Origin of the sequence: Streptomyces sp. NPDC086549 (assembly GCF_044746205.1) — a bacterium.
Taxonomy (GTDB): Bacteria; Actinomycetota; Actinomycetes; order Streptomycetales; family Streptomycetaceae; genus Streptomyces.
The window spans coordinates 1-226965 of sequence record NZ_JBIVBS010000006.1; the positions used below are offsets into that span (position 1 = coordinate 1).

The window sequence follows — 226965 nt, forward strand, 5'->3', positions numbered from 1 at the left end:
GGCCGGCTACCCGTCGTCGCCTTGGTGAGCCATTACCTCACCAACAAGCTGATAGGCCGCGGGCTCATCCTGCACCGCCGGAGCTTTTAACCCTCGCAGATGCCTGCGAGGGTGTTATCCGGTATTAGACCCCGTTTCCAGGGCTTGTCCCAGAGTGCAGGGCAGATTGCCCACGTGTTACTCACCCGTTCGCCACTAATCCACCCCGAAGGGCTTCATCGTTCGACTTGCATGTGTTAAGCACGCCGCCAGCGTTCGTCCTGAGCCAGGATCAAACTCTCCGTGAATGTTTTCCCGGCTGCGTTTAATTAAAAACTGCGGGATGAACACCACGAGAGCGGTGCGAGAGGAGGAATAGTCCCCTCGCACACAGCGTCCTCGCTGTGTTATTTCAAAGGAACCTCGTCCCAGTCATGATGACCGGAGACGGGGTATCAACATATCTGGCGTTGATTTTTGGCACGCTGTTGAGTTCTCAAGGAACGGACGCTTCCTTTGTACTCACCCTCTCGGGCTTTCCTCCGGGCGCTTCCCTTCGGTCTTGCGTTTCCGACTCTATCAGTGTTTTTCCGTCTCTCTGACCACCCCTCCGCAGACATGCAGAAGGAGACCCCGAGATAGGATCTGACAAGTTGGTTGCTGCTCAGCAAGGGCGCTTAGTCGCGCCACTCGACCCCAAGCAGGAGTACGACTGTACACGGGGCCTGGAAGAGGGTGCAAATCCATTGGGCTGGTGGTCTAGACCACTAGCTGGTAGCTTCGTGCGGAACCCGTAGTTCATCTGGCATACCCTGCTGCTCAGCGTGCTGTCCGGGACAACCGGCGACGGCCCTTTTATGCAGCTCCACCCCTGGGAGGCTTCCCATGACCACCGTGACGTCCCCTCTTGCAGGACGCGCCATCGGACTGGCATCCGTGCCGGATCCGGTCTTCTCCGGGGCCATGGTCGGCCCGGGCACCGCGATCGACCCCGTGCGTGAGCCTTCCGAGGCGGTCGCGCCCGTGGACGGCGTCATCGTCTCCCTGCACCCGCACGCCTTCGTCGTCGTCGACGAGCGGGGACACGGAGTGCTCACCCACCTCGGCATCGACACCGTGCAGCTCAACGGCGAGGGCTTCGAACTGCTCGTCAACAAGGGCGACACCGTGACGCGGGGGCAGGGCATCGTGCGCTGGGACCCGGCCGCCGTGGAGGCCGCCGGGAAGTCTCCGGTGTGCCCGGTCGTTGCGCTGGAGGCCACGGCCGAGTCCCTCGCCGATCTCCGTGACGACGGCGATGTGAAGGCCGGCGACAGTCTCTTCGTCTGGAAGTGACGTCAGTGCCGTCATGCGACGGCAAGTAGGACAACCACCGCGGCGGCGGGACCCGCCGCACTATCGGAGACGGGTGAGATGGAGACAACGCTGCGAGGCGTCGGCGTGAGCCACGGTGTGGCGATCGGCGAGGTTCGGCACATGGGAACGGCGGTGCTGGAACCGCCTGCCAAGCAGATCCCGGCGGAGGAGGCGGAGCGCGAACAGGGGCGCGCCCGCCAGGCCGTCGAAGCCGTGGCGGCCGACCTGATCGCGCGCGGCAACCTGGCGGGCGGCGAAGCCCAGGCGGTGCTCGAGGCGCAGGCCATGATGGCTCAGGACCCCGAGCTGATCGCGGACGTGGATCGGCGTATCGCTGTCGGCAGCACGGCGGAGCGCGCCGTGTACGACGCGTTCGCCGCATACCGGGAACTGCTGGCGGGGGCCGGTGAGTATCTCGCCGGTCGCGTGGCCGACCTCGACGATGTGCGGAATCGTATTGTCGCCCGGCTGCTCGGGGTGCCCATGCCGGGTGTCCCGGACAGTGACGAGCCTTATGTGCTCGTGGCCCGTGATCTCGCTCCTGCCGACACGGCTCTGCTGGACCCGACCCTGGTGCTCGGTTTCGTCACCGAGGAGGGCGGGCCGACCAGCCACAGCGCGATCCTGGCGCGGGCGCTGGGTGTTCCGGCTGTGGTCGCGCTGCCGGGTGCCGGTGAGCTCGCCGAAGGCACGGTGATCGCCGTCGACGGCAGCACCGGCGACATCTTCGTGAACCCGAGCGAGGAGAAGAAGGCGCAGCTCGAGGCCGCGGCGGCCGAGCGCAAGGCCGCTCTGGCGGCTTCGACCGGGCCTGGTGCCACCGCCGACGGGCACAAGGTGCCGCTGCTGGCCAACGTCGGTGGTCCGGCGGATGTGCCGGCCGCCGTAGAAGCCGGAGCCGAGGGCGTCGGTCTCTTCCGTACGGAGTTCCTCTTCCTGGACGACAGCAAGAACGCGCCGTCCGAGGAGAAGCAGGTCGACTCCTACCGGAAGGTTCTCGAGGCGTTCCCCGAGGGCCGTGTCGTCGTGCGTGTCCTGGATGCTGGTGCGGACAAGCCGCTGGACTTCCTGACCCCCGCGGACGAGCCTAACCCGGCGCTCGGCGTGCGGGGTCTGCGGACGCTGCTCGACCACCCCGAGATCCTGCGCACGCAGCTGACTGCGCTCGCGAAGGCCGCGGATGGTCTGCCGGTCTACCTCGAGGTGATGGCCCCGATGGTGGCCGACCGGGCCGACGCCAAGGCGTTCGCCGACGCCTGCCGCGAGGCGGGGCTGCGGGCGAAGTTCGGCGCGATGGTGGAGATTCCGTCGGCCGCTCTGCGGGCGCGCTCGATTCTGCAGGAGGTCGAGTTCCTGTCACTGGGGACCAATGACCTCGCGCAGTACACGTTCGCCGCGGACCGTCAGGTGGGTGCGGTGTCGCGTCTGCAGGATCCGTGGCAGCCGGCGCTGCTCGACCTGGTCGCGCTGTCCGCGGAGGCGGCGAAGGCCGAGGGCAAGAGCTGTGGTGTGTGCGGTGAGGCCGCGTCCGACCCGCTGCTCGCCTGTGTGCTGACGGGTCTGGGTGTCACCTCTCTTTCCATGGGTGCGGCGTCCATTCCTTATGTCCGGGCGACGCTGGCCAAGCACACGCTGGCCCAGTGCGAGCGGGCTGCGGCGGCGGCGCGGGCCGCGGACAGCGCCGAGGAGGCGCGCGACGCGGCCCGGGCGGTGCTGTCCGGCGAGTAGGCACGTCTGACCGCCGACAGCGGTTCCTTCAGGGGCGCTCCGCCTTACGGTGGGGCGCCCCTGGTGTGTTCAGTGACGGTGTCGCGGTGTCTCCCCCTGCCCGAGATCGGGCGGTACGCAGTAGTCGACGTTGGATTCGGGGGAGATGAGGTCGCCGGACTCGACGTCGGTGCAGTAGGCGTCGAAGACTTCGCCCGCGGTGAGGGGTTCCAGGCCGTTTCCTCGCAGGCGCCAGCCGTAGACGCGGTCGGCGGTGTTCGGGGCACTGGTGCGCATGACGAGTCCGCCGGGGCTGCGGGTGGCGAGGCCCAGGGCGAGGACGGTGGTGAATTCGAGGGCTTCCGCCTCGTCCAGGTGTGTGGCGCCGTCGGTGTCCTTGTCTGCGTGGAGGACGGCGACGAGGGTTTCCGGGGTGCCCGAGACACTGCAGACCAGGTGTCGGTCGCCGGGCGAGGCTGTTTCGAGGATGCGGGCGAGGAGGTCGGTTGCGTGGGTGAAGGCGGCGCGGCCGATGTCCTCGCCGCAGGTGGCGCAGGGGCCGACGCGTGCCAGCAGGGTGCTCGCGTACTCCCATGTGGCCTGTCGGACGGCCTCGTCGACGAGGGCGGGCACCAGGTCGGTGAGGGCCTGTCCCTCGTACGGCACGGTAGCGCCCGTGGCCGCGAGTTCCGCCGTGAAGCGTGTGCGGCTGGCGGGGATGTCCGGGTCGAGGCCGGTCTCCGCGCAGAACGCGGCGTATTCCTCCGGGTCGAACAGGGCGAGTGTGGTGTGAGTGCCCTGTGCGGCGCGGGTCCTGAGGAGTGCCTCCATCTGTTCGAGGTAAGTCGTGTGGTCGTCGAAGGTGAAGCTGCGGTAGCGCCGCATGGCGCGGAAGTCGTGCTCGTCGGTCAGCAGGCCGATGGTGCCCGCGATTTCGCGGCGCAGGACGCGTCGCATGGTCTGGTGGGCGGTGTGCGCCATGTTTCCCCCTGTGCACAGTCGATCAATACTCACTCACAGTAACCGGCAGCACTGACAACGGGGGTCGCTGGAGGCGCTCGCGGACCAGGCGGTGCTGAATGACGCAGGTCGCGGCGATGGTCGCGCCGAACGCGGTCCAGCCGATGGGACCGGTGGCGATGGCCGCGGTGACGGCGAGTGGCCCGAGGCTGCGCTGCACGGACTGGGCGAGTCCGTGCACACCGAGGTAGGCGCCCTGGGAGGTGCCGGGGGCCAGCGCCACGGAGAGTTCCCAGGAGACGGTGGCGCGCAGCATCTCGGCCAGGGTGAAGGCGATGGCCGATGCGGTGAGGAAGAGCGTGGTGGTGAAGGCACCCCCGCCGGCCGAGAGCGCCATCGTGATGCCGCCGAGGGCGAATGCGCCCGCGAGCGGGATCAGGAGGGTGCGGGCGGCAGCAGTGGTGGCGCCGAAGCGGGCCAAGGGGACCTGGAAAGCCACGACCATCACGCTGTTGAGCACCAGCAGCAGGGCCACGAGCCCGTGTGGCGCGTGGTTGGTGTGGGCGATCCACAGAGACAGACCGATCTTGAAGACGGCGTCGTCGAGGCTGAGCACCGTCTCGGTCGCGACGTAGGCGAGATAGGTGCGGTCGCGCCAGGGGTTGGCCGGCCTCGTCGTCGGGGCGGCGTCCTTCGAGGTCGCGGCGATACGGGAGGGCGACGGAGGTTCGCCGCAGCGCAGGGTGAGGAGCGCGGCGGCACCGAAGGACAGGGCGTCACCGGCGAGGAGCCAGCGGTATGCCGTGGTGGTGCCGAGGGCGAGGGCGGCCGCGGCGGCGAGGCCGCCCAGGGCCCAGCCGGCGTTGGCGACGGTGCGGTTGACGGCTTGGTAGCGGACTCGGTCCGGTCCGGCGACGCGGGTGGCATAGAGCTTGGTCAGGACGTTCGCGGCCCGGTCCCCGAGGCTGCCGACGGCCGAGTAGGCAAGGAGCAGGGCGTAGTCGTGGGTGGTGAGCAGGGCGAAGGAGGCGAGGGCGCGCACGAGTTGGAGTGCGATCAGGACGCGGGTGATCGGTAACCGGTCTGCGATGCGGCCGCCCAGGGGTGCTCCGGCGATGCCGATGGCGCCGGAGACGGCCGCAAGGGTGCCGACTTCGGCTACGGAGAGGCCTGAGACGTAGGTGAAGTACAGGACGGAGACGGACGCCCACAGGCCGCTGCCCGTGCGGTCGACGAGGGCGATGGCGAGCATTCTGCGCCCGTCGCGGCCTCCGGGTAGACGTTTCGACCGTGCGGCGGCGCGGGGCCTCGCGTTCACTGCTCCCCCTTGTTCGAGATTATGTATTGATACATACTCACTAACGTGGTAACACAATATGTGATCAGCGGTACGACCGCCAAGGGAATTGCCGCGTCCGTCGAACGGGGCGTGGCCGAGGGTGCGTTGGCTCCGGGCGACGCCCTCCCGCCCGTACGTCGGCTCGCGGACGAGCTCGGGGTGAGTCCGGGCACGGTCGCCACGGCGTACAAGGACCTGCGGCAGCGGGGCATCGTGGCGACGCACGGCCGTGGCGGAACCGTGGTGGCACCGGCCCCGGCCGTTGCCTCGCGGCGGCCGCCGAGGGTCCCGGAGGGGCTGCGGGACCTGGCCGGCGGTCATCCTGACCCGGAGCTGCTCCCCGGTCTCGTACCGCCTTCCCGGCTGTCCCCCGGTGCCCGTTCCCATCGCTCCACCCCGCGCCTGGCACGGCTGGAGGAGGCCGTGCGGGACTGGCTCCGGCCGGATGGCGTACCCGTCGAGCACGTGACCTTCGCGCACGGGGCGCTCGATCTGATCGGCCGGTTGCTGTCGGTGGAGTTGCGGCCCGGGGACGCCGTGGCCATGGAGGATCCCGGGTACCACCATCTGCTGGACCTCGTCACGGCGTTGGGGCTGCGGAGCGTCCCGGTGGCCGTGGACGACGAGGGTGTACGTCCCGACGCCCTGCGTGCGGCGCTGCGGTCGGGGGTGCGTGCCGTGGTGTGCAGTCCCCGGGCGCAGAATCCGTACGGCGGATGCTTCTCCGTGGCGCGCAGGGACGCGCTCGTCGCCGTGCTGCGGGGCGAGCCCGACGTGCTGGTCGTGGAGAACGACCACGCGTCCGCGGTCGGCGATGCTCCCCTGCACTCGCTGACCGGCGCGGGGCTGCCGCGCTGGGTGCACGTGCGGACGGTGAGCAAGTTCCTGGGGACGGACCTGCGGTGGGCCGCGGCGGCCTGTGACGGCGTCACGCTCGCCCGGCACGACGGGCGGCTGCTGCTGACGTCCGGCTGGGTCAGCCATCTGCTCCAGGAAACCGTCCTCGGCCTGATGACGGACGACGGCACGCGCGCGTTGGTGGCACGCGCGCAGGAGACGTACGCGCTGCGCCGCAGGGCCCTCGGGCGGGAGCTGACAGAGCGGGGCATCGCCTGGCACGGGGCGAGCGGCTTGAACCTGTGGGTACCCGTGCGGGACGAGTCCGCCGTGGTGAACGGGCTGCGGTCGTACGGCTGGTGGGTGGCCGCGGGGGCGCGGTTCCGGCTGTCGTCGGAGCCGGGGGTCCGGATCTCCGCGGCCGGCCTGGAGCCGGCCGACGCGGTGCGGCTGGCCTCGGACTTCGCCGCCGTGCTCGGCGAGTCCGAGGCCACCTATGGAGGCTGACCGGATGGTCCGGGGAGGTCAGGCGCGCTTGCGGGCCAGGTCCTCGTAGAAGCCCAGCAGGGCCAGGTTGTCGATGGAGCCGGGGTTGACGGCCTTCTCCAGGGGAGTGCCCTGGAGGAGGCGCTTGACCGGGACCTCGATGCGCTTTCCGGTCAGGGTGTGCGGCACGCCGGGCACCTCGATGATCTCATCGGGGACGTGGCGCGGAGAGAGCTGTTCACGGATGGCCAGCTTGATGCGGTTCAGGAGGGCCTCGTCGAGGACGGCTCCCGGGACCAGGTGCACGAAGAGCGGCATCCAGTAGCCCCCGTCGGGCTGTTCGATGCCGATGACCAGCGATTCCTTGATCTCGGGGAGGCGCTCGACGACCTCGTAGATGTCGGCCGACCCCATGCGCACGCCTTGGCGGTTGAGCGTGGAGTCGGAGCGGCCGTGGATGACGACGGAGCCCCGTGAGGTGACGGTGATCCAGTCGCCGTGGCGCCAGACGCCGGGGTAGGTGTCGAAGTAGCTGTCGTGGTAGCGGCTGCCGTCGGGGTCGTTCCAGAAGCGGATCGGCATCGAGGGCATGGGGTTGGTGACCACCAGCTCGCCCACCTCGTCGACGAGGTGTTCACCACTCGGGTCCCAGGACTGCAGGTCGGTGCCCAGGCCGGGCGCCTGGAGCTCGCCGGTGTACACCGGGAGCGTCGGCACTGCTCCCGCGAAGCAGGAGCACACGTCCGTGCCGCCGCTCACGGAGGCGATCCACAGGTCGTCGCGGACCTCGTCGTGCAGCCAGCGGAACCCGTCGGGCGGCAGCGGCGAGCCGGTGGTCGCGACGCACTGCACCTTGGAGAGGTCGAAATCGCGGGACGGGTGCACGCCCGCCTTGCGGCAGGCCATGACGTACGCCGCCGATGTGCCGTACAGGGTGGTTCCGGTGCGTTCGGCGACCCGCCACTGGGCGCTCGTGTCCGGGTAGCCGGGGCTGCCGTCGTACAGGACGATCGTCGTGCCCGTGAGCAGGCCGGAGACGAGGAAGTTCCACATCATCCAGCCGGTCGAGGTGTACCAGAAGAAACGATCCTCGGGGCCCAGGTCGCAGTGCAGGCCGAGCTGCTTGAGGTGCTCGACCAGGATGCCGCCCTGCGACTGGACGATGGCCTTGGGCAGGCCGGTCGTGCCGGAGGAGTAGAGCACCCACAGAGGGTGATCGAACGGGACCTGTTCGAAGACGGGCTCCGTGTCGGCGGACGTCAGGGCCGACCACTCCAGGGCGCCGTCGGGCGCCTCGGTGCCGAAGAGGGGGATGTGGACGACGGCGCGCAGGGTGGGCAGCTCGCGGCGCAGTTCCGCGACGATCTCGCGGCGGTCGTGCTCCTTGCCGCCGTAGCGGTAGCCGTCGACGGTGAACAGGACGACGGGTTCGACCTGCTGGAAGCGGTCGAGGACGCTGCGGGCTCCGAAGTCGGGCGCGCAGGAGGTCCAGACGCCGCCCACGGCCGCCGTGGCGAGGAGGGCTACGACGGCCTGGGGGATGTTGGGGAGGTAGCCGCTGACGCGGTCGCCGGGACGTACTCCGAGGGCGCGCAGTTCGGCGGCCAGGGAGCCCACCTGGCGGCGCAGCTCGGACCAGGTCACCGGGCGCGGCTCGTGGGTCTCGTCGACATACAGGAGGGCGGGTTCGTCCGCGCGGGTGGCCACGGCGCGCAGGGCGTGCTCGGCGTAGTTCAGGGTCGCCCCGGGGAACCATTCCGCTCCGGGCATCGTGCGGTCGCCCAGCACGCGCGCGTAGGGCGTCGAGAACCGTACGTCGAACCATTCCGTGACGGCTTTCCAGAACGTTTCCAGCTGGTCGACGGACCAGCGGTGCAGTGCCGGGTAGCCGCCCTCGGACGGGGCTCCGTGGTGTTGTGCCGCCCAGGCCTGGAACCTGGTGATGCGTGCCTGGGCGATGCGTGCCGGATCTGGCTGCCAGAGCGGCAGGGGGTTCTCGGTCGACATGGGGGCGGCTCCCGGACTGTGCGCGTCGTGTGCGTCGCTCGCGCACGGGCTGGGTTGTGCGCGTGACGCGGCTGACAGGGACGATGCCATGTGATCGACTTCCACACCAGGGTGCCCCCCACATAGTCCGTGTCGTGAAGATGTGCTCCCGGCACAGGTGAACGGCAGTTGAACGACACGCGTGTGTGGGGCGGTCAGTGGCAGGGTGAGCAGCATGGACGGTCGTGACCTGGTGCGTTCGGTGAAGGTGGTCGGTTCGACGAGGGCGGCTCGGGGGTTGCGTACCGTACTGGCCGCGTGGCGGAGGAGGCGTGCCGACGCCGTCGGGCTGCCGCCGCGAGGTGTCGAGCGTGCGCGGGTGCCCGGGTCGGTGCAGGGCGCGGAGCCTGGGCCCGGGGGCGGTGTCATCCGCTTCAGCCGGTCCGAGCTGAGGATCGTGGTCGCCGTGAACGGGGCCGTCTTCTGGGGCTGGGACGGGGCCGGTCCCGAGCCGTCGTACGCGCTGGCGGGGCGGTGCCCCGAGCCGGATCCACGGGCGGTCCTGGAGCCGGACAAGGACGGCGGCTGGCGGGTCGTGGCGGAGCGGGCGACGGTCGTCGTCTCGCGGCACGGCGCGGTCGAGGTGTGCACGCCGGGCGGTGTGACGCTGCGGCGGGACCTGCCGCCGCGGTGGTGGGAGCCCGTCGGGGGTGGCACGGCGCGCTGGATGCAGCGGTCGGAGGTCGCCGCCGACGCGCGCTACTTCGGGCTGGGGGGCCGTGCGGCGGGGCTCCGGCTGCGCGACGGGACGTACCGGTTGTGGAACACCGACCCCGGGCACGCCTTCGGCCCCGGTGACGATCCGCTGTACATCACGATGCCCGTGCAGCTGGTGGTGGCCGACGCGGCCACGCACCTGGTGTTCCACGACTCCTCGTGGGACGGGACGGTGACGCTGCGGGAGGGCGAGGAGGGCGCCGGGTCCGGGCACGACCGGGCCGGACGGTGCGAGCTGCGGATGGAGGGCGGCCCCCTGCGCTGCTGGGTGATCGTGGGTACCCCCGCGCGCGTGCTGCACGCCTGGGCCTCGCTGACCGGGGCGCCCGCGCTGCCGCCGGTGTGGGCGCTCGGTCACCACCACGCGCGCTGGGGCTTCGGCAGCGAGCAGGAGGTGCGGCGGATCGTCGCGGGCTACCGGGAGCGCGGCCTGCCGTTGGACGCCGTCCATCTGGACATCGACCATCACGACGCGCACCAGGTGTTCACCGTCGACCACGAGCACTTCCCGAAGCTGCCTGGGCTCGCGGAGGAGCTGCGGCGGGACGGGATCCGGCTGGTGTCGATCGTCGATCCCGCCGTGAAGGCCGCGCCGGGCAACGCCGTGTACGACAGCGGGACGGCCGTGGACGCCTTCGTGAAGGACGCCTCGGGGCGGACGGTGCAGGGGGTGGTGTGGCCCGGAGAGTCGGTCTATCCGGACTTCACTCACACGCGCGTGCGGAAGTGGTGGGGCGGGCTCTACGAGGAGCGGCTCGCGCAGGGTTTCGCCGGGTTCTGGCACGACATGAACGAGCCCACGTCCTTCAACGCCTTCGGCGAGTCGACGTTGCCGCGCTCGGCGCGGCACTCCCTGGAGGGCCGCGGCGGCGACCACAGGGAGGCGCACAACGTGTACGCGCTGTGCATGGCCAAGGCGGCCTACGAAGGGCTGCGTGAACTGTCCCCCCGGGAGCGGCCGTTCCTGTTCTCGCGCTCCGGCTGGGCCGGAATGCAGCGCTACGGGGGCACATGGTCCGGGGACGTGGCCACCGGTTGGCCGGGGCTGCGGGCGTCCCTGTCGCTCGTCATGGGCCTCGGGCTGTGCGGGGTGCCGTACGCGGGGCCGGACGTGGGCGGGTTCGACGGAAGCCCTTCGCCGGAGCTGTATCTGCGGTGGTTCCAGCTCGGCGCGTACCTGCCGCTGTTCCGGACGCACGCGAGTGCGCGGGCGGGGCGCAGGGAGCCCTGGGAGTTCGGCGCCGAGGTGCTGGACCACGCGCGCGTGGCGCTGGTCGAGCGCCGGCGTCTGCTGCCGTACTTCGTGACGCTGGCGCATGTGGCCCGGCGTACCGGCGCACCGTATGTGCGGCCGCTGTGGTGGGGGACGCCGGAGGACCGGGCGCTGCGTGACTGCGAGGACGCGTTCCTGCTGGGCGACTCCCTCCTGGTCGCGCCGGTGCTCGACCCGGGCGCGGACCGGCGTGCGGTGCAACTGCCCCGGGGGCGCTGGTACGACACGGTGACGGAGCGGGTCCACGAGGGCCCGGGGCAGGTTCTGATCGACGCTCCGCTGTCGCGGATTCCGGTGCTCGCGCGCGCGGGGGCCGTCGTGCCCGTGCGGGGCGACGACGGCGGGCTGGAGCTGGAGGTGTGGGCACCTGTCCGGGGGCGGACCGGTGGCGGGCTGGTCGTGCCGGATGCGGGCGACGGGTGGGACGAGCCGGAGATCGAGCGCTACGTCGCCCGCTGGGAAGGCCGGCGGGTGGTGGTCACGCGGGAAGGTGAGGACGGCGCGAGCGAGCCGCCCCACTCGGTGCGCATACGCGGGCTGGGGTGAGCGCCGGGCTCAGTACCGGCCCTCGAACCATGCCCGCACGGCGAGCGTGTGCAGCGGGAAGGCGAGTTCCTCCGGCCTGCGCAGCAGGTGCCAGCCCTCCGTCTCGTCCGTCGCGTCGGACGGCGGGAGCAGGTCGGCCGGGCGTTCCGGGAGGAGCCCGAAGAGCAGCAGGTGCCCGTCGGGCGAGCTCATGGCGTCGACGAGCCGTACGTCGCGGCTCGCCGCGTCGATGCCCGTCTCCTCCCTGAGTTCGCGGACGACGGCCTGTCGCCAGTCCTCACGGTCGTCGATGTAACCGCCGGGCAGCGCGATGCCCCCGCGCGCGGGGGCGACGGTGCGGGTGATGACGACCAGGGCGGTGCCCTTCGTGTCGTACACGGGCTGGAGGGCGATCGCGACGGGCAGCGGGTTGCGGTAGGCGATGGCCCCGCAGGCCGGGCAGGTGCGGGGCCAGCCGGAGACTCCCTCCCCGTATGGCGCTCCGCAGCTCGAACAGTGCGAGTCCTGAGCAGAGTTGGTAGTTGAGTGTTGGTTTTCGGACACGCGCGGACTGTATCCGATCACAGGAACGACGTCTTCCGGAAGCTGCCCGGGGCTTGGCGGCGCAGAGCGGGAGGGGCGGCCGGAGCCACCCCCGTCGGCCCCGGCCGCCCCTCCCGATACCACGACGCCGGAAGGGGCCGTCCGGTTCTCCCTCGCGGCCTGACGATTCACGGTTGCCCGTGGCACACTTCTGACGTTCCGTCAGATCAAGTGTTCTGGAGGGGCTGTGACGCGCACACGCACACCTGCGGTCTCCGGCTGGTTCACCGGTGAGGGGGAGGCGTTCCGGCTCCTCGGCACCCGGTGTTCGGCCTGCACCTCGGTCTTCTTCCCGCGCGAGGACACGCACTGCCGCAACCCGGGGTGCCCTGGCGGCGACCTGGAAGAGGTCCTTCTTTCGCGACGCGGGCGGATCTGGTCGTACACGGACAGCAGATACCGGCCTCCGTCACCCTATGTGAGCGATCCGGAACTGCCGTGGGAGCCGTACGCGTTGATCGCTGTGGAGCTGGAGTCCGAGCGGATCGTGGTGCTGGGACAGGCGGTTCCGGGCGTCACCGTCGCCGATCTGACGGTGGGCATGGAGGTGGAGGTCGCCCCTGGAGTGCTTCACGAGGACGCGGAGACGACCTGGACGACCTGGAATTGGCGGCCGACGGGGGTGACGGCATGACGGTGGACGTGGCGGTGCTCGGCGTGGGCATGCACCCCTGGGGGAAGAGGGGGCGCGGCTTCGTCGAGTACGGGGCGGCGGCGGCACGCGCGGCGTTGGCGGACGCGGGCCTTCGGTGGCAGGACATCGGCTCGATCGTCGGCGCGGACACGGTGCGTGGCGGATATCCGGGGTATGTCGCGGGCGCGACGTTCGCGAAGGCCTTGGGCTGGCAGGGAGCCCGGGTGACCAGCGTGTACGCCGCGTGCGCGTCCGGTGCGCAGGCGGTCGCCGCGGCCCGGGCGCAGATCCTCGCCGGACTCGCGGACACCGTCCTCGTGGTGGGTGCGGACGCGGTGCCCAAGGGGTTCTTCCGGCCGGCCGGCGGCGACCGGCCCGACGATCCGGACTGGCTGCGCTTCCGGCTGCTGGGGGCGACGAATCCGGCGTACTTCGGGCTGTACGCGCGGCGGCGGATGGCGGTGCACGGCGACACCCCGGAGGACTTCGCCCTGGTCAAGGTGAAGAACGCCGCCCTGGGGGCGCTGAATCCGTATGCGCGCTACCGCAAGCGGGTCACGGCCGAGGAGGTCGCCGCCTCCGCCGTGGTGGCCGATCCGCTGCGGCTGCTCGACATCTGCGCGACGTCCGACGGCGGTGCCGCACTGGTGCTGTCCAGCCTGGACTTCGCCCGTCGACACGGCGTGCCGCGACCGGTGCGGATCCGGGCGGTGTCCACGGTCACGCCCCGCTATCCCAGTACGGTCCTGGACCTGCCGGACATCGCCACGGACTCGGCACTGGCGGTGGAGCCGCCGGGCGAGACGTTCCGGGCGTCCATCGCCAGGGCCGCCTACGAGGAGGCGGGCATCGGCCCCGCCGACCTCTCCCTGGCCGAGGTGTACGACCTGTCCACCGCCTTGGAGTTGCAGTGGTACGAGGATCTCGGGCTGTGCGGCGAAGGCGAGGCCGCGAAGCTCCTGCGGGAGGGCGCGACGGCCCCGGGCGGGCGCATACCCGTGAACGCCAGCGGCGGGCTCGCCTCCTTCGGAGAGGCGGTGCCTGCCCAGGCGCTCGCCCAGGTCTGCGAGCTGACCTGGCAGTTGAGGGCGGCCGCGGGTGACCGGCAGGTCGACGGCGCGCGCGTGGGCATCACGGCCAACCAGGGGCTGTTCGGGCACGGCTCGTCGGTGGTCGTGGTGCGGTGACGAGGGGCCGGCGGGAGCCGTGTGACAGGAGGGCCGGAGGAGGGTTCCATACGCTGTGTGATCGGCCCGGAATCGTGCGTGAACGTCTTATGAACTGCCACTGGGCGTACGCCGACAGCGCCATCATGCTCCCGTGCACTCCTGGACGGACACTCTCCGATTCGCCTTCCAGCCAGTGGTCAATCTGCCGACCGGCGGGGTCGCAGCACTGGAGATACTGGCCCGCCCGGAGACCGGCGACATCCTGGCCGAGGCCCGCCGGGACCCCGAACTCGACGGCAGACTGGCCGTGCTGGCCTTCCGAACGGCGGCACGCAAGGAGACGCTGCTGCCGTTGCACGTCAACGTGTTCGCGGCCACCCTCGCCGACCTCGGCGGCCTCGCCCCGCTGCACGACGCCGTGCGCGCGGCCGGCCGCATGCCCTGGGAGGTGACGCTCGACATCGTCCCGCCGTACACGCACGTGCCGCAGCGGGCCTTGCTGGAGGCGGTCGGCGCGCTCCGCGACCTGGGCTTCCGGATCAGCGCGGACGGCATCGGGGAAGGGGACGTACCCCTGCGGCTGCTCACCGACATGGCCCCGGACCTGGTCAAACTGGACGCCTGCCTGCTGACGCGGCCGGCCGCCGTACGGGCGATGCGGACCCTGTGCGAGCACCTCGGCGCCCTCGTCGCGGTCGAGGGCGTGGAGACCGAACTGCAGTGCGCGGCCGCGCTGTCGGCCGGTGCGCAGCTGGCACAGGGCGAGCTGTTCGCACCGCCGGCCCGGATCCCCGCCGCTGACGTATACATTCCGCCCCGCGTCCCCGGTGCCGTGTCGGTTCCGCGACAGGGGCCGTCGGTGCGGGAGTTCGTGCGGCCCGCCGCACTCCTGCCCGTCACCGCGTCGGCAAGCCAGGTGCGGTCACTGCTGACCGGCTCACCTGATGTGTCAGGGGTGCTGCTCGTGGACCCGGCCGGGGTCCCGGTCCGGTCGGTGCACCGCTCCCGCTTCCTGCTGTCGATGTCGAGCCGCTACGGGCATGCCCTGTACGCCGACCGGCCCGCGTCGAAACTGGGGGACGCGCCGCGTACGGTCGGTGTCGACGCCACCGCCTGGGAGGTCCTGGACGTGGTGGCGGTCGGCGGGCGGGACCGCACCTCGGACGACGTGGCGGTCGTCGACCACCACGGGCGGTGCGTGGGGGTCGTGCGGCTCGCGGATCTCGTACGGGCGCTGGCCGAGAACCGGGTCGAGGAGGCGGCCGGGCTCAACCCGCTTACGCGGCTGCCCGGTTCAGACACGATCACCGGTGAGGTGGACCGGTGGATCGCGGGCGGGCGGACGTGCGCGTTGAGCTGGCTGGACATCGACCACTTCAAGCAGGTCAACGACGGTGCCGGGTTCGCGGCGGGCGACGAGCTGATCCGCTCGGTGGGACGGGCGCTGCAGCACGCGGCTTCCGGGAACACACGCGTGGGACACATCGGTGGTGACGACTTCCTGGTGCTCGCGGACGAGGACGGGCTCGATCCGCTGGTCGCCGCGGTACTGGACGCGCCCTGGTCGGCGGGCGGCCGTCCCGTGACACTGTCCCTGGCCACCGTCGTGTGCCTGCCGGGCAGTGTGAGCGACCACCGGCAGGCCGCCGCGTGTCTGGCACCGTTGAAGAAGGCCGCGAAGTCGCTGCGCGGGGCGAGTTGGGTCCTCGGGCGGGCGGGGCTGCCCGGGCACGAGATCCGGCGTGGCACTGGGGCGACTCCCGCCCAGGTGGGATACGCGGCCGTGGAACCCCTCGGCTGACCGGTCGCCGGGAGCGCGCTCCCGGCGAGCGAGCCGCTCGGGGCCACTCGGTTACCCCGGCAATTCGCGCGGGATTCACGGGACTCGGGCGAACGGCTGTCACCGTTGCCGTCCACGACCTTGACGCTCCCAGGGTGCCGGTGAACACTTCCCGGTGTCGGTCGACATCGCCGTACATTCTCGGCGTAATTCAGGCCCGCGCGGCGGGCCTCTCCTGAGCCATGGCCCGTTCACCCATGGGCGATGCGGCCGCGACGGCACGCTCGTCACGGCCGCCGGGCGGGGCGCGGGACCTCTCTGCCTTCGGCTGAAGTCGCCAAGGGAACCGTTCCTGCTCGGACAACCGGGGCCGATCCCCCGGGCCAGCGTCTAGGAGCCGCCATGAGCAACGGAGACATATTCGTCGGCGAGACCATCGGCACCGCCATCCTGATCCTCTTCGGTGCCGGGGTCTGCGCCGCCGTCACCCTCAGATACTCCAAGGCACGCGCCTCGGGGTGGGTCGTGATCGCCTTCGGCTGGGGATTCGGCGTGCTGGCGGGCGCGTACACCGCCGCGCCCCTCTCCGGCGGGCACCTCAACCCCGCCGTCACCATCGGTATCGCCGTGGACACCGGCAAGTGGGGCAAGGTCTGGGTGTACCTGTTGGGCCAGATCGTCGGCGCGATGCTCGGCGCCGTACTGGCGTACCTGGTCTACCTCGCCCAGTTCCAGGCGAACGTCAACAAGGAGGGCTCACCGGAGGAACCGACTCCGACCCTCGGCATCTTCTCCACCATCCCGGAGATCCGGAACCCGATAGCCAACCTCATCACGGAGATCATCGCGACGATCGCGCTCGTCCTGCCCGTCCTCGCCTTCGGGCTGACCAAGGGACTCGGCGAGTCCGGCACCACCGTGCTCATCGTCTCGTTGCTCGTCGTCGGCATCGGACTCTCCCTCGGCGGGCCCACCGGCTATGCCATCAACCCGGCACGCGACCTCGGCCCGCGCATCGTGCACACCTTCCTGCCGATCCCCAACAAGGGGACGTCCGACTGGGGTTACTCCTGGATCCCGGTCGTCGGCCCACTGATCGGCGGAGCGCTCGCGGGCCTCATCTACAACGCAGCCTTCTGACCCAGCGACCAAGGGGTAGCCATGACGGACACCGTCGAGAAGTACGTTGCCGCAATCGACCAGGGCACCACCTCGAGCCGCTGCATCATCTTCGACCACGGCGGCGCGATCGTCGCCGTCGACCAGCGCGAGCACCGCCAGATCTTCCCCAAGCCGGGCTGGGTGGAGCACGACGCCACCGAGATCTGGTCCAAGGTGCAGGCCGTGGTCGCCGGTGCGCTCGCCAAGGCCGGGCTGCGGGCCGACCAGCTCAGCGCGCTCGGCATCACCAACCAGCGGGAGACGACGGTCCTGTGGGACCGCGCCACGGGCAAGCCCGTGCACAACGCGATCGTCTGGCAGGACACCCGCACCGCGGCACTGTGCAACCAACTCGGTGGCGCCGACGGGCAGGACCGGTTCCGTGAACAGACCGGGCTGCCGCTGGCCAGCTACTTCTCCGGCCCCAAGGCCGCCTGGCTGCTGGACAACGTGCCGGGGCTCAGGGACCGCGCCGAGCGCGGCGAGATCGCCTTCGGGACCATCGACTCCTGGCTGATCTGGAACCTCACCGGAGGCACCGACGGCGGGCGGCACGTCACCGACGTGACGAACGCCGGCCGCACCATGCTGATGAACCTGGAGACCCTCCAGTGGGACGCGTCCATCCTCGCCGCGATGAACGTGCCCGAGGCCGTCCTCCCCGAGATCAGGTCCTCGGCGGAGGTGTACGGCACCGCCGTCGGCCAACTCGCCGGTGTTCCCGTCGCGTCGGCGCTGGGCGACCAGCAGGCGGCCGTGTTCGGGCAGGCCTGCTACGACGTCGGGACGGCCAAGAACACCTACGGCACCGGAAGCTTCCTGCTGCTCAACACCGGCAACCGGCCGGTGCCCTCCAAGAGCGGACTGCTGACGACCATGGGCTACAAGATCGGCAGCGAGGCGCCGGTCTACTGCCTGGAGGGCTCCATCGCGATAACGGGCGCGCTGGTCCAGTGGTTCCGCGATCAGCTCGGCATCATCCGCACCGCCGACGAGATCGAGTCGCTGGCGGCGAGCGTCGAGGACAACGGCGGCGCCTACATCGTGCCCGCCTTCTCGGGCCTGTTCGCACCCTACTGGCGCTCCGACGCACGCGGGGTCGTCACCGGTCTGACCCGCTACGTGACCAAGGCCCACCTCGCACGCGCGGTGCTGGAGGCCACGAGCTGGCAGACGCGTGAGGTCGTGGACGCCATGTTCCAGGACTCCGGAGTACACATCACGACCCTGAAGGTCGACGGCGGCATGACGAAGAACAACCTGCTCATGCAGCACCAGGCCGATGTGCTCGGCGTACCGGTGATCCGGCCCAGGGTGTCCGAGACGACCTGCCTGGGCGCCGCCTACGCGGCCGGTCTCGCGACGGGTGTGTGGAACGACCTCGGCGAGCTGAAGTCGCACTGGCGCAAGGACGCGGAGTGGACGCCCGCCATGGAGGCGTCGGTGCGCGACCGCGAGTACCGGAACTGGCGCAAGGCCGTGGAGAAGAGCTTCGGCTGGCTGGAGGACGGCGACAGCTAGCGAAGCCGCCGGGCGCGCCCACAGGAGCGCGGCCCGTACCCCGGTCGGCGGGGGTACGGGCCGTGCGTGTTACGCGGGTGTCAGGTGGTGACCGTCTCGCGGCGGTCGGCCGCGTATGCCATCGCGTGCTGGACGACCCCGATGAGCACCTCCTTGACCGACTCGCGGTCACGGGCGTCGCACAGCACCAGAGGCACACCCTCGTCGAGGTCGAGGGCCTGCCGGACGTCGTCGGCCGGATAGCGGGCGGCTCCCTCGAAGCAGTTGACGCCGACGAGGAAGGGTATGGAGCGCCGCTCGAAGTAGTCGACGGCGGCGAAGCAGTCCTCCAGACGCCGGGTGTCGGCGAGCACGACGGCACCCAGCGCGCCCTCGGACAGTTCGTCCCACATGAACCAGAACCGCTCCTGACCGGGGGTGCCGAAGAGGTACAGCACCAGGTCCTCGCGCAGCGTGATGCGGCCGAAGTCCATGGCCACGGTGGTGGTGTGCTTGCCCTCCACGCCACTGGTGTCGTCGACCGGGCGCCCGGCCTCGGTGAGCAGTTCCTCGGTGCGCAGCGGCCTGATCTCGCTCACCGCGCCGACGAGCGTCGTCTTGCCCACGCCGAAGCCGCCGGCCACCAGGATCTTGAGCGTGACGGGCTCGACCGGGGGCTTGCCGCGCTCAGAACGCCCGAAGATCATCGATCTCTTCTCCTGCTTGATGGGTATCGGATGACGGCGGGCCGTAGCCCCCGCCACCAGGGGTTTCGATGACGAGTACGTCGCCTGGGCCGACGTCCGCCGAGTCGCTTCCGGCGAGTTCGGTCACCGTGCCGTCGGCCCGCTCCACGCGGTTCGCACCGAGCCCGCCGGGGTCGCCGCCCGCCATGCCGTACGGCGGGACCCTGCGGTGCTGGCACAGGGTGGAGACGGTCATCGGCTCGTGGAACCGGATGCGGCGCACGGAGCCGTCTCCGCCGGGCCACCGCCCGGCACCGCCACTCCCCTGCCGGACCGCGAACTCGTCGAGCCGCACGGGCAGCCGCCACTCCAGGACTTCCGGGTCGGTGAGCCGGGAGTTTGTCATATGGGTCTGGACGACGCTCGCGCCGGCGAAGCCGTCTCCCGCGCCGGATCCGGAGGCGACGGTCTCGTAGTACTGGTGGCGCTCGTTGCCGAAGGTGACGTTGTTCATGGTCCCGGATCCCTCGGCCTGGACGCCGAGCGCCGCATAGAGGGCGCCGGTGATGGCCTGCGAGGTCTCGACGTTGCCGGCGACGACGGCGGCCGGCGGCTCGGGCGCGAGCATCGAGCCGGACGGCACGATGATCTCCAGGGGACGCAGGCAGCCGTCGTTGAGCGGGATGTCGTCGGCGACCAGGGTACGGAAGACGTACAGGACAGCCGCGTTGACGACCGAGAAAGGGGCGTTGAAGTTGGTGCCGAGCTGCGCGGCCGTACCGGTGAAGTCGATCGTCGCGCGGCGGTTGTCGCGGTCCACGCGCACGCGTACGCGGATGACGGCGCCCGAGTCGGTCTCGTAGGCGTACTCGCCGTCGTCCAGGGCGTCGATGACGCGGCGGACCGCCTCCTCCGCGTTGTCCTGGACGTGCCGCATATAGGCCTGGACGACGTCGAGGCCGAAGTCCTCGATCATGCGGGCGACCTCTTCGACGCCCTTGCGGTTGGCGGCGATCTGGGCCCGCAGGTCGGCGAGGTTGGTCTTCGGGTTGCGGGAGGGGTACGGCGCCTCGGTGAGCAGGCGGAGGGTCTCCGCCTCGCGGAGGCGGCCGTTCTCGGCGAGCAGCCAGTTGTCGAAGAGGACGCCCTCCTCCTCGATGGTGCGGCTGTTCGCGGGCATGGAGCCGGGCGCGATGCCGCCGATCTCGGCGTGGTGGCCGCGGGAGGCGACGTAGAACAGGATCCGGTCACCCTGTGTGTCGAACACGGGCGTGATGACGGTGACGTCCGGCAGATGGGTGCCGCCGTGGTACGGGTCGTTCACGGCGTATGTGTCACCTGGCCGCATCGAGTCGCCGCGCCGCCGGATGACCTCCTTGACGCTGGTGCCCATCGAACCCAGGTGGACGGGAATGTGCGGGGCGTTGGCCACCAGGTTTCCGTCGGGATCGAACAGGGCGCAGGAGAAGTCCAGGCGCTCCTTGATGTTGACGGACTGAGCCGTGGACTCCAGCCGGGCGCCCATCTGTTCGGCGATGGACATGAAGAGGTTGTTGAAGACCTCAAGCAGAACAGGGTCGGCTTGCGTGTCGAGATCGGAACTCTGCGTAATCGCCGCGCGTTCCATGACCAGATGCCCGTCGTCGGTGGTCGCGGCCCGCCAGCCGTCGTCGACGACGGTCGTGGCGCCCGCCTCGGTGATGATCGCGGGGCCCATGACGGATTCGCCCGGGGGCAGGTCCTCGCGGCGGCGGAGGGGTGCGTCGCGCCAGGCGCCGCCGGTGTGGAGCCGGACGGTCCCGGAGGCGGCGGTGTGGACCTCGTAGGTGGCGAGAGCGGACAGATCAGGGGGTGCGGTGATGCCGGTGGCTTCGACGGAGAGGGCTTCCACGACGATCGGGCGGTCGAGCGTGAAGGAGTACGTGGCGCGATGACGTTCTTCGAAGGCGTGCCTCATGGCGTCGGGCTCGGTGAGCTCGACGGTGAGGGCGGTGTCCGTGCCGTCGTAGCGGAGCTGGGCACGGCGGGTGACGGCGATGCGGTCCTCGGGGACGTCCTCGGCGAGGAGTTCGGCGCGGGCCGCGCCCTCGAGGTCGTCGGCCGTCTTCCGGACGCCCGGCATCGAAGCGGCCTGAAGGGGTGCCTCGACGGACTGCTCGCGCATGGCCGTGGTGTCGGCGAGGCCGATGCCGAGCGCGGAGAGGACACCGGCCATGGGGGGCACGAGGACGGTGCGGATACCGAGGGAGTCGGCGACCATGCACGCGTGCTGACCGCCCGCACCGCCGAAGGTGGTGAGGGCGTAGCGGGTGACGTCGTGGCCCTTCTGGACGGAGATCCGCTTCACGGCGTTGGCGATGTTCGCGACGGCGATCTGCAAGTAGCCCTCGGCGACCTGCTCCGGGGTGCGGTCGTCCCCGGTCCGCTCGCGGATTTCCCGCGCGAGGGCGGTGAAGCGGTCGCGCACGAGGGCGTCGTCCAGGGGCTGGTCGCCGTCGGGACCGAACACCTTGGGGAAGTGGGCGGGCTGGATCCGGCCGAGCATGACGTTGGCGTCGGTGACGGCGAGCGGACCGCCGCCGCGGTAGCAGGCGGGTCCCGGGTCCGCGCCGGCCGAGTCGGGCCCCACCCGGTAGCGGGAGCCGTCGAAGTGCAGGATGGAGCCGCCTCCGGCGGCCACGGTGTGGATGTCCAGCATGGGAGCGCGCAGCCGGACGCCGGCGATCTGCGTGGTGAAGACGCGTTCGTACTCTCCCGCGAAGTGCGAGACGTCGGTGGAGGTGCCCCCCATGTCGAAGCCGATGACACGGTCGAAGCCGGCGAGCTGCGACATGCGGGCCATGCCGACGATGCCCCCCGCAGGCCCCGACAGGATGGCGTCCTTGCCGCGGAACTGACCGGCTTCGGCGAGCCCGCCGTTGGACTGCATGAACATCAGGCGGACGCCCGCGAGTTCGTCGGCCACGCGCTGGACGTAGCGGCGCAGCACGGGCGAGAGGTAGGCGTCGACGACGGCGGTGTCCCCGCGCGGGACGAGTTTCATCAGTGGGCTGACCTCGCTGGACAGCGAGATCTGCGGGAAGCCCGTGCGGGCGGCCAGCTCCCCGATCGCCCGTTCGTGGGCGGGGTACAGGTGGCTGTGCATGCAGACGACGGCGACGGCACGGATCCCGTCGTCGTACGCCTCCTGGAGCGGGCCGGCGAGGGCGTCCAGGTCGGGTGGGATCAGGACGGTGCCGTCGGCCGCGATGCGCTCGTCGGCCTCGACGACCCGCTCGTACAGCAGCTCCGGCAGTTCGATGCGGCGGGCGAAGATGCTGGGGCGGTTCTGGTAGGCGATGCGCAGGGCGTCACGGAAGCCGCGGGTGATGACGAGGAGGGTGCGCTCGCCCTTGCGCTCCAGCAGAGCGTTGGTGGCGACCGTCGTACCCATACGGACGGCCTCGACGGGCTCCTCGGAGCCGTCGAGCAGCGCGCGCACTCCGGCCACGGCCGCATCGGCGTACCGGGCCGGGTTGTCGGACAGCAGTTTGTGCGTGAGCAGCCGGCCGTCCGGGCGCCGCGCGACGATGTCGGTGAAGGTGCCGCCTCGGTCGACCCAGAACTGCCAGCCTGTCACGTCACTACCCCGCTTCCGCGCCGGTCACAGCGCCCGGAGGCCGTTGATCACGTCGCGCAGAATACTCTCGTCCGGCAGCTCGGCCGGCGGCACGGGACGCGTCACGTGGACGAGTTCCCCGTGCACGAGGTCGCCGATGAGGACCCGCACGACTCCGACGGGCAGATCGAGTTCGGCGGCGAGCTCGGCGACAGACTGCGGGACACTGCGGCAGAGTTCGACGATGTCCACGTGTTCCGGGGACAGTGTCTGGTCCGCTTCCGGATCGTCCGCGTGGGACTCCGTGACGACCACCGCGATCAGGTCGAGGCGGTGCTGGGCCGCACTCGTGGTGCGGCCGCGCGTCATGGCGTACGGACGGACGACCGGTCCGGCCTCGTCGTCGAACCAGTGGCTTCTTCCCTGACCGTCTGCGCTCATGTCATCCCACTACCCGCCCGAGGGCAGATCGGTGCGCGGAGCGGTGCCCAGATGCACACCGACCCGCTTGACGAGCAGCGTCATCTCGTACGCGACCTGGCCGACGTCGGAGTCCGCGTCCGAGAGGACGGCGAGGCAGCTGCCGTCACCGGCGGCCGTCACGAACAGGAAGGCGTCCTCCAGTTCGACGACCGTCTGCCGTACGCTGCCCGCCTCGAAGTGGCGGCCCACGCCCTTGGCCAGGCTGTGGAATCCGGAAGCGACGGCGGCGAGGTGTTCGCTGTCCTCCCTGGTCAGGTCCTTGGACACCCCTGTGGGCAGGCCGTCGCCGGAGAGCACGACGGCCTTGTGGATGCTTGCGACGCGGTCGACCAGGTCGTCGAGGAGCCAGTTGAGCTCCCCCTTGATCGTCGCGGTGTGGCCGGTCGCCTTCGGTGCGGTCATCGACCGTCCCCCTTTGTCGTTCCTTGTGCCGTGCCGTTCCGGGCCCCGTCGCCCGCGGCGTTCTCCTCCCGGCCGCGCTGCCAGCCGCGCTGGAGCGAGGCCATACGGCTGCGTACCTCGTCGGCGTCGCGCTCGACGGGGTCCGTCGCGCGGCTGGTCCGCCGTTCGGGGTCCTGCCTCAGCTGCGGAGCCAGGCTGGCCTGTCTTACGCGCCTGGGCAGCGGTCCGGAGCCGGGTCCGGCGTCCGGGGGCGTGCTGCCGTCGGGCGGGGCGAGGTCAGCCGGACCGCCGCCGGAGGGGATCGCGGAGCGCCGGGTCCGCCGGGGCAGCGCGGGAGCCTCGGACGGTTCGATGTGGCCTGCGGTCGGAATCTCCGTGCGCTCGTCCACGCGATCGGCGAGGCCGGTGCCGGGGCGCGGGGACGTCTCACCTCGACGGCGGGACGGCAGGGGTGCCGGCGCGCCCGGATCGGAGCGGCGCGGGCCCGTCGGGGCGTCCTCGGCGTCTCGGCCGCGCCGGGAGCGCTGTTCGGTGACGGGTCTGCCGTGCGAGCTGACCAGCTTCGGGGTCCGTCGGCGAGGCAGCGGCACCGGGGCGCTCGGGCGGCCGTCGGCATCGAAGCGGGGCGTGGCACCGGAGGGCTGCTGGTGGAGCTCATCCGGCCGGGCCGGAGCGTCGTCGTCCGTGCGGGCGATCGAGCGGCGGGGGCGGAACAGTCCGCCGCGTTCGCTGTCCTCGTCCGCGAGGGAGCCCGGGAAGTCGTCGAGGGCGTCCAGGTCGACGGGGGCCTCCAGCTCCACGGGCCCGTCCAGGAGCGAGGGCGACAGGCCGGGCAGCTGCACGGGCAGCTGGGCCGGCGCTGTGCTGCGGCTCTGCTCCAGTTCGGCTTCCTTCGAGGGCCGGTCCCGGTCGAGGCGGAAGCCGATGCCGTTGGTGTCGGGGACGTCGTCGGTCAGCAGCGCGTCCGGGATGAAGACGACCGCCGTGGTGCCGCCGTAGGGAGACGGCTGCAGCGAGACGCGGACGTTCTGGCGCTGGGCGAGGCGGCTGACCACGAAGAGTCCGAGCCGGTCGGTGTCGGAGAGTTCGAACTCGGGTGTCTCGGCGAGCCGGAGGTTGGCGTCCAGCAGCGCCTCGGCCGCCATACCGAGGCCCCGGTCGTGGATCTCAAGGGTGAAGCCGTTGGCGACTCGCTCGCCGAGTACTTGTACGGCGGTGTGCGGCGGGGAGAACACCGTTGCGTTCTCCAGGAGTTCGGCCACCAGGTGGGTGAGGTCGGCGACGGCCGGGCCGGTGACGGCGATCCGTGGCAGCCTGCGGACCTCGATGCGTTCGTAGTCCTCGACCTCGGCGACGGCTGCGCGGACGATGTCCATCAGCTGCACGGGTTTGCGCCACTGACGCGACGGGGCGGCGCCGGAGAGGATCACCAGGCCTTCGGCGTGCCGGCGCATACGGGTGGTGAGGTGGTCGAGACGGAAGAGGTCGGCGAGTTCGTCGGTGTCCTCGGTCCTGCGCTCCATCGTGTCGAGGAGGGTGAGCTGCTTGTGCAGCAGAACCTGGCTGCGGCGGGCAAGGTTCACGAAGACCTCGGCGACGCCGGCACGGAGTTCGGCCTGTTTGACGGCCGCCTCGACGGCGGCGCGCTGGAGGGTGTTGAGAGCCTGGCCGACCTCGCCGATCTCGTTCTTGTCGTACTCCAGGCGCGGAACCTCGGTCTCCACGTCGACCTGTTCGCCCGCGGACAGCCGGCGCATCACGCTGGGCAGCCGGACACCGGACGCCTCGTGCGCTTCGAGGCGCAGTTTCCGCAGGTCCCGGATGAGGCTGCGGCCGACGCGCACGGACAGGACCACGGAGAGCAGGAGGGCGACCAGACCGAGCAGACCGGCGACGGCGGCCTTGACGATCACGCCCACGGCTACGGGGTGCATGCGGTCCTGGAAGCGGTCGCCGGCCTGGTCGTCGAGGGTGCGGAGTTCGTCGAGCACGTTGGCCGCGGCGGCGTCCCAGCTCTTGGCACTGACGCTGTGCGGCGTGCCGGCCCCGCTGTCGATGACGCTCTGCTCGGCCACGCGCAGCGGGGCGGTGGTGGCGTTCTTCCAGAAGCGCGCGTAGCGGTCGCTTTCCGAGGTGGGGAGCAGCGGCAGGCTGACGTCGTAGAGCAGGTTGCGCTGGGCGACGAGGTCGGAGATGTCGCGGGTCTCGTCGCGGGAGAGCTTGCCCACCACCAGGGCGGAGCCGAGCAACGCGTCCTCGCGGGAGAGGAGTTCGCGGGCGCGGTTGATGTTGACGAGCGCGCGGGCCTGCTTGTCCATCTCCACGTCGTCGATCCCGTCGAGGCTCGCCAGGAGGACGTAGCAGGGGTCGACGACCTTGTTGTAGAGGTCGAGGGCCTGGAAGCGGGTGACCGTGCCCTCCTCGACGCTGCGGCGCAGGGAGTCGACGGTGTCGAAGGCGTCGAGGACCGCGGTCATGCGCTCGCTGTCGTCCGCGTCCATGGATCCGCGGACGTCGGAGTCCTTGGCGTTGTTCCGGATCTTGGCGATGGCCTCGTCGGTGGCGGTCCTGGTACGGCGCAGCGCGGAGAGCGCGTCGGAGGCCCGGGGGTCGGCGAGGTAGACGAGGGTCTGGCGGCGTTCCTGCTGCAGGGCGCGGACGGTGTCCTCGGCGGGATAGCCGATGCGTTGCACGATGTCCGAGACGCGGAACAGCTGGGCGACTTCCTGCCCCGTCAGTACCGTTGCGAAGCCCCAGATGGCCGTCAGGGACACGAGCGGCACGAGAAGCAGCGCCACGATCTTCCGGCGGATCGACTTCCCGCGAAAGCGCATGGCCTCCCCCAGCTCGACCCCCGCTGGCCGGGGGTACACATGTGCGTCAACAAACGGCCCGAGCCTACTACCGTCACGCGGCCAACTCGAAGACGTATCCGGAAGCCGAACTTCCGTACCGGCGGCCGGACATGGCGAGTTGTCCGGGCATTGCGGGAGATTGCCACCCTGATTCCGGCGGCTGCCACCCGAGGGGCGCTGTTGGTCACGCCGGTTCGGTTGGCCGGAATTCTTCGCCAGTTGGGAATCTTCTCGGCACGTCGTGCGTCCTTCTCCATGGGAAATGGGTGCGGAATGGGCCACAGGTGCCTCATCACGCAACCCGGGGGCGTAAAACAGTGCAAGCCGGGCAGCCACTGGGGAGCGGTGTCCCAGGACATCGGAGCGAGCGGTCTGCCGGCGGTGGGGAGTGACACGTTGATGGGCACGGCGGAGCGGCGCGAGGCGCCCGAGGACGGCGTGAGGGCACGTGCGACGGTGCGACGGGCGGCGGAGGCACCGGATCGCGACATTCCGTCGCGGGGACACGGGGCGGACGACGCGGAGGCGCAACAGCAGCAGTATTACCGACCGTTGTGGATCGAGGAGCCCGCGCGGCGGCGCCGCTTGCCCGATCCGGTGCGTACGTCGGCCGTGCGGGCGGTACTGATCGTCTCCGTGACGCTGATCCAGGCCATGGTGGCGTTCCTGTGCACGATGGCCGGGTCCTGGCTGGCGTTCCCGATGGTGATCAGCAGTGTGGCCAGCACGGTGGTCGCCACGTGGGGCGTGGTCGACATCTGGGTGACCCGCCAGGTGTGGAACCAGCGCGATGGAGTGGTGTCGGAACCGAGCAGCACGGCCCGGTCGCTGCGGCGCGAGCGGCGCGCGGCCCGGCGGCAGGCACGGGCCGCCCAGCGGGAGCGGAAGCAGATAGGCCGGCGGGGCGGCACCGGCCAGTTGTCGCATTCCTGAAGCCCGGCCCACTCAGCCCGGCCTCAGGGACACGGGGAACCGCGCGACCGGTCACAAACGGTCCGCAGTTCCCCTGCCTCGCCTCTACGGCGCGCTCGGCGTCGGGCGCTTGAACATCCGTGTCGCCGTGATCTCGCTGTGGACGGCCTCCCCGGCCGGGGTCTGCTGGGGCAGTCCGGGCCGCAGGTGCTCCTCCACGCTGATGTACTTCAGCCCGGCCCGCAGGTCGGCATCGTTGCGGAGCCTGATGACCAGCGGGAACTCGGCCAGCGCGGTCGTGTCGAACAGGCCGGTGGTGTACAGGAGCTGGACACCGAGCGCGTCCGACACCGCCCGCTGGAGCTCCAGCAGATATGTGGCGTTGGCGCGGCCGATGGGGTTGTCGAGGAACAGCGTGCCGGCGTGACGGTGCTTGTCACGGCCCCGGTCGTTGCTCCTGAGTGCCGCCATCGTGCAGTACAGGGCGATGGCGGCGGTGAGCAGCTGGCCGCCGGAGAAGACGTCGCCCATCTGGCCGACGGGGACGCGCTCGGCGCGCAGTACGGCGTCCGGCTTGAGGATCTCGACCGCGATGCCCTTGGGCTGGAGCGCGGCGCCCACGCCCCGCAGCAGCAGGGACATCCCGTCGCGCCGCAGGTCGGAGTTCTTCTTCACGGCGGCCCTGGTGGCTTCGTCGATCACCTCGCCGAGCCGCTCGGTGAGCGTGGCCTGGTCGGGCTCCTCGAAGCGGATGCGCAGGAACTCCTGGCCGGACCACTCGCCCAGTCCCTCGGGCAGCCGGGACAGCCGCTGCGCGGACCGCAGGGTGGCGAGGGCGGACTCGACGAGTCCCCGAAGCCGGTCCACGATCGAGCCCCTGTTGCGTTCCAGCTGCGCCAACTCGTCCGTGAGGACCCGCAGTCGGGGCGCGAAGGCGTCCGCCCACTTCTGGGCGTGCTCGGGCAGCGCGGAGGCCGGCAGCTCGCGGATCTGCTGGCGGGCGGGGGTGCGGACCTGTTCGTAGCGGGTGGAGTTGGCGTGCCGGACGAGGACGTCGCTCGCCTCGCGCACGGACGACTCGGCGGCGGACAGGTCGGCGGCGCAGCCGCGCAGCGAGCGGCGGGCCTCGGCGGCCGACTGCCGTGCCTCCTCCAGGCTGCCGGGATACGGCTCCGGCTCCTCCTGCTCCTCCTCCACGACGTGCTCGCGCAGCAGGTCGCGGAGCATGGCGGCGATCTCGTCGAAGCCTCCGGCCGCGTCCTCGGCGGCCCGGTGGGCCTCCAGGAGTTCCGCGTGCGCGTCGCGGGCCTCGGCCAGCGCCTCGGCGCGGGAGGCGAGTTCGGTGGTGGCGGTGCGCAGCAGCGCCTGCGCGTGCTCGGCGTCACACGGAACGAGTTCCTCGGGCAGCTCGGTGTGGGCCTCGCCGTCCTCGGGCGCGTGCCGCTCGGCCTCACCGCGCAGCCGTCCGAGCTGCTCGCTCGCGGTCGACATACGGGTCTCCAGGAGCTGCACCAGCTCCTCCGCGCGCGCGGCCGCGGCCTGCCGTGACGGTCCGTCGGAGCCGTCCGGAGACTGCAGCAGTTGCTCGGCCCGCGTACGGACCTTGTTGCTGAGCCGGTCCAGCTCGGCGCGGGCCGCGCTCTCGTCGCTCTCCGCGCGGGCCTGCTCGGCGCGCAGGTCGGCGCCGACGCCGACCTTCTCGTACACCTGGGAGGCGGCCCGGTAGGCCTCGCGGAGCGCGGGCAGGGAGGTCTTGGGCCCGTCGGAGTCGTCCTCGGGTACGTCGTCGGGGGCGCCCGCGATCTCGGCGCGCTCGGCGCGCAGCGCACGGGCGGTGCGCCGGGCGTCGTCGGCGGCGCGCTGGGCGGCTCGGCGGTCCTCGTCGGCGGCGCGTGCCCGCTCCAGGCAGACCTGGGCGCGGGCCTCCGACTCGGCTGCCTCGTCGGCGAGTTCGCGCAGCTTGACCTGCCAGCCGGAGCGTTCGCGCAGCCGGAAGGCGAGCCCGGCGAGGGCGTCGGCTGCACGCCTGGCCTTCTGCGCGGCCTCCTGCCGCTCGTCCCGCACCTGTGCCGCCTCGGCGGCGACCTCGTCGGCCTCGGCCCGTACGGTCCGCGCCTCGGCCAGCTCGGCCTCCGCCTCCTCGGCGAACGCGCGCGCGTCCCGCGCGGCCTCGGCCAGCTCCACGAGCCGCCCGGCCGGACAGCCCGTGCGCCACGAGGCGAGCCGCGCCGCCAGTTCCCGGTCCTTGCCGAGCCGGGCGGCCAGCGTGCGGATCTTCTCGTCCCGCTCGGTCGCCCGTGCGCGCAGCGCCTGCCGCTCCTCGTCGGCGGCGTGTTCGTCGTGCATGGCCGGGTTGGGCGGGACGAGAAACACGTCGACAGAGGTGACCGAGGTGGCAGAGCTGTCGGCGGCCGGCGTGGGGGCCAGCAGGGCCGCCGCCGTGCCGACCGCCACGGCGGAACGGGGCAGCAGGGCCGCGGCGCTCAGCGTCTCGCGGGCACGCGCGTGGCTGTCCGGGTCGGTGATGATCACACCGTCGACCAGCTCCGGCCGGGCGGCGAGCACGCGCGCGTGGTCGGCCGGGTCGACGGCCTGCGCGAGATAGCGCCAGCCGGGCAGCGCGGGGATGCCGTGCTCGCCGAGGTACTCGACGGTGGCCAGCACGTCGGGGCCGGGCGGCAGCAGGCCGCCGTCACCGAGCGCACCGAGGATCCGGGCGTCGTCCGCCGCGGCGGTGCGCAGGTCGAAGAGGTGGCGTTCGGCGGAGGAGACGGTGTCGTCGAGGAGTTCACGCAGTTCGTCGGCGAAGCGGTCCAGGTCCTGCGGGGTCATGGAACCTTCGCCGAGGGAACGGCCGGCACCCTTGCCGTCCGCCTCGGGGGGTGAGACGGACGCCGTGCCACCGTCGGCTCCGGTCCGCGGGCCGGGCACCCCGGCGCGCGTGCCGGTGGAGGCTCCGGGCAGGCTCAGGAGCTCGCCCAGCCGCTCCTCCCCCGCGAGCGCCTCGGCAATGCGGCGCTCGGCGTCGTACGTCCGCTCCGCCGCCGTCGCCGCGTCCGCCGCGCGGGCTGCCGTCAGTTCCGCGCGGGACTCGGCGGAAGCCGCTTCGCGCGCGTGTTCCGTCGCCTTCCTGGAGGCTTCGCGGGACGTGTCCCAGGCAGCGACGGCCGTCTTCTCGGCGTCACTGGCCGCGAGGGCGGCGCGGGCGGGGTCGGCGTCGGGGGCGCTGTCGTCGAGCCAGCCCGCGCGCACGGCCTCGGCGGTCTCCTGCTCGACCTCGGTCAGGCGCTGGCGCAGATGTCCGGCCTCGCTGCGGGCGCGCTGTGCCTCGGTGGCGGCGGCGGTCGAGTCCCGGTACGCGGACTCACCGACCTCCTGGAGCGCGGCGGAGCGCTCCTCCCCCTCGTTGGCGAGGGTCTCGGCGCTCTCGGCGGCGGTGTGCAGGGCGCGTACGAGGTCGACGGCGGCCTTGGCGCGGGCGGCCAGGGCCGGGGCCGCGTCCCGTTCGGCCTCCTGGATCGCCGCGGCCACGCGGGCGACGCGGTCGGCGGCCGCGCGGTGGCGCAGCACGGCCTCGGCGGCCTGCCAGGCGGAGTGCAGCGTGCGTGCGTCGGCGAGCTCACGCTTCTGCGCCGCGGCGGACTTCTCGCCCGCGGCCAGCGCCAACGAGGCGTGCCGGTAGGCGAGTTCGGCGGCGACCAGCGCGCTGCGCTCCCGTGCGCCCTCGGAGTGCGTGACGGCGTAGGCGGCGGCCGTGACCCGCTGGGCGAGGTCGGCAGCGCGCACCCGTTCCCGCACGCCCCGCGCGGACAGCCGCCGCGCCAGCGTGCGCGTACGGCGCTCGGCTCCCGAGTGGATGTCACGGGCGCGTGAGCGTGCCTCGGCGGCCTCGACGATCCGCCCGAGCAGATCGACGGACCCGGCGGTGAAGTCGCGCTCGGCGATCAGTTCGGCACGGCGGCCCAGTTTGTTGCCGAAGCCGCTGACCAGGTCGGCGAGCCCGTCGGTGTCCCGGGTGTCGGTGACCGCGCGCAGCAGCAGGTCGGTGAAGTCGGAGTCCTTCTTCACCGCGAAGAGACCGGCCGCCTCGCCCTCGTCGGCGTTCATCTCCCGCTGGTAGCGGAAGAGTTCGGGGTCGAGGCCGAGGTCGCCGAGGTGCTCGATCCAGCGGTCGTGGATCTCCTCCCAGTGCACCTCCAGGTGCGGGTACGCCTTCCCGGCCTCGGTGATCGCGTCCCGGAAGCCCTTCATGGTGCGGCGGCGGCCCTGGGCGCCGGACGCGCCCTCGACGGGCGGCCGTACGGCCGTGGACTCGGCGACGGGGAGGTTGTCGAGGCTCAGTCCTGGGCCGGGCCGGAAGGAGTACCAGGCCTCGGCGAACTTCCTCGGGTCGTTGGAGACCTGCCGGCCGCGCCACTCGCTCACCTTGCCGACCACCACGCACTCGCCGGTGAGCGTGTGCTGCCACTCCAGCGCCACGTGCCCGCAGTCGTCGGCGAGCAGGAACTTGCGCAGCACGCCGGAGCTGGCGCCGCCGAGGGTGTTGCGGTGGCCGGGCAGCATCACGGAGAAGATCAGCTTGAGCAGGACCGACTTGCCGCCGCCGTTCTCCAGGAAGAGCACGCCGGCGGGCGCGGGCCGACGCGGCGGACCGACCGGCTCCTCCTCGAAGAACTCCGCCTGCGTGGGGGCAGGGTCGGGCACCGGCTCGCCCACGCCCCGCAGGTCGAGCACGGTGTCGGCGTAGCGCGCACCGGCGGGCCCGATGGAGTAGAGGCGGATCCGGGACAGCTCGTACATGGCGGACTCTCGTCGTAAGTCTTCGGAAGGTGCGGTGGTTCGAAAGCTTCAGGAGCTTCGGGAGTTTCAGGGACCTCAGGGACCTCAGGGGCGTCAGGAGTGGAACGGCAGCCCGGCTTCGGCCACCAGTTCCAGATCCTCCGTGTCCTCGGAGGGCAGCAGGCTGGCGGTGCCGTCGGTGACCGGGACGACGCCGAGCTCCAGGAGTTCGGCCATCGCGGCGCTGCCTGCCATGTCGCGCACCTGAAGCTGGTAGCGGGCCGTCGTGCGGTAGGTGCCGCCGTTTTCGTCGCCCGTGCGCTGCAGGAAGCCGGAGTCGGTGAGGAACGCGGCCGCCTTGCCGACGATTCCCGTCGTCGAGCCGGCCAGCCGGCGGGCGTCCTTGGTGGCACCCGCCGCACTGCGTCTGGTCCAGATCCGCCAGGCGGTCTCCAGACCGGGCGCGTCGGTGGCGGGGTCGGTGTTCTCGCCCTGCTCCTCGGCCCGCTCCTCAAGGCGGCGGCAGGCCTGCCGGACGAAGGCGTCGACGCCGTTGACGGTGATCCGGCCGATGTACCCGTCGTCGGCGAGGTCCTCGGGCCGCGGGAACGCCAGAGCGGCGACGGCGAGATGGGCGAGCCCATGCAGGAACCGGTCGCCCGAATCGGCGGACGTGCGACGCGCGTAGTCACCCATGCGCACGGCGAACACCGAGTCCTCGGCGGCCGTCACGGCCATCCCCGCGCGCGGGGAGACCTCCAGCACGACCAGTCCGAGCCCGGCCGCGACGGCGTCCGCGAGCCGCGCGAACGCCGGGTCCTCCCGGTACCGCCGCAGCAGTTCCGTGTACTCCTGGTCCCGCGCGGGCTGCGACTTGGGCTGCAGTCCGAAGGCGACGAGCCGCGCCGCGTCGGCTGCGTCGGCGGGCGTGACGGCGGAGCCCGCGGGCTTGGCGGCGGGCTCGGGCTCACTCCGGTCGACGTGCTCGGTCACGGCTCCAGCTCCTTGTTGCTCTCACACTCGTACGTACGTCGGACGGCTCCGTTCACGCCGCCTCCGTCCGGTCCGCCGCCATCCCCGCGGCGTCCAGCAGGGCCGTGCCGACTATGAGGTCGGCGCCACCGAACTCGGGATCGTCCAGCTCCGTCCCGTCGTCCGCGGCGAACAGCAGCTTCTCCTCACCCTGCCGGTAGGCGGTGCCGACGGCCGGGCTGGCCGCGTGCACCGCAAGGAGCGCCACCAGATAGGGGAGGTCGGGGTCCTGCCGGCGCGCCTGCGCGAGCAGCCCGGACAGCCTCCTCGGCGCGTCCGCGGGCAGATCCAGCAGTTCCTTCGCGGCAGCCAGCTGCTCGTCGCTGAAGCGGCTGTCGTCCGGCGTGGCGATGAGGTCGGGCTCAGGCATCTCCGCGCCCAGGTGTTCGCGTTCCACGGGTGGCGTCAGGAGGAGGTCGACGAGGTCTCCGACCCGCACCGACACGGGTGTGCGCAGTCCGGTGCCGCGCGCGAAGAAGGCGTCGGTGACCCGGACCGCCTGCTCCAGGGCCAGCGGCAGGACCGGCGCGACGAGGTGGCCGTAGAGATCGATACCCGAGGTCGTCATGGGCGTGGCGAAGGCCTGCCGGTCCTGCTCGGCGCGGAACAGGGGGCCGGCCTCCAGCAGCCGGGACTGCAACTGGGTGTGCCGCCGGATGCAGTCCTTGACGATGTCGACCAGCTCGGCGGCGCGGCGCTTGTGCTCGGGGTCCTCGGTCTCGTCGCGGGCCTTGCGGATGTTGGTGAGGATGGCGTTCTCGTGGCGGTAGCGGTCGGCGACGTGGTCCAGGGCCTCGGCGATCATGTCGGGCACGGCGCTGAGCCAGTCCACGGCCCGGACGTTGCGCCGGGTCGCCTCCAGGGCCCGGCGCAGGGTCTCCGAGTACTGCACGGTCCGGTACCGGGCCTGCTCCGCGGCGAGCTGGGCGTCGGCGAGACGGCCGCGGTTGATCAGGACCTCCAGCTTCACCTCGGCGGCGATCTGGGCGCTGGTGACGTCGGTGTCGAGCGCGCCGACCAGGACGTTCACCGCCTCGTCCGTCGTACGCAGGTAGACGGTGCCGCCGGGGCCGGGGACCTCTTCGATCAGCTTGAAGTCGTAGTCACGGCGGACATAGGTCCCGTCCGGCGCGAACGTGCCGTACACGGCCCGGAAGCCGCGGTCGACACTGCCGACGTTGATCAGGTTCTCCAGGACCCAGCGGCCCACCCGCTCGTGCTCGGCCACGGGCCGCTGCGGGGCCTGGGCGGCGATGCGCGGGATGAGTCTGGCCACTATCTGCTCGTGGTCGGCACCCGTGTCGAAGTCCATGTTGAGTGTGACGAGGTCGATGGCGGCGAGGGCCACCTCCGCCATGCCGTACACCGAGTACTCGCCCGCCAGGTTCGCCTTGCGCGCGTCGAGGTCGTGCAGCGGCGCGGTGCAGGCGAGCGCGCGCAGCCGCCGCGCCAGCCCCTCGTCGGCGGCCGGGCCCGGCGCCGGGCGCGGCCCCGCGCTGAGCTGGGGCGGAACGCTGTCCGTCGATGCGGGTGAAGTCACGGTGCACAGACTAGGTCCTCGGTCTGACAACGACCCAAACGACGCAGAAGCGACGCCCGTCACAGCGGCGCGAGACGGCCTCGGCCGTCACCCCTGGTCGTCGCCTCGGCCTTCGCCCCCGCCGCCCTCCCCGACCCGCCTCCGGTACACCTCCACGACCCGCTCCAGCGAGTCCGCGAGATAGGTGCCGAGGAGTCTCTCCGCCTCGCGCCTGTCCCCGGCCTGGAGCGCCTGGAGGATCTGGCGGTTGCGGGCGAGGTACGGCTCGTGCAGGCGGCGCGGGTCGTCCACGACGTGGAAGGCCAGTCGCAGCTCGGCGAAGACGCTTCGCATCAGCTCGTCGGTGCGTTCACTGCCGGCCAGGGCGACCAGCTCCCGGTGGAAGTGGATGTTGGCCGTACCCAGTCCTTTCCAGTCATTCTCGACGGCTGCCATCTGTCCCTCCGTGACCGCCGAGGCCAGCCCCTCCACGGTGTACGGCGGCTCGCCCAGCCCGCGCACGACGGCGCACTCGACGAGGGCGCGGGTGCGGTAGATGTCCTCGACGTCCTCGACGGTCAGGACCCGGACGAAGACGCCCCGGTTGAGCTCGTGGACGAGCAGGCGTTCATGGGTGAGCAGCCGGAACGACTCGCGCAGGGTGTTGCGGGAGACGCCGAGCGCCCCGCCGATGCTGTCCTCCGACAGCCGTGTCCCCGGCGGGAAGTAGCCGTCCGCGATGCGGCTTCTGAGGATGTCCGAGACCCGCTCGGCGGTGCTGGTACGGCCCAGGAGGGCGCGGTCGTCGGCCAGTCCCGTCAGCTGCTCTGCCATGCCCGGAATTCAACCGCAGACACGAGGGCGAAACAACACGAGTATTGAAGGATCGTTGAACGATCCTCTACGGTGCTCCGCACGGCACGACTCACGGCACGGCTCACGGCACGGCTCAGTTCCCCGCACCCTCCGTCCCTATCTGCGAGGTGCTCATGAGCTCGACCCCTCCACCGCAGGCCCTTCCCTCCGGCACCCGGCACGGCACGGGTGAACGAGGCGCCCACGACGGCGCGTTGGGCTGGCTGCACGCCCTCGGCCCCGGTGGCCGCCGCGCGTTCGCGGGAGCTTTCGGCGGATATGCCCTGGATTCCTACGACTACTTCACACTGCCGCTGAGCATGGTCGCGCTGGCGGCGTACTTCGGCCTGGACAGCGGCCAGACCGGCCTGTTCACCACCGTCACACTCGTGGCCTCCGCCATCGGCGGCGCCGTGGCGGGCGTGTTCGCCGACCGGTTCGGCCGGGTCAGGGCGCTGATGATCACGGTGATCACGTACGCGGTGTTCACCGTGGCCTGCGGCTTCGCGCCCAACTACGAGACGCTGCTGGTGTTCCGCGCCCTCCAGGGGCTCGGCTTCGGCGGCGAGTGGGCGGTCGGCGCGATCCTGGTCGCCGAGTACGCGAGCGCCAGGCACCGGGGCCGCACGCTCGGCGCGATCCAGAGTTCCTGGGCCGTGGGCTGGGCGCTCGCCGCGATCGTCTACACGCTGGTCTTCTCCTTCGTGGACGACGACCTGGCCTGGCGCGTGATGTTCTGGACCGGCGCGCTGCCCGCGCTTCTGGTGGTGTGGCTGCGCCGCCGGGTGCACGACGCCCCGGAGGCGACGGCCGCCCGTGAACGGAACGCGGAGCGGGGCTCGTTCGCGGCGATCTTCCGGCCGGGCACGGCCGACTCACCCGGTCTGCTGCGCACGACGGTCTTCGCGGGCCTGCTGTCCACCGGGGTCCAGGGCGGCTACTACACGCTGGCGACCTGGGTGCCGACGTACCTCAAGACCGAGCGCGGCCTGTCGGTCGTCGGCACCGGCGGCTATCTGACCTTCCTGATCTCGGGCGCTTTCCTCGGCTACCTCACCGGCGGCTACCTCACCGACCGGCTGGGCCGCCGGCGCAACATCTGGCTCTTCGCGCTGCTGTCGGCGATCTGCGTCCTGGCGTACGCGAACATCCCCGACGGCGCCGACACCCTTCTCCTGGTTCTCGGTTTCCCGCTCGGATTCTGCATGTCGGCGATCTTCAGCGGCTTCGGGTCCTTCCTGAGCGAGCTGTACCCGACGGCTGTCCGCGGCACGGGACAGGGCTTCACCTACAACACCGGCCGCGCGGTCGGCGCCGTCTTCCCGACCCTGGTGGGCTTCCTGGCCGACAGCTGGGGCGTGGGCGGCGCGCTGGTCTTCGGCGCGATCGGATACGGCATCGCGGCCCTGGCGCTCCTCGGGCTGCCGGAGACGCGCGGGAAGGAACTGGCGTGACCCAGGCGAACCGTACGGAAGACCGTCCCCTGACCCTCGTCGACGAGCACGCGCACGCGTGGAGCGCGAAGACCGCGCGAGCCCGCTTCCGGGAGGGCCAGGCGGGTCCCACGGCCGGCGTCGCGGCGGGCCACACCCAGGCCAACCTCATCTCGGTGCCCGCCGACTGGGCGTACGACATGCTGCTGTTCTGCCAGCGCAACCCCAAGCCCTGTCCGGTCCTCGACGTCACGGACGCCGGCTCCTGGAGCACGGTCCTCGCGGACGGCGCGGACCTGCGCACCGACCTGCCGCGCTACCGGGTGTGGCAGGACGGGGAGTTGGTGGACGAACCGACGGACGTGCGGGCCCACTGGCGCGACGACCTGGTGTCGTTCCTGATCGGCTGCAGCTTCACCTTCGAGTGGGCGCTGGCCGGGACGGGCGTCCCGATCCGCCACGTCGAGCAGGGCCGCAACGTCCCGATGTACGTGACCAGCCGCGCGTGCCGCCCGGCGGGGCGGCTGAGCGGCCCCATGGTGGTGTCCATGCGCCCGGTGCCGCCGGAGCATCTGGCGGCCGCGATCCGGGAGAGCAGCCTGTTCCCGGCGGTGCACGGCAGCCCCGTGCACTGCGGCGACCCGTCGGCGCTCGGCATCGACGACCTCGGCCGACCCGACTTCGGCGACCCGGTGGACGCCGACCCGGACGACATCCCGGTGTTCTGGGCCTGCGGGGTGACTCCGCAGGCCGCGGTGATGGCCTCGCGCCCGCCGTTCGCGATCACCCACGCACCGGGCCAGATGTTCCTCACGGACGCCCGTGACGAGCAGTACCGCGTGGCCTGACAGGAGACACGGAAGATCAATGACCTCGATCGATCTGAACGCCGACCTCGGCGAGGGCTTCGGCCGCTGGCGGCTGACCGACGACGAACAACTGCTGTCCGTCGTCACCAGCGCCAACGTGGCCTGCGGCTTCCATGCCGGGGACGCGGCCACCATGCGCCGGGTGTGCGAACTGGCGGCCGAGCGCGGCGTGACCATCGGCGCCCAGGTCTCCTACCGGGACCTGGCGGGGTTCGGGCGGCGCGCGATGGACGTGCCGCCCGCCGAACTGGCGGCCGAAGTGGCGTACCAGATCGGTGCCCTGGAGGTCTTCGCGCGTGCGGCGGGCGCGCGCGTGGCCTACATGAAGCCGCACGGCGCGCTCTACAACCGGGTCGTGCACGACGAGGAGCAGGCCCGGGCCGTGATCGACGGCGTGCTCCTCGCGGACGCCTCGCTCCCCGTGCTGGGGCTGCCCGGCTCGCGCCTGCTGGAACGGGCGGAGAAGGCGGGGCTGCCGGCCGTCACGGAGGCGTTCGCGGACCGCGCGTACACCGAGCGGGGCACGCTCGTGCCGCGCGGGCAGGACGGCGCGGTGGTCAGCGACCCCGAGGCGGTCGTGGAGCGCTCGGTGGACCTGGCGCGCTCGGGCGTGGTCACCGCGCACTCCGGGGCGCGCATCGACGTGCGCGCCCGCTCGCTCTGTCTGCACGGGGACACTCCGGGCGCGGTCGAGCTGGCCCGCCGGGTGCGCGAGCGGCTGGTGGAGGCGGGCGTGCGGGTGGAGGCCTTCGCATGAGGGCACTGCCCGTCGGCGACAGCGGGCTGCTCGTCGAGGTCGCCTCGGGCGAGGAGGCCCAGGCGTTGCACTCGGAGCTGCTGCGCCGTCGCGCGGAGGGCTCACTGGCCGTCCGCGAGATCGTCCCGGCGGCCCGTACGGTTCTCCTCGACGGCCTCGACGACCCGGTCCGTTGGGCATCCGAACTGACTGCCTCGGAGGTGCCGCCCGCTCGCCCCCGCGCGCGTGAGGTGATCAAACTTCCCGTGCGTTACGACGGCCCGGACCTCGCCGAGGTCGCCGCGCACTGGAACGTGCCCGAGCGGGAGGTGGCCCGCATCCACGCGGCCACCGAGTTCACTGTCGCCTTCTGCGGGTTCGCTCCCGGCTTCGGCTACCTCACCGGGCTCCCCGCCCGCTACGACGTGCCGCGCCGGGCCACTCCGCGCACGGCCGTCCCCGCCGGTGCGGTGGCGCTGGCGGGCCCGTACACGGGTGTGTACCCGCGCTCGTCGCCGGGCGGCTGGCAGCTGATCGGTACGACGGACGCGGTCCTGTGGGACCACGCGCGCGTGCCGGCCGCACTGCTGTCGCCGGGTGTGCGCGTCCGCTTCGTACCGGACGGCCTCGCTCCTGCGGACACCGCATGACCGACCGCGCGCTCGTCGTCGTACGGGCCGGAGCGCTGACCACTGTGCAGGACCGGGGACGGCCCGGGTACGCCCACCTCGGTGTGCCCCGCTCCGGTGCGCTCGACGCGCCCGCGGCGGCGCTCGTCAACCGGCTGGTGGCCAACCCGCCCGAGGCCGCCGTCCTGGAGACGACCCTCAACGGCTGCGCCGTGCGGCCCCGTTCGACGATCACCGTGGCGGTCGGGGGTGCCCCGTGCCCGGTCACGGTGGGCGGGCGTCCGGTCGCCTGGGGCGCCCCCGTCGTGGTTCCGGCCGGGGAGGTGCTGGACGTGGGGACGGCAGTCGCAGGAGTGCGCGCCTACGTGGCCGTCTCCGGCGGCATCACCGTCGAGCGGGTTCTCGGCAGCCGTTCCACGGACCTGTTGTCCGGACTCGGCCCGGCGCCGCTCGCGGACGGGGCCGCGCTGCCGCTGGGCACCCCGGCAGGTCTGGCAGGTCGACACACGTGCGTGGACGTCGCCCCGCAGCCGCGACCGCCGGCCGAACTGGTCCTGCGCGTGACACTGGGCCCGCGCGACGGCTGGTTCACGCCCCGGGCCGTGCGCGACCTCACCGCGCGCACCTACCGGGTGTCGTCGGCGAGCAACCGCATCGGGCTGCGCACGGAAGGGCCCGCGCTGGAGCGGGCCTTTCCCGGCGAACTGCCCAGCGAGGGCATGGTGCTCGGCGCGGTCCAGGTGCCACCGGACGGCCGCCCCGTCGTCTTCCTGGCCGACCACCCGACCACCGGGGGCTACCCGGTGATCGCCGTGGTCCGCACGACCGACCTCCCCGCGGCCGCGCAGGCGGTACCGGGCACCCCGGTCCGCTTCGTCCCCGTGCGCCGCCGGTGAGCCGTCAGGCCGCGTCCGGCCGGTCCGCGACCGACAGGGCGGCCAGCGCGGCCGACACCGCGGCGGACGTCCGCAGGTCGAGGCGGGCGCTGGTGCCCCGCGCGCGGTGCCGCATCTCGTCGAGGGCCAGCCTCAGCAGCTGCGGGAGCAGGTCCCGGCACCGCCTGAGCACCCATGCGGTCCCCGCCGTGGCCAGCCACCACAGGCTCGCCGACTTGGTGGGCGCCGGGAAATCCGGCTCGGGCGAGGGCACGGCCCCCTTCGCGGCGCCCGCGCCGGCGAGCAGCGTGTGGAAGCGCACGGCCAGTTGCCGGTGGCCGCGCTCGCCGGGATGCAGCCGGTCCGCGCTCCACATGGCGCGATCGGTGAGCCAGACGCCCTCCGCGGCGTGCAGGTGGACGGCGTCGTACCGTTCGGAGAGCGCGTGCACCACCGTGTTGACCGCTCGCTGCCGCCGGGCCAGCGGGCGGGCCAGCGCGCCCGGGAGTCCCAGCATCGCGCCGGGGTCGGGCAGGCAGGCCGTGAGGAGCACCGCCCCCTGTGCGGTGAAGGCCGCGTAGACCGTGTCGAGCCGGGCGGCCACCGCGTGGATGTCGAAGGTGCAGCGCAGGGTGTCGTTGACGCCGATCACGACGGACACGACGTCGGGGCGCAGCTCCAGACCCGCCGGGGTCTGGCGCTCCAGGACGTCCCGCGTCTGTGCCCCGCTGGCGGCGAGGTTGGTGAAGTCGACCGGTTCCTCGGCGAGGCCGGGGGCCAGCAGCGCGGCCCAGCCGCGCCACCCGTCGCCGGCGGGGTCGCCCACGCCCTCGGTGAGCGAGTCCCCGAGGGCCACGAAGCGGACAGGTCTCATACGACGCCCCCCGGGACGACGCGACGGGACGCTGCCGACGTGTCGTCCGCGGCACGACGAGGCAGCGCCGTCGCCTCGTCCGCGGCACACCGGGACAGGACCGTCGCATCGTGCGCCGCGAGAAACGCCTCCACCGCCGTGCCCCACCCGAAGCACTCGGCACGCGCGCGTGCGGACTCCCGCCGCTCGGGCTCGGCCCGCTCCAGGATCATGTCGATGGCATCCGCGAAGGCCTCCCCGTGGTCGGCGGCCGTGGCACCGGCGGACCCGATCACCTCCGGCAGCGCGGACGAGGCGCTCACGACCACGGGCGTCCCGCATGCCATGGCCTCCAGCGCGGCGAGCCCGAACGTCTCGGCGGGGCCGGGCGCCAGACACACGTCGGCGGAGGCCTGCAGCGCACCCAGCGCGCCGCGGTCGGACACGTGCCCGAGGAAGGTCACCGGCAGCCCGCGCTCGCCTGCCCGCTGTTCCAGCCGCACCCGCAGCGGTCCGTCGCCGGCCACCACGAGCACCGCCCGCCGCCCGCGCCGCAGCAGCGCGGCCAGGGCGTCGAACGCGGTGCCGGGCCGCTTCTCCACGGACAGCCGGGAACACATCACCAGCAGCGTCTCGTCCGGGCCTGCGTGCCGTGCGCGCAGCCCGGCGTCCCGCAGGGCGGGGTGCCGCTCCATCAGATCGACGCCCAGCGGAGCCCGTACGACGTTCCGCGCGCCGATCCGGACGAACTCCCGTTCGGCGAACTCCGTGGTGCACACGACCCGCGAGTACGTGTGGGCCGTACGGATGTTGAGGGCGTCGGCGGTACGGCGGGACAGGTTCTCCGACAGGCCCCAGGTACGCAGCACGCCGTCGGCGGTCTCGTGGGACACCATCACGGCGGGGACCCGGGCTCGCCGGGCCCATCTGCCGGTCCACCGCAGCGTCGTACGGTCGGACACCTCCAGGCGGTCCGGGGCCAGCTCCTCCAGGAGGGCGGCCACGCGCCGCTTGTCGGTGAGGACGCGATAGCCGCCGGTGCCCGGCAGCAGCGGGCCGGGCAGGCTGATGACCCGGCCCTGCTCGGTGTCCCGGTCGGTGTACCGGTCGCCCGGCACGATCAGCACCGGCTCGTGGCCGGCGGCGCGGAAGCCCTTGCCCAGCTCGCGCAGCGCGGTGCGCAGGCCGCCCGAGGCGGGAGCGACGAAGTTGGCGAGCCGCACGATGCGGAGGGATTCGGTGCTTTCGGTGCTCATGCCGCCACCACCGCCCGGCGGCGGGCGAGGACGTCTTCGTAGTGGGCGATCAGCTGGTCGCCGACCGCGGCCCAGGTGCGCCCCTCGACCGTCGTCCGTGCCGCGGCGCCGAAGGCCGCCCGTAGTTTGGGATCGGCGGCCATGGCCCGCACCGCGTCCCGTACCGCGTCGCCGTCGCGCGGCGGCACCAGGTATCCGGTACGGCCGTGGTCGACCAGGTCGAGCGGGCCGCCGACGGCGGGCGCGATCACCGGCACTCCGCTGGCCATGGCCTCCTGGACGGTCTGGCAGAAGGTCTCGAAGGGACCGGTGTGCGCGAAGACATCCAGCGAGGCGAAGATCCGGGCGAGTTCGTCACCGGTGCGGCGGCCCAGGAAGACCGCGCCCGGCAGGGCCTCCGCCAGGTGGGGCCGACTGGGCCCGTCGCCCACCACCACGACCCGCACGCCCTCCAGGCCGCAGGCACCGGCCAGGAGTTCGACCTGCTTCTCGGGGGCGAGCCGGCCCACGTAGCCGACGATCAGCTCGCCGTTCGGGGCGAGTTCGCGGCGCAGCGCCTCGTCGCGGTGGTCGGGGCGGAACCGGACGGTGTCCACGCCTCGCGCCCACAGCTTCACCCGGGGCACGCCGTGCGCCTCCAGGTCCTGCAGGGCGGCGCTGGAGGGGGCGAGGGTGAGGTCGGCGGCGGAGTGGACGGAGCGTATGCGCCGCCAGGCCGCCGCCTCGCCGGCGCCCATGTAGGTGCGGGCGTAACCGGCGAGGTCGGTCTGGTAGACGGCCACGGCGGGGATGCCGAGCCGGGCGGCGGCCGCCATGCCGCGGACGCCGAGGACGAAGGGGCTGGCCAGGTGGACCATGTCGGCGCGGTGTTCGGTGAGGGCCGCGGCGAGGCGTCGGCTGGGGAGGGCGACGCGAACCTGGGGGTAGCCCGGGAGCGGGAGGGAGGGGACATGGACGACAGGGCACGGCGCGGATGCGTCGGGCCTGACACCGGGAGCGGGAGCCGGAGCGACGACAAGGGGAGCGTGACCGCGATCGACGAGGTGCCGGGCGGTCTGGAGCGCGCAGTGGGCCACGCCGTTCACATCGGGGGGAAAGGATTCGGTCACGATGACGACACGCATAGGGGTGTTCTCGCCGTGCCGGACGTGGCCGCGTCAACTTGGATCTTTCCGAACGGGGAACGTCCCATGAGCGTTGTGCTGCACACCCGAGCAGGTCAGACCGCGTCCATGCCCTCCTGACCCGCGAGTCACCCCGAGTTCACGCGGTGGGCCCGTCAGGTGCGATCCGGCTGCGTACGGCTGTCTGGACCTCGGCCTCCTCGGCAGGATCGGCGGCGAGCCGGCGTAGCTGCTCGACGACCCTGGCATCACCGGTCTCGGCGTGCCGGGCGGCGATTTCGCGGGTGGTCTCCTCGCAGTCCCACAGGCATTCGACGGCGAAGCCGGCGGGGAAGGAGGGGTCGGTCGCGGCCAGGGCGCGGGCGGCGCGACCGCGCAGATGGGACGACGCCGTTTCGCGGTAAATGTGACGCAGGACGGGTGCGGCGCAGACGATGCCGAGGCGTCCGGCGCCGTCGACAAGAGTCCACAGGGTCGGCGCGTCGGGGCCCTCGCCCCGTACGGCCTCCCGAAGGGCGCCGAGGACGAGGTCGCTGTCCTGGGCTCCCCCGCGGCAGGCGAGCATGCGTCCGGCAGCGGCGCCGAGGGCGTCGGGCCGGTGGGCCCAGCCGCGGGCGCGGTCGACGGCGGCGATGGTGCGCATCCGCTCGAAGGCGTCGACGGCGGCTTCCACCACGAGCGTCGTGCCGTCGGTCACCGCGGCCTCGATCAGGTCGAGGGCGTCGGGATCGTGGCTGTCGGCGAGGTACCGCAGGGCGGTGCACCGGGCTCCCTCGGTGCCGTCCTTGGCGGCCCGGACGATCTCCGGCCGGTCCTCGGGGCCCGCGACGGCGACGAGGCAGCGGGCGGCCGGGACGTGCAGGGCCGCGCCGCGCTCGATGCCCTGCTGGGCCCATTCGAAGACCGCCTGCACGCTCCACCCCGGCCGGGGCCCGCTTGGTCGCATCTGCCGCTGCCAGCGGTCGAAGCAGCCCGCCTCCTGGGCGGCACGCACGCGCGTGGCGACGGATTCGCGCGGATCCTCGGCCCACAGCCGCCACGGCCGGGGCTCGAAGGCGTCGCGCACGGCCGCGGCCAGCTCGGCCTCGCCCTCGGCGTCGGTGGAGAAGCGGGCCAGGACGGGGGCGGCGAGGGCGCGCAGGCCCGCGTCGTCGTCCCGGAGGGCGAGTTCGTCGAGGGCCCAGGCCCAGTTGGAACCGAGGGCGGCGTACCTGCGCAACAGTTCGAGGGCGTCCCGCCTGCCGTAGGAGGCGAGGTGCCCGAGGACGGCGAGCGCGAGGCCAGTGCGGGACTCGTCGGAGTCGAGCATGTCCTCGGCGTCGAAGAGGTGCGCCTCGATGGCGTCCAGCTCACCGTTGAGGTCGAGGTAGAGCCGGGCGTAGTAGAGGGAGCGGTTCTCCACCTGCCAGTCGTGGCGGGGGTCGCTCAGCACACAGTGGTTCAGTGCCGCGAGCGCCTCGGCGCGCGGGGCGGTGAGCGCGTGCAGCGTGCCGTCACCGCGGCCCCGCTGGAGCAGGCCGAGCAGCGTACCGCTGGGCGCTATGACCGGATCGAACATGGGAAACAGCCTCACATCAAGCGTCGACGCAACCGGGGAACACGCACTACCTGGCCGCGTGACACAACGTCGGGGCGCCCGCCGTCTTCTGCTTGCTGCTGACCATTTCTCTCTGCCTCTCGTCAGTGGCCCATGCGGACCGCATCACGGCCCGCGCGGTGCGGCAACACCTGCCCAGCCATCACGTCCGTGAATCACGACGTCATGATGACTCGCGGGTTTCTCCTGCCGCGACCGTATTTCCGGCGGCCCTTTACCGCCTCCCCCGTTTTCCGTGTCGTTCCTGGTCAGGACGTTCGGATCAGTGTGCGCCGAACAATTCCAGCAGTTCCTTCTTACCGAACATCCGCGCGGTGTCGATGGCCGACGGAGTACCCGTCGTGGGGTCCGCGTCGGCTTCGAGAAGAACTTCGATCACTTCCTGCTCACCCTTGAACACCGCCCCGGCGAGCGGAGTTTGGCCTCGGTCGTTCACCCGGTCCGCCTCGGCTCCCCGGGCGAGCAGCGCGCGCACCGCGTCGGCGTGGCCGTGGTACGCGGCGAGCATCACCAGGGAGTCACCGCGGTCGTTGGTGAGGTTGGCCGGAACGCCCGCATCGACGTACGCCACGAGCGCCTCGGTCTGCCCCCTGCGGGCCAGATCGAAGATCTTGGTCGCCAGCTCCACGACCTCGGGGCCGGGGGCTTCAGTCATCGGCCGGACCACCTCTCCTGCGGACTTCGGGGGCTTCTGAGGAACTGACAGAGCGTACGGCAGCGAGCGGTTGCAGCCGTACGGGTGAATCGCCAGCCTACTGGCTTCCGCGGCACATGACCCGATGTGCCCGAGGTAAAGATCACCGCAGCGGCCGCCGGACGCAAGAGTCCCGCCCTCCGCACGCCCGGAGTCCTGCCCAAACGGGCCCGAACCCCTGGGCCGACCGAGGGAAAATGGGCGAAATCCACTCGGTTGCACCTTTTGTCGTATGGATACATGCTGTGATCCTGGAAGAACTCATGGTGACTGTCCCCCCTCGACACCAGGAGACCGCAAATGATTCTCTCCATGTCAGGCGTCGTCCTGCTCGGCATCATCGTCTTCCTCTTCTTCCGGAAGGACGGCCTCAAGGCATCGCACGCCTGCGTCTCATCTCTCTTCGGCTTCTACCTCGCCAGCACGGCCATCGCCCCGAGCATCAAGGCGGGCGGCGAGAGCCTGGCGAGCCTGCTCGGCGGCATCAAGTTCTGAAGCCGCCCCACTCGCCCGTACGCACCAACAGGAGACATCAGTGGCCCGGCGCCCCCTCCCCCGCATCCTGAGCAACGGCAGCGCACAGATCGCCCGGAGCCGGGAGCTGGCCCGGACGGCGGCCGACAGCGCCACCGACGTACTCCACCCGCTGATCACCGTCACCCGCGGACTGCGCCGGCTGGCCTCGGCCGGGCGGCGCAAGTGGGCGGAGACACCCAAGGACAAACGGGGGCCGCTGCTGTTCCTGGTGGCCTCGGTCTTCCTGGTCGTGGCGTTGGTGCCGTACGGACCTCTGCTCGCCGTCATCGCGCTGATGGCGGCGGCAGCCTGGCAGGGCCGGGACCGCGCCGAGCCGGAGCCCGAGGGACCCGACGAGTCCCAGGCGGAGCGGCTGCAGTCGCTCTACGAGGCGCTGGTGCCCTACTTCTGCGCCCCCGAGGACCCGGCACCTCTGTACATCCACGGCGGGGAGTGGGAGAAGGCCTTCCCCGCCAGCGAGTTCGACGACGCCGGACGGGTGTCCCACCTCGTGATCCGCTACCCGGCGTACTTCCCGGACGGCGAGCCCCAGGAACGCACGCGGATCGAGCATCTGCTCGCCGCGAAGGCCGGACGCGGCCGCGAGTACCACTTCGCCTGGGAGGAGGAGGCCAACCAGCTCACGGTCACCGTCCTCGCTTCCCTGCCCACCGACATCGCCGCCCAGCACTTCGTCACCGCGCCGGGCGAGACCGTCCTCGGCTTCACCGATCCCACCGAGGTCCAGCGCACGCTTCCCCTCGCCTACGGCGAGGAACAGCGCGACGTCCCGCCGGTCGTCTGGCGCACCGGCATCCGCTCCACCGAGCCGCACCTGCTGGTCATGGGCCAGCCCGGCAGCGGCACCTCGACGCTCCTGCGCTGCGTCGCCCTCCAGGCGCTCCAGTACGGCGACGTGCTGATCGTGGAGGGCGGCGGCACCGGCGAGTACGCGTGCCTGAGCGGCCGGGACGGGGTCCTGGCGGTCGAGTGCGGGCTGACCGGGGCACTGGCCAGCCTGGAGTGGGCCGCGCACGAGACCGAGCGTCGGCTCATCGCGGCCGGCCGGGCCCGGCAGGCGGGGCATCTGCCGCCGGACGACACCAAGCGGCCCCTGTGGATCGTCCTGGACCGTCCGAGCGTCTTCGCCCACCTCGCCGCCTCGGACGGGGGCAAGGATCCGCAGGCCCTGCTGCAGGTGCCGCTGCGGCACGGCCGTGCGGCCAATGTGACGGTGGTCGTGGCCGAACAGTTCGACGGCGCGGACGTGCTCAGCGACGCCGTACGGCAGCACACGCGGGCGCGGGTCGTGCTCGGGCCTGCGGCGCCTGCGCTGGTGGAGGCTGTGCTGGGCGTGCCGCCCCACACGACGCCGCTCGCCCATGTCCCGCCGGGGCGCGGGTACGCCCGCCTGGGCAGTGGGCCCGTCCTCCGGCTCCAGGTGCCGTCCACCCCGGACCCGTACGACGACGCGGCGAGCGACGCCGACCGGCAGGCGGTGCTGGCGATGCTGCCGCCGCGGCGGACGCCGGTCGATTCTGCGCCGGTCGATTCTGCGCCGGTGGCTGCGGATGCCGTGGGGGCGGAGAGTTCCTGAGCGGAGCAGGGAGCGGTGCCCGGAGTCGGTGCCGGGGGGTGAGGCGCGCAGCCCGGCGTTGACGGGGTGCCGCTGCGCCCACCCGTGCCGCCCCAGCGGCACGACTGCCCGCAGTTACGGCGGCACGGCGGCTACGGCGGCTACGGCGGCTACGCCACGAACGTTCGTGGGGCCTCGGATCCTCCGACCGGGGCTCCCGTCTCCACCAGCCGGGCCGCCGCGGCCAGACGCGTCGCCGCCTCCTCCGCCACCGCTCCTCCCACGGTGAACGGCAGCCGCACGTACCCCTCGAAGGCCCCGTCGACGCCGAAGCGGGGGCCGGACGGGACACGGACCCCGACCCGCTCCCCGGCCTCCGCGAGGCGCGAGCCCGACAGACCCCCCGCCCGCACCCACAGGGTGAGGCCGCCCTGCGGCACCTCGAACTCCCATTCGGGCAGTTCCCGCCGTACCGCCGTCACCAGGGCGTCCCGGTTCTCGCGGGCCTGGCCTCGCCGCAGGTCCACCGCCTGCTCCCAGCCACCCGTGCTGAACAGCCAGTTCACGGCCAGCTGCTCCAGAACAGGGGTGCCCAGGTCGGCGTAGGCGCGCGCGGCGACCAGACTGCGGATCACGTCCGGGGCCGCGCGCACCCAGCCGATGCGCATCCCCGCCCAGAAGGCCTTGCTGGCCGAGCCGACCGTGATCACGGTCGATCCCGCCGGGTCGAAGCCACACACCGGGCGGGGCATCGCGGCGCCGTCGAGGTCCTCGTCCAGCCACAGCTCGCTCATCGTCTCGTCGGCGACGAGCACGGTGCCCGCCGAGCGGGCCGCGTCCACCAGGCGGCGCCGCTGGTCCTCGTCCGCCAGCGCCCCGGTCGGATTGTGGAAGTCGGCGACGACGTACGCGATCCGTGGCGCGGCCTCGCGCAGCACCTGCCGCCAGCGGTCCATGTCCCAGCCGGACAGCCCCTCCGCCATCGCGACCGGCACCAGGCGGGCACCCGCCTCCCTCATCAGCTGGAGGATGTTGGCGTAGGAAGGGGACTCGACGGCGATGCGCTCGCCACGGCCCGCGAAGAGGTGGCAGATCGCGTCCATGGCGCCCATCGCACCGGTCGTCACCATGATCTGCTCGGGCATGGTCGGGATCCCGCGCGCGGTGTAGCGCTCGGCGATCATCGCGCGCAGGGCAGGCAGTCCGGCCGGGTAGTCGCCGTGGGTGTGGGCGTACGGCGGCAGCTCCTCCAGGGCGCCCTGCACGGCCCGGGTGAGCCATGGCTCGGGGGCGGGCAGCGCGGCACAGCCGAGGTCGATCACCGAGCCCAGCGCCTCGGGCGGCAGCGGTTCGAGGCCACGAGCGGGCAGCGGGTTCCCGGCCGGCACGGCCGTCCAGCTGCCCGCGCCGCGCCGGGATTCCAGGAAGCCCTCGGTGCGCAGTGCCTCGTAGGAGGCCGCGACCGTGGTGCGGCTCACGGAGAGGGCGAGCGCCAGTTCCCGTTCGGCGGGCAGGCGGGCGGCCACCGGCACCCGGCCCTCCAGCACGAGCAGCCGAATACCGTCGGCGAGCGCGCGGTACGCGGGCGGGCGGCGTGTGCCGGGGCCCGCAGGGCGCTCCTGCTGGGACTTGAGCAGCCGGCCGAGCTGCGCGGCACCCACCGCCGAGGTCCACTGCACCATAAAGATCAGTCCACCTTCCCCGAATTGGCCATGGATGCCGTTCCTTCGCAAGCCACAGGGTGTCATGCGTCAGGCCACTACCACCACACAGGGGGGCACGTCTTGTCCACGCAGGGCCGTCTCGGGCGACGGTTGATCCAGCTGTACGTGGGACTCGCGCTGTACGGCGTGAGTTCCGCCTTTCTCGTCGAGGCGGGCCTGGGCCTGGAGCCCTGGAACGTGCTGCACCAAGGGCTCGCCGAGCTCACGGGGCTGACCATCGGCGTCGTGTCGATCGTCGTCGGCGCTGCGGTGCTGCTCCTGTGGATCCCGCTGCGCCAGCGCCCGGGGCTCGGCACGGTCTCCAACGTCTTCGTCGTCGGCATCGCCATGGACGGCACGCTCGCCGTCGTCCCCGAGGTGCACTCTCTGGCCGTACGGATCCCCCTGCTGATCGCGGGCATCGTGCTCAACGGCGCGGCGACCGGCCTCTACATCTCGGCCGCGTTCGGTCCGGGCCCGCGCGACGGTCTGATGACGGGGCTGCACCGCCGTACGGGCCGCTCGATCCGTCTGATGCGGACCGGCCTGGAGGCGGCAGTCGTGGTCACCGGCTTCGCCCTCGGCGGGACCATCGGCGTCGGCACCCTGCTGTACGCGCTGTCCATCGGCCCACTGGCCCAGCTGTTCCTGCGGGTGTTCGCCGTCCCGTCGTCATCCGGCGGCAGCACAGTCGTTGCCACCGGCGCACCCGAACGGGTGATACTGCGTCCGTGACCACGCTCATTCGCCACCCGTACCTCGACCATCCGGGCCCCATCCCCTTCGCCCACCGGGGCGGAGCCGCCGACGGCCTGGAGAACACCGTGGCGCAGTTCCGGCGCGCGGTCGGACTCGGCTACCGGTACATCGAGACCGATGTGCACGCCACCGCCGACGGGAAGCTCGTCGCCTTCCACGACGACACCCTGGACCGGGTCACCGACGGCGCGGGCCGGATCGCCGACCTCCCGTGGGAGGACATACGGCACGCGCGCGTGGGGGGCAGCGAGCCGGTACCCCTCTTCGAGGAGTTGCTGGAGACGTTTCCGGACGTGCGCTGGAACGTGGACGCCAAGGCGGAGCCGGCCCTGCGGCCCCTGCTGGAGCTGATCGAGCGCACGAACGCCTGGGACCGGGTGTGCGTGGGCTCCTTCTCCGAGGCGCGCGTGCTGCGCGCCCAGCGGCTGGCCGGGCCGCGCCTGGCCACGTCGTTCGGCGTCCGCGGTGTGCTCAGCCTGCGGCTGCGCTCCTGGGGGCTGCCCGCCGCGGTGCGCCGGTCGGCGGTCGCCGCGCAGGTGCCCGAGTCGCAGTCGGGCGTCCCGGTGGTCGACCACCGCTTCGTACGCGCGGCCCACGCGCTCGGGCTGCAGGTCCACGTGTGGACGATCAACGAACCGGAGCGGATGCACCGGCTGCTGGATCTGGGCGTCGATGGCATCATGACCGATCACATCGACACGTTGCGCAAGGTCATGGAGGACCGAGGCGTCTGGGCCTGAGCGCCCCGGGGCCCGGCCCGAGCCTTCCGCACGGCACCACTGCGGGGAAGGCGAGGGCACGGGTGAGCACCGAGACCGTGCGGACGGGGGCCGCCGACGAGGCGGCCGAGCGGCGGCGCGAGCAGCGCGGCTGGTACTTCTACGACTGGGCGTGCTCCGTCTATTCGACGAGCGTGCTGACCGTGTTCCTCGGCCCCTACCTCACGTCGGTCGCCGAGTCGGCGGCGGACGCGGACGGCTTCGTGCATCCGCTGGGGATCCCGGTGCGGGCGGGCTCCTTCTTCGCCTACACCGTGTCCCTGTCGGTGATCCTGGCGGTCGTGGTGATGCCCCTGGTGGGCAGCGCGGCGGACCGCAGCGGCCGCAAGAAGCCGCTGCTCGCGGCGGCCGCGTACACCGGCGCCGCGGCGACGACCGGCATGTTCTTCCTCGACGGCGACCGGTATCTGCTGGGCGGGGCGCTGCTGATCGTCGCGAACGCGGCGCAGTCCGTGGGGATGATGCTCTACAACTCCTACCTGCCGCAGATCGCCCCGCCCGAGGAGCGCGACGCGATCTCCTCGCGGGGGTGGGCCTTCGGCTACGCGGCCGGCTCGCTGGTCCTGGTCGCGAACCTCGTCCTGTACTCGGCGCACGACGCCTTCGGCCTGTCCGAGACGGCGGCGGTCCGCGTCTGTCTGGCCTCGGCCGGGCTGTGGTGGGGGGCCTTCACGCTCATACCGCTGCGGCGGCTCCGCGACCGCCGGTCGACGGCGGCGGGGCCGGGGTCGGAGCCGGGGGCCACCGCTCCCGGTCTGCGACAGCTCGTGGCGACCGTCCGCGACATGCGCCGGCACCCGCTGACACTCGCCTTCCTGCTGGCGTACCTCATCTACAACGACGGCATCCAGACGGTGATCTCGCAGGCATCGGTCTACGGCTCCGAGGAGCTGGGGCTCGGGCAGTCGACGCTGATCGGGGCCGTGCTCCTGGTGCAGGTGCTGGCGGTGGCGGGAGCACTGGCGATGGGACGGCTGGCCCGGACGCACGGCGCCAAGCGCACGATCCTCGGTTCGCTGGTCGCCTGGACGGTCACCCTGGGTGCCGGGTACTTCCTGCCCGCCGGAGCACCGATGTGGTTCTTCGTGCTGGCCTCCGGGATCGGGCTGGTGCTGGGCGGGAGCCAGGCGCTGTCCCGGTCACTGTTCTCGCATCTCGTCCCGCCGGGAAAGGAAGCCGAGTACTTCTCGGCGTACGAGATGAGCGACCGGGGCATGAGTTGGCTGGGCCCGCTTCTGTTCGGGATCACCTACCAGATGACCGGCAGCTACCGCTCCGCGATCATCTCGCTGGTGGCCTTCTTCGTCATCGGGTTCGCGCTGCTCGCGCGGGTTCCGGTGCGGCGGGCGATCGAGGCCGCGGGCAACCCGGTTCCGGAAAAGATCTAGCAGTGATTTAGCGCTCAACGCGAAAGGGCGGTAGTGTACGCGTTTGGCCTGCCAGGCGTACCGTTACTGCGCGTCAAAGGTGCCGAAACGCTGGGTGACATCTGCTAGCAGATGTGACAAACCGGGCGCCGGTGGGTACAACAAGGGGCGGCTACGACGGCGACGCATGACCCAGAACGGGAATCTTTACCGCCGACCGGACGTTGACCGGATGACGACGACAGCGACACCTGTCCTGTGGGCGACAAGCCCGGGAGGCACGATTCATGAGTGAGCGAGCTCTTCGCGGTACGCGCCTCGTGGTGACCAGCTACGAGACGGACCGCGGCATCGACCTGGCCCCGCGCCAGGCCGTGGAGTACGCATGCGAGAAGGGGCACCGCTTCGAGATGCCCTTCTCGGTCGAGGCGGAAATCCCGCCGGAGTGGGAGTGCAAGGTTTGCGGTGCCCAGGCACTCCTCGTGGACGGCGACGGCCCTGAGGAGAAGAAGGCCAAGCCCGCGCGTACACATTGGGACATGCTGATGGAGCGGCGGACCCGCGAGGAACTCGAAGAGGTCCTCGAGGAGCGCCTGGCCGTTCTGCGATCCGGGGCGATGAACATTGCGGTTCACCCCCGGGACAGCCGCAAGTCTGCGTAGTCCCTGCGGGGCTGGGCCGCAATTACAGCGCGCGTAAGTAACCGCGGGCGCCGTACGTGAAGTCGACGTACGGCGCCCGCGGTTTCGTGTTCCGCTGCCTCTGCGTGGTGGGTGACCGGCCCTGGGGGCTGCGCCCCCGGACCCCCCTTCGGCCTGAACGGCCTCGTCCTCAAGCGCCGGACGGGCTGAGATCGCCGACCCGGGCCGGAGGGGCTCAGCTGGTCAGCGGGGGGCGCTGTTCCCATGCGGCGTCGCCCGGCTCGTCCTTGTCGTTCCTGATGACCTCGCCCTGGACGACCTTGCCGTCGGGGCGGTGGATACGGACCTGCTGGAAGGCGTCGCCCAGACTTCCGGGGGCGGCTTCGCGGAGCTTGCGGTCGACGGTGCGCTCCGCGGAGCGGCTCAGGGCCTTCTGGACCGGGGGGATCAGGAGCAGCAGACCCACCGCGTCGGAGATCAGGCCGGGGATCATCAGCAGCAGGCCGCCGAGCATCATGAACCCGTTGCCGCCGCCGCGCTCCGGGGAGCCCCCGCGCTGGAGCGCCTCGTTGAGGCTCCGGAAGGCGCGTCGGCCGGCCCGCTTGATCACCACGGAACCGGCGACGAAGCCCGCGAGCAGGAGCAGGAACACCGTGAGGCCGCCCGCCGCGCCCGCGACCAGTGTCAGCAGCCAGATCTCCAGCACCAGCCACGCGGCCACGCCCAAGGGCAGGAACCTGCGCAGCCGGGAACGCCGGGCCCGGGTGGGGTGCGAAGAGGTCGGAGCGCCAGTCGTCATGCTCCCAGTGTGCCTGGGCCCGGCTCAGTGCGGGATAAGGGGACGATCACCGGGGCCTGTGAGGCCCACGGGAGCCGGCTATGCCTGCTTGCCCTTGCCGGTGATCCGGCCGACCCGCTCCCCCACGCCCCACGCCGTGACCCGCCACAGCGCCTCCACGAGGATGTCGCGGCTCATCTTGGAGTCGCCCAGCTCCCGCTCGACGAAGGTGATGGGCACCTCGACGACGTGGAAGCCGGCCTTGACCGCGCGGCGCGCCAGGTCGACCTGGAAGCAGTAGCCCTGGGAGGCCACCTCTTCGAGGCCGAGGCCCTCAAGGGTCTCGCGACGGAAGGCGCGGTAGCCGCCGGTGATGTCGCGCAGCGGCAGGTCGAGGGCGAGGCGGGAGTAGAGGCTGCCGCCGCGGGAGATGAACTCGCGGCTCCTGGGCCAGTTCACGACCCGGCCGCCGGGCACCCAGCGCGAGCCGAGCACCAGGTCGGCGCCCTTGAGGGCGGTGAGCAGGCGCGGCAGCTCCTCGGGCTGGTGGGAGCCGTCGGCATCCATCTCGATCAGCACGCCGTAGCCGTTGTCCAGACCCCAGCGGAAGCCCGCGAGGTAGGCGGCGCCGAGGCCTTCCTTGCCCTTGCGGTGCAGCACCTGGATCTGGTCGTCCTCGGCCGCCAGCTCGTCGGCGAGCTTGCCGGTGCCGTCGGGGCTGTTGTCGTCCGCCACGAGAACGTGCGCCTCGGGAACGGCCTTCCGCACCCGGCCGACGATGGTCTTGATGTTCTCCGCCTCGTTGTAGGTCGGGATGATCACCAAGGCCGTACCGAGCGGGCCGAACTGCCTCCCCTGGGCCTGGGCCGCGAGGGTCCCGTCGCCGTCGTTCACTGCTGCCCCTTCATGTCGTACGCAGGGGACCACCATAGTGGCCACGGCCTGCGCCGAAGCCACAGCTCATTCGTATGGTGGTGTCGATTCCACAAGAGTGGGGTAAGAACGTGGTTTTGGGTGACTTTTCGGCGACTGTGTGCTCTGCGGATGGGGGCCCGGCACCCTTCGGGCCGACCTGGGACCCGCTGGCTGCGGGTCGACCGAAAGCCGTTGTCTACTGAGCGTCCGGGCCCCACCCGGGTCACACCTCCCCGACCGGCCGGAACGTCCCCTCGTCGGCGCGGGCGCTGAGCCTGGCTCCCAGTGACGATGCCCCGGTGCGGCACACCGTCCCTGACCCAGCGGCGCTGCGACGAGTGCGCGGAGGCTCTCCGGTCGGGCGTCCGGTGGTGGACTCGGCAGAACCTACCGGCCCGCTGCGGCTGGCTGTCAACAGTCGCCTGACCTGCGAAGACACCCCCAAATGCCTGGTCAGTGCGGAGGATGCGCAGGTCGCGCGACGGGGCGGCGGCGGGCGATCACGACCCCGCCACCCCGTTAGATCACTCGCCCGGCCGTACGAACACCGTCCGGCCGCCGACCACCGTGCGCAGGCAGACCGGGAGGTCGTTGCCCGGGGTCAGATCGGGCAGGCCAGGGGTGCCCGAACGGGGATCGGTCGACCAGCGTGCGACGCGGTCGTCCGGGGCCTGGACGACCAGCGCCTCGGTACGCCACACGGCGTAGTCGGCGGGCGCTCCGGGCACCAGGACGCCCGCGTCGTCCCGGCCGACGGCCCGCCAGCCGCCGCGCGTGTGCGCGGTGAAGGCGGCGCGTACGGAGACACGGTGCTCGGGGGTCCGGTGGAAGGCGGCGGCGCGGACCGTGCCCCATGGGTCGAGGGGCGTCACCGGGCTGTCGGAGCCGAAGGCGAGCGGGACGCCCGCGCGCAGCAGGGCCGCGAACGGGTTCAGGGTGCGAGCCCGCTCCGCGCCCAGACGCTGGGCGTACATGCCGTCCTCGCCGCCCCACAGCGCGTCGAAGGCGGGCTGGACGGAGGCGGTCAGGCCCAGCTCGGCGAAGGCGGCGACGGTCTCGGGGGTGAGCATCTCGGCGTGCTCGACTCGGTGGCGGGCGGCGCGGACACGGGCCAGGCCGACCTTCTCCGAGGCGGTGCGCACGCCCTCGACCACGGCGGTCACGGCGGCGTCGCCGATCGCGTGGAAGCCCGCCTGGAGGCCGGCCTCGGTGCAGGCCAGGACGTGCGCGGCGACGGCGTCCGCGTCGAGGTAGGCGGTGCCGGTGTGACCGGCGTCGGCGTAGGGCTGGTGCAGGCAGGCGGTGTGCGAGCCGAGGGCGCCGTCGACGAACAGGTCTCCGGCGGCGCCGAGCGCGCCGAGTTCCCGTGCCCTGGCGACGCCCTCGTCGGACTGCTCGGCCCAGTAGCCGACCACCCGGGGGCCGGGCACTTCCGCGGCGAGCCGCAGCAGGTCCGCGAAGTCGTCCTCGGAGGAGATCTGGGGGCCGCCGCACTCGTGGACGGACCCGATGCCGAGGGAGGCGGCGTGCGCGAGGGCGACCCGCTGGGCCTCGGCGCGCTGGGCGGGCGTGATGGCGTCGAGCGCGGCGGCGCGTACGGCGTGGTGGTCGTCGCGGGTGAGCGGGGCGTCCTCGCGGACGGCGGCGCCCGGGACCAGGTCCAGCAGGGCCGTCGTGACGACCGCCGAGTGGACGTCGATGCGAGAGAGGTAGAGCGGGCGCCCGCCGGTGGCCTCGTCGAGTTCGGCGCGTGTCGGGGGGCGGCCGCCGGGCCAGCGGGAGGCGTCCCAGCCGTGGCCGAGCAGGACGCGGTCGTCCGGGCGGGCGGCGGCGAAGTCCCGTACGAGGGCCAGAGCCGCCTCCAGGGAAGGCGCGTCGGACAGGTCGAGGCCGGTCAGGGCGAGGCCGGTGGACGTGGTGTGCACATGGGCGTCGGTGAAGGCCGGGGTGACGAGGGCACCGTCCAGGTCGACGACCTGGTCGACACCGTCCGCGAAGGCGTCCGCGGCCCCCTCGGAGCCGACCCACGCCACCTGGCCGCGCTCCACCACCATCGCGGTGGCGAAGGGGTCGGCGGGGCTGTGGACCTCCCCGCGGCGCAGCAGGACGGTCTTCGGGTCGGTGGGGCGCTCACTCATGCCGGACAGTCTCTCGCGTGAGGCGGCACACATCGCACTCGGGGCAGATCCGTGGCGCGTGGCGCCGGTGCGACTCGCGAGCGGGCGACCTGCCTGGCTCCGACCCCTCTACCGCCCGTGGCGCGTGCCGGGGCGTGAACTTGCGGGACCTGGCGTGACTACGGCACCTCGCCGGCGGCCACCGGCCCCGCCCCCTCCGCCCTGTCGTCTCGGATCCGTCGTCTCGGATCCGTCGTCTCAGATCTTCGGCGGTCGTGCCTCGTACGGCGTCGACAGGACCACCGTCGTCCGCGTCGACACGCCCGCGAGCGTCCGCACGCGGGCCAGCAGCTCCTCCAGTTCGTGCGGCGTGGCCACGCGGACCTTGAGGATGTAGTTCTCGTCGCCCGCGACGCTGTGGCAGGCCTCGATCTCGGGGACGTCGGCGAGGCGGTCCGCTATGTCGTCGGGGGCGCTCGGATCGAACGGTTTCACCGAGATGAACGCGGTCATGGGCAGCCCCACCGCCTCGGGGTCGACGACCGCGGCGTAGCCGCGGATGACGCCACGCTGCTCCAGTCGGCGCACCCGCTGGTGCACGGCCGAGGTGGACAGGCCCGTGGCCTTGCCCAGGTCTGTGTAGCTCATCCGCCCGTCCTTGACGAGCAGCTGCACGATTTGACGGTCCAGCTCCTCCATGACGCAAGAACCTACAGTGCGCCTGATCTCCTCGGATACCCGAGCAGCGCAGGTCACACCCGGTTCGTGATGTCCCGGAGAGCCGTCTGTGAACTGCCTGAGGGACAAACCCGCCGCACCGGGCACCTGCAACCGGCATGTGACGAACGCCACAGCGCTCGAACGCGCTCCGTGATGCACTCGTGATTACCGCCCAGACGGGACGGGAAGTGCTTGCTGTGGTCGAGGCCGCAGCGCCTTCACGGCCCAGCCCGAGGGGGAGAATCCCATGCAGAGTCTTAAGCGCCCTGGTCGTACCACGTCCAAGCGGCAGCAGCCGGTCGTCGCGCCCGAGCCGGAGGGCGTCGAACCCGACGCCTTCGAGGCCGAGGAAACCGACGACTACGACACCTTCGAGATGTACCGGGTGATCTGCCCGGACTGCGCGCAGCCCATCGCCCTGCTGGCGGACGAGGACGTCCTGCCGGAGCACGCGCTGTGCGCCTCGCCGTGGAACCCGTTCGGACTCACGGTGTGTGCCGGCACGGGCCGCGCGGCGACCGAGGCCCGCCCCGCGGACGAGTCCTTCGAGCCGCAGGAGCAGGGCACCGCCCTCCTGCTGACGCTTCCCCAGGGCCTGAACTGGCGGACGCAGCCCTTCTCGCACGTCGGCGGCCCGGGCTCGCGCCCGATGCGCGTACCGGCGATGCGCCGGCAGGCCGCCGCCTGAGCCGATCGGCTCCGCCCACCGGCCTCGCTCAGTCCCAGTAGCTGCCCTGCACCATGGCGCGCAGACTGCCGTGGTGCAGGATCAGTGTGTCCGGGTCCGGCGGGACGGCGACCTCACGGAAGTACGCCTGGCGGTAGGCGACGCGCAGCATGACGATCGCGTGCCGCAGGGCGGCGTACAGCGTGTAGAAGTCCATGTCCCGCGGGGTGTGGCCGGTGAGCCGCGCGTACCGTGCCTCCACTCGGTCGCGGCGCAGGAAGCCGGGCAGTCCGCGCTGGCCGGAGGCGGCCGTGAGGTCGTGGAAGAAACGGTGCAGATAGACGGTCCAGCCGAGGTCCACCTCGCGCGGGGCCAGTGCCGCCATCTCCCAGTCGAGGACGGCGACGGGGTCGAAGCCGTCGTACACGACGTTCCCGATGCGTGCGTCGCCCCAGTTGAGCACCGGTTCGCCGACCTCTCGCGGCCACAGTTCCGTCAGCCGGTCGAACGCGGCCTCGATGAGCGGTGAGCGGGCCAGTCCGTCAACAACCCATGCGTAGTAGGCATGTTGGGCCTCGACATGGTTGCGGAGTGCGTCGCCCTCTCCCGGGAGAGCGAGGAACTGGGCTTCCGCGACCGGGACTTGGTCGTGCAGCCGGGCCAGGAGGGCGACCGAGGCCGCCTCCAGGCGCTCGCGCTGCGCGTCGGTCGCCGTGTGCAGCCAACTGCCCTCGTACGTATAGGGCATGACGTCGGGCGGGACACGTCCTGCGACCCGCTCCATGACGAAGAACGGCGCGCCGAGCGGTCCGGGATCCTCCTCCAGCCAGAGCACCTTCGGCACGGGGAGGTCCGAGCGGTCCGCCACCAGGCGCATCGTGCGGTACTGGCGGACCATGTCGTACTCCGGGAACACCGTGTACGCGGCCGGGTCCGCCGCTAGCCGCAACGCGCAGGCACGCAAGGGTGGTTCGGGGTGCTCGATGTCGAAGAGCAGGGTCTCGCTGGACATGCCGTTGGAGGCCGGGACGGTGACCCCGACAGCCTTGGCGCCGGGCAGCCGGGTGCCGAGCCAGGAGGTGAGGCGGCGGGTGAGTTCCTCGGGGTCGCGGGTGGTGGTACGGGGTCGGGGTGCCGTGGCCATCTCCGCCTCCCTCAGGGCGCGACCGAGTCGACGCCGGTGAAGCCGCTCGGGTCGTGCCGCCCGAACGAGCCGTGTTCGAAGATGCCGTACCCGAGTCGGCCGTCGAGCCGGAAGCGGGCCGCGTGGTCGGTGACCCCGAAGGCCGCGCGGGGGTGGGCCGAGGGGTCCGAGAGGTCATAGGTACGGCGGTCGGTCCAGCCGCGTCCGCGCCAGATGCCGTGCTGCCAGTCGTCGGCGGGCGGGTAGCCGGCGCCGATGGCGAGCGGGGACGAGGTCAGGATCTCCGCCTCCAGCTCCAGGGGTTTGCGTGGGTCACCGAGGTGGATGAGGGCGCGTTCCGGGTGGCGGCTGCCCGAGCGGTAGGTGATCTCCGCCTGGGGCCAGCCGAGTTGGCGGTCGCGCCGGCCCGGGACCACGAGTGTCGCGTCGTTCAGTGTGCGGTAGCCGTCGGCGTCCTCCTGGACGATGACCATCAGGAAGCGGTCCTCGAAGCGGACAGGGCACCAGATCCAGTGGAAGCCCTCGGCCGGGTGGTCCTCGGCGAGCCGTCCGCCCTCCTCGCCCGGTATGGGCCGCACGCCCCAGCTGCGGTCGCGGGTGCCGGTCCACTCCGTGGCAGTGACACGGAACTCCTCGTCCTCCGTGCGGATCACCCCCTCCACCCGGCCCGCCTGGACGAAGCGGCGCCCCTCCAGGGTGAGCCGGCCGCCCCGGCGCTGGACGTGGTGGGGTTCCCACAGGGCCGGGAAGCCGGCGGTCCAGACGATGTCGTACGAGAGGGAGTCCTCGCAGGTCAGGCGCAGTCGCCGCAGGGGCTCCTCGACCTCGATGCGCAGCGGGCCGACGGTGAGCCGCATCCGGTCGTCGCCGAGCGCGTCGGAGGCCCGTACGGCGTGCAGGGTGTCGCCGGTCCGCAGGGTCGCGTAGGCGTCGATCACGCCGGCGTTCGGGTAGACGCCGAGCCCGAGGATCAGCAGGGCGCGTCCCTCGTGGTCGAGGACGTGGAAGATGCAGCGGTCGTAGGCGTTCCGGTCCCCGGTCGCCACGTGCTTCATGGACAGCGGGACCTGGTGCACGGGGTATTCGTCGAGCGGTACTGGACGGTCGTCAACCACCGGCAGACCCCCTTGAGGAAGTGCCGCTGACGGTACGTCAGACAGCCCGGGGTGGCCAGAGGTGCGGCCGGACGTCGGTGAACTCACGCGCGATTCGGCGCGCCGGTGACCTGTACGACCGCCCCGGCGTTGCCCAGGCATGAGCCCCACGTACACGGTGACCGGGCGTCAGCGCCGGCTCTTCGTGCCCCCGCCCGCAGGATCGGTTCCGCCGCCCCAGCCGCAGGATCCGCCGATCTACCGCGATCTGATGCGTGTCTGGGCCGACGGGGGCCGCACCCTGCCGGGCCGCCACGATCCGGAGTGGATCAGGCTGGCGGCCCCCACGATCCTGCAGGGGTATTTCAGCGAGCTCTCGGACCGCTGAACCCCTGTCCGGCGCGGCCGGACCGGTTCAGCGGGCCTCGGGACCCGCCACGTGACGGGCGATGACCATCCGCTGGATCTGGTTGGTGCCCTCGACGATCTGCAGGACCTTGGCCTCGCGCATGTAGCGCTCGACAGGGAAGTCGGCGGTGTAGCCGTACCCGCCGAGTATCTGCACGGCGTCCGTCGTCACCTTCATCGCGGTGTCCGTGCAGTGCAGCTTGGCCATGGCCGCCTGCTTGGCGAACGGGCGGCCCGCGTCCCGCAGCCGCGCCGCCGCCAGGTAGAGCGCCCGGCCGGCCTCGATCTGGGTGGCCATGTCGGCGATCATGAAGCGCAGGCCCTGGAAGTCGGAGATCGGGTGCCCGAACTGGCGCCGCTCGGTGGCGTAGGCGACCGCCTCGTCCAGCGCGGCCTGGGCCAGTCCGATCGCGCAGGCCGCGATGCCGAGCCGCCCTGAGTCGAGCGCGGACAGGGCGATGGCGAAGCCCTGCCCCTCCTCGCCGATGCGCCGTTCGTCACAGACGCGCACGCCGTCGAAGTGGACCTGCGCGGTGGGCGAGCCCTTCATGCCCATCTTCTTCTCCGGCATCGCGCCGCTCAGCCCTTCGGCGTCGCCGGGCACCAGGAACGCGGTGATCCCGCGGGAGCCCTCCTCGCCGGTGCGCGCCATGACGGTGTAGAAGTCGGCGATCCCGCCATGGGTGATCCAGGCCTTGGTGCCGCTGATCACCCACTCGTCGCCGTCACGCACCGCCTTGGTCCGCAGTGAGGCGGCGTCCGAGCCGGAGGCCGGCTCGGAGAGGCAGTACGCGCCGAGCAGTCCGCCGCCGAGCATCGCGGGCAGGTGCTCGACCTGCTGCTCCTTGGATCCGTAGGCGGCCAGCGCGTAGGAGGACAGGGTGTGCACGCTGACACCGAGGCCGACGGTGAGGCGGGCAGCGGCGAGCTCCTCGAGGACCTGGAGGTAGACCTCGTACGGCTGGTCGCCGCCACCGTACTCGGAGTCGTACGGCAGGCCGAGCAGTCCGGAGTCCGAGAGCAGGGTGAAGACCTCGCGCGGGAAGCGTCCGGCGTCCTCCTCCTCGGCCGCCCTCGGGGCGATCTCACGCTGCGCGATGTCGCGGACGAGTGAGATCAGGTCCCTGGCCTCGTCTGTGGGCAGCTGACGCTCCACCGGTTGCGGGGCGCGGTCGGACATGGCGACGGTCTCCTCCCTGTCGGGCGCATAGGCGGACGTGCGCCTTGGGTGAGGCGGCGCCGCCTGATCTTTCGTGGGCCCGGCCGTTGCGCGCGCTCCCGGGTCTCGGAAGCTGCTGACCAGCGGCTGTGCGCTGTGAGTATGCCCGATCAGCGACCTCCAGTCACCAGTTAACGACCGCTTACTTCAACAGTCCACCCCAGACTTTCCCGTGCCCGAAATTGGTACGAACCATTGACCAAGTGGTCTAGTCCTCCTACGCTCACAGGCCAACGCTTGATCGCGTTCATGCCAATCGGCGCGCGTTCCCCTCCCCCCAAGAGGAGACACCGATGCACACTCCCCGCAGGTCCGTCCGGGCGCTGCTGTCCGCCGCCTGTTGCGCCGCCCTCTGCGCCGGGCTGCCGGCCGGCGCGGGCACGGCCACCGCCGCCGTTCCCACCGCGCCGAAGGCCGCCGGCTCGAAGGTCGTCGGCTACTTCACCGAGTGGGGCACCTACGACCGCAAGTACTACGTCAAGAACATCGAGACCTCCGGCTCGGCGGCCAGGCTGACCCACATCAACTACGCCTTCGGCAACGTGACCGGCGGCAAGTGCGCGATGGGCGACTCCTACGCGGCGACCGACCGCGCCTACACCGCGGCCGAATCGGTGGACGGCGTCGCCGACACCTGGGACCAGCCGCTGCGCGGCAACTTCAACCAGCTCCTCAAGCTGAAGAAGAAGCATCCGGGTCTCAAGATCCTCTGGTCGTTCGGCGGCTGGACCTGGTCGAGCGGCTTCGGCGAAGCCGCGAGGAACCCCGCCGCATTCGCCCAGTCCTGCTACGACCTGGTGAAGAACTCCAAGTGGGCCGGCGTCTTCGACGGCATCGACATCGACTGGGAGTACCCGAACGCCTGCGGCAACACCTGCGACACCAGCGGCCGGGCCGCCTTCAGGAACCTGATGGCGGCGCTGCGCTCCAAGTTCGGCAGCAGCGCGCTGGTCACCGCGGCGATCACCGCCGACGCCACCAGCGGCGGCAAGATCGACGCGGCGGACTATGCGGGGGCGGCGCAGTACGTCAACTGGTACAACCCGATGACGTACGACTACTTCGGCGCCTGGGACTCGACCGGCCCGACGGCCCCGCACTCACCGCTGAACTCCTACTCCGGCATCCCGAAGGCCGGCTACCACACCTCGGCGACCATCGCGAAGCTGAAGGGCCTGGGCATCCCGGCCTCGAAACTGCTGCTCGGCATCGGCTTCTACGGGCGCGGCTGGACCGGCGTCACCCAGGCGGCACCGGGCGGTTCGGCGACCGGACCGGCGGCGGGGACGTACGAGCAGGGCATCGAGGACTACAAGGTGCTCAAGGCCAAGTGCCCGGCGAACGGCACCGTGGGCGGCACCGCGTACGCCAAGTGCGGGAACAACTGGTGGAGTTACGACACCCCGTCGACCATCGCCACGAAGATGGCGTACAAGAACCAGCAGGGCCTGGGCGGCACGTTCTTCTGGGAGCTGAGCGGGGACACCGCGGGCGGTGAGCTGATCAAGGCGATCAACTGAGCTGCGCGCGTGGTTCGGGGCGGAGGCCGCGGCCTTCGCCCCGGCGGTGTCAGGGCTCCCGGCGGTGTCAGGGCTCCCGGCGGGCGGGCTGCGGAGCCGGGTAGGACGGGTCCAGTTCCTCGATGGCGCGCAGGGCTCCGCCCAGCGTCTTCACCAGCAGTTCGCGCATGGTGTCACGGGACAGCTGGGGGTCGTCGATCCAGGCCAGGGTGGCGCCCTCGACGCTGCACACCCAGGAGAGCAGGCCCATCCGGGCGAGCGGTGCGATGTCGCTGCGCCCGTACGCCCCCTCGGCGATGGTCGCGACGATCGCCTCGCGCACCCCGTCCCGGATGGAGTGCACCTCGGTGTCGAAGCCGACCCCGCCGCTGACGATGGTCCGGAAGGCGGCCTGGTGGTGCTCGGCGTAGCACAGGTAGCTGTCGATGGTGCGGTGGACGCGGTCCACGGCCGCCAGTTCGAGCCCGCTCGCGGCGAAGGTGACCAGGCCGGCGACGGAGTCCTGGATGATCGCCAGGTAGTAGCCGCGCTTGGACTGGAAGTAGTAGTAGATCAGCCCCTTGGCGACATGCGCCTGCCGGGCGATGTCGTCCATGGAAAGCGCGTCGTAGGACGTGTCGGCGAACAGCTTCCGCCCGATGGTGATGAGTTCGGCACGACGCGCCATGGAGCGCTCGGTGCCGCGCGCCCTGGGGCGGACGACGGCGGGCTGCTGACTAATATTCAATTCAGACCCTGGTCTCAACGGGCGGCGGGACATCCGCAGTATGTCAGAACGCCATTACCCGTTCGGGCGGCCCGGGGTCACACCAGGCCGAGCTGGGTCACGAGCATCGCGATGACCACGACCAGGGTCCAGCCCATGACGTGCTCGACGATCTTCGGGCCGTCGTCCTTGGGGCCGCCGGTGCGGGCGCGGGTGGCGGTGGCTGAGTGTGCGGTCATGGTCTCTCACTGAGGTCGGACGTACTGGGTGGAATCCCCCACCGATCTGTCCACCTTGCCACCCGCGACGGCTTTTGCGGCAGAGAGGTTGGTCACACGGTCAGCACACACCCACCGCCGCGAGCGCCTTGCGCTGGTGGGAGCTCGGACGCGCCGGGAAGTACAGATAGCAGACACCGCCCGTGCCCGAGACGACCTTGCCGCTCGCGTTGTACCGCTTGGTCCTCAGCCAGATGTTCTCGAACTCCCTCCTGAGGTACACCCGCCGCACCGCCTCGTCGCCCGGCGAGGCCGGGTCGTTGGCGATCACGTCGCCCTCGGCGGTGAAGCCGATCACCGTCATCAGATGGCCGGAGGTGCCGTAACCGGCTCCCGTCAGCTCGGTCTTGAGGAAGGACTGGGACGTTATGGCCGGGACACCGGCCGCGATCAGCGTCTCCAGGTCGGTGAGCGAACCGAGCCGGGTGACCACGCCCTGCAGGTCCTTGTACGTGGCCGCGTAGGCGACGTTGAACGGCCAGTTGCCGCAGCCGGCGTACTGGTAGTCGTACGTGTACCGGGCCGCGTGGTCCACCTGCGGGTCGGCGTAGCTCGGGTCGACCCAGGAGAGCTGCTCGGGGGTGAGCCGGCCGCCCCAGTACTCGATGATCATCTGCGAGGAGGTGGGGCTGCACCAGGCCTCGCCACCGTTGTCGTACTCGGGGTACTGGCCCTTGTGGATCTCCTGGGAGTAACGCGGGACGATCAGCTCTTGGGCCAGGCCGGGCGTGGAGGCCGGGACGGTGAAGCGGTCGGGGACAGCGGAGCCCATGGCGCCGAGCCGCCATACGGTGGGGGTGAGCCTGGTGCCCGGCTTGCGGTACAGGGTCAGCCGCAGCCGGTAGGAGTCCAGGCGCGGACCGGTGGTGGCGTCGTCGACGGCGAAGGTGTCCGTCCAGATGGTGCTCTTGCCGTCGGTCTGGCCGTCCACCGAGGTCCGCTTGATGTCCTGGTCGCCGGCCGCCCAGCGGCCCATCACGTACCAGGGGGTGTCCGTGCCGTCGGAGTACGTGCCCTGCAGCTCGACCTGGAGCCAGGTACCGGCCGGGGTGTGCGCGTTCCAGGAGGCGATCGCCTCGGTCGCGGGGACGCGGAGCCGGTGGACCGGGGAGGTCCAGGTGGCGTACTCCCAGGCGGCGGTCGTGCCGGTGTGCGGATCGGTGTAGTCGGTGGTGCCCGCCGGGGTGGCGATCACGACCCCGGGCCGGGCGCCCGGCACGGCCCGCACTCCCTTGGCGGCACCGGAGCGCCAGTCGGAGTACGTGATCCAGGCGCGGTTGTCGACCGGTCGGGCCTGGCCGGAGTCGTCCGCGTCGTGCACGGACGCGGTGACGGCGGCCGCGGGGCCCGAGCCACCGGCCACGGCGGCGGCGACCGCTGCGGCCAGAACGGTTCTGCGGGACGGCTGTTCGGCTCTGCTCATGGGTGGAAGACCCCCGGTGTCCGAGTGGCAGCTGTGCGCCAACTATGGCCGAGGCAGCATGCCCCTGCCAGCACTTCGGCCCATGCCACGCCCACGAACATTGGTCTCACCCACTGGCGGTGGCCGGTACGCCGGACGGGCCCGGCGCACGCGCATGACGTGCGCCGGGATCCGCGCCGCACGGGTCAGATGAGGTCCATCGCCGCGACCTCGTCCGGACGCCCGTAGCTGACCGGCCCCTGGAAGCGGCGGCGGGCGGTGGCGAACCACCACACCGTGGCCACGACCAGGACGGCGGCCAGGGCGATCGGCGCGTAGTTGAAGGAGTCGACGGTGATCGGCGAGGCCTGCGGCAGCATGAACAGGACACTGCTCAGCACGACCCAGATGACCGCGACCCAGCCGACCGGCCTGCCCCAGCGGCCCAGGTGCCAGGGGCCGGGCCGGAACTCGTCGCCGAGCCGCAGCCGCAGGAAGACCGGCACGGCGTAGGCGAGGAAGAGCCCGACGACATTGACGCTGACGATGGCGGTGAACGCGGTGTGCGACCACCAGCCCGGCAGCACCAGGGCCAGGGAGCAGGCCACCGCGAGCCATACGGCCTTCACCGGCGTACGGGTGCGCGGCGAGACCGAGTGCCACAGGCGGGAGCCGGGCATGGCGCCGTCCCGGGAGAACGCGAAGATCTGCCGGGTGTTGCTGGTGAGGTTGGCGAGGCCGCAGAAGAGCATCGCGCCGATCACGATCAGCAGCAGCGCCTTGGCCCAGCCCAGGCCGAGCCCGTCGATGAGAATCTGGACGGGCGGCGCGGGCGAGCCCGCCACCTTGTCGTAGTCGCCGATGCTGTAGACGAGCGCCAGCATCAGGATCAGGCCGGTGATCGCCGAATAACCTATCGAACGGGTGATCCCCTTCGGGGCGTTGACCGTCGCCCGGACCGTTTCCTCGGACATGTGGAAGCTGCCGTCGAAGCCGGTGAAGGTCCAGCTGGTGACGAGCAGGCCGAGCATGCCGCCGTAAAGCCCGTTCGTGAAACCGGTGTTGTTCACGAAATGCGTCACGAAGGACGCCGACCGGTGGTGGTCCGGCATCACGATCAGTGTGGTCACGATCACCACGAGTCCGATCAGCAGCCACCACACGGATATCCGGTTCAGGACGGCGACGAGCTGGACCGTGTAGGTGTTGGCGAGCCCCTGCAGAACGATGATCAGGGCCGTGATCAGGACCGTCTGGTGCGCGGTCGGCTCGTACGAGGACCACTGCAGGGCGATGAAGGCCTGGATGAAGGTGGCGGCCGCGTACCCGGTGGCGGCGGTGCCGCCGATCTGGCCCACGAAGTTCAGCCAGCCCGTGTACCAGGACCAGGCCCCCTTGTGCCGCTTGGCGAGTTTACCGGCGGAGAAATACAGCGCCCCGCTCGTCGGATAGGCCGACGCGATTTCCGCCATGGCCGCACCGATGAACAGCACCATGACGGAGACACCGATCCAGCCGAAGACGAGAATGCGGGGTCCGCCCGCGTTCATACCGTAGCCGAAGGACGAGAAAATACCCGAGAGGATATTGATGATGGTGAAGGAGATCGCGAAATTGTCGAACGCCTGGAATCGGCGGGTGAGTTTCCGCGGATAACCCATCGCATGCAGGGTCGCATCGTCGTCGAGTGCGATCGGGTCCTCTCCCCCGCGAGCTCCGGCCCGTGGAGTGGATATCCGTTCTGACACTGATCGGCCTTTCTCTCAGTAGGGGTCGAGCAGGACGTCAGGCGGCCCCCGGCACGGGCAGGCCGCAGGCACGCCGGGCCCGGGAGAGCTGCTCGGCGGGTTCACCGAAGACGCTCCAGGGCATGCGCGAGGCGTACGGCCCCATCACCGTGAAGACCGCCCGGGCCTCGAACTCGCGCTGGGCCATGACCAGCGCGTGCGCGAGGTAGGCCAGGTCGAGCACCGGAGTGAAGCGGTAACCGGCCACCGCGGGAAGCCAGTTGTGGTAGATCGCCAGGGCGGTGGAGCGCCACTGGGGCTGCTCCCAGACACGGTCGGCGAGCAGTCGGGTGGGGTTGTAGCTCTCCACGAGAGCGACCAGGGGAAGCAGCCGCAGCACGGAGTCGGCGGGCGCCCGCTGGCTGAGGAAGGCGGCCACGTCCCAGGCCGCGTTGACCGAGCCGCCGTACCGCGTGAAGAAGAAGGAGAGGAAGCGGTGGTGGGCCTCGCGGTTGAACGGGTCGAGCGTCAGGACGTGGGCGAACAGCCGCCAAGGGCCGGGCGGGGCGGTGAGCAGGCCGCCCGGGGCGGGATCGCGCAGCCGGTGCAGCCGGGCCATGGCCAGCTTGGCGACCCAGGGCGTGGGGTCGGCGGGGGCCAGGCCGGCGGCCCGGTCGCAGGCGCCCAGCGCGATCCGCTCCAGGGCCTCGGCCCGTCCGTCACGGGCGTCGGCGGCGCGGACCGCGCGCAGCACGGCCACCCTGGCCCACATCAGGGCCGCCTCCGGGGTCGGCTCCTCGGCCAGCCAGCGCTCGACGAGGTCGGAGCCGGCGGCCTCGGAGGCCATGACCAGGGAGCGATGGGCGCGGAGGCCGAAGTCGGAGCGCGTCTCGACCAAGGCTTCGCGGGCGTTCAGATAACGTCCGGCGCGCACGTCGACGCATACGCTCGCGAGGACACGGTCGTCGGCCGCCGGATGCCACACATACTGCCCTTCGAATAACTCCGCGGCCATCTTCCCCTGTCCGTCCCCGTTACGGCGCATCGCGGTTGCACACGAGGCACTCTACTCACCACCGGGCACACCGGGAACGGCGATTTCGACATATCGGTCAACCGATTCGGAACATTAATGAAACGATTACCGACCGCCTCGGGGGTAGTTCAAGGCGATACGTTTTCCGACCGCCTCCGCGGCCGCCGCGCGGCACCATTAGAATGTTTCCGGAAAACCGCCCACACCGCATCACACCTCGGGAATCACCATTCACGACCTCGCCGCCCGCCTGCGCGAACTCCCCCCGTCCTGCGGACCGGTGCGCCTGATCGGTGTCGACGGGCACGCCGGCTCCGGGAAGTCCACGTTCGCCGGCCACCTGGCCGCCGCACTGGGCGGGGCCCCGGTGCTGCACCTCGACGACATCGCCAGCCACGACGAGCTCTTCGAGTGGACCGGACGGCTGCTGGCCCAGGTGATCGAGCCGCTCGGCCGGGGCGAGACCGCGGCGTACGCGCCCTACGACTGGCGCGCCCGGAGCTTCGGCCCGCCCCGCGCGTTGCCGCCCGCACCCGTGGTCCTCGTGGAGGGCGTCGGCGCCGGCCGCCGTGCGCTGCGCCCGCATCTGGCGGGGCTGCTGTGGATGGAGCTGCCGCACGAGGAGTCCTGGAACCGCGGGCGCCTGCGGGACGGATCCGAGCAGCGGGACTTCTGGGCCGGGTGGGTCCGGGCGGAACGCCGGCACTTGACCACGGACCCGTCGCGGGCGTACGCCGACCTTCTGGTGTTGCAGTCACAGAAGGGGTACGAGGTACTGCCTGGGCCCGGCGTGGCCAATGGACCGGACCAGGAAGTCACTCACGGTGACGGCCCGTCCGCTGTGTGCTGAACTTGTGAAGACCCTTGTCTGAGAACTTGTTCGAGTGCCTCAACTCGGCTTGACCCGGGGGCCGTACAGGACTTACGTTCTCAATGTGCGGCCATTCGGAGCCGCCCCACAGACGCGAAGCCCCCGGTTGTTCCCCCGTGATCGGGGGCTTCGTTCTGCCCTCCGCGCCTTTTTCGGGCGCCGCGCGCATAGATCCGCTCACCCTCAGTCACCGAACCGGTTGCGCCCCGTCTGCTCCCACCTCGCCAAACGAGCCGTGCGGCACCCTTCGGCGGGCACCCGACCCGCAGGTACGATGCCTTCGGTGCGACCTTCGAACGGCTGCTTCGCGCACCTTCAACTCCGGTCCGCGGCACAGCGGTTCGACCAAGGAAGCCGCCGGGCGACTGCTCGGTGGTGAACCAACGGGGGCACGGTTTGTGGGGGACGTGATGGACTTCGGCACGCAGGGCCTGGAGGCCCCGGCCGACCTCGCCTGGCTGCGAGGCGTGGACGCCTACACGATGGGCGCCTATCCGCAGGCCGAGGAGGAGTTCCGCACCGCGGTGCGGATGGATCCCGGGATGGCCGACGCCTGGCTCGGGCTGCACGCGCTGCGCGTGGACACGACGACCGCGCTGCTCAGGATGTTCCGGCACCGGGACCGTTTCGGGGAGCAGCGCGCCCGGCACCGCCGCACCCTCAACTCCTGGTACTGGCTTGGCTGGTGGGTGCAGCCGGTGCTGGAGAGCCCGCGGGACCTGCTGCTCGCGCACGCCTCGCACTGGCTGGACGGCCGGCACGTGCCGGAGCTGGACCGGGCGCTCGCCGGACTCCCGCCCGTGGACGCCGACCCGCAGGTGCGCTTCCTGCACGCCTGCCGGTCCTATCTGGTCAAGGACTGGGAGCAACTGGTCCGGCACACCGATTCGCTGCTCGACGACCCGATGCTCGGTATCGAGGCCGGTCTGTTCGGCGGCATGGCCAGGGTCCGCCTGGAGATGTACGGGCAGGCGGAGCCGCTCCTGGCGGTGGCCCTCATGCGCTGCCGCAGCGAACAGCCCCAGCGCAAGGAGCTGCGGTACTGGCTGGCCCGCGCCCACGAGGGCACCGGGCGCAGCGCGGCGGCACTGCCGTTGTACCGGGCCGTGCACCGCGTCGACCCCGCTTTCATGGACACCTCGGCCCGTCTGGCCGCGATCGCCGAGGCCGACGGGTACGACGATGCGGCCGGTCTGGCGGCGATCACGCTCACCGGCGCCGGGCAGGACAGCGTGGACGGCCCCGACACGTTCGACCCCCTCTTCGGCATCGAGGGCCGCGACCTGCGGTTCTCCGAGCCCGACCTGCCGCCCACCGGTGCACTGCCGTCGGTGACAGATCCGGCGGTGCGCGAGAAGACCATCGGAGCCGCGCCGCTGCCCGCCGGGCCCACCGACCCCGCCCTGCTGGAGGAGGCGCTCGCCGAACTGGAGCGCATGGTGGGCCTTGAGCCCGTCAAGCGCCAGGTCAAGGCGCTCTCGGCCCAGTTGAACATGGCGCGGCTGCGGGCCGGGCAGGGTCTGCCGGTGCAGCCGCCGAAGCGCCACTTCGTCTTCTCCGGCCCCTCGGGCACCGGCAAGACCACGGTCGCCCGCATCCTGGGCCGTGTCTTCTACGCCCTGGGTCTGCTCGGCGGCGACCATCTGGTGGAGGCCCAGCGGGCGGATCTCGTCGGCGAGTACCTGGGCCAGACCGCGGTCAAGGCCAACGAGCTGATCGACTCCGCGATCGGCGGAGTGCTGTTCGTCGACGAGGCGTACTCGCTCTCCAACTCGGGCTATGGCAAGGGCGACGCGTACGGCGACGAGGCCCTGCAGGTCCTGCTCAAGCGGGCCGAGGACAACCGGGACCACCTGGTGGTGATCCTGGCCGGCTATCCGGAGGGCATGGACCGGCTCCTGGCCGCCAACCCGGGGCTGTCCTCCCGGTTCACGAGCCGCGTCGACTTCCCCTCGTACCGGCCCCTCGAACTCACCTCGATCGGCGAGGTGCTCGCCGGGGAGAACGGTGACGTGTGGGACGAGGAGGCGCTGGACGAGCTGCGCTCCATCGCCGGGCACGTCGTCGACCAGGGGTGGATCGACGAGCTGGGGAACGGGCGGTTCCTGCGGACGCTGTACGAGAAGAGCTGCGCCTACCGGGACCTTCGGTTGTCGGCGTACCCCGGGCTGCTGTCCCGCGACGACCTGGCGACTCTCCGGCTGCCGGACCTGATGCAGGCGTACGGCGAGGTGCTGTCGGGGCGGGGGCCGCAGGATCCGTCGGCCATGTAGGTGCCGCGTGCCGGCTCCGGGCTGGGCGGGCGTGGGCACGCTCGCCCGCGCCGGCAGGGCGCCTGCCCCGAGTTCTCGGCCCAGCTCGAAGAGCCCGGGGGGAGGCACGGCTGCCCGCAACCAGGTGGCTAGGTGGCCAGCACCCCCTCGGGCTCCCCGCTCGCCCGCGGCTCCGTCACCCTCGGCTCCGGAGTCTCCCGGTGCGCCGGGTCCCGTACCTCGCCGACCAGCAGCTCCAGTACGTCCTCCAGCGCCACGAGGCCGAGCACCTTGCCGGACGCGTCGGCCACCTGGGCCAGATGCGTCGCGGCCCGCCGCATGACCGTGAGCGCGTCGTCGAGGGGCAGCTCGGACCGGAGGGTCGTCATGGGCCGCCAGACGTGCTGCGGTACGGCCCGGTCCGAGTCCTCCAGGTCCAGTACGTCCTTCACGTGCACGTACCCCATGAAGGCGCCCTTCTCCGCGGCTACCGGGAACCGCGAGTACCCCGTCCGGGCGGTGAGCCGGACGATCTCCCCCGGCGTGACCGACGGAGTCACGGTCACCAGTGACTCGCGCTTGAGGAGCACGTCGGTGACGGGGCGGGAGCCCAGCTCCAGCGCGTCCTCCAGACGCTCCTGCTCCTCGGGGGCGAGCAGGCCCGCCTGGCCGGAGTCCTCCAGCAGACGGTTGAGCTGCTCACTCGTGACGACGGCCTCGACCTCGTCCTTGGGCTCCACACGGAACAGCCGCAGGATGCCCTGGGCACAGGCGCCGAGAGCCACCGTGATCGGCCGGCAGAGGCGGGCGAAAGCGACCAGGCCGGGGCCGAGCCACAGCGCGACCTTCTCCGGCGCCGCCATCGCGAGGTTCTTCGGGACCATCTCACCGATGACGAGGTGGAAGAAGACCACGGCGGCGAGGGCGATGACATAACCGAGCGGGTGAACCACGCCGTCGGGGAGATGGATCGCCTCGAACACGGGTTCAAGCAGATGGGCCACCGTCGGCTCGGCGACCGCGCCCAGCGTCAGCGAGCACACGGTGATGCCGAACTGGGCGGCGGCCATCATCTGCGGCAGCCGCTCCAGGCCGTACAGCACCTGACGGGCCCGCGCGGTGCCGAGCGGTTCGATCTGGCTGCGTCGGACGGACACGAGCGCGAACTCGGCGCCGACGAAGAATCCGTTGGCGAGCACGAGCAGCGCGGCGAAGATCAGCTGGAGCAGGCTCATCGGGCGGCCTCCACAGCGGGAGCCACGGGGGTCGTCCGCACGAGGCGGACCCGTTCCGCGCGGTAGTGCCGGACCTGGCGCACGGAGAGCCGCCAGCCCGGCAGCTCGGCCTTGTCGCCGGGGGCCGGGATCCGGCCGAGCAGGTCGGCGACCAGGCCCGCCACCGTCTCGTACGGGCCTTCCGGCACGTCGAGGCCTATGCGCTGCAGGATGTCGACGCGGCAGCTGCCGTCCGCGTCCCACGCGGGCCTGCCGTCCTCCGACTGAGCGGCGGCGAGCTCGGGGACGTCCTGGCGGTCGTGCTCGTCGCGGACCTCACCCACGAGTTCCTCGACGATGTCCTCCAGGGTGACCACACCCGCCGTGCCCCCGTACTCGTCGACGACGACGGCGATGGGCTGCTCGCTGCGCAGGCGCGCGAGGAGCGGCTGCACCGGAAGCGTCTCGGGGACCAGCAGCGCCTTGCTCGCGATACGGCCGACCGGGGTACGCAGCCGGTCGTGCGACGGGATCGCCAGGGCGTCCTTGAGGTGGACCATGCCGACGATCTCGTCGATCTTCTCCCGGTAGACGGGGAAGCGGGACAGGCCGGTGGCCCGGGTCAGATTGACCACGTCCTCGGCGGTGGCCGAGTCCTGGAGCGCGCTGACCTTCACCCGCGGGGTCATGACGTGCTGCGCGGTCAGGTCGCCGAGGGACAGTGTCCGCACGAAGAGATCGGCCGTGTCCTGCTCCAGCGCGCCGGCCTGGGCGGAGTGCCGGGCCAGGGAGACGAGCTCGCCGGGGGTGCGGGCGGAGGCCAGTTCCTCGGCGGGCTCGACACCGAGGGCGCGGACGAGCCGGTTGGCGACCGTGTTCAGCGCGGCGATCACCGGGCGGAACAGGCGGGAGAAGTGGTACTGCGGGCCCGCGACGAAGCGCGCGACCTGCAGGGGCTTGGACACCGCCCAGTTCTTGGGCACGAGTTCGCCGATCACCATCTGGATCGCCGAGGCGAGCAGCATGCCGACGACCACGGCGACACCGGACGCCGCGCCGTCGGGGATGCCGATCGCGGCGAACGGGCCGCGCAGGAGCTGCCCGAGGGCCGGTTCGGCGAGCATGCCGACGACAAGCGAGGTGATGGTGATACCGAGCTGGGTGCCGGAGAGCTGGAAGGACAGCTCCTTGAGCGCCTCGACGACCGTACGGGCGCGCTTGTCGCCCTCGGCGGCGGCCTTCTCGGCCTCCGGGCGCTCGACCGTCACCAGGCCGAACTCTGCCGCCACGAAGAAGCCGTTGGCGAGGATCAGCAGGAACGCCGCTCCGAGGAGCAGCAGGGGGATGCTCATGATGCCGCCGCCTCCGCGCTATGTCGGTAGGGGGCGGCGCAGGTACTACAGGACGATCCGTCCATCGCCGGAGAGGGTCACTCCTCGGGTAGCAGGAACCCCTGTGCGCCGGGCGGCACGACAGGGGCGGAGGCGCAACGAAAACGCCTCCGTCACCAGATTAATCAAGACACGCGTCAATGTGGCAGGGCGAACGCCCCTGAGTCAGCCCTCATCCTGCCCGGAATCCCTTGTGGCGCGAGCCTCGGCGAGCGCCCGCAGCGTGCGCGCGTCGGCGATGGCACGCTTCTTGGCGATGCCCGGCTGGATGCCGAGCGCGGGCAGGCTGGTGCCGTCGCTGAGGTTCAGGAACACCCACGGGTCACCCGGGCGGAGGTTCACCTGGAGGATTTCCGCCCAGTCCAGGCGCCGTCTGGTGACGATGTTCACGACGGTGACGCCGGTCTCGTCGGCGACCACCTTCACCCGGGCGAGCTGGGCCAGCGCCCAGAAGCTGAGGCCGCCGGTGACGATGAAGGTGAGCCGGTCCCCCGGGCCGAGCTGATCCAGCAGCAGGGACACCCCCGACAGCACCGCGAAGATCGCGACTCCGGCAGTGAGCAGGACCACACGGGTGCGGCCCGGCCGGAACGTGACGGGGAGGGCGGGAAGGGGTGTGGGTTCGGACATCGGTGTGCGGCCCCCGGGATCAGAGGCGGCAGGCGTGGATGGCCGTGGTCAGGATGGCCCGCGCGCCGATGGCGTACAGGTCGTCCATGATCCGCTGGGCGTCCTTGGCGGGGACCATGGCGCGGACGGCCACCCAGCCCTCGTTGTGCAGCGGGGAGATGGTCGGACCCTCCAGGCCCGGGGTGATGGCGACGGCCGCCTCCAGGTGCTCGGCGCGGCAGTCGTAGTCCATCATCACGTAGGTCCGGGCCACCAGGACGCCCTGCAGGCGGCGCAGGAACTGCTGGACCTTGTGCTCCTCGGTGTCCGCGCCGGTACGCCGGATGACGACGGCCTCGGACTTCATGATGGGCTCGCCGATGACCTCCAGGCCCGCGTTGCGCAGCGAGGTGCCGGTCTCGACGACGTCCGCGATGATCTCGGCGACCCCCAGCTCGATGGCGGTCTCGACGGCGCCGTCGAGGTGGACGACGGAGGCGTCGATGCCGTTGTCGGCGAGGTGCTTGGCGACGATGCCCTCGTAGGACGTGGCAACCGTCAGGCCGTTCAGGTCCTCGACGCCCTTCGCCGTGCCGGGCTTGGTGGCGTAGCGGAAGGTGGAGCGGGCGAAGCCGAGCGGCAGGATCTCCTCGGCGTTGGCGCCGGAGTCGATGAGCAGGTCGCGGCCGGTGATGCCGATGTCGAGGCGGCCGGAGGACACGTAGATCGCGATGTCGCGGGGGCGGAGGTAGAAGAACTCGACCTCGTTCGCCGGGTCGACGATCCGCAGTTCCTTGGACTCCCGGCGCTGCAGGTAGCCGGCCTCATGCAGCATGTCCCCCGCAGGGCCGGACAGTGAACCCTTGTTGGGGACGGCGATGCGCAGCATGAGGTCGGCTTCCTTTGTTCGTGCGTGCGGTGTGAAGGGTGGCTCTTACGGCTCAGAGGTGGGCGTAGACGTCGTCCAGGGAGATCCCGCGGGCGACCATCATCACCTGGACGTGGTAGAGCAGCTGCGAGATCTCCTCGGCGGCCGCCTCCTTGCCCTCGTACTCGGCGGCCATCCAGACCTCTGCGGCCTCTTCGACGACCTTCTTGCCGATGGCATGGACGCCCTTCCCGACCAGCTCTGCGGTGCGGGACGTGGCGGGATCGCCCTGGGCGGCCTTGTGCTGGAGCTCGGTGAAGAGCTCCTCGAACGTCTTCTTGGACATGGTGATCCCACCCTACGCGGTTTGCGCGACCCCCTAGTGCCAGGGTTCAGATACTGAGCGGAGCGTGCACGCGGTCGCCACGGCCGCCGTCACCGCCTCGTGCCCCTTGTCCTCGTTGGAGCCCTCCAGGCCGGCCCGGTCCAGGGCCTGCTCCTCGGTGTCACAGGTGAGCACGCCGAAGCCGACGGGGACGCCGGTCTCGACGGAGACCTGGGTGAGGCCCTGGGTCGCGGCCTGGCACACGTAGTCGAAGTGGGGGGTGCCGCCGCGGATGACGACGCCGAGCGCGACGACCGCGTCGTAGCCGCGGCCCGCGAGGACCTTGGCGGCGACCGGCAGCTCGAAGCAGCCGGGGACCCGGATCAGGGTCGGCTCGTCGATCCCCAGTTCGTGCAGGGCGCGCAGGGCGCCGTTCACCAGACCGTCCATCACCTTCTCGTGCCACTGTGCCGCGATGACGGCGACCCTGAGGTCGCTCGCGTTGCGTACGGACAGTTCCGGTGCACCCTTGCCGCTCACGTCTCTCCTTCAGTGCTTTTCTTACTGGTTGCCACAGGTGGCCGCCGACACGGCCGCGGAAGCTGCCGCGGTCGGCGTGTCCAGCCAGGGCAGGTCGTGTCCCATCCGGTCCCGCTTGGTGCGCAGGTAGCGGAGGTTGTGTTCGCCCGCCTGTACGGGCATCGGCTCGCGCGCGGTGACCTTGAGGCCGTGGCGCAGCAGCGCGTCGGTCTTCTCGGGGTTGTTGGTCATCAGGCGCAGGCTGCGGACGCCGAGGTCCGCCAGGATCCGCGCGCCGGCGCCGTAGTCGCGGGCGTCGGCGGGCAGGCCGAGTTCGAGGTTGGCGTCGAGGGTGTCGTGGCCCCGCTCCTGCAGTTCGTAGGCGCGCAGCTTGGACAGCAGGCCGATGCCGCGGCCCTCGTGCCCGCGCAGGTAGACCACCACTCCCCGGCCCTCGGCCTGGATGCGCTGCAGGGAGGCGTCCAGCTGGGGGCCGCAGTCGCAGCGCGCGGATCCGAAGACGTCTCCGGTGAGGCATTCGGAGTGGACGCGGACGAGGACGTCCTCGCCGTCGCCGATCTCGCCGTGGACGAGGGCGACGTGCTCGACGCCGTCGGCGGCGGAGCGGTAGCCGTACGCGGTGAACGTGCCGTGCTTCGTGGGCAGGCGGACCTCGGCCTCACGGTGGACGGTGGGCTCGGAGTCCCGGCGGTAGGCGACCAGGTCCTCGATGGAGATGATCGTCAGGCCGTGCTTGCGGGCGAACGGGATCAGCTCGGGCAGGCGCAGCATGCGGCCGTCCTCGCCGGCGATCTCCACGATCGCGCCGGCCGGGCGCAGGCCCGCGAGGCGGGCGAGGTCGACGGCCGCCTCGGTGTGGCCGTTGCGGACCAGGACGCCGCCGGGCCTGGCGCGCAGCGGGAAGACATGGCCGGGGCGGACGAAGTCGCCGGGCTCCGCCGTGCCGTCGGCGAGCAGCTGGAGGGTGGTCGCTCGGTCGGCGGCCGAGATGCCGGTGGTCACGCCATGAGCGGCGGAGGCGTCCACGGAGACCGTGAACGCGGTCTTCATCGACTCGGTGTTGTCCTCGACCATCTGCGGCAGCCGCAGCCGGTCCAGCTCCTCACCCTCCATGGGGGCGCAGATCAGTCCGCGGCACTCGCTCATCATGAAGGCGACGATCTCGGGGGTCACCTTCTCGGCGGCCACGACGAGGTCGCCCTCGTTCTCCCGGTCCTCGTCGTCGACGACCACGATGGGGCGGCCGGCCGCGATGTCGGCGATGGCCCGCTCGACGGGGTCGAGGGTGAAGTCCTCGATGCTTTCGGTGCTGTACAGGATCGGTGCCGCGCTCATGCGGGCGCTCCTTCCAGAGCGGGCTGCGAGCCCTGACGGGAGCGCAGCCACCAGTCGCGCATGCCCCACAGGACGAGTGCGCCGTAGATGACGTAGACGAAACCGGAGAAGGCGTAGCCGTTGGCGAAGTTCAGGGGCACGCCGACCAGGTCGACGAGGAGCCAGGCGAACCAGAACTCGACCATGCCGCGCGCCTGGGCGTACATGGCGACGACGGTGCCGACGAAGATGTAGGCGTCCGGCCAGGGGTCCCAGGACAGGGACGGGTAGGCCTTGAACAGCAGGGCCACGGCGACGGTGCCGACCGCCGCGGCGCCGAGCATCGCCGCGCGCTCGCGCCAGGTGGCGAAGCGGACGGAGATGTGGCCGTCCTCGCTCTGCCCCTTGCCGCGCTGCCACTGCCACCAGCCGTACAGCGCGACGGTCATGACGACGGCCTGCTTGCCGGCGCTGCCGGTCAGGTGACCGTAGAAGGCTCCGAAGAGGATCAGTCCGGACAGGAACTGCACCGGCCAGCTCCAGATGGACCGCCGCCAGCCGAGGGCGAGAGCGACCAGGCCGAAGATGTTGCCGATCATGTCCGACCAGAGGATGTGCTGGTCGAAGAGGACGAAGGCCTCCTTGTTCAGCCAGTTCACTGGCCGGCCCCCTGCCCGGCGGCGAGGAGCCGCTCGACGTACTTGGCGATGACGTCGACCTCGAGGTTGACCGGGTCGCCGGGCTGCTTGAGGCCGAGCGTGGTCAGGGCGAGGGTGGTGGGGATGAGGCTGACGGAGAAGTAGTCCGGGCCGGCCTCGACGACGGTGAGGCTGATGCCGTCGACGGTGATGGAGCCCTTCTCGACGACGTAGCGGGCGAGGTCCGCGGGCAGCGAGACCTTCACGATCTCCCAGTTCTCGGACGGCTTGCGCTCCAGCACCTGGCCGGTTCCGTCCACGTGCCCCTGCACGATGTGCCCGCCGAGGCGCGCGCCCACGGCGGTGGGGCGCTCCAGGTTGACGCGGGAGCCGACGGCGAGGACGCCCAGGCTGGAGCGGTCGAGGGTCTCGGCCATGACGTCCGCGGTGAACTCGTCGCCCTCGTGCTCCACGACGGTGAGACAGACGCCGTTCACGGCGATGGAGTCGCCGTGCTGCGCGCCCTCGGTCACGACGGGGCCACGGAGCCTGAAGCGGGAGGCGTCGCCGAGATTCTCGACGGCGGTGACCTCACCCAGTTCTTCGACGATTCCGGTGAACACTTCCCGGGTCCTCCTGCCTCAATAGGGCACGGACTCCGGGGCCTGTCGATGACGACAGAATCTACGGGTGAGCACACCGAGAGCGACGCCGAAAAGGACTCGTCCGACTGCGGACGAGCCCAGATACGGCGGCGCGCATATGTGTATGCCCGCCCGCCGCGCACTGCCTCCCATCCGGACTTTAACCGTCGGTCCAGGAATTTCACCTGGTCAACCGGCCGCTGGAAGCGACCGGGTCGCGGACTGTAACCGCCGGTTCGGACTTTCACCGACCCCGGAGTGCGCTGCTTCTGGTACAGATCCAGTGTGCCACGCCCGATGGTCATCCATGCAGGCGGCCCGTGTGGGGTGGCTCACAGGCCGCATTGCCCGCCTTCCGTGGGCCGCTGACGATCCGTCGGAACCCGGCCGGAACCCATTGACCGAATGGTCTAGTCCTTTTAGGGTTCGGGTGGGCCCGGCGGCGGTGACGACGGCCCTTGCCCGCCGCCGGGTCTTCGGGCGCTCTGGCAGGCTGAGCGCATGACGACGCCGACCGCCGAGGAGTTCGAGACCCACCGCCCGCGTCTGTTCGGCCTGGCCTACCGGATGCTCGGCTCCGCGGAGGAGGCCGAGGACACGGTCCAGGACGCGTTCCTGCGCTTCGACGGCGCCGACCGCACAGCCATCGAACATCCGTCTGCCTGGCTGGCCAGGACGGTCACCAACCTCTGTCTCAACCGGCTGACCTCGGCCCGCGCCCGGCGCGAGCAGTACGTCGGGGACTGGCTGCCGGAGCCGGTCGTGACCTCCGACGGCACCCTCGGGCCCCTGGAGTCGGCGGAGCAGCGGGACTCCGTGTCGATGGCGATGCTGGTCCTGCTCGAGCGGCTGACTCCGACCGAGCGGGCGGTGTACGTGCTGCGGGAGGCGTTCGGGTACGGGCACCGGGAGATCGCGGACGTACTGGACCTGGGCGAGGCCAACTGCCGTCAGCTGTACCGGCGGGCGGTGCTGCGGGTGGCCGCGCCCGAAGGACGGTTCGATGCCGTTCCCGAGCGGCAGGAGAAGCTCGTGGCGTCCTTCATCACGGCGGCCCGGGACGGCGATCTGGTCGGCCTGGAGAAACTGCTCGCGGCCGATGTGACCTGGTGGAGCGACGGCGGCGGCAAGGTGTCGGCTGCACGGCGGCCGATCGAGGGCCGCGAGAAGGTCCTCCGTTTCCTGGTGGGTGCGTCCCAGCGGTTCGCGGCGGGCTTCGAGTACACGGCGGCCGAGGTCAACGGCGCGACCGCGCTGGCCGCGTGGGCGAGCGACACGCTGGTCGGTGTCGTCTGCTTCGAGGAGCGGGACGGGCTGATCGCGCGGGTGCGGGCCGTGGTGAACCCGGACAAGCTGGACTTCGTACGACGCCGGCTGGCACGCCCCTGAAGAGAGTCCCGCCGGACTGTCACATTTCGCGGGAGCTGTCCGGTCTCAGCTGGCGAAGGGGGCTCCACCCGGGAGCGCCCGGCCTGCGAAGGGGCTGAACAGCATGACCACGATCCTGGTGACCGGCGGGACCGGAACCCTCGGCCGGCTCGTCGTCGAGCGGCTGCGCACGGACGGGCACGAGGTGCGGGTGCTCAGCCGGCACGCCCGGTCCCACGCCGTCGACCTGCGTGCCGGCGGTGCCGGTCTGGACGCGGCCGTCGCGGGCGTGGACACGGTCGTGCACTGCGCGAGCTCGCCGAAGGGCGGTGACGAACGGGCGGCGGAGAACCTGATCGCGGCCGCGCGCCGGGCGGGCGCGGGCCACCTCGTGTACATCTCCATCGTCGGCGTCGACCGGGTGCCGCTCGGCTACTACCTGACCAAGCTCGCCGTGGAGAATCTGGTCGCGGAGTCGGGCCTCGGCTGGACGGTGCTGCGGACGACGCAGTTCCACGATCTGCTGGTCCAGTTGTTCCAGACGCTGGCCAAGCCGCCGGTGATGCCGCTGCCGGCCGGGACGTCGGACCAGCCGATTGAGGTGGCCGAAGTGGCGGCCAGGCTGGCCGAGTTGGCGACCGGAGCGCCCGCCGGCCGGGTCGCGGACATGGGCGGCCCGGAGGTACGGACGCTCGATTCGCTGGCCCGCGCCTACCTCAGGGCGACCGGCCGACGGCGGCCACTGCTGAGCGTCCCCCTGCCCGGCCGGACGGCCCGCGCCTTCCGGAACGGCGGCCACCTCACCCCGGAGCAGGCGGTGGGCAAGGGGACGTTCGAGGCGTACCTGACCCACCGCTTCGCGGACGGAACCGCCCGGTGAGACGGACGGGGCCGGGCACGGACCCGCGACTCCGGACCACCCGATGAGGACCGGCCGGCGGGTCGGCTGACGCCCGGTGGTGCGTAGAGCCAGTCCCGGGCTCGCTCCGGCCGGGACATCCACCGCTCCGCAGCGCCCCCGAGGAGGGCGGGGCGGGTCCGTGGGTCCGTGGGTCCGTGGGTCCGTGGGTCCGTGGCTCCGTGGCTCCGTGGCTCCGTGGGTCCGTGGCTCCGTGGCTCCGTGGCTCCGTGGCTCCGTGGCTCCGTGGCTCCGTGGCTCCGTGGCTCCGTGGCTCCGTGGCTCCGTGGCTCCGTGGCTCCGTGACTCCGTGGCTCCGTGACTCCGTGGCTCCGTGACTCCGTGGCTCCGTGGCTCCGTGGCTCCGTGGCTCCGTGGCTCCGTGGCTCCGGCTAACGCTCCCGTGGTGCGAAGAGTTCGTCCTGGGCTCGCTCGCGGGCCGTCAGGAGCGCTCCGCGCAGTACGGCCGTGCCGCCGAGGCCGCTGGCCCGTACCTCGGTGGCCAGTGGGGACATCCGGTGGATCCGTTCCGCCACGCGCGCGGCGAGCGCCTCTCCCCCGGCCTGCCCGAGCTCTCCGCCGAGGACCACGCACCCCGGGTCCAGGATGGCGACGACGGACGCCACACCGATGGCGATCCGGTCGGCGAGGGCATCGAGGAAGCGGGCGGAGCGGGCCGCGTCGTCCTCCGTGCCGCCTTCGCCGAGGACCCGTGCCGCCTCCCGCACCGCCACCGCCGCCGCGCCCGGGTCCGCCGCGGCCCCCGCCAGCCCGTGTTCACCGGCCAGTTCCGCGACCGCCGCCGCCCCGACCAGCGAGTGGTAGCCGCCCTCGCAGTCCGTGGCCGAGGGCAGGGCATGCGTGCCCGGCACCGGCAGAAAGCCGATCTCGCCGGTGCCGCCGGAGGCACCGCGGCGGAGGCTGCCGTCGAGGACGACGGCGGCGCCCGGACTGTGGCCGAGCCAGAGGAGGACGAACGTGTCCCGGTCCCGGGCGGCGCCCTCCTGCTGCTCGGCCATGGCGGCGAGGTTGGTCTCGTTCTCGACACTGACGCGGGCCTGCGGGAAGCGCTCCTGAAGGGCGGCGACCAGTCGGCGGTGCCAGGCCGGCAGGCCCGCCGAGTCGCGCAACTCGCCCGTGGCGGGGTCGATGAGCCCCGGCGCGCCGATGCCGACGGTGTGCAGCCTCCCCCACACCCGATCGGACTCACGCGGGGGCACCCCCATGGCCCCGGCTTCCTCGGCCACCCGCTCCACCAGCGCCGTTGCCCGGTCCAGAGCGGGGCCGGTCCCGGTGTCGCCGCCGATCGGCACCGACGCCTCGGCGAGCACCCGGCCGAGCAGGTCGGACACGAGCACGGAGACGCTCTCGGTGCGGACGTCGAGCGCGGCCAGGTGGGCCCGGTCGGCGACGATGCCGTACAGCCGGGCGTTCGGGCCGCGGCGCTGCTCGCCCGACTCCCCGACGACCGTGATCAGGTCGGAGGCCGTGAGGCGTTCGACGAGGTCGGCGACCGTGGGCCGGGACAGTCCGGTCAACTGCTTCAACTGCCCGGCCGTCAGCGGGCCTTCCTGCTGCAGCAGACGCAGGGCGAGCCGGTCGTTGATGGCCCGGGCGGTGCTCGGTGATGCGGGCATGACGGGAATCCTCCCAGATCGGCGATCCCTGGACCGGCCACTAATTGCCTATCTATCAGGCAGGGTCCCTGATAGTTTACGGCGGTACAGCGGAGCGGCACCCGTCCGGGGAGGGGAAGGACCATGAAAGACGTGGGCTACGAACAGCACGAGATACGGCGCGCCCGGTACGCCGTGGCGGCCGTGTTCGCCGTGCACGGCGCCGTCACCGGCTCGTTCGCGACCCGTGTGCCGTGGATCCAGGACCACGCCTCGCTCGGGGCGGGGCAGCTCGGGTTCGCCCTGGCCTTCACGGCGTTCGGCGCCTCGTGCTCGATGCCGCTGGCGGGCCGGATCAGCCACCGTCTCGGCAGCCGGACGGCCCTGCGCGTGCTGATCACCCTGTGGACGCTGTCCCTGGTGCTGCCGTCCCTGGCGCCGAACATGTACACGCTGTGCCTGGCGATGTTCGCCTACGGGGCGAGCGCGGGCATGGCCGACGTCGCCATGAACGCACTGGGTGTCGAGGTCGAGCGGCTGCTCGACAGGTCGATCATGTCCGGGCTGCACGGCATGTGGAGCGCGGGCGCCCTGATCGGCTCCGCGGCCGGTACCCTCGCCGCCCACCTGGGCGCGGACGCCCGCCTGCACTTCGCACTGGCCGCGGCCACGCTCACCGCGCTCGGCGTCCTGGCCGCCGGCCGGGTACTGGACCTCCAGCCGGCCGAGGACGAGGAGCCGCCGCCGAGGTTCGCGCTGCCGCCCAGGTCGGCGCTGCTGATCGGCGCGGTCGGCTTCTGCGCGGTGTTCGCCGAGGGCGCCAGCCTGGACTGGTCGGCGGTGTTCCTGCGCGACCGCCTGGGCAGCTCCGCGGGGCTGGCGGCGGCGTCGACGACCGGCTTCATGCTGACGATGGCGGTGGCCCGGATCGCCGGGGACGCGGTGGTGAACCGATTCGGCGCGGTCCGCACCGTGCGCGCGGGCGGCGTGCTCGCCCTCCTCGGCGGGCTGCTGATCGTCATCGCGGGCCATCCGGCGGTGGCGATGACCGGGTTCGCGCTGATGGGCCTCGGCATCGCGGTGGTCGTACCGCTGTGCTTCGCGGCGGCCGGACACAGCGGCCCGAATCCCAGTCAGGCCATCGCGGGCGTGGCGACGATCACCTACACCTCGGGGCTGATCGCGCCGAGCCTGATCGGCGGGGTGGCGCAGGCGACGAGCCTGGTGGTGTCGTTCGGGCTGGTCGCCGCGCTGGCGTGCGGGCTCGTGGTCTTCGCGGGTGTGCTGCGCACCGGCGGGCGTGGCGACCGGGCCGAGGTCAGTCCGCGGGCCGCAGCAGTTCCCGGCCCGCGACCCTGAAGCCCTCGCTCCACGGCGCCGGGCGCAGCGTCGCCGCGTCCAGCCGGACCAGGACCCGGGTGCCGTGCGCGTAGGTGACCGCTCCGTCGGTCGAGCAGAAGCGGAAGCCGTAGGTCAGGCCGGTGTTGCCGAGCCGCTCCAGCCAGAGGTGGACGGCGTAGGCGCCCGGCCTGGTGACCGGTGCCTCGTAGCCGATGCGCAGCTCCTTGACCGCGTTGCAGGCGTCGCCGGCGGCCTCCCAGTCGCCGTCGAAGCGGACGCCGTGCTCGTTCCACAGATCGGTCCAGGCCCGCTCGACCATCAGCGGGTAGCGGGCATTGTGGAGCAGCCCGAGCGCGTCGAGGTCGTCGAAGTGGACGGTGACGGGTATCAGCCGGCCGTACGACAGGGCGGGGGCGATCGGGGCTTCGGCGGTCACGGGTGGGGCTCCTGGGCGTCGCTGGTGGTGCGGTGGGGTGGTGGGGGCACCCCTATCCTAAGCGAGCGCTCAGGAGCCCCGGCCGGGAAGCCCCCGAGTCAGCCGTGGTCAGCCCGCTATCGAGTCCAGCTGCTCGGCGGCGGGCCGCAGCGCCCAGAGGTCCCCGCCGGGCGGCGCCTCCAGCCCGGCGACGGCCTTCATCGCCGCCGCGTCGCCCGCGTCGGCGGCCGCGTGGACGACGTCGCTCGCCGCGTACCGGTGGAACTCCAGCTCGGGATGCGACCAGGCGGCGGCCCCGGTGGCCGCGGGCAGCAGATAGTCCACGGCCTTGAACAGGCCCTGCCCGTCCGGCCCCAGATAGGTCCACAGGTTCACGCCGACGTGCCGGCCGATGGCCGCGAGGCGCGTGTAGGCGACGAGGTCGAAGGCCGAGTAGTGCCAGCTGCGCGTCCGCGCGAGCTCCTGCGGCTGACTGCCGTCGGCGGCGATCTGCGGGTCGATCCGCTTCGCGCGTGCGTCGAGTACCGCGCGCCGGGCGAGGTCCTCGTCGCCGGTCGCGTAGGCGAGGGCGGCGAGCTGCATGTCGCAGAAGGTGCCGTGGTTGTTGCCGGCCGCGCCCTCCTGCCGGCCGAAGTCGCTCTCCTTCAGCCAGCCGAGGAAGCCGGAGTTCCACCGCGCCATTCCGGAGCGGTCCGCGGCCGTCCAGCCAGGGGCACCGGTGGCGAGGATGGCGAGCGCGTCGAGGACGCCGGTGTACGACTGCGAGAAGTCGATGATGCCGATGGCCCGGCCGTCGTACTTGCACGGGATGAACTGCGCGTGGTTCAGGTTCGGGTTCATGCGCGTGGCCGGGTCGAGGAACCAGGTGCGCAGGATCTGCCCGGCCTTCCGGGCGTACTGCGCCTTCCCCGTGTAGTACCAGGCGAGCGAAAGGTCGTACGTCGAGTCGAAGACCCGCTCCACGTCCTGGCGGTCGGTGCCGCTGTCGACCTCGGGATTGCGCTGCCCGTCACGCTGGACGTACGGGCAGCCCCAGGGGTTGTCGGCCGTCGGGGCCTGCGTCGGCCACCAGTAGGGGGCCTGGCTCAGGTAGTCGTGGACGTCGCCGCCGGGGGCAGGTCTCGGCTTGTCGACGACCGTCCAGGGGCCCTGGTCCAGCCAGGCGTCGGCGCGACCGGTCAAGTCCTGGAGCGCGCGGCGCAGTCGGGGGTCTCCGCGGTCCAGTCGGGCCTTCGTCCGCTGGAGACGGGTCCCGTCGAGGACAGCCGTCCGGGGAGCCTTCGGTGCCGCGTGCGCCGCGGGGACGAGCACGGCCGCGAACGCCACCATCACGGCCAGCAGCACAGCCGCACGGGATCTTCCACTCACCAGACACTCCGATCATAGATGTGAACGCAGTTCATGAGTAGGACCGTGCGAGCGTAGAACCGCCGGATACGCCTGACAATGGTCCGTACCATCTTCGGTACAGAGAAAGCGAAGCCTCACCATGAACCTCGGCGTGCGCTGGAAGCTGCACGGCGACGGGCGCACGCCCGCGCCCGGAGCGGTGGTACGCCCCGACGAACGGCTCACCTGGCCCCGCACGGTGGGACTCGGCGCCCAGCATGTGGTCGCCATGTTCGGTGCGTCCTTCGTCGCCCCGGTACTGATGGGTCTGGACCCGAATCTGGCGATCATGATGTCGGGCGTCGCGACCGTGATCTTCCTGCTCGCGACGCGTGGCCATATCCCCAGCTACCTGGGCTGCTCACTCTCCTTCGTGGGCGTGGCCGCGGTGATCCGGGCACAGGGCGGCACGAGCGCGACGGTGACCGGCGCGGTGTTCGTGGTCGGCGTCGCACTGTTCCTGGTCGGGCTCGCCGTACGGCGGTTCGGGGCCCGGATCATCCATGCGACGATGCCGCCGATCGTCACCGGCGCGGTCGTCATGCTGATCGGCTTCAACCTCGCCCCGGTGACCGCCTCCACGTACTGGCCGCAGGACCAGTGGACGGCCCTGCTGGTCATGCTGTTCACCGGACTGGCCGTCGTCTGTCTGCGTGGTTTCTGGTCACGCATCGCGATCTTCCTGGGCCTGCTCTTCGGGTACGGGCTCTCCTGGGCCTCCGACCGGGTGCTCGGGAAGATCCACTCGGCGGACGCGAGCGGCAAGGTCACCGACCACTGGCGACTCGACCTCTCCGGTGTCGGCAGGGCCGACTGGATCGGGCTGCCCTCCTTCCACGGACCGTCCTTCCAGTGGTCGGCGGTCCTCGTCGCGCTCCCCGTCGTGATCGCCCTGGTCGCCGAGAACGCCGGACACGTCAAGGCGGTCGGCGAGATGACCGGCGAGCGGCTGGACGACAAGCTCGGCACGGCGATCTCGGCCGACGGCGCGGCGTCGATGCTGTCCACCGCGGTGGGCGGTCCGCCCAACACCACGTACTCCGAGAACATCGGCGTGATGGCCGCGACCCGCGTCTACTCGACGGCCGCGTACTGGGCCGCCGCCGGCTTCGCGCTGCTCTTCGGCCTCTGCCCCAAGTTCGGCGCGGTCGTCGCCGCGATCCCGGGCGGTGTCCTCGGCGGCATCACCGTCATCCTGTACGGCATGATCGGCCTGCTGGGCGCGCAGATCTGGACCAACGCCCGGGTGGACCTGCGCAATCCGCTCAACCTCGTGCCGGCCGCCGCGGGCATCATCATCGGCGTCGGCAACGTGACGATGAAGTTCACGGACACCTTCTCGCTGAGCGGCATCGCCCTCGGCACGCTGGTCGTCATCACCGGCTACCACACCCTGGGCGCCTTCGCGCCGGCCCACCTCAAGCCACAGGAGCCACTGCTGGACGAGGGCACGTCGTCGTACGACGAGGAGACCGGCCGCGCCGGCTCGTAGGCCCCCTGGCCCGCCCTCAGCGCGCCAGTTCGTAGGCGTACGACGGGGTGAACGTGCCGGCCGCCCCCTTGCAGCCGTCCGACTCCCCCGGCAGCTTCACCCACAGATAGGCGTCGATCCGCGCCTCGCCCGTGTCCAGGGTGGGTGTGCGGCCGATCCGGCGGCCCGCCGGGTCGCACCACTCGCCGTCGGCCGGTGCGCCGTTGCCGTTGCGGCTGGTGTCGATCACCGCGCCGAGTCGGGCGGGGCCGCCGAGCGCGTCCAGGACCTGCCTGTCGTAGGCGATCTCGTCGGCCGTGGTGTGGAAGTTGGAGACGTTGCTGAAGATCCCGTCGGAGGAGGCGGCCGACGCGGCGCCGGCCCGCTTCAGCAGGGCCGCCTGCCGGGCGGTCGGGTTCCAGCCGGAGTGCCCCGCGTCGTAGTAGACCCGCGCCCTGGGGTTCGCGGCCTTCAGGACCCGGCCCGCGCGGGCCAGCGAGGCGAGCCGGTCGGCGCGGTCGCCGGCCGGGAGGCAGTCGGACTGGGCGATCGAGTCCGGCTCCAGGACGACGATGACCTCCCCGGAGCCCAGCCCCTGGGCGAAGGCGTCGATCCAGGCGTCGTACGCGGCGAGATCGGGCGCGCCTCCCTGGGAGGCCCCGCCGCAGTCGCGGCCGGGGATCGCGTACGGCACGAGCACCGGCACCCGGCCCTGCGTGGCCGCCCCGTAGGTGACCGCGCGCACCCGCGAGGCGATGGTCTCCGGGGTGTAGTCGGCGAACCAGACCGCGGCCGGCTGGTCGGCGATCCGGGACCCGATGACGGCGGTGCGGGGGTCGTCGGGATGGGCCTGGACCCAGTCGAGCACCTGGGAACCGGGGTTGCGGTAGAGCCGGGCGGGTGCGGTGCCGGTCCGCCTCATCGGCTCGGTGTGGGCGGGGGACGGCCTCGACGGTCTCGGGCTCGTCGCCCCCCTCTTCACCGATGGGGAGACGGCCGGTGTGCTCGTCACGGTCGGCGACGGTACCGCCGGCAGCGGCGCCCTGCCCGGCGTGCGCATGATCCCGGGCCGGGCCTGGCCGGAGCCGCGCCCGTCGTCGAGCGCCGACATCGTCCCGGTCACGGTGCCGATGACGACCACGACCGAGGCGACCGCGACCATCGCGCCGCGGCGGGCGGCGCGCCTGCGTTCGGCCCTGCGCGCGGCCAGTCGCCGGGCACGTAAGCCTGACACGTTGCGGCTCTCCCCCTCCCCCGTCGTTGCCCGCTCGACGGGATCGTTCCCCCGTTCCGGGGAAGCGTCGGAGCCGTCGGCACGCCCGTCAGCCTAGGGCTGGGACCCTTCCCCCATGGCGCAGTTGGAACACTTCACGACTCCTGTCGGCACCGTCGTCGCCCGTATGCGCGCCCTGGACTCGGCCCTGCCCGAGCGGGACGGGGTCGCGGTCTTCAACCGCGTCTACCTGGCCGTCACCGAGGAGGTCGAACGGCGCCTGGACGCCGGACAGTTCACGGACCCGCGGGCGGCGACGGCGCTGGACGTACGGTTCGCGGAACGCTATCTGGCCGCGGTGGACGCGGTGGCGGACGACCGCCGTCCGCCGGCCTGCTGGCGGCCGCTGTTCCAGTTCCGCCGCCACCCCGGCGTACGTCCCCTGCAGTTCGCGCTCGCGGGCATCAACGCGCACGTCGGCCACGACCTGGCGCTCGCCGTCGTGGACGCCTGTCGTACGCTCGGCTGCGAACCCGCCGACCTGGAGGACGAGTTCGACCGCGTGGGCGACCTACTCGTGTCGCTGGAGGAGCGCATCCGCGAGGATCTGATGCCCGGCCCCGACCTGCTCCAGATCACCGACCCGCTCACCCATCTCCTCGGCTCCTGGAGCCTGGAGCGCGCCCGGGACGCCACCTGGACGGCGGCGCGGGCCCTGTGGGCACTGCGCCGGTTCGAGGACGTCGCCGAGGAGTTCACCGAGCGCCTGGACACGGCCGTGGGCTTCGCGGGGCGCATGCTGCTGACCCCACTCCCCGACTGAATCGACTGAAGCGGCTGAAACGCCTGAAGCGATCCGATCCGGCCAACTCCGTCCTGCCTCACAGGAACTGCTTAGCGATCGCTGTAGGTTGAAGCGGCAACCGATCGCGAAGGAGCACTCGGCACATGGCGACCAGGCTCGGACTCAGCCTTCCGCAGAATCGGCAGTACGACATCGGCAAGGATGTGCCCGACGTGGCACGCGCCGCCGAACAGATCGGATACGAGAGCCTGTGGGTGTACGAGCGGGCCCTGTTCCCGGAGCCCGCGAGCCAAGGCCTGTACGGCATCGAGGGCCTGGCCTGGCCCGACGCGTACCGGAGCGTGGCCGAGCCGCTGGTCACGCTCACCCTGGCCGCCGCGGCCACGGAGCGGGTCCGGCTGGGCTCCAGCGTGCTGGTCGCGCCACTGCACCAGCCGTTCCAGCTGGCCAAGTCCCTTGCCACGCTGGACGCGGCGAGCGGTGGCCGGGTGATCGCCGGCTTCGGCACCGGCTGGTCGCTGGACGAGTACGCGGCCGCGGGCATCCGGCCGATCGCGGAGCGCGGCAAGGTGCTCGACGAGATCATCGAGGTCTGCCGCGCGGTGTGGGGCCCCGACCCCGTGCGCCACGACGGCCGTCTCACCAAGATCGACTCGGCCGTGGTCGGGCCCAAGCCCGCCCGGCCGATCCCCATCATGCTGGCGGCGAGCAACAAGAAGGCGCTGACCCGGCTCGTCGACCACGCCGACGGCTGGCTGCCCGTGGGCATGGGCGTCGAGCAGATCGCCGCGCAGTGGCAGGAGCTGCAGGACCTGGCGGCCGAGCGAGGCCGCAAGGAGCCGATCCAGACGGTCCTGCGGGTGAACGCCATGTACTCGGCCAAGCCCTACGACGGCTCCGACCGCCGGCCCTTCCAGGGCGACGCCGACCAGATCGTGGAGGACCTGGTCGCGCACGCCGGGGTCGGCCTGGAGGAGATCCTGGTCGACCTGCAGACCACCCCGCGCGACGCCCAGGAGCTCAAGGACGTCGCCACGGAGGTCTACGAGAAGGCACGGGCCGCCGGGGTCTAGGGCCAATGCCGGTGACGGTCTAGGGCCGGTCCGGGGCTGGTTCGCAGGGCAGGCCCCGGGACAGGTCCTAGTCCTCGGGGAGTTCGACCGGCGCGATCTCGTCGTAGACGTCACCCGGACCCGGGTTGGTCGCGTCGGTCGCCCCGCCGAGGTGGTGCATGACACCCCAGACCGCGTTCAGCGCGGTCTGGACGGCACCCTCGGCCCAGCCGGCCGTCCAGGAGATGTCGTCGCCGGCGAGGAAGATGCCCCGCTTGTCCTCGGGCAGCCGGTCCTGCATGAAGTGCGTGAACAGGCGGCGCTGGTAGCGGTAGTGGCCGGGCAGGTTGGCCTTGAACGCGCCCATGAAGTAGGGCTCGTTCTCCCAGGAGACGGTCACCGGGTTGCCGATGATGTGCTTCCTGATGTCGACCTTCGGGTAGATCTCGCCGAGCGACTTCAGCATGACCTCCATCCGCTCGTTCGCGGACAGCGGCAGCCACTTCAGGCTGTCGTCGCACCAGGTGTAGGAGAGGCAGATGACGGCGGGCTTGTCCGGGCCCTCGTCGAGCAGGTAGGTGCCGCGGGTCATGCGGTCGGTGAGCGTCATCGACATGACGTCCCGGCCGGTCTGCTCGTCCTTGTCCAGCCAGAACGGCCGGTCCACGGGCACGAACAGCTTGCTGGACTCCATGTAGTGGGTCCGCTCGATGGCCGTCCAGTGGTCGATCGGGAAGAGCGAGTCGTCGCAGGCGATCTTCGACAGCAGCATCCAGGACTGGGCGGTGAAGACGGCCGCCTTGAAGGTGCGGATGTCGCCGTTCGCGTCCGTCACGGTGATCTGGTTGCCCGCGGTGCGGTGCAGCCGGGTCACGGCCGGGCGGGGTTCGCCGTTCTCGTGCAGGGACTTCAGGGAGGTCCCGTAGGTCCAGTGCACGATCTTCTCCGGCTCGCGCTCCCACAGGCGCACCGGCAGCTGCTGGGAGCCGCCGACGATGCCGCGGTGGTGGTCGTCGGCCTCGGTGTAGACGACCCGGAGGATCTCCAGGATGGAGTTGGGGAAGTCGGTGTCCCAGCCACCCGTACCGAAGCCGACCTGGCCGAAGATCTCGCGGTGCCGGAAGGACTTGAAGGACTCGGAGTCGCAGAGGAAGCCGTAGAAGGTCTGGTTGTCGAGCTTCTCGACGAGCTTCGCCCAGATCTCGCGGATGCGCGGCACGTCGCGCTCGCGCATGGCGCGGTTCATGTCGGAGAAGTCGGCGCCCTCGTCGAGGCACTTGTTCCAGGCCGCGGCGACGTCACGGTAGACCTGCGGCAGGTCGTCGATCGTCTCGGCGTAGTGGGACTCGCCCTTGAGGTCGACGACGGTCGAAGGCGTCGCCTCCGCAAGGGGGTTGGGGAAGGCCTCGGTCTCCAGGCCGACCAGGTCGATGTAGTGCTGGAGCGCCGTGGAGGACGGCGGGAAGCGCATCGCGCCCATCTCGGCGGTCAGCGACGGGTCGCACCCGTCGAAGCCCACCGTCCGCAGTCGGCCGCCGAGCTGGTCGGCCTCGTAGACGATGGGCTTGAGGCCCATCTTCATGAGCTCGTAGGCGGCCACGATGCCGGACAGGCCGCCGCCGATGACCGCGACCTCGGTGCCGTGCTCGGTCGCGGGAATCTGGCCGAGGCCCGCCGGGTGGGCGAGGAAGTCGTCGTACGCGTACGGGAAGTCAGGGCCGAACATGGTGATCGGCGGCTGCTGCTCGTCGGCGTGCTGGACGGCGGTGGGCACCGTGGACGTCATGGGGTACTGACTCCTTGCGCGGGGGAACTCGGGGGGAGGCTCTCGACGAGGGGGGTTCAGACGAGGGACCCGTAGAGGCCGGGACGGCGGTCCTTCAGATACGGGTTCGCCTCGCGGGAGGCGGCCAGGAAGGCGGGGTCGACGTCGGCGAGGACGAGCTCCTCACCGCGGCCGGCCCGGGTGCGGGCGATGCCGTCGGGGCCGGCCAGGGCGGAGAGTCCGAAGAACTCGAACTCGCCCTCCGGGCCGACCCTGTTGACGTACGCGACGTACATCTGGTTCTCCCAGGCCCGCACCGGCACCATGGACTCGGCGACGAACTGGAACGGGTGCATGTTCGCCGTCGGCACGACGAGCAGGTCGGTGCCGGCCAGGGCGTGGGCGCGCGCGTTCTCCGGGAACTCGACGTCGTAGCAGATCATGATGCCGACGGTCAGGCCGCCCAGCCGGGCCTGGACGAGCGACTGCTCGCCCGGGGTGAAGTGGTCGCGCTCGGAGCACCCGAAGAGGTGGGTCTTGCGGTAGTTCGCGAGCCGGGTGCCGTCGGCGGAGATCAGCTGGGCCGAGTTGTAGACGGTCTCGCCGTCCCGCTCCGGGTAGCCGTAGGCGATCGCGAGGCCGTGCCGGGTGGCCATCTCGGCGATCGCGTCGGCGGAGTCGCCGTCGGCGGGCTCGGCCAGGCGGCCGATGTCGTCGCCGATCGCGTACCCGGTGAGGAACATCTCCGGCGCGGTGAGCAGCGCTGCGCCCGCGGCGGCGGCGCGGCCCGCGGCCTCGTCGAGGACCCTGAGGTTCTCGACGGTCGAGCCGGGGCGGCCGGAGCTCTGGAGCAGGGCGGTGCGCATGCGTGATCCTCACCGGTACGGAGGGGTTTGGGGGGCCAGATAGAAGGTACGTTCGGCGGGCTCGGCCGGACAAGAAGGAGCCGTTGCGCGCGGGTGAGCGGTTCGTTGCGTGCACCTTGGATCCGGCGGCGATTCGTTGCGCGCCCTCGGGCGCGGATCCGGCCGGATCCCGGACCGCGAGACCCAGCCCACCGACTTGACCTGCGGAAACGACCGTCATCCGGTGCTGTGGCCAGTTCACCGGACAGGCCCCTAGAGCTCGCGCAGCCGCTCGACGATCTCCCTGAGCAGTTCCGGGTCGGCCGTGGGGCCGGTGGCCACGAGACGGCGCGGCTCGTCGATGCGCACCAGCCCCGCCTCGGCCAGGTCGCCGAGCAGCACGCGTACGACGGTCAGGGGCAGGTCGGCGTCCGCGGCGAGCTCGACGACCGGGCGCGGGCCGCGGCGCACCAGGTCGAGCAGGGTGGCACGCGCATGGTCGACGCCCGGCTGCGCCGCGTCCGCCTCCAGAGCGGTGACCTGCGACATCAGGTCGATGGTGTGCCGGTCGGAGGGCCGGGTGCGGCCCCGGGTGACGGTGTAGGGGCGCACCATCGCCCCGGTCTCGTCCTCGTACCAGTGGTCGTCGGTCACAGCCGGATCAGTTGGCCGAGCGTGCGGCGGCGTCCAGGTGGCGGCCGAGGCGGCGGACGAGCAGGGCCATCTCGTGGGCCAGCTGTCCGACGTCGGTCTGCACCTCGCTGAGCACGGCCAGGCGGCTGCCGTCGCCGGCCGGGGTGATGAAGAGGTAGGCGTCGTCGAGCATCACCATCGTCTGCCGTACCTCACCCGCCTCGAACCGCTCCCCCGCGGAGCGGGCCAGGCTGTGGAAGCCGGAACAGACGGCGGCGAGGTGCTCGATGTCCCGCTTGCGCATGCCCTCCGAGCAGCTCAGCGGGAGGCCGTCCGCGGTGAGGAGGACGGCCTGGCGGACGTGGTCGGTCCTGGCCACGAGGTCGTCGAGCAGCCAGCCGAGGCCGGTACCGGGGGCTCCGGCGGCCGGGGAGGGCTCGGGGGGCTCGGGGGTCTGGTCGTCACCGTGCATCGTCGGTGTCGGTCCCTTCGTCGGCGTCAGTGGTCGCGGGCAGGCCCTTGCGGCCGCGTTCGAGGCCGCGCTGGAAGGCGCCGAAGACAGCCCGCATCTCCTCGGCGTCGACTTCTCGCTCCGGGGTGGCGTCACGGGGCGGCGGCTCGGCACGCAGCGGGGCGGCCAGCGAGGCCTGACGAACGCGAGTGGGCAGGGCGGGAGCCTCCGGATCCGTCCCGCGCCCGGCCACGCCGCCATCCGCCGGGGGCTCCGCCCGACCGCTGTCCGCCACCGCGTCCATCGCGTGACCGCCCTCAGCCATCACACGCGGCTCCGGCCGACCGCCCGCACCCAAGCCGTCGACCCGACCGCCCTCGGCCACCGAGCGCTCCGCCGGATGGCCCCAGACGACCAGGCCCGTCGCCCCACCGCCACCCGCCACCCGCGACTGCGCGGGTCCGCTGCCCGCCACCGAGTCACTCGCACGGTCGGCCTCGGCCACCGAGTCCTCCGCCGAGTGACCCCCGACGACGACGCCCGTCACCCCACCGCCACCCGCCACCAGAGACTGCGCGGGTCCGCTGCCCGCCACCGAGTCACTCGCACGGTCGGCCTCGGCCACCGGGTGCGCCATCCGACCGTCGCCGGCCGCCGGGTCCGTCACCTCGTCGCCGTCGGACACCGAGCCCTCCGCCCGGCCGTCGGCCACCACCAGGCCCGTCGCCCGGCCACGCTCAGCCGTCGTGCCCGTCTCCGGGTGACCGCCGGCCGCCAGGTCCGTCACCCCGCCGCCATCGGCCGCCGAGCCCAGCGCCCGGGAACCCTCCGCCGCCGAGCCCACCTCCCGGGCACCCTCGGCCGTCGGGCCCGTCGCCCGGCCGTCCTCGGTCGCGCGGCCCTTCGTCCGTGGGCGTTCCTCGCGCGTGAGGAGAGCTGTGCCGGATCTCGACGGGAGTGCCCGGGGTGGGGCGGCCCGTGTCTCCGGCTCGGTGTCCCGGCTTTCCGGTTCCACGTCCGCCAGGACCGCCGACGGCAGCAGCACCACGGCCGTCGTACCGCTGTACGGCGAGTCCCGCAGGGTGACCTGGATGCCGTGGCGTGCGGCGAGGCGTCCGACCACGTACAGGCCCAGCCGGTCGTGGCGGGTCGGGTCGAAGCCGTCCGGGTCGGTGAGGGTGCGGTGGGCGTCGGCGAGCTGGTCGGGGTCGAGGCCGAGGCCCCGGTCGTCGATCTCAAGGACGAAGCCGCCCGAAACCCGCCCGGTCCGCAGGGTGACCTGCGTGTGCGGCGGCGAGAACACCGCGGCGTTCTCCAGGAGCTCGGCGATCAGGTGCGCCACGTCGGCCACGGCGTCCGCGGTGACGCCGACCTCGGGCATCGGCGGAACGACGACGCGCGTGTAGTCCTCGATCTCACCCACCGCGGAGGACACCACGTCCGCGACCGGCACCGGCCGCCGCCACCTGCGCCCGGGTGCCGCGCCCGACAGGATGATCAGGCTCTCCGCGTGGCGGCGCATACGGGTGGTCAGATGGTCGATGCGGAAGAGCTGACGCAGGATCTCCGGATCCTCGGTGCGCCGCTCCAGCGTGTCGACGAGCTTCAGCTGGCGATGGACCAGCGCCTGGTTGCGGCGGGCGATGTTGAGGAGCACCGCGAACAGCCCACGGCGCAGGGTGGCCTGCTTGACGGCCGCCTCCACGGCGGCCAGGCGCGCGGTGTTGAAGGACCGGCCGACCTGGCCGATCTCGTCGGGCCGTACCTCGTCGGCGGCCAGCGGCGGCGCCTCGGTGACCGCGTCCACGTCCTCGCCGGCGCTCAGCCGCCGCATCACGTCGGGCAGTTGCCGGGTGGTCAGCAGGTCGGCGGCGTCCCGCAGGGTCTCCAGGCGGCGTGAGATACGCCGGGCGCCGCGCACCGCGAACCACAGCGACAGTCCCACGGCGGCCAGTCCGGCCACCCCGACGACCGCCGCCTTGGTCAGCTCCTGGTAGGCGAACGCCCGCCCGCGCGCGCCCGAGTTCTCCGCCGCGCGGGTGCACAGCTGCATGTAGCGCTTCACGAGGCGGTCGGTGCTGGTCCGCCAGGTGCCCGCCGCGACGGCCTCGCCGGCCCGCGCCGGGCCCGCACGCAGCAGCGCGTCCTCGCCCCGTACCAGCGAGCGGTGCAGGTCGCCGCGTTGAAACTCCTCGAACGGCGCACGCGAGTCGGACGGCAGGTCCGGCACGTACGTCCGCTCGAAGACCCGCCGGTCCTCGATCGTCGCCGTCAGGGTGTCGTACTGCCGGTCGGTCAGCGTCCCGGCGGCGCGGGCCCCGGCGACCAGGGCGTCCTCGCGGGAGACGTACTCCCGTACCCGTACGAGCTCGACGACGACCTGCGCCTCCCGGGCGAGCTGCCCGGCCTGCAGGGCGGTGAGCGCGGACTCGACGTCGAAGCCGGGTTCCACGACCGCGCTGTACTCGGTGACGGCCCGGTCCCAGGTGATCTTGCGGGACAGCACCCGCTCCCGCAGCTCGTCAAGCCCGTCGGTCGCCTTCAGCATCGCGTCGAGCGTCGTCCGCTGCCGGTCGCTGAGCCGGCTCCGGTCGCTGCCCTGGATCGCGTCGCGCATGGCGCTCACGGCGCGGTCGGTGCGGCGCTGCTGGGCCAGCAGGTTCCCGGCGGCGGACGTGTCGTGGGCCGCGCCGAGATAGGCCGCCGACAGCCGCCGTTCGATCTGGATCTGCCCGACGGCCGTGTCGACGGGGGTGCCGAAGTCCTCGTACACCGCCTGGAGCCGGATCAGCGCACGCAGCTCGCCGGTCACCGACACCATGGCGAAGCTCCACAGTGCCATCAGGGCGACGACCGGAGCGAGCGCGAGCGCCACGATCCGCGTGCGGACGGTGGTGTGACGGCCGACGGGCCAGCGCATGGAGTACCTGCCCGGTGTTACCAGTCAGTAGAAGGTCGGCACAACCTACGTGATCGCCCCCAGCACCGCAATGGTTGCCGACGGTAACACTTGGTCAGTTTCCCGGCACGGCGAAGTCGGTGACCACCGCCGCGTGGTCCGAGGGCCAGTCGTTGCCCGTGACGTCGGGCCAGGGGCGCGGGGTACCGGTGACCAGCGTCCGGGAGCCGCGCACCCTCAGGCCCCGGTGCAGGACGAAGTCGATCCGGTCCTGCGGCTCGGGCCGCCCGCTGCCGTCCTCGTGCATCGGGTGGACCGGGGACCAGGTGTGGCCGGGGGCGGTGGCCGGGTCCGGGTGAGCCTCCCGGTACGAGTCCCGCAGGCCCGCCTCCTCCGCCGCCTTCGTCACCGGCCACTCGACGTCGGGCCAGTCCAGATGGGACGGGCAGTTGAAGTCGCCGACGAGGACGACGGGCACGGTGTCGTCGGCCGCCTCGGCGATCCGGCGGAGGGTGTCCCGCATCTGGGCGAGCCGCACCTCCTCGTGGGCGATCAGCACGTCCGCGGGGAGCCCGTCGAAGGCGGACTCGTAGGGCCCGTACGGCGTGTAGTCGAGGTGGGCCGTCCAGACGTCGACCTCGCGGCCCGGGGCGATCTCGATGCGGACCCCGGCGGCTCCGTAGAAGCCGACGTCCGGATCGCCGAAGCGGGCGGTGACGGGGTGGCGGCTGATCACGCCGAGGTTCTCCCCGGCCCGGTGGTGGTGCCAGCCGAGGGCCTCGGCGAGCTCTCGCGCCGCGGTGCCGGCGGTCTCCTGGAGGCCCACCACGTCGGCGCCGCTCTCCAGGATCGTCTTGAGCTGCTTGGCCCGGTGGTCGTCCACCTGAGTGCCGCCGAGCCACAGGTTCCAGGTCATGACCCGGAGTTCGTACCCGACCATGCCCCGCAGTTCCTCCGGCGTGACCTCGACGAGGCTGTCGCGCACGGTCCGGCCGGGTGCCGCCTCGATCGGCGCCAGGGACGGCACGGCCAGCACCGCGCATCCGGCCGCCTCGGCGGAGGCCACCCCGGTGTGCGTGTCCTCGACCGCCACGCAGGCCGCCGGTTCGACGCCGAGGGCGTGGCAGGCGGCGAGGTAGGGATCCGGAGCGGGCTTGGTGCGGCCGGTGTCGTCGGCGGTGACGGAGGCCGCGAAACGGCCGGGGCCGAGGGCTTCGAGCACGGTGTCGGCGACGGCGCGCGGTGACGCGGTCACCAGGGCGGTGGGGACGCCGTCGCGGGCCAAGGCGTCCAGCAGGCCGAGGGCGCCGGGGCGCGGCACGATTCCGGTGCGGACGCGGGCGACGAACTCCCGGTGCAGTTCCCGGGCGATGCCGTCGGCCGGCCTGCCGGTGGCGGTGCCGAGCCACTGGGCGGTGTCCTCGACCGCGCGGCCCAGCACCTCCGGCTGGTCCGCCTCCGTCAGCGGCCGTCCGGCGACCTGTTCCACCGCCTCCCACCAGAGGCGCTCGGTGTCGACGAGCGTGCCGTCCATGTCGAACAGGACGGCCTGGAGCGGAAGGCGGGGGTGGGGGGTCACGTTTCTCTCTTTCCTCACTGACGACTACATCTACCGGGCGGCGCGTTCCGCCACGAGCACCGGCCGCTCCGGCAGCGACACGTGTACGGCGGATCCGGCGCCGAGACCGGCGGCCTCGTGCGCGGGCAGGTCGGCCTTGGCCTCGGTGCCGTCGGCCAGCCTGACGGTGACCCGGACGACCGCGCCCAGGAAGGCCGTGGCGACGACCCGCGCGGTGCCCTCCTCGTCCGCCCTCACCTGGACGGCCTCGGGCCGCACCAGCACGTCCACTTCCCCGTTCGGCGCCTCGCCGTCGGCCGGCAGCCGCTGTCCGAGCACCTCGACGATGCCGTCCTTCAGCTCGCCCGGGATCCGGCTCATGGTGCCGACGAACTCGGCGACGAAGGCGGTGGCGGGCCGCCCGTACAACTCGGCGGGCTCGGCGCACTGTTCGAGCCGCCCGGCGCGCATCACGGCGACCCGGTCGGCGACGGACAGCGCCTCCTCCTGATCGTGCGTCACGAAGAGCGTGGTGATGCCGAGTTCCTGCTGGAGCCGGCGGATCTCCTCGCGCAGGGTCAGCCGCACCTTGGCGTCGAGCGCCGACAGCGGTTCGTCGAGCAGCAGCACGCGCGGGCGCAGGGCGAGCGCCCGCGCCAGGGCGATGCGCTGCTGCTGGCCGCCCGAGAGCTGGTGCGGGAACCGCTCGCCCTTGTCGCCCAGGCCGACCAGCTCCAGCAACTCGGCGGCACGCGACCGCCGTTCGGCCGTACGCACCTTGCGCATGCGCAGCCCGAAGGCGACGTTGTCGACGGCGTCGAGGTGGGGGAAGAGGCTGTACGACTGGAAGACCATCCCGGCGTCACGGCGGTGGGCCGGGACGTGCGTGACGTCCTCGCCGTCCACCAGCACGGCGCCGGAGTCGGGGTGTTCGAACCCGGCGAGCATGCGCAGGGCGGTGGTCTTGCCGCAGCCGGACGGGCCGAGCAGTGCCAGGAACTCGCCCGGACGCACGGCGAGGTCGAGTCCGTCGAGGGCGACGGTCGCCCCGAACTCCCGGCGCAGGCCCCGGAATTCGACGGTGGCGGCCTTGTCCGTGGCGGCCTTCTCAAGCGTGGTGGCGGTCATGTGGTTCATCCCCGGGACGAAGCGGTTCGGGTACGCCCGCCGGCACCGGCGAGCGCGAGAAGCAGGGCCCATGTGACGAGCAGGCTCAGCACGGACACGGCGACGGACATCTGGGCCTGCGAGCCGCCGACGTTGTAGATCCACACGGCGAAGGGCTGGAAGCCGAGCAGCCTGGCCACGGTGAACTCACCCAGCACCAGCGCCAGTGTGAGGAACGACGCGTTGAGCAGCGCTCCGCGCAGATTGGGCAGTACGGCCCTCACCAGGGCCTGCGGCCAGGAGGCGCCGCAGCTGCGGGCGGCCTCGACGAGGGTGCGGACGTCGATGGCGCGCAGCCCGGTGTCCAGCGCCCGGTACACGAACGGCAGCGCCATCACGACGTACGCGAGGACGAGCACGACCGGGAATTCGGGGTTCTGGACCGCCACGAACGTCTGGAACAGAGGGGTCCGGGACAAATGGTCCGGCCCCCACTTGAGCACGGTCGCGATCCCGGCGACGAAGGCGATGGGCGGCACGACCAGCGGCAGCGAGCACACGACCTCGACGACGGGCCGCAGCCGGGGCGCGCCGAGCCGCAGCGCGACCACGGCGGGCACCATCAGCAGCAGGACGACGGCGATGGTGGCCACGGCCAGCTCCAGCGAGAGCAGCAGGCTGGAGACGAAGCCGTCGGCGGAGAGGATCTGCGTGTAGGCGTCGAAGGTGAGTCCCTGCCCGGCGACGTCGACCGTGAAGACCACGGACGCGGCCAGCGGCACCAGGAAGTACAGCGCGGCCAGGCCGAGCACGGCCCAGCGCCAGGGGGTCAGGCGTCGAGCCATCGGGCGCTCCGTCGTTGCAGGGGCAGGTACACGGCCATGACCAGGCCCGCGACCAGGACCATGTCGAGGCTGAGGGCGAGTGCCACGTTCTCCTGACCGACCAGCACGTTGCCGGAGATGGCGTCGGCGATCTGCAGGGTGACCAGCGGGACCGCGCTGCCCACCATCGCGGCGGCGGTGGCGTACGCGGCGAAGGCGCTGCCGAAGAGCAGCACGAGACCGCCGAGCAGGGAGGGCGCGAGCACCGGCAGGGCCACGTGCCGCCAGTACTGCACGGTGGTGGCGCCGTTGTTCCGGGCCGCCTCGCGCCACTGGGAGCGCAGACCGTCCAGGGCCGGGGTGATGGTGAGGACCATCAGCGGGATCAGGAAGTACAGGTAGACCAGCACCAGGCCCCAGAAGCTGTAGAGGTCCCAGCCCTTGTCCGTCAGGCCCAGGTGCACGGTCAGCACACCGGCGTTGCCGAGCGTGGCGACGAAGGCGAAGGCCAGCGGCACGCCGCCGAAGTTGGCGAGCACCCCGGAGGCGGTGAGCACGGCCTCGCGCAGCGCGCGGGAGCGCGAGGTCACGACGGCCTGCGCGAGCGGCAGCCCGAGCAGGGTCCCGAGGGCGGCGGAGACGGCGGACAGTTTGACGCTGCCGATCAGGGCGGTGAGGTACGGGCCCTGCAGGGAGGTGGTCAGGTTCTCGGCGCTGTACGAAGTGGCGCCCGTGGCCTGGTCCTTGACGGTGAGGGCGCCGTTCAGCATGGCGAGGGCTGGGATCCCGAAGGCGATGGCGGTGAACACCAGCAGCGGGACGACGGCGAGCCAGCCGGGGGCACGGCGCCGCCGCTTCGGGGAAGCGACGGGCGCCGTGGCCGGCCTGGTGAGAGCGGTGGTCATCCGGAGACGGCCTTCGACCAGCCCTGCGCGATGACCGTCTTGGCCTTGCCCTGCTGGGCCTCGGTCGGGAAGGAGGGCGTGCCGGACACCTTCGGGAGCTTGGCGGCGGCCGTCTTGTCGAGCGTGCCGGCCTTGTCCATGGCGGTCATCAGGGCCGGACGGGCATAGCCCTTGAGCCACAGGTTCTGGCCCTCGACGCTGTAGAGGTACTCCTGCCACAGGCGGGCGGCCGCCGGGTGCGGGGCGTCCTTGCTGATGGCCTGGGAGTAGAACTGGGAGAACTGGCCGTCGGCCGGGACCGCGACCTTCCAGTCGACGCCCTTGGACTTGAACTCGTCGGCGTAACCGGCGTTCAGGTAGTCCCAGTCGATGCTGATCGGCGTCTCGCCCTTCTCGACGGTGGCCGGGGTCGACTCGACGGGCGTGTAGTTGCCGTTCTTCTTCAGCTTGGCGAAGAAGTCGAGGCCGGGCTGGATGTCGTCGAAGGAGCCGCCGCTCGCGAGGGCGGCCGCGTAGACGCCACCGAAGGCCGAACCCGACTTGGTGGGGTTGCCGTTGAGCGCGACCTGACCCTTGTACTGCGGCTTGAGCAGGTCCTTGAAGGTGGTCGGGCAGGTCTTGACGCGCTTGGCGTCGCAGCCGATGGAGATGTAGCCGCCGTAGTCGTTGTACCAGCGGGCCTGGGCGTCCTTCTGCGCGGCCGGGATGTCGCCGTAGGAGGCCACCTTGTACGGCGCGAGCAGGCCCTGCTGGGCGGCGCTGAGCGCGAAGGAGCTGCCGAGGTCGAGCACGTCGGGGGCCCGGTCCTGGCCCTTGCGGGAGGTCACGGCGTTGATCTCGTCCTGGCTGGAGCCGTCGGGGCTCTCGTCCTCGATCTTGATGCCGTACTTCTTCTTGAAGCCGTCGATGAGGGCGCCGTAGTTCGCCCAGTCGCGGGGCACGGCGATGATGTGCAGCGTGCCCTCCTTCTTGGCCGCCTTGACCAGCGCGTCCATGCCGCCGAGGCCGGCGGCGGAGGTGGCGGTTGCGGCGTTCTTGCCGTCGGCGGTGGTCGACGCGTTGTCGGGGGCGGCGCCGCAGGCGCTCAGGGCGAGGGCGGCGGCTATGGCCAGGCCACCGGTGAGGACGGCGGTTCTCGGCAGGAACACTGTCACTGTCACTCCAGGGTGCACACGAGCGGGGAGAGGGAGACGAGAAGTGAAGCGGACAACTTGTATGAACAAGTTGCGTCACAGTACGCCCGCCGTGGGTGTCCTGTCCGTAAACCACGGCAAAACTTTGAGCCCTGGTTGTATGCACAATCCAGACCGTTTCAGATCACGCTCAGGTCTCGATTAGGCTGGTCACGCTGTGCACAGCGGCCTACTCAGAGGGGAAGCATGACGGCGCGACACGAGGAGATCGCCGACGAACTGCGGCGGGCGATCGACCGCGAGGAGTACACAGTCGGCAGTCGGCTGCCCTCGGAGACCGAGCTCGCCGCGCACTACGGCGTCTCCCGCGGCACCGTCCGGCAGGCCGTCGCGGCCCTCACCACCGAGGGGCTCATCGGCTCCCGTCAGGGTGCCCGCAGGGTGGTCCTCGCCAGCCGCCGCAGCCAGAGCTTCGAGGAACTGCGCAGCTTCGCGCAGTGGGCACGGGCGATGGGCCGGAAGGCGACGGGACACGTCGTGGCGCAGGAGTGCCGCCCCGCGGCCGACGAGGACGCCGTACGCCTCCAGCTGCGCCCCGGGACGCCCGTGCTGCACGTCCTGCGGGTGCGCGGCCTGGACGGCGAGCCGGTGCTGCTGGAGCGGACCGTGTACGCCGACTGGATCGCCCCGGCGGTCGAGGCGATCGAGCCGGACTGCCCCTCCGTCACCCAACGCCTCTTCGAGGACACGGGCCTGGTCTTCGCGTACGGCGAGCACGTCATCGACGCGGTGGCGGCGGGCGCCCAGGACGCCGAACTGCTCGGCATCCGCCGCACCAGCCCCCTGCTGCGGGTCCGCAGGGTGACCACGACACGCGAAGGGCGCCCGGTGGAGTGGTCGGACGACCGCTACCGCTCGGACGCCGTGAGCTTCAGCGTGCGCAACTCGATCGGGAGCAACGCGCTGGCACGGAAGACGGCCGACGAGGGGACGACGGCCGGCCGGCCGGACGGGTCCGCGGTGAGCCCGAGCGGGCCCCGTGAACTCCGGCGCGGTTCGACAGCACCCTGACCGAAGAGGCGCGGGGCGCTGTCGATATGCGGCTCCGCCACGACCGACCCGCGGATGAAACACCGGACTTCCAGCGGAGCGCTCAGGCAGGCGAACCCGAGGAGAAGCGGCGCAGCAGCGGCGACAGCACCAGCACGGACTTGGTCCGCTCCACGAAGGGCTCCCCCGCGATCCGCTCCAGCACGCGCTCGAAGTGGCGCATGTCGGAGGCGAAGACCTGGACGATCGCGTCCGCCTCACCGGTGACGGTGGAGGCGGCCACGACCTCCTGGTAGCGCTCCAGGCCCCGCTGGATGGTCTCCGGCGAGGTGTTGCGCCGGCAGTAGATCTCGACGAACCCCTCGGTCTCCCAGCCGAGGGCGGCGGGGTCGACCCGGACGGTGAATCCGGTGATGGCTCCGGTGGCCCGCAGCCGGTCCACGCGCCGTTTCACGGCGGGCGCGGACAGACCGACCAGTTGCCCGATGTCCGCGTAGGAGCGGCGGGCGTCCTCGGCGAGGGCGTGCACGATGCGTTCGTCGAGATCGTTCAGCACTGTGGGTTGTTCACTTCTCGGATGGTGCGGGTGTTGCCGGTCGGGAACGGCGGTGGCCGTACAGGAAGTAGAACACGAGTCCCGCGGCCGGCCGGCACCCGAAGACGACCCAGGTGACGGTGTCGAGGCCCCGCGAGCGGAGCCACCACGCGGACCGAGCTGCGCGCCCGTATGCCGACGGCCCCTGTTGCTCCCGGGGTCCGGGAACAACAGGGGCCGCGTGGTAGGGAGTTGGATCAGCTCCAGCTGGCGTGCAGCGGCTTGCCCTCGGCGTAGCCGGCCGCGCTCTGGATGCCGACGATGGCCTTCTCGGCGAACTCCTCCAGGGAGCCGGCGCCGGCGTAGGTGCAGGAGGAGCGGACGCCCGCGATGATCGAGTCGATCAGGTCCTCGACGCCGGGGCGAGCCGGGTCGAGGAACATGCGGGAGGTGGAGATGCCCTCCTCGAACAGCGCCTTGCGGGCGCGGTCGTACCCCGACTCCTCCGACGTACGGTTGGCCACCGCACGCGCGGACGCCATGCCGAAGGACTCCTTGTAGGCGCGCCCGTTGGCGTCGTGCTGGAGGTCGCCCGGCGACTCGTACGTGCCCGCGAACCAAGAGCCGACCATCACGTTGGACGCGCCCGCCGCGAGCGCCATCGCCACGTCGCGCGGGTGGCGGACACCGCCGTCGGCCCACACGTGCTTACCGTACTTCTTCGCCTCGGCGGCGCACTCCAGGACCGCCGAGAACTGCGGCCGGCCGACGCCGGTCATCATGCGGGTGGTGCACATGGCGCCCGGTCCGACACCGACCTTGATGATGTCCGCGCCCGCCTCGATCAGATCCCTCACGCCCTCGGCGGAGACGATGTTGCCCGCGACGATCGGCACCTGCGGGTCGAGGGCGCGCACCAGCCTGACGGCGCCGATCATCGACTCCTGGTGACCGTGCGCGGTGTCGATGACGAGCGTGTCGACGCCCGCGTCGAGCAGCTGCTTGGCCTTGCCCGCGACGTCGCCGTTGATGCCGACGGCGGCGGCGACACGCATCTTGCCGTTCGCGTCGGTGGCCGGGGTGTACAGCGTGGCGCGCAGGGCGCCCTTGCGGGTGAGGATGCCGGCGAGCCTGCCGTCCTTGTCGACGGCGGGGGCATACCGGCGGTTGTGCGCGTCGAGGGTGTTGAAGGCCTCGCGCGGGTCGATGTCGGCGTCCAGCAGAAGCAGGTCCCTGGACATGACCACTTCGAGCTGGGTGAAGCGGTCGACACCGGTCAGGTCCCGGTCGGTGACGACGCCGATCGGCCGGCCGTCCTCGTCGACGACCACACCGGCGTTGTGCGCCCGCTTGGGCAGCAGGGCCAGCGCGTCGGCGACGGTCTGGTGCGGGGCGAGCACGATCGGGGTGTCGAGGACCAGGTGGCGGCTCTTCACCCAGGTGACGACGTCGGTGACGACGTCGATCGGGATGTCCTGCGGAATCACCACCAGGCCGCCGCGCCGGGCCATGGTCTCGGCCATCCGGCGGCCCGCGATCGCGGTCATGTTGGCGACGACCAGCGGGATGGTGGTGCCCGTGCCGTCCGGGGAGCTGAGGTCCACGCCCTGACGGGAGCCGACCGCGCTGCGGCTCGGCACCATGAACACGTCGTCGTAGGTCAGGTCGTAGGCGGGCCGGATGTCATTGAGGAAACGCACGTGCTGCACATCCCAGTCGATCAGAGGTGACCCCCGGACAGGTCAGCCGGGGGATAAGCACGTACTTCATTGTCCCATGACGGTCGGAATGTGATGCCCGGTCGAATCATCCAGGCTGCTGACCTGGGCCTTTGGAGGATCCACCGAAGACGACGGCCGGAAGAGGGTGGTCAGCCGACCGCGAGCGCCACGGTGAGCAGGGGTTCGCGGCCGGACGCGTCGGTGAAGACCTCCTGGGCCACGGCCCACTCGTCCGGCCTGGCGCCCGCGTACTCCCGCCAGCCGGTGACGACGACGAGCAGCCCCCGCTCGGCCGCGTCCGGTGGCCACACGGAGGGGTCGGCGAGGCTGTCGGCGAGGGCGTCCCAGTTGCGGCCGAACCAGTCGGGCAGGGCGAGCGCCTGCGCAGCACGGTCCATGAGGGCCGCCTTGTCGGCGACCCCGCCGAGGTCCAGCGTCACCACACGCGGGCTCGTCATCCCAGTACCGCCCTCAACGACTCGTAGTGATCATCGGTGTAGCACGAAGGTGTCGTACGAAGGTGTCGTACGAAGGTGTCGTACGAGAGGAAGGTGCAGCAGGAAAGCGCACGGGGACGAACCGCAGCAGCACTCTGTCGAAGCTGTCGCGGCCGTCCCCTCATGACCTGCTGTCGGCTCCGGTCAGGAACCGTCCGGGTCCGCCCGGTTCAGGGCGGGCTTCGGCGTGGGCCCCGCGGTCATCAGGTAGTCCGCGGCCGACGTGTCCGTCACCAGACTGGTGACCAGACCCGACCGCAGCACCGCGTCGATCGCGGAGGCCTTCCGCTGACCGCCCGCGATCGCCACGACCTCGGGGATACGACGGAGCTGGTCGGCCTTGACCGTGATGCACCGCTCCCCCAGATCCCGGCCGACCCTCCGGCCCTCGGCGTCGAAGAGGTGCGCGGACATCTCGGCGGCGACGCCGAGCGAGGCGTAGTGCGCCCGCTCCTCGTCGCTGAGCATGTCGTGCACCGTCGAGATGCCCGGCTCCCAGGAGCCGATGGAGACACAGGCGACCGTGACCTTGTCGAAGTACTCGAAGGCCCGGGCGATCCCGGTCTGGTTGCGCAGCGCCGCCGCGGTGGCCGCGTCAGGCAGCAGCATCGGCGCGTAGATGGGGTGCGCGTCGCCGCCGGACACCTGGGCGGCGCGGCGGACGGCCTCGACCGAGCCGCGCTCGGCGGTCCCGGCGTCGTACACGCCCGTCAGCTGCACCACCGTGCACGGCGGCAGCCGGTCGAGGGCCGCCGCCATGTGGATGGTGGACCGGCCCCAGGCCAGACCCAGGATGTCCCCCTCGTTGACGAGTTCGCCGAGCAGGTCGGCGGCGACTTCGCCGAGGTTCTCGGGGTCGGGCGTCTCCTCGGCCTCGGCCGGGGACTCGACCACGACGGCGTGCCTGAGGCCGTAGCGGGCGCGGAGCGCGTCGGAGCGCTCGGCGTCCAGCTCGGCCGGCACGCGGATCTCGATGCGTACGAGATCCCGTTCGAGGGCGGTCTCCAGGACCCGGGCCACCTTGAAGCGGCTGACGCCGAACTCCTCCGCGATCTGGATCTTGGACTTGCCCTCGAGGTAGAAGCGGCGGGCCATGGCCGCCGCCTGCACCAGCTCAGCGGGTCCCATCCGCATGGCTGACCGGCCCGCCGACATACCCGACACGGCGATCTCCTCACTGCTGTTCACACTCTGGATTCGCCGTTCATCCTTGCAGATCCGGCGCGACTGATCCGCCCTGATGGGCGCCGTTCTCTTAGCTGTTCACGTAGCTGTGGCTCAGTGGTCGCATCCCCACGACGCCCTGGCGGTGGCCGTCTCCGCCTGGGTGCGCAGTGCACGTACCGCTTCTGCCGGGTCCTTCGCCCCGTACACCGCCGAACCGGCGACGAAGACGTCCGCTCCCGCGTCCGCGCACCGCTCGATCGTCGACGCGGACACACCCCCGTCGACCTGCAGCCAGAGTTCGAGGCCGTGCTTGGAGATCAGCTCACGGGTGCGGCGGATCTTCGGCAGCATGATGTCCAGGAACGCCTGGCCGCCGAAACCCGGCTCGACCGTCATGATCAACAGCATGTCGAGTTCGGGGAGCAGATCCTCGTACGGCTCGATGGGAGTCGCGGGCTTGAGCGCCATGGAGGCGCGGGCGCCCTTGGCGCGGATCTCACGGGCGAGCCGCACGGGGGCGGCGGCCGCCTCGACGTGGAAGGTGACGGACGAGGCACCCGCTTCGACGTACTGGGGCGCCCAGCGATCGGCTTCCTCGATCATCAGGTGGCAGTCCAGCGGAGTGTCCGTCGCACGGGCCAGGGACTCTACGACCGGCACGCCGAGCGTGAGGTTCGGGACGAAATGGTTGTCCATGACGTCGACGTGGAGCCAGTCGGCTCCCTCGACCGCCTTCGCCTCGTCCGCGAGGCGAGCGAAGTCGGCGGACAGGATGCTGGGGTTGATCTGCACGGCCATGACCCAAGCCTGCCATGTCCGGGCACGGATGTTCGCCTCGATCCCCGGCCGGATCGCGTTCGGTACGTACCAACTGCGAAACGATCCGCCCGGGCGGCAGGTGCGGCGGGTGCCGATCGGGTTCCCGACCGGGCGTCGCGGCGAGCGGCCGGTGAACCCCTCGCCCCCGGGCGGGGCCGCAGCGACGACGAGGCCCCGCCGGGCGCGAACCCCGGGTCAGCCCGTCCGGCGGATCAGGGCCAGGTACATGGCGTCCGTGCCGTGCAGATGCGGCCACAGCTGGATGTCGGGGCCCTCGCCGAGCGCCGGTACGCCCGGCAGGAGGGGGCGGGCGTCGACGAGTTCGGTGTCCGGGCGCTGCTTGAGCACGTCCTCGACCACGGCCCGGGTCTCGGCGAGGTGCGGGGAGCAGGTGGCGTAGCCGACGATGCCGCCGACCCGCACCGAGTCGAGCGCTGTGCGCAGCAGGGAGCGCTGCAGCGGAGCGAAGTTTTCCAGGTCCTCCGGGCGGCGGCGCCATCTGGCCTCGGGCCGCCTGCGCAGGGCGCCGAGGCCGGTGCACGGCACGTCCATCAGCACGCGGTCGAAGGTGCCGGGCCGCCACGGCGGGCGGGTCCCGTCCGCGGCGATGACCTGGTACGGCCCCGGGTTGCCGTCCAGAGCCTTGGCCACCAGTCCGGCCCGGTGCGGCTGCTTCTCCGAGGCGAGCAGCACGGCCCCGCGCTCGGCGGCGAGAGCGGCCAGCAGGGCGGCCTTGCCGCCGGGCCCGGCACACCCGTCGAGCCACTTCTCGTCCGGCCCCTCCAGGGGCGCGTTGGCGAGGGCGAGGGCGACCAGCTGGCTCCCCTCGTCCTGCACGCCGGCGCGGCCCTCCCGGACGGCCTCGACGGCGCCGGGCTCCCCGCCCTCGGTGAGCCGCACGGCGTACGGCGACCAGCGCCCCGGCACGGCGGCCTCCTCGCGGAGCAGCTCCTCGCTCGTGGCCCGTCCGGGCCTGGCGACGAGGGTCACCTCGGGCCGCTCATTGTCGGCCTCCAGCAGGTCCTCGATCCCGGCCCGCCCGCCGCCGAGTGAGTCCCACAGTGCGGAGACGACCCAGCGGGGGTGCGAGTGGACGACCGCGAGATGGTCCTCGGGGTCGTCGTCGTAGGGCGGCGCGACCTTCTCCAGCCATCCGTCGAGGTCGTGCTGCGCGACCTTCCGCAGCACGGCGTTGACGAACTTGGCCCGCCCGTCGCCGAGGACGACGCGCGCGAGCTCGACGGAGGAGGACACGGCGGCGTGCGTCGGGATGCGGGTGCCGAGCAGCTGGTGGGCGCCGAGGCTGAGCACGTCGAGCACCGGCGGGTCGACCTCCCGCAGCGGCCGGTCGACGCAGGCGGCGATGACCGCGTCGTACGTCCCCTGCCGCCGCAGCGTCCCGTACACCAGCTCGGTGGCGAGAGCGGCGTCCCGGCCATCGAACTTGTCGGGGCCCTCCTTCTCCCGCGCCTTGCGCAGCAGCGGCGGCAGCACGAGGTTGGCGTACGCGTCCCGCTCGTCCACGGCGCGCAGCGCCTCGAAGGCGAGGACGCGGACGGGGTCCTTCTGGGGACGACGGTAGGGCTTGGCAGGCTTTCGCGGCCGCCGGGACTGCTCACTCACGAAAAAGGTGCTCCGGGTGTGGGATGGGTACTGATCCCAGCGTACGTCGCCAGGGCCGGCGGAGTACCGCCGCGTACGCCGGGAAGCCCCGCCCAGGGGCGGGCGGCCTCAGCCGCCCAGCGTCTCGCCCACGGCGATCCGCACCCCGCGCGCCCAGTCCGCCGCCCGCATCGGCTTCTTCCCCTGGGCCTGCACCCACAGCAGCTCCACGGCGTAGGAACCGGTGCCCACGTGGACGCTGTTCTTGCCGACGGCCAGGTGCCCCGGAGCGAGATCGGTCCGCTCCGGTACGGGCGTGGCCTGGACGAGCTTGAGCCGCTCGCCGCGGAAGGTGGTCCAGGCGCCGGGGGCCGGGGTGCATCCGCGCACCACCCGGTCGACGCGCAGGGCGGGGGTGGTCCAGTCGATCCGGGCGTCCTCGACGGTGATCTTCGGCGCGACGGTGACGCCGTCCATCGGCTGCGGTACGGCCTTGAGCGTGCCGTCCTCGATGCCGTCCATGGTCGCGGCGAGCAGCCCGGATCCGGCGAAGGCGAGCCGGGTGAGCAGGTCGCCGCTGGTGTCGGTGGACCGGATCTCCTCGGTGACGGTGCCGTACACCGGGCCCGAGTCGAGCCCCTCCTCGATGAGGAAGGTGGAGGCCCCCGTGATCTCGTCCCCCGCCATGATGGAGTGCTGCGCGGGCGCGGCCCCGCGCCAGGCGGGCAGCAGCGAGAAGTGCAGGTTGACCCAGCCGTGGGCGGGGATGTCGAGGGCGACACGGGGCAGCAGGGCGCCGTAGGCGACGACGGGGCAGCAGTCCGGGGCGATCTCCCGGAGCCGCTCCAGGAACTCGGGATCCCGCGGCTTGAGGGGCTTCAGCACCTCGATCCCGGCCTCCTCCGCCCGCTCGGCCACGGGGGACGCGACCAGCCGGCGCCCGCGCCCGGCCGGCGCGTCGGGCCGCGTGACGACGGCGGCCACCTCGTGCCGCCCGGAGGCGAGAAGAGCGTCCAGAGCGGGAACGGCGACCTCGGGGGTACCGGCGAAGACGAGCTTCATGGGTGGGTTGGGGCCTCTCGGGCAAAGTTGGACGGGCAACGCACAAGTCTATGACTACGCACGGAAAGCCGCCGACGGCGAGCACCCCCACGGATTGTCCGGCTTCCCGGCCAACTGGAGACGGGTGGTGCGCGGGTGGGACAGACGGCGTACGCATATGCCCGTACGCCCCCACACCGTGACCAGCGGAGCGCGAACGCGTTGGTCAAGAAAGAGTTGACCACAAAGGGCCGCCTTGCCGCCCAATTCCTTTCAACGCCTGTTCGAGAGGCTTGTTCATGGCCGACCACGCAACCCACGACGCCCAGGCCCGGGCCAGCCTGCACTTGCTGGTGCGGGACATCGAGCGGGTCCGCCGCCAGGTGGACGCACTGCGCACGCTCACCGCCCAGTTGGGCAACGTCTACCGTCCGCGCCGCTCCGGCCCCTCCACGGGCTTCGTCGTCTACGGACGTGCCCCCGCCCCGACGGTGCGTCTCGCCCAGGAACTCCGGGACAGCGTCGAAACCCTGGTCACGGCCGCCGTGGACTTCGACCGCTCACTCGGATTCTCCTGGGACGCGGTGGGCTCCGCGCTCGGGGTCACCAAGCAGGCGGTGCACCGCCGTTACGGCGCCCGCCGCGCCACGGCCCAGGCGGCGGCCGACGCCGAGCGCACCTCGGAACCGGCCGGCACCCGCACGCTCAACGTGAACACCGGGCTCCCCACGGTGCCGACGGTCCCGGCGGCCCGTTCCATGCCGACCCAGCCGACCGCGGGCAGCCCTACGCTCCGCGACGAGGCCAGGCCGACGGCCTTCCCCGGCCCGCGCAACGGCTGACCCACCCTCATTCCGCCCTCCCGGCACGCATCCGGGAGGGCAGCCGCGTGCCGGGCCTCAGCCGGCCGCCAAGGGCTCTGCGCGAGCTCCGCGGGGCTCAGCCGATGTCCGGCGGATCGATCCGCACCCGCACGGCCTCCCCGCTCCCCCGCGCCATCCGCGCGGCCTGCGCCGCCTTCAACGCGGACGTCAGCGCCGCCCCGCTTCCCGGCGGCACCCGCACGAGCGCCCGCTCCCAGTGCTCCCCGGGCGGCGGCGCCCCGGCCCGCCGCGGCCGGCCGGGGAGGGTGACCTGCATCGGTACCGGCCCCAACACCTCCGCGTCCGGCGGCAGTTCCACCGTACCCAGGAACTCCGCGACGGCCTGCGCCGTCCCCGACACCGCAGCCATCCGGGACACCGGCGGAAACGCCAGCTCGGCCCGCTCGGCCAGCTCCCGCACCGCGTGCCCGACGGGGTCCCACCGCACCAGCGCCTGCACCGGCCGCAGGGTCGGCTCGGCGACGACCACCACGGTTCCCCCGTCCCCCTGCGGCCGTACGAGCGCGCAGGCCCCGATCCACCGGCGCAGCGCGTCCTCGCCGGCCCGCAGATCGGGACGGCCGAGCATGGCCCAGCCGTCCAGCAGCAGGGCCGCCGCATAGCCGCCCTCGGCGACCGGTTCGGCGCCCGGCGTGCTCACGACCAGCGCGGGAGTTCCCGGCACCGTGTCCAGCACGTGTTCCCGCCCGGAGGTGCGCACCGGTACGGCGGGAAAGGCCCGCCCCAGCTCCTCGGCGGTCCGCCGTGCCCCCACCACCTGGGCGCGCAACCGGAAGCCGCCGCACTCCGGACAGTGCCAGGCGCCCTCCTCACGCCCGCACCACCCGCATCGCAGCAGCCCCGCGTCCTGCGCCTCCAGCGGCCCCGAGCAGTGCCGGCACCGGGCGGGCGCCCGGCACCGGTCGCAGGCCATGCTCGGCACGTACCCCCGCCGGGGCACCTGTACGAGAACCGGCCCGTGCTTCAGCCCGTCCCGGACCGCCTGCCAGGCGAGGGACGGCAGACGTGCGGCGCGGGCGGCCTCGTCCCGGGCGAGATCGCCGTCCCCCACGGTCCGGACGAGCGGAGCGGCCCGCCGCACCTGCTCGCGGCCCGCGACCAGGGGGCGCGCCCAGCCGTTCTCCACGAGTTGCGCGGCCTCCACGGTGCTGCTCCAGCCGCCCAGCAGGAAGCCGCAGCTGTCCAGCGCCGCGCGCAGCAGGAGCACGTCCCGGGCATGTGGCTGGGGGGCGTGCTGCTCGCTGTGGCTGTCGTCCCCGTCGTCCCAGATCGCGACGAGGCCGAGGTTCTGCACGGGCGCGAACATGGCCGCGCGCGTTCCGACGACGGCCCGTACGGAACCCCGGCGCACGGCGAGCCACTGACCGTAGCGCTTCTCGGGCCCGGCGTCGGCGGTGAGCAGCGCGTGCCGTCCCTCGCCGAGCAGCGCGGTCAGCGCGGCGTCGACCCGGGCCGCGGAGCGTCCGTCCGGTACGACGACGAGCGCGCCGCGTCCCGAGGCGAGGGTCGCGGCGACGGCCCGCGCCAGCTCTTCGCTCCACTCCGGTCCGGGCAGCGCGTTCCACACGGCACGGGGTGTGCCTCCCGAGGCCAACGACCCGACGAAGGCGGACCCGTGTTCGTACCGGGCCCACGATCCGGCGTCGGGGACCGCGGGCGGCGGCAGCGGCGGGGGTGAGGGCCGCTGTTCGGCGCGGGCGCTGCGCGGCGGCACGGCCAGTTGCAGTACATCGGCGAGGCTCCCCGCGTACCGGTCGGCGACGGCTCGGGCCAGCCCCAGCAGCTCCGGGCTCAGCACGGGCTCGGGCGAGACGACCTGGGCCAGCGCGGCCAGCGGCCCGGAGTAGTCGGACTCGGCCCGCCGCTCCACGAGGAACCCGTCGATGAGTCCCCCGCCCTCACGGCGTCCGTCCCGCACCCGGTGCCGCCCGGCCCCGAACCGCACCCGCACCCGCACGCCGGGCTGTGCCTCGGCGTCCAGCTCCTCGGGCACGGCGTAGTCGAAGTACCGGTCGAGATGGAGCACGCCCTTGTCGACCAGCACCCGCGCGACGGGCAGCTCCTTCGCCAGCGCGGCCCCCCGCCAGGTCCGGGGCTTGGCCCGAGGCACCTTGGCGTCCCGCACGCTCTCCCGGATGAGCGCGAGCTGCTCCGGCGGCGCCCCTTCGGCCCCGCCGTCCCCCTGCACGTTCTCGCTGCTCACGCTTGCATTCTTACCAAACGCGACTGACAACCGACGCCGCCCGAGGTCAGGCCGGCCGCGGACCGCCGTACGGCGCTCTTCTGCCTTGGGCCACTCGGCCATACCGGTCCAGGACCGGCAGCAGGATTTGAACCTGCGAGGGGATCACCCGGAAGGAAGTATCCGAGGCCTTCGCACCGGGCGGCGTCGTTGTTCTCCCGAGATCCGGTCGACAGCGGTGTGTGCAAAGCCAGTTTCACCGCGCGCACAAGGCGCGCTCCACCGAAGTAACCGCGGTCATCGCACCGGGAGATCACCACCGTAGGGGGGTGACCGCCGCCTCGGCGACTCATTTACCCGCCGTGAAACGCCGAGGTCCGGCCCCCCTCAGGGGAGCCGGACCTCGGCAGGAGATCACTCGGGACCTACAGCCCCGCGGCCTTCCGCAGCGCGTCCACGCGGTCCGTGCGCTCCCAGGTGAAGTCGGGAAGCTCACGGCCGAAGTGACCGTACGCCGCGGTCTGGGCGTAGATCGGGCGGAGCAGGTCGAGGTCGCGGATGATGGCGGCCGGGCGGAGGTCGAAGACCTCGTCGATCGCCTTCTCGATCTTCTCCGGCTCGACCTTGTGGGTGCCGAAGGTCTCGACGAAGAGACCGACCGGCTCGGCCTTGCCGATGGCGTAGGCGACCTGGACCTCGCAGCGGGAGGCCAGGCCCGCGGCGACGACGTTCTTGGCGACCCAGCGCATCGCGTACGCGGCCGAGCGGTCGACCTTGGACGGGTCCTTGCCGGAGAAGGCGCCGCCGCCGTGGCGGGCCATGCCGCCGTAGGTGTCGATGATGATCTTGCGACCGGTGAGGCCGGCGTCACCCATCGGGCCGCCGATCTCGAAGCGGCCGGTCGGGTTGACCAGGAGGCGGTAGCCCTCGGTGTCCAGCTTGATGCCCTCGTCGAGGAGCGCCTTCAGCTCCGGCTCGACGACGAACTCGCGGATGTCGGGGGCGAGCAGCGACTCCAGGTCGATGTCGCTCGCGTGCTGCGAGGAGACGACCACCGTGTCTAGGCGGACGGCCTTGTCGCCGTCGTACTCGATGGTGACCTGCGTCTTGCCGTCCGGGCGCAGGTAGGGGATCGTGCCGTTCTTGCGGACGTCCGAGAGGCGCTTGGACAGGCGGTGCGCCAGGAAGATCGGGAGCGGCATCAGCGTCGGCGTCTCGTCCGTCGCGTAGCCGAACATCAGGCCCTGGTCGCCCGCGCCCTGCTTGTCGAGCTCGTCGTCATCGCCCTCGACCCGGGTCTCGTACGCCGTGTCCACACCCTGGGCGATGTCCGGCGACTGCGCGCCGATCGACACCGACACGCCGCAGGAGGCGCCGTCGAAGCCCTTCTTGGAGGAGTCGTAGCCGATCTCCAGGATCGTGTTGCGGACCAGGGTCGCGATGTCCGCGTACGTCTTGGTCGTGACCTCGCCGGCCACGTGCACCAGGCCCGTGGTGATCAGCGTCTCCACGGCAACCCGGGAGGTCGGGTCCTCGCGCAGAAGCGCGTCGAGAATGGTGTCGCTGATCTGGTCAGCGATCTTGTCGGGGTGACCCTCGGTCACGGACTCCGAGGTGAACAGTCGACGGGACACAACGCTCCCTGGGGTTGCAGCGGCTGCTGGCTGATCATTGGTGGACGACACACGGGGGCTGCGCCCGGCGTCGTCCGAGAACAGTTTATCGGTCGTACCCCGCCGCGGGCCCACCCGTCTCGCCTCTCGGGAGCGCTGTGACCTGCGGCACGCGCATTCTGCCCAATGCCGAGCGGCATTGGCCAGAGCCGCCACGCGACAATGTCATGTTTGAAAAAGCCGCCAAATGGCCGAAACAATTCAGGCCAGACGAGGCGCCACCAGGTCCCATACGGTGTCGGCGAGAGCCTCCTTCGGGCCGTGCGGTACGGGTGTCTCGCTGCCGTCCGCACCCAGCACCACGGCCTCGTTCTCCTCGGAACCGAAGGTCTTGCGCTCCCCCACCTCGTTCACCACCAGGAGATCGCACCCCTTGCGTGCCAGCTTCGTCCGGCCGTTGGCGAGGACGTCGTCCGTCTCGGCGGCGAAACCGACAACCACCTGTCCGGGGCGCGTCCGGTCGGCCGAAATCTCCGCAAGGATGTCCGGATTCCGCACGAGGACGACCGGATCCGGATCCTGGCCGTCCCGCTTCTTGATCTTCCCGGACGCATAGTTCGCGGGCCGGAAGTCGGCGACGGCGGCGGCCATGACCACCGCGTCGGCGTCCGCGGACGCCTTCAGCACCGCCTCGCGCAGCTGCACGGCCGTGCCGACCTGGACGACGTCCACGCCGGCCGGGTCCGGCAGGCCGGTGTTCGCCGCGATCAGCGTCACCCGGGCGCCCCGCGCGGCCGCCGTGCGGGCCAGGGCGTAGCCCTGCTTGCCGGAGGAGCGGTTGCCGAGGAAGCGGACCGGGTCGAGGGGCTCACGGGTGCCGCCGGCGCTGACGACGACGTGCCGGCCCTTCAGGTCCGGCTCGGAGACGCCCCGGGCCAGCACCCGGCGGCAGACCTCGAATATCTCGGCCGGGTCGGGCAGGCGGCCCTTGCCGGTGTCGACACCGGTGAGGCGGCCGACCGCCGGTTCGATGACCACCGCGCCCCGGCGGCGCAGCGTCGCCACGTTCTCCTGGGTGGCCGGGTGCTCCCACATCTCGGTGTGCATGGCCGGGGCGAAGACGACCGGACATCGGGCGGTGAGGAGGGTGTTCGTGAGGAGGTCGTCGGCGAGGCCGTGTGCCGCCTTCGCGAGCGTGTCCGCCGTCGCCGGGGCGACGATCACCAAATCGGCGTGCTGACCGATGCGGACGTGCGGGACCTCGTGGACGTCGTCCCAGACCTCCGTGGAGACGGGGTTGCCGGAGAGGGCCGACCAGGTCGCGGCGCCGACGAAGTGCAGGGCGGAGGCGGTGGGGACGACGCGGACGTCGTGACCCGATTCCGTCAGCCTTCTCAGCAGCTCACAGGCCTTGTAGGCGGCGATGCCACCGCTGACCCCCAGCACGACCTTCGGCTTGTCCACCGTCTCTCCCCGGGCTCGGAAACGTACGACATCCATGCTGCATCACAGCTGGGGGACGACCCCCCGCACCCCCGAGCAGACCACAGGCCCGGCAGTAGCGCTGCCGGGCCTGTGGAAAAAGCAACTGCAAAGCAAAAAATACTACTGCGCCGGGCCCTCGATGGCCTCGGACGTCAGCAGACCCGCGTTGATCTCGCGCAGGGCGATCGAGAGCGGCTTCTCGTGGACGTGGGTGTCGACGAGCGGACCGACGTACTCGAGGAGGCCCTCGCCGAGCTGCGAGTAGTACGCGTTGATCTGGCGGGCCCGCTTGGCCGCGTAGATCACGAGGCTGTACTTCGAGTCCGTCGCCTCGAGAAGCTCGTCGATCGGCGGGTTGATGATGCCCTCGGGCGCGGTGATGGAAGAGGACACGCTCTACCTTCCGATGGATGGGAAAGAATCAGTCACTGTGACCAGACACGATCACACAACGTCCATCAAGGCTAGCAGCTCGCGCGCTACGTCCTCGACGGAGGTGTTGACCAAGGTCACATCGAACTCCGGCTCGGCAGCCAGCTCGATCTTCGCCGCGTCCAGGCGGCGCTCGATCACCTCGGGCGCCTCGGTGCCCCGGCCTGTGAGCCTGCGCACGAGCTCCTCCCAGGAGGGAGGAGCCAGGAACACCAGATGGGCCTGCGGCATGGACTCACGGACCTGCCGGGCGCCCTGGAGATCGATCTCCAGGAGGACCGGCACGCCGGCCTCCAGGTGCTCCAGCACGGCCGCACGCGGCGTGCCGTAGCGGTTGCCGGCGAATTCGGCCCACTCCAGCAGCTCGCCGTTGGCGATCAGCTTGTCCATCTCCTCGTCGGTGACGAAGAAGTAGTGGACTCCGTGCTTCTCGCCGGGGCGGGGCTTACGGGTGGTCGCCGACACCGAGAGCCAGACCTCGGGGTGTTCCTTGCGCATATGAGCGACGACCGTGCTCTTGCCGACCCCGGAGGGGCCGGAGAGCACGGTCAGCCGCGGACGTTCACTCATGCAGCGATTATTCCAGCAATCCCGGTATGCCCAGGACTCAGGAGCCGGTGCTGCCGAACTCGCGCTCCAGGGAGGCGATCTGGTTGGAACCGAGGCCACGCACGCGACGGCTCTCGGAGATACCGAGTCGCTCCATGATCTGCTTGGCGCGGACCTTGCCCACGCCCGGCAGGGACTCGAGCAGGGCGGAGACCTTCATCTTGCCGATGACGTCGTTCTCCTGGCCCTGCTTGATGACCTCATGAAGAGAGGCGCCGGAGTGCTTGAGTCGATTCTTGACCTCGGCCCGCTCCCGGCGAGCCGCGGCGGCCTTTTCGAGCGCGGCTGCGCGCTGTTCAGGGGTAAGGGGCGGAAGAGCCACGCCTACGTCACCTCGGATGTCGAACTGTCGGATACGGACCGGTGAGGAACCTAGTCGCCCCACACCTGGGGAGCTACGAGCAACACGCTTGCCCGTTCTCCCCCACTGCCTTGAGGGGCGCGGGAGGTGCCCCCACTGCTCGGAGACTAGCGGTCAAGGCCGCCGGAGTCAGCGAGAACAGCGGAAAAGTCCTGGTCAGCCTCCGTCAGGCCAGACATTTCAGACATACTGCCCCGGATTTGAGGATGTATTCAGACTCAAGCCGTCCCGGCGGCACTCGCCGGACCGGTCTTCGGACACCCATCCGAGACCCGACGGAGACTCATCGGAGGACTCAGGCGGCGGTCACGGCCGCCCGGATCTCCTCCGCGAAGCGGTCCGCGGCCGAGCGCAGCGCACCGACGTCGGGACCGTGACGAAGAACACCCCGGCTGACGTTCGGCACGACGTTGCGCACAGCGGCCCCGAAGACCGCGGGAAGATCGGCCGGTGTCGCCCCCTGGGCGCCGATGCCCGGCGCGAGGAGCGGACCGTTGATGTCGAGGTCGTACGACGACAGGTCGCCCAGCGTGGCGCCCACGACCGCTCCGAAGGACCCCAGGGGCTCGTCCCCCGCGTTCTCGGCGGCCAGGTGGGCCAGCATCGTCGCGCCCACGGTGCGCCCGTCGGCCCGGACGGCGTGCTGCACCTCGCCGCCCTCCGGGTTGGAGGTCAGCGCCAGCACGAAAAGACCCGCGCCGCTCTCCCGCGCCAGCACGATCGCCGGGCTCAGCGAGCCGTAGCCGAGATAGGGCGAGACGGTCAGGGCGTCCGAGAACAGCGGGGCGTCCTTGTGCAGGAAGGCCTCGGCGTAGGCGGCCATGGTCGAGCCGATGTCGCCGCGCTTGGCGTCCATGACGACCAGCGCGCCGGCCGCCCGCGCCTCCTCGACGGACTTCTCCAGGACCGCGACCCCGCGCGAGCCGAAGCGCTCGAAGAAGGCGCTCTGCGGCTTGAGCACGGCCACCCGGTCGGCCATCGCCTCGACGACGGTGCGGCTGAACCGCTCCAGGCCGGCGACGTCGTCGTTCAGTCCCCACTCGGTGAGCAGCGACGCGTGCGGGTCGATGCCGACGCACAGCGGGCCACGCTCGTCCATGGCGCGGCGCAGGCGTGCGCCGAAGGGTTCCAGAGCGGTCATGCCGTCTTCCCTGCCTTCCTCACATCGGCGCCGACCGCGTCGGCGAGGGTCGCGTACGGGCTCGTACGGAGGCGGGCGGCGAGCCCCTTGTGGATCGCGCGGCCCCAGAAGGGCCCCTCGTAGATGAAGGCGCTGTAGCCCTGGACCAGCGTGGCTCCGGCCAGGATCCGCTGCCAGGCGTCCTCGGCGGTCTCGATGCCGCCGACGCCCACCAGGGTGATCCGGTCGCCCACGCGCGCGTACAGGCGACGCAGGACCTCCAGGGAGCGCGCCTTCAGCGGGGCGCCGGACAGTCCGCCGGTCTCCTTGACGAGTGCGGGCTCCGACCCCAGACCGAGCCCCTCGCGCGCGATGGTGGTGTTCGTGGCGATGATCCCGTCCAGGCCGAGTTCGACGGCCAGGTCGGCGACGGCGTCGACGTCCTCGTCCGCGAGGTCCGGCGCGATCTTCACCAGCAGCGGAACCCGGCGGTGGGACACCGTGCGGTCGGCGGCCTCGCGCACCGCGCTCAGCAGCGGCCGCAGCGCCTCGGTCGCCTGCAGGTTGCGCAGCCCCGGCGTGTTCGGCGAGGAGACGTTGACCACCAGGTAGTCGGCGTACGGCGCCAGCCGCTCGGTCGACTTCACGTAGTCGCCCACGGCCTCCGCCTCCGGGACGACCTTGGTCTTGCCGATGTTCACGCCCACGACGGTCCTGAAGACCGGCTCACGGGTCGCGAGGCGGGCGGCGACCGCGAGGGAACCCTCGTTGTTGAAGCCCATGCGGTTGATCAGCGCCCGGTCCGGGACCAGGCGGAACAGCCGCTTCTTGGGGTTGCCCGGCTGGGCCTCGCCCGTCACCGTGCCGATCTCGACGTGGTCGAAGCCCAGCATGGACATCCCGTCGATGGCGACGGCGTTCTTGTCGAAGCCCGCGGCGAGGCCGAAGGGCCCGTGCATCCGCAGCCCGAGCGCCTCCGTGCGCAGCTCCTTGAAGCGGGGCGCGAGGGCGGCCGCGACGAAGGTGCGCAGCACCGGGATGCGAGCGGCGAGACGGATCCACCGGAAGGCCAGGTGATGGGCCTGCTCCGGATCCATCCGTTTGAAAACCAGACGGAAGAAAAGCTTGTACATGTCTCTCAGTCCTCACGAAGAGGGGGACACCGTTTCCGGTGTCCCCCTCAGGGCTGCTAGTCGCGGGCCGCGGTCAGGTGTTCCGCGTGTTCCTGGAGCGAACGCACACCCACGTCGCCGTGGTTGAGGGCGTCGATGCCCTGGACCGCGGCGGCGAGCGCCTGCACCGTCGTCAGGCAGGGCACGGACCGCGCCACGGCCGCCGTACGGATCTCGTAGCCGTCGAGTCGGCCGCCAGTGCCGTACGGGGTGTTGACGATCAGGTCGACCTCGCCGTCGTGGATGAGCTGGACGATGGTCCGCTCCCCGTTCGGGCCGACGCCCTCGGACTGCTTGCGCACGATCGTGGCGTGGATGCCGTTGCGCTTGAGCACCTCGGCCGTGCCGGACGTGGCCAGCAGCTCGAAGCCGTGCGCGACCAGTTCACGCGCCGGGAAGATCATCGAGCGCTTGTCCCGGTTGGCGACCGAGATGAACGCCCGGCCCTTCGTCGGCAGCGGGCCGTAGGCACCCGCCTGGGACTTGGCGTAGGCGGTGCCGAAGACGGAGTCGATGCCCATGACCTCGCCGGTGGAGCGCATCTCCGGGCCGAGCACCGTGTCGACACCGCGGCCGTGGATGTCACGGAACCGCGACCACGGCATGACCGCCTCCTTGACGGAGATCGGCGCGTCGAACGGCAGCTCGCCGCCGTCGCCGTGGGCCGGCAGCAGTCCCTCCTCGCGGAGCTCGGCGATGGTCGCGCCCAGGGAGATCCGGGCGGCGGCCTTCGCCAGCGGCACCGCGGTCGCCTTCGAGGTGAAGGGGACCGTACGGGACGCGCGCGGGTTGGCCTCCAGGACGTACAGGATGTCCCCGGCCATCGCGAACTGGATGTTGATCAGGCCCCGCACGCCCACGCCCTCGGCGATGGCCTCGGTCGAGGTGCGCAGGCGCTTGATGTCGAAGCCGCCCAGCGTGATCGGGGGCAGCGCACAGGCCGAGTCGCCGGAGTGGATGCCGGCCTCCTCGATGTGCTCCATGACGCCGCCGAGGTAGAGCTCCTCGCCGTCGTACAGGGCGTCGACGTCGATCTCGATGGCGTCGTCGAGGAACCGGTCGACCAGGACCGGGCGCGACGGGCTGATCTCCGTCGACTCCGCGATGTAGGAGGACAGCCGGGTCTCGTCGTACACGATCTCCATGCCGCGTCCGCCGAGGACGTACGACGGGCGGACCAGGACCGGGTAGCCGATCTCGTCGGCGATGGCCTTGGCCTCGGCGAAGGTCGTGGCGGTGCCGTGCTTGGGGGCCGGGAGGCCCGCCTCCGCCAGCACCCGCCCGAAGGCGCCACGGTCCTCGGCCGCGTGGATCGCCTCGGGGGAGGTGCCCACGATCGGCACGCCGTTGTCCTTCAGGGCCTGCGAGAGGCCCAGCGGGGTCTGGCCGCCGAGCTGGACCACGACACCGGCTACCGGACCGGCCTGCTGCTCAGCGTGGACGATCTCCAGCACGTCCTCGAGGGTCAGCGGCTCGAAGTACAGGCGGTCGGAGGTGTCGTAGTCCGTGGAGACGGTCTCCGGGTTGCAGTTGACCATCACCGTCTCGTACCCGGCGTCGGACAGCGCGAAGGACGCGTGGACGCAGGAGTAGTCGAACTCGATGCCCTGGCCGATGCGGTTCGGGCCGGAGCCGAGGATGATGACCGCGGGCTTCTCGCGGGGCGCGACCTCGGTCTCCTCGTCGTAGGACGAGTAGAAGTACGGCGTCCTCGCCGCGAACTCGGCGGCGCAGGTGTCGACCGTCTTGTAGACCGGCCGGATCCCGAGCGCGTGGCGGACCTCGCGCACGACGTCCTCGCGCAGCCCTCGGATCTCACCGATCTGCTGGTCGGAGAAGCCGTGCCGCTTGGCCTCGGCGAGCAGGTCCGGGGTGAGCTCGGCGGCCTCGGCCAGCTCGTCCGCGATCTCCTTGATGAGGAAGAGCTGGTCGACGAACCACGGGTCGATCTTCGTGTACTCGAAGACCTCCTCCTGCGTGGCACCCGCGCGGATGGCCTGCATGACCGTGTTGATCCGGCCGTCGGTGGGCCGTACGGCCTCGCGCAGCAGCTCGTCCTTGTCTCCGGTCTCGCCGACGAACGTGAACTGGCTGCCCTTCTTCTCCAGTGAGCGCAGCGCCTTCTGGAAGGCCTCGGTGAAGTTGCGGCCGATGGCCATGGCCTCGCCGACCGACTTCATGGTGGTGGTGAGGGTGGAGTCGGCCTGCGGGAACTTCTCGAAGGCGAACCGCGGGGCCTTCACGACGACGTAGTCGAGGGTCGGCTCGAAGGAGGCCGGGGTCTCCCGCGTGATGTCGTTCGGGATCTCGTCGAGGGTGTAGCCGACGGCGAGCTTGGCCGCGATCTTGGCGATCGGGAAGCCGGTCGCCTTGGACGCGAGGGCGGACGAGCGCGACACGCGCGGGTTCATCTCGATGACGATCACGCGACCGTCCTCGGGGTTCACCGCGAACTGGATGTTGCAGCCACCGGTGTCGACGCCGACCTCACGGATGACGGCGATGCCGATGTCGCGCAGGACCTGGTACTCGCGGTCGGTGAGCGTCATCGCCGGGGCGACGGTGATCGAGTCACCGGTGTGCACGCCCATCGGGTCGAAGTTCTCGATGGAGCAGACGACCACGACGTTGTCGTGCTTGTCGCGCATCAGCTCCAGCTCGTACTCCTTCCAGCCGAGGATGGACTCCTCCAGGAGCACCTCGGTGGTCGGCGAGAGCGTCAGGCCCTGGCCGGCGATGCGGCGCAGCTCGTCCTCGTCGTGGGCGAAGCCGGAGCCGGCGCCGCCCATGGTGAAGGACGGGCGGACGACGACCGGGTAGCCGCCGAGCTCGTCGACGCCCGCGAGGACGTCCTCCATGGAGTGGCAGATGACCGAGCGCGCGGACTCGCCGTGGCCGATCTTCTCCCGGACGGCCTCGACGACGAGCTTGAACTGGTCGCGGTCCTCGCCCTTGTGGATGGCCTCGACGTTGGCGCCGATCAGTTCGACGCCGTACTTGTCCAGGACGCCGTTCTCGTGGAGCGAGATGGCCGTGTTGAGGGCCGTCTGGCCGCCCAGGGTGGGCAGCAGCGCGTCCGGCCGCTCCTTGGCGATGATCTTCTCGACGAAGTCCGGGGTGATCGGCTCGACGTAGGTCGCGTCGGCGATCTCCGGGTCGGTCATGATCGTCGCCGGGTTGGAGTTGACCAGGACGACCCGGAGGCCCTCGGCGCGCAGGATGCGGCACGCCTGGGTGCCGGAGTAGTCGAACTCGGCGGCCTGGCCGATGACGATCGGGCCGGAGCCGATGACCAGGACGGACTGGATATCGGTGCGCTTAGGCACGCTGGCCCTCCATCAGGACTGTGTCCATCAAAGACGTGAAGCGGTCGAACAGGTAGGCGGCGTCGTGCGGACCCGCGGCTGCTTCGGGGTGGTACTGGACGCTGAAGGCCGGCTTGTCGAGGAGCTGGAGGCCCTCCACCACGTTGTCGTTCAGGCAGACGTGGGAGACCTCGACGCGGCCGTACGGGGTGTCGGAGACCTGGTCGAGCGGGGCGTCCACGGCGAAGCCGTGGTTGTGCGCGGTGACCTCGACCTTGCCGGTCGTACGGTCCTGCACCGGCTGGTTGATGCCCCGGTGGCCGTACTTCAGCTTGTAGGTGCCGAAGCCGAGGGCGCGGCCCAGGATCTGGTTGCCGAAGCAGATGCCGAAGAGCGGGGTGCCGCGCTCCAGGACGGCCTGCATCACGGAGACCGGGTGGTCGGCGGTGGCCGGGTCGCCGGGGCCGTTGGAGAAGAAGACTCCGTCGGGGGCGACGGCGTAGATGTCCTCGGCGGTCGCCGTGGCGGGCAGCACGTGCACCTCGATGCCGCGCTCGGCCATCCGGTGCGGGGTCATGCCCTTGATGCCGAGGTCGACGGCGGCGACGGTGTACTTCTTCTCGCCGATCGCGGGGACGACGTACGTCTCCTTGGTGGCGACCTCGGCGGAGAGGTCGGCGCCCTCCATCTCGGGGGCCTGGCGCACCTCGGCGAGCATGGTGCCCTCGTCGGGCAGCGCGTTGCCGGAGAAGATACCGACGCGCATGGCGCCGCGCTCGCGCAGATGGCGGGTCAGGGCGCGGGTGTCGATGCCGCTGATGCCGACGACGCCCTGGTGGCGCAGTTCCTCGTCCAGCGAGCGCTTGGCCCGCCAGTTGGAGGGCACGCGCGCGGGGTCGCGCACGACGTAACCCGCGACCCAGATCCGCTTCGACTCGGGGTCCTCGTCGTTGACGCCGGTGTTGCCGACGTGCGGGGCGGTCATCACGACGACCTGGCGGTGGTACGACGGGTCGGTGAGGGTCTCCTGGTAGCCGGTCATGCCGGTGGAGAACACGGCTTCACCGAAGGTCACCCCCACGGCCCCGTAGGCGCGGCCCCGGAAGATCCGGCCGTCCTCCAGGACGAGTACGGCGGGAGCTGCCTTGTGCCTCTGCGAGGCGGCTCCCTGGATGGAGGTCGTCATCGTTCGGCGCCTTCCGTGCTGTTTGTCTTGATCATGGAGTTGATGGCGGCGACCCACTCGTTGTGCTCGGCCGCGTGGTCGGACCGGAAGCCGGAGTCGATCAGCCGGTCGCCGTGCGCCCAGGTCACGACGAGCAGGCCGCCCTCGGTGAGGACCTTGCCCGCGATCCCCTTGTCGAGCCGGGCCTCGCGGAGTGCGGCGGCGGGGACGAAGAAGTCGGCCGCTCCGGGGCGTACGACGTCGAGGCCCGCGTCCGTCAGCGTGAGCTCGGCCCGGCTGCGGGTGCCGAGGCCGTGGGCCACGATGCGGTCCAGCCACTGCCCGGCGGTGGTGGAGCCGTGGTAGCGGCCGCTCATGCCCAGTCTGGCCGGGCCGAGGTCGTCCGGCGCGCTGGGCAGCTCCGGGATGTCGCCCTGGAGGGTGCCGCGCCACTTCCAGCCCTCGCGCATCAGCCAGTAGACGAGCGCGACGAACAGGGCGAGCCCGACGAGCCAGCCGGCGCGGGCGGCCCAGTCGGTGACCTCGGCCGATTTCTTCTCGGCGGCCAGGTCGGCGGCCAGCAGCATTACAGGTGTCACGTGAGCTTCCCGTCGACGAGCGTCGCCTTGCCCCGCAGCCACGTGTGGGTGACACGGCCCGGCAGCTCGCGTCCCTCGTACGGGGTGTTGCGGCTGCGCGAGGCGAAGCCCGCGGGGTCCACCTGCCCACGGTATGCGGTGTCGACGAGGGTCAGGTTGGCGGGCTCGCCAGCCGAGACGGGACGGCCGTGGCCCTGGGCCTGCCCGATCCGCGCGGGCTTGACGGACATGCGGTCGGCGACGCCGGCCCAGTCCAGCAGGCCCGTGTCCACCATGGTGTCCTGGACCACCGACAGCGCGGTCTCCAGGCCGACCATGCCCATGGCGGCCGCGGCCCACTCGCAGTCCTTGTCCTCGTGCGGGTGCGGGGCGTGATCGGTGGCGACGATGTCGATCGTGCCGTCGGCGAGCGCCTCGCGCAGCGCCAGCACGTCGCGCTCGGTGCGCAGCGGCGGGTTGACCTTGAAGACCGGGTTGTACGTGCGCACCATCTCGTCCGTCAGGAGCAGGTGGTGCGGGGTCACCTCGGCGGTGACGTCGATGCCGCGGGACTTGGCCCAGCGAACGATCTCCACCGAGCCCGCGGTCGAGAGGTGGCAGATGTGGACGCGGGAGCCGACGTGCTCGGCGAGCAGCACGTCCCGGGCGATGACCGACTCCTCGGCCACGGCCGGCCAGCCGCCCAGGCCCAGCTCGGCGGAGACGACGCCCTCGTTCATCTGGGCGCCCTCGGTCAGCCGTGGCTCCTGCGCGTGCTGGGCGACGACACCGCCGAAGGCCTTCACGTACTCCAGGGCACGGCGCATGATCACGGCGTCGTCGACGCACTTGCCGTCGTCGGAGAAGACGGTCACGCCCGCCGCCGACTCGTGCATCGCGCCCAGCTCGGCGAGCTTCCTGCCCTCCAGGCCGACGGTGACGGCGCCGATGGGCTGTACGTCGCAGTAGCCGTGCTCCTGGCCGAGCCGGTAGACCTGCTCGACGACGCCGGCGGTGTCGGCGACCGGGAAGGTGTTGGCCATGGCGAAGACGGCCGTGTAACCGCCGCTCGCGGCGGCGCGCGTGCCGGTCAGCACGGTCTCGGAGTCCTCGCGGCCGGGCTCGCGCAGATGGGTGTGCAGGTCGACCAGGCCCGGCAGCAGCACCTTGCCGTCGGCCTCCACGACCTGGGCACCCTCGGCGGACAGCCCGGCGCCGACGGCCTCGATGACCTCGCCGTCGATCAGCACGTCCTGCGGCTCGCCGCCGAGCACCCTCGCACCACGGATCAGGATCTTGCTCATGTGTCTTACTTCTCCTCGACGGTGCGGGCGTGGGTAACGGCGGGTTCGTTGCCGCCGAGCAGCAGGTACAGAACGGCCATCCGGATGGAGACTCCGTTCGCCACCTGCTCGACGACGGTGCAGCGCTCGGAGTCGGCGACCTCGGCGGTGATCTCCATGCCGCGGACCATCGGACCGGGGTGCATGACTATGGCGTGCTCGGGCATCCGCGCCATGCGTTCGCCGTCGAGGCCGTAGCGCCGCGAGTACTCGCGCTCGGTCGGGAAGAAGGCGGCGTTCATGCGCTCGCGCTGCACGCGCAGCATCATCACGGCGTCGGACTTCGGCAGGGTGCTGTCGAGGTCGTACGACACCTCGCAGGGCCAGTTCCCGACGCCGACCGGCACCAGGGTGGGCGGGGCGACCAGGGTGACCTCGGCGCCGAGGGTGTGCAGCAGGTCGACGTTGGAGCGGGCCACCCGGCTGTGCAGCACGTCGCCGACGATGGTGATGCGCTTGCCGGCCAGGTCCTGGCCGATCCCGGCGTCCCGGCCGACCAGCCGGCGGCGCATGGTGAACGCGTCGAGCAGGGCCTGGGTGGGGTGCTGGTGGGTGCCGTCGCCGGCGTTGATGACCGCCGCGTCGATCCAGCCGGAGTTGGCCAGGCGGTACGGGGCTCCGGAGGCGCCGTGCCGGATGACGACGGCGTCGACGCCCATGGCCTCCAGGGTCTGGGCGGTGTCCTTCAGGGACTCGCCCTTGGAGACGCTGGACCCCTTGGCGGAGAAGTTGATGACGTCCGCGGACAGGCGCTTCTCCGCGGCTTCGAAGGAGATCCGGGTGCGCGTGGAGTCCTCGAAGAAGAGGTTGACGATCGTGCGGCCGCGCAGGGTCGGCAGCTTCTTGATCGGCCGGTCGGCGACCCGGGCCATCTCCTCGGCGGTGTCGAGGATCAGGACGGCGTCGTCGCGGGTGAGGTCGGCGGCCGAGATGAGATGACGCTGCATCTGTCAGGCTCCGTAAGGCAGTTCGGGAGGATTCGGGCAGACGGGGGCGTGCAGGGCGCACTGAGCGGGCGTACGGCGAAGGCCGCACGCCGGAGTGCTACTGCTGCCGCTCGCCCGGGGCGGCCGGCTTCGCGCCGAGCAGCACGGTGTCGCGACCGTCCTCCTCGGCGAGCTGGACCTTGACCGTCTCCCGCAGCGACGTGGGGAGGTTCTTGCCGACATAGTCGGCACGGATGGGCAGTTCGCGGTGGCCGCGGTCGACGAGGACCGCGAGCTGCACCGCGCGGGGGCGCCCGATGTCGTTCAGGGCGTCGAGGGCGGCGCGGATGGTGCGGCCGGAGAAGAGCACGTCGTCGACGAGGACGACCAGCCGGCCGTCGATCCCGTCACCGGGGATCTCGGTGCGGGCCAGCGCACGCGGCGGCTGCATACGCAGGTCGTCGCGGTACATGGTGATGTCGAGGGAGCCGACCGGGATCTTTCGGCCGGTGACCTCCTCGAGCTTTACGGCGAGCCGCCGGGCGAGGAAGACGCCCCGGGTCGGAATGCCGAGGAGCACCACGTCGTCGGCGCCCTTGGCGCGCTCGACGATCTCGTGGGCGATACGGGTCAACACCCGCGCGATGTCGGGCCCTTCGAGAACGGGCCGCGCGGCGGACGGTTGTGTGTCCTGCCGCATGTCCTGCTTGTCCATACGAAACGGACCTCCTTCTCCGCCTCACGGGACGGACCTTAAAGGACGTCGGAATTGCGCCATCAACGGTAGCAGGTCGCCGCGAGGCCCCTGATCACCCCCTCGGCGTAATCGGCCACCGCTACCACGGAAGAGTCGGTGTGGACCATTCGGCTTGACGCAGAAGAGTCACGCTGCGTAACCTCACAGTGAGTTACCAGCCGCGCGGCTCGGAAACACAGCCAGCCGCGTCGACACAGTGTCCGGGGAGCTATATGTCCAGCGAATACGCCAAACAGCTCGGGGCCAAGCTCCGGGCCATCCGCACCCAGCAGGGCCTTTCCCTCCACGGTGTCGAGGAGAAGTCCCAGGGACGCTGGAAGGCGGTCGTGGTCGGTTCGTACGAGCGCGGCGACCGTGCCGTGACCGTGCAGCGCCTCGCGGAGCTGGCCGATTTCTATGGTGTTCCTGTGCAGGAACTGCTGCCCGGCACCACCCCGGGCGGCGCTGCCGAGCCGCCGCCGAAGCTGGTCCTGGACCTGGAGCGGCTCGCCACGGTGCCAGCCGAGAAGGCGGGCCCCCTGCAGCGGTACGCGGCGACGATCCAGTCCCAGCGCGGTGACTACAACGGCAAGGTGCTGTCGATCCGGCAGGACGACCTCCGCACACTCGCCGTCATCTATGACCAGTCGCCCTCGGTCCTCACCGAGCAGCTGATCAGCTGGGGTGTCCTGGACGCGGACGCACGCCGTGCCGTGGCCACCCACGAGGAAAGCTGAGCCCGCTCAGCGCTTGAGCAGAAACGTGCCGCCGGGGTGGCCGGAACTTCACCGTTCCGGCCACCCCGGCGGCCTTCTGCGGGCCTCACAGGGCTCATGCGTACGGATACGCCGGAGGGCCCGCAGCAGTCGCGCTGCGGGCCCTCCGGCGTTCGTGCCCCTGAGGCCGCTGGTGCCTCTTATGCCTCGTCGCGACGCAGCGAGGGCTTGAGCTCCTTCAGCCGGCCGAGCAGGCCGTTGACGAACGAGGGCGACTCGTCCGTCGAGAACTCCTTCGCCAGCTGCACCATCTCGTCGAGGACGACGGCGTCCGGGGTCTCGTCCACCCAGATCAGCTCGTAGGCGCCCAGGCGCAGGATGTTGCGGTCGACGACCGGCATCCGGTCGAGCGTCCAGCCGACCGAGTACTGGGCGATCAGCTCGTCGATGCGCCGGACGTGCTCGGCGTACCCCTCGACCAGCTGCATCGTGTACTCGCTCACCGGCGGCTGCCGGTCGTCGGTCCGGGAGAGCCGGATCCAGTCCGCGAGGACCGTCAGGACGTCGGCCCCGCGCTGGTCGCCCTCGAAGAGGATCTGGAAGGCACGCTTGCGGGCCGTGTTCCGAGCAGCCACGGTTAGCTGTTCACCCGGCCGAGGTAGTCGCTCGTACGGGTGTCGACCTTGATCTTCTCACCGGTGGTGATGAAGAGCGGGACCTGGATCTGGTGACCGGTCTCCAGGGTGGCGGGCTTGGTGCCGCCGGTGGAGCGGTCGCCCTGGACGCCCGGCTCGGTCTCGGCGATGACCAGCTCGACGGCGGCGGGCAGCTCGACGAAGAGCACCTCGCCCTCATGCTGGGCGACGACGGCCGTGAAGCCCTCGATCAGGAAGTTCGCGGCGTCGCCGACGGTCTTCCGGTCGATGTGCAGCTGGTCGTACGTGTCCATGTCCATGAAGACGAAGTACTCGCCGTCCATGTACGAGAACTGCATGTCGCGCTTGTCGACAGTGGCCGTCTCGACCTTGACGCCGGCGTTGAAGGTCTTGTCGACCACCTTGCCGGACAGCACGTTCTTCAGCTTGGTGCGCACGAAAGCGGGGCCCTTGCCGGGCTTGACGTGCTGGAACTCGACGACGGACCAGAGCTGGCCGCCTTCGAGCTTGAGCACCAGGCCGTTCTTGAGGTCGTTCGTGGAAGCCACGGTTGCGGAATCTCCTGGACTGACGTGGACGACCCCGGGGGCACGCACCTTGCCTATAGTGCGAGCAGCTCCTTGGTCGTGATGGTGAGTAGCTCGGGTCCGCCGTCCGCCTCGGGGCGTACGACGAGCGTGTCATCGATCCGGACGCCGCCCCGGCCCGGGAGGTGGACCCCGGGTTCGACGGTGACCGGCACGCAAGCGTCCAGTTTACCCATGGCCGAGGGGGCAAGCTTCGGGTCCTCGTCGATTTCGAGCCCGACACCATGTCCGGTGAGCGGCTGCAGGCCTTCTCCGTACCCCGCGGAATCCAGTACCTGACGTGCCGCGCGGTCCACGTCCCGGCAGGCGGCGCCGGGTGCCAGGGCCTCCCGTCCGGCGCGCTGGGCGGCGAAGACCAGGTCGTACAGCTCGATCTGCCAGTCGGCGGGCGACGTACCGATGACGAAGGTCCGGCCGATCTCGCAGCGGTAGCCGCGGTAGGTGGCCCCCAGGCAGACGGAGAGGAAGTCGCCCTCCTCGACCCGCCGGTCGGTGGGGCGGTGACCGCGGCGGCCGGCGTTCGGCCCGGTGGCCACGGACGTGGGGAAGCCGGGGCCGTCGGCGCCGTGATCGACGAGGCGCCGCTCCAGTTCCAGGGCGAGGTGCCGCTCGGTACGGCCCACCAGGATGGACTCCAGGAGCTCGCCCAGCGCCTGGTCGGCGATCTCGGCGCCGATCCGGAGGCAGGAGATCTCCTCCTCGTCCTTGACGACCCTGAGCTGCTCGACGGCTCCGCCGAGGTCGGCGAGGCGCAGCGCCGGCGCGACCGAGGCGAGGGCTCTGTGCCGGGCGACGGTGAGGTGGTGTTCCTCCACGGCGAGGGAATCGGCGCCCTGGCCTCCGGCGAGATCGGCGGCCGCTACGGCGGAATCACCCCCCGGCGAGGAAAGGACGTGCAGGGCCAATGCCTCGTCGGGGCGGCCCTCGCTGGGCCGGTCCTCCAGCGGGCCGGCGCAGACCAGCAGGTCCTCACTCCTGCCCAGCAGCAGTACGGCGCCCTGCGGGGCGGCGCCCGCGAGGTAGCGCACATTGGCGGGGCGGGACACCAGTGCGGCGGGGCTGCCGCCGGCGTTGCAGCGTTCCTTCAGCCGGGCTCGGCGGGCCGCGTAGACCTCTGACATGACACGAGCGTAGGAGTTTTGTCCGGCTTGTGCGTTTTGGCGAGGGCCGAGTGGGGTCCGCGCGTCCCTGTAGGCGGGACCGGACGCCCCTGGCTACCAGCTCGGTGGGCTTGCTATCGCTCTGGCCAGGACGTCGTCCAGGACCCTCGCCGTGCCCGGGACGTCGAGCTGGGAGTTGTCGATGATCGGGAGTCCCGAGCCGTACCAGCCGGCCATGCGGCCGTGGATGCGGGCGACCTCCTCGTCGGTGAGGCGGCGGTTTCCGCGGCGTTCGGCGTTGCGCTCCAGGACGATGTCCAGGCCGGGGAGCAGGACGACGGGGAGCAGGCCCGGCCCCACATGTCGTTTCCAGCCGCCGAGGCCGACCACCGGCCGGTCGGGGAAGACCGCGTCGTCGAGGATGCACGAGATGCCGTTTGCCAGGAAGTTCCGCGCGGCGAAGCCGCAGGTGCGGCGGGCCAGCCGGTACTGCGCCTCGGAGTGGTCGTTCCAGCCGGACTGGGGGTCGGCGAAGCCCGCGCGGACCCATTCGCGTACGTCGTCGAGGCTGATGTGGGCGGTGGGGACCCGGCGGTGGTCCGCCCAGTACTTGGCCACGCTCGTCTTGCCCGCGCCGGCCGGGCCGATCAGCAGCACGGCCAGGGTGGTGACCGTGGGGTCGGGCGCGGCGGCCGCGGCGAGGGGCGCGCTGGGCATGGCGACCGGGCCGCCGGGCGGCAGCGGCACATGGCCTGTGGTGTCGGGCGCCGGAGGGGCGGGGGCGTGCTGCGGGACCGGGGGCGGCGCGGGCGGCAGCGGTCCTGACGGGACTCCGGTGAAGCCGGGCGCCGGTGGCGGTGGTGGCACGGGCGCGGGACCCTGGTGGGTTCCCGGATGGTGCGGACCCGGGTGGTGTGCGGCCGGCGACCAGCCGGCCGCCGGTTCCTGCCCCGGCTGGTGGGGCGGCGGCAGCGGAGACCCCACTGCGTGCTGCATCCGGTGCCACTCCGTCTCGTTCTTCTTGCTCGGTTCACCACTCGCCGCAGGCAATTGGCGCTGGCAGCGGGTGCGAACCCGCTCTCCCCCACAGCCTAAAGGGCGTGGGAGGGGCCCCATCCGAACGGTACCGCCCCCGGCCGTCGTTTGGTGCAACGGCCGAGGGCTGTGCGAAGTGCCCGTCGCGCGAGGCGAATCGGACGGGAGGAACACACGGGTCCTTACTGGCCCACTTCGCCGTACGCGGCGAGCAGTACGGCCGGGTCCGGTCCCTCCAGGACGGTCGGCTTGGCGAGGCCGTCGAGGACGATGAAGCGCAGCAGGTTGCCGCGGGACTTCTTGTCGACCTTCATCGTCTCCACCAGCTTGGGCCACTGGTCGTAGCGGTAGTGCAGCGGCAGCCCGACCGACTCCAGGATGGTCCGGTGCCGGTCGGCCGTCGCGTCGTCCAACCGGCCGGCCAGGCGGCCCAGTTCGGCGGCGAAGTGCATGCCGACGGAGACCGCGGCGCCGTGTCGCCACTTGTAGCGCTCGTTCTTCTCGATCGCGTGGCCCAGCGTGTGACCGTAGTTGAGGATCTCGCGCAGGCCCGACTCCTTCAGGTCGGAGGAGACGACCTCCGCCTTGACCCGGATCGAGCGCTCGATCAGCTCGGCCGTGTGCGGGCCCGCCGGGGTGCGCGCGGCCTCGGGGTCGGACTCGATGAGCTCCAGGATCACCGGGTCGGCGATGAAGCCCGCCTTGATGATCTCGGCGAGCCCGGAGACGTAGTCGTTGACGGGCAGCGACTCCAGCGCGGACAGGTCGCAGAGCACACCCGCGGGCGGGTGGAACGCGCCCACGAGGTTCTTGCCCTCGGCCGTGTTGATGCCGGTCTTGCCGCCGACGGCCGCGTCGACCATGGCCAGCACGGTCGTCGGGATCGCGATCCAGCGCACCCCGCGCAGCCAGGTCGCCGCCACGAAACCGGCCAGGTCGGTGGTCGCGCCACCGCCGACACCGACGACGACGTCGCTGCGGGTGAACCCGGACTGGCCGAGCGCCTTCCAGCAGTAGGCGGCGACCTCGGCGGTCTTGGCCTCCTCCGCGTTGGGAACCTGGATGGCGACGGCCTCGTAGCCCTGGCCGGCCAGGTCGGCCCGCAGCGCGTCGCCGGTCTCCGCGAGGGCCTCGGGATGGATCACGGCGACCCGCTTGGCCTTGTCTCCGATCAACGCGGCGAGTTCACCCAGGAGTTGACGGCCCACCAGGACCTCGTACGGCTCGGTGCCCGCCGTACCGCCGACCTGGATCCTCGTCACTTGCTCTGCCACAACGTCCTCCGGCCGGGGGTCCGGGGGTTGTCCCCCGGGAAATGCAGTCTTCAACTCCAGTGCGTCCAGCGCTGCTTGGGTGACCTCTTCGGGCGTACGGCCGTCGGTGGACACGACGGCCGTGGCGACCCCTTCGTACAGATGCCGCCGCGCCTCCATCAGCTCGCGCCACTGCTTGCGCGGGTTGACGGCGAGCAGCGGCCGGGCCACGTTCAGGCCGGTGCGCCTGACGGCCTCCTCGACGTCCATCGCGAGGTAGACCACCCGGTGCCCGGCGAGCAGCGCGCGGGTCTCCTCGTCGAGGATCGCCCCCCCGCCGAGCGCGAGGACACCCTCGTGCTCGGCGAGCGCGGCATGCACCGCCCGCTTCTCGATGGCGCGGAAGGCGGGCTCGCCCTCCTCCACGAAGATGTCGGCGATGGTGCGGCCCTCGGCGGCCACGATGTCGTCGTCGGTGTCCCGGTAGCCGACGCCCAGCCGCTCGGCCAGCAGCTGCCCGACCGTGGACTTGCCGACGCCCATCGGGCCGACCAGGACGACCGTGGGCACGCTGGTCACCGGATCGCCAGGTTGTCGAGGTACGACTGGACGTTGCGGCGGGTCTCGGTCACCGAGTCGCCGCCGAACTTCTCCGCCACCGCGTCCGCGAGGACGAGAGCAACCATTGCCTCGGCGACGATGCCCGCGGCCGGCACGGCGGAGACGTCGGAGCGCTGGTGATGGGCCTGGGCGGCTTCGCCGGTGGCCACGTCCACGGTCTGCAGGGCGCGCGGCACGGTAGCGATCGGCTTCATCGCGGCCCGCACCCGCAGCAGCTCACCCGTGGTCAGCCCGCCCTCGGTGCCGCCGGAGCGGCCGGAGACGCGCCGGATGCCCTCGGGCGTGTTGACGATCTCGTCGTGCGCCTTGGAGCCGGGCACCCGGGCCAGCTCGAAGCCGTCGCCGATCTCGACGCCCTTGATCGCCTGGATGCCCATCAGGGCACCGGCCAGCCGGGCGTCCAGCTTGCGGTCCCAGTGCACATGCGAACCGAGGCCCACCGGAACGCCGTACGCCAGCACCTCGACCACACCGCCCAGGGTGTCGCCGTCCTTGTGGGCCTGGTCGACCTCCGCGACCATCGCCTTCGAGGCGTCGGCGTCGAGGCAGCGCAGCGGGTCGGCGTCCAGCTTCTCGACATCGGCCGGGGTGGGGTACACGCCCTGCGGGGCCTTCACGGAGCACAGCTCGACGACGTGCGAGACGATCTCGATGCCCGCCGTCTCCTTCAGGTACGACCGGGCGACGGCACCGAGCGCCACGCGGGCCGCCGTCTCACGCGCGGAGGCGCGCTCCAGGATCGGCCGGGCCTCGTCGAAGCCGTACTTCTGCATGCCCGCGAGGTCGGCGTGGCCGGGGCGCGGGCGGGTCAGCGGGGCGTTGCGGGCGAGGCCGTCGAGGATCTCCTGGTCCACCGGGTCGGCCGCCATGACCTGTTCCCACTTGGGCCATTCGGAGTTGCCGACCATGATCGCGACCGGGGAGCCGAGGGTGAGGCCGTGCCGGACGCCGCCGAGGAAGGTGACCTCGTCCCGCTCGAACTTCATCCGCGCGCCGCGCCCATAGCCGAGCCGCCGCCGCGTGAGGTGGTCGGCGACCATCTCGGTGGTGATCGGCACGCCGGCGGGAAGGCCCTCCAGCGTCGCGACAAGTGCGGGACCGTGGGACTCTCCCGCGGTCAGCCAACGCAGCCTGCTCAACGATGCTCCTCAGTGCTCGCGCCCTGGTACTGCCCTGCATACGCGTGTCCTCGCGTACGGCGACGGCTCGACCGGGTGCGCGGCCCCGGCCCGCCACCTCCGATCCTCCCACGTCCGCGGCACTGTCCGGCCGTCGGTCCAGCAAGCGGACGCGCGCCGGGACGGAAACCGGGAAGTCGAGCGGGAAGTCAGTGGTCGGCGAGCGCCTTCTCCCCGGCCCGGCGCATGGCGTCCAGCGGGGCCGGGACATGGCCGGTCATCCGTTCGACCTGGAGCACGGCCTGGTGCACCAGCAGGTCGAGGCCGCTGACGACGGCCCCGCCGTACATGGACCAGCGGGCCGCCAGGGCGGTGGGCCAGGGGTGGTAGAGCACGTCGAAGAGGGTGGCGGGCCGTTCCGGTACGGAGGCGGCGAGCGCGTCGGTGGTGCCGGCGGGCGTGGTGGCGATCACGAGGGGGGCGCGCAGGGCCTGTGCCGCGTCGTCCCAGTCGGCCGTACGGACCTCGACGTCGAGCCGCTCGCCCCACTGCCGCATCTCGGCGGCGCGGGCCTCGCTGCGGACGTAGGCGACGACCTCGCCGGTGCAGATCCGGGCCAGGGCGGCCAGGGCGGAGGAGGCGGTGGCGCCCGCACCGAGGATCGCCGCCGAGTCGACCTGTTCGATGCCGTGCTCACGGAGGGCGGCCACTATGCCCGGGATGTCGGTGTTGTCCCCAAGGCGTCGGCCGTCCTCGGTGAAGACGACCGTGTTGACCGCGTCGACGGAGGCGGCCGTCTCGCTGATCTCGTCGACCAGTGGGATGACCGCCCGCTTCAGCGGCATGGTCAGCGACAGCCCCGCCCACTCCGGACCGAGCCCCTCGAAGAAGCCGGGCAGCCCGGCCTCGTCGACCTCGAAGCGGTCGTAGGTCCACCGGGTGAGCCCGAGCGCGCCGTACGCCGCCCGGTGCAGCACCGGGGAGAGCGAGTGGGCGATGGGCTTACCGAGCACGGCGGCCCGGCGCGCGTCAGTGGCCCGAGGAGGCATTGAACTTGTCCTTGAGCTTCTGGAATTCGGCGCTGTTCCTGGCGAATTCGGTGTTGCTGACACCATCGGTCGCCACGAAGTAGATCCAGCCGTCGTGGGTCGGATTCAGCGCCGCCTTCAGCGCGTCCTCGCCTGGGTTGCCGATGGGACCGGGCGGAAGACCCTTGTTGGTGTAGGTGTTGTACGGGTCCCGGTTGCTGTTGATCTCGGACTCGCTGATGTGGATGTTGCTCGTGCCCTTCAGGTAGTTGAAGGTCGAGTCGAACTGCAGCAGCCGGTTGGTCTCGGTGTTCGTGGGCTTGAGGCGGTTGTAGACCACTTCCGCCATCTTGCGGAAGTCGTCGTGCGTCTTGCCCTCGGCCTGGACGAGGCTGGCGACCGTGATCAACTGGAACGGGCTGTCCAGGTCGAACGCCTTGGCCTTCTTCTCCAGGCCCAGTTTCGCGTACGTGGCGGTGGCCTGGGAAACCATGTTCTTCAGGACGGCCTCGGGCTTCTGGCCCTTGGCTGCCGCGTAGCTGGAGGGGTAGAGGAACCCTTCCAGCGGGTCCTTGACGTTCGGGTGGTTCAGCGCCCAGGCGGGCAGGCCGAGGTGCTTGTACTCCTTCTTCGCGACGCGCGCCGTGGTGCCCGCCGCAACTCCGAGGCGCTTGTCGATCAGGCCGTAGATCGCCCTGTTGCGCAGGCCCTCGGCGATGATCAGGTTGCTGCGGCTCTTCGGGCTGAGCATCAGTTCCACCGCGCTCGCGGCGGACATGTGCTTCTCCAGTGTGTAGACACCGTCCTGGAGCCCCTTGCCCCCGGGGTTCGCCTGCACCGCGGACACGAAGGCGTCCGCGCTCTGGACGACGCCGGCCTCCTTCAGCTTCATGCCGATCGCGTAGCCGAGTGCGCCCTTCGGGATGACGACCACGACCTGCTCGCCGTTTCCGCTGCCCGCATAGTCCGGAGCCGGGCCGAAACGGTTCTGGTAGAAGTGGTAGCCGTAGTAGGCGACCGCACCCAGACCGCCTCCGAACACCAGGACGACAAACATGGCGGCGCAGCCGTTGCGCCGTTTCTTCTTGGCGCCCTTGCCGCCTTTGGCCGTCTTGCCCTTCCGGTCGCCGCGCCCACGGCGGCCCTTCGGGTCGTCGTCGACGTCGTCATCGTCATCGTCATCGTCGTCGCCGTCAGCGAAGAAGGCGTGCTCGCCCTGGTCGGGGCCGGGATCCCAGTCGGTCTCCGGCTCCGGCTCGGGCTGCCTGCGCCCGGGCGGCTCCGGGGGCGGGTAGGCGTCCTCCGTGCCGTAGAAGTCGGGCTGCTCCCCGCCGTACGCCGCCGGCTGCTGGCCGTACGGGTCCCCGGGGTCGGCGGCGTAGGGCACGTGACCGTGGGTGCCGGTCGCGTCCCAGCCGCCCTGGTGGTACTGCTGCTGCGTCTGCGCGGCGTACTGCTGCTGCTCGTGGCCCGCGTACTGCTGCTGGCCGTGGTGCTGATGCCCCTGTTCGCCGTAGTACTGGTACTGCTGCTGGTCGTACCCGGCCTGCTGGCCCTGGCCCCAGTCACCGTACTGCGACTGCTGCGGCTGCTGCGGGTGCTGCTGCTGGCCGCCGTAGGCAGGCTGATGGCCCACGTGAGCCTGCTGCCCTTCCCATCCGCCGTCCCCGTACAACGGGTCCTCCGGATGCCACGGTTCGGAGCCAGGGCCCCGGCCATACTCAGTCATCGATCCCCTAGAGCCGCGAGGCGGCGGCGAGACGCGACCCAAGGGCCGGTTTCCGTTCCGCCTCTTGCTGTGCGGTGGCTGTTCGAAAACCATCGCATCGCGCGGAACGTTACCGTATCGCGATCAGATGACCACTTCGACGCCCTCGCCGGGTGGTTTACCTGACACCCGTTCGGATTCCAGGGCCTGCTGCAGGATGATGACCGCTGCCGCCTGGTCGATGACCGAGCGGCCCTTCTTGGACTTCACCCCCGAGGCACGCAGTCCCTGACTGGCCGTCACCGTCGTCATCCGCTCGTCCACCAGGCGTACCGGCACGGGTGCGATGCCCTTGGCCAGCTCCTGGGCGAAGGCGCGGACCTTGACGGCGGCCGGGCCCTCGCCCCCCTTGAGGGAGCGAGGGAGTCCGACGACGACCTCGATCGGCTCGTACTCCTCGACCAGTTGCCTGAGCCGCCGGTGAGCTGCGGGAATGTCACGTCCGGGGACGGTCTCCACCGGGGTGGCGAGGATCCCGTCGGGGTCGCACGAGGCGACCCCGATACGGGCGTCCCCGACGTCGATCGCGAGTCGACGTCCTCTGCGCATCTTCTCGGCCGTTTCTTACTCGCTCTTACTTGGCGGTCTCGGCGACGAGCCGCTCGACGGCCTCGACGGCCTCACCGACGGCGGCCGGGTTCTGGCCGCCGCCCTGGGCGACGTCCGGCTTGCCGCCACCGCCGCCGCCGAGGGTCTTGGCGGCCGTACGGACCAGGTCACCGGCCTTGAGACCGCGCTCGCGGGCGGCCTCGTTGGTGGCGATGACCGTGAGCGGCTTGCCGTTGTTGACCGTGAACAGGGCGACCACGGCGGCACGTCCGCCCTGGATGCGGCCGCGCACGTCGAGGACCAGCTTGCGCAGGTCGTCGGGCGTGGTGCCGTCCGGCACCTGGCCGGTGACGACGGCAACGCCGTCAACGTCCTTGGCCGATTCGACGAGACCGGCGGCGGCCTGCAGCACCTTCTCGGCGCGGAACTTCTCGATCTCCTTCTCGGCGTCCTTCAGCTTGCCGAGCATGGCGGAGACCTTCTCCGGAAGCTCCTCCGGACGGCCCTTGACCAGCTCCTGGAGCTGGGCGACGACCGTGTGCTCACGGGCGAGGAAGTTGTAGGCGTCCACACCCACGAGGGCCTCGATACGGCGGACACCCGAGCCGATCGACGACTCGCCGAGCAGCTTCACCAGGCCGAGCTGGGCGGTGTTGTGCACGTGCGTGCCGCCGCACAGCTCCTTGGAGAAGTCGCCGATGGTCACGACACGGACGCGCTCGCCGTACTTCTCGCCGAACTCGGCGATGGCGCCCTGCTTCTTGGCCTCGTCGATGCCCATGACCTCGGCGTGCACGTCGAGGTCGCGGGCGAGCACCTCGTTGATCTTCTGCTCGACGTCGGTCATCACGGCCGTCGGAACGGCGGACGGGGAACCGAAGTCGAAGCGGAAGCGGCCGGGCTGGTTCTCGGAACCGGCCTGGGCGGCCGTCGGACCGAGGGCGTCGCGCAGGGCCTGGTGGGTGAGGTGCGTGGCCGAGTGGGCGCGGGCGATGGCCTTGCGGCGGCGCTGGTCGATCGAGGCGTGGGCCTTGGCGCCGACCGTGACCTCGCCGACCTGGACGACGCCCTTGTGGACGTACACACCCGGGACCGGCTTCTGCGTGTCGCGGATCTCGATGACGGCGCCGGAGTCCACCTTGATGCGGCCGGTGTCGCCGATCTGACCGCCGCCCTCGGCGTAGAACGGGGTGCGGTCGAGGACGATCTCGACCTCGTCGCCCTCGGTGGCGGCCGGGGAGGAGGCGCCGTCGACGAGGATGCCGACGATCGTGGTCTCGCCCTCGGTGTCCGCGTAGCCGATGAAGTCGGTGGCACCGGCGGAGTCGGCGATCTCGCGGTAGGCGCCCATGTCGGCGTGGCCGGTCTTCTTGGCCTGGGCGTCGGCCTTGGCGCGCTCCCGCTGCTCCTTCATCAGGCGGCGGAACCCGTCCTCGTCCACGGAGAGGCCCTGCTCGGCGGCCATCTCCAGGGTGAGGTCGATCGGGAAGCCCCAGGTGTCGTGGAGCAGGAAGGCCTTGTCGCCGGAGAGGACGCCGGAGCCGGCGGCCTTCGTCTCGGTGACGGCGGTGTCCAGCACGTTCGTACCGGCGTTGAGGGTCTTCAGGAAGCGGGTCTCCTCGGCGAGGGCGACCTTCTCGATGCGCTCGCGGTCGGTGACCAGCTCCGGGTACTGCTGGCCCATCATGCCGATGACGACGTCGATCAGCTCCTGGACGACCGGCCGGGTGGCGCCGAGCAGGCGCATGTTGCGGATGGCGCGGCGCATGATGCGGCGCAGGACGTAGCCGCGGCCCTCGTTGCCGGGGGTGACGCCGTCACCGATGAGCATCGTGGCGGTGCGCATGTGGTCGGTGACCACGCGCAGGGACACGTCCGAGTCGTGGGCGTCGCCGTAGGCGACACCGGTCAGCTCGGTGGCCTTGTTGATGACGGCCATGGAGGTGTCGATCTCGTACATGTTCTGCACGCCCTGCAGAATCATGGCGAGACGCTCCAGGCCCAGGCCCGTGTCGATGTTCTTGCTCGGCAGGTCGCCGAGGATCTCGAAGTTGTCCTTGCCGATGCCCTCGCCACGCTCGTACTGCATGAAGACGAGGTTCCAGATCTCCACGTACCGCTCGTCGTTGACGGCGGGGCCGCCCTCGACGCCGAACTCGGGGCCGCGGTCGTAGTTGATCTCGGAGCAGGGGCCGCAGGGGCCGGGCACGCCCATGGACCAGTAGTTGTCCTTCATGCCCAGGCGCTGAATGCGCTCCTTGGGCACGCCGACGACGTCGTGCCAGATGCGCTCGGCCTCGTCGTCGTCCTTGTAGACGGTGATCCACAGGCGCTCCGGCTCCAGGCCGTAACCGCCCTTGTCCTGGGGCGTGGTGAGCAGCTCCCAGGCGTACTTGATGGCGCCTTCCTTGAAGTAGTCGCCGAAGGAGAAGTTGCCGCACATCTGGAAGAACGTGCCGTGGCGCGTGGTCTTGCCGACCTCTTCGATGTCGGGCGTGCGCACGCACTTCTGCACGCTGGTGGCGCGCGGGTAGGGCGGCTTGACCTCGCCCAGGAAGTAGGGCTTGAAGGGCACCATGCCGGCCGGGACGAGGAGCAGAGTCGGGTCGTCCGCGATGAGCGACGCCGAAGGGACGACGGTGTGACCGCGCTCCTCGAAGAAGCTCAACCAGCGGCGACGAATCTCGGCCGACTCCATCAGTGGTCCTCATTCCGGTTGTGCGAGTACGTCGTGTTCTCGATGTACTTCGGGTTCTCGATGTACTTCGGGTTGCTGCGGCTGTTCTCGATGGCGGTGTACCGCCGGGGCGCGGGCAGTTCGGGGCTGTCGTGGATACCCAGCGCCTCCTCCAGCTCGGCCTCCCGCTGCGCCATGTTGTCGCGGACGTCGAGCGCGAAGCCGACCGCGCGGTCCTTCAGGCGCTGACCGGTCTCCAGGGCCTTGTTGGCCGCGGTCGCGGCCAGGCTCTCGGGGGTCAGCTGCTTCAGCTTGCGGTTGACCTTGGTGGTGGCCCACACACCGGCGGCGACGCCCGTGGTGAACCAGAACGTACGGCGGAACATCGCTCGGTCAGTCCTTCTTTCCGCGGGCGTTCCGCTTCTCCCGGCGCGCGGCCGGGACCGTCCGGCCCACGATCACGGTACGCCTGGGCGCCTTGACGGGCACGTCGTCCCTGCGGCCGCCCAGCGCCCGGCGCACGCCGTACCCGAAGGCCGCGACCTTGACCAGCGGGCCGCCGAAGGTGGAGGCGACGGTGGTCGAGAGCGCGGAGGCGTTCGACGTGACCTCCTGGACGTCGGAGGCGATCGCGTCGACCCGGTCGATCTGGGTCTGCGCGGAGCGTACGGCCGCGGAGGCGTCGGCGAGCAGCGGGACGGCCTGGTCGGTCACGTCCGCGACGAGCTTGGTGGTCGCCTTGAGCGTCTGGGCCAGCCTCGCCAGCGCGACGGCGAGGAAGGAGACCAGGATCGCCCAGAAGACGGCCACCAGGATCCCGGCCACCTCTCCACCGGACACCGTGCGCACCCGCTCTCTGAAACGTGCTCTGAACTTCGTAACCATGAAAAAAAGCAGTGCACCGAGCCTATCGCGCCAGGCGTGGCGCTCCGTACCGGTTTACCGTCCGCGAGCGGCGGAGTTGCGGGAAGCGATTGTACGGAATGAACACGGTTCAGTACGCTCCGTGTTCCATGCAAGTTCCTCAGCGCCCCGGCCCCTCGGCGGACGGCAATCTGCCCCTTGAGCTCACCGCGTTCGTGGGCCGCTCGGCCGAACTCTCCGGGCTCACCCGGGCGCTCGACGCCGGGCGGCTGGTGACGGTGACCGGGGTGGGCGGGGTCGGCAAGTCACGGCTCGCGGCGCGGGCCGCGGCGCGGGTGACTCCCCGGGACGGCGTGTGGCGCGTGGAGCTGGCACCGGTGCGTGATCCGGAGTTCGTGGACTACGCGGTGGTGGAGGCTCTGCGGCTGACGGACCACACCACCCGGCCGCCCCGCGAGGCCCTGGTCGAGCATCTGGCCGACCGCCAACTCCTGCTGGTTCTGGACGGGTTCGAACATCTGGTGGACGCGTGTGCGGCGCTGGTGGCCGAGTTGCTGGGGCGGGTGCCGGGACTGCGGGTGCTCGCGGTGGGGCGGCGGCCGCTGGCGGTGGCGGGCGAGCGGCTGTTCCCGCTGGCTCCGCTGGGCGAGGACGAGGCGGTGGAGCTGCTCGTGGACCGGGCGGCCCGGCAGGGGCTGGAGGTGCGGGACGGCGAGGACGTGCGGGAGCTGTGCCGCCGCCTCGACGGGATCCCGCTGGCGGTCGAGCTGGCCGCGGGACGGCTGCGGGCGCTGTCCCCCGGCCGGCTGGTGGAGCGGCTCGACGACCGGTTCCGGCTGCTGACCGGCGGGTACCGGGATGCCCTCCCCCGCCATCGGACGCTGCGCACCGCGATCGGCTGGAGCCACGAGCAGTGCACGCCCGGGGAGCGGCTGCTGTGGGCGCGGCTCTCGGTGTTCGCCCAGACCTTCGATCTGGAGGCCGCCGAATACGTGTGCAGCGGTGACGGGCTGCCCGCCGACGACGTCCTCGGCGTGCTGTCGGAGCTGCTCGCGCAGTCGGTGGTGTCCCGCGAGGAGGGCCCGGCGGGCGTGCGCTACCGGATGCTGGACACGGTCCGGGCCTACGGCGCCGACTGGCTGGAGGCGACGGGGGACGCGGACCGGCTGCGCCGCCGCCACCGCGACTGGTACATGGGCCTGGCGACCTGGTGCGAGCTGGACTGGTTCTCGCCGCGGCAGGCCGAGGTGGCCGCGCGTGCGGAGGCGGAGCTGCCGAACCTGCGGACCGCCCTGGAGCACTGTCTGACCGGGCCCGACGAGGCGCACCTGGGCCAGTATCTGGCGGGTTCGCTGTGGTTCTACTGGGTCGGCTGCGGACGTCTGTCGGAGGGGCGGCGCTGGCTGGAGCGCTGTGTGCCGCTGGAGTCCGAGTACGAGCAGTCCCGGCTGAAGGCGCTGTGGGTGCTCGCCTACGTGGCGATCCTGCAGGGCGACAAGGTCTCGGCGCTGGCCGCCCTGCAGGAGTGCCAGGAGGGAGCGGAGCGGGCCGCGAATCCGACGGCGGTGGCGTACGCGGAGCACCGCACCGGCTGTCTGGCCCTGGTCACGGACGACATGGCGCGCGCTGAAACGCTGCTGCGCTCGGCACTGGCCCGCTACCACGAGATCGGCGAACTCAACAGCAACGTGCTGATGGGGCAGGTCGAGCTGGCGATGACCCGGGCGTTCCTGGGGGACCTGCCGGACGCGGTGCGGCTGTGCGAGGACGTGCGCCGGATATGCGAGGACCACGGAGAGCGGTGGGCCCGGTCGTACGCGCTGTACGTGCTGGCGTACGCGGCCTGGCGGGACGGGGCCCCGGGGCAGGCCCGGGAGCTCCTTGTGGACTGCCTGGGCAGCGCGCACGCCTTCCGCGACCTGCTGGGATCGGTGCTGTCGATGGAGCTGCTGGCCCTGGTCACGGCGGCACAGGGCGACCCGGACGAGGCGGCCGTGCTGCAGGGCGCGGCCGGCCGGCTGTGGCCGTCGGTGGGGCTGCCGCTGTTCGGCTCGGCCCACTACAACGCCCCGCACGAGCTGTGCGAGGCGACGGCCCGGGAGTCGCTGGGCGACGAGCGGTACGAGGAGCGCGTACGGGCGGGGGCGCGGCTGGACCGGGAGGCGGCGGTGGCCCGGGCGCTGGGGCGGCACGACGCACCGCTGGACGCTGCCCCGGGTTCCCGGCTTCGCCCGGACAGGGAGATACCCTCGGCGCCGCTCGGGCCGGCGCGGCATGCCCCGGGAGCCCCGGGCATGCGAAAGCCCGCCGCCTCGCCCGCCCGGAAGGGCGGGGAGACGGCGGGCTGAGGCACTACACCCGGCTGGTGATCAGCGGGCGTAGTACTCGACGACGAGCTGCTCGTCGCAGATGACCGGAACTTCCTTGCGGTTCGGCTCGCGGTCCAGGCGGAAGGCCAGGGCGCGGAGGTTCACCTGCAGGTAGCGGGGGGTCTCACCGTCGGGGGCGAAGCCACCCTCACGGGCGATCTGGAAGAGCGTCTTGTCCTTGGAGCGGTCGCGGACCTGGATGACGTCGTCCGGACGCACGCGGTAGGACGGCTTGTCGACCTTCTGACCGTTGACCTGGATGTGGCCGTGGACGACCATCTGGCGGGCCTGGTAGATCGTGCGGGCGATGCCCGAACGCAGGACCAGCGCGTCGAGACGGCGCTCCAGCTCGACGATCAGGGCCTCACCGGTCTTGCCCTGCACCTTGGAGGCACGCTCGTAGGCGCGGACCAGCTGACGCTCGGAGATGTCGTACTGCGCGCGCAGACGCTGCTTCTCCAGCAGACGGACCTTGTAGTCCGAGTTCTGCTTGCGGCCGCGGCCGTGCTCACCCGGCGGGTAGGGGCGGGCCTCGAAGTACTTGACGGCCTTCGGGGTCAGCGCGATGCCGAGGGCACGCGACTTCTTGACCTTGGGGCGGGACTGGTTCGCCATGAACCAAACACCTCATATTTCTTATGCGATTACGGCTTCACCAGGGTTAGGGGAGGTCGCATCCGCAGCCGGGGAAACCCGCCTGTCCTCGCGGACGGGCCGGGCAGCCGCTCCCTGGTCTGGGCACATACGTGCAGCACGCGAGTGGCCCACCGACCGTCCCGGGCTTCCGGGTGGTGGTGGGCTGCCCGCGACACCGTTCGACGGTGCGCGACGCTCCTGGAGGTCCTGGCGGACCAGGCCTCCGGCTGGATGTCCCGTTCTGGTGGTGCCGGGTCCTCTGACGAGGCTCCGAACACGGGACGCAGCACTGCGAGCGATTCTACAGGCTGCTCAGGACCGTCTGCGACCGAGGTGCTTCCTGGTCCACTCGACCGCGTCCGCGTACCGGGCCTCGGCTCCGTGCCGGGTCGGGGTGTAGTACTCGCGGTCCTGAAGGGCGTCGGGGGCGTACTGCTGGGCGGCGATGCCCTCGGGCAGGTCGTGCGGATACACATACCCCTGTGCGTGACCGAGCTTGGCCGCGCCCTCGTAGTGCCCGTCGCGCAGATGCGGCGGGACCGACCCCGCCAGTCCCTTGCGTACGTCCTCCATGGCGGCGCCGATCGCCGTCGTCGCGGAGTTGGACTTGGGGGCCAGGGCGAGGGCGATGGTGGCGTGGCTGAGGGTGAGGGCGGCCTCGGGGAAGCCGATCATGGCCACGGCCTGCGCGGCCGCGACCGCTATCGGCAGTGCGTTCGGGTCGGCGAGGCCGATGTCCTCGCTGGCGGAGATCATCAGACGGCGGGCGATGAAGCGGGGGTCCTCGCCCGCCTCGATCATGCGGGCCAGATAGTGCAGGGCCGCGTCGACGTCGGAGCCGCGGATCGACTTGATGAGGGCGCTGGCGACGTCGTAGTGCTGGTCGCCGTCGCGGTCGTACTTCACCGCGGCCCGGTCGACCGTCTCCTCCAGCGTGCTCAGGGCGATCTCCGTCTCGCCCTTGTCGAGCGCGGCCCCGGCGGCGGCCTCCAGCGCGGTCAGGGCGCGGCGGGCGTCGCCGCCGGCGATCCGCAGGAGGTGGTCCTCGGTGTCCTCGGGGAGGGTGACGGCGTCCTTCAGGCCGCGCTCGTCGGCCAGCGCGCGGCGGAGCAGGCCGCGCACGTCGTCGTCCGTGAGGGGTTCGAGGGTCAGGAGCAGGGAGCGGGACAGGAGCGGGGAGATCACCGAGAAGTACGGGTTCTCGGTGGTCGCCGCGATCAGGGTCACCCAGCGGTTCTCGACCGCCGGGAGCAGGGAGTCCTGCTGGGCCTTGCTGAAGCGGTGGATCTCGTCGAGGAAGAGGACCGTCTCCTTGCCGTACCCTCCGGAGGCCCGCCGGGCGCCGTCGATGACCGCGCGGACCTCCTTGACCCCCGCCGTGATCGCGGACAGCTCCACGAACCGCTTGTCGGTGGCCTTCGAGACGACGTACGCCAGGGTCGTCTTGCCGGTGCCGGGTGGGCCCCAGAGGATCACCGAGGACGGTCCGGCCGGGCCGCCGTTGCCCTCGCCGACCAGTCGGCGCAGGGGTGAGCCGGGCTTCAGCAGGTGCTGCTGGCCCACGACCTCGTCGAGAGTGCGCGGGCGCATCCGCACCGCCAGGGGGCTGCCTGCCGGGTCCTTCTCCTGGCGTTCTTCCGCCGCGGCGGTGAAGAGGTCGGGTTCCACGCTGAAACCCTAAAACACGGCACTGACAATCCCGTCCGGGCCGTCAGCTGGTCCAGAAGTCCCACCAGCGGGTCAGGATCAGCATGCCGATGATGCCGATGTGCAGGACCGGCAGCACCCAGGTGAACTCGCCGAAGAAGCCCTTGAGCCAGCGCGGGGCCGGGAGGAAGTCGTTGCGGATGTTGAACGACGTCACATACCAGAACATGGTGATCGTGGCGACCCAGGCCAGCGAGCACCACAGGCACAGCGCGTTGATCCGGTACAGGGACTGGAACTGCAGCCAGGTGCAGAAGGCCACACCGAAGAGCGTGCCGAAGTTGAAGGTCAGCCAGTACCAGCGCGGGAAGCGCGCACGGGCCAGCAGGCTCACGCCGACGCAGATGACGATGCCGTAGCAGACCAGGCCGAGCATCGGGTTGGGGAAGCCGAAGGCGGCGGCCTGCTTGCTCTCCATGACGCTGCCGCAGGAGACGACCGGGTTGAGGCTGCACCCCGGGGTGAAGGTCTTGCCCGCGACCTTGGCTTCGAGCAGCTTGAACTTGTCGATCGTGATGACCCAGGCGGCGAGCAGTCCGGCCGCTCCGGTGATGATCAGCAGCAGGGCGAAGGCACGGCTGCCGCCCTCCGTCCGCGGCGCGGCCGTGGCGCGCTCCGGCTCGGGATCCGTGGAGATGACTGTCGTCTTGCTCATCACGCCGATTCCGTCTGCTTGAGAGTTGGACCTTCTTCGGGCAGGGGCCATTGTGCCGCACGAGCACGTCTGTCCACCGTTCGGTGGACATAAGGAGGTACGCACGGTCGTCCCGGAGCGTTCGATTCCGGTCGAAGATCGACGGCATGACAGCACACGCGAACGAACTCGCGGTGCACGTACGGGGGCTGCGCAAGCAGTACGGGGACGTGACCGCGGTGGACAGCATCGATCTCGACATCCGGCGGGGCGAGGTCTTCGGGCTGCTGGGGCCCAATGGCGCGGGCAAGAGCACGACGGTGGAGATCCTCCAGGGCAACCGCTCCCGGGACGCGGGAGAGGTCTCGGTCCTGGGGGCGGACCCGGCGACGGGCACGCGCGCGTGGCGATCCCGTGTAGGCATCGTCTGGCAGGACGAATCGGCGCCCGCGGAGTTGACGGTCCGCGAGACCGTCCGGCACTTCGCCCGCTACTACCCGCGGCCGCGCGACCCGCAGGAGGTCATCGGCCTGGTCGGCCTGGAGGCGAAGGCGGACAGCCGGATCAAGGGCCTCTCGGGCGGGCAGCGGCGCCGCCTGGACGTGGCGCTCGGTGTGATCGGCAGCCCCGAACTGCTGCTCCTGGACGAACCGACGACCGGCTTCGACCCGGCGGCCAGGCGGCAGTTCTGGGACCTGATCCGGCTGCTGGCCGACGAGGGCACGACGATCCTGCTGACCACGCACTACCTGGAGGAGGCGGAGGCACTCGCGGACCGGCTCGCGATCGTGGCCCGAGGCCAGGTCGTCGCCGAGGGCGAGCCCGTCGCGCTCCGCGAGCGGTACGGCACCGGCGCCACCGTTGAATGGACGGAGAGCGACGGCTCCACGCGCGCGGAACACACGGACACCCCGACGAAGACCGTCGCCGGGCTCATGCACCGCTTCGACGGCGAGATCCCGGGCCTCCGGGTGAGCCGCCCCACGCTGGAGGACGTCTACCTCCGGCTGACCGGACAGGAGAAAGCGCGATGACCACGACCGCCGTACCCACCCGGACGGAACCCGTCGCCGTGCGCCTCCCCGGAGCCTGGACCCTCGGGCTGCACCGGGGCGCGCTGGAGATCAAACAGTTCTTCCGGCAGCGCGAGCAGGTGGTCTTCACCTTCTCCTTCCCGGTCGTCTTCCTGTTCCTCTTCGCCTCGATCTTCCACGACGACGTGCGGGGCAGCGGCGTGACCGCCTCCCAGCTGTACGTCCCGGCGATGATGGCCTCGGGGATCATGTCGACGAGCTTCCAGTCGCTGGGCATCTCGATCGCCGTCGAGCGGGACGAGAAGGTGCTGCGCCGGCTGCGCGGCACGCCGATGCCGCCGACGGCGTACTTCCTCGGGAAAATCTGGCTGGTTCTGTTCACGGGCGTCCTGGAGACCGCGATCCTCCTGCTCGTCGGCACCACGTTCTACGGCGTCGGCCTGCCGTCGGACGCGGGCCGCTGGTTCGACTTCGCTTGGATCTTCGTGCTCGGCCTGACCGGCTGCGCGCTGCTCGGTATCGCGATCAGCTCGGTGCCCAAGTCGGCCAAGAGCGCGAGCTCCGTCGTCGTACTCCCCTTCCTGGTCCTCCAGTTCATCTCCGGGGTCTACATCTCCGTCGACACCATCCCCGACTGGATGCTGAACATCGGCGCCCTGTTCCCGCTGAAGTGGCTGTGCCAGGGGCTGCGCGGGGTGTTCCTGCCCGACTCCGCGCGCGTCCTCGAACAGGCGGGGAGCTGGGAGTTCGGGCGGATCGCACTGGTGCTGGCCGCCTGGTGCGTCGGAGGATTGGCGCTGTGTCTGCTGACCTTCCGGTGGAAGAACCGGCGCGACGGATGACCCGCTGGAGCGCGGCGCGCGACGTGGACGCCTGGGACCGCACTATCCGGCTCTGGGACGGGTACTTCGCGGTCGCCTGGGCGGCCACCCTGGCCTTCGTCCTCGCGGCGGGGCATCCGGGGTGGCCGCTGCGGGCCGTCGCCGCCGGGCTGCTCGTACCGCTCGTGCCCTGGTACACGGCGGTGGGCCGCCCCCTGCTCCAGGAGGACGAGCCGGACGTAGGGCGGGTCCTGCGCTATCTCTGCGGGGCGTTGGCGCTGTTCCTGCCGTCGGCGGTCCTGGTCGGCGAGACGCGGCTGATGGCGTTCGCGCTCATCCCCCAGTGCTTCATGGCGCTGCGCATGCGTGCGGCGCTGGTCGCTGTCACCGTGATCAACCTGGCGCCGGTCGTGGGCTGGGCCCTGCTGTGGCGGCCCGACGCCACGGATCTGTTCGCCAACGCGCTGTTCGCCGTGGTCACCCTTGTGTTCTCGGTGACGGTCGGCAGCTGGATCATCCGGATCATCGAGCAGAGCGGGGAACGGGCCGAACTGATCGCCGAACTGGACGCGAGCCGGCACGAGATCTCGCGGCTGTCGGCCGCGCACGGCGCGCTCACCGAACGCGAGCGCATGGCCCGCGAGATCCACGACACCCTCGCACAGGGCTTCACCAGCCTGCTGATGCTGGTCCAGGCGGTCGAGGCCGAACTCGAGGACGATCTCCCACAGGCCCGCCGTCATCTGGCGCTGATGGACGAGACGGCCCGCCAGAACCTCGCCGAGGCCCGTGCCCTGGTGGCCGGCGGCGCGCCGGCCGACCTCGACGGCGCCTCGCTCCCGGACGCGCTGCGCAGGCTGGCCGCGCGGCACGGAGCGACGCTGGACGTGACCGGTCCGGTGCGGGCGCTGCCGGCCGCCCCGGAGGTGGTGGCCCTGCGCTCGTGCCAGGAGGCGCTGACGAACGCCCGCAAGCACGCGGGGAGTTCGGCGGCGGTCGGCATCCGGCTGGCGTACGCCGACGAGACAGTGACCGTGTCCGTACGCGACGACGGCTGCGGCTTCGACCCGGGTGCGGCGTCCGGCGGCTACGGTTTGGCAGGGCTGCGGGCACGGGCCGCCGAGGCGGGCGGCACCGCCGCGGTACGCAGCACACCGGGCGACGGCACGACCGTGACCGTGAGCCTGCCCGTCCACGCAACACTGAGGAGTGAGACCCGGTGATCCGCATCGTCCTGGCCGACGACCACCCCGTCGTCCGGGAGGGACTGCGCGCCATGCTGAGCGCCGAGCCGGATCTGGAAGTGGTGGCCGATGCGGAGAGCGGTCCGCAGGCGGAGGCACTGGCGGCGGAACTCCGCCCCGACATCGTGCTGATGGACCTGCGGATGCCGGGCGGTGACGGGGTCGACTCGATCGTCCGGATGAGCCAGGCCGGGCTGCCGTGCCGGGTGATCGTGCTCACGACGTACGAGACCGACCGCGACATCCTGCGCGCCGTGGAGGCGGGGGCGGCGGGCTATCTGCTGAAGGACCTGCCTCGCGGCCAACTGGCCGACTCCATACGGGCGGCCGCCCGGGGCGAGACCGTCCTGGCACCGTCGGTGGCGGCACGCCTGGTGGACCAACTGCGCACCAGACCGGAACGGCCGCGGCTGTCGGAACGGGAGAAGGCGGTGCTGCGGCTCGTGGCGGAGGGCTGCACGAACGCCGAGGTCGGGCGTCGCCTGTTCATCGGTGAGTCGACGGTGAAGACCCACCTGCTGCGCATCTTCGGCAAGCTGGGAGTCGACGACCGAACAGCCGCCGTGACCAACGCCATACGCCACGGACTACTCGACCACTGACACAACACACCGAACACCACACGAACACCGACATCAGGCGTCGACCCACGCGGCGGCAGGGCGAGTTGGGCGTGGACGGCCGGACAAGCAGCGGTCACCAGCGCGATGCGGCACAGGCTGCTCGGCCAGTGATTGAAGGGGCGCCGGGTTCCCCCGGCGCCCCTTCCTGTCCTAGCCCAGCCTCGCCTCCAGCTCGGCCACGATCTCGTTCACGCCGATCGCCGTCTGCTCGCCGGACTCCATGTCCTTGAGCTGGACGACGCCCTCGGAGAGGTCGCGTTCACCGGCGACGAGCGCGAAACGTGCGCCAGACCTGTTGGCAGCCTTCATCGCCGCCTTGAGACCCTTGTGGCCGTACGAGAAGTCGGCCGCGACACCCACCTTGCGCAGCTCGGTGACCTTGGCGAACAGCACGCGGCGCGCCTCCTCGCCCAGCGGGACCGCGAAGACGCTGGTCGAGGACGGGATGGCAAGCTCGACGCCCTCCGCCTCCAGGGCCAGCACCGTGCGGTCGACGCCGAGCGCCCAGCCCACGGACGGGAGCGCCGGGCCGCCGATCATCTCCGACAGGCCGTCGTAGCGGCCGCCGCCGCCCACCGCGGACTGGGAGCCCAGACCGTCGTGGACGAACTCGAAGGTCGTACGGGTGTAGTAGTCCAGGCCGCGGACCAGCTTCGGGTCGTCCTCGAAGGAGACGCCCGCCGCCGTGATCAGCTCACGGACCTCCTCGTGGTACGCCTTGCAGCCGTCGCACAGGTAGTCGCGCAGCAGCGGGGCGTCCCCGAGCTGCTTCTGGACCGACTCGCGCTTGTCGTCCAGGACGCGCAGCGGGTTGATGTCGACGCGACGGCGCGTGTCCTCGTCCAGGTCCAGGCCCCGCAGGAAGTCCTGGAGCGCGGCCCGGTACACCGGACGGCACTCCTTGTCGCCCAGGCTGTTCAGCAGGATGCGGAAGTCGCGCAGTCCCAGCGAGCGGTACGCCTGGTCCGCCAGGATGATCAGTTCGGCGTCCAGGGCCGGGTCCTCCGCGCCGATCGCCTCGGCGCCGACCTGGGAGAAGTGCCTGTAGCGGCCCTTCTGCGGGCGCTCATAGCGGTAGTACGAGCCGGAGTACCAGAGCTTGACCGGGAGGTTGCCCGCCTTGTGCAGGTTGGCCTCCAGGGCGGCGCGGAGGACGGAGGCGGTCCCCTCGGGGCGCAGGGCGAGCCTGTCACCGCCCTTGGTCTCGAAGGCGTACATCTCCTTCGTCACGATGTCCGTCGACTCTCCGACACCGCGCGCGAAGAGTTCCACGCTCTCGAAGCCGGGGGTCTCGATGTAGCCGTAACCGGAGTTGCGCAGCGGGGCGGCGATCGCCTCGCGGACCGCCAGGTACTTCGCGGAGTCCGGCGGGATCAGGTCGTACGTGCCCTTGGGGGCCTTGAAGGTGCTCACGGAAGTCTCTCGTCACATTCCTCGTCGGGGAGCGTCGACATTCGCTCCCGGGCCGGCGGCCACCTGCCGCAGATACGGATTGGTGGCGCGCTCCTGGCCGATGGTCGTCTGGGGGCCGTGGCCGGACAGCACCACGGTCGAGTCGTCGAGCGGCAGGCACACGCGGGCCAGCGAGTCGAGCATCTCGGCCATGTCACCGCCGGGCAGGTCGGTGCGTCCGATGGAGCCGGCGAAGAGCAGATCCCCGGAGAAGAAGACCGACGGGATGTCGGCGGTCTCGGGCATCCGGAAGGTCACCGACCCCTTGGTATGGCCGGGTGCGTGCGCGACGGAGAGTTCCAGACCCGCGAGCGCCAGCTTCGCGCCGTCGGTCAGCTCCTTGACGTCGTCGGGCTCCCCCACGGTCAGCTCGCCCATGAGCGGCATGCCGATGGAACGGCCGAGCGCCTTCTCGGGGTCGCTCATCATGTACCGGTCCTCGGGGTGGATCCACGCGGGTACGTCGTGCGCGCCGCACACCGGGACGACCGAGGCCACGTGATCGATGTGGCCGTGGGTGAGGACGACGGCGACGGGCTTGAGCCGATGCTTCTTCAGCGCTTCCTCGACTCCTTGGGCGGCCTGGTGGCCAGGGTCGATGATCACGCACTCCTCACCGGCGGCGGGGGCGACGAGATAACAGTTCGTCCCCCAGGCCCCGGCGGGGAACCCGGCAATGAGCACGATCGTCCTTCGTTGTGTCGATACTGGCGGCTACAACTGCTGTCAGAGCCTACCGGCGCTGCCGATTCCTCAGCGAACCCATATACGGTACGGGGCTACACGCTGCGATCGGCTCACAGGACGCACGCGTACCGGTCGACACACGACACTCATGAGGAGAGAACCCGGTGGTCAGCCAGGAACAGCGGAAGCGTCAGCTCGCCCGGGAGAAGTTCTTGCGGCAGCAGCAGCGGCGGACGTCCGCACGGCGCAAGGCACGCATGCGCAACTCCGTGATCGCGTCGGTGCTCGGCGTGATCGTCATCGGCAGCGTGGCGCTGTACACGACCGGGGTACTCAAGAACGACGACAAGGCCAACGCGAGCGCGGACGTCACACCCAGCGCGTCGCCGACCAGCAAGGCGCCGGACCCGTGCGAGAAGGCCGACAAGGGCTCCGTGGAGAAGCTGAGCTGGAAGAACGAGCCGGCGGTCACGATCGACAAGTCGGCGAAGTACACGATGAAGCTGGCGACGACGTGCGGTGACATCGGCATCGCGATGAAGACGTCGGCTGCGCCGCACACCGTGAACTCGTTCAACTTCCTTGCGGGCAAGGGCTTCTTCGACCACACGAAGTGCCACCGGCTCACCACCAACGGCATCTACGTGCTGCAGTGCGGCGACCCGACGGGCACCGGCAGCGGCGGCCCGGGCTACACGATCCCGGACGAGAACCTGAAGGACGCGAGCCTGAAGAGCAACGTCTACCCGGCGGGCACCGTCGCGATGGCCAACACCGGCCAGAAGCACACCGGCGGCAGCCAGTTCTTCCTCGTGTACCAGGACAGTCAGTTGCCGCCCAGCTACACACCGTTCGGCACCATCGACGCGGCGGGCATGAAGGTTCTGAAGAAGATCGCCGCCGCGGGCGAGAACACGGGCGCCGGTGACGGAGCCCCGAACGCGACCGTTGTGATCAACAAGGCGACGGTCACCAAATCCTGATGCTCATGACGGCCATCAGCGGAATTTCGGTCGCGCGGGATGCGGACAGGCAACCCGCCGGTCGCCTATGTTGGCCGTGACGAAACTGTGGACGATGCCCGGGGCGCTGAGGCCCCTCGCAGGCATCATGTGGAGGAGGCGCTGTGAGCAGCGACCCGTGGGGCCGCGTCGACGAGACGGGGACCGTGTACGTGCGAACGGCCGACGGCGAGCAGGTCGTCGGTTCCTGGCAGGCCGGCTCCCCTGAGGAGGCGCTGGCCTACTTCGAGCGCAAGTACGAGGGCCTGGTTGTCGAGATCGGCCTCCTCGAAAAGCGAGTGCAGACCACCGACCTGTCGGCCAAGGACGCTCAGACCGCCATCGACCACCTCCGGGAGCAGGTCGTGGCGCACCACGCGGTGGGCGACCTGGAGGCGCTGCGGTCCCGGCTGGACAAGCTGGTGGCGAACGTCGAGGAGCGCCGCGAGGAGCGCAAGGCGCAGCGCGCGAAGCAGTCCGACGAGGCCCGTCAGGCCAAGGAGGACCTGGTCACCGAAGCCGAGCAGCTGGCCCAGTCCGACCAGTGGCGAGCGGCCGGCGAGCGGCTGCGCGCCCTCGTGGACACGTGGAAGGGGCTGCCGCGGCTGGACCGCAAGTCCGACGACGACCTGTGGCACCGCTTCTCGCACGCCCGCTCGGCGTTCTCCAAGCGCCGCAAGGCCCACTTCGCGCAGCTCGACGCGCAGCGCGAGGATGCCCGCAAGGCCAAGGAGAGGCTGGTCGCCGAGGCCGAGGCGATGTCCGACTCCACGGACTGGGGTCCGACGGCCGCCCGTTACCGCGAGCTCATGGCCGAGTGGAAGGCGGCGGGCCGCGCGCAGCGCGAGCACGAGGACGACCTGTGGAACCGCTTCCGCGGCGCCCAGGACGTCTTCTTCGCCGCCCGCAGCTCGGTCTTCGCCGAGCGGGACGCGGAGCAGTCGGAGAACCTGAAGCTGAAGGAGGAGCTGGCCGAGGAGGCCGAGAAGCTCCTTCCGATCACGGACCTGAAGGCCGCCCGGGCCGCCTTCCGCTCGATCAACGAGCGCTGGGAGGCGATCGGTCATGTGCCGCGTGACGCGCGTCCGAAGGTCGAGGGCCGGATGCACGCGGTCGACCGGGCCATCCAGGAGGCCGAGGAGGCCGAGTGGCGCCGGACCAACCCGGAGGCACGCGCGCGTGCCGAGGGTCTGACCGGTCAGCTCCAGGCCGCGGTGGACAAGCTGAGGGGCCAGATCGAGCAGGCGCGTGCCCAGGGCAACACGTCCAGGGCCGACAAGCTCGAGAAGGAGCTGGAGGGCCGTCAGGCGCTCCTGGACCAGGCGCTGAAGGGTCTGCAGGAGTTCGGCGGCTGACAGGCTGACAGAGCACCGCTCACGCGAGAGGGCCCCGTACATCCCGTACGGGGCCCTCTCGCGTTGCCGTGGCAGGGCCTAGGCCCTGCTGCGCGCCGACGTCACGCGGTACACGTCGTACACGCCCTCCACGCCCCGTACGGCCTTCAGGACGTGTCCGAGGTGCTTCGGGTCGCCCATCTCGAAGGTGAAGCGGGAGGTGGCGACGCGGTCGCGGGAGGTCTGGACGGCCGCGGAGAGGATGTTGACGTGCTGGTCCGACAGGACGCGGGTGACGTCCGACAGGAGGCGGGAGCGGTCCAGGGCCTCGACCTGGATGGCGACCAGGAAGACCGAGGACTGGGTGGGTGCCCATTCGACGTCGAGGATGCGCTCCGGCTCGCGGGACAGTGACTCCACGTTCACACAGTCGCTGCGGTGAACCGATACTCCGCTACCGCGGGTGACGAATCCGATGATCGGGTCGCCGGGTACCGGTGTGCAGCAGCGGGCCAGCTTGACCCACACGTCGTCGACGCCCTTGACCACGACGCCCGGGTCGGCGCTGGAGCGGCGCTTGCGGCCGCGCGTGCGCGTCGGCGGTACCGTCTCGTCGATCTCCTCGGTGGCCGCCTCCTCACCGCCGAGCGCCGACACCAGCTTCTGCACGATGTTCTGCGCGGAGACATGGCCCTCGCCGATCGCCGCGTACAGCGCGGAGATGTCCGAGTACCGCATCTCGTGGGCGAGCGTGACGAGCGAGTCACCGGTGAGGATGCGCTGGATCGGCAGGTTCTGCTTGCGCATCGCGCGGACGATGGCGTCCTTGCCCTGCTCGATCGCCTCGTCCCGGCGCTCCTTGGAGAACCAGGCCCGGATCTTGTTGCGGGCGCGCGGGGACTTGACGAAGCCGAGCCAGTCGCGGGAGGGGCCGGCGCCGGGTGCCTTGGAGGTGAAGACCTCCACCAAGTCGCCGTTGTCCAGGGTGGATTCGAGCGGTACGAGCCGGCCGTTGACCCGTGCTCCTATGGTGCGGTGGCCGACCTCGGTGTGGACCGCGTACGCGAAGTCGACCGGGGTGGCTCCGGCCGGCAGCGCTATGACGTCGCCCTTGGGGGTGAAGACGAAGACCTCGTTGCGGGACAGGTCGAAGCGCAGGGACTCCAGGAACTCGCCGGGGTCCTCGGTCTCCTTCTGCCAGTCGAGCAACTGGCGCAGCCAGGCCATGTCGTTGAGGTGGTCGTCCTTGCCCTTGCCGGACGACTTGGGCGCGTCCGTACGGACCTTGGAGGCTCCGGCGACGGCCTCCTGCTTGTACTTCCAGTGCGCGGCGATGCCGTACTCGGCACGCCGGTGCATGTCGAACGTGCGGATCTGGAGCTCGACGGGCTTGCCGTTGGGGCCGATGACCGTGGTGTGCAGCGACTGGTACATGTTGAACTTGGGCATCGCGATGTAGTCCTTGAACCGGCCCGGGACCGGATTCCATCGCGCGTGCACGGTGCCGAGGGCGGCGTAGCAGTCGCGGACCGTGTCGACGAGTACACGAATCCCCACCAGGTCGTAGATTTCCGCGAAGTCGCGACCACGGACGATCATCTTCTGGTAGACGCTGTAGTAGTGCTTGGGGCGTCCGGTGACGGTCGCCTTGATGCGGGCGGCGCGCAGGTCGGCCTGGACCTCGTCGGTCACTATGGCCAGGTACTCGTCACGCTTCGGTGCCCGCTCGGCCACCAGCCGTACGATCTCGTCGTACATCTTGGGGTAGAGGATCGCGAACGCGAGGTCCTCCAGCTCCCACTTGATGGTGTTCATGCCCAGGCGGTGGGCGAGCGGCGCGTAGATCTCAAGGGTCTCGCGCGCCTTCTTCTCCTGCTTCTCGCGCTTGAGGTAGCGCATGGTGCGCATGTTGTGCAGGCGGTCGGCGAGCTTGATGACCAGGACGCGCGGGTCCTTGGCCATCGCCACGACCATCTTGCGTACGGTCTCGGCCTGCGCGGCCTCGCCGAACTTGACCTTGTCCAGCTTGGTGACGCCGTCCACGAGGAGGGCGACGGTGTCGCCGAAGTCGCGGCGCAGCTGGTCGAGGCCGTACTCGGTGTCCTCGACGGTGTCGTGCAGCAGGCCCGCCATCAGGGTGGCCGGATCCATGCCCAGCTCGGCGAGGATGGTGGTCACGGCGAGGGGGTGCGTGATGTACGGGTCGCCGCTCTTGCGCTTCTGTCCGCGGTGCCAGCGCTCGGCGACCTGGTAGGCGCGCTCGATCTGGCGGAGCGTGGCGTTCTCGATCTTGGGGTCGTTGCTGCGCACTATCCGCAGCAGCGGCTCCAGGACGGGGTTGTACGGGTTAGCGCGCTGGACGCCCAGGCGGGCGAGGCGGGCACGGACGCGGTTGGAGGAGCCGGAGCGGGCGGGCTGGCCGGCGGAGGGCCGGACCGCGGGCGGCTGCGCGGAGCGCTCGGGCGGGGACGGTTTGGGGCGCGAGGTCTCGGCCGCCTTGGCCACGGGTGCGGACTGGGCGTGCTCGACCGTCCCGCGGGTGTCGTTCTTCGCGTGCGGCGCGGGCTTGGCCGCGGGGGCCGAGGCGGGCTCGGGCTTGGCGGCGGTCAGTGGCTGGGCCTCGTCTGGCAAGAGGGCTCCTCGTGCGCGATCCGGGTCCCCCGGTCAGGCTCCGGAAACCCCATGGTAGCGATCCTGAGCTTCGGCATCGCCTTCAGGCCGATGTGCGGACGGTCTACCGGTGAAACACGGGAGGCTGCCGCCGGATTCCGCGGGGGCGGCTTGCGGGTGTTCCGTGAGTGTCCGGTGGGTTGCGGCGAGAGCCGTGGGAGCGCAGTCCCGAGAGGCGAGCAGCACCGGGCGGCGGCCGGGCCGACATGCGCGAACAGCGCGAAAACACGACCGGAGCCACCCGTCACCTGTCACCCGTCACCCGTCACCCGTCACCCGTCACCCGGGCCAGCGGGACCGACAGGGCCGACAGCACCGCCGCACGGACAGCCGGACCCGACGGAACCGGAAGAGCCACCACCGAAGCCACAGCACCCGTGCCGAGCAGCGCACAGACACCACCGGGGACACCCGTCACCCGGGCCGATGGCGGCGTCCTGGCGCGCGGTCCGTGGGTGGGAACGGCGAACGGCCGTCCCTTGGTGCCGGGACGGCCGTTCGGTCGGGTGCGCGGTGCTCAGACCTGGAGGAGAGCCTCCAGCGGAGCCCCGTTCAGGGCCGCTTCCAGGCGGGAGCGGCCGTCGAGGAAGCCGAGTTCCATCAGGACCGCGGCGCCCGCCACCTCGGCGCCGGCCCGGTGGATGAGCTGGATCGCGGCCTCGGCGGTACCGCCGGTGGCGAGGACGTCGTCGACGATCAGGACGCGGTCGCCCGATGTCAGGTCCTCGGCGTGCACCTCGATCTCCGCCGAGCCGTACTCCAGGTCGTACGCCTGGCGCAGGGTCGCCCCGGGGAGCTTGCCCGCCTTGCGTACGGGGATGAAGCCGAGGCCCGCGCGGACGGCGACCGGGGCGCCGAGGATGAAGCCCCGGGCCTCCAGACCCACGACCTTGGTGGCGCGGGTGTTCGCGGCGATCTCCGCCAGCGCGTCGGTGAGCGCCGTGAACGCCGCCGGGTCCGCCAGGAGCGGCGTGATGTCCTTGAACATCACGCCCTGCTCCGGGTAGTCGGCCACGTCACGGATGCGGCTGAGCAGCAGTTCCCTGATGTCGGTCATCGGCGCTTCCCCGAGGGGCGGCGGCGGTCCCGGCCGCGGGCCGCGGACTGGCTGCGAGGGCCGACGACGGCGGCAGCGGCGTCCTCCGGCTCATCCGCGCCCTCGGACCGGCCCTCCGCGAGCTCCTCCTCCGTGGCGGCCTGGGCCCGCTTGGCGAGGACGCGCTTACGCAGGGCCTTCATCTGCGGCTCGGCCTCCTTGAGGTCGGCGACGAGCGGTGTGGCGATGAAGATCGAGGAGTACGCACCGGCCGCGAGGCCGACGAACAGCGACAGCGAGATGTCGTTGAGCGTGCCGGCGCCGAGGAAGCCGCCACCGATGAACAGCAGGCCCGCCACCGGCAGCAGCGCGACCACCGTGGTGTTGATCGAGCGGACCAGGGTGCCGTTGATCGAATGGTTGGCGATGTCGCTGTAGGTGAAGCGGGTCTGCTTGGTGATGTCCTTCGTCTGCTCCTTGAGGCTGTCGAAGACGACGACCGTGTCGTAGAGCGAGTAACCGAGGATCGTCAGCAGACCGATGACCGTACCGGGTGTGACCTCGAAACCGACCAGGGCGTAGATACCGGTCGTGATGGTGATGTCGTGGATCAGCGCGACGAGGGCCGCGATGGCCATCCGCCACTCGAAGGCGATCGCGAGGTAGATCACGACGAGGACCATGAAGATCGCAAGGCCCTGCCAGGCCTTGGAGGCGATCTGCTCACCCCAGCTGGGGCCGACCAGGTCGGCCGCGAGCTTGTTCGGGTCGAGGTTCAGGTCCTTGGCCAGCGTCTGCTGGATCTTGTTGGACGCGTCGGTGTCGATGCCGGCGATCTGGATGCGCAGGCTGCCGTTGCCGAGCTTCTGCACGATCGCGTCATGGCCGGAGGCGTCCTTCGCGTACCCCTCCGCCTGGGACACCGAGACGCTCATGTGGTTCGGCGTCGTGAAGACCGCTCCGCCCTGGAACTCGATGCCCATGTTCAGGCCGCGCACCGCCAGGCCGAGGATGGCCGTGATGGTGATCAGGATGGAGACGCCGTACCAGATCTTGCGCTTGCCGACGAAGTCGTAGCTGATCTCGCCGCGGTGGAGTCGGGCGCCGAGGCTGCCGAGTTTCGACATCGCTCACGCTTCCTTCGGGTCGACAGGGCCGGCGGCAGGACCGGCGGGACGGCGGGTGCGGCGCAGCGGGGCCTTGGCACCCAGGCTCTTCGGGTCGAGGCCGGACCACTTGTGGCCGTTCGCGAAGAACTTGCGGCGGGCGAGGAGCGTCATCAGCGGCTTGGTGAAGAAGAACACGACGACCACGTCGAGCACGGTGGTCAGACCCAGCGTGAACGCGAAGCCCTGGACCTTGCCGACGGTGACGATGAACAGCACCGCGGCGGCGAGGAAGGACACGAAGTCGGAGACCAGGACGGTGCGCCGGGCACGCGGCCAGGCCCGCTCGACGGCGGGGCGCAGCGAGCGGCCCTCACGGATCTCGTCCCGGATGCGTTCGAAGTACACGATGAACGAGTCGGCGGTGATACCGATGGCCACGATGGCGCCACAGACCGCCGGCAGGTTCAGCGCGAAGCCGATGGCCGGGCCGAGCAGCGCCATGAGCACGTAGGTGAGGACGGCGGAGACCAGCAGGGAGGCCATCGCGACGAGCGACAGGCCGCGGTAGTAGACCACCAGGTAGATCACGACCAGCGCGAGGCCGATCGCACCGGCGAGCAGACCGGCGTGCAGCTGGTCGCCACCGAGCGCGGCGGTGACGGTGGTGACGCTCTGCTCCTGGAAGGAGAGCGGCAGGGCGCCGTACGACAGCATGTTCGCCAGGTTCTGGGCCTCCTGCTGCGAGAAGCTGCCGGAGATCTCCGCCTGGCCACCGGTGATGGACTGCTGGACGAACGGGCTGGAGACGACCTCACCGTCGAGGACGATGCCGAACTCGTTCTGCGGACGCTGGTTCTTGGACAGCTGGGCGGTGATGTCGGCGAACTTCTTGGCTCCGCTGCCGTTGAAGTTCATCTGGACCTGCCAGCCGGATGCGCCCTGCGTGTCGAACACGGCCGCGGCCTTCTTGACCTCGGTGCCGTCCACGGCGGCCGGGCCGAGCACGTACTTGTACCAGACCTTGTCGATCTCGCCGCAGGCCACGGTCGGGTCGCCGGGCTTGGCGCTCTTCCCGGCGGTGGCACGGACCTTCGGCTTGGAGCAGTCCAGGGCGGCGTACTCAGCCTGCAGCTTGGCGGTCGAGGCGTCGGCGCTGCTGCTCGCCGAGGCCGAGGGACTGGCGGAAGCCGAGGGGCTGGCGGAGGAGGAGGCGCTCCCGGACGCGGAGGACGACGGCGTGGCGTCGGCCTTCAGCGCGTCGCTGACGGCACGGCCCTGGGAAGTGGCGGTGGCCGTCGGGGACGCGGAGGAGGACGAGGAGGCCTTCTCGTTCGCGGAGGCGCTGCTCGACGGGCTCGGCGAGGAGCTGCCGCTGGAGGAGGCGCTCGGCGAGGGGGTCGCCGAGGCCGGCACGCTGGCCTCGCTGGCCAGGACGGGGCGGAAGTACAGCTTCGCGGTGGTACCGACCTGCTGCTGGGCCTCCTTGGAGTTGGTGCCCCTCGGGATGTTGACGATGATGTTGTCGCTTCCCTGGGTCTGCACCTCCGCCTCGGAGACGCCCAGGCCGTTGACACGGCGGTTCATGATGTCGACCGCGGTGTCCATGTTGGCCTTGTTGATCGCGGACCCCTGGTCGGCCTTCGCCTTGAGCGTGATGCTCGTGCCACCGGCGAGGTCGATGCCCAGTCGCGGGGTGGTGTGCCCGGAGGCGAACATGCCTCCGGTGAGCGCCACGATGGCGATCAGGATGAGGGCCAGCGAGCGCCCTGGCTTGCTCTGGGCGCTCGCGCTCCGGCCCCTCTTAGGTGCTGCCACCTTCTCGTACTCCCTCTCGGGCCGCTTCGCGCCGGTCGGCGCGGTCGGCCATGACATGGTGTCGGGATCCCGTCCGGGAAACAGACGTGCCCGGGGCGCGGGGCGCGAACGGATCGCGCCGCACTCCCCGGGACGTGACTACTTCGCGTCGGAGTCGCCGTCGGTCTTCTTCGGCTCGTCGTCGGCCTTCGCCTCGGCGGACTCGGCCTTGTCGGCCTGCTCGTCGTCCGCGTCCTTCTTACCGAGGTCGACGGCCTTGTCGTCGGAGGCGGCGGCAGCGTCGGCGGCGGGCTCGTCGCTCTCGGTGAGGGAGGAGGCGTCGTCCGGGACGACGTCGGACTTCAGGTCGTGCTCGATGCCGTGGACGATGCGGTTGTACTCGTCGTCGGTGAGGACGGCGCCGATCGCGTTCTTCGCGAAGAGAAGCTCGACACCCGGGCCGGCGTCAAGGAGGACCGTGTCCTCGTTGACCTCCTTGACCGTCGCGTACATGCCCCCGATCGTGCGGACGCCGGAACCGGGCTGCAACTCGTTCCGCATGTTGGCGGCCTGCTGCTGCTTCTTCTTGGCCGAGCGCGTCATCAGGAACATGGCCGCGATGAGCACGATGAACGGGAGAAGGGTCAAGGTATTCACGGGACGGGATTTCCTTCGCACGACCGCGGCGGGGAGCGGCCTTGTGGATGGGGGTGTGGTCGGCGCCGCCCACAGGGGCGGCATCGGCGGAGTCTAAGCGAGTCCGCGTGCATGGAACAACGTTCAGCATGGCACCTGGGTTCCTGCCCCGGCCAATGCCCTCGCCGTCACGCCCCGAACAGGTCCTGTTGTCCGCTTCCCGAGGCTGTCGCGCGGGGTGGCGTGAGCCCGAGATGCGCCCACGCGGCGGGCGTGGCGACCCGTCCGCGTGGAGTGCGGGCGAGCAGCCCCTCTCGTACGAGGAAGGGTTCGGCGACCTCCTCGACGGTCTCGCGCTCCTCACCCACCGCGACGGCGAGCGTGGACAGACCGACGGGTCCGCCGCCGAACAGCTTGAGCAGGGCCTGCAGGACGGCACGGTCGAGGCGGTCGAGGCCGCGGGCGTCGACCTCGTACACCTGCAGGGCCGCCCCGGCAATCTCCCTGGTGATGATTCCGTCCGCCTTGACCTGCGCGTAGTCGCGGACACGGCGCAGCAGGCGGTTGGCGATGCGGGGCGTGCCGCGGGAACGGCCGGCGATCTCGGCGGCGCCGTCGGAGTCGATCTCGACGTCGAGCAGGCCCGCCGAGCGGTGCACGACACGCTCCAGCTCGCGCGGCTCGTAGAACTCCATGTGCGCGGTGAACCCGAAGCGGTCGCGCAGCGGGGGCGGCAGCAGGCCCGCGCGGGTGGTGGCGCCGACCAGGGTGAACGGGGGCAGCTCAAGGGGGATGGCGGTGGCTCCGGGCCCCTTGCCGACGATGACGTCGACGCGGAAGTCCTCCATCGCCATGTAGAGCATCTCCTCGGCGGGCCGGGACATCCGGTGGATCTCGTCGAGGAAGAGGACCTCGCCCTCCTGCAGGGACGAGAGGATCGCGGCGAGGTCACCGGCGTGCTGGATGGCGGGGCCGCTGGTGATGCGGATGGGGGCGCCCATCTCGGCCGCGATGATCATCGAGAGCGTGGTCTTGCCGAGGCCGGGGGCGCCGGAGAGCAGCACGTGGTCGGCGGTGGCCCCCCGCGCGCGTGCCGCGCGCAGCACGAGGTCGAGCTGTTCGCGGACCTTTTCCTGGCCGATGAACTCGCCGAGGTCCTTGGGGCGCAGGGCGGCCTCGACGGCCTGGTCCTCACGGTCGGCGACAGAGCCCACCAGCCGCTCGGGGGCGGAGGTGTCGGTCGTGTCGTCCCAGTTCACTGAGGTCTCCTAGCTGGGGTGGCGCAGTCGGGTCAGCGGGCGCGGTTCAGGGTCTGCAGGGCGGCCCTCAGCAGCTGGCCGACCTGGGGCGTGCCCCCGGCCGCCTCGGCCTGCGGTGCCACCGCGGCCACGGCCTCGTCGGCCTCACGGGTGGCGTAACCGAGGCCGATGAGGGCCGCGTGCAGCTGGTCGCGCCATCCGCTGGTGACCGGTGCGCCGATCACGGGGGCGCCGACGGGCTCGCCCAGGCGGTCCTTCAGCTCCAGCAGCAGCTTCTGGGCGCCCTTCTTGCCGATGCCCGGGACGGCGATGAGGGCCTTCTCGTCCCCCGTGGAGACCGCCCGGCGCAGCGCGTCCGGCGTGTGCACGGCGAGCATCGCCTGGGCCAGGCGCGGGCCGACTCCGCTGGCGGTCTGGAGCAGCTCGAAGACCTGGCGCTCGTCGTCGTCCGCGAAGCCGTACAGGGTCAGCGAGTCCTCCCGTACGACCAGGGAGGTGGCGAGCTTGGCGGGCCGGCCCATGCGGAGCGTGGACAGGGTGTTCGGCGTGCACTGGACGGCCATGCCGACCCCGCCCACCTCGATCACCGCCGCGTCGGGGGCGAGTGCGGCGACCGTGCCGCTGACGAAGGCGATCATGCCGTACGGCCTTTCGTTGCGTTGGCTGTGTGCAGGGCGACGGCCTGCTGGAGTCGGTTCTGGGCGGGGGCGCGCCAGATGTGGCAGATGGCGAGGGCGAGGGCGTCGGCGGCGTCGGCGGGCTTGGGCGGCGCGCTGAGCCGGAGCAAGCGGGTGACCATGGCGCCGACCTGCGCCTTGTCCGCGCGGCCGCTGCCGGTGACGGCGGCCTTGACCTCGCTGGGGGTGTGCAGGGCGACGGGGATGCCGCGGCGGGAGGCGCAGAGCAGGGCTACGGCGCTGGCCTGGGCGGTGCCCATCACCGTACGCACGTTGTGCTGGCTGAAGACGCGCTCCACGGCGACGAACTCGGGCCGGTGTTCGTCCAGCCACTGCTCGATGCCCTGCTCGATGGCGACCAGACGGTGTCCGAGGTCGGCGTCCGCGGGTGTGCGTACGACGCCCACGCCGATCATGGTCAGCGGGCGTCCCGCCACGCCTTCGACCACCCCGACACCGCATCGGGTCAGTCCCGGGTCCACCCCCAGTACGCGCACCGGCCCCTCCCTCTCGATCTGCCCCGGCTACCGCTGGGCGGTATCCCCAGTTCGTGCAGGCTATCGGGTGCCGCTGACAACGGCCGACACAGCGACGGGCCGACGGGTGTGTCCCGTCGGCCCGTTGAGCCTGTGGAGCTCGCGACAGCGTTACGCGTCGACCTTCTCCATGATCTCGTCGCTGACGTCGAAGTTGGCGAAGACGTTCTGCACGTCGTCGCTGTCCTCCAGGGCGTCGATCAGCTTGAAGATCTTCTTGGCGCCCTCCTCGTCCAGTTCGACCTGGACGGACGGCACGAAGCTGGACTCGGCGGAGTCGTAGTCGACCCCGGCCTCCTGGAGGGCGGTGCGGACCGCGACCAGGTCGGTGGCCTCGCTGATCACCTCGAAGGTCTCGCCGAGGTCGTTGACCTCCTCGGCGCCCGCCTCCAGGACGGCGCCGAGCACGTCGTCCTCGGTCAGCTCGCCCTTGGGGACGATGACGACGCCCTTGCGGCTGAACATGTACGACACGGAGCCCGGGTCGGCCATGTTGCCGCCGTTGCGGGTCATGGCGACGCGCACGTCGGAGGCGGCGCGGTTGCGGTTGTCGGTGAGGCACTCGATGAGCACCGCGACACCGTTCGGGCCGTAGCCCTCGTACATGATCGTCTCGTAGTCGGCGCCACCGGCCTCGAGGCCACCGCCACGCTTGACCGCGGAGTCGATGTTCTTGTTCGGGACCGACTGCTTCTTCGCCTTCTGGATGGCGTCGTAGAGAGTGGGGTTGCCCTCGATGTCGACGCCGCCCATGCGGGCCGCGACCTCGATGTTCTTGATCAGCTTCGCGAAGAGCTTGCCGCGCTTGGCGTCGATCACGGCCTTCTTGTGCTTCGTCGTAGCCCATTTAGAGTGGCCGGACATCTGCCTGTCTCCTTCGCGTAACCCATCTCTGCAACGAACTCCAGAGATCCTACAAGGACTCCGGTGTCCGGTTGGCGCGCACCATGTCGACGAACAGGGCGTGCACGCGGTGGTCGCCGGTCAGTTCCGGGTGGAACGACGTGGCGAGCGCGTTGCCCTGGCGGACCGCGACGATGTGGCCGCCGTGCTCGGCGAGCACCTCGGTCTCGGCGCCGACGGACTCGACCCAGGGGGCGCGGATGAAGACGCCCTCTACAGGATCGCCCTCGACGCCGCGGACGTCGACCGCCGCCTCGAAGGACTCGTTCTGCCGTCCGAAGGCGTTGCGGCGCACGATCATGTCGATGCCGCCGACGGTCTCCTGGCCCGAGCGCGGGTCGAGGATCTTGTCGGCGAGCATGATCATGCCCGCGCAGGTGCCGTAGACCGGCATGCCCGCACGCACGCGCGCGCGGAGGGGCTCCATCACTCCGAAGAGGATGGCCAGCTTGGAGATGGTCGTGGACTCTCCGCCGGGCAGGACGAGGCCGTCCACCTCGGCGAGTTCCTCGGGGCGCCGCACCGGCCTGGCCACGGCGTCCGCCGCGGCCAGGGCGATGAGGTGCTCCCGGACGTCGCCCTGGAGAGCCAGGACGCCAATGACAGGAGTGCTCATGGGATCTCTACCAGGGCCTCTTACCAGCCGCGGTTGGCGTAGCGCTCGGCCTCGGGCAGGGTGTCGCAGTTGATGCCGACCATGGCCTCGCCGAGGTTGCGGGACGCGTCCGCGATGATCTTCGGGTCGTCGTAGAAGGTGGTGGCCTTCACGATGGCGGCGGCGCGCTTGGCCGGGTCGCCGGACTTGAAGATGCCGGAGCCGACGAAGACGCCCTCGGCGCCGAGCTGGCGCATGAGCGCGGCGTCGGCCGGGGTGGCCACGCCACCGGCGGAGAACAGCACGACCGGGAGCTTGCCGAGCTCGGCGACCTCCTTGACGAGCTCGTACGGGGCGCGCAGCTCCTTGGCGGCGGCGTACAGCTCGTTGTTGTCGTAGCCGCGCAGGCGGGCGATCTCGTTCTTGATCTGGCGCAGGTGGCGGACGGCCTCGACGACGTTGCCGGTGCCGGCCTCGCCCTTGGAGCGGATCATCGCGGCGCCCTCGGCAATGCGGCGCAGGGCCTCGCCCAGGTTGGTGGCACCGCAGACGAAGGGGGTGGTGAACGCCCACTTGTCGGAGTGGTTGACCTCGTCGGCCGGGGTGAGGACCTCGGACTCGTCGATGTAGTCCACGCCGAGGGACTGCAGGACCTGGGCCTCGACGAAGTGGCCGATGCGGGACTTGGCCATGACCGGGATCGAGACGGCGTCGATGATGCCCTCGATCATGTCCGGGTCGGACATGCGGGCCACGCCGCCGTCCTTGCGGATGTCGGCCGGGACCCGCTCCAGGGCCATGACGGCGACGGCGCCCGCGTCCTCGGCGATCTTGGCCTGCTCCGGCGTGACGACGTCCATGATCACGCCGCCCTTGAGTTGCTCGGCCATGCCGCGCTTGACGCGGGCGGTGCCGGTCTCGGGGGTCTGGGCGGGGGTGGGGATCGTGGTGGACACGGGTGACCTCGCTCGGTGAAGACGGTTTTCTGCTCAAGCGAGGAAACGTGAGTGGACCAGGCCACTGCAAGGGCCAATGCGAAGGCGGTGGATCCTTTTTGCCTGCGATCCCACGAAACCGCAGCTGGGAGAGGTCCTAGGTGGCCCGGTCCACCAGTGCCACCGGCGGTTCGTCGTCCATCTCGAAGGCCAGTGGGAAGGGGGCGTGGCCGGCCAGTCGGAACCAGCGCACCTTGCGGTGCTCGCGCAGTCGGCGGGCCGCGCCCACGGCGTCGTTGTGGAAGCGGCGGGCCATCGGAACGCGTCGCACCGCCTCGGACAGCTCGCGTGCGGCCGCCTCTCCCCCGGGTGCCTCGCGGACCGCCTCGACCTGCTGGGGCTCCCCGAAGACGGCCCGCAGCGCCTGGCTCAGTTCGCTCTCGGCGACCTCCCGCTGCTCCTCCTCGGCCTGCCTGGCGCCGTGCGCGGCCTCGTAGAGCACGATCGAGGCGGCCGGATCCAGCACGCCCGAGGTCGCCAGTTCCTGGGCCACCGACGCACGGCGCAGCAGTTGGGCGTCCAGGGCGGCACGGGCGGCGTCGATCCGGGAGTGCAGCCGGTCCAGTCGGCCGGCCGTCCAGCTCAGATAGAGACCGATCGCGACGAGGGCGACGAGGATCCAGATGAGGGTTGCGGTCACGGGCGGCAAGGCTACCGGGGCGCTCCGCCGGGTTGGCGGAGTGCTGTGCCGTTACCGACGTCGGTGTGGCCGCCCGGGGGCTGCCGCCCCCGGCCCCCCGCTTCGGCCTGAACGGCCTCGTCCTCAAACGCCGGACGGGCTGGTTGTCACTGGCCTCGGTCCCAGGCGCCGACCGTCCAGTCATCGCAGCCCCCGACCCAATGCCCCAGCCACGCCGGCTACCGCCACCCGGTCCCAGGTCCCCACACCGCCCCTGAACGGCCTCGTCCTCAAACGCCGGACAAGCTGATTCACACCGACCCCGGCCCCAGGCCCCGGCCGCTCTGGTCGCCTACGGCCTCAGCCTCATGCCCTGCCCGCCTTGGCTGCCGCCGACCCCGAGGCCCTACGTCCCGACCGCCCTGACTGCCGCCAGCCCCGGCCCGGCCGCCACCCACAGCCGTCGCCCCCCGGCCCAACACCCCGGCCGCACTCATCGCCACCGATCTCGACCCCGGGACCCGGCAGCTCCGGTCGTCGCCCGTCGCAGCCCCAAACCCCAGCCCCCACCCCCGGCCGGGAGTTCGGGGCTCAGTCCCGGGCCAGGCCCAGGCGGGCCCGCAGGCCGCCGGTGCCGCCGCCTCCGGATCGGTCGTCCGCCGCCACCGCCGCGGTGCCCGTGGTGACCGTCTCGTACACCGACAGGATGTCGGCGCCGACCGTGGACCAGTCGAAGCGGCGCACGTGGGCGCTGCCGTGTTCGCGGAGTTCGGTGCGGCGAGCCGGGTCGGCGAGGAGTCGTACGGCCGCCTCGGCGAGCGCGTCCGCGTCCTCGTTGGCGAAGAGCTCGCCCGCGGCGCCCCGGTCGAGGACCTGGGCGAAGGCGTCCAGGTCGGAGGCCAGGACCGGCGCGCCCGCCGACATCGCCTCGACCAGGATGATGCCGAAGCTCTCGCCGCCGGTGTTGGGGGCCACGTACACGTCGATGCTGCGCAGGAAGCGCGCCTTGTCCTCGTCGCTGATCATGCCCAGGAACTCGACGCGGGAGCGGAGCTCCGGAGGCAGGGTTTCTACCGCCGCCTCCTCGTCGCCGCGGCCGGCTACGAGGAGCCGGGTCTGCGGGCGGGCGGCGAGGATCTTGGGGAGGGCCTTCATCAGTACCGGCAGGCCCTTGCGCGGCTCGTCGATGCGGCCGATGAAGCCGATCGTGTCGCCCTGCCAGTCGGGATTCGGCTCCGCCTTGGCGAAGAAGTCGACGTCGACGCCGTTCGGGATGACCACCGCGTCCCCGCCCAGGTGCTCGACCAGGGTGCGGCGGGCGTACTCGCTCACCGCGATCCGCGCGCTGATCTTCTCCAGAGCGGCCTGGAGGATCGAGTACGCGGCGATCATCGCGCGGGAGCGCGGGTTCGAGGTGTGGAAGGTGGCGACGATGGGGCCCTGGGCCGCCCAGCAGGTGAGCAGGCCCAGCGAAGGTGACGTCGGCTCGTGGATGTGGACCACGTCGAACTCGCCGTCGTGCAGCCAGCGCCGTACCCGGGCCGCCGAGAGGAAGCCGAAGTTCAGGCGGGCCACCGAGCCGTTGTACGGCACCGGGACCGCGCGGCCGGCCGAAACGACGTACGGCGGGAGCGGGGTGTCGTCGTCGGCGGGTGCGAGGACGGAGACCTCGTGGCCGAGGCGGATGAAGTACTCGGCCAGGTCGCGGATGTGGAACTGGACGCCGCCCGGCACGTCCCAGGAGTACGGGCAGACGATGCCGATCCTCACGGGTTCCCCTTCGCGGGGTCCAGATCAGCGAGCCAGAGCCGCTGCAGCATGTGCCAGTCCTCCGGATGTTCGGCGATGCCCGTGGCGAAGGCGTCAGCCAGTGCCTGTGTCATGACAGGCGTCTTCTCGGCCTTCGTGCCGGTCTCGGGCACCTCGACCGGGGGATGGATCCGACCGCGCATGACGGGTGAGTCGTCGTACCAGAGCGTCACCGGCAGGAGGAGCGCGCCCGTCTGCTGGGCGAGGAGGGCCGGGCCCGCGGGCATCCGGGCGGTCTCGCCGAAGAACTTGACCTCCACACCGGAGGCGGACAGATCTCGGTCGGCGACCAGGCAGACCAGACCGCCGTCGCGCAGTCGCCGGGCCAGCGTGCCGAACGCGGAGCCGCCGCTGTGCGGCAGGACCTCCATGCCGAGGCCCTCGCGGTAGGCGACGAAGCGGTCGTACAGCGTCTCGGGCTTGAGACGCTCGGCGACCGTGGTGAAGGGGGTCTCCAGCTTGGTGGTGACCCAGGCGCCCGCGAGGTCCCAGTTGCCCAGGTGCGGCAGGGCGAGGATCACGCCCTTGCCGGAGGCCAGACCGTCGGTCAGGTAGTGCACGTCCTTGCACTCGAAGCCGGTCCTGATCCGCTCCTTGCTCCAGGCGGGGAGCCGGAAGGACTCCATCCAGTAGCGCAGGTACGAGCGCATGCCCGCGCGCGAGAGCTCGGCCAGGCGCTCCGGAGTCGCGTCGGGCACCACGCGCGCGTAGTTGCTCTCCAGGCGAAGGACGCCCTTGCCGCGCCGCTTCCAGGCGAGGTCCGCGATGCTGCGGCCCAGGCGCTCGGCGACCGGCTCGGGGAGCTTCTTCACGGTGCTCCAGCCCAGGCCGTACAGCGCGTCGGTCAGCCGCTCCGCCGTGCTCACTTCGCCGCCTCGCTCCCCTGGGACGCGTTCGTGTCGTCCCCGGCGGCGGCCGCCGCCTCCGCCTCGGCGGACTCCCGGCGGACCGTGACCACCCGCTGGATCAGGGTGACCAGGCTGCCGACGGCGACGATCCACAGGGCGATCGGCAGCAGCACCTGGATGCCGGGCACGCCGAACTTGTGCAGGCCGGCCAGACCGGCCGCGACCAGCGAGACCACCAGCCGCTCGGCGCGTTCGACGAGCCCGTTGACGGCGACCGGCAGGCCGATCGACTCGCCGCGGGCCTTGGTGTACGACACCACCTGGCCGCTGGCCAGACAGAAGATCGAGACGGCGCACAGGACGTTGTCGTTGCCGTTTCCGGCGTACCACAGGGCGAAGCCGCCGAAGATCGCGCTGTCGGCGACCCGGTCGAGGGTGGAGTCCAGGAAGGCGCCCCAGCGGCTGGAGCGGCCCAGCTGGCGGGCCATGTTGCCGTCGACCAGGTCCGAGAAGACGAACAGCGTGATCACGATCGTGCCCCAGAAGAACTCGCCCCGGGGGAAGAAGACCAGCGCGCCCGCGACCACACCGGCCGTGCCGATGAGCGTCACCGTGTCGGGGCTGACACCCCTGCGGATGAGAAACGCGGCGAACGGCGTGAGGACACGCGTGAAGAATGCACGCGCGTACTTGTTCAGCATGGCCTTCCCGACGGTCGTTGTCGCCGCGCGGCCCTCGATGACCACCGGCTGGCCCATCGTAGCCACGCGCGCGCGTGGGCGACCGCCGGGCACCCGGACCCGTTCCCCGGATCCGGCGGATGGCCCGCCGATGACGGTGGGGCACGCGATCGGCGTCCGCCGTATGGACGCACCGTGACGGGAGTGGAAAGCTCGAAGGACCGCGGGCGTCATCGGAGCCGCCACCGCACGCGGCCCGGCATGCCCGCGCCCACAGTGACCTCACCGTGCACGGGAGGCAAGGCCATGGGCGACAAGGCACAATCACACCCTGGGGCCGCCGGCAGGGCTACGGCGGCCGACCATCCCGCGTCCGTACGGAATGTGGTGCTGGTCGGCCACTCCGGTTCGGGCAAGACGACTCTGGTGGAGGCTCTCGCGCTGACCGCGGGAGCCGTGAACCGGGCAGGCCGTGTGGAGGACGGCGGCACCGTTTCCGACTACGACGAGATCGAGCACCGCCAGCAACGTTCGGTGCAGCTCTCCCTGGTCCCCGTCGAATGGGACGGGTTCAAGATCAACCTTCTCGACACCCCCGGATACGCCGACTTCGTCGGAGAGCTCAGGGCCGGTCTGCGAGCGGCGGACGCGGCCCTCTTCGTCGTCTCCGCGTCGGACGGCGTGGACGGCTCGACCCGTACGGTCTGGGAGGAGTGCGCGGCGGTCGGCATGCCGCGGGCCATCGTCATCACCCACCTGGAGGCCGCCCGCGCGGACTTCGAGGAGATGACGCGGGTGTGCGCGGAGACGTTCGGCGGGGACGACCCCGACGCCGTGCTCCCGCTCTACCTGCCGCAGCACGGCCCGCAGGGGCCCGACGGGCACGCCCCGGTGACCGGGCTGGCCGGACTGCTGTCGCAGAAGCTGTTCGACTACTCGTCCGGGGAGCGCAAGGAGTCCGAACCGGGCGAGGAGCAGCTGCCGCTGATCGAGGAGGCGCGCAACCGGCTCATCGAGGGGATCATCTCCGAGAGCGAGGACGAGACCCTCATGGACCGCTACCTCGGCGGTGAGCAGATCGACGTCACAACGCTGATCGAAGACCTGGAGCGGGCCGTCGCGCACGGGGTCTTCTTCCCCGTCCTGGCCGCCGCCCCCGCGGCCGAGGGCGCCCGGCAGGGGCTGGGCACGGCCGAGCTCCTGGAGCTGATCACCGGCGGCTTCCCGACTCCGCTGGAGCGGGAGACGCCCGGGGTCACCACGCTCGACGGCAAGCCGCGCCAGGTGAAGCCGTGCGATCCGAACGGGCCGCTGGTCGCGGAGGTCGTGAAGACCTCGTCCGACCCGTACGTCGGCCGGGTCTCCCTGGTCCGGCTGTTCTCGGGCACGCTGCGCCCCGACGAGACGGTGCACGTCTCCGGGCACGGGCTCGCCGACCGGGGGCACGAGGACCACGACGTCGACGAGCGGATCGGCGCCCTGTCCACACCGTTCGGCAAGCAGCAGCGCCCGGTGACGCACGCCGTCGCGGGCGATCTGGTGAGCGTGGCGAAGCTGGGCCGCGCCGAGACCGGGGACACACTCTCGGCCAAGGACGACCCGCTGCTGATGGAACCGTGGGAGATGCCCGATCCGCTGCTGCCGCTGGCCATCCACGCGCACAGCAAGGCGGACGAGGACAAGCTCTCGCAGGGCCTGAGCAGGCTGGCCGCCGAGGACCCGACGATGCGCCTGGAGCAGAACCAGGACACCCACCAGGTGGTGCTGTGGTGCCTGGGCGAGGCCCACGCGGACGTCGCCCTGGAACGGCTGCGCAGCCGCTACGGCGTCCAGGTCGACGTCGTACCCCACAGGGTCTCCCTCCGGGAGACGTTCGCGGCCAGGGCCGCGGGGCGCGGGCGGCACGTGAAACAGTCGGGCGGGCACGGGCAGTACGCCATCTGCGAGATCGAGGTCGAGCCGCTGCCGGGCGGCTCGGGCATCGAGTTCGTGGACAAGGTGGTGGGCGGATCCGTGCCGCGGCAGTTCATCCCGTCGGTCGAGAAAGGGGTGAGAGCCCAGGCGGCCAAGGGAGTTGCGGCCGGCTATCCGCTGGTCGACGTGCGGATCACGCTGCTCGACGGCAAGGCGCACTCGGTGGACTCCTCCGACGCCGCCTTCCAGACAGCCGGTGCGCTGGCACTGCGGGAGGCCGCGGCGGACGCGAAGATCCATCTGCTGGAGCCGGTGGCCGAGGTCAGCGTGCTGGTCGGCGACGACTACGTGGGCGCCGTGATGAGCGACCTGTCGGGGCGGCGCGGCCGGGTGCTGGGCACCGAACAGGTGGGCTCCGGGCGCACTCTCGTACGGGCCGAGGTGCCCGAGTTCGAGATCGGCCGGTACGCGGTCGACCTGCGGTCGCTCTCGCACGGCACCGCCCGCTTCAGCCGCGCGTACGCGCGGCACGAACCGATGCCGCCACAGGTTGCCGAAAGGATTCGCGAACAGGCAAAGGAAGCCTCGTAGTCGGCGTTCCCGGAGCGCTCCGCACAGCCTTTCGGAACGTCATCCTCCGAACAGGCGGGCGGCTTTGGCCGTCCGCCTACGGATGTCGGTGCCTGCGGATACGCTGATCACCTGATCACGTCGTGCTGGATCAGGACTATGACCTGTTCAACAGGTGTGCGGAGCAAGGAAGTCGGGAAGGCCGCAGAAGCGACACCGGCGGCGATCGGGGGCGGGAATGTCGATTGGAACCGAGTGGGACGGGCCACAGGTGCCCATCTCCGGCAACGAGAGCCAGGCGGCGACCTTCGCACTGGCCTCGGCCGCCTACCGGGACAGTCCGTTCGACGAGATCACGAAGGCCGACAACGACCGGCACAAGTCGACCGTCAAGGCGGGCCGGATCGCCCTGTTCCGGCCGAACCTGGGCGAGGCCTTCTCCCGGGCCGTGGTCGACCGCATGCTCGGTGCCGGCCGCGCGCCGCTCATCCAGTCCTTCGGCATGGATCCCCAGGTCGTCGTGGAGCACAGCCTGGCGGCCAACAACATCCGCAAGGCGCGCGACAACCGGCTGTCCACCGTCATGGTGGTGTGCGGCCTGCTGTTCCTGCCCGGACTGCTGGTCTGGCTGCTGGTCTTCCAGCTCCGCACATTCGTCGCCAAGCGCGACGACAAGCGGGCCGGGGCCCTCGCCACCACGCTGCTCGTCGCGGTGGGCGCGGTCGCCGTGATCTTCCTGATCCGCATGCCGTTCACGGGATTCTGGGCCTGGTACGCGCGCGGGTGCGTCGCCGCCCCCGTGCTGGGCTGGTTCTGGGCCAAGCGGATCTGCGAGCGCACGGCACACGACCTGCGCGGGCGCTGGGACGGCCTGCTCTCCGGCAGCAGCGTGGGCGCGAAGGTCCCCGAAACAGTGCCGAGCAGCCCCGGTGAGACCGCGGCCGAGCAGATGCGCCAGTCCCTCGCCCGGCTCAGCGCCGAGCAGCAGTCCAACTCCGTCTTCTACGCCGGCCCCAAGGGCATACTCGGCATGGGCACGCGCTGGGGATCCTGGCAGCTCGCCGAGGACCTGCTGCCGGCCGATCCCAGCCGGGAGATCCACCCGTTCCGCAGCTGGGACGTCATACAGTCCATCCACGACCAGCTGCGCATGCTGGAGCGCGGCCCGCTGAACACCGGCGGCTTCCCCAAGCCGTCCATCAAGCACTGGATCGTCACGCCGATCGGGGAGAACGCGACGGCGGTGTCCCGGCCGGAGGGCACGGACGTCGAGGCGTACTCGGTCAAGTCCCACGCGATACAGGACATCTGCAACAAACAGCAGTTCGGCAGCGGTAACCGGCACTACCTGGGCGTGCAGTGGACGCTGTGGGACGGGCAGTTGGTTCTCACCATGCTGATCACGGTGACCGTGCTGCACCAGACGCTGCGCATCGAGGTGACCGGGCACGCGCTGGGGCCCGTGCACTCGCTCTTCACCACGAAACCCGCGGCGCCGACGAAGGAAGTCGCCAAATCCCTCAAGCCCTGGGAGAACCGGACGATCAAGCTCCCGCTGGTCGGTACGGACGAGGTGGTACGGCTCGCCGCGCGGGCGCCGCTGACCTGGTATCCGCCGCTGCTCAAGTGGCTCGGCGGCTCGCTGGGGCTGCCCGAGCCGTTCGGTCTGCGGCACGCGTGGGCGGACCAGCCGTGGCGGCACCGATTCATGGCCGACGACGCGCTGCGCGCTGCCACGCCGGTGCTGCGGGTGGTGCACTCGGCGGCGCTCCGGGTGCTGGAGGAGAACGGCGTGGACACGGAGAAGTTCGGCTCGCGGTCGGCGTTCCTCAGTACGGCCGTGCAGGATCCGTCGCCGAGGAAAGCCGACCTCTACGACGCGTAGGCCTCCGGCGGTTCGGCAGGGCTTTTCGTGCGGGTGGGTGGGGGTTCCCGTCTCCTGGGGGCTGCCGCCCCCAGACCCCCGCTTCGGCCTGGACGGCCTCGTCCTCAAACGCCGGACGGGCTGAAATATCGCCGACCGGCACCGTGAAGAGTCACGCCGTCGGCCAGGCCTCCGCCAGCATCTTTCTCGTGTCTGCCAGGAGCTGCGGCAGCACCTTGGTGTGGCCCACCACCGGCATGAAGTTCGTGTCGCCGCCCCAGCGGGGGACGATGTGCTGGTGGAGGTGAGCGGCGATGCCGGCCCCCGCGACGGTGCCCTGGTTCATGCCGATGTTGAAGCCGTGGGCGCCGGAGGCGGTGCGCAGGGCCGTCATGGCCTGCTTGGTCAGCTCGGCGAGCTCGGCGGTCTCCGGCCCGGTCAGGTCGGTGTAGTCGGCGACATGACGGTAGGGGACGGTCATGAGGTGGCCGCCGTTGTACGGGTAGAGGTTGAGCACCGCGTAGACATGCTCGCCACGACGGACGATCAGGCCGTCCTCGTCGGACTTGGCCGGGATCGAGCAGAACGGGCAGCCGTCGTCGGCACCCGGGCCGCTCGGCTTGTTCTCGCCCTGGATGTAGGCCATCCGGTGGGGCGTCCACAGGCGCTGGAACGCGTCCTGCGTCCCCACTCCGATCTGCTGTTCCGGCTCACTCGTCATGCCATGCAGCATATGGCTTCGCCCGTTCGTGGCGTGTCGCCGGGGCACAGGAGGGCCGGGGAACGGGGAACGAGGAAGGGCCCCGGGAACCTGATCGGTCCGCCGGGGCCCATCGGTCCGCGGGATCAGACCTGCGTCCGCTCCTCAACGACCTTCACGATCTTCGCGATCGCCTCGTCGAACGGGATGCCGTTCTCCTGTGAGCCGTCGCGGTAGCGGAAGGAGACCGATCCGGCCGACATGTCGTCGTCGCCCGCGATGACCATGAAGGGCACCTTCTGCTTCTGGGCGTTGCGGATCTTCTTCTGCATGCGGTCGGAGGAGGCGTCCACCTCCACGCGCAGTCCCCGCTTCTTCGCCGCCGCGGCGAACTTCTGCAGGTACTCCACGTGCCCGTCACCGATCGGGATGCCGATCGCCTGGACCGGGGCCAGCCACGCCGGGAAGGCGCCCGCGTAGTGCTCCAGGAGCACGGCGAAGAAGCGCTCGATCGAGCCGAAGAGGGCCCGGTGGATCATGACGGGGCGCTGCTTGGAGCCGTCGGCGGACGTGTACTCCAGGTCGAAGCGCTCGGGCAGGTTGAAGTCGAGCTGGATGGTCGACATCTGCCAGGTACGGCCGATCGCGTCCTTGGCCTGGACGGAGATCTTCGGGCCGTAGAAGGCGGCGCCGCCCGGGTCCGGAACCAGGGGCAGCCCCTGCTTCTCGGCCACCTCGCGGAGGGTCTCCGTCGCCTCCTCCCAGACCTCGTCCGAACCGACGAACTTCTCCGGGTCCTTGGTGGACAGCTCCAGGTAGAAGTCGGTCAGGCCGTAGTCGCGGAGCAGACCGAGGACGAAGGTGAGCGTCTTGTCCAGTTCCTCGGACATCTGCTCGCGCGTGCAGTAGATGTGCGCGTCGTCCTGGGTGAAGCCGCGCGCCCGGGTCAGGCCGTGCACCACGCCCGACTTCTCGTACCGGTACACGGTCCCGAACTCGAAGAGGCGCAGCGGCAGTTCACGGTAGGAGCGGCCGCGCGCGTCGAAGATCAGGTTGTGCATCGGGCAGTTCATGGGCTTGAGGTAGTAGTCCACGCCCTCGTCGAGCTGCATGGGCGGGTACATGCCCTCGGCGTACCAGTCGAGGTGGCCCGACGTCTCGAAGAGCTTCCCCTTGGTCGCGTGCGGGGTGTAGACGAACTCGTAGCCCTCCTCCTCGTGACGGCGGCGCGAGTAGTCCTCCATCACGCGGCGGACGATGCCGCCCTTGGGGTGGAAGACGGCGAGGCCGGAGCCGATCTGCTCGGGGATCGAGAACAGGTCGAGCTCGTTGCCCAGCTTGCGGTGGTCGCGCTTCTCGGCCTCGGCGAGGAAGTCGAGGTACGCCTTCAGCTCGTCCTTCGACGGCCAGGCGGTGCCGTAGATGCGCTGGAGCATGGGGTTCTTCTCGCTGCCGCGCCAGTAGGCGGCCGCGTTGCGCATCAGCTTGAACGCCGGGATCAGGCGGGTGGAGGGCAGGTGGGGGCCTCGGCAGAGGTCCTTCCAGCACAGCTCGCCGGTCTTGGCGTCCAGGTTGTCGTAGATCGTCAGCTCGCCGGCGCCGACCTCGACGTCCGCGCCGTCGTCGGAGGACGCGGAGCCCTTGAGGCCGATCAGTTCCAGCTTGTACGGCTCCGCGGCCAGCTCCTCGCGGGCCGCCTCGTCGGTCACGACACGGCGGGAGAACTTCTGCCCGCGCTTCTGGATCTCCTGCATCTTCTTCTCGATGGCCTTGAGATCCTCGGGCGTGAACGGCTTCTCGACGTCGAAGTCGTAGTAGAAGCCGTCCTTGACCGGCGGGCCGATGCCCAGCTTGGCCTCGGGGAAGATCTCCTGCACGGCCTGGGCCAACACGTGGGCGGTGGAGTGGCGCAGGATGCCCAGGCCGTCCTCCGAGGAGATCTCGACGCCCTCGACGGTCTCGCCGTCGGTGAGCTCGTAGGTGAGGTCCTTGAGCTCGCCACCCACGCGCGCGGCGATGATCGAGCGCTCGCCGGCGAAGAGGTCGGCCGCCGTAGTGCCCGTCGTCACCACGCGTTCTTCCCGCTCGGAATCGCGCTGGATGATCACACGGACGTCTGACACCGGTCTCTCCTGACTGCAGGTGGGGTGCGGCGCCATACCGGGAGCGCGCGCAATAGGGGATCGTACCGACCCCGACCCTCCGACCGCGAAACGGTCACCCACAGTCCCCGGTCGGTCGCAGCGCTTCGCGGCGGGTCGCGGGCCTGCCCGGTCAGTCGCAGTCGTCCCCGCTGCACGCCTCCTCGAAGAAGTCCCCCTTTTCGGCGTGCTCCTGGAGCGACTTCATCAGCCGGTCCCGCTCCGCATCGTCCACCTGCACCGGTGCGACCCCGAAGGCCCCGGTCAGCCGCCGGAAGCCGCCCCTGCTCTCCAGCCGCCCGTCCACCCGCACCGGCAGTCCGACGAGGTGCGCGTGCCCGGCGATCCGGTAGTCCTCCTCGTCCAGCGTCACTCGCAGGTGCGGCACCTCGGCACCGGCGATCACCCGCAGCCGTACGCTGCCCTCGCCGCGCGGCCCCGACCGGCGCATCCGGACCACGGCCCCGGTGATCCGCACCGGCACGGACGGTTCGTCGCGCAGATAGCGGGCCCCGGCCTCGCGCAGCACGGGCAGGTCGCCGGGCGAGAACTCGACGGGCTCGGCGGAGGCGGCGCAGTCCTCGGGAACGCCCGCGGCGGGCGCCCACTCGACAGCGATCCGGGCGCCCTCGGTGCCGCGCACCAGGACGATCAGGGCATCGGTGAGCTCGCGGCTGACGCCTGCCCGCACGGCACCGTCGAAGGCGTCCATGCCGCCGGTGGCCCGCTGGTAGTCGATCGCCTCGCGGGCGGCGTACAGGGCCTGGTGGAGGCGTACGGCGAGCGGGCGTCCGGCGCCCACGGGCACGAAGGCGGTGAGCCGGCGGCCGCCGGTCGCCGAGCCGACCAGGACGTTCTCCAGCATCGCGGCGGCCGAGCGCCGGTGCCGGGCGCCGTGATAGCCCGCACGCGCGCGTGTGGCGAGCGCGCCCGCGAGCAGCATCTGCCGGGCGGCCGTGCGCAGTTGTTCCTCGACCGGCCAGGGCGCGGTGCCGACCGGTCCCGTCGGCACGTCCCGCCACCAACGGATCTCGTCGCTGGGCACGGCGAGCCCGACGAGGACCTCGCGCGCCGAGGGGCTGCCGCTGCGGGCGAGGGCGACGAGCGCCTCGCCGAGCAGGTCTTCGCTGTCCGGGAAGGCGCGGCTCTCGGGCACCAGCAGGCTGGTCCCGCCGCCGTCCGGGCCTGGCGGGGTCCAGCGGCCGTAGCGCCCGGCGGCGCCGCCCCGCCGCTGCCAGCCGTGCCGGAGCAGCAGGGCACCGAGCACGGCGGGGTCGACCTCGGCGGGCTCGGGGGGACGGTTCCAGTGGGCGGCGTCCCCGTTGACGGGATGCGGCCTGCCCTCCCGCAGGGACTCCTCGTACGGACGGTGCCTCATGGCCTGCCTCCCGTCCCGACCCGCGTCATGATCTCGCAGAGCGCCCGGTCGTCGAATATGCGTGAGGTCGGTATCCGCACGGTGGTCCGGTGCCGGCCGGTGATCGGATGGCCGGCGAGGTTGACCCAGTAGCAGCAGTGCCGCAGGTCGAGCCGGTCGTGGCTGGCGCGCAGCCAGTCCTCCGGGGAGCGCGGGACGAGCATCACGACCAGGATCTTGTGCACCGAGACCGGGGTGCGGGCGAGCTTGCGCAGATGGTCGTTGTCGAGCGTGAAGGAGAAGAACCGGCCCGGCGGGTTCGGTGCGATCTGGTACGTGCACTTCAGCTGCACCTTGATGGTCACCTCGTCGTCGACGGTGTGCCCGGGTGCGCTGTGGCTGACGTGCCAGTCGATGCCGTTGTCCGGGAACGGCTGCGACAGCGAGCAGCCGGCCGCCGCCGCGACCGCGTGCAGATAGCCGACCTGCAGTGTCTCCATGCAGGCGGTGGTGGCGAGTGTGCCGCGATGGGGTGCCGTCCGTTCGGGCAGCAGCCCGCCCCGCTCGGGCTGCGCTATCACCATGACCAACAGCCTTCCAAGCCAAGTGTTTCCCCGCTGCGGGCCGCTGAACTGCAAAGACCCGCACTCCTGTTGTGTCCTTCCGGCGTACGGCGCAAACAGCCCGGGTATCACCAAACAGGCGGAAGACGGGACGTCAGCTGCCGTGGGTGAACGAGGAGTTGTATTGCGATGACGTGCTGGTACGAGGGGCCCTTGGCCGCCTTCGACACGGAGACCACGGGCGTTGACGTCGAGACCGACCGGATCGTGTCGGCCGCCGTCGTCGTCCAGGACGCCCCGGGCGCCCGGCCCCGGGTGACCCGCTGGCTGGTGAACCCGGGCGTGCCGGTGCCCGAGGGGGCGACGGCGGTGCACGGGCTGACGGATGAACACCTGCAGCACAACGGCCGCTGGCCGGCGCCGGTGATGTTCGAGATAGCGGAGGAGCTGGCCGAGCACGCTGCCATGCACCGCCCGCTCGTGGTGATGAACGCGCCGTTCGATCTGACGCTCCTGGACCGGGAGTTGCGTCGCCATCGTGCGTCGTCGCTGGGGTGCTGGTTCGAGTCGTCGCCGTTGCTGGTGCTCGATCCGCGGGTCCTGGACAAGCACCTCGACCGTTACCGCAAGGGCCGTCGCACTCTGACCGACCTGTGCGAGCACTACGGCGTCACGCTGGAGGGCGCGCACGACGCGGGTGCGGACGCGCTGGCCGCGCTGGAGGTCGTACGGGCGGTGGGGCGCCGGTTCGCGACCCGGCTGGAGCGTCTCTCCCCCGCCGAGCTGCACACGCTGCAGATGACGTGGCACGCGGCACAGGCGCGCGGGCTGCAGGCGTGGTTCGCGCGCAGCGGCTCGGACGAGGCGGTCAACCAGGACTGGCCGCTGCGTCCGGAGCTGCCCGCGGCGGCATGACAAAGGCCGGTCCGCTGCTGCGGACCGGCCTTTCCCGGTGGGCGATACTGGGTTCGAACCAGTGACCTCTTCGGTGTGAACGAAGCGCTCTCCCACTGAGCTAATCGCCCGGGAACGCACTGAACCATACAGGTCTCGGCGGGTGTCCCACAAACCGCTTCGCTCATCCCGCTTCCAGGTACGCGGCCAGTCCCTGCCGCCCGGCGCGCATCATCAGCCGGTGGTTGGCGCGGAAGACCGGCCGTCCCGGCACGGCCAGCCGCCGCAGCAGCGGCCTGGTCACGTCGACGGCCTGCTCGTAGCGGGCCAGGGTCCCCGGGCCGTCGGCGGTGACCGTCCAGCGCGCCCAGCCGTCGATGTCGCCGGACATCGTGATCTCCAGGACCCCGGCGGCCGGGTCGCGGCGTTCCTCGCGCGCGGTGAAGGTCATGGCGTACGGGAGGACCGAGCGGATCGTGAAGACGCCGGTGGTGTCGTCGAGCCGGGTCACCGAGCGCACCTGGGGCCACCAGCGGGGGTAGTCCTCGGCCCGCTCCAGCGCGCCGTACACGACGGCGGGTGGCGCGGGCACGGACCAGAGGCTGAGAAAGCGGTAGTGGGACCAGTCCATGGGCAGAGTCTGCCCGGACGGCCTGCCGTCTCCGGGGATCTGAGTACGCGTACTCATGCCGTACGGCGTGACGCGGACCACACTCGCGGGTACGAGCGCCGCCGCCCGTGCGACGGCGCTCCCCCACCGCCCGCTAGGACGGCATCCTGTCGCCCAGCAGGGCCAGGTTCTCGATGGCCGCGAGACCGTACAGCGCGGTGTCGTTGGAGGACACCCAGCTCGCCTCGCTGCCCGCGACGAGCGTGACCGGGCCGCTCAGCTGCTCCGTCTTCCACGGTGAGGACTCGGAGTAGCCGTCGGAGCCGTAGAACTTCGTCCAGGCGCGTTCGGCGAGTGTCTCGTCGCCGGTCTGGACGGCCGCGTACGCGTCGAGGCGGGAGTGGCCCTGGAAGAGGAGCAGGGTGCCGAAGTTGGTGCCGTAGCGGGCGGCCTGCTCGGCCTTGGTGGCGTTGAAGTAGCGGCAGTAGTCGAAGTACGCCTCGCTGAACTTCGGCATGTCGATCAAGTGGATGAGTTCCGCGCAGAGTTCGTTGAGGCCGAAGACCGCCGAGAGGTGGGACACGGAGACGACCGGGGTGCCGGCGGTCGCGAACCTGCCGGTGTCGAGGTCGTACAGCCCGCTGCCCTGGACGAAGCCGTTGGGCTGGGCGGCGATGCCCTCCATGGTCGACAGCACGCGCGCCCTGGCCTTCTCCCACTTGGGGCCTTTGCGCTCCCACTCGGTCAGCCAGGCCGACACCAGGCCGCTCCAGTCGGTGCCGAAGCCGATCGACAGGGCGTGCCGGTCGGGGGTGTAGGGGTCGGTGCGGACCTTGCGCAGCGGGTCGAGGACCAGGAACGTCTCGTCGGAGTCGACATTGGCGTGCATGAGGTCGCCGACGCGTTCGTCGGCGGTGAGGAAGTAGTAGAAGCGCCGGTAGGTGGTGTTGGAGATGCGCTGCTGCTTGGCGCTGTCCGCGAAGTGCTGAACGCCGTGCCGGGTGCCTAGGCCGGCCCACTGGCCGATGTGGTAGACGTCGACCTCTCCGGTGTGCCGGGTCAGCGACTCGGCGAACCGGAAGATGTCGGAGCGCCCGCTTCTGAGGTACGCGTACCAGAGCCACAGGTCGGGCGAGAGCTCCGAGTTGTCCCAGGCGTAGCCGCCGACGTCGTACCGCCACTGGTGGCGCACGGTGTCGTAGGTGTGCATGAAGTCGCCGTAGTCCCAGAAGCCGTACCAGCGGCGTTGCTCCACCTGGTCCCTGTAGTAGGTGAAGAGGAAGTCGAGGTGGTCCTCGATCTTCGCCTTGGCGGCTGTCGAGCGGTCGGGCTCGGAGTAGAGGCCGGGGCCGAAGACCTTGGCCTTGATGAGCTGCTTGGGCGGGGCGGCGAGCTGGGGCAGCACGCGGACCGCGTCGATCTGGTCCGCGAGGGTCTCCGGGGTGGGGGTGGTCTCGTTGGCCCAGAAGAGGAGTTCGGAGGTGCGGGCGATGCCGTAGGGAGTACCGAACTCGGGCTCGTAGTCCTCGTAGGTGATGTTGAGGCCTTCGAGCTGTTCGGCGTAGGTGTCCTGGCCCATGCCGTCGTGGTAGAAGCGCAGGTCCATGGGCTGCGCCTGGGGCGACCAGAGCCAGAGGGTGACCTCGGCCTCGTCGGTGTGGGCGTCGCGGATGTCGAGCTGGGCGGGGAACTTCTGCCAGAAGTCCCGCAGGCCGAAGGAGAGTCCGCCGCTCGCCCCGCCCACGTACCCGAACCCGGAGGCCCGCCTGCCGCCGCCGGCGGCGATCCAGCCGTAGCCCTTCTTCGTCCGCTTGCGGAGGGTGAAGCCGTCGGCGGAGAGCTGGGCGAGGGTGTAGTCGCCCCAGTGGGGGATGTACTGGAGCCGGGTGGTGACACGTTGGTCCCAGGTGGACGGGTCGGGCAGCTTCTGGCCCGCGTACTGGGCCGCCTGCACGGCCGCGCCGGGGTCGCGGCGCAGTCCGGTGATGCCCTGGACGGCCTCCCGCAGCAGGCCGGTGCCCTCGCCTCCGATGCGGATGTGCCGGTCGTAGGCGGCGTCCCGCATCGGCACGGTGAAGCGGACGCCGAGTCCGCGGATGAAGTCGCCGCTCGCCTTGCCCGGCTCCTGTGTCCCGTCGTAGGTGATCGTGTGCACCATGCGGAAGGAGTCGGCGCCGGCGTAGAAGTAGAGCCGGATGGAGAACGGCAGCCAACTGCGGTCGCCCTTGCGGTGCTTGCCGTCGATGCGGACCACGGCGCGGACCGGGCCGCCCTGTTCGACGGTGACCGACGAGATGGCGCCGTCGAAGCGCTCGGTCTTCACCGCGCCCTGGTCCTCGTCCTCGATCTCGGGCTGGCGGATGAGGACGAGGCGGCCGTGACTGGCGATCTCCGTCGACCCTCGGGTGACCGACTTGATCAGTGTGGAGCCGTTCTTGCCGATCTTCACGGCGATCACGCCGGTCGACACGTCGATCGTGCCGCCGCTCTTGACGATGGTGACCTTCTTGTCGGGCGCGGCCCCGTCGCCCGCCGCGAGCGTGAGCTTTCCGCTCCCCGAACTCACCGCGTGGGCGGTCCACTTGAGGGAGCCGTCCGGCCAGTAGGCGAGGGGCCAGGACTGGACGGGCACCTCCTTGCCGTCCTCGTCCGCCAGCGCGAACGTCTGGTCCTCCCGGAACGCGCCCATCGGCCAGGGCACACCCACGGTCGAGCCGGGCGCGGCGCCGAGGCCGCCGTCCTCCAGCCAGTCCAGTGTCACCGGTTCCGCGTCGGCGGCCTCGGCTCCGGGCGCGGCTTGCGCTTCCTTCGCCCCCAGCGCCCAGCTGAACTGGGCGGCGGCGCCGGCCACGGCGGCCACCTTGAGGAGGGACCTGCGGGGGATGGGAGACATATTCCGCCTTTCCTTTCCGTGCGAGTGCAGGGTGGTCAGGGGCATGACAGAGAGGTACGGCACCGGAGGCGCCGCCCTTGCACGGGCACCGCTCGTCAGCGGCGCCGGTGGCGCTCCTCCACGGCGACGGCCGCCGCAGCGACGGCACCCAGCACGGGCACCGCCAGCGGCGCGATGAGCAGGGCGGAACAGACCACGAGGACCGCTCCCCCGACAAGCAGGAAGGATCCGCCGGGGTCGAGGACGGTACGGCGGCCGGCCTCTGCGAGCAGGGTGCGCCAGCGGTCGCCGGGCGCCCAGACTGCCGCCGCGCGCAGCCCCGCGACCGCGAGACCGATCACCGCGAAGAGGCCGACGGCCCCGACGAGCGGCCCGCCCGGCAGCCCGGCCCGCACGGCCTGGACATCCACCCAGGCGACGGCGACCGCACCCCACCCGGCGAGCCCGGCGGCCCAGCCGCCGCGCACCGCGAGCCGGAAGTCCGCGGCGAACTCCCGCCAGCCGCCGCCCACCTGGCCGGTACGGCGGCGCAGATGGCGGGCGCCGGCGGCGAAGGCGGCCGGGTAGGTCACCACTCCCAGCGAGGCGACGGCGATCCACACCCCGGTGAGCAGACACTCGGCGAAGACGCCGAACTTCTCCGTGAAGACGGACGGCTTTGCTCGCACGTCGGCCACGACGTCAGCCCTTCAGTCCGGAGGTCGCCATTCCGTCGATCAGATAGCGCTGGAAGGCGAGGAAGAACAGCAGCACGGGCAGCAGCGCGACCAGCGACATCGCGATCATTCCGCCGTAGTTGGCGGCGACGCCGTCGGAGTCGCGGAACATCATCAGCCCCAGGGAGACGGTGTACTTGCCGGGCTCGTTGAGGTAGATCAGCGGGCCCATGAAGTCGTTCCAGGCGTTGATGAACGTGAAGATCGCGCTGGTGATGAGGGCGGGCCGGCACAGCGGCAGCACGATCGACCAGTAGATGCGCAGGTGCCCGCAGCCGTCGAGCCGGGCCGCCTCGTCCAGTTCTCGGGGCAGGTTCCGCATGAACTGCACCATCAGGAAGACGAAGAAGGCCTCGGTGGCGAGGTACTTGCCGATCAGCAGCGGGACGTAGGAGTTGATCCAGCCCAGCTTCTGGAACATCACGTACTGCGGGATCAGCAGCACGTGGTACGGCAGCAGCAGCGTGCCGATCATCAGGGAGAAGAGCAGGTTGCGGCCGGCGAAGCGGACCCGGGCGAAGGCGTAGGCGGTGAGCGAGCAGGAGATCAGCACGCCGACCACGGCACCGACGGCGTAGAAGAGGGAGTTCTGGAAGAAGGTCCAGATCGAGATGTCGGCGATGCCGTCGGCGAGGCCCTTGAAGTTGGACAGGATCGGATGGCCGGGGAACAGCTGGAGGCTGTTGATGATGTCCTTGCTGGGCTTGAAGGACGCCCCGATCACCCAGACCACCGGGTAGAGGATGACCGCCAGGATGATCAGGGCGCCGAGGTGCCAGACCAGGGATCCGGCCTGCTTGCGGCCGGCCGTGTCCGTGACCTTGGTGGTGATCGCGCTCATCGGGCGCCCTCCTCGTAGTGCACCCACTTCTTCTGGGACCAGAAGAGGACCGCCGTCACCAGGGCGACCGCGAGCAGCAGCATCCAGGCCATCGCGGCGGCGAAGCCCATCTGGGCGTTCTTGAAGCCCTGCTGGTACAGGTAGCAGGTGTAGACGAGCGTGGCGTCGGCCGGGCCGCAGTACGTGTTGGAGACGACGTAGGCCGAGGCGAAGATCTGGAAGGAGTGGATGGTCTCCAGCAGCACGTTGAAGAACAGCACCGGGGAGATCATCGGCAGGGTGATGTTCCAGAACTTCCGGAAGGGGCCGGCGCCGTCCATCTCGGCGGCCTCGTAGAGCTCTCTGGGTACCTGTTTGAGGCCCGCCAGGAAGATGACCATGGGCGCCCCGAACTGCCAGACGGTCAGCGCCACCAGGGAGTAGAGGACCCAGTCGGCGTTGCCGACCCAGCCGCCCACGTGGAAGCCGAGGAAGGACTGCGTACGGTCCACGACGGCGCCGTCGGAGAAGATCGACCGCCAGACGAAGCCGACCGAGACGCTCGCGCCGATCAGCGAGGGGGCGTAGAAGGCGGCACGGTAGAAGGCCTGCCCGCGCCGGCTCTGGGCGAGCAGGAGGGCGACACCGAGGGCGAGCAGCAGCTTCAGCGGGGTGCCGATGACCACGTACTTGGCGGTCACCTCCACCGACTTCTGCCAGCGGGGGTCGTCGAACATCTTGGTGAAGTTGTCGAACCCGACCCATTTCGGGGTGTTGAAGAGGTTGTAGTCGGTGAACGCGAAGTACAGCGAGGCGACCATCGGGCCCGCGGTCAGCAGGAGGAAGCCGGCGATCCACGGAGACATGAAGAGGTAGCCGGCGAGGTTCTCGCGCCGGCGGCCCGGCCGCCCCGCGGTGGCGGAGGCGGCCGAGTGCGTCCTGCGGGCGGCGGGCAGGGAGTCCTTGACGAGCGTCACGGCAGGTCCCATCAGGCCTGGAACGCGGCCTCGGACTCGGTGAAGAACTGCTTCACCGCGTCCGCAACCTTGGTCTTGCCCTGGCCGAGGTCACCGCCCAGGCGAAGGAAGGCCGCCTCGACGGTGTCGGCGCCGGACGGGTGCGGGGTGATCGTGCCGAGGACGCCGGACTTGGCGGTGTCGTCCTCGTACCGCGCGATCTCCTTGCTCACCGAGTCGGCGGGCTTGAAGGCCGCGTACTGCTCGGTGCCGGCGAGGATGCCGCGGTCGTAGCCCATGATCTTGCCGACCTCGGGGTCGTGGACCATGAAGTCGATGAACTGGGCCGCTTCCTTCGGGTGCGCCGTGTGGGCGGAGGCGCTCAGCATCAGGGAGGCCAGGTACTGGCCCGTGTGCTTGCCGTCCATGGTGGGGATCGGGGCCAGGCCATAGGTGCTGCTGCCCTCCGCCGAGTAGCGGACGGTGAAGTTGTCCCAGGTGAACTCGGAGGCGCCGTGCCCGGCCGAGAGCGAGGACTTGGGCATGTCCTGCTGGACGACCTTCGGGTCGGTGACGATGCCGGCCTTGATGCGGTTGTAGCCGTCCTGCCACCACTCCGTCAGGTCGGCCTTGTCGAAGCCGAGCCCGTCCTTGGTGAAGAACGCCTTGCCGTTCTGCCGGAGGTAGAGGTCGTAGAGGTACATGATGCTGAAGTAGCCGGTGTCCCCGGGCACCTTGGTCTTGTCGTGGATGGTCTTCAGGGCCTTGAAGTACTCGTCCCAGGTCCAGCCCGATCGCGGATCGACGCCCGCCTTCTCGAAGACCTTCTTGTCGATCACCAGCGCCATGGTGTTGGAACCGACCGGAACGCCGAGCTGCTTGCCGTCGACCTCGCCGACCTCGGTGACGCCCGCGCGGAAGTGATCGAGGCTCAGATTGCCCGCGTCCACCTGGGACTTGAGATCGAGGAGAATGCCTCTCTTGTCGTACTTCCGAAGAAATCCGACGGCATTCTGGAAAACGTCCGGCGGATTTCCTCCGGCGGCCTGCGTCTGGAACTTCTCCCAGAACGACTGATACGTCTGGAAGTCGGTCTTGACCTTGATCTTCGGATACTTCTTCTCGAAGAGCGAGATGGTCTGATTGATCCTTTTCGCCCGCTCCTCGGCACCCCACCACGAGTAACGGATCGTCACCGTCCCGCTCCCGGAACCACTGTCGCCGCCACACCCCGCCGTGGCGGCCAGCCCGAGCGCGGCCGCCGACGCGCCGGCCGCCCTGAGGATCGTACGCCTCTCAACATTCCTGCTGGTTCCCACAGTCGGGCCCTCCTCGCGGCGTTGCCGCCGCGTGCATGAATCGTTTCAAGTAAGCGCTTGCTGGCACAAGGTACGGAGGCCCCAGTGGTGCGTCAATGATTCGGACAGGAATTTCTTGTGGGCACGCCCAGGACCGCGCGGGTCACCCACGGCGGGCGGCAGGGTGCCGGCCGGGCCGCACCGCAGGTGGGAGGCGTGCGGTCGGCGGGCAGCCGGGCAGGGGGCGCGCCGCGCCCTCCGCGGAGGCGTGCGCCGCACGGCGCCGAGGTGCCGGCGGGGCGCGGCACCGATGTCGGCAACGGCGGCCGGAGCGGCCGTCGACGACGGCGTCCGGAGCGGCGGCGCGGCGCCGGGACTCACCCGTCGCCCGAGCCTCGGGACACCCCCGCGAACGAGGACGGCGAGGACGGAAAGACGCCACAACGACGGCGGCCCGCCTGCACTGATGCAGGCGGGCCGCCGATTCCGGGTGGGCGATACTGGGTTCGAACCAGTGACCTCTTCGGTGTGAACGAAGCGCTCTCCCACTGAGCTAATCGCCCGGGCGCAGGAAGAACATTACCCCATGTCAGCGGCTGCCTCCGACCACGGCCGGCCGGTGTTCGCACCGCCGCGCCGGGTCACTGGTCCTTGATCTTCCAGGGCATCACGACGCCGAACTTCCAGAGGTAGACACCGACGAGGACGGCCACGATCACCAGGCCGATCACCGTCAGGGTGATGTTCCGGCGGCGCACCTTGGGGTCGAGTGCCCGCTGGGCCGCCTCGGTGACCTTGCGCTTGGTCCAGCGGAGCACGAGCTGGGCCCAGACGAACTCGGTCGCCCAGATCGCCATACCGCCGAAGATCACCACCCAGCCGGGTCCGGGCAGGGGGAGCATGATGATGCCCGCGATCACGACCGCCAGACCGACGACGAAGACCCCGGCCTGCCAGCTCAGGTGCAGCGAGCGGCGCGCCTTGATGAACTCCGGCGCCCTCGATCCGAGCCCACGCTCGCCCTGCACCACGTCCGCCTCCGCCTCGCGCGACGCCACCCCTACGTCACTCGGTTCGTTACTCCCCGTATTCATACGACCAAACACTACCCGAGTGAAACCAGTCACCGGAATGGCCGTACCGCCTGTACAGGTTCTCGGCCGGAAGAGTGTCGTAAAGACACGCAAAACACTCAGAGGGGTTTACAACGGCACCGTAGGTGGCATGTCGATTTCGCCGACGTGCGAATCCCCGAGCGCACACTGAGCGAAAGGCCCTGGCGCTTATGAACACCACGGTCAGCTGCGAGCTGCACCTGCGCCTCGTTGTGTCGAGCGAGTCCTCCCTGCCTGTCCCCGCAGGCCTGCGGTACGACACGGCCGACCCCTACGCCGTGCACGCCACCTTCCACACCGGAGCCGAGGAGACCGTCGAGTGGGTGTTCGCCCGCGACCTCCTCGCCGAGGGGCTGCACAGGCCCACCGGCACCGGCGACGTCCGCGTCTGGCCGTCCCGCAGCCATGGCCAGGGCGTCGTATGCATCGCCCTGAGCTCCCCTGAAGGGGAAGCCCTGCTCGAGGCCCCTGCGCGGGCCCTGGAGTCCTTCCTGAAGCGGACGGACGCCGCCGTGCCGCCCGGCACGGAACACCGGCACTTCGATCTGGATCAGGAGCTCTCGCACATCCTGGCGGAAAGCTAGGTCGCGACCCCTCGAAGCCGCCCGGCGCCGTCCACTCGGGGAGACGGCTCGGGCCAAGACAACCGCATACGGCATGCGCACCGACGCCGTCACCGTGGGTATCCACGGGGGCGGCGTCGGTGTGCACGGGGCGGCCGGCGCCCGGGGACAGGGCGTGTGCGCCCGGGAACCCCGGCACCCGCGCGGCCGTTCTACCGGCAGCCAGCCACTACCATCGGCCAGCATCGGCGGGCGCCCGCCCGACCCCCCAGGCCAGGGAGCGAAACGTGCTGATCACCCACGACACCCGGTGCGCCCTCGACACCGTGGTGGATCTGGTGAACACCGTGCCGGAGGACGACGCGACGACGGACGGGCTGCCGGATGTCGCCACCCTCGAAGATTTCGTACGAAATCACCAAATAAGCGATGTCGGGTTCCTGTCGGAGTTCGATCTGTCGGCGGTGCGCAAGATCCGCGGGCGGTTCGCGGGGATCTTCGCGGCCCCGGACGCCCGGTCCGCCGCCGTGCTGATCAACGAACTGGTCGCCGCCGCGGGCACGACACCCAGGCTCACGGACCACGACGGCTACGACTGGCATGTGCACTACTTCGCACCCGGCGCCTCGGTGGCCGACCACCTCGCGGCCGACTGCGGGATGGCCCTGGCCTTCTTCGTGGTCGCCGGGGAGCAGGAGCGGCTGCGGCGGTGCGAGGCCCCCGACTGCCGGCGGGCCTTCGTGGACCTGTCCCGGAACCGCTCGCGTCGCTACTGCGACAGCCGTACATGTGGAAACCGGCTGCATGTGGCCGCGTACCGGGCCCGGCGCAAGGAGGCGGCGGGCTGATCGCCCGGATCGCCCTTCTCGATGCCGGTCACCTCGGTGCCGACGCCCGTCCCGGCGGGTGGCGCCGGGAGGGGCGTGTACGGCTCAAAGCCACAGCAGGTCGTGCAGCGCGGCCATGAGGAGCAGACACCCGATCACCGCTAGGAAGATCATCAGCGGTGGCTGGGAAAGGGCGAAGAGGCATCCGCGCGGCTCGTCCTTCGGTGGCGCGGCGTCGCTCTGTGTCGTGTCCAGCATCTCGCGGTGATGATGGCCCAGGGGCCACCCCGCGTGCGATCAACACGCCCACTGAATGCGGGAGTTCGCCGAATTCCGTGATCTTCGGTTCGGTTCCGTTCGGACCATGATCACTTCCGGCGCGGTGCCGACGCTCTGTGTCGTTTCAGTGCGTCATGCGCGGGTCATATGCCGTGCTTCTTGAGGATGGACTCGATGTCGCTGAAGTCGTCCGCGGGGTCGGAGCCACGGGACGCGGTCGCGGGACGGCTCGCGGGGCGGCTCGCGGGGCGGGTCGCCGGGCCGAGGGAGGGGGCGGAGGACGTCGGGGCCACCGCGTCGCGCTGCGAGCCCCGAGCTGCCGCCCTGCGCTCGGCGCGGGTGCCCCCGCGTCGGCGTTCGACGGCGCGTGTGGTCGCGAACAGGACCCAGGCGGCGCCCAGCAGGCCGAAGCCCGCCCATGCAGTGGGGCTGAACGCGGTGTCGGCCAGCCAGCCGACGACACCCGTCATCACCAGGCCGACGGGAATCAGCGAGTAGGCCGCGATGCGCGCGGCGGCCAGGAAGCGCCTGCGGTAGGCCGTGACCACCGCGATGCCCAGGCCGGCCGCGGACACGGCGGAACAGACGGTCTCGGCAATCATCCGGTCCTCCTGGCGGGCTGGTCGGGCAGGGGGAAGCGCGGGGTGCGCTTCGTCCCTTTCCATCCTGCACCGCCCCGTACCCGCGATGCCATGGTCCGGCCCGACATCAGGGACATCTCCGGGTCACCTCCTCCCCAGGTGCCGGTCACCGGCGCACGGTCCCGATTCGGTCCCCGGAGCCGCGCCTGGGAGACTGGTACCCATGAGCGACTCCTCCCCCGCACACGTCGGCACCCCCGTTCCCGTTCTCGAGGTGTGGTGCGAGCTCCAGTGCCCGGACTGCCGCAGCGCCCTGGACGATCTGGGCGCACTGCGCGCCCGCTACGGCGACCGGCTGGAGCTGCGGCTGCGGCACTTCCCGCTGGAGAAGCACAAGCACGCCTTCGCCGCCGCGCAGGCCGCCGAGGAGGCTCTGGAGCAGGGGAAGGGCTGGCCGTACGTCGAGGCCGTGCTGGGCCGGGTCGAGGAGCTGGACCGCGGGGGAGAGCCCTTCCTGGTCGAGGTCGCCGGTGAACTCGGTCTGGACACCGAGGAGTTCGACACCGCGCTGATCGACGGGCGGCACATCCTCGTCGTCGACGCCGACCAGGCCGAGGGCAAGGCGATCGGCGTGACGGGCACCCCGACGTACGTCATCGGCGGCGAACGCCTCGACGGCGGCAAGAGCCAGGAGGGACTGCGCGCGCGCATCGAGGAGATCGCCGACCGGTTGCTGGCCGCGCAGTCCTGACCTCAGAGCAGGTTCTTGTACATCACGTACGACGTCGGCACGTAGCCCAGCGACTCGTACAGCCGCTCGGCCGGCGTGTTGCCCGCGAAGACGTTGAGGCCCAGGGCGCGTTTCCCGGCGGCGATCGCCCGGGCCTCCGCGAGCAGCATCAGTGAGCGTCCGTGGCCCCGGCCACGGGCGCTCTCCTCGGTCTCCACGTCGAAGACGAACGCCGAGTCCCCGGCGAGCGACAGCCACAGGGTCCCGACCCTGTCACCCTCGTGCTCCAGCACACTCATCAGGGTGTTCCCGGTCGCGAGGCCCTGCGGCAGCGCGTTCGCGTGGTCCCGCTCCGACTTGGCCCACGCCTCGGCCTCGGGCACGCCCCGGTCGATCCAGTCCTGTGCGTAGTGCGCACGCGTGTGTTCGAGCCAAGGCCCGTACTCGGCCTCGGTCATGGGCCTGCCCCGGCTGCCCGCGGGCAGTTCGGGCGGTGTGTCGCCGAGCGGCTTCTCCATGCCGCGGTTGCGGTGGACGTAGCCGAGCGCCGCGGTGAGCCGCAGCGCGGCCCCGGCGTCGGCGGGGACCCGGATCTCGATGCGCCGACAGCCCCAGCCGCGTGCCACCTCCTCGGCGGCGAGCGCGGCCACCGCGCCCCGGCCGCGTCCGCGGTCGGGCTCCTCGATGCGCAGATCGTCGATCAGGGCGACGGAGGGCCCGAAGACGGGGTGTGTGGAGAGGTGCACCACACCGACGGGACGGCCGTTCACGCACACCTGGAAGTGGCGTGACAGCGCCCCGTCGGCGGCGCGCTGAAGCGGCTCGGTCGGCCGCAGGGTCGTGGTCATCACGGGTGTTCTACCCGTTCCCGGGGCCCGGAGCAGCCCAATATCCGGGGCCTTCCGGGAGCGTCCGGGCCGATCAGGGATCCAGGTCGTCCCCGGACCGCTCGTCGAAGATCCGCATCGCCTTGGCGGTCACCGGTCCCGGCGCGCCGGGGAGTTCGCGGTCGTCGACGCGGTGCACGGCCTGTACGTCCCGGAGGGTGGATGTGAGGAAGACCTCGTCGGCGCGTTCCAGGACGTCCAGCGGCAGGTCGGTCTCCTTGGCGCCGGCCCACTCGACGGTCAGGGCGCGGGTGATGCCGGGGAGGCAGCCGGAGGCCATCGGCGGGGTGTGGATCTCGCCGTCGAGCACGACGAAGACGTTGGAGCCCGTGCCCTCGCAGAGCTGCCCGACCGTGTTGGCGAACAGCGCCTCGGAGGCGCCGTGTTGGTGGGCGCGGGCGAGGGCGACGACGTTCTCGGCGTACGAGGTCGTCTTCAGGCCGGTGAGCGCGCCCCGCTCGTTGCGGGTCCAGGGGACCGTGATCACGGCGGTGGAGTCGGGACGGCGGCCGGTCTCGCCGAGGGCGACCACCAGGGTCGGGCCGTGCTCGCCGCGGTCGGAGCCGAGGGGTCCGTGGCCGCCGGTGTAGGTGATGCGCAGCCGGCCGAGCGGCATCGGGTTGGCGGCCATGACGGCCTCGCAGGCGCGGCGCACCTCGTCGTGGTCGGGGTCGGGCAGCCCCAGTCCCCGGGCCGAGCGGGTCAGCCGGTCCAGGTGACGGGTGAGCGCGAACGGCTTCCCGTCGGCCGCCTTCACCGTCTCGAAGATGCCGTCGCCCACGGTCAGCCCGTGGTCGAAGACGGAGACACGGGCCGACTCGATGTCCTGCAGCCCGCCGTCCAGCCAGATCTTCACCGAAGACCCCCTTCACTCTCCTCGTACGTGCCCGACGCTACCGCGAGCAGCCGGGACGCCTTCAGCTCGGTCTCCCGCCACTCGCCCTCGGGGTCGGATCCCCAGGTGATGCCGGCGCCGGTGCCGAATCTGAGGGCGCCTTCCGCACGGTCGATCCAGAAGGTGCGGATGCCGACGGCCAGCTCGCCGGTGCCCCGGTCGGCGTCGACCCAGCCGATGCCGCCGCAGTACGGGCCGCGGGGCGCCGTCTCCAGGGCCTCGATGATCCGCAGAGCGCTCGACTTGGGCGCGCCGGTGACGGATCCGGGCGGGAACGCGGCGTCGAGCAGTGCGGGCCAGCCGGCGCCGTCGCGGAGCTCGCCGCGGACCGTCGACACGAGGTGGACCAGGCCGGGGTGCTTCTCCACGGCACACAGGTCGGGGACGGTCACGCTGCCGGTGGCACAGACCCGCCCGATGTCGTTGCGGACCAGGTCCACGATCATCACGTTCTCGGCGTAGTCCTTCTCCAGGAGGTCCGCCTCGGTGCGTCCGGTGCCCTTGATCGGCCCGGACTCGACGATCCGTCCGGCGCGGCGCAGGAAGAGCTCGGGCGAGGCCGTGGCGATCTCCACCCCGTGCCCGGGCAGCCGAATCGTTCCTGCGTACGGCGCCGGATTGCCGCGGGCCAGCAGCGCGGTCAGGGCGTCCACGTCGGCGTCGGGGGCGACCGGCGCGGAGAGCACCCGGCAGAGGTTGGCCTGGTAGACGTCTCCGGCCGCGATGTGCTCGCGTATCCGGCGGACCGCCGCCGTGTACGCGGCGCGGTCGAGGGACGACGTCCAGTCGCGGACCGCCGGGCCGTGCCACCGCCCCGGCACCGGGGCGGGCACCGGTTCCTCCCGTACGTCCGCGAAGCGGGCGCACGTCAGCATTCCCTCGAAGTCCGCGCAGACCGCCCAGAAACCGGAGGAGTCCAGGGCCGCGGGATCGCTGGTGACGTCGAGAAGGCCGGTGGCGACGCGGTCGCCGAAGCGGGCGAGCGGAGGGAGTCCAGGAGGGAGGTCGAGCACGGAGTCGAGTCTATGGCGGGTGTCGTGAGGGTGGCCCCGGCGTGTCCCGCGAGTGCCCTGACCACGTCCTCCGCCGGGTGCAGCGCAGCACGCTGCGCAAACGCGTTTTTGTGCTGGCCCGGGAATCCGCTAGAGTTCAACACGTCGCCGGGACGCGGAAGCGGACCGAAACGACAGGCGGACGTAGCTCAGTTGGTAGAGCGCAACCTTGCCAAGGTTGAGGTCGCGAGTTCGAGCCTCGTCGTCCGCTCGAAGGAACAAGGGGTCTTCCCGATCCCCTACACTCCTGGTGGAGTGGCCGAGAGGCGAGGCAACGGCCTGCAAAGCCGTCTACACGGGTTCAAATCCCGTCTCCACCTCCAAGGACGATTAGCTCAGCGGGAGAGCGCTTCCCTGACACGGAAGAGGTCACTGGTTCAATCCCAGTATCGTCCACTGGTCCGCAAGGACCTTGATCCGCGAGGATCCCCGCGCGATTAGCTCAGCGGGAGAGCGCTTCCCTGACACGGAAGAGGTCACTGGTTCAATCCCAGTATCGCGCACGCAGTACCTCCCGGACGATTAGCTCAGCGGGAGAGCGCTTCCCTGACACGGAAGAGGTCACTGGTTCAATCCCAGTATCGTCCACACACCGGATCCCCCGGCCGTCTCGTACGGCCGGGGGATCCGTCGTTCGCGCGCGGCTCAGCTGGAGAACAGCATGTGACCGAAGCTCTTGTGGCCGTGGTGGCCGCCGTGGCCTCCATGGCCGCCGTAGTGGCCTCCGTGGTGACCACCGTGCGGGGCACCCCAGGCGGGGGCGGCCGGAGCGGCCGGGTACGCCTGCGGGGCGGGCGGGGGCGGCGGGGCGGGCTGGGACCACTGGGACTCCAGGCGGGTCAGCGCCTCCAGCTCGCCGTAGTCGAGAAAGATGCCGCGACAGCCGCTGCACTGCTCGATCTGAACGCCGTTGCGGTTGTAGGTGTGCATCGGCGCATGACACTTCGGACACTGCATGGTCGGCTCAACTCCTCGCCGGTCGGTCGTGCTTCGTGTTTCCCCAGGACAGACTCAGTCCGGCCCTGGCCGGTTGCACCTTACTTCGGGAATGCGTGCGACAACTCGGGCGGTACGGAACCCATTCGGTCACAGGCGTCGACCAGGCACTGCTCCACCTCGTCCAGCGGACGGCCGGCCGCGAGCGCCTTGGCCAGGAAGAGGGCGGCGGTCTGCACGGTGAGCGCGCGGGCCGGAACGTCCAGGGCGGGCCAGGGGTCACCGTCCGCCGGTACGGCCGGGCCGCCGGCCGCGCGGTACGCGGACAGGAAACGGGTCCACTCGCCGGGCGGGAGGAGTCCGCAGGCGTACCAGGCGGCGGGCCGCGCGAGATCCCAGGCCGGGACGCCCACTCCGAGGTCGTCGACGTCGATGAGCCGCCACGGGCCGTCCGGGGACGGGTGACGGACCAGCTGGCCGAGGTGCAGGTCTCCGTGACAGAGGGTGCCGGTGCCGGGCATGGGGGCCTCGCCGCGGGCCCAGGCCGGGAGCGCGGCCCAGGCACGCAGGATCGCGGGTGCGGCGGGGTGGGGTTCCGGTGCCGTGGAGAGGGCCGCCCGTAGACGGCCGATCGCTCGGGCGGCCTTGACGGGACCGCGCATGGCAGGCGGGGCGGTGGCCGCGGAGAACAGGGTGGTCGCGATCGGGCCCCGGGGGGCCGGAAAGACGGAGGTTCCGGCAGGAGGGGTGCCCGGGGGGCCGGGAGTCCGGTCGGCGGGGGCGAGGTCCGCGACAGGGATCCGGTGCAGACGCGCGAGGAGGTCGGCCGCGGCTTCCCAGGGGGCCGCGTCCGGATTGTCCGGGTGCACGGGGGTGCCGTACGGCCAGAAGGTCACGAGGCGGCCGTGCAGGGCGGCGGGGGTCGGGGCGAGCGGGGCCAGCAGGACGTCCGGGTGCCGGACGGCCACCGAGAGACGGCGGGCCAGCTCGACGGGGTCGGTGTGCGGGGCGTGGGCCTTCGCGACGGTGCCGGCGTGGCGGACGACGGTGGCGTCGGGGCGGTCGGTGAGGGTCACCGCGTCACCGCAGGCACACGGGGCTCCGCCGCGGTGAGCCATGGCTGCGGCCTCGGCGGTCAGCTTCGGCAGTACGTCGGCGGTCACTGGGTTCCCTGGGTGGCTGCGGGTGTGCCGACGAGCGTACGTGTCCGCGGTGGGCCCGTGCCCGGAGCCTCGCAGGGCCGGAAACGGCGCAATGCCGGCGCAGCTCCCCAGCTGCGCCGGCATTTGTGCCGTCCGCCGCACCCCCGTCCCCACGGGGTTTCATGGGTGGATGTCCCCGCCCGGACCGCTCTTCCGGGCCTGGGGTCGCCTCTCAGCGCCCCAGCATCACGCCCACGGACGACGCCTGTGTGGCCACTGTCTCCCAACCGTCGAAGACGAGGAGGAGCAGGGCCGCCAGGGGAAGGGCCATGAGCGTCGCCACCAGGGGGTGGCGGCGGCCTGTGCGGCGGGGGCGGAACGCTGTGCGCCCCTGCGTGCGGATCAGTGTCCGCGGTGCCGTCAGAGCCATGGTCCCTCTCCTGACCGTTGTTGGTTGTCCTCGGCAGCGGCGGGTGTCTGACCTCGGGGGACGAGTGCTGCACCCGCCGCTTGACCTCAAATCTAGGCTCGCGGCGCCGGTCGGGCGTCATGCCTTCGTACCGAATCGCGGGCCTCCCGGAGGATGAGCCGTGACCTGCGGCGTACTCCCCTGGGTGGAGACGGGGTCCTAGGTCTCGGGGTCTTCCCGGAGGGGGCGCCCGCTGTGTCCGGACCTTTCCGCGCTGTCCTCGCGGGGCACCGGCTGCTCCACGAGGGCCAGGACCCGGTTCGCCATGAAGCGCGCCGCACGGACGACCGAGCCTCCCCCACTGCCTGAAGGGCGTGGGGCCCCCAGCGTGACTTCGCTCACTTCTACGACACCTCGGCGTACCGCCGTCTCCACCCGGCGGCCCGCTCTGCTCGCCACCACCTCATACGTACGCGTCGTATCCCCGGCATCCACGACTATCTCCACGCGGTCACCCTTCACGCCATCAATCCCCCTTCTGTGACAGGAGGTTGGAGTCACAGCAGGGTCAAGGCCCGCCTGGGGGACGGCTCCCTGACCACTCCTCAATTCGCCCACCCGGCACTGACAATCGATCGGGCCGAGAGGGCGCGGCCTCTGCGCGCAGGCGGCCGCGGAAACGTAAGCTGTGGCTCGTCACACGGACCGGGCAGCGGGGATGAACATGGCGATGATGCGCCTGAGGCGCGAGGACCCGCGCGTCGTCGGCTCGTTCAGGCTTCACAGACGACTCGGCGCGGGTGGGATGGGCGTTGTCTACCTGGGTTCCGACAAGAAGGGGCAGCGGGTCGCGCTGAAGGTCATCCGGCCCGATCTGGCGGAGGACCAGGAGTTCCGGTCTCGTTTCGCGCGGGAGGTCTCGGCGGCACGACGGATCAGGGGCGGGTGCACGGCGCGGCTCGTCGCGGCGGATCTCGACGCCGACCGGCCGTGGTTCGCCACGCAGTACGTGCCCGGCCCCTCCCTGCACGACAAGGTCGCCGACGAGGGGGCGCTCGGCGCCGCGGAGGCGGCGTCGATCGGTGCCGCCCTGTCCGAGGGGCTCGTCGCGGTGCACGAGGCCGGGGTCGTGCACCGGGACCTGAAGCCGTCCAACATCCTGCTGTCCCCGAAGGGGCCGCGGATCATCGACTTCGGCATCGCCTGGGCGACGGGGGCCTCGACGCTCACGCACGTCGGCACCGCGGTCGGCTCCCCCGGCTTCCTCGCGCCGGAGCAGGTGCGCGGCGCCGCGGTCACGCCCGCGACGGACGTGTTCTCGCTCGGCGCGACCCTCGCGTACGCCTCGACCGGTGACTCGCCCTTCGGGCACGGCAGTTCCGAGGTGATGCTGTACCGCGTGGTCCACGAGGAACCGCACCTGCACGGCGTACCGGACGCGCTCGCCCCACTGGTCCGGGCCTGTCTGGCGAAGGACCCCGAGGAGCGGCCGAGCACGCTCCAACTCTCCCTCAGGCTCAAGGAGATCGCGGCCCGCGAGACCCAGGGCCCGGCCGACGTACGGCCGCCCGCGCCCCGTGCCGCCGAGGCCGACCGGCCCACCGGGCGGCTCACCGAGAGCTATCCGGAGCAGCAGCGCACCCAGCGGCGTCCGCAGCCCTCCCCCGGCAACACTCCCGCGCCGCGCGGCGGGACGCCCTCCCGGGGCGGGAGCGCAGCGCGCGGCGGTGGAGTCCCCTCCCGGCCGAACGGAGCGCGGCCGACCCCGTCGGCGCGCAGTACGACGCGGTCCGGCAGCGGGAGCCGTCCCGCCCCGCGCAGCGGCGCCGGCCGCACGGGCCCGCGCACCACGGGGACCGGGCTGCGGCCCGCCAACCCGCGGCTGCTGCGGCAGCGGCTGTTCGTGTTCGTCGTGGTGACGTTGCTGGTCGCCCTCGGCATCGCGGCTGCCCAGGGCTGCCAGGGGCCCTCGCGTGGGCTCGGCGTACCCGGGGCCGTCGTGACGGCGCGGCACGCGCACGTGCACGCACCGCCGTCGGACGTCAGGGTGTAGCGCGCCGGAGTTCCGGCAGAACCCGCTCGAAGAACTCCCGGTCGCCGTCGAAGACCGGGTCCAGGGCCAGGAACTCCTCCGCCGTCACCCAGCGGAAGTCCCCGACCTCACCGGGGTCGGGAACCACAGCGGCGGTGCCGGGGTCCGCGGTCCACCAGTGCAGGCGGAAGCCGTCGTCGTCGGTCACCGACTCCCAGACCTTCTCCCCCGGGGTCACCTCCAGGCCGACCTCCTCGCGGACCTCCCGGACGAGCGCCTCCGCCTGTGTCTCACCCGGTTCCAGCCTGCCGCTGAGCGGCGCCCAGTAACCGGAGCGCGCGGCGGCCGGTCCGCGGCGGATCACCAGCACCCGGTCGCCGCGCGGGAGTACGGCGACGATCGCGTCCCGCATGCGCGCTCCTAGGGCCTGTCCGGCGGATCAAGTCGCAGGATAGCAACGGCGCCTCATCAACCCAGGTGAGCGGGGCCTGGTGCGTCCAGCTGCAAGGCGGAGGAGGGCGTCGACGCGATGGGGGTCCCCCCGCGCGAGCGCAGCCGAGCGTGGGGGAGTCGGCAACCGACGACAACGCGGCAGATGGGCGTGCCAGGCCCCGCGTCTGCGGCATGATCCGCCGGACAGGCCCTAGTCCCGGGGGCGGCCGGTGGCCACCGCGTAGAACGCGACCGCGGCAGCCGCGCCCACGTTGAGGGAGTCCACGCCGTGGGACATCGGGATGCGTACCCATTCGTCGGCGGCGACCAGGGCCTGGGTGGACAGGCCGTCGCCCTCCGCGCCGAGCATCAGCGCCACGCGGTCCATCCGGTGCGGGGCGGCTTCGTCGAGGGTCTTCGCCTTCTCGTCCGGGGTGAGCGCCAGGAGCGTGAAGCCGGCCTCGCGCACCGACTCCAGGCTCTTGGGCCAGGTGTCCAGGCGGGCGTACGGCACGGAGAAGACCGCGCCCATGGAGACCTTGACACTGCGGCGGTAGAGCGGGTCGGCGCAGTCCGGGGAGAGCAGGACCGCGTCCATGCCGAGGGCGGCCGCCGAACGGAAGATCGCACCGATGTTGGTGTGGTCGTTCACGGACTCCATGACCACCACCCGGCGGGCGGACCGCAGCAGCTCCGCCGCCGTCGGCAGCGGCTTGCGCTGCATCGAGGCGAGGGCGCCGCGGTGCACGTGGTAGCCGGTGACCTTCTCGGCGAGCTCCGGGCTGACCGCGTACACGGGGGCCGGGAGTTCGTCGATGACGTCACGCATGACGTCGACCCACTTGGCCGACAGCAGCATGGAGCGCATCTCGAAGCCGGCGTCCTTGGCCCGGCGGATGACCTTCTCGCCCTCGGCGATGAACAGGCCCTCGGCCGGTTCGCGCTTGCGCCGCAGCTCGACGTCGGTCAGGCCCGTGTAGTCGCGCAGGCGCGGGTCGTCGGGATCCTCAACGGTGATGAGATCGGCCACAGGGTGATACTGCCTTGTCCTGGGTGTGGTGCCAACGGCTCGAACGGGACGGGTTACCCGCGGTTACGCGGAGGGGGTCGGACCGGGGCGCGGACCCACGCCGACGACGGCGCCGATGACGATGACCGCCGGGGGCTTCACGTCCTCGGCGCGCACGGTCTCGGCGACGGTGGCGAGGGTGGCGTCGACGCGGCGCTGGGCCGCGGTCGTGCCCTCCTGGACCAGGGCGACCGGGGTGTCCGGGGCCTTGCCATGGGCGACGAGCGTCTCGGCGATCTTCCCGATCTTGTCGACCCCCATGAGGACGACGAGGGTGCCGGTCAGCTTGGCGAGCGAGGGCCAGTCGACCAGGGAGCGCTCGTCGTCGGGAGCGACATGGCCGCTGACCACGGTGAACTCGTGGGCGACGCCACGGTGGGTGACGGGGATGCCGGCCGCGCCCGGCACCGAGATCGAACTGGAGATGCCCGGGACGACCGTACACGGGATGCCGGCCTCGGCGAGTGCCTGGATCTCCTCCATGCCCCGGCCGAAGACGAAGGGGTCGCCGCCCTTGAGCCGTACGACGGACTTGCCCTGCTGGGCGTGTTCGATGAGCGCGTCGTTGATGGCCTCCTGGGCCATGTAGCGGCCGTACGGGATCTTCGCCGCGTCGATCACCTCGACGTGCGGAGGGAGTTCGGCGAGCAGGTCGCGCGGGCCGAGGCGGTCGGCGATGACGACGTCGGCCTCGGCGAGGAGGCGGCGGCCGCGGACCGTGATGAGGTCGGGGTCGCCCGGGCCACCGCCGACCAGCGCCACTCCGGGCGTACGCCTGCGGTGGTGCGGGGCGACGAGGGTGCCGTCGCGCAGGCCCGCCACGACCGCGTCGCGGATGGCGGCGGTGTGGCGCGGGTCGCGGCCGCGCGCGTCCGTGGTGAGAACGGCGACCGTGACGCCCTCGCTGTGGCCGGTCGCCGGGGTCCAGGCGGTGGCCGCGTCGGCGTCGTCGGAGCGGACGCACCAAACGCGGTGGCGCTCAGCTTCGGCGGAGGCGGCGGTGTTGGCCTCGGGGTCGCTGGTGGCGATGAGGGCGTACCAGGCGGCCGCGAGGTCGCCGTCCGCGTAGGGGCGCTTCTCCCAGGCGATCTCGCCCGCGTCCGCCATCGCCTCCACCGAGGGGGTCGCCTCGGGGGACACGAGGACGATGTCCGCGCCCGCCGCGATCAGTGCGGGGAGGCGGCGCTGGGCGACCTGGCCGCCGCCGAGGACGACCACTCGGCGGCCGGAGAGGCGGAGGCCTACGGGGTAGGCGGGGTGTTCGGCCATGAGGGGCGACTCCTCTGACGGCGGTGCAGTGGCCCTGACGTGCGGATTTTACGTGCAGGGCTGGAACGGCGGCTCAGGTGTCCGGTGGCTGGGCAGGGTGGCCGGGTGCGGCTGCGCGGTCCGTGCCCCCCCGTTCCGCCCTGCGGAACGACTGCCCACGGACCACGCCGGAGGGACCGTCGGCACCCTCACGCCTGCCCCTACTTCTCCGTTACTTCTCCGTGACCCCCGCCGAGTCGAACGTCGCCACCTCGTGCATCGCCCGTGCCGTGCTCTGTACCAGCGGCAGGGCGAGCAGGGCGCCCGTGCCCTCGCCGAGGCGCAGGTCGAGGTCGACCAGCGGGCGCAGGCCCAGCTTGTTGAGCGCGGCCACGTGGCCCGGCTCGGCACTGCGGTGACCCGCGATACAGGCCGCGAGGACCTCGGGGGCGATGGCGCGGGCCACCAGGGCGGCGGCACCGGCGCTGACGCCGTCCAGGATCACCGGCGTGCGCAGGGAGGCACCGCCGAGGAGCAGGCCGACGATCGCCGCGTGCTCGAAGCCTCCGATCGCCGCGAGGACGCCGATCGGGTCGGCCGGGTCCGGCTGGTGGAGCTCGATGGCCCGGCGGACGACCTCGGTCTTGCGGGCCAGGGTCTCGTCGTTGATGCCGGTGCCACGGCCGGTCACCTCGCTCGGGTCCGCGCCGGTGAAGACCGAGATCAGGGCGGCGGACGCGGTGGTGTTGGCGATGCCCATCTCGCCGGTGAGCAGGGCCTTGTTGCCGGCCGCCACCAGGTCGCGGGCGGTCTCGATGCCCACCTCGATGGCCGCCTTGGCCTCCTCGCGGGTCATCGCGGGGCCGGTGGTCATGTCCGACGTGCCGCCGCGGATCTTCCGGGGCAGCAGCCCGGGCGTGGCGGGCAGGTCGGCGACGACACCGACGTCCACGACGCACACCTCGGCGCCCACCTGGTTGGCGAAGGCGTTGCAGACCGCTCCCCCGCCCAGGAAGTTGGCCACCATCTGGGCGGTGACCTCCTGCGGCCACGGGGTGACGCCCTGGGCGTGCACACCGTGGTCGCCGGCGAAGATGGCGACGGCGGCGGGCTCCGGGATCGGCGGCGGGCACTGCCGGGACAGCCCGGACAGCTGCGCGGAGATGATCTCCAGCATGCCGAGCGCGCCGGCCGGCTTGGTCATGCGCTTCTGCCGCTCCCACGCCTCGCCGAGCGCCTTGGCGTCCAGCGGGCGGATCCCGGCGACGGTCTCGGCGAGCAGGTCGTGCGGGTCCTCGCCGGGCAGCGCGCGACGGCCGTACGTCTCCTCGTGCACGACCCACGACAGCGGGCGGCGCTTGGACCAGCCGGCCTGCATCAGCTCGGGCTCGTCCGGGAACTCGTCGACGTAGCCGACGCAGAGGTAGGCGATGACCTCCAGGTGCTCGGGCAGGCCCAGGGCGCGGACCATCTCGCGCTCGTCGAAGAAGCTGACCCAGCCGACGCCGAGGCCCTCGGCGCGGGCGGCGAGCCAGAGGTTCTCGACCGCGAGCGCCGCCGAGTACGGCGCCATCTGCGGCTGCGTGTGACGGCCGAGGGTGTGGCGGCCGCCGCGGGTCGGGTCGGCGGTGACGACGATGTTCACCGGGGTGTCGAGGATCGCCTCGATCTTCAGTTCCTTGAACTGCTTCGCCCGGCCCTTGGGCAGCGACTTGGCGTACGCCTCGCGCTGGCGCATGGCCAGTTCGTGCATGGTCCGGCGGGTCTCGGTGGACCGGATGACGACGAAGTCCCAGGGCTGGGAGTGCCCGACCGACGGTGCGGTGTGCGCGGCCTCCAGCACCCGAAGCAGCACCTCGTGCGGGATCGGGTCGCTGCGGAAGCCGTTGCGGATGTCGCGGCGCTCACGCATGACCCTGAGGACGGCCTCGCGCTCGGCGTCGTCGTAGCCAGGTGCGGCCGGGCCGGTGGACTGTCGTGCTTCTGCCACTGCGGCCGTGCTCTCTTCCTGGTCGGCGGCCCTGGTCTCCAGGTCCTCCGCGTGCTGTACGACTTCGGGGTTGTGCTCCTCGTCCGGCGCTGCCGGGGCGGGAGCGGGTTCGGCCTCGCGGGGCCCGGGGACCGTGGCGACGGGCTCCTCGGGGGCCGCGGCGGGCGGCTCCTGCGTGGGGAGCACCACGAGCGGCTCCTGCGTGGGGAGCACCAGCGGGTGCGGCGGGGTCGGGGCCAGGTGCGGGGTGGTCGGCACCGTGCCCTCGACCGGCACGAACTGGCCCAGGGGCTGGTCCGGGTGCGGCTGCAGGGGGACACCGCCCTGGAGAGGGGCGGGGTCACCGGAGGCATCGGCCTCCGGCACGACTTCGGCCTCCGGCGCGACTTCGGCTTCGGGGGTGCCCTCGGCTTCGGGGGCGACTTCGCCAGTCTCGGCAGCGACCGCGTGAGCGGCTGCCGGCGCCTCCGGCTGAGCGGCGGCGGCCGCGGCCGGTACGGCCTGCGGCTGCTCGGCCACGCTGGGCGCGGGCGGCTGCGGCTGCGGCTGGGCGTCCGGCTCGGCACGGTCGGAGTCCGGCTGAGCCGCGCCGGCCTCGGGACCGGCGGCCTCCTGGGGCTGTACGACGACGGGGGCGGGCGCTTCGTCGGTATGACCGGCATCGGCCGGCTGTGCGATGGCCTGCGGGGCGGCCGCGGCGGCCTGCGGCTCCGGGGCGGGCTCGGGCAGGTGCGCCGCTTCGGCCGACGGCGGTTCCGCCGCGGCCCGGGCGGCCTGCGGGGGCTCACCGGCTCCGGGGTGTCCGGGCTGCGGGACCTGGGCCTGCGCGGCCGGGTCCGCCGCCACGGGCTGGGGGACGACGGCCACGGGGGTGGCGTCGGCGGGCGTCGCGGGCTGCACGGCGGGCGCGGGAACCTCGGCCTCCGGCGTCTGCGGGGCGGGGGCGACGGGCTCGGGAGCCGGTACGGGCTCGGCGACCGAGTCGGGAGTGATGGTGCCGGGCTGGGCCGGACCGGGGTCGGCGGGCGGGCTGACACCCTGGGCCGGAGTACCCACGGCCTGCGGACCTTCGGCAGCCTGGCCTTCCGCGACCGGTGCGACGGGCGTGACCGGCGTGACCTGGGCCTCGGCGTTCTCGGCGTTCTCTGCGACCGGGCGCTGCACACCTTCCGGAGTCTCGGCGACCGGTGCGACCTCGGGCTCCGGTGCGGCCTCGGGCTCCCGCGTGGCCTCGGGCTCCTGGACGCCCTCCGGCGCACCCGTCCCGCCGGACGTCTGGACGCCGGAGGACTGGCCGCTCTCGGAAGCCTGCACGGCCACCGGACCCTGCACACCCGCGACGCCCGGCCCGGTCACCGGACCCTGGGCGGACTCGGCCCCGTGCCCGGCCTGCACGGCGTACACCCCGTCATGCCCGTGCACGGTCTGCACCCCGTCGTGCCCGTGCACCAACTGCGGGCCCTCGGGCCCGGCGCCCGGGACGGACTCCGCCATCCGGGCCGGAGCGGCGACGTTCGCGTTGCCCGGCGACGCCACCGGCTCTGCGGTACCGCCCGCCACGGCGGCCTGCGTGGCGAGCCGGGCCACGGCGGCCTGGGCCGCGTCGGCCTGCCCCACGACCTGAGCGACGGCCGGCTCCTGAACCGGAACCGGAACAACCGTTTCCGCGGCCGGGGCCTGTGGGACCACCTCAGCCACGGGTGCCTGCACCGCACCCCAGGGCGCCGCACTCTGCGGGGCCGCGTCGTGCAGCGGCTGGACGTCGAGGTACTCGGGGCCGCTCGTCGGCGGGCCCGGCTGCCGCACCGGTGCGCCCGCGGGGCCGCGGTCGGCGAGAGAGCGGACCGGGCTCGCGGAGGCGTCGGGGATCGGCGGGCCCAGGTGCAGCGGGCGCCGCGGGGGCTGAGGCACGGTCTGCTCATGCGGCGCCGAGAGGATCGGCGACGGTGGGACCGACGCGGGCGGGTCGGGCAGACGGACGCCGCTGAGGTCGACGGAACCGCTGTCGCGGCCGGCCGTCTCGTGCGGGCCCGGCTCGTGGACGGCCTCGACAACCGGCTCCGGGGCAGGCGGCGGCACCTCGTTGCCCCATGCGCTCTGGGCGCCCGGCAGCAGCAGGTCTTCGTCCTCGGCGGTGGTCTCGGAGAGGTAGGTGTACATGCCGTGCGCGGGAACGCCCGGGTGTTCCACCATCCCTGCGCTCTCCGGCTGCCCCTCGCCCGGGACCTGGCCGGTGTCCGTCATGCGTACCCCTCGCCCATCGGTTAGTGCTCCTACGACCAGCTCACCCGGAACGGCGCACCGACCGCCCCGCAGTGAAGAACGAGCGTCCGTGCCCAGCGGCACGAACGACCCGCCCATAAAAGGCGACAAAGCCATTCGGTGGCATTGTCCCGGTCGTTCCCCCGTCGCGACAGGTTGATCCGCGACAGCCCGCTGTGGACTGCGCCACGTTGCGCGTCCTCCGGTTCCGCCGTACCACACCCACCCCAAAACGGGCGCGCTTTCCGGACATTGACGAACGAATTTCCGGGTCACCTGGAGCGGTACAACGATCGGCCAGCCTACCGCGCGCGGTACGACAACAGGATCACGGGGCGCGATCCGGCAGCACTCATCCGTCGCCCGACCGTCACCCCTCAACGAGACGCTTCGCGCCGCAGCAATTCCCCTGTGAGCAGGAACGCAACGTTCCGCTCCGTCTCCGTCCAGGCACGTGTGTCGAGTTCGACGGACTGCATCAAGGCGCACTCGACCCGGTACCCGTGCTCGGTCAGATCGCGCCCGACGAGTTCGGCCGCGTCGCGGGTCGCCGCGTGCGTGACGATGCGCTGCGGGCGGCGGTCGGCGACCGCGGAGACCACGGCGGCTCCCCCGCCGCCGACACGGACGACATCCGGTTCGGGCAGGTTCTCCAGGACGTGCGGGGCGGTGCCGCGCACGATCTGGAGCTGGACGCCGAAGCGGCGTGCGGCCGTCTCGGTGCGGGCGCACGCCGTGGGGTCCCGGTCGACGGCGATGACGGCGGCACCGGCCCGCGCCGCCTCGGTGGCGAACGCCCCGCTGCCGCTGCCGATGTCCCAGACGAGGTCGCCGACGCGCGGCCCCAGGCGGGCCAGTTGGGCCGCCCGGAGCAGATCCGTCTCGCCCTCGCCGAGTCCGCCGCCGTAGGCCTCGTCGGGCAGCACCCAGCCACGCGGACCCGCGCCGGGGTCGCGCCCGGCGATCCAGCCGCCGCCCTCGCCCGCCCGCGCGGCTCCGCTGATTCCACCGATGACGATGACCACGTTCGGGTCGCGCCAGGTGTGGTCGGCGGCCTTGTCGGAGGTGACGACGCTGACCCGCTCGCGTTCGGTGCCCAGTTCCTCGCAGATGACGAAGGTGCGGTGGACCCCGTCCATCAGCAGGCCGAGTTCGGCGGGGCCGGCGCCGGGTGAAGTGAGTACGGCCACCTTGGTGTGGGCTCGGCATACATTCACCGCCCGTCGCAGGGTTCGCCGGTGTGCGACGACCACTTGGGCGTCGTCCCAGGGCATTCCGGCGCGCGCGAAGGCGGCGGCCACGGAGGAGACGGCGGGGACGACTTCGACCTCCAGGCCGAACTCGGGGTCGCGCAGGGCCCGTACGACACCGAAGAAGCCGGGGTCGCCGTCGGCGAGCACGACCGCGGTACCGCGGTGGGTGGCGATGCGGCGGGCGGCGAGCTCGACGCTGCCGAGGCGGATGCGCTCGGCCGCGGGGGGCAGCTCGGGGAGCGCCAGGTGGTGCGCCGCGCCCGCGACGAGGGTGGCGGCACCCAGGGCGCCGTGGGCCGCGGCGGTCAGCGGTGAACCGTCCCAACCGATCACCGTGACGCGGTCGGCCATCGTCGTCAGTCTCCAGGGCTTGCGCAGGTCGTCAGGGGTAGGGGCCCACAGGCAGGCTCCGTGAGGGTACCTGGTGGAGCTGTCGGGCGCGCGGCGGGCGAACCCCTGTGGGTCCTGTGGCCGTCAGTTCCAGTCGGAGAACGACGTGAAACCCCCGCTGTCGGCGAGATGCTCGCCCGCACCCTCCAGATCCTCGGGAAGGAGGCTCCACACGATGAAGTCGGTGCGCACGTCGGCCCACGCGCCGTCCTCGGTGCGGACGTGGACTATGCACGCGTTGCGCAGGACGCCCTCGCTGATACAGCCGATCTTCTGGGCGACCTGCTGGGAGGCGGTGTTGTCGGCGGCGGTGCGCACTTCGATGCGTTCCAACTTCTGGTCGCCGAAGAGCCATTGGGCGGTGGCGAGAGCCGCCTCGGAGGCGTAGCCCTCACCGCGGGCCCAGGGGGCGATGATGTACGACAGTTCGGTGGACCGGATATGCCAGTTGGTCTTCGTGAGCTGGACGATGCCGACCAGGCGCTGGGTGAGGAACTCGGTGACCGCGAGGTCGAGGCCGCGGCCGGCGGTGCGCTCGGTGGGCGCCCACTGGGTGATCCAGTGGCGGGCGCCGTCCTCGGTGAAGGGCTGGGGGACATCGGTCCAGGCCCCGACCTGCTCGTCGTTCATCATCTCGGTCAGGGCGGGCACGTCGTCCTCGTCGAGGGGACGCAGCACCAACCGCTCCGTGTTGATGGAGATGTTGGGGAAGGTGCTAGTCATGCGCCGCTCCGTACACGTCGGAAAGCCTGGTAAACCGTCAGGGCCTGCTGAACTGCCCAGCATGCAGCATGAAACCACTGAACCGCACGACGGGGTCGACCCTCGGTGAGGGAGCCGACCCCGTGCGTGGTGATACGCGGTATACGCCCCGTCAGAAGGACGGAATGACCGAGCCCTGGTACTTGTCCTCGATGAACTTCTTCACCTCGGGCGAGGTGAGGAGCTTCGCGAGCTTCTTGACGCGCGGGTCCTTCTCGTTCCCCTTCTTCACCGCGAGGAAGTTGCCGTACGGGCTGTTCTTCGCGGACTCCAGGACGAGGGCGTCCTTGGCGGGCTTGATGCCGGCCGAGATGGCGAAGTTGCCGTTGATCACCGCGGCGTCCACGTCGTCCAGGGAGCGCGCGGTCTGGGGCGCCTCGATCTCCTTGAACTTGAGGTTCTTCGGGTTCTTGGCGATGTCCTGCGGGGTCGCCTCGCTGCCGGCGCCGTCCTTGAGGGTGATGAGGCCGTCGGCGGCGAGCAGCTTGAGGGCGCGCGCCTCGTTCACGGCGTCGTTCGGGACGGCGATGGTCGCGCCGCTCTTCAGCGCGTCGACGCTCTTGACCTTGTGGGAGTAGAGGCCGAGCGGCTCCAGGTGAACCGTGACGACGGGCACGATGTGGGTGCCACGCTTCTTGTTGAAGTCGTCCAGGTACGGCTGGTTCTGGAAGTAGTTGGCGTCCACCGAGCCGTTCTCGGTCGCCGTGTTCGGCACGATGTAGTCCTGGAACTCCTTGACCTCCAGGTCGAGGCCCGCCTTCTTCGCCAGGTTCTTCTTGACGAAGTCCAGGATCTCGGCGTGCGGGGTGGGGCTCGCGGCGACGACCAGCGGTCCGCTGTAGTCGGCGGAGGAAGAGGAGGAGTCCTTGTCCGAGCCGCAGGCGGTGAGCCCGAGGGTGAGGGCTCCGGCGGCGAGGACGGCGGCGGTGATCTTGGCGGTGTTACGCACGAAAAGTGCCTTTCCTTAAGGGTGGTGCGACCCCGTCATGGGTGAACGGGGAGTCTGTGGAGGGGGTTGCTCAGGCGGCCCTGCTCAGGCGGCCTGGCTCAGGCGGCCTTGCTCACGTCGGCCGCCGCGGGCTCCGCGGCCTTCAGCAGGCGGAGCTTCGGGGCAGGGCCGGAGCGGCCGCCGCGCCGGTGCAGGGAGCGGGCCGCGTAGTCGCCGGCGAACTGGATGACCGAGATGGCGACGGCGAGGATCGCGACGGTGATCCACATCATCTGCGTCTCGAAGCGCTGGTAGCCGTAGCGGATGGCGATGTCGCCGAGGCCTCCGGCGCCGACCGTGCCGGCCATGGCGGAGTAGCCGATGAGGGCGACGATCGTGGTCGTGGTGCTGGAGATCAGGGAGGGCAGCGACTCCGGTACGAGGACCTTGCGGACGACGGTCCAGGTGTTGCCGCCCATCGACTGCACGGCCTCGACGAGTCCGCCGTCCACTTCGCGGACAGCCGTCTCGACGAGGCGCGCGAAGAACGGGATGGCGCCGACGGCGAGCGGCACGATCGCGGCCTCGCGGCCGATGGTCGTCCCGGTGATGGTGCGTGTGAAGTTCATCAGCGCCACCATCAGGATGATGAAGGGCATCGAGCGGGCGATGTTCACGATCTGCCCGATCACCTTGTTGGCGGCGACGTTCTGCAGCAGCCCGCCCCGGTCCGTCAGGACGAGGAGGATGCCGAGCGGAAGGCCGCCGACGACGGCGATGAGCGTGGACCAGCCGACCATGTAGAGGGTGTCCCAACACGCCTGGGACAGCAGCGGCTGCATCTCGGACCAGGTCACTTGGCACCTTCCTTCACCGGCACGGACTCCTGGGCCGTGCGGTCGACGACATCGATCTGCAGGCCCTGTTCGCGCAGGAAGCCGATCGGCACGACGTTGTCCTCGTAGCGGCCGGGCAGTTCGATGCGCATGCGGCCGATCTGGAGGCCGCCGACGGTGTCGATGGCGGCGCCGAGGATCGATATGTCGATGTTGTAGGTGCGCGCGAGCTGGGAGACGACCGGCTGGGTCGCGGCCTCGCCGTGGAAGGTGACGTCGAGGACGGTGCGGTCGGCGCCGGAGGCCTCGCCGCCCACCGGGAACAGCGCGGCGGCCAGCTCGGAGCCCGGGGTCGCGAGCAGTTCGCTGACGGTGCCGGACTCGACGATGCGCCCCTTCTCCATGAGCGCGGCCGAGTCGCAGACGCTCTTGACCACGTCCATCTCGTGCGTGATGAGCAGGACGGTCAGGCCCAGCTGCCGGTTCAGGTCGCGCAGCAGCTGGAGGATGGAGCGGGTGGTCTCCGGGTCGAGCGCGCTGGTGGCCTCGTCGGAGAGCAGCACCTGGGGGTCGCCGGCCAGGGCGCGGGCGATGCCGACGCGCTGCTTCTGGCCGCCGGAGAGCTGGGCGGGATAGGCCCCCGCCTTGTCGGCGAGACCGACGAGGTCGAGGAGTTCGAGCGCCTTGCGGGAGCGCTCCTTCCCCGACCGTCCGAGGATCTCCAGCGGCAGCTCGACGTTGTCCTGGACGGTCCGGGTGGACAGCAGGTTGAAGTGCTGGAAGACCATGCCGATCCGGCTGCGCGCCCGGCGCAGTTCCCTGCCGGCCCGCGGTCCGCGCCCGGCGAGCGCGGTGAGGTCCTGCCCGGCGACGGTCACGGTCCCGGCGGTGGGACGCTCCAGCAGGTTGACGCAGCGGATGAGCGAGGACTTTCCGGCGCCGGACTGGCCGATGACGCCGTACACCTCGCCTTCGCGGACGTGGAGATCGACGCCGTCGAGGGCGGTGACCTCTCGGCCGCGCGAGCGGTAGACCTTGCTCAGGCCCGATGTGGTGATCACTGTGATTCCGTCACTGTCGAGTGCCCGGGCGTGGGTGTGCCCGGGCACAGGTGCATTCGTTCAGGGACGCGACACGGTTCTCGCGGTGGCGATGGAACCGGGGAGAACATGTGCGCGGGGCGGCGTCGTTCGCGTACGTCGTACGACGACGGACGGACAGGCCACGGCGTCTCGCTTCGGGGCGCGAGGCTCAGGTGGTGCGGGGGCCCTCTAGAAGGCGCACATTCGACACAGACAACGAGCACCGGGCGTCATGGTCGCCTCGGTCGCAGGAATGCGGTAGCTCGTCGTGGTCATGCGATCAGTAAACCAGACGTACGGTCCTGACAGTCCGCTTCCGTCCACATGCTGGACACTGATGGACACGGCCGGTCGCGCACGGAGTTCACGACTCGCCCGCCGCTGACCAGCGCGGACAAGGCCGACGGCGCGTGGACGGCCAGGTCGGCAATCAGCTCATCGGCCTGATCGGCTGTGGCCAATGCCACGGCGGTCGTCCCGCGCTCCCGGGCCCTGGGGGCCGACCGCATCGGACCGTTTGGCCCGTAATAGGGTCTCCGCATGCTCAATGCCCTGACGCTGGTGACCGGTGTCGCCGCGCTGCTGCTCGCCGCCTGGTGCGGGTGGGCCGCCTATCGTGACCAGCCGACCAAGGACTGGCACTTCATCGGCATGGCCGTGGTGTCGCTGCTGGCCGTGGTGCAGCTGGTGATCGGGGTGGTCCAGCTGGCCCGGGGCGAGAAGCCGGATCAGGGGACGACGATCTTCGTGGCGTATCTGCTGGGCGCCTTCGCGTGCGTCCCGGCGGCGGGGTTCATGTCGCTGGCCGAGAGGACGCGGTGGGGGTCGGTGACCGCCGCCGCGGGCGGTGTGGTGCTAGCCGTGCTCGAAGTGCGGCTCTTCGACATCTGGGGAGGGTGAGATGACGGCCACCGAGGAGCGGAAGCCGGCGCGGACGCGGCTCATCAGCGGGCCGGGAATGCTGCTCGTCTGGTTCTACGGCGTGATGGTCGTCGGAGCCGTGTCGCGGTCCGTCGTCCAGATCGCGACGGACTTCGGGCGGGCACCGCTCGCCTACTCGCTGTCCGCCGTGGCGGGTGTGGTGTACGGGTTCATCACGTACTCCCTCGTGCGCGGCGGCGAAACGGCCCGCAAGGCGGCGCTGGTGTGCTGCGCCGCCGAACTGGCGGGGGTGCTCGTCGTCGGTACGTGGACCCTGGTCGACCCGTCGGCCTTCCCGGACGCGACGGTCTGGTCCGACTACGGCATGGGCTACATCTTCATTCCCGTACTGCTGCCGCTGTCGGCCATGTACTGGCTGCGGAAGTCGCGCGACGGCGTCATGCCGTAGTCGCGTACGTCCCCGCCGGCTTCTCCAGGACGATCAACGGCACGCCGTCCGCACCCTTGGACGTGCCCACCGTCTCGTATCCCACCCGCCGGTACAGCCGCAGGTTGCCCTCGCTGCGGTGACCGGTGTGGAGGCGGAACTTCTTCGCGCCGCGCTCCTCCGCGAGGGCCGCCTCGGCCGCGCGCAGCAGCCGCGCGCCGATGCCGTGGCCCTGCAGACGCGGGTGGACACAGAGCTTGCCGATGGCGGCCGCGCCGTCCTCGGTCACCGCGCCGCGCACCGAGCCGACCACCTCCTCGCCGAGCCGGGCGACGTAGACGCAGTCGGACGCGACCTCCTGGCGGACCGAGTCGAGGCTCTGGACGAGCGGGTCGATGCGGTAGTTGCCGTACAACGCCGCCTCGCTCTGGAAGCACAGGTACTGGAGCCTGAAAATCTGCTCCGCGTCCTGCTCGGTCGCCACCGAGATGGTCACGCTCATGCCCATGTGCGCACGCCTCCCGCTCACCTGATCGCCAGTCGTCCCCCACTCCTATCCCCGCACTTCGCGGGCCGCAACCTCCGGTGTGAGCAAACGACGAAGACATCCCAGACATCGGGAACGTTCCGGGCCGAGACTGCCCTGTGAGATACCCAACTCCCCCGCGATCTCGCGGTAGGTGAGGTCCTTCGGGGAGAGCAGCGCCTCCAGCAGACGGGGGCAGCGGCCGGGCAGCCGACGCACCGCGTCACGCAGGGCGCGGTGTCCGGCGGCGGTGAGGGCGACCTGCTCGGGTCCGCTGCCGGCGTCGTCGGCGGGTTCGGTGTCGTACGGCCGCTCGACACGGGCCGTACGACGGCTGCGGCGCGCCTCGGCGCGGACGGCCTTGCGCAGCCAGTCCTGCGGATCGCGCGGCGGCCCGTCGGAGTCCAGCCGCTCCAGGAGGCGCAGCCAGACCGCCTGCTCCAGGTCGTCCGGTTCGGCACCGGAGGCATATGCCTCGGCGCAGGCCTCCGCGGTGAGCAAGGGGCTCAGCGCCGCAACCAGATCGTGCGTCATATGCGGAACGACGCGGCCGCCCCGACGGCAGGTTGCCGGGGCGGCCTCGGGTGTACCTGAACGGGTTCAGGACGCTCAGCCGTTGACGAAGTCCTCGCGCGCGAGCAGGCCGGTGTCCGCGTTGTCCGTGAAGACGCCGTCTATGCCTGTCGCGAAATATGTCTTGAAGGCGCCGAAGGCGTCTCCGTAGGCGTCGGCGTCGGTGCCCTTGCGGAACTCCGCCGGGAGGAAGGGGTTCTCGTTGCGCATGGTGTAAGGGTGCAGGATCAGGCCCACCTTGTGCGCGTCCGCGACCAGGGTCGTCGGCGTGGTGAGGTTGCCGTTCGCGTCCTTCGGGATGACCAGGTCCAGCGTCGGTCCGATGCCCTGCGCGTAGCCGGCGATCTCCCGCAGGCCCTTCGGCGTGATCAGGTCGGCGACCGTGCGCGGGTCACCCGCCTCGACGAAGTCCCAGGGACGGCTGGCCGCGGAGGAGAGCAGGACCACGAGCGGGTTGTCGACCAGCTTGTTCAGACGCTGGATGCTGCTCGGCTCGAAGGACTGCAGGATGACCGGCGAGTTCCTCCGGTCCTTGCCGTACTTGTGCAGCAGCTTGGCGACCCGCTCCTCGAGTCCCAGGCCCAGCTTGCGGAAGTAGGTGGGGTGCTTGGTCTCCGGGTAGATCCAGACCTGCTTGCCGCGCTTACGGGTCTCCTCGTCCTGCCACTTGAGGACCTCTTCGAAGGTGGGGATCTCCCAGCGGCCGTTGTAGAGGGTGTTGTGCGGGCGGTTGGCCGGGATGCGCTCGACCGCGCGCAGCGTCTTCAGCTCGGCGAGCGTGAAGTCCTCGGTGAACCAGCCGGTGGTGGAGACGCCGTCGAGGACCTTGGTGGTCTTGCGGTCGGCGAACTCGGGGTGGGAGGCGACGTCCGTGGTGCCGCCGATCTCGGGCTCGTGGCGGCAGACCAGGTGACCGTCCTTGGTGGGGACCAGGTCGCCGGCCTCGACGACGTCGGCGCCGAGGTCGAGGGCCAGGTTGTACGACCCGAAGGTGTGCTCGGGCCGGTAGCCGCTGGTACCCCGGTGGCCAATGATCGTCGGCCTGGGCAGGCTCTTCAGGCCGCCGTTCCGGGCCGTCCCGGCCTCCGCCGCTCTGGCGGAGCCGGGCAGTCCGAGGACCGCTCCGCTCGCGCCGAACACCGCGGCGCCCAGGAGCGCCCGTCGTGCGGTGCCCTGCGTCTGCTTGTCCGACTCGTGGGTTTCCATGAGGGCCCTCCTGCCGTCTGCCCGTGATTGCGGGCCGATGGTAGGGGCGTGGACATGACGGACGGGAGACCCGGGTCCGAACAGACGGGTGACGCCGGATGTCATGAGAGCGGCACTATGTGACGGCCCGTCGGCATCGACAGGCGCGGCGCGGGTAGGCGGCGGGTAGGCCACCCGCGCGATGTCCGTCACATCGTCGCGGTGACGTTGCGTGCGCCCTCCGGCACGCCACCGCAGGTAAACCTACGTCAACAGTACGTAAGACCTCGGTGAATCGGACGCCCCCGATGTGCGCTTCCCCCGGAGCCGCGAGTAATGTCCTCACCTGCACAGACTCATACCGACCCCGCCTCGACATCGGAGGACCCGTTGTCCCGCTTCGCGCTCATCAAGGCAGTGCTCGGACCGATCATGCGCCTGATGTTCCGCCCACGGGTGGAAGGCGTGGAGCACATCCCCGGTGACGGCCCGGTCATCCTGGCCGGCAACCACCTCACGTTCATCGACTCGATGATCCTGCCGCTGGTCTGTGACCGGCAGGTGGTCTTCATCGGCAAGGACGAGTACGTGACCGGCAAGGGCCTCAAGGGCCGGCTCATGGCATGGTTCTTCACCGGCGTCGGCATGATCCCGGTGGACCGCGACGGGGCCAGCGGTGGCGTGGCCGCGCTGATGACCGGCCGGCGGATCCTGGAGGAGGGGCGGATCTTCGGCATCTACCCCGAGGGCACGCGGTCGCCCGACGGCCGTCTGTACCGGGGCCGCACCGGCATCGCCCGCCTCACGCTGATGACGGGCGCGCCGGTGGTTCCCTTCGCGATGATCGGCACGGACAAGTTGCAGCCGGGTGGTCGGGGCATTCCCCGTCCGGGGCGGGTGACCGTGCGGTTCGGTGAGGCGATGGAGTTCTCCCGGTACGAGGGCATGGACCGGGACCGTTATGTCCTTCGGGCCGTGACCGACTCGGTGATGGCCGAGGTCATGCGGCTGTCCGGGCAGGAGTACGTGGACATGTACGCGACGAAGGCCAAGGCAGCCTGAGCGCCGTAGGGGTTCTGCCGTAGTGCGGGTGCGGGTGCGGGTGCGCTGTGGCGTGTCGCGCCCACGCGGCGGAGCCTCATGTCGACACTGCCCCGCGCCCCTTTGGCGCTTCCCTCAGCCGGTGCTTTCCAGTTTCTGCCCCCTCAGCAGGAACCATGCTGCCGCCGCTGTTGCCAGCAGGACGGCCGCGCCCGCACCCGATGCCAGGTGCAGGCCGTGGACGAAGGAGTCCCGGGCCGCTGCCAGAAGTTCCGCGGACGTGTGCGCGGGCAGGGTCGCCGCCGTCTCCACCGCCGCGCCCAGTGACTCGTGAGCAGCCGCCGGAGTGCCCACCGGTCCGGTGAAGTCGCGGTAGACACCCGTCACGATCGAGCCGAGCAGGGCGATGCCCAGAGCGGCGCCGAGTTCGTAGGCCGTCTCCGAGACGGCGGAGGCGGCGCCGGCCTGGTCCTTGGGGACGCTGGAGAGGATCACGTCGGCGGTGACGGTGAAGGAGAAGCCCGCGCCCACGCCGACGACCAGGAGCGCGGCTCCCAGGACCGGATAGCCGGTCGACCGGTCCAGCGTCGTGAGTGCGGCGAGGGCGAGGCCGACCGCGGCGAGACCGCCGGAGACCACGGCCCGTACCGAGAAGCGCCGGGCCGCGCGGCCCGCGACCAGACCGGCCGCCACCGCGCCGACGGCGGCGGGCAGTTCGGCCAGGCCCGCCTCGAACGGGTGCCTGCCCTGGACGAGTTGCAGGTACTGGGACAGGAAGAAGACCAGGCCGGACATGCCGAGCACGGTCAGCAGGTCGGCGAGGACCGCGCCGCTGAAACCGCGCCGGCCGAACAGGCGCATGTCCAGCAGCGGGGCCGGCATCGTGAGCTGGCGGCGTACGAATCCGTACAGGGCGGCGGCGCCCAGCAGACCCGTGCCGAGTGACGTCCAGGCGAGGCCGTGCGCCGCGGCCTCCTTCACCGCGTAGACCACGCCGATCATGCCGACGAGGGACAGGACGACGCTCATCAGGTCCCACGGGCCGGGGTTCGGGTTGCGGGACTCGGGCAGCGTCCTGATACCGACGGCGACGAGGACCACCATCACCGGCAGGTTGATGAGGAAGACCGAGCCCCACCAGAAGTGCTCCAGCAGGAAACCGCCCGCGATGGGGCCGACGGCCGTGCCGGCCGAGGCGGTGGCGCCCCAGATGCCGACGGCGAGGCTGCGTTCGCGCGGGTCGTGGAAGAGGTTGCGGATCAGGGCGAGCGTGGCGGGCATCAGGGTCGCGCCGGCGACACCGAGCAGAGCCCGCGCCAGGATCAACAGCTCCGGTGTCGTGGCGTAGGCGTTGAGGACCGATATCAGGCCGAACGCCGTGGCACCGCCGAGCAGGATCCGCTTGCGGCCGATGCGGTCGCCGAGGCTGCCCATGGTCACCAGCAGTCCGGCGATGACGAAGGAGTAGACGTCACCGATCCAGAGCAGCTGGGTACCGGAGGGGTCGAGGTCTTCGCTGATGTAGGGGGTCGCAAGGCCGAGGACGGTCGCGTCGACGGCCACCAGCAGCACGGCGAGCACGAGGACGGAGAGCGCGAGCCAACGGCCCGTGCGCTTCTCCACCTCCGTCGCGGAAGCCGGCTGCAGGGTGCTGGTCATGGTTCCTCTCTCCGTAGTGCGCCGCCGAGCAGCAGCTCGGCGATCATGTGGGTGAAGTCCTTGGGGGCCACGCGGCCTTCCGAGACCGCCCAGGCGGCGGAGGCCAGCAGGCCGTAGAGCGCCTCGGTGAGCCAGGCCGGGGTGAGGTCGATGCGGAACTCGCCTGCCGCCTGGCCGCGCCGGAACAGGGCCGCGATGCGTTCGTCGATACGGGCCCAGCCCTGGTTCTGCTCCTCACCCTCGAACAGCTGGTTCTCGGTGTAGAGGAAGGCGAGCAGTCCGGCGGCGGGCTCGATGGCCCGCACCAGCCGGCGTACGGCCTCGCTCGCGGGTCCCTCGTCGAGCCGTGCCGTGTCCAGCGCGGCCTCGCATTCCGCGATGCCGAGCGATTCCAGCGCACGGACGAGCGCGTCGCGGCCGGCGAAGTGGCGGTGCAGGGTCGCCCGGCTGATCCCGGCCGCCCTGGCGACCTCGTCCATGGTGGCGGTGGACTTGCGGGTCAACAGGGTCGCGGCGCTGCGCAGCACGTGGTCACGATCGAGGGCCATGAGACAAGTGTAGCCCATATGAGACATCAATGTCTCAATATAGCCATGTGTGACTCATCGATGCTGGTCAGCGGGTGTGTCGGAGCGCGTTTCCGTCAGTGCCAGGGCAGCTGCCCGCGTCGCTCCCAGTACGCGCCCGGCTCCTCGACGAGCGTCGCGAGCCGCTCCAGCTGGTCCTCGTCGAGGTCGACGGCCGCGGCGTGCAGGTTGGAGGAGAGCTGGTTGGTGGTCGCCGCGCCGGAGAGGACGACTCCGGCCCACGGCCGGCGCAGGATCAGGGCGAGGGCCACGGCGTCACAGCCGAGAGACGTCTGCGCGGCCACGGTCTTGAGCGCTTCCGGCGCGTTCGGCTCCGCGAGCCGCCCGTTGGCCATGCCCTCCTTGACGATCACCGTGAGCCCGGCGTCATGGGCCTCGGCGAGGGCGGGCTCCGCCGAGGTCTCCAGGGCGTTGTACGTCGACTGGACGGTACGGAAGAGGGGCTCGCCGTCGACGGTCACGGCGAGGGCGGCGCGGATCGCGTCGGCCTGGGCGGGGCCGCTGGTGGAGAAGCCGACGGTCAGGCCCTGCGCGGCCGCCTCGGCCAGCCGGGCGTGGAGTTCCTTGTCGGTGAGGGCCGGGCTGTCCGGGGTCACCGAGTGGATCTGGTAGAGGTCGAGCCGTTCGCCGAGCAGTTCGTCGGTCTCGGCGCGCTGGCGCTCGTACGTGGCGAGGCTGTGGTCCTTGACCTCGTGCCGCTCCGCGTCGGCGGACCAGCCGGCGGTGTAGGTGTAGCCCCATTTGCTGCCGACGACGACGTCGTCGATGTCGGGGCGGGCGTTCAGCCAGTCGGCGAGGAACTCCTCGGAGCGGCCGTAGGAGCGGGCGACGTCGAAGTAGCGGACGCCCTGGGCGTAGGCGGCGTCGAGGAGCGCGTGGGTGCGCTCGCGGAGGGCGTCGACGCTCCGGACCTGCGGGAGGTCCCGCTCCCGGCCGAGGTTGATGTAGCCGGGGCGGCCGACGGCGGCGAGGCCCAGGCCGATGTGGCAGGTGGCGGACGTCGCCGAGGCGAGACGGGCGAAGGGCATCGCGGGCTCCGTTCGGTCGGATCCTTACGGCTCCGGACCAACCTAACCCGCGATGCGGTCGGAGCCTGGCTTCTCGCCCCCGCCGCCCCTGCCCGTCCCGTCCCCTTCGGTTCTACCGCTTGCCCTTGGCGGTAGCCCACTCGTGCTGTACCGCCACGTCCGCCTTGACCTCGGCCAGCTGGACCGCGACCGCGCTGGGCGCCGTGCCGCCGCGGCCGTTGCGGGAGGCCAGGGCGCCGGGAACGTTGAGGACCGAGCGGACCTCCGGGGTCAGGTGGGCGGAGATCTTCGCGAACTGCTCGTCGGTCAGCTCGTCCAGCTCCTTGCCCTCGGCCTCGGCCACCTTCACGCACTCGCCGGCCACCTCGTGCGCGACACGGAACGGCACGCCCTGCTTGACCAGCCACTCCGCGATGTCGGTGGCGAGGGAGAAGCCGGCCGGGGCCAGCTCCTCCATGCGCTCGCGGTTGACCGTGAGCGTGGCGATCATGCCGGTGAAGGCCGGGAGCAGCACCTCCAGCTGGTCACAGGAGTCGAAGACCGGCTCCTTGTCCTCCTGGAGGTCGCGGTTGTAGGCGAGGGGCAGGGCCTTGAGGGTCGCCATGAGTCCGGTCAGGTTGCCGATCAGCCGGCCGGACTTGCCCCGGGCCAGCTCCGCGATGTCCGGGTTCTTCTTCTGCGGCATGATCGACGAGCCCGTGGAGAACGCGTCGTGCAGGGTGACGAAGGAGAACTCCTTCGTGTTCCAGATGATGATCTCCTCGGAGATCCGGGAGAGGTTCACCCCGATCATCGCGGTGATGAAGGCGAACTCGGCGACGAAGTCGCGGGAGGCCGTGCCGTCGATGGAGTTGCCCACGCTGCCGTGTTCAAAACCGAGATCCTTCGCCACCGCCTCCGGGTCGAGCCCGAGGGAGGAGCCCGCGAGGGCGCCGGAGCCGTACGGCGACACGGCCGTGCGCTCGTCCCACTGGCGCAGCCGCTCGGCGTCCCGGGACAGCGGCTGGACGTGGGCGAGGACATGGTGGGCGAAGAGGACCGGCTGGGCGTGCTGGAGGTGGGTGCGGCCGGGCATGGCCACGTCCGGGTGGGCCTCCGCCAGACCGATCAGCACGTCCTGGAGATCGGCGATCAGGCCGCCGATGATCCGGGCGTGGTCCCGCAGGTACATCCGGAAGAGGGTCGCGACCTGGTCGTTCCGTGACCGGCCCGCGCGCAGCTTGCCTCCGAGGTCGGGGCCGAGGCGCTCCAGGAGGCCGCGCTCCAGGGCCGTGTGGACGTCCTCGTCGGCGATGGTGCCGACGAAGGAGCCGTCGGCCACGTCCGCCTCCAGATGGTCGAGCCCGGCGAGCATCCGGGTCAGCTCGTCCTCCGTGAGGAGCCCCGCCTTGTGCAGCACGCGCGCGTGGGCACGCGAACCGGCGATGTCGTAGGGCGCGAGCCGCCAGTCGAAGTGGACGGACGCGGACAGCTTCGCCAGGGCCTCGGCGGGACCGTCGGCGAAACGGCCGCCCCAGAGCCGTACGTCACCGCTGTTGCTGCTCACTTGCGTTGCTCCTAATGAGAGACGGATGTGCCGCCGCCTCCCTGCCGACCGGCGGTCAGGGAGGCGGCATTCACGTTACTGCTTGGCTGCTCAAGCGAGATCGCGCTTCGCCGCGATCTTCGACGACAGGCTGTAGATGTCGATGAAGCCCTTGGCCGCCGCCTGGTCGAACGTGTCGCCGGTGTCGTAGGTGGCGAGGTTGAAGTCGTACAGCGAGGACTCCGAGCGCCGGCCGGTGACGACCGCGCGGCCGCCGTGCAGGGTCATCCGGATGTCGCCGTTGACGTGCTGGTTGGCCTCGTCGATGAAGCCGTCCAGGGCGCGCTTGAGCGGGGAGAACCACTGGCCGTCGTAGACCAGTTCACCCCAGCGCTGCTCGACCTGCCGCTTGTAGCGGGCGAGTTCGCGCTCGACGGTGACGTTCTCCAGCTCCTGGTGGGCGGTGATCAGGGCGATCGCGCCCGGAGCCTCGTACACCTCGCGGGACTTGATGCCGACGAGCCGGTCCTCGACCATGTCGATCCGGCCGATGCCCTGGGCGCCGGCGCGCTCGTTGAGCCGCTGAACGGCCTGCAGCACGGTGACGGGCTTGCCGTCGAGGGCGACCGGGACGCCCTCCTTGAAGGTGATGATCACCTCGTCGGCGTCACGCGCGGTGGCCGGGTTGGAGGTGTACTCGTAGATGTCCTCGATCGGGCCGTTCCAGATGTCCTCCAGGAAGCCCGTCTCGACCGCGCGCCCGAAGACGTTCTGGTCGATGGAGTACGGGGACTTCTTGGTGGTGGCGATCGGGAGCCGCTTCTCCTCGCAGAAGGCGATTGCCCTGTCGCGGGTCATCGCGTAGTCGCGGACCGGGGCGATGCACTTCAGGTCGGGGGCGAGGGCGACGATGCCGGCCTCGAAGCGGACCTGGTCGTTGCCCTTGCCGGTGCAGCCGTGGGCGACGGTGGTGGCGCCGTGCTTCTGGGCGGCGGCGACCAGGTGCTTGACGATGATCGGCCGGGAGAGGGCGGAGACCAGCGGGTAGCGGTCCATGTACAGGGCATTGGCCTTGATCGCCGGGAGGCAGTACTCGTCGGCGAACTCGTCCTTGGCGTCGGCGACCTCCGCCTCGACGGCACCGCAGGCGAGGGCGCGCTTGCGGATGACGTCCAGGTCCTCGCCGCCCTGGCCGACGTCCACCGCGACGGCGATGACCTCGGCGCCCGTCTCCTCGGCGATCCAGCCGATGGCGACGGAGGTGTCCAGGCCGCCCGAGTAGGCGAGTACGACGCGCTCGGTCACGGGTTTCTCCTCACGCTGCAATCACTGACATGCATGAGTATGCAGAGTTCTGCATGATTCGTCAATCCGGACCCGGCCGACGCGCCCGCCCGAGAACGGCCGCCGCGCCTGCCCGAGAACGGCCGCCGCGCCTGCCCGAGAAAGTTATGGAGGGAGGTTGAACAAATGAAACCGCTTTCCCGTACTCACCCATGAACGCTGGCGCCGCGTTCGTAAACCCACTCCTGACCCAAGTGAGGCATCCGCATGTCCAGGGCTCTTCCGAAGTACAACAAGCGTCGCGTGGCGGTCATCGGCGGCGCTGCCGCCGTGGCGCTCTCCGGCGCGGTGATCGCCGGCTCCGCCCTTGCCGGGACGCCCTCCAAGAGCAACGACGCCACGAACGCGCGCACCCTCGCGAGCCCCGGCACGATCACCTGCCCGGACGTCGCCTCGAAGCTCCCGGCGATCCCCGCCTCCGCCCAGGCCGAGGTCACGCGCAACCTCACCCTGCTCCAGACGCAGATCCAGGAAGCCAACAAGCGCCTGGTCGACACCGTGGGCCAGGGTGGCCCCAACTTCGTCAACAACGCCATCCTCGGCCCCCTCAAGGACAAGCGGGTGGCGACGATCAACCGCATCGCGACGGCGATCGGGCGTACGGCCGCCAAGCCGACGGGCCTCGACTCCCTGGCGCCCTGCACCCTGAACGCGGGCGGCGTCAACACGGGCAACGCCAACACGGGCAACGCCAACGCGGGTGGCGGTACCGCGAACAACGCGGCGTCGGCCGCGCCGAGCGCGACGGCCACCCAGCAGGCGACCGGCAGCAACAACAACGCCAACGCCGCCGGAGTGGGCACGATCACCTGCCCGGACGTCGCCTCGAAGCTCCCGGCGATCCCCGCCTCCGCCCAGGCCGAGGTCACGCGCAACCTCACCCTGCTCCAGACGCAGATCCAGGAAGCCAACAAGCGCCTGGTCGACACCGTGGGCCAGGGCGGCCCCAACTTCGTCAACAACGCCATCCTCGGCCCCCTCAAGGACAAGCGCGTCTCGACGATCGACCGCATCGCCATCGCCATCGGCCGTACCTCGACGAAGCCGACCGGCCTCGACTCCCTGGCCGCCTGCACGCTCACCAAGTGACGTGACAGGCCGCGGTGGCCGCCCCGCTTGAACGCCGGCCGGGGCGGCCACGGCGGACCCGGTAATTCCCTGGGCAGCCGGAAGGGTTCCCTCGATAATCGGTGGCCATGGGAAAGACCTATGAGCGCATCGACGGCAGACTCCGCACGTTCATCGAGGAACAGCCCCTCTTCTTCACCGCGACCGCGCCCCTGTCCGGCGACGGCACGGTCAACCTCTCCCCCAAGGGCCTCAAGGGCTCCTTCGCGGTGCTCGACGAACACACCGTGGCGTATCTGGACTTCGCCGGTTCGAACGCGGAGACGATCGCACACCTCCGCGAGAACGGCCGGATCACCCTGATGTGGTGCGCGTTCCAGGGCCCGCCGAACATCGTGCGGGTGCACGGGCGGGGCGAGCCCGTCTTCCGTGACGACCCCCGGTTCAGGGAGCTGCTCACCCACTTCCCGGACATCGACCCCACCCCGCACGGCCTGCGCGCCGTCATCGTCGTGCACGCCGAACTCGTCCGGGACACCTGCGGTTACGCGGTGCCCTTCATGACGTACGACGCGGACCGTGACCTGCACGAGAAGCGCTTCGCACGCGAGGACGACGCCTCACTGGGCGAGTACTTCCAGAAGAAGGACCATGTGGAGTACAGCCTGGATGGCCTACCCGGGCTGCCGCTGCCGCTCCCGCCATCTAGCTTCTGAGGCATGCGCCCCGGTGTCGTCGTCACCCTTGCCTCCGCGTCCCTCCTCGTCGTGCTCGGCGCCGCCCCGGCCGGTGCCGCTCCCCCGTTGCCCGCCCAGATGGCGGACACCGGGGGCGGCACCCAGCTGATCACGGCTCAGGCAGCGGGCACCGGCTCGACGTCGGGCACGGTCAGCTGGTGGAACCTGCGGAGCGGGCAGTGGGTGCAGGCCGGTTCGGCGCCGGCCCGCTTCGGCGCGAAGGGCCTCGTCGAGGGGACCTCCCGGAAGCAGGGCACCAACACGACGCCGACCGGGCTGTACGACCTGCCGTTCGCGTTCGGTGTCGAGGCGGCACCGAACGGTACGACCGTCCCCTACCGGCCGGTGCACGAGAACTCGTGGTGGTGCCAGGACAACGCGTCGCGTTCCTACAACCGCTGGACCGAACCCCTCCCGTCCGACTGCCGCGCCTCCCAGTCCGAGCACCTCGTCTCGTACGGCACCCAGTACTCCCACGCCCTCGTCATCGGCTTCAACTACAAGAATCCGGTGCGGGGACGCGGGGCCGGGATCTTCCTGCACGTCAACGGAACCGGTGCCACGGCGGGCTGCGTGTCGGTGCCGGCGGACGCGATGCGCCGGATCCTGCAGTGGGCCAAGCCGTCGGCCAAGCCGCACATGGCGATCGGGACGGCGA

General features: G+C 71.3%; 199 protein-coding genes, 7 tRNA genes, 1 rRNA gene and 1 riboswitch (1 of these 208 only partly in view). Of the genes, 60 read left to right on the plus strand and 147 right to left on the minus strand.

Annotation, left to right across the window (positions count from 1 at the left end):
- A 16S ribosomal RNA gene (locus ACIPSA_RS20265) occupies positions 1-287 on the minus strand; the annotation flags it as partial.
- 577 nt (positions 288-864) lie between these two features.
- On the opposite strand from ACIPSA_RS20265, the gene ACIPSA_RS20270 reads away from it, so the two are divergent.
- On the plus strand, positions 865-1314 hold the full coding sequence (locus ACIPSA_RS20270; protein ID WP_402636734.1) for a PTS glucose transporter subunit IIA: 450 nt from the start codon (positions 865-867) through the stop codon (positions 1312-1314).
- Between the two features lie 78 nt (positions 1315-1392).
- On the plus strand, positions 1393-3063 hold the full coding sequence (ptsP, locus tag ACIPSA_RS20275; RefSeq protein ID WP_402636737.1) for a phosphoenolpyruvate--protein phosphotransferase: 1671 nt from the start codon (positions 1393-1395) through the stop codon (positions 3061-3063).
- Between the two features lie 69 nt (positions 3064-3132).
- Here ptsP and ACIPSA_RS20280 read toward each other — a convergent pair whose 3' ends face one another.
- Entirely contained in the window at positions 3133-4023 is an 891-nt protein-coding gene (locus ACIPSA_RS20280; RefSeq protein ID WP_402636740.1) for a hypothetical protein, read from the minus strand.
- Positions 4024-4045: 22 nt separating this feature from the next.
- Positions 4046-5254 (minus strand): MFS transporter, encoded by a 1209-nt coding sequence (locus tag ACIPSA_RS20285; RefSeq protein ID WP_402636743.1) that lies wholly within the window; start codon positions 5252-5254, stop codon positions 4046-4048.
- Between the two features lie 111 nt (positions 5255-5365).
- Between ACIPSA_RS20285 and ACIPSA_RS20290 the strand changes: the two genes are divergently transcribed.
- Positions 5366-6685 carry an aminotransferase class I/II-fold pyridoxal phosphate-dependent enzyme gene (locus tag ACIPSA_RS20290; RefSeq protein ID WP_402636746.1) on the plus strand — a complete coding sequence of 440 codons (1320 nt, stop codon included), beginning with the start codon at positions 5366-5368 and terminating at the stop codon, positions 6683-6685.
- Positions 6686-6703: 18 nt separating this feature from the next.
- On the opposite strand, the gene ACIPSA_RS20295 is transcribed toward ACIPSA_RS20290, so the two are convergent.
- A complete protein-coding gene (locus tag ACIPSA_RS20295; RefSeq protein WP_402636749.1) occupies positions 6704-8671 on the minus strand; it encodes an acetoacetate--CoA ligase in 1968 nt (655 codons plus the stop codon).
- 214 nt (positions 8672-8885) lie between these two features.
- Here ACIPSA_RS20295 and ACIPSA_RS20300 point away from each other — a divergent pair, with 214 nt between their 5' ends.
- Complete coding sequence (locus ACIPSA_RS20300) at positions 8886-11246, plus strand: glycoside hydrolase family 31 protein (protein ID WP_402636751.1); 2361 nt, start codon at positions 8886-8888, stop codon at positions 11244-11246.
- Between the two features lie 9 nt (positions 11247-11255).
- On the opposite strand, the gene ACIPSA_RS20305 is transcribed toward ACIPSA_RS20300, so the two are convergent.
- A complete protein-coding gene (locus tag ACIPSA_RS20305) occupies positions 11256-11789 on the minus strand; it encodes an NUDIX domain-containing protein (RefSeq protein WP_402636753.1) in 534 nt (177 codons plus the stop codon).
- A 226-nt stretch (positions 11790-12015) separates the two neighbouring features.
- Between ACIPSA_RS20305 and ACIPSA_RS20310 the strand changes: the two genes are divergently transcribed.
- The 5 genes from ACIPSA_RS20310 (at position 12016) to glpK (ending at position 18093) form a co-directional block, all read left to right on the plus strand.
- Positions 12016-12462, plus strand: coding sequence for a Zn-ribbon domain-containing OB-fold protein (locus tag ACIPSA_RS20310; RefSeq protein ID WP_402636755.1), 447 nt, complete (start codon positions 12016-12018; stop codon positions 12460-12462).
- Entirely contained in the window at positions 12459-13649 is a 1191-nt protein-coding gene (locus ACIPSA_RS20315; RefSeq protein WP_402636757.1) for a lipid-transfer protein, read from the plus strand. Before ACIPSA_RS20310 ends, ACIPSA_RS20315 begins: the two co-directional genes overlap by 4 nt.
- Before the next feature lie 133 nt (positions 13650-13782).
- The gene (locus ACIPSA_RS20320) at positions 13783-15432 is read left to right on the plus strand and encodes an EAL domain-containing protein (RefSeq protein ID WP_402636760.1); all 1650 of its coding nucleotides are present in this window, start codon (positions 13783-13785) and stop codon (positions 15430-15432) included.
- A 381-nt stretch (positions 15433-15813) separates the two neighbouring features.
- A complete protein-coding gene (locus ACIPSA_RS20325) occupies positions 15814-16551 on the plus strand; it encodes an MIP/aquaporin family protein (RefSeq protein ID WP_402636762.1) in 738 nt (245 codons plus the stop codon).
- A gap of 21 nt (positions 16552-16572) precedes the next feature.
- Entirely contained in the window at positions 16573-18093 is a 1521-nt protein-coding gene (gene glpK, locus ACIPSA_RS20330; RefSeq protein ID WP_402636765.1) for a glycerol kinase GlpK, read from the plus strand.
- 80 nt (positions 18094-18173) lie between these two features.
- Here the strand turns inward: glpK and ACIPSA_RS20335 are convergent, their stop codons facing one another.
- Genes ACIPSA_RS20335 through ACIPSA_RS20355 form a run of 5 tightly spaced genes read right to left on the minus strand, consistent with a single transcriptional unit; the run spans position 18174 to position 26075 of the window.
- The gene (locus ACIPSA_RS20335; RefSeq protein WP_402636767.1) at positions 18174-18779 is read right to left on the minus strand and encodes a GTP-binding protein; all 606 of its coding nucleotides are present in this window, start codon (positions 18777-18779) and stop codon (positions 18174-18176) included.
- On the minus strand, positions 18760-22377 hold the full coding sequence (locus ACIPSA_RS20340) for a hydantoinase B/oxoprolinase family protein (RefSeq protein WP_402636769.1): 3618 nt from the start codon (positions 22375-22377) through the stop codon (positions 18760-18762). The genes ACIPSA_RS20335 and ACIPSA_RS20340 overlap by 20 nt, the downstream gene beginning before the upstream one ends.
- A gap of 24 nt (positions 22378-22401) precedes the next feature.
- The gene (locus ACIPSA_RS20345) at positions 22402-22797 is read right to left on the minus strand and encodes a DUF742 domain-containing protein (RefSeq protein ID WP_402636772.1); all 396 of its coding nucleotides are present in this window, start codon (positions 22795-22797) and stop codon (positions 22402-22404) included.
- A gap of 9 nt (positions 22798-22806) precedes the next feature.
- Positions 22807-23241 (minus strand): roadblock/LC7 domain-containing protein, encoded by a 435-nt coding sequence (locus ACIPSA_RS20350; protein WP_402636775.1) that lies wholly within the window; start codon positions 23239-23241, stop codon positions 22807-22809.
- Positions 23238-26075 (minus strand): nitrate- and nitrite sensing domain-containing protein, encoded by a 2838-nt coding sequence (locus ACIPSA_RS20355; protein WP_402636778.1) that lies wholly within the window; start codon positions 26073-26075, stop codon positions 23238-23240. Before ACIPSA_RS20355 ends, ACIPSA_RS20350 begins: the two co-directional genes overlap by 4 nt.
- 420 nt (positions 26076-26495) lie before the next feature.
- On the opposite strand from ACIPSA_RS20355, the gene ACIPSA_RS20360 reads away from it, so the two are divergent.
- Positions 26496-27029, plus strand: a complete 534-nt coding sequence (locus tag ACIPSA_RS20360) for a hypothetical protein (RefSeq protein WP_402637710.1) — start codon at positions 26496-26498, stop codon at positions 27027-27029.
- A gap of 84 nt (positions 27030-27113) precedes the next feature.
- Here ACIPSA_RS20360 and ACIPSA_RS20365 read toward each other — a convergent pair whose 3' ends face one another.
- The 4 genes from ACIPSA_RS20365 to ACIPSA_RS20380 form a co-directional block, all read right to left on the minus strand.
- Entirely contained in the window at positions 27114-31808 is a 4695-nt protein-coding gene (locus ACIPSA_RS20365; RefSeq protein WP_402636781.1) for a hypothetical protein, read from the minus strand.
- 93 nt (positions 31809-31901) lie between these two features.
- Positions 31902-32780, minus strand: coding sequence for a hypothetical protein (locus ACIPSA_RS20370; protein WP_402636784.1), 879 nt, complete (start codon positions 32778-32780; stop codon positions 31902-31904).
- A gap of 52 nt (positions 32781-32832) precedes the next feature.
- Positions 32833-34359, minus strand: coding sequence for a hypothetical protein (locus ACIPSA_RS20375; protein WP_402636787.1), 1527 nt, complete (start codon positions 34357-34359; stop codon positions 32833-32835).
- 87 nt (positions 34360-34446) lie between these two features.
- On the minus strand, positions 34447-35172 hold the full coding sequence (locus ACIPSA_RS20380; RefSeq protein WP_402636790.1) for a GntR family transcriptional regulator: 726 nt from the start codon (positions 35170-35172) through the stop codon (positions 34447-34449).
- Between the two features lie 155 nt (positions 35173-35327).
- On the opposite strand from ACIPSA_RS20380, the gene ACIPSA_RS20385 reads away from it, so the two are divergent.
- Genes ACIPSA_RS20385 through ACIPSA_RS20405 form a run of 5 tightly spaced genes read left to right on the plus strand, consistent with a single transcriptional unit; the run spans position 35328 to position 39756 of the window.
- Entirely contained in the window at positions 35328-36647 is a 1320-nt protein-coding gene (locus tag ACIPSA_RS20385; RefSeq protein WP_402636793.1) for an MFS transporter, read from the plus strand.
- On the plus strand, positions 36644-37474 hold the full coding sequence (locus ACIPSA_RS20390; RefSeq protein WP_402636796.1) for a putative hydro-lyase: 831 nt from the start codon (positions 36644-36646) through the stop codon (positions 37472-37474). The genes ACIPSA_RS20385 and ACIPSA_RS20390 overlap by 4 nt, the downstream gene beginning before the upstream one ends.
- Positions 37475-37493: 19 nt before the next feature.
- Positions 37494-38252, plus strand: coding sequence for a LamB/YcsF family protein (locus tag ACIPSA_RS20395; protein WP_402636798.1), 759 nt, complete (start codon positions 37494-37496; stop codon positions 38250-38252).
- Positions 38249-38881, plus strand: a complete 633-nt coding sequence (locus ACIPSA_RS20400) for an allophanate hydrolase subunit 1 (RefSeq protein WP_402636801.1) — start codon at positions 38249-38251, stop codon at positions 38879-38881. The genes ACIPSA_RS20395 and ACIPSA_RS20400 overlap by 4 nt, the downstream gene beginning before the upstream one ends.
- Positions 38878-39756: a biotin-dependent carboxyltransferase family protein gene (locus ACIPSA_RS20405; RefSeq protein WP_402636804.1), complete on the plus strand. Its 879-nt coding sequence runs from the start codon at positions 38878-38880 to the stop codon at positions 39754-39756. The genes ACIPSA_RS20400 and ACIPSA_RS20405 overlap by 4 nt, the downstream gene beginning before the upstream one ends.
- A gap of 4 nt (positions 39757-39760) precedes the next feature.
- On the opposite strand, the gene ACIPSA_RS20410 is transcribed toward ACIPSA_RS20405, so the two are convergent.
- The 5 genes from ACIPSA_RS20410 to ACIPSA_RS20430 all read right to left on the minus strand — a co-directional run bounded on the left by ACIPSA_RS20410 (position 39761) and on the right by ACIPSA_RS20430 (position 45220).
- Entirely contained in the window at positions 39761-40609 is an 849-nt protein-coding gene (locus tag ACIPSA_RS20410; RefSeq protein ID WP_402636806.1) for an SGNH/GDSL hydrolase family protein, read from the minus strand.
- Complete coding sequence (locus ACIPSA_RS20415; protein ID WP_402636809.1) at positions 40606-41844, minus strand: glycosyltransferase; 1239 nt, start codon at positions 41842-41844, stop codon at positions 40606-40608. Before ACIPSA_RS20415 ends, ACIPSA_RS20410 begins: the two co-directional genes overlap by 4 nt.
- Complete coding sequence (locus tag ACIPSA_RS20420; protein ID WP_402636812.1) at positions 41841-42968, minus strand: glycosyltransferase family 4 protein; 1128 nt, start codon at positions 42966-42968, stop codon at positions 41841-41843. The genes ACIPSA_RS20415 and ACIPSA_RS20420 overlap by 4 nt, the downstream gene beginning before the upstream one ends.
- A gap of 139 nt (positions 42969-43107) precedes the next feature.
- Positions 43108-44526: a HEAT repeat domain-containing protein gene (locus ACIPSA_RS20425; RefSeq protein ID WP_402636815.1), complete on the minus strand. Its 1419-nt coding sequence runs from the start codon at positions 44524-44526 to the stop codon at positions 43108-43110.
- 301 nt (positions 44527-44827) lie between these two features.
- A complete protein-coding gene (locus ACIPSA_RS20430) occupies positions 44828-45220 on the minus strand; it encodes an ankyrin repeat domain-containing protein (RefSeq protein ID WP_402636818.1) in 393 nt (130 codons plus the stop codon).
- A 339-nt stretch (positions 45221-45559) separates the two neighbouring features.
- Between ACIPSA_RS20430 and ACIPSA_RS20435 the strand changes: the two genes are divergently transcribed.
- Together ACIPSA_RS20435 and ACIPSA_RS20440 are read left to right on the plus strand one after the other, a co-directional pair.
- Positions 45560-45754: a hypothetical protein gene (locus ACIPSA_RS20435; RefSeq protein WP_235455802.1), complete on the plus strand. Its 195-nt coding sequence runs from the start codon at positions 45560-45562 to the stop codon at positions 45752-45754.
- Positions 45755-45794: 40 nt separating this feature from the next.
- Positions 45795-47372 carry a hypothetical protein gene (locus ACIPSA_RS20440; protein WP_402636821.1) on the plus strand — a complete coding sequence of 526 codons (1578 nt, stop codon included), beginning with the start codon at positions 45795-45797 and terminating at the stop codon, positions 47370-47372.
- A gap of 149 nt (positions 47373-47521) precedes the next feature.
- Here ACIPSA_RS20440 and ACIPSA_RS20445 read toward each other — a convergent pair whose 3' ends face one another.
- Positions 47522-49033: a PLP-dependent aminotransferase family protein gene (locus ACIPSA_RS20445; RefSeq protein WP_402636824.1), complete on the minus strand. Its 1512-nt coding sequence runs from the start codon at positions 49031-49033 to the stop codon at positions 47522-47524.
- 102 nt (positions 49034-49135) lie between these two features.
- Between ACIPSA_RS20445 and ACIPSA_RS20450 the strand changes: the two genes are divergently transcribed.
- The 4 genes from ACIPSA_RS20450 to ACIPSA_RS20465 all read left to right on the plus strand — a co-directional run bounded on the left by ACIPSA_RS20450 (position 49136) and on the right by ACIPSA_RS20465 (position 52621).
- The gene (locus ACIPSA_RS20450) at positions 49136-49789 is read left to right on the plus strand and encodes a YitT family protein (protein WP_402636827.1); all 654 of its coding nucleotides are present in this window, start codon (positions 49136-49138) and stop codon (positions 49787-49789) included.
- Positions 49786-50553 carry a glycerophosphodiester phosphodiesterase gene (locus ACIPSA_RS20455; RefSeq protein WP_402636830.1) on the plus strand — a complete coding sequence of 256 codons (768 nt, stop codon included), beginning with the start codon at positions 49786-49788 and terminating at the stop codon, positions 50551-50553. Before ACIPSA_RS20450 ends, ACIPSA_RS20455 begins: the two co-directional genes overlap by 4 nt.
- 62 nt (positions 50554-50615) lie before the next feature.
- Positions 50616-51980: an MFS transporter gene (locus tag ACIPSA_RS20460; RefSeq protein ID WP_402636833.1), complete on the plus strand. Its 1365-nt coding sequence runs from the start codon at positions 50616-50618 to the stop codon at positions 51978-51980.
- Positions 51981-52246: 266 nt separating this feature from the next.
- Positions 52247-52621: an RNA polymerase-binding protein RbpA gene (locus ACIPSA_RS20465; protein WP_003977404.1), complete on the plus strand. Its 375-nt coding sequence runs from the start codon at positions 52247-52249 to the stop codon at positions 52619-52621.
- Positions 52622-52835: 214 nt separating this feature from the next.
- Here ACIPSA_RS20465 and fxsA read toward each other — a convergent pair whose 3' ends face one another.
- From fxsA to ACIPSA_RS20485, 4 genes are all read right to left on the minus strand, one after another.
- Positions 52836-53399 carry an FxsA family membrane protein gene (gene fxsA, locus ACIPSA_RS20470; RefSeq protein WP_402636835.1) on the minus strand — a complete coding sequence of 188 codons (564 nt, stop codon included), beginning with the start codon at positions 53397-53399 and terminating at the stop codon, positions 52836-52838.
- Between the two features lie 78 nt (positions 53400-53477).
- On the minus strand, positions 53478-54272 hold the full coding sequence (locus tag ACIPSA_RS20475; protein WP_402636838.1) for a polyprenol monophosphomannose synthase: 795 nt from the start codon (positions 54270-54272) through the stop codon (positions 53478-53480).
- Between the two features lie 545 nt (positions 54273-54817).
- Positions 54818-56431: an amidohydrolase gene (locus ACIPSA_RS20480; RefSeq protein WP_402636841.1), complete on the minus strand. Its 1614-nt coding sequence runs from the start codon at positions 56429-56431 to the stop codon at positions 54818-54820.
- A 237-nt stretch (positions 56432-56668) separates the two neighbouring features.
- On the minus strand, positions 56669-57109 hold the full coding sequence (locus tag ACIPSA_RS20485; protein ID WP_402636844.1) for an Lrp/AsnC family transcriptional regulator: 441 nt from the start codon (positions 57107-57109) through the stop codon (positions 56669-56671).
- Positions 57110-57377: 268 nt separating this feature from the next.
- Here ACIPSA_RS20485 and ACIPSA_RS20490 point away from each other — a divergent pair, with 268 nt between their 5' ends.
- Positions 57378-57818 (plus strand): hypothetical protein, encoded by a 441-nt coding sequence (locus ACIPSA_RS20490; RefSeq protein WP_402636847.1) that lies wholly within the window; start codon positions 57378-57380, stop codon positions 57816-57818.
- Positions 57819-57846: 28 nt separating this feature from the next.
- On the opposite strand, the gene ACIPSA_RS20495 is transcribed toward ACIPSA_RS20490, so the two are convergent.
- On the minus strand, positions 57847-58941 hold the full coding sequence (locus ACIPSA_RS20495) for a phosphotransferase family protein (RefSeq protein WP_402636850.1): 1095 nt from the start codon (positions 58939-58941) through the stop codon (positions 57847-57849).
- A gap of 11 nt (positions 58942-58952) precedes the next feature.
- Positions 58953-60056, minus strand: a complete 1104-nt coding sequence (locus tag ACIPSA_RS20500) for a hypothetical protein (RefSeq protein ID WP_402636853.1) — start codon at positions 60054-60056, stop codon at positions 58953-58955.
- Positions 60057-60195: 139 nt separating this feature from the next.
- Between ACIPSA_RS20500 and ACIPSA_RS20505 the strand changes: the two genes are divergently transcribed.
- Positions 60196-60423, plus strand: a complete 228-nt coding sequence (locus ACIPSA_RS20505) for a hypothetical protein (protein WP_402636856.1) — start codon at positions 60196-60198, stop codon at positions 60421-60423.
- 27 nt (positions 60424-60450) lie between these two features.
- Here the strand turns inward: ACIPSA_RS20505 and ACIPSA_RS20510 are convergent, their stop codons facing one another.
- A complete protein-coding gene (locus ACIPSA_RS20510) occupies positions 60451-61623 on the minus strand; it encodes an acyl-CoA dehydrogenase family protein (RefSeq protein WP_402636859.1) in 1173 nt (390 codons plus the stop codon).
- Between the two features lie 332 nt (positions 61624-61955).
- On the opposite strand from ACIPSA_RS20510, the gene ACIPSA_RS20515 reads away from it, so the two are divergent.
- Entirely contained in the window at positions 61956-63182 is a 1227-nt protein-coding gene (locus ACIPSA_RS20515; RefSeq protein WP_402636862.1) for a glycoside hydrolase family 18 protein, read from the plus strand.
- 67 nt (positions 63183-63249) lie between these two features.
- On the opposite strand, the gene ACIPSA_RS20520 is transcribed toward ACIPSA_RS20515, so the two are convergent.
- The 5 genes from ACIPSA_RS20520 to ACIPSA_RS20540 form a co-directional block, all read right to left on the minus strand.
- Entirely contained in the window at positions 63250-63909 is a 660-nt protein-coding gene (locus ACIPSA_RS20520) for a TetR/AcrR family transcriptional regulator (protein ID WP_402636865.1), read from the minus strand.
- A 77-nt stretch (positions 63910-63986) separates the two neighbouring features.
- Entirely contained in the window at positions 63987-64127 is a 141-nt protein-coding gene (locus ACIPSA_RS20525) for an SCO1431 family membrane protein (RefSeq protein ID WP_402636868.1), read from the minus strand.
- Between the two features lie 100 nt (positions 64128-64227).
- Complete coding sequence (locus tag ACIPSA_RS20530) at positions 64228-65589, minus strand: peptidase C39 family protein (protein WP_402636871.1); 1362 nt, start codon at positions 65587-65589, stop codon at positions 64228-64230.
- Between the two features lie 185 nt (positions 65590-65774).
- On the minus strand, positions 65775-67316 hold the full coding sequence (locus ACIPSA_RS20535) for an amino acid permease (RefSeq protein WP_402636874.1): 1542 nt from the start codon (positions 67314-67316) through the stop codon (positions 65775-65777).
- 37 nt (positions 67317-67353) lie between these two features.
- On the minus strand, positions 67354-68310 hold the full coding sequence (locus ACIPSA_RS20540) for a hypothetical protein (RefSeq protein ID WP_402636877.1): 957 nt from the start codon (positions 68308-68310) through the stop codon (positions 67354-67356).
- Positions 68311-68560: 250 nt separating this feature from the next.
- On the opposite strand from ACIPSA_RS20540, the gene ACIPSA_RS20545 reads away from it, so the two are divergent.
- Both ACIPSA_RS20545 and ACIPSA_RS20550 read left to right on the plus strand, forming a co-directional pair.
- The gene (locus ACIPSA_RS20545; protein ID WP_402637712.1) at positions 68561-69181 is read left to right on the plus strand and encodes a uridine kinase; all 621 of its coding nucleotides are present in this window, start codon (positions 68561-68563) and stop codon (positions 69179-69181) included.
- 431 nt (positions 69182-69612) lie between these two features.
- Positions 69613-71475, plus strand: coding sequence for an AAA family ATPase (locus ACIPSA_RS20550; RefSeq protein ID WP_402636880.1), 1863 nt, complete (start codon positions 69613-69615; stop codon positions 71473-71475).
- 128 nt (positions 71476-71603) lie between these two features.
- Here the strand turns inward: ACIPSA_RS20550 and ACIPSA_RS20555 are convergent, their stop codons facing one another.
- From ACIPSA_RS20555 to ACIPSA_RS20595, 9 genes are all read right to left on the minus strand, one after another.
- Complete coding sequence (locus tag ACIPSA_RS20555) at positions 71604-72689, minus strand: hemolysin family protein (protein ID WP_402636883.1); 1086 nt, start codon at positions 72687-72689, stop codon at positions 71604-71606.
- Positions 72686-74020, minus strand: coding sequence for a hemolysin family protein (locus ACIPSA_RS20560; protein WP_402636886.1), 1335 nt, complete (start codon positions 74018-74020; stop codon positions 72686-72688). The genes ACIPSA_RS20555 and ACIPSA_RS20560 overlap by 4 nt, the downstream gene beginning before the upstream one ends.
- A gap of 204 nt (positions 74021-74224) precedes the next feature.
- Positions 74225-74689, minus strand: a complete 465-nt coding sequence (locus tag ACIPSA_RS20565) for a PH domain-containing protein (RefSeq protein WP_402636889.1) — start codon at positions 74687-74689, stop codon at positions 74225-74227.
- 19 nt (positions 74690-74708) lie between these two features.
- Positions 74709-75557 (minus strand): ATP phosphoribosyltransferase, encoded by an 849-nt coding sequence (gene hisG / locus ACIPSA_RS20570; RefSeq protein ID WP_402636892.1) that lies wholly within the window; start codon positions 75555-75557, stop codon positions 74709-74711.
- A gap of 52 nt (positions 75558-75609) precedes the next feature.
- On the minus strand, positions 75610-75882 hold the full coding sequence (locus tag ACIPSA_RS20575) for a phosphoribosyl-ATP diphosphatase (RefSeq protein WP_019983911.1): 273 nt from the start codon (positions 75880-75882) through the stop codon (positions 75610-75612).
- A 33-nt stretch (positions 75883-75915) separates the two neighbouring features.
- Entirely contained in the window at positions 75916-76401 is a 486-nt protein-coding gene (ribH, locus tag ACIPSA_RS20580; protein ID WP_402636895.1) for a 6,7-dimethyl-8-ribityllumazine synthase, read from the minus strand.
- Positions 76402-76422: 21 nt separating this feature from the next.
- Positions 76423-77736 carry a bifunctional 3,4-dihydroxy-2-butanone-4-phosphate synthase/GTP cyclohydrolase II gene (locus ACIPSA_RS20585; protein ID WP_402636898.1) on the minus strand — a complete coding sequence of 438 codons (1314 nt, stop codon included), beginning with the start codon at positions 77734-77736 and terminating at the stop codon, positions 76423-76425.
- Positions 77733-78374: a nicotinamide riboside transporter PnuC gene (pnuC, locus tag ACIPSA_RS20590; protein WP_402636901.1), complete on the minus strand. Its 642-nt coding sequence runs from the start codon at positions 78372-78374 to the stop codon at positions 77733-77735. The genes ACIPSA_RS20585 and pnuC overlap by 4 nt, the downstream gene beginning before the upstream one ends.
- Positions 78371-78976, minus strand: coding sequence for a riboflavin synthase (locus tag ACIPSA_RS20595; protein WP_402636904.1), 606 nt, complete (start codon positions 78974-78976; stop codon positions 78371-78373). The genes pnuC and ACIPSA_RS20595 overlap by 4 nt, the downstream gene beginning before the upstream one ends.
- Before the next feature lie 156 nt (positions 78977-79132).
- Positions 79133-79263: riboswitch (FMN riboswitch) on the minus strand.
- Between the two features lie 235 nt (positions 79264-79498).
- On the opposite strand from ACIPSA_RS20595, the gene ACIPSA_RS20600 reads away from it, so the two are divergent.
- Both ACIPSA_RS20600 and ACIPSA_RS20605 read left to right on the plus strand, forming a co-directional pair.
- Positions 79499-80386 (plus strand): RNA polymerase sigma-70 factor, encoded by an 888-nt coding sequence (locus ACIPSA_RS20600; RefSeq protein WP_402636906.1) that lies wholly within the window; start codon positions 79499-79501, stop codon positions 80384-80386.
- 103 nt (positions 80387-80489) lie between these two features.
- Entirely contained in the window at positions 80490-81245 is a 756-nt protein-coding gene (locus ACIPSA_RS20605) for an SDR family oxidoreductase (protein ID WP_402636908.1), read from the plus strand.
- 410 nt (positions 81246-81655) lie between these two features.
- Here the strand turns inward: ACIPSA_RS20605 and ACIPSA_RS20610 are convergent, their stop codons facing one another.
- The gene (locus tag ACIPSA_RS20610; RefSeq protein ID WP_402636911.1) at positions 81656-82900 is read right to left on the minus strand and encodes an ROK family transcriptional regulator; all 1245 of its coding nucleotides are present in this window, start codon (positions 82898-82900) and stop codon (positions 81656-81658) included.
- Positions 82901-83023: 123 nt separating this feature from the next.
- Between ACIPSA_RS20610 and ACIPSA_RS20615 the strand changes: the two genes are divergently transcribed.
- Positions 83024-84238, plus strand: a complete 1215-nt coding sequence (locus ACIPSA_RS20615) for an MFS transporter (protein ID WP_402636913.1) — start codon at positions 83024-83026, stop codon at positions 84236-84238.
- Here the strand turns inward: ACIPSA_RS20615 and ACIPSA_RS20620 are convergent.
- On the minus strand, positions 84198-84656 hold the full coding sequence (locus ACIPSA_RS20620; RefSeq protein ID WP_402636915.1) for an acyl-CoA thioesterase: 459 nt from the start codon (positions 84654-84656) through the stop codon (positions 84198-84200). The genes ACIPSA_RS20615 and ACIPSA_RS20620 overlap by 41 nt on opposite strands.
- A gap of 108 nt (positions 84657-84764) precedes the next feature.
- Complete coding sequence (locus ACIPSA_RS20625) at positions 84765-86024, minus strand: alginate lyase family protein (protein ID WP_402636918.1); 1260 nt, start codon at positions 86022-86024, stop codon at positions 84765-84767.
- 121 nt (positions 86025-86145) lie between these two features.
- Here ACIPSA_RS20625 and ACIPSA_RS20630 point away from each other — a divergent pair, with 121 nt between their 5' ends.
- On the plus strand, positions 86146-87537 hold the full coding sequence (locus ACIPSA_RS20630; RefSeq protein ID WP_402636920.1) for a uracil-xanthine permease family protein: 1392 nt from the start codon (positions 86146-86148) through the stop codon (positions 87535-87537).
- Between the two features lie 16 nt (positions 87538-87553).
- Here ACIPSA_RS20630 and ACIPSA_RS20635 read toward each other — a convergent pair whose 3' ends face one another.
- On the minus strand, positions 87554-88678 hold the full coding sequence (locus tag ACIPSA_RS20635) for a glycoside hydrolase family 6 protein (RefSeq protein WP_402637714.1): 1125 nt from the start codon (positions 88676-88678) through the stop codon (positions 87554-87556).
- Between the two features lie 187 nt (positions 88679-88865).
- Between ACIPSA_RS20635 and ACIPSA_RS20640 the strand changes: the two genes are divergently transcribed.
- Positions 88866-89552: a DUF5995 family protein gene (locus ACIPSA_RS20640; RefSeq protein ID WP_402636922.1), complete on the plus strand. Its 687-nt coding sequence runs from the start codon at positions 88866-88868 to the stop codon at positions 89550-89552.
- A 125-nt stretch (positions 89553-89677) separates the two neighbouring features.
- The gene (locus tag ACIPSA_RS20645) at positions 89678-90607 is read left to right on the plus strand and encodes an LLM class F420-dependent oxidoreductase (protein WP_402636925.1); all 930 of its coding nucleotides are present in this window, start codon (positions 89678-89680) and stop codon (positions 90605-90607) included.
- A gap of 67 nt (positions 90608-90674) precedes the next feature.
- On the opposite strand, the gene ACIPSA_RS20650 is transcribed toward ACIPSA_RS20645, so the two are convergent.
- From ACIPSA_RS20650 to ACIPSA_RS20695, 10 genes are all read right to left on the minus strand, one after another.
- Complete coding sequence (locus tag ACIPSA_RS20650; protein ID WP_402636928.1) at positions 90675-92372, minus strand: flavin monoamine oxidase family protein; 1698 nt, start codon at positions 92370-92372, stop codon at positions 90675-90677.
- A gap of 56 nt (positions 92373-92428) precedes the next feature.
- Complete coding sequence (locus ACIPSA_RS20655) at positions 92429-93217, minus strand: carbon-nitrogen hydrolase family protein (protein ID WP_402636931.1); 789 nt, start codon at positions 93215-93217, stop codon at positions 92429-92431.
- 252 nt (positions 93218-93469) lie between these two features.
- Complete coding sequence (locus ACIPSA_RS20660; RefSeq protein ID WP_402636934.1) at positions 93470-93850, minus strand: DUF742 domain-containing protein; 381 nt, start codon at positions 93848-93850, stop codon at positions 93470-93472.
- Between the two features lie 7 nt (positions 93851-93857).
- Positions 93858-94301, minus strand: a complete 444-nt coding sequence (locus ACIPSA_RS20665) for a roadblock/LC7 domain-containing protein (protein ID WP_402636936.1) — start codon at positions 94299-94301, stop codon at positions 93858-93860.
- Positions 94291-97200, minus strand: a complete 2910-nt coding sequence (locus tag ACIPSA_RS20670) for a nitrate- and nitrite sensing domain-containing protein (protein WP_402636939.1) — start codon at positions 97198-97200, stop codon at positions 94291-94293. Before ACIPSA_RS20670 ends, ACIPSA_RS20665 begins: the two co-directional genes overlap by 11 nt.
- A gap of 94 nt (positions 97201-97294) precedes the next feature.
- Positions 97295-98758 carry an HAD-IA family hydrolase gene (locus ACIPSA_RS20675; protein WP_402636942.1) on the minus strand — a complete coding sequence of 488 codons (1464 nt, stop codon included), beginning with the start codon at positions 98756-98758 and terminating at the stop codon, positions 97295-97297.
- A 30-nt stretch (positions 98759-98788) separates the two neighbouring features.
- Positions 98789-99865: an ABC transporter ATP-binding protein gene (locus ACIPSA_RS20680; RefSeq protein WP_402636945.1), complete on the minus strand. Its 1077-nt coding sequence runs from the start codon at positions 99863-99865 to the stop codon at positions 98789-98791.
- Positions 99866-99870: 5 nt separating this feature from the next.
- Complete coding sequence (locus ACIPSA_RS20685) at positions 99871-100689, minus strand: ABC transporter permease (protein ID WP_402636948.1); 819 nt, start codon at positions 100687-100689, stop codon at positions 99871-99873.
- The gene (locus tag ACIPSA_RS20690) at positions 100674-101573 is read right to left on the minus strand and encodes an ABC transporter permease (RefSeq protein WP_402636951.1); all 900 of its coding nucleotides are present in this window, start codon (positions 101571-101573) and stop codon (positions 100674-100676) included. The genes ACIPSA_RS20685 and ACIPSA_RS20690 overlap by 16 nt, the downstream gene beginning before the upstream one ends.
- Positions 101570-102727, minus strand: a complete 1158-nt coding sequence (locus ACIPSA_RS20695) for an ABC transporter substrate-binding protein (protein WP_402636954.1) — start codon at positions 102725-102727, stop codon at positions 101570-101572. The genes ACIPSA_RS20690 and ACIPSA_RS20695 overlap by 4 nt, the downstream gene beginning before the upstream one ends.
- Before the next feature lie 225 nt (positions 102728-102952).
- Between ACIPSA_RS20695 and ACIPSA_RS20700 the strand changes: the two genes are divergently transcribed.
- Positions 102953-103777 (plus strand): GntR family transcriptional regulator, encoded by an 825-nt coding sequence (locus tag ACIPSA_RS20700; protein WP_402636957.1) that lies wholly within the window; start codon positions 102953-102955, stop codon positions 103775-103777.
- Positions 103778-103859: 82 nt separating this feature from the next.
- Here the strand turns inward: ACIPSA_RS20700 and ACIPSA_RS20705 are convergent, their stop codons facing one another.
- The 7 genes from ACIPSA_RS20705 to fmt form a co-directional block, all read right to left on the minus strand.
- The gene (locus tag ACIPSA_RS20705; protein ID WP_402636960.1) at positions 103860-104312 is read right to left on the minus strand and encodes an Lrp/AsnC family transcriptional regulator; all 453 of its coding nucleotides are present in this window, start codon (positions 104310-104312) and stop codon (positions 103860-103862) included.
- A gap of 236 nt (positions 104313-104548) precedes the next feature.
- Positions 104549-105991: a GuaB1 family IMP dehydrogenase-related protein gene (locus tag ACIPSA_RS20710; RefSeq protein WP_402636963.1), complete on the minus strand. Its 1443-nt coding sequence runs from the start codon at positions 105989-105991 to the stop codon at positions 104549-104551.
- A 170-nt stretch (positions 105992-106161) separates the two neighbouring features.
- Positions 106162-106470, minus strand: a complete 309-nt coding sequence (locus ACIPSA_RS20715; RefSeq protein ID WP_402636966.1) for a barstar family protein — start codon at positions 106468-106470, stop codon at positions 106162-106164.
- Between the two features lie 183 nt (positions 106471-106653).
- The gene (locus tag ACIPSA_RS20720) at positions 106654-107697 is read right to left on the minus strand and encodes a sugar-binding transcriptional regulator (RefSeq protein ID WP_402636969.1); all 1044 of its coding nucleotides are present in this window, start codon (positions 107695-107697) and stop codon (positions 106654-106656) included.
- Between the two features lie 90 nt (positions 107698-107787).
- Entirely contained in the window at positions 107788-108474 is a 687-nt protein-coding gene (rpe, locus tag ACIPSA_RS20725; RefSeq protein ID WP_402636972.1) for a ribulose-phosphate 3-epimerase, read from the minus strand.
- Positions 108475-108690: 216 nt separating this feature from the next.
- The gene (locus tag ACIPSA_RS20730; protein ID WP_402636975.1) at positions 108691-110118 is read right to left on the minus strand and encodes an RsmB/NOP family class I SAM-dependent RNA methyltransferase; all 1428 of its coding nucleotides are present in this window, start codon (positions 110116-110118) and stop codon (positions 108691-108693) included.
- Between the two features lie 108 nt (positions 110119-110226).
- Entirely contained in the window at positions 110227-111159 is a 933-nt protein-coding gene (gene fmt, locus ACIPSA_RS20735) for a methionyl-tRNA formyltransferase (RefSeq protein WP_402636978.1), read from the minus strand.
- A gap of 278 nt (positions 111160-111437) precedes the next feature.
- On the opposite strand from fmt, the gene ACIPSA_RS20740 reads away from it, so the two are divergent.
- Positions 111438-111980, plus strand: coding sequence for a hypothetical protein (locus ACIPSA_RS20740; protein WP_402636981.1), 543 nt, complete (start codon positions 111438-111440; stop codon positions 111978-111980).
- A 97-nt stretch (positions 111981-112077) separates the two neighbouring features.
- Here the strand turns inward: ACIPSA_RS20740 and ACIPSA_RS20745 are convergent, their stop codons facing one another.
- The 14 genes from ACIPSA_RS20745 to pyrR form a co-directional block, all read right to left on the minus strand.
- Positions 112078-114225: a primosomal protein N' gene (locus ACIPSA_RS20745; RefSeq protein WP_402636984.1), complete on the minus strand. Its 2148-nt coding sequence runs from the start codon at positions 114223-114225 to the stop codon at positions 112078-112080.
- Between the two features lie 404 nt (positions 114226-114629).
- Positions 114630-115838 (minus strand): methionine adenosyltransferase, encoded by a 1209-nt coding sequence (metK, locus tag ACIPSA_RS20750; protein ID WP_402636987.1) that lies wholly within the window; start codon positions 115836-115838, stop codon positions 114630-114632.
- A gap of 240 nt (positions 115839-116078) precedes the next feature.
- The gene (gene coaBC / locus ACIPSA_RS20755; protein ID WP_402636990.1) at positions 116079-117281 is read right to left on the minus strand and encodes a bifunctional phosphopantothenoylcysteine decarboxylase/phosphopantothenate--cysteine ligase CoaBC; all 1203 of its coding nucleotides are present in this window, start codon (positions 117279-117281) and stop codon (positions 116079-116081) included.
- Positions 117282-117422: 141 nt separating this feature from the next.
- Positions 117423-117695: a DNA-directed RNA polymerase subunit omega gene (rpoZ, locus tag ACIPSA_RS20760; protein ID WP_005319902.1), complete on the minus strand. Its 273-nt coding sequence runs from the start codon at positions 117693-117695 to the stop codon at positions 117423-117425.
- A 51-nt stretch (positions 117696-117746) separates the two neighbouring features.
- The gene (gene gmk, locus ACIPSA_RS20765; protein WP_402636993.1) at positions 117747-118304 is read right to left on the minus strand and encodes a guanylate kinase; all 558 of its coding nucleotides are present in this window, start codon (positions 118302-118304) and stop codon (positions 117747-117749) included.
- 37 nt (positions 118305-118341) lie between these two features.
- On the minus strand, positions 118342-118665 hold the full coding sequence (locus tag ACIPSA_RS20770; protein ID WP_003977346.1) for an integration host factor: 324 nt from the start codon (positions 118663-118665) through the stop codon (positions 118342-118344).
- A gap of 334 nt (positions 118666-118999) precedes the next feature.
- Positions 119000-119845: an orotidine-5'-phosphate decarboxylase gene (pyrF, locus tag ACIPSA_RS20775; protein ID WP_402636996.1), complete on the minus strand. Its 846-nt coding sequence runs from the start codon at positions 119843-119845 to the stop codon at positions 119000-119002.
- The gene (locus ACIPSA_RS20780; RefSeq protein WP_402636999.1) at positions 119842-120957 is read right to left on the minus strand and encodes a quinone-dependent dihydroorotate dehydrogenase; all 1116 of its coding nucleotides are present in this window, start codon (positions 120955-120957) and stop codon (positions 119842-119844) included. The genes pyrF and ACIPSA_RS20780 overlap by 4 nt, the downstream gene beginning before the upstream one ends.
- 56 nt (positions 120958-121013) lie before the next feature.
- Positions 121014-124322, minus strand: a complete 3309-nt coding sequence (gene carB, locus ACIPSA_RS20785; RefSeq protein ID WP_402637002.1) for a carbamoyl-phosphate synthase large subunit — start codon at positions 124320-124322, stop codon at positions 121014-121016.
- Positions 124315-125487: a glutamine-hydrolyzing carbamoyl-phosphate synthase small subunit gene (gene carA, locus ACIPSA_RS20790; RefSeq protein ID WP_402637005.1), complete on the minus strand. Its 1173-nt coding sequence runs from the start codon at positions 125485-125487 to the stop codon at positions 124315-124317. Before carA ends, carB begins: the two co-directional genes overlap by 8 nt.
- The gene (locus ACIPSA_RS20795) at positions 125484-126065 is read right to left on the minus strand and encodes a hypothetical protein (protein WP_402637007.1); all 582 of its coding nucleotides are present in this window, start codon (positions 126063-126065) and stop codon (positions 125484-125486) included. Before ACIPSA_RS20795 ends, carA begins: the two co-directional genes overlap by 4 nt.
- The gene (locus ACIPSA_RS20800; RefSeq protein WP_402637009.1) at positions 126062-127348 is read right to left on the minus strand and encodes a dihydroorotase; all 1287 of its coding nucleotides are present in this window, start codon (positions 127346-127348) and stop codon (positions 126062-126064) included. Before ACIPSA_RS20800 ends, ACIPSA_RS20795 begins: the two co-directional genes overlap by 4 nt.
- Positions 127349-127353: 5 nt before the next feature.
- Positions 127354-128334 carry an aspartate carbamoyltransferase catalytic subunit gene (locus tag ACIPSA_RS20805; protein ID WP_402637013.1) on the minus strand — a complete coding sequence of 327 codons (981 nt, stop codon included), beginning with the start codon at positions 128332-128334 and terminating at the stop codon, positions 127354-127356.
- A 97-nt stretch (positions 128335-128431) separates the two neighbouring features.
- On the minus strand, positions 128432-129028 hold the full coding sequence (gene pyrR, locus ACIPSA_RS20810) for a bifunctional pyr operon transcriptional regulator/uracil phosphoribosyltransferase PyrR (RefSeq protein ID WP_402637015.1): 597 nt from the start codon (positions 129026-129028) through the stop codon (positions 128432-128434).
- Positions 129029-129282: 254 nt separating this feature from the next.
- Between pyrR and bldD the strand changes: the two genes are divergently transcribed.
- On the plus strand, positions 129283-129786 hold the full coding sequence (bldD, locus tag ACIPSA_RS20815) for a transcriptional regulator BldD (RefSeq protein WP_086170636.1): 504 nt from the start codon (positions 129283-129285) through the stop codon (positions 129784-129786).
- Between the two features lie 179 nt (positions 129787-129965).
- Here bldD and nusB read toward each other — a convergent pair whose 3' ends face one another.
- The 12 genes from nusB to ACIPSA_RS20875 form a co-directional block, all read right to left on the minus strand.
- Positions 129966-130400 carry a transcription antitermination factor NusB gene (gene nusB / locus ACIPSA_RS20820; RefSeq protein WP_402637018.1) on the minus strand — a complete coding sequence of 145 codons (435 nt, stop codon included), beginning with the start codon at positions 130398-130400 and terminating at the stop codon, positions 129966-129968.
- Positions 130401-130402: 2 nt separating this feature from the next.
- Positions 130403-130969: an elongation factor P gene (gene efp / locus ACIPSA_RS20825; RefSeq protein ID WP_402637020.1), complete on the minus strand. Its 567-nt coding sequence runs from the start codon at positions 130967-130969 to the stop codon at positions 130403-130405.
- A 53-nt stretch (positions 130970-131022) separates the two neighbouring features.
- A complete protein-coding gene (locus ACIPSA_RS20830) occupies positions 131023-132129 on the minus strand; it encodes an aminopeptidase P family protein (RefSeq protein WP_402637023.1) in 1107 nt (368 codons plus the stop codon).
- Between the two features lie 93 nt (positions 132130-132222).
- Positions 132223-133104 (minus strand): Pro-rich N-terminal domain-containing protein, encoded by an 882-nt coding sequence (locus ACIPSA_RS20835; protein WP_402637026.1) that lies wholly within the window; start codon positions 133102-133104, stop codon positions 132223-132225.
- A 221-nt stretch (positions 133105-133325) separates the two neighbouring features.
- The gene (gene aroB / locus ACIPSA_RS20840) at positions 133326-134939 is read right to left on the minus strand and encodes a 3-dehydroquinate synthase (protein WP_402637715.1); all 1614 of its coding nucleotides are present in this window, start codon (positions 134937-134939) and stop codon (positions 133326-133328) included.
- 32 nt (positions 134940-134971) lie between these two features.
- The gene (gene aroC, locus ACIPSA_RS20845; RefSeq protein WP_402637028.1) at positions 134972-136156 is read right to left on the minus strand and encodes a chorismate synthase; all 1185 of its coding nucleotides are present in this window, start codon (positions 136154-136156) and stop codon (positions 134972-134974) included.
- A gap of 188 nt (positions 136157-136344) precedes the next feature.
- A complete protein-coding gene (locus tag ACIPSA_RS20850; protein WP_402637030.1) occupies positions 136345-137184 on the minus strand; it encodes a shikimate dehydrogenase in 840 nt (279 codons plus the stop codon).
- The gene (gene mltG / locus ACIPSA_RS20855; RefSeq protein WP_402637032.1) at positions 137165-138892 is read right to left on the minus strand and encodes an endolytic transglycosylase MltG; all 1728 of its coding nucleotides are present in this window, start codon (positions 138890-138892) and stop codon (positions 137165-137167) included. The genes ACIPSA_RS20850 and mltG overlap by 20 nt, the downstream gene beginning before the upstream one ends.
- A gap of 123 nt (positions 138893-139015) precedes the next feature.
- A complete protein-coding gene (ruvX, locus tag ACIPSA_RS20860; protein ID WP_402637034.1) occupies positions 139016-139480 on the minus strand; it encodes a Holliday junction resolvase RuvX in 465 nt (154 codons plus the stop codon).
- 25 nt (positions 139481-139505) lie between these two features.
- Positions 139506-142178, minus strand: coding sequence for an alanine--tRNA ligase (gene alaS, locus ACIPSA_RS20865; protein ID WP_402637037.1), 2673 nt, complete (start codon positions 142176-142178; stop codon positions 139506-139508).
- Positions 142178-142543, minus strand: coding sequence for a hypothetical protein (locus tag ACIPSA_RS20870; protein ID WP_402637040.1), 366 nt, complete (start codon positions 142541-142543; stop codon positions 142178-142180). Before ACIPSA_RS20870 ends, alaS begins: the two co-directional genes overlap by 1 nt.
- A 7-nt stretch (positions 142544-142550) precedes the next feature.
- Positions 142551-142997 (minus strand): DUF948 domain-containing protein, encoded by a 447-nt coding sequence (locus tag ACIPSA_RS20875; RefSeq protein ID WP_402637042.1) that lies wholly within the window; start codon positions 142995-142997, stop codon positions 142551-142553.
- A 173-nt stretch (positions 142998-143170) separates the two neighbouring features.
- On the opposite strand from ACIPSA_RS20875, the gene ACIPSA_RS20880 reads away from it, so the two are divergent.
- Entirely contained in the window at positions 143171-145369 is a 2199-nt protein-coding gene (locus ACIPSA_RS20880) for an ATP-binding protein (protein ID WP_402637044.1), read from the plus strand.
- A gap of 21 nt (positions 145370-145390) precedes the next feature.
- Here ACIPSA_RS20880 and rpsD read toward each other — a convergent pair whose 3' ends face one another.
- From rpsD to ACIPSA_RS20895, 3 genes are all read right to left on the minus strand, one after another.
- Positions 145391-146005, minus strand: coding sequence for a 30S ribosomal protein S4 (rpsD, locus tag ACIPSA_RS20885; protein WP_181803162.1), 615 nt, complete (start codon positions 146003-146005; stop codon positions 145391-145393).
- A 333-nt stretch (positions 146006-146338) separates the two neighbouring features.
- Complete coding sequence (locus tag ACIPSA_RS20890) at positions 146339-147694, minus strand: replication-associated recombination protein A (protein ID WP_402637048.1); 1356 nt, start codon at positions 147692-147694, stop codon at positions 146339-146341.
- Positions 147695-147737: 43 nt separating this feature from the next.
- A complete protein-coding gene (locus ACIPSA_RS20895) occupies positions 147738-148388 on the minus strand; it encodes a vitamin K epoxide reductase family protein (protein WP_402637050.1) in 651 nt (216 codons plus the stop codon).
- Positions 148389-148534: 146 nt separating this feature from the next.
- Between ACIPSA_RS20895 and ACIPSA_RS20900 the strand changes: the two genes are divergently transcribed.
- The 4 genes from ACIPSA_RS20900 to ACIPSA_RS20915 are packed head-to-tail and all read left to right on the plus strand — an operon-like array spanning position 148535 to position 152068.
- On the plus strand, positions 148535-149401 hold the full coding sequence (locus ACIPSA_RS20900; RefSeq protein ID WP_402637053.1) for an ABC transporter ATP-binding protein: 867 nt from the start codon (positions 148535-148537) through the stop codon (positions 149399-149401).
- Positions 149398-150243, plus strand: a complete 846-nt coding sequence (locus tag ACIPSA_RS20905) for an ABC transporter permease (protein ID WP_402637056.1) — start codon at positions 149398-149400, stop codon at positions 150241-150243. Before ACIPSA_RS20900 ends, ACIPSA_RS20905 begins: the two co-directional genes overlap by 4 nt.
- Positions 150240-151445, plus strand: coding sequence for a sensor histidine kinase (locus ACIPSA_RS20910; RefSeq protein ID WP_402637716.1), 1206 nt, complete (start codon positions 150240-150242; stop codon positions 151443-151445). Before ACIPSA_RS20905 ends, ACIPSA_RS20910 begins: the two co-directional genes overlap by 4 nt.
- A complete protein-coding gene (locus ACIPSA_RS20915) occupies positions 151442-152068 on the plus strand; it encodes a response regulator (protein ID WP_402637059.1) in 627 nt (208 codons plus the stop codon). Before ACIPSA_RS20910 ends, ACIPSA_RS20915 begins: the two co-directional genes overlap by 4 nt.
- Positions 152069-152239: 171 nt before the next feature.
- Here the strand turns inward: ACIPSA_RS20915 and hisS are convergent, their stop codons facing one another.
- Both hisS and ACIPSA_RS20925 read right to left on the minus strand, forming a co-directional pair.
- A complete protein-coding gene (gene hisS / locus ACIPSA_RS20920) occupies positions 152240-153502 on the minus strand; it encodes a histidine--tRNA ligase (RefSeq protein ID WP_402637061.1) in 1263 nt (420 codons plus the stop codon).
- Between the two features lie 12 nt (positions 153503-153514).
- Entirely contained in the window at positions 153515-154225 is a 711-nt protein-coding gene (locus ACIPSA_RS20925; protein WP_402637064.1) for an MBL fold metallo-hydrolase, read from the minus strand.
- A 167-nt stretch (positions 154226-154392) separates the two neighbouring features.
- Between ACIPSA_RS20925 and ACIPSA_RS20930 the strand changes: the two genes are divergently transcribed.
- Both ACIPSA_RS20930 and ACIPSA_RS20935 read left to right on the plus strand, forming a co-directional pair.
- Positions 154393-155211 carry a peptidylprolyl isomerase gene (locus ACIPSA_RS20930; RefSeq protein ID WP_402637067.1) on the plus strand — a complete coding sequence of 273 codons (819 nt, stop codon included), beginning with the start codon at positions 154393-154395 and terminating at the stop codon, positions 155209-155211.
- Between the two features lie 143 nt (positions 155212-155354).
- Positions 155355-156584, plus strand: a complete 1230-nt coding sequence (locus tag ACIPSA_RS20935; RefSeq protein WP_402637070.1) for a DUF349 domain-containing protein — start codon at positions 155355-155357, stop codon at positions 156582-156584.
- Positions 156585-156662: 78 nt separating this feature from the next.
- Here ACIPSA_RS20935 and relA read toward each other — a convergent pair whose 3' ends face one another.
- The 15 genes from relA to pgsA all read right to left on the minus strand — a co-directional run bounded on the left by relA (position 156663) and on the right by pgsA (position 172807).
- Positions 156663-159194, minus strand: a complete 2532-nt coding sequence (relA, locus tag ACIPSA_RS20940) for a GTP pyrophosphokinase (protein WP_402637072.1) — start codon at positions 159192-159194, stop codon at positions 156663-156665.
- A gap of 556 nt (positions 159195-159750) precedes the next feature.
- On the minus strand, positions 159751-160290 hold the full coding sequence (locus tag ACIPSA_RS20945; RefSeq protein ID WP_402637074.1) for an adenine phosphoribosyltransferase: 540 nt from the start codon (positions 160288-160290) through the stop codon (positions 159751-159753).
- Complete coding sequence (secF, locus tag ACIPSA_RS20950) at positions 160287-161396, minus strand: protein translocase subunit SecF (RefSeq protein ID WP_402637077.1); 1110 nt, start codon at positions 161394-161396, stop codon at positions 160287-160289. Before secF ends, ACIPSA_RS20945 begins: the two co-directional genes overlap by 4 nt.
- A gap of 3 nt (positions 161397-161399) precedes the next feature.
- Positions 161400-163193, minus strand: a complete 1794-nt coding sequence (gene secD / locus ACIPSA_RS20955) for a protein translocase subunit SecD (protein WP_402637718.1) — start codon at positions 163191-163193, stop codon at positions 161400-161402.
- Positions 163194-163331: 138 nt separating this feature from the next.
- Positions 163332-163829: a preprotein translocase subunit YajC gene (gene yajC, locus ACIPSA_RS20960; protein ID WP_402637080.1), complete on the minus strand. Its 498-nt coding sequence runs from the start codon at positions 163827-163829 to the stop codon at positions 163332-163334.
- A gap of 167 nt (positions 163830-163996) precedes the next feature.
- Positions 163997-165067 (minus strand): Holliday junction branch migration DNA helicase RuvB, encoded by a 1071-nt coding sequence (ruvB, locus tag ACIPSA_RS20965; protein WP_402637083.1) that lies wholly within the window; start codon positions 165065-165067, stop codon positions 163997-163999.
- 32 nt (positions 165068-165099) lie between these two features.
- On the minus strand, positions 165100-165705 hold the full coding sequence (gene ruvA / locus ACIPSA_RS20970) for a Holliday junction branch migration protein RuvA (RefSeq protein WP_402637085.1): 606 nt from the start codon (positions 165703-165705) through the stop codon (positions 165100-165102).
- A complete protein-coding gene (ruvC, locus tag ACIPSA_RS20975; protein ID WP_402637088.1) occupies positions 165702-166241 on the minus strand; it encodes a crossover junction endodeoxyribonuclease RuvC in 540 nt (179 codons plus the stop codon). The genes ruvA and ruvC overlap by 4 nt, the downstream gene beginning before the upstream one ends.
- 150 nt (positions 166242-166391) lie before the next feature.
- Positions 166392-167144 (minus strand): YebC/PmpR family DNA-binding transcriptional regulator, encoded by a 753-nt coding sequence (locus ACIPSA_RS20980; RefSeq protein WP_402637090.1) that lies wholly within the window; start codon positions 167142-167144, stop codon positions 166392-166394.
- A 49-nt stretch (positions 167145-167193) separates the two neighbouring features.
- Positions 167194-167799 carry a pyridoxal 5'-phosphate synthase glutaminase subunit PdxT gene (gene pdxT / locus ACIPSA_RS20985; RefSeq protein WP_402637093.1) on the minus strand — a complete coding sequence of 202 codons (606 nt, stop codon included), beginning with the start codon at positions 167797-167799 and terminating at the stop codon, positions 167194-167196.
- A 20-nt stretch (positions 167800-167819) separates the two neighbouring features.
- Positions 167820-168734, minus strand: a complete 915-nt coding sequence (gene pdxS, locus ACIPSA_RS20990) for a pyridoxal 5'-phosphate synthase lyase subunit PdxS (RefSeq protein WP_402637097.1) — start codon at positions 168732-168734, stop codon at positions 167820-167822.
- 136 nt (positions 168735-168870) lie between these two features.
- A complete protein-coding gene (locus ACIPSA_RS20995) occupies positions 168871-169413 on the minus strand; it encodes a hypothetical protein (RefSeq protein ID WP_402637100.1) in 543 nt (180 codons plus the stop codon).
- 570 nt (positions 169414-169983) lie between these two features.
- Positions 169984-171162 carry a glycosyltransferase family 4 protein gene (locus tag ACIPSA_RS21000; protein WP_402637103.1) on the minus strand — a complete coding sequence of 393 codons (1179 nt, stop codon included), beginning with the start codon at positions 171160-171162 and terminating at the stop codon, positions 169984-169986.
- Complete coding sequence (locus tag ACIPSA_RS21005; protein ID WP_402637106.1) at positions 171159-172067, minus strand: phosphatidylinositol mannoside acyltransferase; 909 nt, start codon at positions 172065-172067, stop codon at positions 171159-171161. The genes ACIPSA_RS21000 and ACIPSA_RS21005 overlap by 4 nt, the downstream gene beginning before the upstream one ends.
- The gene (pgsA, locus tag ACIPSA_RS21010) at positions 172064-172807 is read right to left on the minus strand and encodes a phosphatidylinositol phosphate synthase (RefSeq protein ID WP_402637720.1); all 744 of its coding nucleotides are present in this window, start codon (positions 172805-172807) and stop codon (positions 172064-172066) included. The genes ACIPSA_RS21005 and pgsA overlap by 4 nt, the downstream gene beginning before the upstream one ends.
- 228 nt (positions 172808-173035) lie before the next feature.
- Between pgsA and ACIPSA_RS21015 the strand changes: the two genes are divergently transcribed.
- Together ACIPSA_RS21015 and ACIPSA_RS21020 are read left to right on the plus strand one after the other, a co-directional pair.
- The gene (locus ACIPSA_RS21015) at positions 173036-175234 is read left to right on the plus strand and encodes an elongation factor G-like protein EF-G2 (protein WP_402637109.1); all 2199 of its coding nucleotides are present in this window, start codon (positions 173036-173038) and stop codon (positions 175232-175234) included.
- A gap of 217 nt (positions 175235-175451) precedes the next feature.
- Positions 175452-177098, plus strand: coding sequence for a hypothetical protein (locus ACIPSA_RS21020; protein WP_402637111.1), 1647 nt, complete (start codon positions 175452-175454; stop codon positions 177096-177098).
- 151 nt (positions 177099-177249) lie between these two features.
- On the opposite strand, the gene ACIPSA_RS21025 is transcribed toward ACIPSA_RS21020, so the two are convergent.
- The 4 genes from ACIPSA_RS21025 to ACIPSA_RS21040 all read right to left on the minus strand — a co-directional run bounded on the left by ACIPSA_RS21025 (position 177250) and on the right by ACIPSA_RS21040 (position 181859).
- Positions 177250-177810, minus strand: coding sequence for an HIT family protein (locus ACIPSA_RS21025; protein WP_402637114.1), 561 nt, complete (start codon positions 177808-177810; stop codon positions 177250-177252).
- Positions 177811-177923: 113 nt separating this feature from the next.
- The gene (thrS, locus tag ACIPSA_RS21030; RefSeq protein WP_402637117.1) at positions 177924-179900 is read right to left on the minus strand and encodes a threonine--tRNA ligase; all 1977 of its coding nucleotides are present in this window, start codon (positions 179898-179900) and stop codon (positions 177924-177926) included.
- 151 nt (positions 179901-180051) lie between these two features.
- On the minus strand, positions 180052-181296 hold the full coding sequence (locus ACIPSA_RS21035) for a hypothetical protein (RefSeq protein WP_402637120.1): 1245 nt from the start codon (positions 181294-181296) through the stop codon (positions 180052-180054).
- Positions 181293-181859 (minus strand): DUF4365 domain-containing protein, encoded by a 567-nt coding sequence (locus ACIPSA_RS21040; RefSeq protein ID WP_402637123.1) that lies wholly within the window; start codon positions 181857-181859, stop codon positions 181293-181295. Before ACIPSA_RS21040 ends, ACIPSA_RS21035 begins: the two co-directional genes overlap by 4 nt.
- A gap of 168 nt (positions 181860-182027) precedes the next feature.
- On the opposite strand from ACIPSA_RS21040, the gene ACIPSA_RS21045 reads away from it, so the two are divergent.
- A complete protein-coding gene (locus ACIPSA_RS21045; RefSeq protein WP_402637126.1) occupies positions 182028-182753 on the plus strand; it encodes a 3'-5' exonuclease in 726 nt (241 codons plus the stop codon).
- A gap of 38 nt (positions 182754-182791) precedes the next feature.
- Here the strand turns inward: ACIPSA_RS21045 and ACIPSA_RS21050 are convergent.
- The 9 genes from ACIPSA_RS21050 to ACIPSA_RS21090 form a co-directional block, all read right to left on the minus strand.
- Positions 182792-182863, minus strand: a tRNA-Val gene (locus ACIPSA_RS21050).
- Between the two features lie 53 nt (positions 182864-182916).
- On the minus strand, positions 182917-183363 hold the full coding sequence (locus ACIPSA_RS21055; protein WP_402637722.1) for an SRPBCC family protein: 447 nt from the start codon (positions 183361-183363) through the stop codon (positions 182917-182919).
- Between the two features lie 133 nt (positions 183364-183496).
- Positions 183497-186235 carry a Tat pathway signal sequence domain protein gene (locus ACIPSA_RS21060; protein WP_402637129.1) on the minus strand — a complete coding sequence of 913 codons (2739 nt, stop codon included), beginning with the start codon at positions 186233-186235 and terminating at the stop codon, positions 183497-183499.
- Between the two features lie 95 nt (positions 186236-186330).
- Entirely contained in the window at positions 186331-186912 is a 582-nt protein-coding gene (locus ACIPSA_RS21065; protein ID WP_402637132.1) for a hypothetical protein, read from the minus strand.
- 4 nt (positions 186913-186916) lie between these two features.
- On the minus strand, positions 186917-187792 hold the full coding sequence (locus tag ACIPSA_RS21070) for a carbohydrate ABC transporter permease (protein ID WP_402637135.1): 876 nt from the start codon (positions 187790-187792) through the stop codon (positions 186917-186919).
- Entirely contained in the window at positions 187789-188760 is a 972-nt protein-coding gene (locus ACIPSA_RS21075) for a carbohydrate ABC transporter permease (protein WP_402637138.1), read from the minus strand. Before ACIPSA_RS21075 ends, ACIPSA_RS21070 begins: the two co-directional genes overlap by 4 nt.
- A complete protein-coding gene (locus ACIPSA_RS21080) occupies positions 188760-190046 on the minus strand; it encodes an ABC transporter substrate-binding protein (protein ID WP_402637141.1) in 1287 nt (428 codons plus the stop codon). The genes ACIPSA_RS21075 and ACIPSA_RS21080 overlap by 1 nt, the downstream gene beginning before the upstream one ends.
- Before the next feature lie 470 nt (positions 190047-190516).
- Positions 190517-190588: transfer RNA gene (locus ACIPSA_RS21085), tRNA-Val, on the minus strand.
- Between the two features lie 78 nt (positions 190589-190666).
- Positions 190667-191119 (minus strand): TIGR02611 family protein, encoded by a 453-nt coding sequence (locus ACIPSA_RS21090; protein WP_402637144.1) that lies wholly within the window; start codon positions 191117-191119, stop codon positions 190667-190669.
- 191 nt (positions 191120-191310) lie between these two features.
- Here ACIPSA_RS21090 and ACIPSA_RS21095 point away from each other — a divergent pair, with 191 nt between their 5' ends.
- Positions 191311-191724 (plus strand): SsgA family sporulation/cell division regulator, encoded by a 414-nt coding sequence (locus tag ACIPSA_RS21095; protein ID WP_004002642.1) that lies wholly within the window; start codon positions 191311-191313, stop codon positions 191722-191724.
- 266 nt (positions 191725-191990) lie between these two features.
- Positions 191991-192551 (plus strand): CGNR zinc finger domain-containing protein, encoded by a 561-nt coding sequence (locus tag ACIPSA_RS21100; RefSeq protein WP_402637147.1) that lies wholly within the window; start codon positions 191991-191993, stop codon positions 192549-192551.
- Between the two features lie 84 nt (positions 192552-192635).
- Here the strand turns inward: ACIPSA_RS21100 and ACIPSA_RS21105 are convergent, their stop codons facing one another.
- Together ACIPSA_RS21105 and ACIPSA_RS21110 are read right to left on the minus strand one after the other, a co-directional pair.
- The gene (locus ACIPSA_RS21105) at positions 192636-192788 is read right to left on the minus strand and encodes a hypothetical protein (RefSeq protein WP_263206696.1); all 153 of its coding nucleotides are present in this window, start codon (positions 192786-192788) and stop codon (positions 192636-192638) included.
- Between the two features lie 164 nt (positions 192789-192952).
- Positions 192953-193411, minus strand: coding sequence for a hypothetical protein (locus ACIPSA_RS21110; protein ID WP_402637151.1), 459 nt, complete (start codon positions 193409-193411; stop codon positions 192953-192955).
- A gap of 202 nt (positions 193412-193613) precedes the next feature.
- Between ACIPSA_RS21110 and ACIPSA_RS21115 the strand changes: the two genes are divergently transcribed.
- A complete protein-coding gene (locus ACIPSA_RS21115) occupies positions 193614-194141 on the plus strand; it encodes a DsbA family protein (protein ID WP_402637154.1) in 528 nt (175 codons plus the stop codon).
- A 2-nt stretch (positions 194142-194143) separates the two neighbouring features.
- On the opposite strand, the gene ACIPSA_RS21120 is transcribed toward ACIPSA_RS21115, so the two are convergent.
- The 3 genes from ACIPSA_RS21120 to ACIPSA_RS21130 form a co-directional block, all read right to left on the minus strand.
- Complete coding sequence (locus tag ACIPSA_RS21120; RefSeq protein ID WP_402637157.1) at positions 194144-194968, minus strand: GNAT family N-acetyltransferase; 825 nt, start codon at positions 194966-194968, stop codon at positions 194144-194146.
- A gap of 73 nt (positions 194969-195041) precedes the next feature.
- Entirely contained in the window at positions 195042-195863 is an 822-nt protein-coding gene (locus tag ACIPSA_RS21125; RefSeq protein WP_402637160.1) for an aminotransferase class IV, read from the minus strand.
- Positions 195860-196915 (minus strand): chorismate-binding protein, encoded by a 1056-nt coding sequence (locus ACIPSA_RS21130; protein WP_402637163.1) that lies wholly within the window; start codon positions 196913-196915, stop codon positions 195860-195862. Before ACIPSA_RS21130 ends, ACIPSA_RS21125 begins: the two co-directional genes overlap by 4 nt.
- A gap of 177 nt (positions 196916-197092) precedes the next feature.
- Between ACIPSA_RS21130 and ACIPSA_RS21135 the strand changes: the two genes are divergently transcribed.
- The 5 genes from ACIPSA_RS21135 (at position 197093) to ACIPSA_RS21155 (ending at position 197542) form a co-directional block, all read left to right on the plus strand.
- Positions 197093-197165, plus strand: a tRNA-Gly gene (locus tag ACIPSA_RS21135).
- Positions 197166-197203: 38 nt separating this feature from the next.
- A tRNA-Cys gene (locus ACIPSA_RS21140) sits at positions 197204-197277 on the plus strand.
- Between the two features lies 1 nt (position 197278).
- Positions 197279-197350 (plus strand) — tRNA-Val (locus ACIPSA_RS21145).
- A 35-nt stretch (positions 197351-197385) separates the two neighbouring features.
- Positions 197386-197457 (plus strand) — tRNA-Val (locus ACIPSA_RS21150).
- A gap of 13 nt (positions 197458-197470) precedes the next feature.
- Positions 197471-197542, plus strand: a tRNA-Val gene (locus ACIPSA_RS21155).
- Positions 197543-197599: 57 nt separating this feature from the next.
- On the opposite strand, the gene ACIPSA_RS21160 is transcribed toward ACIPSA_RS21155, so the two are convergent.
- The 4 genes from ACIPSA_RS21160 to ACIPSA_RS21175 form a co-directional block, all read right to left on the minus strand.
- Complete coding sequence (locus ACIPSA_RS21160) at positions 197600-197911, minus strand: zf-TFIIB domain-containing protein (RefSeq protein ID WP_402637166.1); 312 nt, start codon at positions 197909-197911, stop codon at positions 197600-197602.
- Between the two features lie 80 nt (positions 197912-197991).
- Complete coding sequence (locus ACIPSA_RS21165) at positions 197992-199008, minus strand: phosphotransferase family protein (protein WP_402637723.1); 1017 nt, start codon at positions 199006-199008, stop codon at positions 197992-197994.
- Between the two features lie 256 nt (positions 199009-199264).
- Positions 199265-199462, minus strand: a complete 198-nt coding sequence (locus ACIPSA_RS21170) for a hypothetical protein (protein ID WP_402637169.1) — start codon at positions 199460-199462, stop codon at positions 199265-199267.
- 198 nt (positions 199463-199660) lie between these two features.
- Positions 199661-199963, minus strand: a complete 303-nt coding sequence (locus tag ACIPSA_RS21175) for a hypothetical protein (RefSeq protein ID WP_402637172.1) — start codon at positions 199961-199963, stop codon at positions 199661-199663.
- Between the two features lie 196 nt (positions 199964-200159).
- Between ACIPSA_RS21175 and ACIPSA_RS21180 the strand changes: the two genes are divergently transcribed.
- Positions 200160-201494, plus strand: coding sequence for a protein kinase (locus tag ACIPSA_RS21180; RefSeq protein WP_402637725.1), 1335 nt, complete (start codon positions 200160-200162; stop codon positions 201492-201494).
- Here the strand turns inward: ACIPSA_RS21180 and ACIPSA_RS21185 are convergent.
- The 9 genes from ACIPSA_RS21185 to ACIPSA_RS21225 form a co-directional block, all read right to left on the minus strand.
- Positions 201484-201885 (minus strand): NUDIX domain-containing protein, encoded by a 402-nt coding sequence (locus ACIPSA_RS21185; protein WP_402637175.1) that lies wholly within the window; start codon positions 201883-201885, stop codon positions 201484-201486. The two genes, ACIPSA_RS21180 and ACIPSA_RS21185, sit on opposite strands and share 11 nt — an antisense overlap.
- 231 nt (positions 201886-202116) lie before the next feature.
- Positions 202117-202935 carry a TrmH family RNA methyltransferase gene (locus tag ACIPSA_RS21190; protein ID WP_402637178.1) on the minus strand — a complete coding sequence of 273 codons (819 nt, stop codon included), beginning with the start codon at positions 202933-202935 and terminating at the stop codon, positions 202117-202119.
- A 63-nt stretch (positions 202936-202998) separates the two neighbouring features.
- Complete coding sequence (gene cobA, locus ACIPSA_RS21195; RefSeq protein ID WP_402637181.1) at positions 202999-204243, minus strand: uroporphyrinogen-III C-methyltransferase; 1245 nt, start codon at positions 204241-204243, stop codon at positions 202999-203001.
- A gap of 211 nt (positions 204244-204454) precedes the next feature.
- On the minus strand, positions 204455-208456 hold the full coding sequence (gene cobT / locus ACIPSA_RS21200; RefSeq protein ID WP_402637184.1) for a nicotinate-nucleotide--dimethylbenzimidazole phosphoribosyltransferase: 4002 nt from the start codon (positions 208454-208456) through the stop codon (positions 204455-204457).
- Positions 208457-208851: 395 nt separating this feature from the next.
- A complete protein-coding gene (gene cbiE, locus ACIPSA_RS21205) occupies positions 208852-210078 on the minus strand; it encodes a precorrin-6y C5,15-methyltransferase (decarboxylating) subunit CbiE (RefSeq protein WP_402637187.1) in 1227 nt (408 codons plus the stop codon).
- Positions 210079-210201: 123 nt separating this feature from the next.
- Entirely contained in the window at positions 210202-210840 is a 639-nt protein-coding gene (locus tag ACIPSA_RS21210) for a GNAT family N-acetyltransferase (protein WP_402637190.1), read from the minus strand.
- Between the two features lie 151 nt (positions 210841-210991).
- Complete coding sequence (locus tag ACIPSA_RS21215; protein WP_402637193.1) at positions 210992-211828, minus strand: MetQ/NlpA family ABC transporter substrate-binding protein; 837 nt, start codon at positions 211826-211828, stop codon at positions 210992-210994.
- Positions 211829-211926: 98 nt separating this feature from the next.
- Positions 211927-212664, minus strand: a complete 738-nt coding sequence (locus ACIPSA_RS21220) for a methionine ABC transporter permease (RefSeq protein ID WP_402637197.1) — start codon at positions 212662-212664, stop codon at positions 211927-211929.
- On the minus strand, positions 212661-213704 hold the full coding sequence (locus ACIPSA_RS21225) for a methionine ABC transporter ATP-binding protein (RefSeq protein ID WP_402637200.1): 1044 nt from the start codon (positions 213702-213704) through the stop codon (positions 212661-212663). Before ACIPSA_RS21225 ends, ACIPSA_RS21220 begins: the two co-directional genes overlap by 4 nt.
- 561 nt (positions 213705-214265) lie before the next feature.
- Between ACIPSA_RS21225 and ACIPSA_RS21230 the strand changes: the two genes are divergently transcribed.
- Complete coding sequence (locus ACIPSA_RS21230) at positions 214266-214625, plus strand: hypothetical protein (protein ID WP_402637203.1); 360 nt, start codon at positions 214266-214268, stop codon at positions 214623-214625.
- 1 nt (position 214626) lies between these two features.
- Positions 214627-215055, plus strand: coding sequence for a hypothetical protein (locus ACIPSA_RS21235; protein WP_402637206.1), 429 nt, complete (start codon positions 214627-214629; stop codon positions 215053-215055).
- Here the strand turns inward: ACIPSA_RS21235 and ACIPSA_RS21240 are convergent.
- The 3 genes from ACIPSA_RS21240 to ACIPSA_RS21250 all read right to left on the minus strand — a co-directional run bounded on the left by ACIPSA_RS21240 (position 215045) and on the right by ACIPSA_RS21250 (position 217339).
- Positions 215045-215542, minus strand: coding sequence for a GNAT family N-acetyltransferase (locus ACIPSA_RS21240; RefSeq protein ID WP_402637209.1), 498 nt, complete (start codon positions 215540-215542; stop codon positions 215045-215047). The genes ACIPSA_RS21235 and ACIPSA_RS21240 overlap by 11 nt on opposite strands.
- 45 nt (positions 215543-215587) lie before the next feature.
- The gene (locus tag ACIPSA_RS21245) at positions 215588-216094 is read right to left on the minus strand and encodes an RNA polymerase sigma factor (RefSeq protein WP_402637212.1); all 507 of its coding nucleotides are present in this window, start codon (positions 216092-216094) and stop codon (positions 215588-215590) included.
- A gap of 75 nt (positions 216095-216169) precedes the next feature.
- The gene (locus ACIPSA_RS21250; RefSeq protein ID WP_402637215.1) at positions 216170-217339 is read right to left on the minus strand and encodes a glycerophosphodiester phosphodiesterase; all 1170 of its coding nucleotides are present in this window, start codon (positions 217337-217339) and stop codon (positions 216170-216172) included.
- A 369-nt stretch (positions 217340-217708) separates the two neighbouring features.
- On the opposite strand from ACIPSA_RS21250, the gene ACIPSA_RS21255 reads away from it, so the two are divergent.
- Positions 217709-218380 (plus strand): lysophospholipid acyltransferase family protein, encoded by a 672-nt coding sequence (locus ACIPSA_RS21255; protein WP_402637218.1) that lies wholly within the window; start codon positions 217709-217711, stop codon positions 218378-218380.
- A gap of 114 nt (positions 218381-218494) precedes the next feature.
- Here ACIPSA_RS21255 and ACIPSA_RS21260 read toward each other — a convergent pair whose 3' ends face one another.
- From ACIPSA_RS21260 to ACIPSA_RS21280, 5 genes are all read right to left on the minus strand, one after another.
- Positions 218495-220018, minus strand: coding sequence for an MFS transporter (locus ACIPSA_RS21260; protein ID WP_402637221.1), 1524 nt, complete (start codon positions 220016-220018; stop codon positions 218495-218497).
- Positions 220015-220566, minus strand: a complete 552-nt coding sequence (locus ACIPSA_RS21265; protein ID WP_402637224.1) for a TetR/AcrR family transcriptional regulator — start codon at positions 220564-220566, stop codon at positions 220015-220017. Before ACIPSA_RS21265 ends, ACIPSA_RS21260 begins: the two co-directional genes overlap by 4 nt.
- A 95-nt stretch (positions 220567-220661) precedes the next feature.
- Entirely contained in the window at positions 220662-221633 is a 972-nt protein-coding gene (locus ACIPSA_RS21270) for an aldo/keto reductase (protein WP_402637227.1), read from the minus strand.
- A 112-nt stretch (positions 221634-221745) separates the two neighbouring features.
- Positions 221746-223179, minus strand: coding sequence for an argininosuccinate lyase (gene argH / locus ACIPSA_RS21275; protein ID WP_402637230.1), 1434 nt, complete (start codon positions 223177-223179; stop codon positions 221746-221748).
- A 90-nt stretch (positions 223180-223269) separates the two neighbouring features.
- The gene (locus ACIPSA_RS21280; RefSeq protein WP_402637233.1) at positions 223270-224463 is read right to left on the minus strand and encodes an argininosuccinate synthase; all 1194 of its coding nucleotides are present in this window, start codon (positions 224461-224463) and stop codon (positions 223270-223272) included.
- A gap of 246 nt (positions 224464-224709) precedes the next feature.
- On the opposite strand from ACIPSA_RS21280, the gene ACIPSA_RS21285 reads away from it, so the two are divergent.
- From ACIPSA_RS21285 to ACIPSA_RS21295, 3 genes are all read left to right on the plus strand, one after another.
- Complete coding sequence (locus ACIPSA_RS21285; protein ID WP_402637236.1) at positions 224710-225591, plus strand: hypothetical protein; 882 nt, start codon at positions 224710-224712, stop codon at positions 225589-225591.
- A gap of 107 nt (positions 225592-225698) precedes the next feature.
- The gene (locus ACIPSA_RS21290) at positions 225699-226286 is read left to right on the plus strand and encodes a pyridoxamine 5'-phosphate oxidase family protein (protein ID WP_402637239.1); all 588 of its coding nucleotides are present in this window, start codon (positions 225699-225701) and stop codon (positions 226284-226286) included.
- A gap of 3 nt (positions 226287-226289) precedes the next feature.
- Positions 226290-226965, plus strand: partial view of a L,D-transpeptidase gene (locus ACIPSA_RS21295; RefSeq protein ID WP_402637243.1) — the 5' portion only. The gene runs 29 nt beyond the window's last position; only the first 676 of its 705 coding nucleotides appear in the window; the start codon lies at positions 226290-226292; its stop codon lies beyond the right edge, outside the window.

What these genes read in the sequence shown, in the direction of transcription:
- ACIPSA_RS20270 (WP_402636734.1), top strand. Translation starts at nt 865, where the DNA reads ATGACCACCGTGACGTCCCCTCTTGCAGGACGCGCCATCGGACTGGCA.
- ptsP (WP_402636737.1), top strand. Translation starts at nt 1,393, where the DNA reads ATGGAGACAACGCTGCGAGGCGTCGGCGTGAGCCACGGTGTGGCGATC.
- ACIPSA_RS20280 (WP_402636740.1), bottom strand. Translation starts at nt 4,023, where the DNA reads ATGGCGCACACCGCCCACCAGACCATGCGACGCGTCCTGCGCCGCGAA.
- ACIPSA_RS20285 (WP_402636743.1), bottom strand. Translation starts at nt 5,254, where the DNA reads ATGCTCGCCATCGCCCTCGTCGACCGCACGGGCAGCGGCCTGTGGGCG.
- ACIPSA_RS20295 (WP_402636749.1), bottom strand. Translation starts at nt 8,671, where the DNA reads ATGTCGACCGAGAACCCCCTGCCGCTCTGGCAGCCAGATCCGGCACGC.
- ACIPSA_RS20300 (WP_402636751.1), top strand. Translation starts at nt 8,886, where the DNA reads ATGGACGGTCGTGACCTGGTGCGTTCGGTGAAGGTGGTCGGTTCGACG.
- ACIPSA_RS20315 (WP_402636757.1), top strand. Translation starts at nt 12,459, where the DNA reads ATGACGGTGGACGTGGCGGTGCTCGGCGTGGGCATGCACCCCTGGGGG.
- ACIPSA_RS20325 (WP_402636762.1), top strand. Translation starts at nt 15,814, where the DNA reads ATGAGCAACGGAGACATATTCGTCGGCGAGACCATCGGCACCGCCATC.
- glpK (WP_402636765.1), top strand. Translation starts at nt 16,573, where the DNA reads ATGACGGACACCGTCGAGAAGTACGTTGCCGCAATCGACCAGGGCACC.
- ACIPSA_RS20335 (WP_402636767.1), bottom strand. Translation starts at nt 18,779, where the DNA reads ATGATCTTCGGGCGTTCTGAGCGCGGCAAGCCCCCGGTCGAGCCCGTC.
- ACIPSA_RS20345 (WP_402636772.1), bottom strand. Translation starts at nt 22,797, where the DNA reads ATGAGCGCAGACGGTCAGGGAAGAAGCCACTGGTTCGACGACGAGGCC.
- ACIPSA_RS20350 (WP_402636775.1), bottom strand. Translation starts at nt 23,241, where the DNA reads ATGACCGCACCGAAGGCGACCGGCCACACCGCGACGATCAAGGGGGAG.
- ACIPSA_RS20355 (WP_402636778.1), bottom strand. Translation starts at nt 26,075, where the DNA reads ATGCGCTTTCGCGGGAAGTCGATCCGCCGGAAGATCGTGGCGCTGCTT.
- ACIPSA_RS20360 (WP_402637710.1), top strand. Translation starts at nt 26,496, where the DNA reads ATGGGCACGGCGGAGCGGCGCGAGGCGCCCGAGGACGGCGTGAGGGCA.
- ACIPSA_RS20365 (WP_402636781.1), bottom strand. Translation starts at nt 31,808, where the DNA reads ATGTACGAGCTGTCCCGGATCCGCCTCTACTCCATCGGGCCCGCCGGT.
- ACIPSA_RS20380 (WP_402636790.1), bottom strand. Translation starts at nt 35,172, where the DNA reads ATGGCAGAGCAGCTGACGGGACTGGCCGACGACCGCGCCCTCCTGGGC.
- ACIPSA_RS20385 (WP_402636793.1), top strand. Translation starts at nt 35,328, where the DNA reads ATGAGCTCGACCCCTCCACCGCAGGCCCTTCCCTCCGGCACCCGGCAC.
- ACIPSA_RS20395 (WP_402636798.1), top strand. Translation starts at nt 37,494, where the DNA reads ATGACCTCGATCGATCTGAACGCCGACCTCGGCGAGGGCTTCGGCCGC.
- ACIPSA_RS20400 (WP_402636801.1), top strand. Translation starts at nt 38,249, where the DNA reads ATGAGGGCACTGCCCGTCGGCGACAGCGGGCTGCTCGTCGAGGTCGCC.
- ACIPSA_RS20405 (WP_402636804.1), top strand. Translation starts at nt 38,878, where the DNA reads ATGACCGACCGCGCGCTCGTCGTCGTACGGGCCGGAGCGCTGACCACT.
- ACIPSA_RS20410 (WP_402636806.1), bottom strand. Translation starts at nt 40,609, where the DNA reads ATGAGACCTGTCCGCTTCGTGGCCCTCGGGGACTCGCTCACCGAGGGC.
- ACIPSA_RS20415 (WP_402636809.1), bottom strand. Translation starts at nt 41,844, where the DNA reads ATGAGCACCGAAAGCACCGAATCCCTCCGCATCGTGCGGCTCGCCAAC.
- ACIPSA_RS20420 (WP_402636812.1), bottom strand. Translation starts at nt 42,968, where the DNA reads ATGCGTGTCGTCATCGTGACCGAATCCTTTCCCCCCGATGTGAACGGC.
- ACIPSA_RS20425 (WP_402636815.1), bottom strand. Translation starts at nt 44,526, where the DNA reads ATGTTCGATCCGGTCATAGCGCCCAGCGGTACGCTGCTCGGCCTGCTC.
- ACIPSA_RS20430 (WP_402636818.1), bottom strand. Translation starts at nt 45,220, where the DNA reads ATGACTGAAGCCCCCGGCCCCGAGGTCGTGGAGCTGGCGACCAAGATC.
- ACIPSA_RS20435 (WP_235455802.1), top strand. Translation starts at nt 45,560, where the DNA reads ATGATTCTCTCCATGTCAGGCGTCGTCCTGCTCGGCATCATCGTCTTC.
- ACIPSA_RS20445 (WP_402636824.1), bottom strand. Translation starts at nt 49,033, where the DNA reads ATGGTGCAGTGGACCTCGGCGGTGGGTGCCGCGCAGCTCGGCCGGCTG.
- ACIPSA_RS20465 (WP_003977404.1), top strand. Translation starts at nt 52,247, where the DNA reads ATGAGTGAGCGAGCTCTTCGCGGTACGCGCCTCGTGGTGACCAGCTAC.
- fxsA (WP_402636835.1), bottom strand. Translation starts at nt 53,399, where the DNA reads ATGACGACTGGCGCTCCGACCTCTTCGCACCCCACCCGGGCCCGGCGT.
- ACIPSA_RS20480 (WP_402636841.1), bottom strand. Translation starts at nt 56,431, where the DNA reads ATGAGTGAGCGCCCCACCGACCCGAAGACCGTCCTGCTGCGCCGCGGG.
- ACIPSA_RS20485 (WP_402636844.1), bottom strand. Translation starts at nt 57,109, where the DNA reads ATGGAGGAGCTGGACCGTCAAATCGTGCAGCTGCTCGTCAAGGACGGG.
- ACIPSA_RS20490 (WP_402636847.1), top strand. Translation starts at nt 57,378, where the DNA reads ATGCAGAGTCTTAAGCGCCCTGGTCGTACCACGTCCAAGCGGCAGCAG.
- ACIPSA_RS20495 (WP_402636850.1), bottom strand. Translation starts at nt 58,941, where the DNA reads ATGGCCACGGCACCCCGACCCCGTACCACCACCCGCGACCCCGAGGAA.
- ACIPSA_RS20505 (WP_402636856.1), top strand. Translation starts at nt 60,196, where the DNA reads ATGAGCCCCACGTACACGGTGACCGGGCGTCAGCGCCGGCTCTTCGTG.
- ACIPSA_RS20510 (WP_402636859.1), bottom strand. Translation starts at nt 61,623, where the DNA reads ATGTCCGACCGCGCCCCGCAACCGGTGGAGCGTCAGCTGCCCACAGAC.
- ACIPSA_RS20515 (WP_402636862.1), top strand. Translation starts at nt 61,956, where the DNA reads ATGCACACTCCCCGCAGGTCCGTCCGGGCGCTGCTGTCCGCCGCCTGT.
- ACIPSA_RS20525 (WP_402636868.1), bottom strand. Translation starts at nt 64,127, where the DNA reads ATGACCGCACACTCAGCCACCGCCACCCGCGCCCGCACCGGCGGCCCC.
- ACIPSA_RS20530 (WP_402636871.1), bottom strand. Translation starts at nt 65,589, where the DNA reads ATGAGCAGAGCCGAACAGCCGTCCCGCAGAACCGTTCTGGCCGCAGCG.
- ACIPSA_RS20540 (WP_402636877.1), bottom strand. Translation starts at nt 68,310, where the DNA reads ATGGCCGCGGAGTTATTCGAAGGGCAGTATGTGTGGCATCCGGCGGCC.
- ACIPSA_RS20550 (WP_402636880.1), top strand. Translation starts at nt 69,613, where the DNA reads ATGGACTTCGGCACGCAGGGCCTGGAGGCCCCGGCCGACCTCGCCTGG.
- ACIPSA_RS20555 (WP_402636883.1), bottom strand. Translation starts at nt 72,689, where the DNA reads ATGAGCCTGCTCCAGCTGATCTTCGCCGCGCTGCTCGTGCTCGCCAAC.
- ACIPSA_RS20560 (WP_402636886.1), bottom strand. Translation starts at nt 74,020, where the DNA reads ATGAGCATCCCCCTGCTGCTCCTCGGAGCGGCGTTCCTGCTGATCCTC.
- ACIPSA_RS20565 (WP_402636889.1), bottom strand. Translation starts at nt 74,689, where the DNA reads ATGTCCGAACCCACACCCCTTCCCGCCCTCCCCGTCACGTTCCGGCCG.
- hisG (WP_402636892.1), bottom strand. Translation starts at nt 75,557, where the DNA reads ATGCTGCGCATCGCCGTCCCCAACAAGGGTTCACTGTCCGGCCCTGCG.
- ACIPSA_RS20575 (WP_019983911.1), bottom strand. Translation starts at nt 75,882, where the DNA reads ATGTCCAAGAAGACGTTCGAGGAGCTCTTCACCGAGCTCCAGCACAAG.
- ACIPSA_RS20585 (WP_402636898.1), bottom strand. Translation starts at nt 77,736, where the DNA reads ATGAGCGCGGCACCGATCCTGTACAGCACCGAAAGCATCGAGGACTTC.
- ACIPSA_RS20600 (WP_402636906.1), top strand. Translation starts at nt 79,499, where the DNA reads ATGACGACGCCGACCGCCGAGGAGTTCGAGACCCACCGCCCGCGTCTG.
- ACIPSA_RS20605 (WP_402636908.1), top strand. Translation starts at nt 80,490, where the DNA reads ATGACCACGATCCTGGTGACCGGCGGGACCGGAACCCTCGGCCGGCTC.
- ACIPSA_RS20610 (WP_402636911.1), bottom strand. Translation starts at nt 82,900, where the DNA reads ATGCCCGCATCACCGAGCACCGCCCGGGCCATCAACGACCGGCTCGCC.
- ACIPSA_RS20615 (WP_402636913.1), top strand. Translation starts at nt 83,024, where the DNA reads ATGAAAGACGTGGGCTACGAACAGCACGAGATACGGCGCGCCCGGTAC.
- ACIPSA_RS20630 (WP_402636920.1), top strand. Translation starts at nt 86,146, where the DNA reads ATGAACCTCGGCGTGCGCTGGAAGCTGCACGGCGACGGGCGCACGCCC.
- ACIPSA_RS20635 (WP_402637714.1), bottom strand. Translation starts at nt 88,678, where the DNA reads ATGGTCGCGGTCGCCTCGGTCGTGGTCGTCATCGGCACCGTGACCGGG.
- ACIPSA_RS20640 (WP_402636922.1), top strand. Translation starts at nt 88,866, where the DNA reads ATGGCGCAGTTGGAACACTTCACGACTCCTGTCGGCACCGTCGTCGCC.
- ACIPSA_RS20645 (WP_402636925.1), top strand. Translation starts at nt 89,678, where the DNA reads ATGGCGACCAGGCTCGGACTCAGCCTTCCGCAGAATCGGCAGTACGAC.
- ACIPSA_RS20650 (WP_402636928.1), bottom strand. Translation starts at nt 92,372, where the DNA reads ATGACGTCCACGGTGCCCACCGCCGTCCAGCACGCCGACGAGCAGCAG.
- ACIPSA_RS20655 (WP_402636931.1), bottom strand. Translation starts at nt 93,217, where the DNA reads ATGCGCACCGCCCTGCTCCAGAGCTCCGGCCGCCCCGGCTCGACCGTC.
- ACIPSA_RS20665 (WP_402636936.1), bottom strand. Translation starts at nt 94,301, where the DNA reads ATGCACGGTGACGACCAGACCCCCGAGCCCCCCGAGCCCTCCCCGGCC.
- ACIPSA_RS20670 (WP_402636939.1), bottom strand. Translation starts at nt 97,200, where the DNA reads ATGCGCTGGCCCGTCGGCCGTCACACCACCGTCCGCACGCGGATCGTG.
- ACIPSA_RS20680 (WP_402636945.1), bottom strand. Translation starts at nt 99,865, where the DNA reads ATGACCGCCACCACGCTTGAGAAGGCCGCCACGGACAAGGCCGCCACC.
- ACIPSA_RS20685 (WP_402636948.1), bottom strand. Translation starts at nt 100,689, where the DNA reads ATGGCTCGACGCCTGACCCCCTGGCGCTGGGCCGTGCTCGGCCTGGCC.
- ACIPSA_RS20690 (WP_402636951.1), bottom strand. Translation starts at nt 101,573, where the DNA reads ATGACCACCGCTCTCACCAGGCCGGCCACGGCGCCCGTCGCTTCCCCG.
- ACIPSA_RS20700 (WP_402636957.1), top strand. Translation starts at nt 102,953, where the DNA reads ATGACGGCGCGACACGAGGAGATCGCCGACGAACTGCGGCGGGCGATC.
- ACIPSA_RS20715 (WP_402636966.1), bottom strand. Translation starts at nt 106,470, where the DNA reads ATGACGAGCCCGCGTGTGGTGACGCTGGACCTCGGCGGGGTCGCCGAC.
- rpe (WP_402636972.1), bottom strand. Translation starts at nt 108,474, where the DNA reads ATGGCCGTGCAGATCAACCCCAGCATCCTGTCCGCCGACTTCGCTCGC.
- fmt (WP_402636978.1), bottom strand. Translation starts at nt 111,159, where the DNA reads ATGAAGCTCGTCTTCGCCGGTACCCCCGAGGTCGCCGTTCCCGCTCTG.
- ACIPSA_RS20740 (WP_402636981.1), top strand. Translation starts at nt 111,438, where the DNA reads ATGGCCGACCACGCAACCCACGACGCCCAGGCCCGGGCCAGCCTGCAC.
- gmk (WP_402636993.1), bottom strand. Translation starts at nt 118,304, where the DNA reads ATGAGTGAACGTCCGCGGCTGACCGTGCTCTCCGGCCCCTCCGGGGTC.
- pyrF (WP_402636996.1), bottom strand. Translation starts at nt 119,845, where the DNA reads ATGACCGCTCTGGAACCCTTCGGCGCACGCCTGCGCCGCGCCATGGAC.
- ACIPSA_RS20780 (WP_402636999.1), bottom strand. Translation starts at nt 120,957, where the DNA reads ATGTACAAGCTTTTCTTCCGTCTGGTTTTCAAACGGATGGATCCGGAG.
- carA (WP_402637005.1), bottom strand. Translation starts at nt 125,487, where the DNA reads ATGACGACCTCCATCCAGGGAGCCGCCTCGCAGAGGCACAAGGCAGCT.
- ACIPSA_RS20800 (WP_402637009.1), bottom strand. Translation starts at nt 127,348, where the DNA reads ATGAGCAAGATCCTGATCCGTGGTGCGAGGGTGCTCGGCGGCGAGCCG.
- ACIPSA_RS20805 (WP_402637013.1), bottom strand. Translation starts at nt 128,334, where the DNA reads ATGCAGCGTCATCTCATCTCGGCCGCCGACCTCACCCGCGACGACGCC.
- pyrR (WP_402637015.1), bottom strand. Translation starts at nt 129,028, where the DNA reads ATGGACAAGCAGGACATGCGGCAGGACACACAACCGTCCGCCGCGCGG.
- bldD (WP_086170636.1), top strand. Translation starts at nt 129,283, where the DNA reads ATGTCCAGCGAATACGCCAAACAGCTCGGGGCCAAGCTCCGGGCCATC.
- ACIPSA_RS20830 (WP_402637023.1), bottom strand. Translation starts at nt 132,129, where the DNA reads ATGTCAGAGGTCTACGCGGCCCGCCGAGCCCGGCTGAAGGAACGCTGC.
- ACIPSA_RS20835 (WP_402637026.1), bottom strand. Translation starts at nt 133,104, where the DNA reads ATGCAGCACGCAGTGGGGTCTCCGCTGCCGCCGCCCCACCAGCCGGGG.
- aroB (WP_402637715.1), bottom strand. Translation starts at nt 134,939, where the DNA reads ATGGGCGTCGGCAAGTCCACGGTCGGGCAGCTGCTGGCCGAGCGGCTG.
- ACIPSA_RS20850 (WP_402637030.1), bottom strand. Translation starts at nt 137,184, where the DNA reads ATGCCTCCTCGGGCCACTGACGCGCGCCGGGCCGCCGTGCTCGGTAAG.
- mltG (WP_402637032.1), bottom strand. Translation starts at nt 138,892, where the DNA reads ATGACTGAGTATGGCCGGGGCCCTGGCTCCGAACCGTGGCATCCGGAG.
- ruvX (WP_402637034.1), bottom strand. Translation starts at nt 139,480, where the DNA reads ATGCGCAGAGGACGTCGACTCGCGATCGACGTCGGGGACGCCCGTATC.
- alaS (WP_402637037.1), bottom strand. Translation starts at nt 142,178, where the DNA reads ATGGAGTCGGCCGAGATTCGTCGCCGCTGGTTGAGCTTCTTCGAGGAG.
- ACIPSA_RS20870 (WP_402637040.1), bottom strand. Translation starts at nt 142,543, where the DNA reads ATGTTCCGCCGTACGTTCTGGTTCACCACGGGCGTCGCCGCCGGTGTG.
- ACIPSA_RS20880 (WP_402637044.1), top strand. Translation starts at nt 143,171, where the DNA reads ATGCAAGTTCCTCAGCGCCCCGGCCCCTCGGCGGACGGCAATCTGCCC.
- rpsD (WP_181803162.1), bottom strand. Translation starts at nt 146,005, where the DNA reads ATGGCGAACCAGTCCCGCCCCAAGGTCAAGAAGTCGCGTGCCCTCGGC.
- ACIPSA_RS20895 (WP_402637050.1), bottom strand. Translation starts at nt 148,388, where the DNA reads ATGAGCAAGACGACAGTCATCTCCACGGATCCCGAGCCGGAGCGCGCC.
- ACIPSA_RS20900 (WP_402637053.1), top strand. Translation starts at nt 148,535, where the DNA reads ATGACAGCACACGCGAACGAACTCGCGGTGCACGTACGGGGGCTGCGC.
- ACIPSA_RS20905 (WP_402637056.1), top strand. Translation starts at nt 149,398, where the DNA reads ATGACCACGACCGCCGTACCCACCCGGACGGAACCCGTCGCCGTGCGC.
- ACIPSA_RS20910 (WP_402637716.1), top strand. Translation starts at nt 150,240, where the DNA reads ATGACCCGCTGGAGCGCGGCGCGCGACGTGGACGCCTGGGACCGCACT.
- ACIPSA_RS20945 (WP_402637074.1), bottom strand. Translation starts at nt 160,290, where the DNA reads ATGACCGACATCAGGGAACTGCTGCTCAGCCGCATCCGTGACGTGGCC.
- secF (WP_402637077.1), bottom strand. Translation starts at nt 161,396, where the DNA reads ATGTCGAAACTCGGCAGCCTCGGCGCCCGACTCCACCGCGGCGAGATC.
- ruvA (WP_402637085.1), bottom strand. Translation starts at nt 165,705, where the DNA reads ATGATCGCCTTCGTCAGCGGCACGGTCGCCGCACTCGCCCCCGACGCG.
- ACIPSA_RS20980 (WP_402637090.1), bottom strand. Translation starts at nt 167,144, where the DNA reads ATGTCCGGCCACTCTAAATGGGCTACGACGAAGCACAAGAAGGCCGTG.
- pdxT (WP_402637093.1), bottom strand. Translation starts at nt 167,799, where the DNA reads ATGAGCACTCCTGTCATTGGCGTCCTGGCTCTCCAGGGCGACGTCCGG.
- pgsA (WP_402637720.1), bottom strand. Translation starts at nt 172,807, where the DNA reads ATGGGCCAGCCGGTGGTCATCGAGGGCCGCGCGGCGACAACGACCGTC.
- ACIPSA_RS21015 (WP_402637109.1), top strand. Translation starts at nt 173,036, where the DNA reads ATGGGCGACAAGGCACAATCACACCCTGGGGCCGCCGGCAGGGCTACG.
- ACIPSA_RS21020 (WP_402637111.1), top strand. Translation starts at nt 175,452, where the DNA reads ATGTCGATTGGAACCGAGTGGGACGGGCCACAGGTGCCCATCTCCGGC.
- ACIPSA_RS21025 (WP_402637114.1), bottom strand. Translation starts at nt 177,810, where the DNA reads ATGCTGCATGGCATGACGAGTGAGCCGGAACAGCAGATCGGAGTGGGG.
- ACIPSA_RS21035 (WP_402637120.1), bottom strand. Translation starts at nt 181,296, where the DNA reads ATGAGGCACCGTCCGTACGAGGAGTCCCTGCGGGAGGGCAGGCCGCAT.
- ACIPSA_RS21040 (WP_402637123.1), bottom strand. Translation starts at nt 181,859, where the DNA reads ATGGTGATAGCGCAGCCCGAGCGGGGCGGGCTGCTGCCCGAACGGACG.
- ACIPSA_RS21045 (WP_402637126.1), top strand. Translation starts at nt 182,028, where the DNA reads ATGACGTGCTGGTACGAGGGGCCCTTGGCCGCCTTCGACACGGAGACC.
- ACIPSA_RS21055 (WP_402637722.1), bottom strand. Translation starts at nt 183,363, where the DNA reads ATGGACTGGTCCCACTACCGCTTTCTCAGCCTCTGGTCCGTGCCCGCG.
- ACIPSA_RS21060 (WP_402637129.1), bottom strand. Translation starts at nt 186,235, where the DNA reads ATGTCTCCCATCCCCCGCAGGTCCCTCCTCAAGGTGGCCGCCGTGGCC.
- ACIPSA_RS21070 (WP_402637135.1), bottom strand. Translation starts at nt 187,792, where the DNA reads ATGAGCGCGATCACCACCAAGGTCACGGACACGGCCGGCCGCAAGCAG.
- ACIPSA_RS21075 (WP_402637138.1), bottom strand. Translation starts at nt 188,760, where the DNA reads ATGGGACCTGCCGTGACGCTCGTCAAGGACTCCCTGCCCGCCGCCCGC.
- ACIPSA_RS21090 (WP_402637144.1), bottom strand. Translation starts at nt 191,119, where the DNA reads ATGAATACGGGGAGTAACGAACCGAGTGACGTAGGGGTGGCGTCGCGC.
- ACIPSA_RS21095 (WP_004002642.1), top strand. Translation starts at nt 191,311, where the DNA reads ATGAACACCACGGTCAGCTGCGAGCTGCACCTGCGCCTCGTTGTGTCG.
- ACIPSA_RS21105 (WP_263206696.1), bottom strand. Translation starts at nt 192,788, where the DNA reads ATGCTGGACACGACACAGAGCGACGCCGCGCCACCGAAGGACGAGCCG.
- ACIPSA_RS21110 (WP_402637151.1), bottom strand. Translation starts at nt 193,411, where the DNA reads ATGATTGCCGAGACCGTCTGTTCCGCCGTGTCCGCGGCCGGCCTGGGC.
- ACIPSA_RS21115 (WP_402637154.1), top strand. Translation starts at nt 193,614, where the DNA reads ATGAGCGACTCCTCCCCCGCACACGTCGGCACCCCCGTTCCCGTTCTC.
- ACIPSA_RS21120 (WP_402637157.1), bottom strand. Translation starts at nt 194,968, where the DNA reads ATGACCACGACCCTGCGGCCGACCGAGCCGCTTCAGCGCGCCGCCGAC.
- ACIPSA_RS21160 (WP_402637166.1), bottom strand. Translation starts at nt 197,911, where the DNA reads ATGCAGTGTCCGAAGTGTCATGCGCCGATGCACACCTACAACCGCAAC.
- ACIPSA_RS21165 (WP_402637723.1), bottom strand. Translation starts at nt 199,008, where the DNA reads ATGGCTCACCGCGGCGGAGCCCCGTGTGCCTGCGGTGACGCGGTGACC.
- ACIPSA_RS21170 (WP_402637169.1), bottom strand. Translation starts at nt 199,462, where the DNA reads ATGGCTCTGACGGCACCGCGGACACTGATCCGCACGCAGGGGCGCACA.
- ACIPSA_RS21180 (WP_402637725.1), top strand. Translation starts at nt 200,160, where the DNA reads ATGAACATGGCGATGATGCGCCTGAGGCGCGAGGACCCGCGCGTCGTC.
- ACIPSA_RS21185 (WP_402637175.1), bottom strand. Translation starts at nt 201,885, where the DNA reads ATGCGGGACGCGATCGTCGCCGTACTCCCGCGCGGCGACCGGGTGCTG.
- cobA (WP_402637181.1), bottom strand. Translation starts at nt 204,243, where the DNA reads ATGGCCGAACACCCCGCCTACCCCGTAGGCCTCCGCCTCTCCGGCCGC.
- cobT (WP_402637184.1), bottom strand. Translation starts at nt 208,456, where the DNA reads ATGACGGACACCGGCCAGGTCCCGGGCGAGGGGCAGCCGGAGAGCGCA.
- cbiE (WP_402637187.1), bottom strand. Translation starts at nt 210,078, where the DNA reads ATGGCCGACCGCGTCACGGTGATCGGTTGGGACGGTTCACCGCTGACC.
- ACIPSA_RS21210 (WP_402637190.1), bottom strand. Translation starts at nt 210,840, where the DNA reads ATGACTAGCACCTTCCCCAACATCTCCATCAACACGGAGCGGTTGGTG.
- ACIPSA_RS21230 (WP_402637203.1), top strand. Translation starts at nt 214,266, where the DNA reads ATGCTCAATGCCCTGACGCTGGTGACCGGTGTCGCCGCGCTGCTGCTC.
- ACIPSA_RS21235 (WP_402637206.1), top strand. Translation starts at nt 214,627, where the DNA reads ATGACGGCCACCGAGGAGCGGAAGCCGGCGCGGACGCGGCTCATCAGC.
- ACIPSA_RS21240 (WP_402637209.1), bottom strand. Translation starts at nt 215,542, where the DNA reads ATGGGCATGAGCGTGACCATCTCGGTGGCGACCGAGCAGGACGCGGAG.
- ACIPSA_RS21245 (WP_402637212.1), bottom strand. Translation starts at nt 216,094, where the DNA reads ATGACGCACGATCTGGTTGCGGCGCTGAGCCCCTTGCTCACCGCGGAG.
- ACIPSA_RS21250 (WP_402637215.1), bottom strand. Translation starts at nt 217,339, where the DNA reads ATGGAAACCCACGAGTCGGACAAGCAGACGCAGGGCACCGCACGACGG.
- ACIPSA_RS21260 (WP_402637221.1), bottom strand. Translation starts at nt 220,018, where the DNA reads ATGACCAGCACCCTGCAGCCGGCTTCCGCGACGGAGGTGGAGAAGCGC.
- ACIPSA_RS21265 (WP_402637224.1), bottom strand. Translation starts at nt 220,566, where the DNA reads ATGGCCCTCGATCGTGACCACGTGCTGCGCAGCGCCGCGACCCTGTTG.
- ACIPSA_RS21270 (WP_402637227.1), bottom strand. Translation starts at nt 221,633, where the DNA reads ATGCCCTTCGCCCGTCTCGCCTCGGCGACGTCCGCCACCTGCCACATC.
- ACIPSA_RS21285 (WP_402637236.1), top strand. Translation starts at nt 224,710, where the DNA reads ATGTCCAGGGCTCTTCCGAAGTACAACAAGCGTCGCGTGGCGGTCATC.
- ACIPSA_RS21290 (WP_402637239.1), top strand. Translation starts at nt 225,699, where the DNA reads ATGGGAAAGACCTATGAGCGCATCGACGGCAGACTCCGCACGTTCATC.